Raw genomic sequence first — 173,288 nt, 5'->3', positions numbered from 1 at the left:
CGGACCTGACCGCCGCCATCCTCGCGGCACTGCCCCCTGCCCCACCGGCCCGCCGACGCCCCCGCGCACGCGCCGTGCTGACGCTGCGCGGCGCCCTCGGGCTCATCGGCGCGCTGCAACTGGTGCTCGGCCTGGTCCAGGTCGGCCGAGGGCCCGCCGGGCACCTCCACACCGGGGTAGCGGCCTCCGGGCACCTGTGGCACGAGTCCGCGGCCTGGAACATCGCGGTCGGCGCCGGATTCCTGTTCGTGGCGGCCCGCCGCACCCGTCCGACCGGCCTGGTGCCCATGTTGAGCGCCTTCGTCGGCACCCTGCTGCTGCTCTCGATCAACGACCTGCTCCTCGGCCGGGTGGATCCCACCCGCCTGGTCAGCCACGGCTTCCTTCTCACCGGCTACCTGGTGGTCGTCGCGCTGTCGCGGCCCCGGATGTGGCCCGACGACCCGCGAGCGGGTGACCGGGGCGACCGGCCCGGCTGGCGCCTGCGCACCGACGAGACGCCGCAACCGGCCCCGACCCCGCTCCGGCTCGCGCCGCCTCACCCGAGCTCGGCGCGCACCCGGGACCGCCGGGCCGCCTGAGCCTCCGTCGTCCCGCACCACCCTCAGGGCAGGTTGATCGTGTACTCCGCGGTGTGCACGGTTCCGTCGATCTGGAAGTCGAGGAACGCCCGGTACCGGCCCGGGCTCGGCGCGGTCAGCCAGAACTTGATCGCCCCGTCGACCAGCTCCGCCTCCGGGTGGACGTGCACGTAGCCCAGGTCGCCCTCGCGGACGACGACCAGGTGCCCGTACGCGCCCAGGTAGCGCTGCGGCTGCACCGGCGCATTGGTCCGGCTGACCCGGAAGGACATCGGCGCCGTCGCGCCGACCGTGGGCGTGCCCTCCATCGCGACCGCGAACGGTCCAGCCGTCGCCTGCGGCTGCGCGGGCGGCAGCGGGGTCGGGGTGTGCGCGCCCGGCACGAGGTGGTCGACGCCCAGGACCAGCGGCAGCGGGCTGCCGTTCGCGGCGGTCACGGCGAAATCGGCGTAGATGCGGTAGCCCCCGGGTCGGGCCAGCGTCAGGGGCACGCTCCAGGTGCCGTCGGGCGCCATCGTCGGATGCAGGTGCTGGTATCCGGCCAGGTCGCGACCCACCACGATCAGGTGCAGCGGCTTGTCGTGCACGACCGCGAACCGCGTCGCCGCCTGCCGGTCGGTCCCGACGACGCGGAACCGGTAGTCCACCCGTACGCCGGCCGGCTGGGACCGTTCCACCGGCTGCAGGGTGTACCCGCCCGCGCTGACGGCCGTTCCGGCCGCGAGCGCCGTGCCGACGTCGCCCGGGTCCGTGTGCGGGCCCGTGCCGGGCGCGTGCTGATGACCGTCCGCCGCCGACACCGCCTGCCCGGCGGCGGGCGCGCCGGCGGCGGGTGCCGTGGGCGCACCGCTCGCGGCGGTCCCGTTGCCCGCGCCGAGACGCCCGAGCCCGAACCCGGCCAGCAGGGTCACCACCAACCCGCCGACGAGCAGCGCGAGCCGGACGTTGCTCGGCCGGGGCTCGCGCGTCGGAGCGGCGTCATCCGGATCGGATGCCGCCGGCCGGCCGGTGGTCGCGTCCCGAGAGTCCCCGTCCTGGCTCGCCACGGTGCTGGCCGTGGCCGCCATCCGCCCGGGTTTCGCCGGCCCGGTCGCGGCGGCCGTCCGGGCGGTGACCACCGCGCCGCCCTTCCGCGCGGGGACGAGCGCCGGCGCGGCGGCCTTCCCGCCCGGCCCAGCGGCCTTCCCGCCCGGCCCAGCGACCTTCCCGCCGGAGCCTGGCTCGGCGGCTTTCCCGCCCGGCCCCGGCCGAGTGGTCTTCCCGCCGGAACCCGGCCCGGCGGCCTTGCGGGTGGCGCCGGCGCGACCGGCCCCGCCCGTGCCGCCCCCGGAACGGGAGCCGCCGCCGCGTTGGCGCGAGGTCGGGCCGGAGGCGCGGCGGCCACCGGAGGCGCGGCCCGCGGTGGCAGGGCGGCGGCGCCAGGCTACGAGGGCGGCGACCGCCGCGACGACCGTCAGCGCCACGCCGGCCCACGGTCCCCAGCCGATGCCGCCGTTGTCGGAAGCCGTCGACGGAGCGGCCATCGCGGTCGGACCCGACGACGCGGATGGTGCGGCTGCCCCCGCCGACGACCCCGAGGTGTGCCCCGATGTTCCGTGCTGCTCGACGGCCGCCAGCAGCGACGGGTCAGGCTGGCCGGTCGGCGGGCTCCAGCCCTGCGGCGCCGCGGTGACCCGCCCTGTGTAGCGGAAGCTGAGCGTGCCCCGCACCGGGTCGCCGTCCGAGGCCACCGACAGGTAGCTCACCGAGTACTGCCCGACGGCCGGCAGGTGCGCGACCGTCACGACCGCCGGGAAGCCCGTCGTGTACTCGCGCGGCTCGAACTTCCCCTGGACCAGGAAGTACTCCCGCACCGGCTTGTCCAGCGGCCTGGGCTCCGCGTACGTCCACCCGTTGTCGACCCGACCGCCACCCGGGGCGGTGATCGTGAAGTACGCGTTGGCGGCGACCTTCTCGGTGAAGTAGAGCTGCACCGTCGTCAACGGCTCGCGCACCGTCGCACCCTCCGCCGGCGTGGACATCGCCAGGGTGCCGTGAGCTGCCGCGGGTGGGGCGGACGCCACGACCGCGATCGCCGAGGCGAGGACGAGCGCGAGCAGGCCGGAGAGCGCTCGGCCGAGGGCTGGAGGGAGACGGCGCATCAGAACATGGTCACGATCGGAGAGCTTCAATCAAGGGCTTGCCAACTTTTTCTGCAGATGGGCAAAAGTTCTGCGTCGATCTCATCAATGTCCACTCGGGACGTACGAAACTTCTCCCTCGGCATTCGATCGAGCGGGCGGTGCCGCCGAGCGGACGACGGCCGCGGCCATCCGCGGCATGGAGGGACCCGAACGTGGACGACAGGACCTGGGCGGCCCGGCTGGCTCTCGCCGCCGGTCACGGTGACCAGGTCGCCGCGGCCGCTCTCATCCGCACCACCCAGGAGCAGGTGTGGCGGTTCGTCGCCCACCTCGTGGGGCCGGACGAGGCCGATGGCCTGACGCGGGAGACCTACCTCCGGGCGGTCCGCCGCCCGCCGGCGTTCACCGCCGACTCCTCGGTCCACACCTGGCTGCTGATGACCGCCCGTCGGGTGGTCGCCGACCAGCACCGCACCGCGACCGCCGGCCCGCCACCGGCGCGGCGGGACGAACGGCAGGCCGACACCGAGGACACGGTCGCGCTGCGGCGGCTGCTGGACCGCCTCGCACCCGAGCGCCGGGAGGCCTTCGTCGTCACGCAGGTCCTCGGTCTCTCGTACGCCGAGGCCGCGCAGATCCTCGACTGCGCTGTCGACACCGTCCGGTCCCGGGTCGCCCGCGCCCGCGACGACCTCGTCTCCGCGACTGCCGACGCTGACGCCTCCCGCTCGGGCCGCCGCTCCGGCTGACCCGGACGTCCCGAGGCCCGGACGAGCCCTGTCCCGTCGCGGCTCCAACAATTAGCCTGCGCAGATGCGACACACCCTCGCACCTGACGACAAGACCCTGCACGGCCACTTCTCCGCCGACTACCCGCCGGTGCTCACCATCGACCCGGGCGACACCGTGAGTTACCAGACCCTGGACTGCTGGTGGTCGGCCGGGCCGTACGCCGGCGGGCTCAACCGGGAACGGCCGCGCGCCCCGCAGTACCAGCCCGACCACGGACACGCGCTGATCGGCCCGATCGCGGTCCGCGGCGCCCGCGCCGGCCAGACCCTTGAGGTACGCGTCGACAAGGTCGTCCCGGGCACCTGGGGGACCACCGTGGCCGGCGGCTGGCCCAGCGGTTTCAACCAGCGGTACGGCGTCGAAGACGACGGGGTGGTGCACGCCTGGGACCTGGACCCGGTGGCGATGACCGGCCGTAACCAGCACGGCCACACGGTCGCCCTGCGTCCCTTCATGGGAGTGCTCGGCATGCCACCGGCCGAACCGGGTCGGCACTCGACGGTCCCGCCCCGGCCCTGGGGCGGCAACCTGGACTGCCGGGAGTTGACCGCCGGCAGCACGCTGCTGCTGCCGATCCCGGTCGACGGGGCGCTGTTCTCGGTGGGGGACGGCCACGCCGCGCAGGGCGACGGGGAGATCGGCGGCACCGCGATCGAGTGCCCGATGGACGAGGTGAGCCTGACCTTCGACGTCCGCGACGACTTCCCGGTCACCGGCCCGGTGGCCCGGACCGCGGACGCCTGGCTGACCCTCGGCGTCGGCGCGACCCTCGACGACGCCACGTTCCTGGCCCTGGACTCGATGCTGACCCTGATGCAGCGGCTGCACGACCTCAGCCGCCCGGACGCGGTGGCGCTGGCCAGTGTCGCCGTCGACGTACGGGTGACCCAGATCGTCAATCAGACCGTCGGGGCGCACGCGGTGCTCCGCGACGGCGTGCTGGGCTGAGCCGTCCCGACGGCCGGCTCAGCGGATGCCGGCCGTCGTGCCGACGGCGACGTGCTCAGCTCTCCTGGACCGCCGGTTCCGCGGGCAGGCTGTCCATGAACGAGCTGACCGAGAAGACCGCCCGGCCGGGGCCCGCGGGGCCGTACCCCGGCGGGCTGGACAGGCCGTTCGCGTCCATGGTCGCGCGGTAGATCTCCAGCAGCCGGATGTGGTATTCGAGCGGCGCGCCCTGCGGGTTGGTCCGGCCGAGGGGGGTGGTCGGCTCCGGACACCAGGTGGTGAACCGCGGGGTGATCCCGCGGGACATGAAGTACTGGAGGCCCTCGGCCGTCGAGTCGATCGCCTCGTCCACGCTGGTGAAGCCGTGCGGGGCCGCCATCTCCACGCCGGCGACGAAGTTCGGGATGACGTTGCGCGGCCCGAAGACCTCGGCGGAGTCGAGGATGCGGCGGTGCCACTCCTCCCGGCCCACGTACCGCTCCTTGCCCGGGCAGTAGAGCTCGAAGAGCCGCTTGTCCCACACCTCGTAGTTCGGGTGGTAGATCCGGATCCCGTAGTCGTGGAAGCGCTGCACGTCGGCCCGCGGCAGCGCCTGCGCGACCACCTTGCCGATCCACCGGCCCGGGAACCGCTCCTCGATCGCCTGGGCGTAGCGGCCGTAGAAGTCCGCCTCGGCCAGCCCGTCGACCTTCGACGTGATGCTGCCGCCGGTCAGCGTGTACGCCTGCGACGCGCGGGTCGTGTCGTACTTGTCGATGATCGCGAGCGCCTCGAGGACCTCGTCGACCGGCTTGACCCCGGTGTACGGGCGGCCGGCCTTCTTGTGCTGGCGCCAGTTGTGGTTGATGTCGCAGTACTGGCACTCCTCCTTGGCGCCGAAGTACTGGCAGACCCGGAACGCGGTCAGGTAGATGAGGTAGCCCCACTGGATCGTCGGTGCGACCTCCATCACCGACTTGCCGTTGGCGAGCGTGTGCCGGTAGTAGTCCGGCATCGGGGGCAGGCCCACCTCGGCGATCGCCCGTCCGTCGAGGAACAGCATCAGCCGCCCGTCGTCGTCGGGCTTGACCCGGTACGGCGAGTCAGGGTTGGTGCGGACCGAGACGACCGTGCGGCGCAGTCCGTACGGGCCCCCGGTGAGCACGATCTCCTCCGGCGGGCGGCGCAGCGCGGCGGCTCCCAACTCCGGCAGCGTCCGGTGGTCGAACGAGAAGATGAAGTACGACTTGGGCTTGACGTCGCCGCCCTCGTTGTCCGTCAGGGCCGAGTCGTCGAAGGCCAGGCCACCGCGGAGCAGGTCCTCCTTGATGACCGCCTCACGCGGGACGTGCGGAAAACGCCCCATGAGGTCTTCGATGAGATCGGTGCGCGCCTGCATGCGCCCTCCCTGTCGGTCGTTCACTGCCCGGCGGGTTTCGCAAGGCTCGAGGTGGGGCGGGAACGTCTCGCCGACAGCCTTCGAGAGGGGCAAACGTAACACTCCCCTTCTCGCCCGTTTGCCGGGTTGAGAGCCAGTTCACGGCAGTTGACCTGAAGTACGGTTGAGGTCTTAGCGTCGCCTGATGCGACTGTCACGCTTTTTCACCCCCCGCACCGTGGTGAGCGCCCACTGCGACCTGCCGTGCGGTGTCTACGACCCGGCTCAGGCGAGGATCGAGGCCGAGTCGATCAAGGCCATCTGCGAGAAGTACCAGGCCAACGAGGATCCGGAGTTCCGCACGCGCTCGTTGATCATCAAGGAGCAGCGGGCCGAGTTGGTCAAGCACCACCTCTGGGTGCTGTGGACCGACTACTTCAAGGCGCCGCACTTCGACAAGTACCCCCAGTTGCACGGTCTCTTCAACGAGGCGACCAAGCTGGCCGGCGCCGGCGGGGCGAAGGGATCGGCGGACCCGGACGTCGCTGACCGGCTACTCGCGAAGATCAACGAGATCTCCGAGATCTTCTGGGAGACCAAGCAGGCCTGACCCACGTGGCGACCGCCGGCGCGCGGCCGCCGACGAACGCCCATCGCACCAGGGCCGTGGGTGGGACACCGCCGCTTGCGGTGGTCCACCCACGGCAGCGGACCCCTGAGCAGGAGTGTTGTCGGCTGGGCCGGTCCGCCCCGGCTCGGGCGGAGACCCTCCTGAATGCGATCATGGCTCAGTGAGCGCGACCCGACTTCTCACCCTCGACGATGCGCCGGTCCTCGCGGAGCTGGTCCGCGCCAATCGCGACTTCCTCGCTCCCTGGGAGCCGATCCGGAGCGCGGGCTACTTCACGGTGAAAGGTCAGCGCGGCGTCATCCGAGCCGATCTGGAGCAGTACGAGCAGGGTGCGAAGCTGCCGCACCTCGTCGTCGACGACTCCGGCCGGGTCGTTGGCCGGATCACGCTCAACGGCATCGTGCGCGCCCCCTCCTTCCTGTCCTGCAGTCTGGGCTACTGGGTGGGCGCGGCGGACAACGGTCGCGGCCTCGCCACCACGGCGGTGCGCGAGATCGTCCGGGTGGCGTTCGACGAGTTGGGGCTGCACCGGGTGCAGGCCGAGACCCTGTTGCACAACGTCGGGTCGCAGCGGGTGTTGGAACGCAACGGGTTCGTGCAGTTCGGCGTGGCGCCGTCGTACCTCAACATCGCGGGGAAGTGGCAGGACATGGCCATGTACCAGGTGGTGAACACGTCCCTTTCCCCCACCTGACCGTCGCCGCGACCGGCGGCGCCCAGGCCCTGGATGATCTAGGAAGGTGCGGCGGGGTAGGCGCGGGTTTCGGTGGCTTTCACCGCTGCCCAGACGCGCTGCCCTGGCACCAGGTGGAGGTGGGCGGCGGCGACCGGCGTGATGTCGGCGGCCACCTCGATCGGGCCGGTCAGCTGGACCCGGAGGTTGTCGCCGTTCGGCTGGATGCCGCTGATGGCGGCCGGCCAGGCGTTGCGGGGGCTGCCGTCGGGGCGGTGGGGATGCAGGGCGACGGCTGATGGGGGGAAGGCGACGAAGACGTCGCCGTCGTGCTGGCCGGCCGTCGTCAGCCGGAATCCGTCCGCGAGCAGGACGCTGTGCCCGCTGGCGTTACCGCGGTAGAGGTTGAGGCCGACGAGGCGGGCGACGTAGTCGGTGCGAGGTTGCGCGGTGATGGCGGCGGCGTCGCCTTCCTGGACCACCTGCCCGTGTTCGATGATGACGAGCCGGTCGGCGAGGACGAGGGCGTCCAGTGGGTCATGGGTGACCAGCAGGGTGGCTCCGGGGTGCGCGGCGAGGTGCCGATGGAGCTGGGCGCGGGTGTCGAGCCGGGTACGGGCGTCGAGGGCGGCGAGTGGTTCGTCGAGCAGCAGCAGCGCCGGATCGACCGCGAGCGCCCGGGCCAGCGCGACCCGTTGGGCCTGCCCGCCGGAGAGCTGCCGGGGTTTGCGGCGCGCATGCTCGGCGAGCCCCATCCGCTCCAGCCAGTGGGCCGCCTGTCGACGTGCCTGGTGCCGGTTCAGGCCGTGCCGGCGGGGGCCGAACGCGACGTTGTCCAGTGTGCTGAGGTGGGGAAAGAGAAGGTAGTCCTGGAAGACCACGCCGATCGGGCGTCGCTCGGTGGGAATCCACGTTCGGCGGCTGGGCTGGTCGAGTTCCTGGCCGGCGAGGGTGAGGTGCCCGGCCGAGAGGGGCAGCAGCCCGGCGAGGGTCCGCAGTGCGGTCGTCTTTCCGGCGCCGTTGGGTCCGAGGAGCGCGACGACCTCACCGGGGTTGATCGTCAGGGGCAGATCGAGCCGGAAGGCCCCGCGCTCCACGATGAGACGGGCGTCGAGCAGCGGCCCGCTGACCTGCGTGTCCGCCTTCTGGACGGTGAGGTCGGCGGTCATGGTGCGCTCATCCAACGGTCACGAAGGCTGGCCAGGATCGCCACGGAGACGGTGAGCAGCACGAGGCTGAGCACGATGGCGGCTTCCAGGTCGGTCTCCAGGGCGAGGTAGACGGCAAGCGGCATCGTCTGGGTGCGCCCGGGGAAGTTGCCGGCGAAGGTGATCGTGGCGCCGAACTCGCCGAGCGCGCGCGCCCAGCACAGCACTGCTCCGGCGGCGATACCGGGCGCGACGAGTGGCAGCGTGACGTGCGTGAAGGTGGTCCAGCGGTTGGCGCCCAGGGTCGCCGCCGCTTCCTCGTAGCGGCTGTCGGCGCCGCGGAGCGCTCCCTCGACGGCGATGATCAGGAAGGGCATGGCGACGAATGCCTCGGCGAGCACCACGCCGGCGGTGGTGAACGGCAGGGTGATGCCGAACGTCGAGTCGAGCCAGGAGCCGACCAGCCCGCGGCGGCCGAAGACGAGCAGCAGGGCGACGCCGCCGACGACCGGTGGCAGGACGAGCGGCACGGTGACCAGGGCGCGTACGAGCCGCCGACCGGGAAACTCGATCCGGGCGAGCAGCCAGGCCAGGGGTACCCCGAGGGCCAGGCAGAGCAGCGTCGCGAAGGTGGCGGTCTGCAGGGACAGCCGGAGCGCGGTGAGGACGCCCGGCTCGGTGAGCCGTTGGGGCAGCGAGGTCCATGGGGTGCGGGCGAGCAGACCGGCCAGCGGCAGGACCAGGAAGAGCAGCCCGAGCGAGGCGGGCAGGAGCAGCGCCATCGGCACGCGGCTGGTGTGCCGGGACCGTCGCCGTGGCGCGGCCCGGTCGGGTCGCGCCACGGCGTTGGCGAGCCGGGACGTCACCTACGGCGCCTGGAACCCGGCAGCGGTGAGTACGGATCGGCCCGTGTCGGACAGCACATGGTCGACGAAGGCCTGCGCGGCCCGCTTGTTGGCCGCGTTCTTCAGCACGACGATCGGGTAGTCGTTGACCGCTCCGGCCGATTCGGGGAATTCGACGCCGTCGACGTCCGCGGCGGCGGCCTTCGCGTCGGTGCGGTAGACCAACGCGGCGTCGACCTCGCCCAGCTTGACCTTCGACAGCGCGGCTTTGACGTCCTGTTCGAGGGTGACCGGGGTGAGCTTCACACCCGCCGCGTCGAGCGCCTTCTTCGCCGCCGCGCCGCACGGGACCTGCTCGGCGCAGAGCGCGACCTTCACGTCCGGCTCGGTCAGGTCGGTCAGGCCGGTCACCCCGTTGGGGTTGCCCTTGGGCACGGCGATGACGAGCTGGTTCTTCACGAATGTGGTCGGGGCGCCGTCGGCGTTTCCCGCGTCCGTGACGGCCTTCATGTTGGTGGGGGCCGCGGAGGCGAACACATCCGCCGGGGCACCCTGGTTGATCTGCGTCGCGAGCGCGGAGCTACCGGCGAAGCTGAACGTGACCTTCGCCCCCGGGTTGGCCGCCTCGAAGTCCTTGCCGAGCCGCGTGAACGACTCGGTCAGTGATGCGGCGGCGAACACGGTGACGCTGCCGGTGACGCCGGAGGACGCGCTGCCCGGCTGCGGGCTCGCGGGATCCTCACCACCGCATCCGGCCAGACCCGTCACCGCCAGCGCGATCACGGTCGCCAGGGCGGCACGAACACGTCGTGTCGTCACAAGCCAGTCCTCCCGCTGCTGCCCGTTGTCGCCGTGGACTTCTCCACGACGACGGTGGTCGACTTGATCACCGCGACCGCTACCGTCCCGACCTCCAGGCCCAGCTCGTCGACAGCCTCGCGGCTCATCAGCGACACCACCCGGAACGGGCCGGCCTGAATGTCCACCTGCGCCATCACCGCGTCCTTGACGACGGCGGTGACGATGCCGCGCAACCGGTTACGGGCCGACGACTCCTCCGCGCGGCTCTCCGGATCACCGGCCTGCGACCGCACGAACGCGGCGAGATCAACCCCGTTGATCACTCGATGACCCTGCTCGTCCCGACCCGCGGTGAGCCGGCCGGCATCCACCCAGCGCCGCACCGTGTCCACGCTGACACCGAGCAACTCGGCCGCTTCACCCATGCGAAACACCGTCACGACGGCCACCCTAGCCGATGGAGTTTGCGGCCGATAAGTGGCCGAAGGTGCGGCGTTCGCCGCACCTGCTTGCCCGTCGAGGCTCGCATCTGCACGGCGGGGCGACTATCGCCGTATTTCGATTCATGGATGGTAGCCTTCAGGCGCATCCATCCAACGGGGAGGCACTGATGCGAGGTACGGCCACCAGCGTTCTCTGTGCGCTCGCCGTCGCCGGTGTGACCGCGGTCTCCGGGGCACCGGCGCAGGCCGCACCGGTCCGTGGGGTGCTACTGGCGACGCAATCGACGGCGACGGTGCGGATCGATCCCGCCACCGGGCAGGAGTTGGGCACCGTCGGCGCCGGCGCCGGCGCGGCGGTTTCCCGCTCCGGCCGGCTGGCCTACAGCCGTGACGTCGACCCGTGCCATCCTGACGTCGAGGGCTGCTTCGGCGCCCCGGACCTGCTGACCGCGCGGCGCGACGGCTCTCGCGAGCGCGTCATCGTGCACAACCCGGAAGCCGGGGGCGGTGTCGCGCTGCCCGACTGGTCGCCGGACGGCACCAAGCTGGTCTACCTGTGGCTCACCCCGGGCGAGCGAGGCCTCAACCTCGTCAACGCGAACGGCACCGGAAACGAGCAGCTGGTCTCGTTCGCGGGGCCGGGAACGTTCTCGCCCGACGGTCGCAGCGTCGCGTTCGTCAAGGACAGCGACGTGCACGTCATCGACCTGGAGACCCGGGAGATCCGCGCGGTGACCGCCGAGGGACTGGCGGCGATGTCCGCGCCGGACTGGTCACCGGACGGCCAGGTGATTGTCTATGCCGGGCAGACCGAGTTCCTGACCGTACCCGCGGCAGGCGGCGCATCGGTTCACGCGGGGCAGTGGCCGAACCTCCTCGACCAGGTGACCGCCCCCGTCTTCTCGCCGAACGGCCGTTGGGTCGCGTTCACGGCCACCGAGTCCTCGACGAACCCGGAGGAGCCGGCGGTGAGCCGTTTGTTCGTCGCGGCGGTGGACGGTTCGCGACTCACCGCGGTCACCGACACGTACGCCCAGCTGACCGACTGGATCCGTCGTTGAGCCGGACGGCACGGGGCCGGTGACGCGGGTGATCTGTCCGGCGCCGGTGGGCCGTTCGGTCCTACCGCCCGCCGGAAGCCGCGGGCTAGCCTCCTGTCAATGAACCACCGGATGGTTCAACGGGCAGGAGGTCGCCGTGTCGGTCGAGCAGCAGGCGAAAGAACCGGGACTTCCGCCGAGGTGGTTCATCCGTCTTGCCTGGTCGGTGCACCGGGGCGTGTACCGGGCATTCGCTGGCCGGGTCGGCCTGTGGCGGCCGCGCGCCAACCGCTGGGGCACGTTGCGGCTGACCACCACCGGGCGCCGCAGCGGCCGGCAGCGCGGCGTCATCATCGCGTACTTCGAGGACGGTCCGAATCTGGTGTCGCTGGCGATGAACGGGTGGGGCGAGGGTGAGCCCGCCTGGTGGCTCAACCTGCAGACGCACCCCGACGCGATTGTCGATCTGGTCGACGGGCGGCGGCTGGTGCGCGGCTACGCCGCGACAGGCGATGAACGGACGCGGCTGTGGGCCCGCTGGCGGGATGAGTTCGACGCCCAGTTGGACGCCTTCGCGAAACGGCGGCCGACCGAGACCGCGGTGATCGTCCTGACGCCCAGATCCGGCACGTCGGACACGTCGCCGGCCAGCTGACCAGCAGGGGCCTGCGGCTGGTCCCACCATGTCGACACCGTCCGTCGCGGTAGGTTGCACAGTCATGGCCATGACCGCCGACGTCCGTCGCGAGCTCGCCCGCCTCGCCGACCCACGTCGGGCGGCGGCGTCGAGCCGGTTCCTGCAGATGATCCCCGGCGGGTACGGCGAGGGCGAACGGGCCATCGGCGTCTCCGTGCCGGACCAGCGCAGGGTGGCCGCCCGGTACTGGCGCGACCTCTCCCTGGCCGACACGACCGAGCTGCTGACGACCGGGGTGCACGAGGAGAGGCTGACGTCGCTGTTCGTCCTGGTGCGGAAGTTCACCAGGGGAGACGAGGCGGAGCGGGAAGAGATCTTCCGCATCGTCCTGGCCAACACCGACCGCATCAACAACTGGGACCTGGTGGACTCGTCCGCGCCGTACATCGTCGGCCCCTGGCTGATCGACAAGGACCGGAGCGTCCTGGATCGGTTGGCCGAGTCGGACCTGGTGTGGGACCGGCGCATCGCCGTCATGGCTACCTTCGCCTTCATCAAGGCCGGTGACTTCCACTGGACATTCCGCCTCGGTGAACGGCTCCTGCGCGACCCGCACGACCTCGTCCAGAAGGCGGTGGGCTGGATGCTGCGCGAGGTGGGCAACCGTGACAGAGCGGCGGAGGAGGAGTTCCTGGCCCGACGTTACGGCGCCATGCCACGGGTCATGCTGCGGTACGCGATCGAGAAGTTCGAACCGGAGCGACGCAGGGAGTACCTGACCGGCGTGGTCTAGAGGGTCGACGCCGGGCCGGCGTCGCCGGACGGCGGGTCGGGCGTGCGATGCTCGGCCGGGGCGCTCGACGCAGACCGAACGAGCAGGTCACGGCCGTAGGGGCCCGTGCCGACGCATCGGTGATCGGTACCCTTCAGGTATGGATCGACCGGAGGTGCGGGACCTCGTCTACTTCGTCGCGGTGGCGGAGCACCGGCACTTCGGCCGCGCCGCCGAGCAGTTGGGTATGGCACAGCCGCCGCTGTCCCGCGCGATCAGCAGGCTGGAGCGCCGGATGGGCGTCCGGCTCTTCGAGCGCACCAACCGACGGGTCGACCTCGCCACCGCCGGCGAGGTGTTCGGGTCGCGATCGGCGAACTCGTGATCCTGTCCGGGGCGAGCGCGACCGGTCGACTCGGCTCGTCCGTCGTCGCCGTTCCGGTGCGCGGTGTGCCGGCCAGGCAGATCGTCCTGGCCTGGCCGCGGGCGACCCGGTCGGCCGCGCGGGACCGGCTCGTCGATACCGCGGTCGCGGTGGCGATGCGGAGCTGACGGGTACCCGAACCGGCGCTCCCGACGCCGGCCCGGTACCCCGCGGCCCCGCCTGCGGCGGACGGTCAGATCTGGTTGTAGCCGCCGTCCACGAGCAGTTCGAAGCCGGTGAGGTAGCTGCTCTGGTCGGAGGCGAGGAAGAGGGCCGCGGCGGCCTGCGGTCGGGTGGGCGATGGACGTTCCGCCGGCGTTGGCGAAGAGGACGTCGATGCGGCGCCCGTCGGCGCCGATGGTGGCGAAGAGCTGGTCGAGGTCCGCCAGATCCGTCACATCGCCCTGCACACCGCTGGCGCGGGTCGCGCCGATGCGCGCCACCGCCTCGTCGAGTTCCGGCTTGCGCCGCCCGGTGAGGTAGACGTACGCGCCCTCCTCGGCGAAGCGCAGCGCGCTGGCAAACCCGATGCCCTCGCTGGCACCCGTCACCACCGCGACCTTGCCGTCGGGCTGACCCATTTTCGATCTCCCAAGACTCGATGCTGTGAACGGCCGGTCCGTTGACCGCCGCCTCGCCAGTGCACCTCGCGGGAGCTGCGCCAACAATGATCAATCCGGCAACAACCGATACCTGCGGGGTAACGGTTGCGAGGTGACGGCGTCCGGCCGGGTCGCTCGGCCACCCCTTCACGCCGCGAGGAAGGTCGGACGCACTAGCATTGCCGCAGTCCGGGACGGCTCTGCTGAAACGAGGCGAAATGCGGTGGCTCCGGCGGTTGCTGGGCGGTGGGCGGGTCCAGCTCGATCTGGGGCGGCAGCAGGCCCTGCTACGGGACGTCCAGCAGCGGTACGGCGCCCACGCGCGGATCCGGTTTCCCGAGCAGGTCGAGGCGGTCGCCGAGCTGCTGGACGGTGACGACGGCCTGGTTGTGGCGGCCGGGATCGTGAGCCAGGTCGCGGACGAGGCCCACGCGGACCTACAGGCCCAGGCCCAGGAGATACACCGACGGACGGGCCGGCGGCTGCTGGTGCATCGCCGGAACTACCGGCCGCTGTGGAAGGAGGCTGGCCCGGCGCTGCGGTGGCCGCTGTTCGCGTTGCCATCCGGCTTCCACCCGTACGCGCAGGTGGCCGCCGCTGTCGCGGTGGTCGGCAGTCGGGCGTCCCGGCTCGACCGGGTGACGGACCCGAGTCCGCTCGTGACCCGCGTGTTCGAGGTGCTCGACCTCACCACCGCCGGCTGGGAGTACGGCCGGGTGCGGGTGGACACCGACGCCGCCGCGCTGGCCGACCGACTGATCTCGAGCGCCGCGCAGGTCCTGGCAGCCATGGACGACCCGCCCCGGCTGCCACCTCCGGTCCGTGAGCTGATGCGCCGGAACAACACCCTCGACGTGCACGACCCGACCAGCCCTCGCGCGGTCGGCAGGATCAATCTGGGCGCGAGGATGCGCGAGCAGCTGCTGGCCTGAGGACACCGACGGTGCCAGGGTCGATGAGCGACCCGCTCGTCCCGTCCGGTCGCCGCTTGACCGACCAGCGACACACCCGGCGTTGTGGTGCGGCAGGCGTCCGTCCGGTGTCGCACCCTGGTGCGGTGGGCGACGTGGCGGAACTCCTGGACCGGATCTGGCGTACGGACGCGGCCGGCATGCTCGGCGCGCTCAGTCGGCGGCTCGGCGACTTCGACCGGGCCGAGGAGGCGCTGTCGGACGCGCTGGCCGAGGCGCTCACGCGCTGGCCCGACGAGGGTTTGCCGGCGAGCCCCACCGGTTGGCTGGTCACCACGGGCTGGCGCAAGGCGCTGGACCGGCTGCGCCGCGACGCCGTCGGCCGCGAGAAGCTCGCACAGGTGGCCGCGGAGGCGCCGCCGGAACCGGGCGTGGACGACCGGCTGGCCACGGTCTTCGCGTGCTGCCACCCCGATCTCGCCGAGCCGGCCCGGGTCGCGCTGACGCTGTACGCCGCCAGCGGCCTGAGCACGGCCGAGATCGCCGCCGCGTTCCTGGTGCCGCAGCCGACGATGGCGCAGCGGCTCTCCCGGGCCAAGCGTCAACTGCGGGAGCGCGGCGTCCGGTTCGAGGCGCCACAGCCGGATGAGTACGCCGACCGGCTACCGGCCGTGCTCGCGGTGATCTACCTGGTGTTCAACGAGGGGTACTTGTCCAGCGGCCGGCCCACCCAGCGGCGCGAGCTGGCCCGCGAGGGGGTCGAGCTGGCGCGCCAACTCGCCGAGCTGCTACCCCGCGAGCCGGAGGCCGCCGGCCTGGCGGCGTTGCTGGAGCTGCACCACGCCCGCGCCGCGGCGCGGTTCGACTCGTGGGGCCGCATCGTGCTGCTCGACCAGCAGGACCGGCGGCTGTGGGACAGGGCCGCGATCGAACGGGCGGCGCTGCGGCTGCGGGCGGCGGTGCGCCAGGGCCGGACGGGGCCGTACCAGCTGCAGGCCGGCATCGCCGCGCTACACGCCCTGGCTCCCTCGTACGAGGCCACCAACTGGGCCGACGTGCGGGCGCTGTACGACCGGCTGTACGCGGTGGACCCGTCGCCGGTGGTGCTGCTGAACCGGGCGGTGGCCACGCGGTTCGCGGTGGGCCCGGCCCCGGCGCTGGCCGAGGTCGACTCACTCGGGGACCGGCTCGCCGGCTACCACCTGTGGCATGCCGCCCGGGCCGACCTGCTGGACACCCTCGACCGTCCGGCCGAGGCGCTGACGACGGCGCAGCGGGCTCTGGAGCTGGCGACGAACCCGGCCGAACGGGAGCTGATGTCGCGGCGGGTGGGTGAGCTGAGGCGCCGGCGGTGAGACCGGCGCCCCAACGGCACCGCTATTCCCGGCTCATCACCGGACGGACCTCCAGCGCGCTCATCCCGGCGGCGAGTGGCCAGGTGGCCGCGATCCGCGCGGCCTCGTCGACGTCGTCGCACTCCAGCATGACGATCCCGCCGATGACCTCCTTGAGTTCCAGGTACGGCCCGTCGGTGACCACCGGCTGGCCGTTCGCGTCGGCGCGCACCGTCCGTGCCGCGTCCCGGGGCTGCAGCTCGGCCCCGCCGTCGGCGATCTTTCCGGTCGGCTGCCACCGCTCGAACCACTCGTAGACCTGCTTCATCACGTCCTGCTCGTCGGCCGGGGACAGCGCGGTCCACTCGCGGTCGTCGCCGAAGATCAGCATCGCGTACTTCATCGTTGCTCCTCCTGGTGGGAGACGCTGTGTCGTCGAAGTGACGAACGGCCGGCACCGGTCCTCGACAGGTTCCGCCGAATGTCCCGCCGGAAGTTCCGGCGGCCACCGGCTCTTCCTACTCCCGAGTGTCGGGCAGGTACGTCGGAGCAACGCCGGTGCGCGCCCGCATGGCCGCGGTCACTCGCGCGCCCGTGCCCGGCGTCATCAGTGGCAACGCCTGCGCGAGCGAGAGGAACGCGCACTCGCGTACCTCGCCGTTGGCCAGCCGGATTGCGACGTCGTCGGGCACCTGGCCGCAGTCGAAGAGGAAGTAGACCATCGGTTCCGCCCGGTACCGGTGGGTCGGCAGCCAGTCGACGACGAGCAGCCGAGCGGGCACGACACGCACACCGATCTCTTCGGCCACCTCCCGGGCACAGGCTTGCTCGGGAGTCTCACCAGCTTCGACGTCGCCGCCCGGCGGCACCCAGTCCGGCCGGTAGGTTGGCTGGGTCAGCAGAATCCGGCCCTGCTGGTCGGCGATGAGCGCGTCGGCCACCACGGTCACCGGGGTTATGGAGCTGACGCCTGCGGGGCGCGTCAAACCGGACCCTCCGAAATCTCGGCCATGAACCAGGCGGGCACCGGCCGGGCGATCTCCCTCGACATCAGGGACAGCGTCATCCGTTCCGCGCGGCATTGCCCAGATAAAGCGACGATTGTTCACATAGCCTGACTATATGCACATGGCCGAACCGGATCCGGAGCGGGCCGACGACGAGCGGAAGCGTGTCGAGAACGCGGTCCGCCCGCGCCGCGAGCCGCCTGCGATGGTGCCGTTGCGGCATGCGATCACCAGCGCCATCGGTCCACTGCTCGTCGCGCTGATCATCGGGAGCGGGTTCATCGCCGCCTACGTCGGCGCCCTGCACGACCCCAAGCCGAAGGACGTTCCGGTCGGCGTGATCCGCGGCGACCAGCCCGCGGAGAACCTCCTGGCCGCTGTCCGGACGCAGGGCCGGCAGCTCAAGGCGACCGAGTACGACGACCGCACCGCCGCCGAGCGGGCGCTCGACCGGCGCGAGATCTACGCGGTGCTGGCCAGCGCGAGCGACCCACCCGGACTGACCCTGACCATCGCCAGCGCCGCCGGGCCCCCGGCCACCGAGTTGATCAAACGGATTCTGACGGTCGCGACCCAACGCGCGCAGGTGCCGCTCACAGTGACCGACGCCGCACCTGTCGACGACGACGACCCACGCGGGGTGGTGCCGTTCTACATGGCCATCGGCCTGGTCATCGGCGGCTACTTCGGCGGCATCGCCCTCAATCTGACGTTGGGCACGGTGCCCCGCAACGTGGCCCGGGCGGGTCTGCGGATCAGCGGCCTCGCCCTGCACGCCGCCCTGCTCGGGCTCGCCGGTGCGCTCCTCGCCGGCCCCGGTCTGGGAGTCTGGGACCGGCACCTGGTCAGCCTCTTCGGCGCCGGGGCGCTCCTGGCCTTCGCCGCCGCGCTCTTCGCGGCCGCCGTGCAGAGCTGGCTCGCGCGGCTCGGCACCGGGTTGATCATCTTGTTGCTGGTGGTGCTGGGTAATCCCGGCTCCGGCGGCATCTACCCGCCCGAGTTCCTGCCCGGGTTCTTCCGGAGCGTCCACCTGTGGGACATCCCAGGGCTGGGCTCCGATCTGATCAAGTCGGTGATCTACTTTCCGGAAGCGGCCTTCTGGCCGGCGGCCAAGCTCGCCATCTGGTGCGTCGCCAGCATGATCGTGCTCTTCGCCGCCACCGTGGTCCTCGGTCGGCCGCGCGCCCGCGCCGCGCACGCCCGCGCCGACCGGACCGAACCGGGGTGATCCGCCACGGGCGGATCCGGTGGACCGCGGCGCCTCCGGGAGCGGCTTCCGGCTTGGTCAGGTCAACGGGCCGGCCGTCGTACGCAGCGTCCACCTGGCGGGACCACCACGAAGGACGGTCGCGGTGAGCGGGGCTATGTCGATCCGCCAGAACGACGCGGGCGTGGCGTGGATCGCGGTCACGATGCAGGCGCGGATCACCATCGGATGGGTGACGGCGATGATTGTGCGCGCCGCGTCGGGCAGCGCCCGCAGCCAACCCGCGGTCCGGTCCAGCAGGTCGCGCAGGCACTCGCCGCCGTGTGGCGCGGCAGCCGGGTCGGTCAGCCATGCGGCGATCGCGTCCGGCTCGCCCGCCGCGACCTCGTCGAGGGTACGGCCGGCCCAGGTGCCGAGGTCGCCGTCGCGCAGGTCCTCGTCGACGGTTGGCGTGAGCCCGAGCGCGGTGGCGGTCTGCACGCACCGTCGTGCCGGCCCGCAGCGCACCTCGTCGGCGCGGGGCAGCGCGCCGACGAGGGCGGTCGCGGCGGCCAACCCGTGCGCGTCGAGTGGCTCGTCCCGTGGAAAGGCGGCGGCGCGGGTGGCCGTGGTCGGTGCGTGGCTGACGAGGATCAGGCGACTGCTCATGCTGCCAACCTCCGACTCGTCGGTGTCGTCCGACAGGTTGCGACCATCACCGCTGCGGACGACGGCTCACCCGTTGACACCGCTCGCCGGCGTCCGTACCGTCCGGGGCACCAGCGTGACGGTCGGAGGAAGCCGGTGAAATCCCGGCACGGTCGCGCCACTGTAACCGGGCCTTGCGGGCGGAGCCCCACAAGGCCGGGAGTCAGACCCTCCCCGTCACGGCACCCACTATGGGACGCGTGATCCCGAGGAGGTCCATGTCATGGCAGACGTGTCGCTGCCCACCCCCACCGCCGTGCCGCTACCGGCCGCCGTGCCGCTGCGCCAGATCCTGCCCTGGGCGCTCTTCGGCACTCTGCTCGCGGCCGTGCTGCTCTACTTCGTCGGCGTCGAGCAGGGCGTCCTCTCCGTGTTCGCCGGCGAGACGGTGCACGAGTTCGTGCACGACGGACGCCACCTGCTCGGCTTCCCCTGCCACTGAGCCCGGCCGGAGACCTCATGCTGTCCGCACGCTCGCTCCTCGTCCGCGGCATGCTCGTCGGGCTCGCCGCCGGCGCCGCCGCCTTCCTCTTCGCCACCGCCTTCGGTGAGGGCCCGGTCGGCCAGGCCATCGACTTCGAAGCCGCCCACGCCGCCTCGCACGCCGGACACGCCGAGGCCGGCGAACCCGAACTGGTGAGCCGCACCGTACAAAGCACGGTCGGCCTCGCCACCGCCACCGTGGTGTACGGGGTCGCGCTCGGCGGCCTGTTCGCGCTCGCCTTCGCCGTCGCGTACGGCCGGATCGGCCGCTTCACCGCACGCGCGACCGCCGCGCTGGTCGCCCTCGGCGGCTTCGTGACCGTCGCGTTCGTGCCCTTTCTCAAGTATCCGGCCAACCCGCCGGCCACCGGCAATCCGGACACCCTCGGACAACGGACCGGCCTGTACTTCCTCATGATCGTCATCGCGGTCGCCGCCGGCCTGCTGGCCGTCTCCTTCGGACGCTGGCTGCACCCTCGACTCGGCGGATGGAACGCCACCATCCTGGCCGCCGTCGCGTTCGCCGTCGTCATCGCGATCGTCCACATCGCCCTGCCCACGATCAGCGAGGTGCCTGACGGGTTCCCCGCCCTGGTGCTCTGGAACTTCCGGCTCGCCTCACTCGGCACCCAACTCGTCACCTGGGCCACGCTCGGCCTGCTCTTCGGCGCGCTCGTCGACCGGCACGTCCACGCACGCGCGGTGCCGACCTCAGCGCCGGCGCTCTCGGCATGAGCCGAGGTCTGGCGCTCTCGGCGTGAGCCGAGGTCTGGCGCCCTCCGGCGACGCGCCGATCACGGACATCAGGTAGTCGGGTTCCGCGTCGCCCCCGTCGGTGGAGCCACCGCCGAGGCCCTTGGTCGCGGCGGTGGTCACCGGACGCGCGCTCGCGCGAAGGCCGACGACCGCCGCGTTGCCCGGGACCCACCACGACGTGCCAATCCGCCCGGACACGCGGCGGAGTTGCCGCCCTCCCCACCAGAGTGCGGCGGCGGCTGGGCGGACGAGCGCCCGGATCGGACCCCAGCTCGAACGCCGGGCATCTCGGATGTGAACAGGGGCGCATCGGCTTCCTCGAGCCTTGATCTTGCTGCTAGCTTGTTGCCAATATTGTGCAGAAGCAATAGTGGTGCAGCTAGGAGTGCGGCGATGACCACCAGCCTGCTGACGGAGCAGGATGACCCGCTCGGTGTCGCGGCGCAGCGACGCCGCACCGGGACATGGCTGCTCGTGCTGACGGTCGGGCTGGTCCTGACCGGGGTGGTCGCGGTCGGGTCCGGTGCCATCGGGATCCCTCCGGTGACCGTGGCGCGGATCATCGGGCACCAGCTGTTCGGGTTTCCCGGTGACGTGACCTGGACGCTGCCGCAGGAAGCCATCGTCTGGCAGGTCCGGCTGCCCCGGGTGCTGCTCGGCATGCTCGTGGGCGCCGGACTGGCGGTGTGCGGGGTGGCCCTGCAGGCCATGGTGCGCAACGTGCTGGCCGACCCCTATCTGCTCGGCATCAACTCCGGGGCCTCCAGTGGCGCCGCCGCGGCGATCCTGTTCGGCGCCGGCGCGGGTTTCGGGCAGTACGCCCTGTCCACCAGCGCCTTCGTCGGCGCGCTCGCGGCATCGTTGCTGGTCTTCCTGATCGCGCGCAGCGGCGGCCGGGTGACCTCGATTCGACTGCTGCTGTCCGGGGTCGCGGTCGGCTACGCGCTGTACGCCACCACCAGCTTCCTGATCTTCGCGTCCGGGTCAGCCGAAGGCGCGCGCTCGGTGATGTTCTGGCTGCTCGGCTCCTTGGGCCTGGCCCGGTGGAACGCCCTGCTGGTGGTGGCCGCGGTCGTGCTGGGTGGCGCGATCCTGTACCTGACCGTCGCCGGTCGGCGGCTCGATGTCCTGGCCATCGGCGACGAGACCGCGCAGACCCTGGGTGTATCGCCCGCCCTGTTCCGGATGCGCCTGCTCGTGGTCGTCTCCCTCAGCGTCGGCGTGCTGGTCTCCGCGGCCGGCAGCATCGGCTTCATCGGGCTCGTCGTGCCTCACCTGGCCCGGCGCCTCGTCGGATCGCCGCACGTACGGGTGGTGCCGGTGGCCGCCCTGCTCGGGGCCATCCTGCTGGTCTGGGCCGACGTGCTCGCGCGGGTGTTGCTGGCCCCGCAGGAGATCCCGATCGGCATCATCACCTCCCTGCTCGGCGCCCCGTTCCTGGTGGTCCTGATCCGTCGTCTGCACGCCTCCGGCGCCTGAGCGCCACAGCCGTGAAGGAGAAACCATGAAGGCAACCCGTCTCGCCGTCACCGCCGCCGCGTCCGCCGTTGTGCTGCTCGCGACCGCGTGCGGAGGCGGTGACAAGCCGACCGATGCCGGGCAGGGATACCCGCTCACCGTCACCAACTGCGGGGCCGAGGTCACCTTCCCCGCCGCGCCGAAGCGGGTCGTCCTGCTCAAGAGCGCGGCCGTGCCGTACCTGCACTCCCTCGGCGTCATGGACCGCGTCACCGCCCGCGCCGGGCAGTACCCGAAGGAGTACTACGACGCCGCGACCCTCGCCGAGCTGGACCGGATCCCGCTGCTGACCAACAAGACCGACACGAGCGGCCACCTGCAGATCTCCAAGGAGGTGGTGATCAGCCAGCAGCCGGACCTGGTGCTCGGCGAGGTCGACAACCTGTCCCGCGACACCCTCTCCGCGGTGGACATCCCCCTGCTGGAAGAGCCCGCGATGTGCCCGGACAGCACCACCGTGCCGACCTTCGACGACATCTACTCCCAGCTGCGGAGCTACGGCACGGTGTTCGGCCGCGACGCGGAGGCCGCCACCGCGGTCACCGCGCTCAAGGAGCGCATGACCAGGATCCAGACCGAGGCGGGTCCGCCGTCCGGGCGCACGGCGGCGGTGCTCTACCCGACGGTCGGCGGCGGCACCACCTACGCCTACGGCACGGCGAGCATGGCCCACCCCCAACTGGAGGCGGCCGGCTTCCGCAACGTCTTCGGCGACGTCAAGGAGCGGGTCTTCGAAGTCACCGTGGAAGAGCTGCTCGGCCGCAACCCCGACGTGCTGATCCTGCTGTACAGCGACGGCGACCCCACGGCGGTCGAGCAGGGGCTGACCGCGCTTCCCGGCGCCGAGAAGCTCAACGCCGTCCGTACCGGCAACGTCATGACCCAGCTGTTCAACTTCACCGAGCCGCCCTCCCCGCTGTCGATCGACGGCCTTGAGCGGATCGTGCAGCGGTTCAAGGCGAAGCCGTGATCGAGGCGACCGAGGTTTCCTGGCACTACGGTGCGAACCCGGTCATCGACGGCGTCAGCGTGGCCGCCCGGCCGGGCCGGGTCCTCGGACTGATCGGCCCGAACGGCAGCGGCAAGACCACGCTGCTGCGCCTTCTCTACGGCGCGCTGCGCAGCCCCACCGGTCGGGTCCTGGTCGACGGTGACGACCTGACCGCCCTGGCCGCGCGGGAGGCCGCCCGCCGGTTGGCGGTCGTCGTGCAGGAAACGGGCGGTGAGACGGCGCTGACCGTTGCCGAGTTGGTCCTCCTGGGCCGCGGGCCGCACCTGTCGACCTTCCAACGCGCCGGCCGGGCCGACCACGACATCGCGGCCCGTTGCCTGACCCGGGTCGGTGCCGCTCACCTCGGCCGTCGGGCCTTCGCCCAGCTCTCCGGGGGTGAGCGCCAGCGGGTCCTGATCGCCCGTGCGCTCGCCCAGCAGGCCACCCACCTGCTCCTCGACGAGCCCACCAACCACCTCGACATCCGCTACCAGCACGAGATCCTCCAGCTGGTCCGCACTCTGGACACCTGTTCCGTCGTCGTGCTGCACGACCTCAATCTCGCCGCCCGCTACTGCGACGACCTGGTGCTGCTGGGCCAGGACGGCGTTGTCGCCGCCGGCCCTGCGGACGAGGTCCTGGACCCCGCCGTCCTCGAGCCCGTCTATGACATCGGCATCCGACGCCTGGACCTCGACGGCGCGATCCACCTGCTGTTCCAGCCGAACACCGCCGCCGAGAGGACTGCCGCATGACGGCGCAGGACCGCATCAACGCGTACTGGACCGGTCGGGCCCCGAGCTACGACGAGTACGTCCAACGCCCCGAACGCTTCGCCGCGGACCAGCAGGCCTGGTCGGCGATCTGGGAGCGCGCACTGCCGCCGGGTCCGCTCGACGTGCTGGACGTGGGCACCGGCACCGGCCAGGCCGCCATGGTCCTGGCCGGCCTCGGGCACCGCGTCACCGGCATCGACCTGTCCGAGGGGATGCTGGAGCAGGCCCGCCGGCATGCCGCCGCCCTCGACAACGGCCCCGTCATCCGCCACGGCGACGCGGTGAGCCCGGCCTTCCCCGCCGCCAGCTTCGACGCGGTGACGAGCCGGTACGTGATGTGGACGCTGCGGGAACCGGAGATCGCCGCGGCGAACTGGGTACGCCTGCTACGTCCGGGTGGCACGGTCGCGGTCGTCGACAGCACCTGGTTCCCGAACGGCCTGGACAACGCCTCGGAGCACTTCGCCGACTTCTACGACAGTCAGGTCCAGGCGGCGCTGCCCCTGGCCACCGCGGCCTCCATCGAACAGACCGCCGCGGTCCTCGAGCAGGCCGGCCTCAAGGACGTCACGGTCACGCCGCTGAGGTCGATCTACGAGCTGGACCGGCAGTTCGGTGTCGCGCCGAACCACGAGCACCAGCTGCAGTTCCTGATCACCGGTCGCAGCTGACCGGCGCGGGCTCGGCTCATCTCCTCGCGGGAGGCCAATGGCCCTCTGCCCGAAGGCGCCCGCCGCCACTGGCGCGGAACGGAGGTGGCCGGGGCGACGATCGTGCCGCGGCTGTGTGGGAGGAGTCCCTAGCCGCCGGTGAGCGCGGAGCTGCGGGCCTCCGCGCGGCCCTCGTCCCGCGCCTGGGCGAGGAGCCGCGCGAGCCGCCGTCGACGTCGCCGGGAGACGATCCGGTAGGCGAGGACGAGCGCGGCGACGACGGCGGCGAGGGCCAGCTGCGGCCAGGGCAGGACCCAGACCGTCACGGTGGCCGAGGCGCGCCGGAGGTCGGCGCCGGTCGGGTCACCGGTGAGCAGGGCCGGGGTCGTGTCGACGGTCGTCCTGACCGGCCCCCACCCCCAGACTCGGCCGATGCGGGCCTCGACCTGCCTGCTGCCCCCGGGCAGCAGCTCCTCGACGTCGGTCCGCGTGCCCGACCCGGTCAGGCCGAACAGTTCGGTGGCGGTCGCCCGGCCGCTGCCGGTCACGGCGACGTTGCCGCCGTTCGTCGCGGTGTACCGGACGTGGACGGTGCCGGGAGCGAACGGGTTCCACGACCGGTCGTGCCGGGCGGTGAGGTTGCTGATCGCGACGGCCGCCGTGACGGTGCCGGTGGCGCGCATCATCACCCGGAATCCGACGCGGCTCTCGACGGCGACGGTGCCGCCGCTGCTGGTGACCGTCGCCGCGATGCCCGCGGGATGGTCCCCGGGGGTGGCGTCCTTCGGGACGGTGATGGTGAAGGGCACCACGGTCGTCTTTCTGGGCCCGACGGTGACCCTGTCCCGCACGTCGATCCAGGTGCCGCCGTCGACCGACTCGCGGTCGGACGGGAGCATGTTGAACCGTCCCTTGTCGGTGAGGTAGCCGTCGGCCGCCTTCAACGCGAAGACCACGGTGCGGTCGCTGAAGTTGCGCACCGCCAGGTGTTCGGTCATCACCTGCCCCGGGTCGAGGGTGACCTCGACCCACCGGCGTCCGTCCGGGCCGGTGGCGTCGGCTGGTTGCACGGCCCAGGTCACGGTCGGGCTCGTCGGCTGTGCCGTCGCGGCGGCGGGTGCGGCGGGCACGGTGACGAACGCCGCGGCCGACGCGGCGAGCAGCCGCAGCAGCACCCGGGGCGGGGTACGGGTCATGGCGGGCTCCTCCGAGGGGCAGCGGAGTGGTGGTGGGGGCCGCTGCCGTACGGCCCCCACCATGCTTCACTCGAACAGGGACAGGGTCAACGTCGAGGTGTAGGAGCCCGCCGCGACGTCCGCCGGCGTCCGCAGGAACAGGTCGGCGTCGACCGAGTACGCGTCGCCGGCCACGGCTTCGGAGTCGAACGTCGACACCAGCAGCTCCTGGTCGACCAGGCCCACGTTGTTTCTCGGCTGGGTCGGCTCGTCGAGGACCGTCACCACCTCCTCGCCCTCGGTGACGAGGCCGGTGTCGCCGCCGTCGAGCAGCTGCGGCTTCCAACCGAGGTGGCCGGCGCTGATCGGTGCCTGGCCGGCGGCGCCGACGAAGTCGGTGGCGCTGCCCAGCACCGCCCACGCGGCGTTGTCGGGCACCTCCTCGGGGGTGCGCGTGTCCGTGACCGTGACGGTCGGCAACGTGCCGACGAACTGGCGGACCAGCAGCGTCGAGCCGTCCTCCGACAGCGCCACCGAGTCACCGGCGACCGACAGGGCCAGCACACCCGGCTCCCTGATCTCCTCGATGTCGACGGTGACCCGCACGTCGGCGCTGTCGTCGCCGGGCTCGGCCAGGGCCGGCGACTGCACCGCGACGCTTCCCGCCAGGAGGGCCCCGGCGGCGCCCGCCGCGAGCAGCCGCCTGCGATTCGATGTGTTCATCGATGCTCCCTTGTGAGTTGTCGTTATCGGGCTTGGCTGGGGTCAGCGGCGCAGGTGACGCCGGGGTGAGTCGTGGTGATGACCGTGGTGACGTCCGCGCCGTCGAGCGTCCCGGTGGCGCGGACCGTCACCGAGCCCGCCGCCACCGAGGTCGCCCGCGTGGCGAAGGACTGGTACGCGTTCGCGCCCGCGGCGACGCCGCGGAAGGTCCGCTCGCCGTACGCGGTCCGCAGGGCGATCTCCACGGGCGCGTCGTGGTCGTTGCGCGCCTGCACCGCGACGTACGCCTTGCCGGCGACGCAGCGGGCCTGCGCGGTGCCCGTCACGGGCAGTTCGGGTGGGACGCCGGGGTCGTCGGCGAAGACCCGCCACTCGGTGATCGCCACCGCCGAGTAGGTGGTGCCGTTGCCGTTGGCGCGGATCGTGGCACGGACTCGCGGCGTGGTGACGGGGTCGAAGGTGACGGTGTTGAACGTGGTGGTGCTCGTGCCGTAGCCGGATGCGCCGGTCACGTCCCGCCAGGCCGAGGCCGTCTCGTCCCAGTACTGCAGCACCCAGCCGTCGGGCTCGGCGACGCCGTCGCCGGTGCCGCGGTCGGCGTCGCGCCAGAACTTCAGCTCGGCGCCGGTGAGGCGCACGGGGCGCGCCCAGTCGTACTGGACCCACTGGGTCGCCGGGCGGGTGCCGGACCAGGTGCCCCAGATCTGCGCCTGGCTCGGGTTCGCCGGGTCGGCGCCGTCGTTGAGGGCGGTGACGCTGTTCCAGCCCGCCGTGTAGGAGGCGGTCGGGGTGCCGATGGGCCCGATGTTCCCGGTGAGCGGCCCGGAGAGGTCCGCCGGGATGGTGACGGTCTTGGCGGTCTCCAGGTTTCCGGCCGTGTCGAGCGCGCGGAACGACAGGGTGTTCCGGTTCCGGTCGGGTGCGGCGACCGGACCCGTGTAGGCCGTCCAGGCGCCGGCGCCGATGGCGTACTCGATCCGGGCGACCCCGGACGTCGCATCGCTCGCGGTCACCGTGACCGCCCGGGTGTCGGCGTTCACGGTGGCCGCGCTGACCGGTGCCGTGGCGTCGATGCGTACGGCGAGCTCCGCGGGCGCCGAGGTGTTGCCCGCGCGGTCGGTCGCGGTCGCCGTGACCCGGTGCTGGCCGTCCCCGGCGACGTCGGCGGCCACCGACCGCACGTCGCGCGCGACGACCGGCTGGCCGTCGTCCACCCGTGACTCGATGGTCATGCGGCCGCCGCGGTCGTCGACGCCGGCGACGCGCACCCGCACCGGGGACCGGAACCAGCCGGCGCCGCCGGCGCCGCCGCTGGGCGTGAGCGTCAGCGTCGGCGGGGTCTCGTCGCCGTCCGTGTCGCCCGGTGGGACGACGGTGACCTGCGCGGACACGCGGTCGGCGGCGTACCCGAGCACGGTGCCCCGCGTGGTGAACGTGCGCGGCGTCGCGACGTCCTCCGGCTTCACCGGGTCCCAGAGGACCGGTACCCGCAGGGTCTCGGCGCCGAAGGACACGGGGATGCTGTCGGGCAGTTGGGTCTCCCCCACCTCCACCGTGATGGCCGGCGCGGTGACGGGGGACTCCGGCTGCGTGGCGAGGATCTTCCATTCCTCGACCGCCACCGCGGAGTAGGTGCTGCCGTTGGTGGACGCGTCGAACACCGCCCGGACCTGCGTGGTGGTCACCGGGTCGAAGGTGGTGTCCTGGAAGCCCCGCGTGCCGGTCGGGAAACCGCTCGGGTTCGGCACGTCGGCCCACTGCCCGGCGTCGAGATCCCAGTACTGGATGCGCCAGCCGGCGGGTGCGGCCACACCCACGCCGCTGCCGGGCGGATTGTCGTTCCAGAACTCGATCTGGGAGCCGGAGATCCGCATCGGCTGGTCCCAGGTGTACTGCACCCACTGCTGCGGCGGGTTGTCGCCGGTCCAGGTCCCCCACATGTCCGGCGGCAGCGGGTTGAGCCGGACGATCTCGTCGTTGAGCGCCTTCACCCAGTACTGGGTGGGCACCGGTTCGTTGGAGACGCTGACCGTCGCCGCCTGGGCGATGTTCGGCCGTGGGGTGAGGTCGGGCCCACGGATCGGTGTCGTGGTGACGGGCTTCATCCGCGGCGGATTCTGCGTGTCGTCCCATTCCAGCGGGTCGATGGCCACGGACCGGCGGAAGTGGCCACCGCCCACGGCGTCCGCCGTGTGGTACGCGATGTACCACGAGCCGTCGAACTCGAGGATGCCCGGGTGGCTCGTCGTCGAGGAGACCGGCCGCAGGACGGTCCCGCGATAGGTCCACGGCCCCTGCGGCGACGACGCCGTGGCGTAGGCGATGCAGGCGTGGTAGTTCGCCGGCGTGCACGGCGACGTCGGGCCGGCGTTGTTCCCGGCGTACGCCAGGTAGTAGGTGTCGTTGCGCTTGAAGGCCCAGGCCGCCTCGAAGAAGCCGGTCAGCCCGGTGACGGCGCGCGGGGTGGTGACCGGCGTCTTCATGTCCTGCTGTAGCTCGATCATCCGCAGCTGGCTGAACGAGCCCCACCAGAGGTACACCCGCTGGTTCGGGGCCGTGCCGTCGACGAGGATCGTCGGGTCGATGTTGTGGATCGTGTTCGGTGTGGGCACGCGCTGGGAGATGATCGGCCCGCCCGCGTGGTCGGTCCAGGGGCCGGTCGGGCTGTCGGAGACGGCCACGCCGATCGCGAACTTGTCGGACGCCGGGCTGTCCCGTTCGTGGATCGGGACGTACCAGTAGTAGCGGCCGTCCACGCCGCGGACCACCTGACCCGCGTACGCCCGCCCGGGGGTGGCCCAGGCGAAGACCTGCTCGGGACGCATCAGCGACGGGTGGTGGGTCCACTCGCCGGCCTCGACGTCGGTGGTCCGGAACGCGCCCCACTCGTTCATGACGAAGTCGTTCGTGGACGGTCCGGCCTGGTCGTGGCCGGTGTAGATGTAGAGCTGGTCGGTGCCGCTGTCGTTGCCGGGGGCGCCGGCCGGCACGACGATCGGCGCCGGGTCGGCCGAGTAGTAGCTGCCGTCGCCGAGGATCGGGTTGGTCGTGTTGGTGAAGGTGTACGAGTCGGCGGCGTGGGCCGGCGCCGCGACGCCGACCAGCCCGCCCGCGACGAGCCCGGTGAGCGCCGCCACGGCGATCGCCCTGCGGAGGCGGCGTGCCGGCCGGCGGGTCGGTGGGGCGGCGCCGCGCACCACGGTGGTGTTCACGGTGTCGATCTCCTCACTGTCGGGGCCGGAGATGGCGGCGCCGCCGCTGCGGCGCCGCCACCTCGCGAGGGTCAGCCGCAGTTCAGCGCGCCGAACGGCGCCTCGACCTGGGCGGTGACCGGCGCGCCGTTGACGGTTCCGGTGGCCTTCACCGTCGCGGTCGCCGCCGGCACCGTCGTGGCGCGGGTGTTGAACGCCTGGTAGGCGGACTTGCCGACGGCGACGTCGGAGACCGTGCGCGACCCGTACGGCGTGACCATCTCGATGGTGAGCGGCACGTCGTCGGCGTTGCGCGCGGTGACCGCGACATAGACCTTGCCGCCGGTGCACTGCGTGCGGGCCTGGACCTCGACGTCCCACGCCGGCGGTGGGTCACCGACGGTGAGCGTGAGTGTGGTCCGGGTGGTGCCGGCCTCGCTGACGTAGTCGGGCAGGATCAGGTTGCCGATGACGGTGTAGCGGCCGGGTGTGTCGACGATGCTCTCGTCGAAGTCCCAGTCGACGCCGATGGCCTGGTTGTCCCGGGAGCCGTCGTTGTACGACACCTCCACCTTGTCGGGCAGGTAGGGCAACTCGCCCACCTCGACGGCCTGGGTGAACGTCTCGGCTCCCTGGATGGAGATGCCGTCCGGCGCGGTCTCGGGCCGCACGTAGACGCGCGCCTCGGCGATCAGGCCGTACGCGTCGTTCGTGCCGTAGACCACGAACGGGTCGACGTTGGTCTCCGCGACCATCTCGGGTGTGATCTGCTGCCAGTTGAACGCGACGGCGCCGCGAGCGCCGCTGGCGTAGACCGCGTCGAGCGTGCTCGGCAGCGTCGGCACCTGGCCCACGGTGGTGCGGATGAGCACCGGCGAGCGCACCGAGTCGACGGTCTCGCCGTTGGCGCGCCAGCGCAGCACGCCCGTGCCCGCGCCCTCACCCATGACGCCCCAGATGCGGATGCGCAGGTGGCTGGTCGCCACCGGGTCGAACTCGAGGTGGTTGTACCGGTTGGTGGCCAGTCCGTCGGCGTACGTCGATCCGTTGGTGAGCGTGACCGGCGTCCACGTGGTGCCGTCCGCGGAGCTCTCGACGGCGTACGTCGTGGCCGTGGGCCGGCGGGTGCCGCCGTTGTCGTCGTACCAGTAGATGTCGGTCGAGGAGAGTCGCACGGGCGCGTCCCAGCGGTACTGGATCCACGCCGCCCGTTCGGGGCTGGTGCCGTTCTGCGGTTGACCCCAGTTGCCCCAGCCGTTCCCGGCGCCCGGGTTCGAGCTGTTCGGCGTGCTGGCCTCGTTGACCCGCTGGTGGTTCTCCCACGACGCGGTACCGCTCGTGGTGATCGTCGCCGATCGGCCGAACTCCGCGACGACCTCCCGCTCGGCGAGGGTCACCGCGACGGTTGCCTCCGACCGCTTCTCGCCGTCGTTGGCGGAGAACCGGAACACGTAGTCGCCGGGTTTCGTGCCCGTCACCCGGGTGGCCAGCGCCTTCGCGTCGGCGAAGATGACGCCCGCGCCCGGCGGGGTCGAGACGGTCTCCCAGCCGAAGGTGAGCTCGCTGTCGTAGGGGACGCCGTCGTCGGTCGCCGTGGCGACCAGCCGGGTGGACAGGTTGCCGTCCGCCGAGCCGTCCCGCGCGGCGGTGACGACCGGCGCCTGGTTGGAGACGTCCGGTACGTCGCGGCCGGAGTCGAACACCTGGATCTCGGAGATGGCGGTGAAGAAGGTCGGGTTGTTCGTGAACGCGATGCGTAGCTTGTTCGACGTCACGGTGTGGAACAGCGCCTCGTTGAACTTCGCCGACGGGACGGTGGGGTTCTTGAACTGGTTCGGCACCTCCTTCCAGCCGCCGTTGCCGTCGGGCACCTGGATCCACCAGCGCGCGGGCTCGCGGTAGCCGCCCGCCTGCCGGTCGCTGACGAAGAACACCTTCACGTTGTCGAAGGACCGGGCCGAGCCCAGGTCGAGTTCGACGTAGCCGTTGCGGTCGCTCGTGCCGTAGTTGCCCCAGTACGGCTCGTTCGCGGTGACGCCGTCGGTCACCGCGCCCAGCGACACCGGCCGTTCGGTCTCCTTGATCGCGCCGGGTGTGTAGTTCATCGAGGTGGTGCTCCAGCCGGGCGTGTGGAACTGCCGCCACGGCGTCGGCCGTACGCCCTGCTGGGTGTGCGACGAGTTGAGGTCGGCGCCCGCCGCGAGGTTCGGCGCGTCCTCGGTGAGGTCGATGCCGGCCGTCTTGAGGTAGGTGACGACCCGGTCGTCGGAGATCGGAGTGTTCACCGCGCTCGGGAACTGGGTGCCGGCGTCCGCGGTGAAGGTGACGGTCAGGCCCGCCTCGGCCTGGACCTGGTTGGTGTTGGGGTCGTAGGTGAGCTTGCCGAGCTTGTCGGTGCTGACCTTCCGCTCGCCGTTGATGAAGAGGCTGTAGCCGGCGCCGAGGCCGTACTCGCTGCCGTCCGGGTCCCAGACGACGGTGACGTCCTGCCCGTGGTAACGCAGGTTGTTGACCATGAAGTGGTCGTAGCCGAACTGGATCGGCCAAAGTTCGATCTTGTCGTCGGAGCGTGGCTGGATGCCTCCCATGTCCTCGATGAAGATGTGGTTCATGTTGCCGAGCATCACGTGGTTCGGGTTGTTGCGGTTGTAGGTCTTCGCGGTCGCGTTCCAGTTGGAGTAGTACTCCGCCTGGTTCGGGGCGCGCAGGTCCGCGTTCGGGTAGATGCTCCACGCCATCCAGTCGAGCAGCCGCTTCGCGTAGGCCGGGGTGATGTACTTCTGCTCCGGGTCGTAGTGGCGCAGCGCCGACCGGACGCCGCGGTACTGCACGGTGAAGTTGATGTTGGAGAAGTTGTTGGAGCCGCCGATCCCGTAGGCCGTCCGGTCGTACTGGTTGGCGGTGTAGAACGGGAAGATCGGGAAGTTGTCGCCGTAGGTCAGGAAGCGGAACCCGTCGACGTAGGTCTGCCACTGGTCGAACGGGATGAGGTCCTCGGCGTAGACGTCGTAGAGGTTCGACTCCCGGGCCGGGATCAGGTCACGCGACGACGCGGGCAGCGGGTTGGGCCGGCCGTTGGCGCTGGCCGCGCTGGTGGCGCCGTGGGACGTGCCGGCGAGGAACATCCGCATGTCGGGGCTCCACAGCCGGTCGAGGATCGCCTCGCGGATCCCGTCGGCGCCGGCCGCCATCTGGTCGACCTTGGCCTGGTCGGCACCGGCGATCTGGTAGAGCTGCCGGGCGGCGTCGAACGCCCCCCAGACGTACGCCGACTCGGGGCGCTCGATGGTCCGTGCCCCGGGCGCGCCGGCGTTGGCCTTCGGGTAGCCGAAGGTGATCGCGTCGGCGTCGTTGCCGGGCATGTAGTTGGTGTCGTACGCGATCAGCTTGTCGTCGTTGCCGCCGTAGTGTTCGAGCTGGCCGACGCCGTCGCCCTCGAAGTAGCCGGCGAACTTCCGGGCGACCTCCTTGCCACCGCCGTGCACGTTGTACGCCTCGAGCCCGGCCGTGCCGAGGTACTGCGAGTAGTGGTTGTTCCAGCTCGTGTGCCCGGGGCTGTCCAGGAAGGCCGACGAGCCGGAGAGCTCACCGATGTTGAGCACCTGCCCGTACGGCAGGTAGGGCGTGCGCAGCCACTTGGTGTCCTGCAGGTGCATCGGCTGGGTCAGCGCGACGGCGTTCTGGTAGAGGTTCACTCCCTCGATCGTCGTCGGGTACTGGTAGACGTGGCCGGAGGCGTTGGCGTCGAGGGTGTTGTACCGCTCGCCCCACCAGCGGTAGACGATGGCCTTCTCCAGCGCGGGGTCCGGCACGTCGATGTACGGGACGTCCTGGGCCCAGCGGCGGTGGAACGCCGTGATGCCGGTGCGCACCGCCTCGGCCGGCGAGAGGCCGGCGAAGTCCCGGTAGCTCTCGACCGTCTCGGGCAGCGTGGCCGAGGAGACCGCGCCGACGACCGACAGCGACATCGAGCCGCCGGCGGGCACGGTGATCTCGCGGTCGAGGTTGGTTCCGGTCCGGGTGAACCCGGCGCCGGTGAGGTCGACCCTGATCGAGTTCCAGGCGGTGTCGACGAGCCCGTTGTTGGAACCGCTGGTGATGGTGCGCGTGCCGGTCAGCTCGGCCGCGCTCGCGCCGGCCTGGGTGGCCAGCGGCGCGGCGGCGCGGACGGTGAACGTGGCGGGGCCGTCGCCGGGGTTGCTGAAGGTGATGGCGGTGACGGCGACGTTGTCGTACGTGATGAACTTGGTCAGGTCGGCGGTGACGCCGGTCGCGCCGATGCTGTACCGGCCCTTCGCGTGGCTGGGCGCGTTGAACCGGTTCGCGTTCACCTCGGTGACGGTCTGCCCCGGCACCGTGACGGTGTAGAGGTTGCCGAGGTTGTTGGGGCCGCCGACGTACGCGCTGCCGGCGAAGCCCATGACGGCGAAGTTGTTGTTGCTCGCGCCGCGCAGGTACAGGGAGCGTCCCCGGGTCATCAGCACGGCCGCCCCGAGCGTGCCGGGCACGCCCAGGACGCGGTCGAGGTAGTAGTCCGTGCCGCCGGCGGCGAGGTCCTTCTCGAAGATCGACTGGTGCATGTTCCCCGCCGTGAAGGGCACGCCGGGCCGGAGCTGGTCGGCGACGTCGCCGACGGTGGTGTAGACCGGGTCGCCGATGTCCATGACGTGGCTCTGCCCGTCGGTGTAGACCCCGACGTCACCCTCGTTGCCGGGCAGGACCGGGCCGTCGGCGTGGGCGGGCGAGCCGACGGCGACCGTCCCTCCCATGACCAGCGCGGCCAGGGCGGCCCAGAGGGGCGCCCTTCTCACGCGTCTCCTCATGTTCCTTCCTCCTTGTCGTCGGTGCGGCCGGGCCGGTGACGCTCGCCGTGCCGCACCTCGGTGGTGACTGCGGGCGGTGTGGGCTTGTCGGTGTGGAAGGACCGGATCTTGAACTGTTAGCGCTAACATTCATGGCCGGCGAGCGCCGCTCGCGCCCGTGCGGCGGGGGCCTCCGTCAGCCCCGGTCGGCGGGGTCGGGGGCGGCCACGGGGAGCCAGACACGCATCGTCGAGGGGCCCCGGTTGGCCCACGCGTGGTACTCCACCAACGCCACGTCGTCGAGCACCTCGCCGGTCACCGGCACCGGCTCGGCGCGGTAGGGCCAGTCGTGGTCGTGGGAACGCACCCGACGGCAGCGCAGGGTGACCCTGCCGTCGGCGAGGCTCGGCGGCCGGTCGGTGTCGACGCGGAGGTCGCCGACCGTGTCCCCACCGGGCACGTCCACCGACTCCAGGGCGAGCACGAGAGGGCCGCGCTCCACCGCGACACAACCGCGCACCGCGTCGACGCGCGCGTCCGGGTAGGTGAAGCGGGGCGCCACCGGCAGGGACAGCACGACCTCGTCGCCGCGCCGCCACGTCCGGTGTTCGGTGATCACGCCGGAGCCGACCGGGCGGGTCTCGCCGTCGACGGTCACCGTCGCGCCCGTGGTCGCCCAGCCGGGCACGCGCAACGACAGCGACCAGGGACGGTCGTCGTCGCTGTCGATCCGCACCCGGATCTGCCCGTCGTGCGGGTAGCCGGTCTCGACGCTCACCGACACCGCACGCCCGTCGGGGAGGCGGTGCGCCACCTCGCCGGGCACGTACTGGTGCAGTTGGAGTCCGTCGTCGTCGGACGTGGCGACGTACGCCGCCAGGCCGGCCATGGTGCGGGCCACGTTCGTCGGGCAGCACGAGACCTCGAACCAGGGCGCGCGCAGCGAGGACGCGGCACGCAGGCTGGGCCGGTCGGTGTCGGGCCGGGTGCCGAGCTCGCGGCGGTGCAGCGTGTTGGTGTAGAAGAAGCTCCGCCCGTCCACCGCCGGCGAGGTCGCCACCACGTTGAACAGCGTCCGCTCGATCAGGTCGGCGTACCGGGGGTCACCGTCGACGAGCAGCAGCCGCCACGCGAGCAGCACCGAGCCGACACCCGCGCAGGTCTCCGAGTACGCGCGGTCCGGCGGCAGCACCCAGTCCTCGCCGAACGCCTCGTCCTGGTGGCGCGAGCCCTGCCCGCCGGTGACGTACGTGCGGCGGGCCACGGTGTTCTGCCACTGGTCGCGTACCGCCTCCAGCAGGCCGGCGTCCTTCAGCTCGACCGCCACGTCGACCGCGCCCGCGGCGAGGTAGTTCGCCCGCACCGCGTGCCCACGCAGCACCGTCGCCTGCCGGACCGGACGGTCGTCCTGGAAGTACTCTCGACCGAACTCCACGTCGCCGAGCCGGCCGTGGCCCCGCCGGTCGACGAAGAGGGCCGCCTGGGCCAGGTAGCGGTCGTCACCGGTGGCCCGGGCGAACTCCACCAGCGCCGCCTCGATTCCGGGGTGCCCGCAGAGGCCGTCGATCCCGTCCGGTCCGAACGTCGCACAGACGTTGTCGGCGGCGCGGCGCGCGACGTCGAGCAGTCCGTCGTCCGCGCCCGGACGGGTCCGCGCCCGGGCGACCGCGGCCTGCAGGAGGTGACCGACGCAGTACAGCTCGTGGCCCCAGGCCAGGTCGGACCAGCGCGGCGCCTGCCCCGGTCGGCCGAAGTTGGTGTTGAGGTAGCCGTCCGGCTCCTGCGCGGCGGCGACCCGCCGCACCACGGCGCGAAACCTGGCCTCGAGCCGGGCGTTTCCCGTCCGGCCGATCTCCCAGGCCATCGCTTCGAGGAACTTGTAGATCTCGGAGTCGGAGAACTCCCGGCCCCGGCGTGCCCCGTCGAGGACGCCCTGCGCGGCGAGGTCGAAGTTGCCGAGCCACCCCTCCCGCTCGAGCCAGTGCTCGATGTGCGCGAGGGTCGCCTCACCGTTGACCGACTGGCGTTCGGCCCAGAACCCGCCAGTGATCCGCACGTCGGTGATCCCGAGCGGCCGGAGCCGGCCGCGGACCGGCAGGGCGGGTGCGGCCGTGAGTGCGCTGCCGCTCATGGTCATCCCTTCAGCGCGCCGGACATGAAGCCGCGCACGTAGTGTCGTTGGAGCAGCAGGAACAGGACGATGCACGGCAGGGCGAGGACCACGACGCCCGCTTCGGTCGCCCCGTAGTCGACGACACCCTGGACCTGGCCGCGCAGGTTCGACACGGCGAGCGGAAGCGTCTGGCGCTCGGTGTCGTTGATGAGGATCAGCGGCGCCATGAAGTCGTTCCAGGCGGCGAGGAACGCGAACAATCCCACGGTGATCAGGCCCGGCTTCACCGCGGGCAGGAGCACCCGCCACAGCGCGGCGAACGACGAGCACCCGTCGACCAGCGCGGCCTCGTCGAGTTCGCGCGGCACCGCCTCGAAGGAGATGCGCATCAGGAAGGTGGCGAACGGCAGCTGGAACATCGTGAGCACGAGGGCCACCCCGACGAGCGAGTTCTGCAGCCCCACCTCGTTGAGCAACACGTAGAGCGGGATCAACAGCGTCGCGTAGGGGACCATGAGGATCGCGAGGGTGAGCAGGAAGAGGAGGTTCCGGCCGGGAAACCGGAACCGCGCGAACGCGTACCCACCCAGCAGGGAGATCAGCAGGGTCAGGACGACCGTCAGCAGGGAGACGAGGGTCGAGTTGGCGAGGTACCGCCAGATCCCGGCCTGATAGTTCGCCAGCGTCTCGTAGTTGCCGAACCCCCAGCCGTCCACCTGGTTGGTGCCGGCCTGCGGGCTGACCGAGGCCACCGCCGTCCACACGAGCGGAGCGAGGAAGATCAGCGCGACCGCCGCGGTGAACACCCAGTACGGCGTGCGCAGCGCGATCCCGGCGATGGTCACGCCCCGCGAGGTGCCCGGTCCGCGGGCACCGGACGGCGCCGCGACGGGCGGGGCCGCGCCGGCGGTGGGTGAGGGGGAACTGGACACGACGGCCATCGGCGTCAACTCTCCTCGGACCGGAAGGCGCGCAATTGCAGGGCGTTGATGAGAATCAGGGCCAGCAGGACGATGACGGAGATCGCGGCGGCCAGACCGAGGTCGTTCTGGCCCTGGAACGCCACCGTGTAGATGAGCTGGACGACGGTGATCGTGCTGTTGTCCGGGCCGCCCTTCGTGAGGATGTAGAACTGCTCGAAGGCGAGCAGTGAGCCGGTGACGCAGAGCACCGTGGTCAGTGCGAGCGTCGGGCGCAGCAACGGCAGGGTGATCTTCCGGAAGGTCTGCCACCGGCTGGCGCCGTCGGAGCGGGCGGCCTCGTAGACGTCCGCCGGTATGCCTTGCAGGCCGACGAGCATCAGCACCATGTAGAAACCGGCGTAGCGCCAGACGATGAGGAAGGTCGTGGAGAGCAGCGCGGCGGTCGGGGAACCGAGGAAGGTGAAGCCCAGGCGGTCCATCAGGGGTGCGAGCGGGCTCGCGTACGGCGAGTAGAGGACGTAGAACAGCAGGGAGGCCGAGGCCAGCCCGAGGGCGCTGGGAATCAGGAACGACGCGCGCAGCAGGCTGTTCCACCGGCTCGACTCCTGCACGAGCAGGGCCAGCCCCAGGCCGAGAGCCAGCAGCAGGACGGTCGCGAGCACGGTGTACTTGACGGTGAACACCACCGAGTCGGTGAAGAAGCGGTGGTCGATCGCCTTGGTGAAGTTGTCGGGCGCGTTGATGCCCTGGTCGCCGGTGAGCAGCGGCCAACGGGAGATCGACATCTTGACGACGAGCAGCAACGGCACGACGAAGAGCGCGGCGACGAAGACCGCCGTCGGTGTCGCGTAGAGCCAGCCGAGCAGTGCCCGACGGCCGCGGGGGCGGGCGCGGCCCCGCACCGCCGCACGGGGCGAGCGGGACGGCGTGGTGACACTCATCGGGAACCTCTCGTTTCTTCCGCGTCGGACCGTCGTCGATCAGGACCGCGTCGCGGGCGTACGCCGGCCGGGGACTGCCGCGGTCGACGCACGCCCGTGACGGCCGCTACTGCTTGAGAACGGCGGTGATCTCGCCGTTGTCCTTCTGCACGTCGCCGCTGCCGTTGAGCACCTGGTTGCGGACGAGGGTCAGCCAGGGGCTGTTCGGCGCGTTGAACGCCTGCTGGAAGTTCAGCGCGACGGGGGTGTCGCCCTTGCCGGCCACCTCGTTGATGGTGACCAGCCGCGGGTCCTCGGCGGCGTACTTGTTGCTCGCGAGGTCGGCGCGCGACACCACGTCCTTGTTCTTCGCCAGCACCTCGACCTGGGCGTCCTCGGACATCATCCAGCTCAGGAAGTTCCAGGCCTGCGCCGCCTTCTTGGAGTCCTTGGAGACCCCGATACCGTCCCCGCCGACGAAGGTGGAGGCGCCGCCCCCGGGGCCGGGGATCCCGGCGACGCCGACGTCGAACGGGGTCGAGGAGAGCAGCGTCGCCGGGTAGAACATCAGGCCGACCTTCCCCTCGGTGAACGGCGCGGTCCACGTCGGACCCGTCTCGCCGGCCGACGCGGGCAGTACGGCGCCGGACTTCCACAGGTCGTTCCAGGTGCTGTACACCTTCTGCGCCGTGGGGTCGGCGAGCTTGGACTCGGTGCCGTCCTCGCTGAACACCTGACCGCCGGCGGCCCAGATGGAGGGGAACCAGGTGAAGACGAGGCATCCGCCGCAGTTCAGGCCGGTCGCGGTGCCGTAGACGCCGTCCTTCTTCAGCGCCTGGACCGCCTTGGCCGCGGCGGCGTACTCCTCGAGCGTCGCCGGAGCCTTCTCCGGGTCCAGCCCGGCCTCCTTGAACAGCTGCTTGTTCCAGAACAGCATCGAGAGGTCCAGCACGAACGGCAGGACGTGCTCCTTGCCGTCGACGGTGCCGGCCGCGAGGTGCCCCTTGTTGATGGAGTCCTTGAAGTCGAGGCCCTTGATGTTCGTGCTGAGGTCCTGGAAGAGCCCCTGGCTCACCCAGTTCGGCACGTAGACGATGTCCGCGGCGAAGAGGTCCGGAAGGCCGCCGGACCCGGCGGCCGCCCCGACCTTGGCCACGTAGTCGTCGTTGGGCACGACGGTCAGCTTGACCTTGTTCTGGTGGCTGGAGTTGTAGGCGTCAACGAGGAGCTTCGCCTGCTTCTCCAGCGGGGCACGGGTCCACATGGTGAGTTCGCTGCCGTCGTCGACGCCGGTGGGTCCGGCCTCGGCGACGCTCGGGCCGCTCGGTTCGTCCCCGCTGCACGCCGCCACGCCGACGGTCAGGGCCGCCACCAGGACGCCCGCCAGCGAACGCAGGGCTGTACGTCTGCCCAGGGTGCTCCTCATGTTCATCTCCTCGGGTCACATCGTTCGCAGGGCGCTGTGCGGCCCCTGCGGGGTGAAGGCTCACGTTCGATCAGGGGTATCCGCCCGGGGGTGACGGTCGCCGGCCGCGCGAGCGTGCGGTGTGGACCGTCGGGGCGGCGGCGTCGGGTGTGGCCGCTCGGCCCGGTGAACTCGTCGCCGAGGACTTCGCCGTGCGGCACGGCCGCTGTGCGCGATGTTCCGTACCGCCCCATCGCGTCTACGCCTCCCGCCGGATCCGGCGCGGCTCGTGCGTCACATCGTCACCGCCGCGGCAAAGTGGTGGGTGTCACTGCTTGCCGCTAGGGTGTCGCACGAAAACGATTTCGGCAAGATGTCTAACGGGTAAAACACGAACCGCCTTCGACGACCGGGTCCACCGTTCCCGTAACCGCGTCTTGGCACTACGGTTGGTCCGGCGGGCGAGCGTCCCGCCCCGCTCGATCATCTGAAATATTTGCGAAAGCCTTTCGGAGAGGGGATTGCCGGGCGGCCGTTGTCGAGGGCGGTCGGCAGTGCCGCCCCCCGGCGGGCGCCGCGACGACCCCGTCGGGCGACCGGCACCCGGCGGACGGTCCCGGAGACACGTCGTGGATCTCACGACCCGACTCGGCGGCCGACCGCTCGCGCATCTCGAGCACACGGGAGGCGGCGGCGTTCCCCGGTGCGGACCGGTCCGACCCGCGGACGATCCCGATCCGGACGGCTCGCGCGGGCACGGCCGGCACCGCGTCCTACGCTGCCATCCGAAAACCTTTTCGGAAAAGCCCTTGTCGGGTAACAGCTTGGCGACGCCGATGGCGTACCGTGGGTGGCTAGGCTCAGCTCGGGTTCGAAATGACACGTCGAAAGGGTTTCGATGGGCAGGCAACGCACGCAGGCCGTGACCTTGAGCGACGTCGCGCGTCGGGCCGGCGTCTCCGTGGCCACCGCCTCGAAGGCGCTCAACGACCGGGGCGAGGTCGCGCCCGCGACCCGGGAACGCGTGCTCCGGGCGGCGAGCGAGCTGTCCTTCCACCCCAACGCGCTGGCCCGGGGGCTGATATCGGGTCGCACCCGGACCATCGGCCTGCTCACCGACGAACTCGGCGGTCGCTTCTCGATGCCGATCCTGTTGGGCGCCGAGAACGCCCTCGGCAACGAGCAGATGTCGGTGCTGCTCTGCGACGCCCGCGGGGATGCCATCCGCCGCCACCACTACATCCGGACGCTGCTCGCCCGCCGGGTCGACGGCTTCATCGTGGTCGGCGACAGCAACGACGTACGGCCGTCCCTCGCCCGGGACATTCCCGTCCCGGTCGTCTACGTCTACGGCGAGTCCGCCGAACCCGAGGACGTCTCCCTGCTGGCCGACGACGAGGGCGGCGCCCGCCTCGCCGCCGAGCACCTCGTCGCTCTCGGCCGGCGCCGGATCGCCCACGTCACCGGGCCGCACAGCTACCGGGCCGCCCGCGACCGGGTCACCGGGCTGCGGGCCGTCCTCGAGGAGCACGGGCTACCCCTGGCCGGCCGGGAGCCGCTCTACGGCGAGTGGTCGCAGCGCTGGGGCCGGCACGCCGCCCACATGCTCCTCAGCGCCGACCCCGACGTCGACGCCGTCTTCTGCGGCAACGACCAGATCGCGACCGGGGTCGCCCAGACATTGCTCGACCTCGGTCGCCGGATCCCCGACGACGTCGCCATCGTCGGCTACGACAACTGGGAGGACTTCGCGACCGACTGCCGGCCTCCCCTGACCACCGTCGACCTCAACCTCGAGCAGCTCGGCGCGAGCGCGGTCATGCACCTGTTCGCCGCGCTCGACGGGACACCGTCGCGTGGGGTCCTCCGGCAGCCCTGCCGCCTGGTCGTCCGTGAGTCCACCGGCCCGGCTGCCCCGCCGGCTCCCCGGCGTCCTCGCGAGCCGCAGCGGGACGAGGCGCTGCCGTGACCGGTGCGGACACCAGCGCCGTCGACGCCACCAGCGGCATCCGCGGCGTCGCGCGCGGAGCGGCTTCCCCACCGGCGCATCCGGCCGCCCGGGTTCCCAGCGCTAAAGTGATCGACGATGCCGAGCAGAAGGTAGGGCCAGTGCCTCGGGGAGGTTCAGCGGATCAGGCGGAGACCGGCAGCACGCCGCGGCCGCGGGCGACGATCATGCGGGACGTCGCACGGCTCGCCGGCGTGTCCCATCAGACCGTCTCGCGGGTGCTGAACAATCATCCGAACGTTCGGCAGGAGACTAGAGAGCGTGTCGTCCAGGCGATGGAGGCGCTCAACTACCGCCGCAACCTGGCCGCGCGCACGCTGGTCACCCGACGCTCCGGCACGCTCGGCATCGTCGGCTTCGAGAGCACCCTGTTCGGCCCCGCCTCGATGCTGTACGCCATCGAGGACGCCGCCCGCGCCGCCGGCTACTTCGTCAGCGTGGCCACCGTCCGCCGCCTCGACCGGCAATCGGTCCTCGACGCGGTCGACCGGCTCGCACAGCAGTCGGTCGAGGGCATCATCGCCATCTCGCCGAAGCCGGCCGTGACCAACGCGCTCGTCGAGGTGGCGTCCGTGCTCGCCTGCGTCGGCGTGGGCGGCGGCGCGGACGACGACAGCGTCCCCACGGTCCGGATCGACAACCGGGCCGGGGCGGCCCTCGCCACCCGCCACCTTCTGGACCTCGGCCACGCCACCGTGCACCACGTCGCCGGCCCGGCCGACTGGCCGGAGGCGGTGGAGCGGGTCGAGGGCTGGCGGGACACCCTGTACGCCGCCGGCGCGCTCGTGCCACCGGTCGGGCCACAGGAGTGGAGTGCCCGGTCGGGCTACGAGCAGGGCAGGAAGCTGGCGGCCGACCCGACCGTCACCGCGATCTTCTGCGCGAACGACCAGATCGCCCTGGGTGTGCTGCGCGCGCTGCACGAGGCGGGCCGGCGGGTGCCCGAGGACGTGAGCGTCGTCGGGTTCGACGGCATGCCCGACTCGGAGTACTTCCTTCCGCCCCTGACCACCGTCCGCCAGGACTTCGCCGAACTCGGCCGGCTGAGCATCGACATGCTGCTCCGCAAGATCGGCTCGTCGGGGCACCCCATCGAGCACATGCTGCTGGCTCCCGAACTGGTCGCCCGCGAGAGCTCCGCCGCGCCGAGGGCCTGACCCGCCGCCCGCCGGCCGCGGCTCACCTCGCGCGTCTCACACCCGCAGCGGCAGGTGGTCGCGGTGCAGCCGGAACGCGTCGAGGTCACCGGCGTCGACGGCGAGCCGCAGGTCCGGCAGGTGCCGCGCGATCCGTTCGAACATGATCCGGCTCTCGAGGCGGGCCAGATGGGCGCCGAGACAGAAGTGGATCCCGTGCCCGAACGCGATGTGCCGGCGCAGGTCCGCGCGGTGGATGTCGAACTCGTGGGGCCGGTCGAACACCGCCGGATCGCGGTTGGCCCCCCACAGCGACAGCCCCACCCGATCGAACGCCGGGATCCACCCACCACCGATCACCACGTCCTCGAAGGCGAACCGCGGCGGCACGATCTCGACCGGTCCGCGGAACCGGAGTGTCTCCTCGACCACGGCGGCCGCGAGCGCGGGCCGCTCTCGTAGCGCCTGCCACTGCGACGGGTGCGTGAGAAGGAGCCGGATGCCGTTGACGATGAGGTCGACGGTTGTCTCCTGGCCCGCGATCAGCAGCAGTTGCACGAGCGCCACGAGCTCGTCGCGGTCGAGCCGCTGCTCGCTGTCCTCCTGCGCGGTCAGTTCGGACACCAGGTCGTCGCGGGGGTCCGCCCGTCGCCGGGCCGCCAGTTCGTCCAGGTAGGCCGCGAACTCGCGGGTGGCGGTCGGTCCGTGCGGGCTGGCCGAGACGATCGCCGCGGACCAGGCCCGGAAGCGCGGGCGGTCGGCCTCCGGTACGCCCACCAGCTCGGCGATGACGTTCACCGGCACGGGGTCGGCGAGGTCGGCGACCGCGTCGATCCGACCCCGCCGCCGTGCCTGCGCGACGAGGCGATCGGCGAGGGCGCCGATCCACGGCTCCAACCGTGCCACCGCCCGTGCCGTGAAGCCGCCGCTGACCAACCCGCGCAGCCGCGTGTGGTCGGGCGGGTCCAGGTTGATCAGTTGGCGCGCCTCGATCCTGGCCACCTCGTCCGTCGGAGGCGGCCGCGACTGACGCGGCACTGGGCAGTGCCGGTGGATCGCGTGCCCGATCCCGGGATGACGGAGGCCCGCCACGACGTCCGCGTGTCCGGCGACCACCCAGAGCCGGTTGCCCGCCGCATCGACCTGGAGCACCGGCCGGCCGGCCCGCCGTACCCGGTCGTAGAAGTCGTGCGGGTCACGGCGGACCGCCGGCGTCCACAGCTCCGACACGTCGAAGGTGGTGGCGGCCACGGCGCCCTCCTCGATCGGTCGCGTCCACCCGGCACGGTCAGCGTCTCGCCCGCGTCGACCGGGCCGTGGCGGCGGCGCAGGACGGTTCGCGTGGTCGCAGGACCGACCGAGGCATGATGTTGAGCGTTAACATAGATACATTTCGTGGACGTGTCAAACCCCGAACTTTCTTGGATGCAGGGATTGACGCTCGCTTAAGTGAACGCTCACACTCCCAGCAGGCGGCGGTTCCCGTCCACGGTGGCGCGTCCACCCGTCCACACCCCAGCGGCCCGCCTCAGCGGTGCGAGCCGGGCCTACCTCGACCCCGCGGACCCGGACACCTGGCCAGGCGGCCTGCACCTATTCCCACGTTGGAAGGACGATCTCCAGTGGCCCCATCCGACAAGCTCTCCGTCAATCGACGTCAGCTGCTCCAGGCCTCCGCTGTCGGCGCCGCCGCGGCGGCCGGCGTCGGCGCGCTTCCGGCGGCCGCCCAGGCCGCGCCGACGGCCGAGGCGGCGGCCACCCCGACCGGGCTCCGGCCGGCCGCGCCCTCTCCCGGCCCCGGCGGCACCGCCCCGGTCCGGCCGTTCCAGCTACGGGAGGTGCGGCTGGGCAACGGCCTGCTGCAGGAGAAGCGTGACCGCACCAAGGACTACCTCCGGCAGTTCGACGAGCGGCGCTTCCTGGTGCTCTTCAACAACCAGGCCGGCCGGCCGAACCCGTCGGGGGTCTCCGTGCCGGGCGGCTGGGAGGACGGTGGGCTGCTCAGCGGCCACTGGGCCGGACACTTCATGACCGCCCTGGCGCAGGCGTACGCCGACCAGGGCGAGCCGATCTTCAAGACCAAGCTCGACTGGATGGTCGACGAGCTCGCCGCCTGCCAGAGCGCGATCACCGCACGGATGGGCACCGGCGGCCCGGGGGGCGAGGACCCGCAGGAGCCGCCGCAGATCGGCCGGGTGCCGGGCCGGTTCGGTAACGGGCTGCGCCTGAACGGACCCAGCCGGGCGCAGTACGTGACCCTTCCCCAGGAGGCGATCAGCCAGCTCACCGACTTCACCATCGCCACCTGGGTGAATCTCGGCTCCACCCAGAACTGGAGCCGGCTGTTCGACTTCGGTCAGAACACCACGGTCAACATGTTCCTCACGCCGCGCGCCGGCGCTGCCGGAAACGCGCCGCGGTTCGCGATCACCGTCGGCGGATCCGGCGGCGAGCAGCAGATCAACGGCAACACCCCGTTGCCCACCAACCAGTGGGTGCACCTGGCCGCCACCCTCTCGCAGAACACCGGAACGCTGTACGTCAACGGTCAGCCCGCCGGCACGAACACCAACATGACGCTCAACCCCTCGCACCTCGGGAACCCCGGCAACCGGTGGATCGGCCGATCCCAGTACGGCGACCCGTTCCTGGACGCGACCATCGACGAGTTCCACGTCTTCGACCGGGCCCTGACCCCGCAGCAGGTGCAGTCGCTGCTGGACTCGCCCGCCGGGACCACCGGCGGCGGGACGATCGCCTGGTACCGGTTCGACGAGGACGGCGGCACCACCGTCCCCGACTCCTCCCCGAACAGCCGCGACGGCGGTGTCGTGCCGAGCCAGGACGGTGGAACCGCGCTCTGGGTTCCGACCCATCCGGGTTACCTGGGCGCCATCCCGGAGGACGCCGTGCTCCGGCTCGGCCCGCCGCGCTGGGCCGTCTACGGCGGCAACGCGAGCACGAACACCTGGGCCCCCTGGTACACCCAACACAAGATCATGCGGGGCCTGCTGGACGCGCACTACCACACGGACAACCAGAAGGCCCTCGACGTCGTCACGACGATGGCCGACTGGGCGCACCTCGCCCTGACCGTCGGCGACAAGAACCACCCCGACTACACCGGGCCGATCACCCGCGACAACCTGAATTACATGTGGGACCTCTACATCGCCGGCGAGACCGGCGGGGCGAACGAGGTCTTCCCCGAGATCTACGCGCTCACCGGGCAGGCGAAGCACCTGGACACGGCGAAGTTCTTCGACAACCGGGAGTCGCTCTTCGACCCGTGCGTCGAGAACCGCGACATCCTCGTCGTCACACCGGAGACCAATCCCGGCCGTCGCCGCCCTGACCGGCTGCACGCCAACTCGCACGTGCCGCAGTTCGTCGGCTACCTGCGCGTCTACGAGCACAGCGGCGACCGCGAGTACTTCCAGGCCGCGAAGAACTTCTTCGGCATGGTGGTCCCGCACCGCATGTTCGCCAACGGCGGGACCAGCGGGAACTACCCCGGCTCCAACAACAACATCGAGATGTTCCAGAACCGGGACAACATCGCGAACGCCATCGCGCAGGGCGGCGCGGAGACCTGCACCACGTACAACCTCATCAAGCTTGCCCGCAACCTGTTCCTCCACGAGCACGACGCGGCCTACATGGACTACTACGAGCGGGGCCTGCTGAACCAGATCACGGGCTCCCGCGCCGACACCACCAGCGTCAGCAACCCGCAGGTCACCTACTTCCAGCCGCTGACCCCGGGCGCCAACCGCAGCTACGGCAACACCGGCACGTGCTGCGGCGGGACCGGGTTGGAGAACCACACCAAATACCAGGAGACGATCTACTTCAAGTCGGCCGACGGCCGGAGCCTGTGGGTCAACCTCTACGCCTCGTCCACCCTGAACTGGGCGGAGAAGGGCTTCGTCATCACCCAGGAGACGACGTACCCGCGGGAGGACCGCACCAGGCTGACCGTGAACGGCAGTGGCCGGCTCGACATCAAGCTGCGGGTGCCCGGCTGGGTCGAGAAGGGCTTCTTCGTCTCGATCAACGGCGTGGCGCAGAAGGGCAACCCCAAGCCCGGCAGCTACCTGACCCTGAGCCGCACCTGGCGGCGCGGCGACACCATCGACATCCGGATGCCCTTCAGCATCCGGATCGAGCGGGCGCTGGACCGTCCCGACACGCAATCGATCTTCTGGGGTCCGGTCCTCCTGCAGATCCTCGGCAACCCCGGCAACGGCACCTACCGCGAGCTGTCCCTCTACCGCCACCTGAAGCGCGACGGCGACTACGCCCGCTCGGCCATCACGCACGCGAGCACCACGGCGTCGGGTGACCCGCTCTTCACCACGCACGAGCTCACCCTGCGCCCGTACTACATCAGCGACACCCAGCCCGTCTCGTCGTACTTCCGCCGGGTCGAACCGACGATCGTCTTCGGGCCCATCGACACCGGCGTGCCGAACCACAAGCGCGACGACGGGCTGCCCCGGTACGACGTACCCGTCGCGGGCATCCCCTCGCCCGGCGACGACGGCCCGACCTTCCTCGACCTGGTGTGGGACCACGCGCCCTTCGCCAGCCACGGTCACTTCGTGTCGACGGTCGCCCTCATCGCCGCGCAGTTCCGCAGGGCGGGGCGGTTCAGCCCGGCGGACCTGGCTCGCGTGGTCTCCGGCGCCGCCCGGGCGAACCGGGAGCTCACACCGTAGGGGCGGCTCACCGCCGCTGCCGAAACTCGCCGTCCGCGCGGGCGGTGGCCTGGTCGCCGACCGGGCCGCCGCCCGCGCGGCCGCGCGGCTCCCGCCCCGGCCGACCTGCGGCCGGGATGACCGGCAGGAAGCCGCCCCGTGAGCGCACACATCGCTGCTTCGTCACGGGGTACGGCGGTTCAGCGCGGCGGCCGCGCCACCAGCGTACGAGCGATTGTGGCCGGTCACGGTGGGGAGCAGACGCCATTACGCGCACGTTTCGAAACAAGTCTTGACGGATGTTTATGTGAGCGCTAACACTATGGCCAGCAGGCGAGCGGAGGATGTCATGAGCCTTTCGACCGAGCCGGACGACCGGTTCGTCGTCGGCGTCGACTTCGGAACGTTGTCCGGGCGCGCACTGGTGGTGCGCGTACGCGACGGCGCCGAGCTGGGCACGGCGGTGCACCCCTACCGCAGCGGCGTCATGGACTCGGTGCTGGCCGCCGACGGGCAGCAGCTGCCGGCCGACTGGGCCGTGCAGGACCCCGACGACTACCGCGAGGTGCTGCGGCACGCCGTGCCGGAGGCCCTGGCGGCGAGCGGCGTGCCGGCCGCCCAGGTCGTCGGCATCGGCATCGACTTCACCGCCTGCACCGTGCTGCCCACCCTGGCCGACGGCACTCCCCTGTGCGAGCTGCCCGACCTGCGCACCCGCCCGCACGCCTACGTCAAGCTGTGGAAGCACCACGCCGCCCAGCAGCAAGCCGACCGCATCAACGCGCTGGCACACGAGCGCCGGGAGCCGTGGATCGGACGGTACGGCGGCAAGATCTCCGCCGAGTGGCAGTACGCCAAGGCCCTGCAGCTGCTGGAGGAGGATCCCGAGATCTACGACCGGGCCGAACGCTGGATCGAGGCCGCCGACTGGATCGTCTGGCAGCTGTGCGGCGTCGAGACCCGCAACGTGTGCACGGCGGGCTACAAGGGCATCCGGCAGGACGGGCGCTACCCGTCCCGCGACTACCTCGCCGCGCTCAACCCGGACTTCGCCGACTTCGTCGAGAAGATCGACGGTCCGCTGGCCGCGCTCGGTGACCGCGCCGGCGGCCTGACCGCGCAGGCGGCGGCGTGGACCGGGCTGCCCGAGGGCGTCGCCGTGGCGGTCGGCAACGTGGACGCCCACGTCACCGCGGCGGCCGCGCAGGCCCTCGACCCGGGCCGGATGGTCGCCATCATGGGCACCTCCACCTGCCACGTGCTCAACGGCACCCAACTGGCCGAGGTCGCCGGCATGTGCGGCGTGGTCGACGGCGGCATCAGCGCCGGCCGCTGGGGCTACGAGGCCGGGCAGAGCGGCGTGGGCGACATCTTCGGCTGGCACGTGGACCACGCCGCACCCGACGGGTACGCCTCGCACCAGGCACTGAGCGAGCAGGCCGCCGCGCAGCCGGTGGGCGCACACGGCCTGGTGGCGCTCGACTGGTGGAACGGCAACCGGTCGCTGCTGGTCAACCACGACCTGAGCGGTGTGATCGTGGGGCTGACCCTGGCAACCCGACCGCCGGACATCTACCGGGCGCTGCTGGAGTCCACCGCGTACGGCACCCGGATGATCATCGAGGCGTTCGCCGACGCGGGGGTGCCCGTGGACGAACTGGTCATCGCCGGCGGGCTGACCGGCAACCCGCTGCTGATGCAGATCTACGCGGACGTCACCAACCGGCCACTGAGCATCATCGGCTCGGCGCAGGGACCGGCACTCGGCTCGGCGATCCACGCGGCGGTCGCGGCGGGCGCCCACCGTGACGTGCCGACCGCGTCCGCGGCGATGGGCCGGGTCCACCGTGACGCGTACCTGCCGGACCCGGAGCGGGTCCGCGCCTACGACGCGCTGTACGCCGAGTACCGGCGCCTGCACGACCACTTCGGCCGCGGCGGCGACGACGTGTTGCTGCGCCTGCGGGCCATCCGTAACGCCGCCCGGTCGGCGGCCGTACCCGCGCCGGCCCGCGAGGCCGCTCCCACTCTGGAGGTGATGGCATGAGCGTGCTCCCCGACGACGACGGCGCGGTCGCGGGGCTCCGCGAGACCGTGGCCGCCCTGCACGCCGAGCTGGTCCGGTACCACCTGGTCGCCTGGACCGCCGGCAACGTCTCGGCGCGCGTCCCGGGCCGGGACCTCATGGTGATCAAGCCGAGCGGGGTCTCCTACGACGACCTGCGGCCCGACAACATGGTCGTCTGTGACCTCGACGGTGTCGTGGTGGAGGGTGATCTCTCCCCGTCGAGCGACACCGCGTCGCACGCCTACGTCTACCGGGCCATGCCGGACGTCGGCGGTGTCGTGCACACGCACAGCGGCTACGCGACCGCCTGGGCCGCACGCGGCGAGTCGATCCCCTGCCACCTCACCGCCCAGGCCGACGAGTTCGGCGGGGAGATCCCGGTCGGACCGTTCGCGCTGATCGGCGGCGACGACATCGGCAAGGGCATCGTGGCGACCCTCTCCGGGCACCGCTCGCCCGCGGTGCTGATGCGCAACCACGGCGTCTTCACCATCGGCCCGAACGCCAAGGCGGCGGTCAAGGCGGCGGTGATGTGCGAGGACGTCGCCCGTACCGCCCACCTGACCCGGGCGCTGGGCGAGCCCCTGCCGATCGCCGCCGAGGACATCGACTCCCTCTACGCGCGCTACCAGAACGTCTACGGGCAGAACACCGTCCCGTCACCGCGCCGGTAGCGCCCCCGGTACCTCCGGCCGACCCCACTCCCTGAGGGCCGGCTGGTCGAACGCACCTTCGTCACGGGTCGCCCGGCCGGCCACCCGCCGGTTCGGGCCGGCACCGCCAACCGTCCCACCCCCTCAACGCCACAAGGAGTCCGCACATGAGAATCACCGGAAGTCCCCTCACCCGCCGCCGGTTCGGCGCCGTCCTGGCCGCCGGCCTGCTCGCCGCCGGGTTGACCGCGTGCGCCAACAGCGACACCGGCGGAGCGGCCGGCGGCGACGACGGCAAGATCGTCCTCGGCTTCTCGCAGGTCGGTGCCGAGAGCGGCTGGCGCACCGCGAACACCACCTCCGTCAAGGACGCCGCCGCCGAGGCCGGCATCGAGCTGAAGTTCGACGACGCCCAGCAGAAGCAGGAGAACCAGATCAAGGCGATCCGCAACTTCATCCAGCAGAAGGTGGACGTGATCGCCTTCTCGCCGGTGGTGGAGTCGGGCTGGGACACCGTGCTCAAGGAGGCGAAGGACGCCGGCATCCCGGTGATCCTGACCGACCGCGCCGTCGACTCGGCCGACAAGTCGCTCTACAAGACCTTCCTCGGCTCCGACTTCGTGAAGGAGGGCCGGCTCTCGGGCGAGTGGTTGATCGAGGAGACCAAGGCCGCGACGGGCCCGGTGAACATCGTGGAGCTGCAGGGCACCACGGGCTCGGCGCCGGCCAACGACCGGAAGAAGGGCTTCGCCGAGGCGATCGCGGCGAACCCCAACCTGAAGATCATCGCATCGCAGAGCGGCGACTTCACGCGGGCCGGCGGCAAGGCGGTCATGGAGCAGTTCCTCAAGGCCAACCCGAAGATCGACGTGCTCTTCGCGCACAACGACGACATGGGCCTGGGGGCGCTGGAAGCCATCACGGCGGCCGGCAAGGTGCCCGGCAAGGACATCAAGATCATCACCGTCGACGCGGTCAAGGACGGCATGCAGGCCCTCGCCGACGGGAAGTTCAACTTCATCGCGGAGTGCAGCCCGCTGCTCGGCCCCCAGCTGATGGAGCTGGCGAAGAAGGTGCACGCCGGCGAGGAGGTGCCCGCGCGCATCGAGACCGAGGAGACCACCTTCACGCAGGACACGGCGAAGGCGGCGCTGCCCAACCGCAAGTACTGACGCCGGCCCCGGGGTAGGCCGCGCCTCGCCGTGACCGTTCGCCCCGGCGCGGGAACGGGCCGGCGGTGTCCACCACACCGCCGGCCCGACCGCTCGCTCTCCCGTGACCCGACGCTCCGGGCCCCCGCACGGTCGCGACGGCCACGCACCTGACGACAATCACGAAAGGTCTGGTGGGATGTCGGATAGGCATCCGGTCCTGACGATGACCGCGATCAGCAAGTTCTTCCCGGGGGTACGGGCCCTCGACGGGGTCGACTTCCGCATGTTCCCGGGCGAGGTGCACGCCCTCATGGGCGAGAACGGCGCCGGCAAGTCCACTCTGATCAAGGTGCTGACCGGGGTGTACGGCCACGATGCCGGCACCGTCACCCTCGACGGCAGCCCGGTCTCCTTCTCCGGCCCCATGCAGGCCACCGAGTCCGGCGTCAGCACCGTCTACCAGGAGGTCAACCTCTGCCCCAACCTCTCGGTGGCGGAGAACATCTTCATCGGGCGGCAGCCGCGGCGGCTCGGCGCGGTGCGGTGGCGGGAGATGCGCCGCCGCGCGTCGGACCTGCTGGCCCGACTGAACCTGGACATCGACGTCGGCGAGCTGCTCGGGAACCACTCGCTCGCCGTCCAGCAGATGGTGGCGATCGCCCGGGCCGTCGACGTACGGGCCCGGGTCCTCATCCTCGACGAGCCCACGTCCAGCCTGGACGCCGACGAGGTGCGGCAGCTCATGCGGACCATGCGCCGGCTGCGCGACGACGGCATCGCGATCCTCTTCGTCACCCACTTCCTCGACCAGGTCTACGAGATCGCCGACCGGATCACGGTGCTGCGCAACGGCCGCCTCGTCGGCGAGTACCCCACCGCGGAGCTGCCCCAGCTCGCCCTGGTGGAGAAGATGATCGGCAAGGAGCTCGACGCGCTGGAACGCCTCGACGAACAGGCGGGACGGGACCCGCGCGCCGTCGAGGCGGGCACGCCTGTCGTCGAGGCGACCGGGCTGGGCCGGAGCGGCTCGGTCGAGCCGTTCAGCCTGACCATCCACCAAGGGGAGGTGGTCGGTCTGGCCGGGTTGCTGGGCTCGGGACGTACCGAGGCCGCGCGGTTGTTCTTCGGCGCCGACCGCGCCGACCGTGGTCGGCTCGCCGTGGACGGCCGGCCGACCGCCATCCGCGGGCCGGTCGCCGCCATCGAGCGGAACATCGCGTTCTGCTCGGAGAACCGGCGCGCCGAGGGCCTGGTGGGCGAGCTGTCGGTCCGCGAGAACATCATCCTGGCCCTCCAGGCGGCCCGTGGCTGGCTGCGGCCGGTGCCGCGGCGACGGCAGGACGACCTGGTCCAGCGTTACATCGAGGCGCTGAGCATCCGCCCGACCGATCCGGACATGCCGGTGCGGAACCTGTCCGGCGGCAACCAGCAGAAGGTCGTGCTCGCCCGGTGGCTGATCACGGAGCCGCGCCTGCTGATCCTCGACGAGCCGACGCGCGGCATCGACGTCGGCGCGAAGGCGGAGATCCAGCGCCTGGTGGTGCAGCTCGCCGACGGCGGCATGGCGGTGCTGTTCATCTCCGCCGAGCTGGAGGAGGTGCTGCGACTCAGCCACAAGGTCGCCGTGATGCGTGACCGGCAGATGGTCACCGAACTGACCAACGACGACAACCTCGACGCCGACCGCATCATGCGCGTCATCGCCGGCGGGGCGGGACGGAAGGAGGCAGAGGCATGAGCGCCTGGCGGACACGTCTTCCGGCCGTCACCGGCCACCGGCTCTTCTGGCCGGTCGTGGTTCTCGTGCTGCTCCTGGCGGCGAACGCGGCCTACCGGCCCAGCTTCCTCGCCGTGGAGATCAAGAATGGGCACCTGTACGGCAGCCTCATCGACATCGTGCGGCTCAGCGCGCCGCTGATCCTCGTCGCCCTGGGCATGACGCTCGTCATCGCGACCGGCGGGATCGACCTCTCGGTCGGCTCCGTGGTCGCCGTCAGCGGCGCGGTGGCCTGCCTCTACATCAGCCGTCAGCCCGACCAGAACAGCCTCGGCGGCGTCCTGGTCGCCCTGGCCATCGCCATCGGGATCGCCCTGCTGCTCGGCCTGTGGAACGGGGCTCTGGTGGCGGTGATCGGCATCCAGCCGATCATCGCCACGCTGATCCTGATGGTCGCCGGCCGGGGCCTCGCGCAGCTCATCACCTCGGGCCAGATCATCACCGTCAACAGCGACCCGTACCGGATGATCGGGGTGGGGCACGTGCTGACCCTGCCGTTCGCCATCGTCCTCGCGCTGGCGGTGACGCTGCTGGTGGCCGTGCTGACCCGCCGCACCGCCCTCGGGATGATCATCGAGGCGGTCGGGGGCAACGCCGAGGCCAGCCGGCTGGCGGGCATCCGCGCACGACGGATCAAGCTGCTCGTCTACGTCGTGAGCGCGGCGTGCGCCGCCGTGGCGGGCTTCATGATGACCGCGAACGTCTCCAGCGCGGACGGCAACGCCGCCGGACTGTGGGTCGAACTCGACGCGATCCTCGCCGTGGTCATCGGTGGCACCTCGCTGGTCGGCGGCCGGTTCTACCTCGGCGGCACGGTCGTCGGCGCGCTCCTCATCCAGACCCTGACCACCTCGGTCTACGCCATGAACATCGACCCGCAGACGTCCCTGCTGTTCAAGGCGATGGTCGTGATCGCGGTCTGCCTCATCCAGGCCCCCGCCTTCCGCGCCAGGTTCCGCCGCAGGCGCCCGCCCGGCGGACGACCGGTGGCGCCGGTCGGCGAGCAGAAGGAGCAGGTGCCGGCATGAGCACGACCCCACTCGCCGACCGGCGGGACCGCGCGACGTCGTGGCAGCTGCCGCGGCGGCAGGTGCCGGTGCTGGTCAGCCTCGGCCTGCTCCTGGTCATGTACGGCATCGGGGTGTCCCAGTACCGGGCCTTCTCCGACGTCCAGGTCGTCTACAACGTCTTCATCGACAACGGGTTCCTGCTCGTGGTCGCGGTCGGCATGACCTTCGTGATCCTCACCGGCGGCATCGACCTGTCGGTGGGGTCGGTGGTGGCGATGACCGCCATGGTCTCGGCCGCGCTGCTGCGCGATGGGCTGCCGCCCGCGCTGGTGCTGCTGATCGCGCTGCTGATCGGTCCGACGCTCGGTTTCGCGATGGGCTGCGTCATCCACTTCTTCGAGATCCAGCCCTTCATCGTGACATTGGCCGGCATGTTCTTCGCCCGCGGCCTGTGCACCTGGATCAGCTCCTCGTCCATCCCGATCACCGACGGCTTCTGGACGGGCGTCGCGCAGGAACGGATCCGCATCGGCGACAACTTCCTGACCGTCAGCGTCCTGGTCACGCTCGTGGTGGTCGCGCTGGCCGCGTACACGCTGGCGTACACCCGACTGGGCCGCAACGTGTACGCGATCGGCGGGAACCCGCAGTCGGCGCTGCTGATGGGCCTGCCGGTGGGCCGTACCCGGATCGCCGTCTACACCATCAGCGGGCTCTGCTCGGCCATCGGCGGCATCCTGTTGTCCTTCTACACCCTCTCCGGGGCCCCGCTGATCGCCGTCGGCATGGAGTTGGACGCGATCGCCGCCGTGGTCATCGGCGGCACCCTGCTCACCGGCGGGGCCGGCTACGTCCTGGGCACGGTGCTCGGCGTGCTGGTGCTCGGTGTGATCCAGACGCTGATCACCTTCGACGGCACCCTCAACTCCTGGTGGACCAAGATCGTGATCGGCGGTCTGCTGTTCGCGTTCATCGTGCTCCAACGCCTCATCGGCTTCCGCAAGCAGTAGCCCCCCACCCGATGATCGGAAGGCAAAACGCATGACTCGCCCATCCCCGGCCCCCGAGGTCTGGTTCCTCACCGGCAGCCAGGGGCTCTACGGCCCGGAGACCCTGGCTCAGGTGGCCGCCCAGTCCCAGCAGATCGCCGCGCAGCTCGACGCCGATCCCGCCATCCCCGCCCGGGTGGTCTGGAAGCCCGTGCTCACGTCCAGCTCCGAGATCCTGGCCGTGTGCCGGGACGCCGCCGCCCAGGGAGCGGTCGGGGTGATCGCCTGGATGCACACCTTCTCACCGGCCAAGATGTGGATCTCCGGCCTGGACGCCCTGCGTACCCCCCTGCTGCACCTGCACACCCAGGCGAACGTCGCACTGCCGTGGTCCGAGATCGACATGGACTTCATGAACCTCAACCAGGCCGCCCACGGTGACCGGGAGTTCGGGTACGTGCAGAGCCGGCTCGGGGTCGCCCGCAAGACGGTCGCCGGGCACGTCAGCAACCCGCAGGTCGTCGCGCGGATCGCGGCGTGGACCCGGGCGGCGGTCGGCTACGCCGCGATGCGGTCGCTGCGCCTGGTCCGCTTCGGCGACAACATGCGCGACGTGGCCGTGACCGAGGGCGACAAGGTCGAGGCGGAGCTGCGGTTCGGCGTCTCGGTCAACACGTACGGGGTGAACGACCTGGTGGCCGCCGTCGACGCGGTCTCCGACGGGCGGATCGACGAGCTGGTCAAGGAGTACGAGGACAGTTACCGGCTCGACCCCGCGCTGCGGGCCGGCGGGAACCGGCACGACTCCCTCCGCTACGCCGCCCGCATCGAGGCCGGGCTGCGGCAGTTCCTCACCGCCGGCCGGTTCGGCGCCTTCACGACCAACTTCGAGGACCTCGGCGGGCTGCGCCAGCTACCCGGCATCGCCGTGCAGCGCCTGATGGCGGACGGCTACGGGTTCGGCGGCGAGGGCGACTGGAAGACCTCGGTGCTCGTGCACACGCTCAAGGCCATGTCCGTGGGCACCGACGGCGGCACGTCCTTCATGGAGGACTACACCTACGACCTCACGCCCGGGCAGGAAGTGGTCCTCGGCGCGCACATGCTGGAGGTCTGCCCGAGCATCGCCGCCGGGACGCCTAGCGTCGAGATCCACCCGCTGGGCATCGGCGGACGGGAGGACCCGGTCCGGTTGGTGTTCGACGCCCGACCGGGCCCGGGCGTGGTGCTCGGCCTCGCCGACATGGGCGACCGGTTCCGCCTGGTCGCCAACGAGATCGACGTGGTCGCTCCCCCGCAGCCGCTGCCGAAGCTGCCGGTGGCGCGTGCGGTGTGGCGACCCCGCCCCGACCTCGGCACGTCGGCGGAGGCCTGGCTCACCGCGGGAGCACCGCACCACACGGTCCTCTCGCAGGCCGTCGGGACCGAGGAGCTGCACGACCTCGCCGAGATGACCGGCACCGAGCTCCTCGTCATCGACGCGGAGACGACCCCTCGACGGCTCGCGAACGAGATCCGCTGGAATCAGGCCTACTTCCGACTGGCCAAGGGGTTCTGAGGACCGTCGCCAACGTCGGCCGGCCGGTCGGTGTGCTCTCCCGCCGGGAGCGCACCGACCGGCAACGCCCCTGGTAGGAGGTCGATTCGCGCCGACTTCGGCGGGGCTACGATGACCCGGAGGGGGACCTGACAATGCACCAGCAGCCAGCCGCGCGCGCCGCGGTCATGAGCGATGTCGCACGGCTCGCCGGGGTCTCGCACCAGACCGTGTCCCGGGTCCTGAACAACCACCCGAGCGTCCGTCAGGAGACTCGGGAGCGCGTGCTGCGAGCCGTGCACCAGCTCAACTACCGGCCGAACGCGCTGGCTCGCGGGCTGGCGGCACGGCGGTCGAAGGTCATCGGCGTGGTCAGCTTCGACACCATCCTCTACGGCCCGGCGGCCACCCTGCTAGGCATCGAGCGGGCCGCCCGCGCCGCCGGCTACGGGATCAACATCGTCACCCTGGAGCGACTCGACCGGTCCGGGGTCGCGTCCGCCATCGACACGCTGACCGCGCAGTCGGTGGCCGGGGTCGCGGTCATCGCACCCTTGGTCAGCGCGGCCGTCGCCGTGCACGGCCTGCCCTCCGGCGTACCCGCGGTGCTGGTCGAGCCCGGGGGTGACGGCGAGCTGCCCAGCGTCTCCGTCGACCAGGTCGCCGGTGCCCGCCTGGCCGTCGAGCACCTCCTCACGCTCGGGCACGAGACGGTCCTGCACATCGCCGGCCCCCGGGACTGGCTGGAGGCCGGTGACCGCATCGAGGGGTGGCGGTCGGCGCTCGAGGGCGCCGGCCGGCGCGTCCCACCGGTCATCACCGGCGACTGGAGTCCACGCGCGGGTTACGAGATCGGGCGGTCGCTCGCCGAGCGGCGGGACGTCACGGCGGTCTTCTGCGCCAACGACCACCAGGCGCTCGGCCTCCTCCGGGCCCTCCACCAGCGGGGCGTCCGGGTGCCGGAGGATGTCAGTGTGGTCGGATTCGACGACATTCCGGAGGCCGAGTACTTCACCCCGCCCCTGACCACCGTCCGCCAGGACTTCGACGAGGTCGGCCGCCGGTGCGTCGCGGCCCTGCTGGATCTGCTGGACGGCCCGGCGGAGGGACCGAGGCCGTCGCCGGTGGAGCCGACCCTCGTGGTCCGGGCCAGCAGTGGCGGCCGGCCGGCCTGACCGGACGTTTCCCACCCGGCCGCCACCGCGGCGATCCGGCGGAGTCAGCGGGTCGACTCGGCGCGGCGCTTGTTGTACACGTCGAAGGCGACGGCGACGAGCAGGACGAGTCCCTTCACGACCGACTGCGTCGACTGGTCGACGCCCATGAGCTGCATGCCGTTGCTCATCACGGCCATGATGAGCCCGCCGACCATGGCGCCCACGACGGTGCCCACGCCGCCGGTGACCGCCGCGCCGCCGATGAAGGCAGCGGCGATCGCGTCCAGTTCGAACATGTTCCCGGCGGCCGGCTGGGCCCCGTTGGACCGCGAGGAGTAGATGACGCCCGCCACCGCCGCGAGGAAGCCCATGTTCACGAACATCCAGAAGTTGACGGTGCGGACCTTCACCCCGGACAGCGTCGCCGCGGAGAGGTTGCCGCCGATCGCGTACACCCGGCGGCCGAAGACCGTGCGCCGGGTGACCAGCCCGTAGACCAGCACGAGCACGGCCAGGACGATCAGCACGATCGGCAGCCCCCGCGCGTGGGCCAACTGCCAGGCGAAGTACATGATGACCGCGCCGACCAGCAGCACGCGGGCCACGAAGAGCGGGAAGGACTCGACGGGCTGCTGGTAGCGGATGCGGGCGAGCCGGGTCCGGAAGACGCTGACCGCGTAGCCCGCCACCGCGACCGCCCCGATCAGCAGGGTGAAGGCGTCGTAGCCCTGCCCGCCGAGAAGTCCGTTGAGAAAGCCGGCCGCGACGCGCTGGTACTCGGCCGGGAACGGCGACAGCGAGATGTTGTCGAGCACGCGCAGCGTGAGCCCGCGGAACAGCAGCATGCCGGCGAGGGTCACGATGAACGCCGGGATCCCCGCGTACGCGACCCAGAAGCCGTGCCATGCGCCGACCGCGATGCCGACGGCCAGCGCGGCGAGCACGCCGATCCACCACGGGTGTCCCTGCCGGATGACCAGGACGGCCGAGACCGCGCCGGTGAGCGCGACCACCGATCCGACCGACAGGTCGATGTGGCCGCCGATGATCACGATGACCATGCCGATCGCGAGCACCAGGATGTACGAGTACTGCAGGACGATGTTCGTGATGTTGCCGGGGCTCAGCGAGACACCGTCGGTCAGGACCGCGAAGAGGGCGACTATCACGACCAGGGCGATGTAGATCCCGCTCTGACGCAGGTTGCCGAGGATCAGGGTCCGGGGATCGCTGGTGCCGGTGTGCAGGGCGGCGGTGGCGCCGTCGTCGGACGACGCGCGCTGCGGGGACGCCGACGGCTTCGTGGTGGTCATCGGACGAGCTCCCTGTCCTTCGTCATGAGCTCCATGAGGTTCTCCTGGGTGGCCTCGCCGACCGACATCTCACCGGTGATCCGGCCGGCCGCGAGGGTGTAGATCCGGTCGCACATTCCAAGCAGTTCGGGCAGCTCGGAGGAGATGAGGACGACGGCCTTGCCCTCGGCGACAAGCCGGTTGATGATCGTGTAGATCTCGAACTTCGCCCCGACGTCGATGCCGCGCGTCGGCTCGTCGAGGATGAGCACGTCCGGGTCGGTGAAGAGCCACTTGGACAGGACGACCTTCTGCTGGTTGCCGCCGGAGAGCTTGCCGACCCCGGACATGACGCTCGGTGCCTTGATGTTCATGTCGCGTCGGCCGTCCTCGGCGACCTTGATCTCCTCGTTGCCGTTGACCCAGCCGAGCCGGGCGAGCTTGCCGAGCGCGGCCGCCGAGATGTTGCGGCGTACGTCGTCGATCAGGTTGAGCCCGAAGCGCTTGCGGTCCTCGGTGGCGTACGCGATACCGTTCTCGATGGCCTCCGCCACGTTGCGTGCCCTGATCTCCCGGCCGCGGACGAAGAGCCGGCCGCCGACGCTCCGGCCGTACGAACGGCCGAACACGCTCATCGCCAGCTCGGTCCGGCCGGCCCCCATCAGCCCGGCGATGCCCACGACCTCGCCCGCGCGGACGGTGAGGTTGACGCCGTCGACCACCAGGCGCTGCTGCGTGGGGTGCCGGACGGTCCAGTCCTCGATCCGGAGGACCTCCTCCCCCGGTGACGAGGTCCGATCCGGGTAGAAGCTCGACAGGTCCCGACCCACCATGCCGCGGATGATCCGGTCCTGGGTGGCCTCGCCGGAGCGCATGTCGAGCGTCTCGACGGTGCGCCCGTCCCGGATCACGGTGGTGGAGTCGGCGATCGCGGTGATCTCGTTGAGCTTATGCGAGATCATGATGCAGGTGACTCCCTCGCTGCGCAGTCGCCGCAGCAGGTCGAGCAGGTGCGCCGAGTCGAGATCGTTGAGCGCGGCGGTCGGCTCGTCGAGGATGAGCAGTCGTACCTTCTTCGACAGTGCCCGGGCGATCTCCACCAGTTGCTGTTTGCCGACGCCGAGCTGGATGACCGGGGTGACCGGGTTCTCGTGCAGCCCGACGGAGGCGAGCAGCTGCGCCGCGTCGGCGTTGGTGCGGTTCCAGTCGATCAGGCCACCGGCCCCGCGCCGTTCGTTGCCGAGGAAGATGTTCTCGGCGACGGAGAGGTAGGGCACCAGGGCGAGTTCCTGGTGGATGATGACGATCCCCTGGGCCTCGCTGTCGCGGATGCCGCGGAAGTGCACCGGAGCACCGTCGAAGACGATCTCGCCGTCGTACGATCCGGTGGGGTGGACGCCGGAGAGCACCTTCATCAGGGTCGATTTGCCCGCGCCGTTCTCGCCGCAGATGGCGTGGATCTCTCCGCGCCGCACGGCGAGCGACACGTCCTGGAGCGCCTTCACTCCGGGGAAGGCCTTCGTGATGCGGCGCATCTCGAGGATGTTGTCGGCCATGGTCACCGTCCTGGTCGTACCCGTCGTGGTTGGTTCCGTCGGGTCCGGTGCCGCGTGGCCGGCACCGGACCCGACGGACGCGGTCAGCCCTTGGCCTGGCCGCTGGCGACCTCGTCGGCCGTCCAGTAGCCGGAGTCGACGAGGACGGACTTGATGTCGTCCTTGTAGACCGTCTGGACCGGCAGGAGGTAGGACGGGACGACCTTGACGCCGTTGTTGTACGTCTTGGTGTCGTTGGCCTGCGCCTCCTTCTCCTGCAGGAACGCCTCGGCCGCGATCACGGCCTGCTCGGCCAGCAGTCGGGTGTCCTTGAAGATGGTGGAGCTCTGGACACCGTCGTTGATGAGCTTGACCGAGGCGATCTCCGCGTCCTGACCGGTCACCACGGGCATCTTGTTGGCCGCGCCGCCGTATCCGGCGTTCTGCAGCGCGGTGATGATTCCGCGCGACAGGCCGTCGTACGGCGACAGGACGCCCTGCACCTTCGAACCGTCGTTGTAGCTCGAGGTCAGCAGATCCTCCATCCGCTTCTGCGCGGTCTCCTGCTGCCAGCGCAGGATCGCCACCTGCTCGATGGCGGTCTGGCCCGACTTCACCCGCAGCGACTTGTCGTCGATGAACGGCTTCAGCGTGTCCATGGCGCCGTCGAAGAAGAAGTGGGCGTTGTTGTCGTCCAGCGAGCCGGCGAAGAGTTCGATGTTGAACGGGCCGGTCGCGCTGCCCTTCGAGCCGTCCTTGTTCTGCAGGCCGAGGCCGACCAGCAGCGCGCTGGCCTGGGCCACGCCGACTTTGTAGTTGTCGAAGCTGACGTAGAAGTCGACGTTGGGGCTGTCGCGGATCAGCCGGTCGTAGGCGATGACCGGGATCTTCGCGTCGGCCGCCGCCTGCAACTGGCCGCTCAGTGCCGTTCCGTCGATCGCCGCGATGATCAGGACATCCGCGCCCTGCGTGATCATCTGGTCGACCTGCTGCGACTGGGTGGGGATGTCGTCGCCCGCGTACTGGAGGTCGACCTTGTAGCCCTTCGCCTCCAGCTTCTCCTTCACCGACTTCCCGTCGGCGATCCACCGCTCGGAGGTCTGGGTCGGCATGGAGACGCCGATGGTCAGGTCCGCGGGGCTGTCCCCACTGGTGTCGCCCCCGCCGCCGGCTCCCTCGCCGCCGCAGGCGACGAGGCCGAGCGCCAGGACCGTACCGCTGAGTGCGGCCAGAAATCGTTTGCCCACGAGCTGTCTCTCCTCTCCGGACGCGCGCAAAACTTTGTGACCGCCGTAGTGTTAGCGCTCACAATGAGGCCGTCAACACCTGCCGTCGAAATGCACCCGTCACGTTCTCGTAACGGCGGTGACGCGCCGCAGCAGCCCGCCAGGCATCGACCGGTCGGGGTGGCGGGGCCACGGTGGCGTGACCGGAGAGATCGAGATCAGCCGTGCCGGCGTGCGGCGTTCAGGCTCGCCGCAACGGCGCCGACAGTGCGTGGCACACGCAGCGGATCGGCCTCGCGCAGCCCCGGTGGAGGCGGCAGGCCGGAGACGTTCCGGTAGGCAGACCGGTCGCAGCCGCCGCACGACGGTGACCGCTCCCGACCGATGTGGAGCCTCTCATCGAGGAGGCGTACGTCCACCGACCTGGGTGGCCCTCAGCCGCCCGTGCCGTCCCTGGTGTACTCGACCTTGGCTGGTCCCTCGCCCTCCAGCCGATCCCCGCGAGCCCAGCCGCACGCCTCATAGAAGGAGTTGGCCCCGGCATTGTCCGCGAAGCTCTCCAGCCGGATGGTCGAGTACCGGGCAAGGAGCGTGTCTTCCACGTGCCGAAGCAGGAGGCGGCCCAGCCCTCGACGGCGATGATCCGGGTCGACCATCATCAGGTCGATCGTGGGACCATCGAGGATGGAGAAGCCGACGATTCGGCCGTCCTGGCTGAGACAGTGCACGCCACCCCGCTCCAGATGACTCCGCACGTGCGCGTCCGAAGCGCCACTGCCGATGAACCAGTCCACTCCCTCGTCGCCGAGGAACCCGCGGTAACAGGTGTCGATCGTGCGACGCGCGAGAGCCTGGAGATCATCAAGATCTAACCCGGCTGCAGGGCGGATGGTGGGGCGGTGCTGTTCAGTCGACACGGTGATTTCACTTTCTGCAGCGGGGCGGGTCGACTACTCGGCCGCGGGGGCGGCCAGCAGATTGCCCTCCAGCCGCTCCATGGCGCGGATAGCGTCGCGCTGTTCCTCGGCGGTCAGGCCGCCGACGGTGAAGCGTTCCAGCTCCGTCCAGATCCGCTCCACCTGTCCGCGCAGGGCGAGGCTGGCCGGCGTGGGTTCGACCCGGGTCGCCCGGCGGTCGTCAGGATCCGGCACACGGCGTACGTAGCCGGCACGTTCGAGGCGCTGCACGATGCGGGTCATGCCCGCCGAGTCGGTGCCGAACTCGGCGGCGAGGTCGACCTGCCGCTGCGGCCCGGACTCCCACAGGCGCATCATCAGCACCTCCTGCCCGAGGTGCAGGCCGACGGTGCGGAGTAGTTGAGCGGCACGTATCCGGTGGATCCGGCCGAGCCGGAGGATGGCGTAGCTGACCGGCCCACCCGCGGCGGCGCTCGGTGGCCGGTGCCCGGCCGGTATGTCATCCCTCTCCACGACGGCAGATTACCTGTTGGGATCAGCGGTGACTGCGGTCACTCGTCGCCAGGAAATTTCGGTGCCTCGCAGCACGGTTACCTGTCTCAGACAGCTAATTCGCCAGAGAGTCGTCCGGACCCTCCGGCAGAGCGAAGGAGCCGATCATGAAGGCGATCACATTCAACGCGTTCGGCGGGCCTGAGGTCCTGGGTCTCACCGAGGTGCCGCTGCCGGCGCCCGGGCCGGCCCAGATCCGGGTCCAGGTCCGCGCCGCCGGGGTCAACCCGATCGACGGCAAGATCCGCAGCGGTGCGATGGAGGCGATCTTCCCGACCCGGCTGCCCGCGGTGCTCGGCGTCGACGTGGCCGGCATCGTGGACGCCCTCGGCGACGGCGTCACCGACGTCGCAGTCGGCGACCGGGTGGTTGGCTGGGCCGACGCGCCGGCCGGCGCGTACGGTGAGTTCGCGCTCGCCAGCACCTACAGCACACTCCCGGACGGTCTGGAGTTCGCGGCGGCCGTGGCCCTGCCGGTCGCTGTGGAGACCGCGACCCGCGCCCTCGACCTGCTCCGGGTCGGCGCCGGGGACACCCTGCTCGTCCACGGTGCGAGCGGCGGAGTCGGCCAACTCGCCGTTCAGCTCGCAGCCGACCGCGGCGCCACCGTGATCGGCACGGCCAGCGGGGCGAATCAGGATCGAGTCCGCGGCCTCGGCGCCACCCCCACCACCTATGGCCCGGGGCTGGTCGACCGGGTACGCGCCCTCACCCCCGACGGCGTCGACGCCGTGCTGGACGTGGCGGGAAAGGGCGCGCTGCCGGCCTCCATCGAACTGTGCGGCGGCACCGACCGCATCGTCACCATCGCCGACGGCGCGGCTCAGGAGCTCGGCGTGGTGCTCACCGCCGGCCCGGAGCGACGGTCCGAGGCCGACCTCGCGGCGGCCGTCGACCGGCTCGTCCGCGGCGAGCTGACCGCCACCGTCGCCGCAGTCTTCCCGTTCGCGGAGGCCGCGGCGGCACATCGGCTCAGCGACGGCGGTCACGCCGGCGGCAAGGTGGTGCTGGTTCCCTGAGCCCGCAGCTCGTGCGCCCGTCAGTGTCGACGCCAGGCCAGCGCGCCGACCGCCGCTCCGGTCAGCCCGGCCGCGGCGATCAGGCGGTGCCGGGACAGCCAGGCCTGGACGCTGTGGCGGTGCGCACGGCCGGTGAAGCTCCCCCGAGCGCCGTAGTCGTGGCCGGCCGGGCCGTCGGCCGGTTGCCACAGGTTCGCCGGCCGGTGCGGATCATTCGGCTGGTCGGTCTGCTGGGAGGTGTATCCGGTGCGGGCCAGGTACCGGTCGAGCAGGCCCGGCGCGATCCGGTTTCCGAGGATGGTGAGAACGGTGGACAGGCCCACCCAGTACTCCCGACGCTCGGGCCGGTCGGCGGCGGCCACGATGGCGCGGGCCGCGACCACGGGTTCGTAGATGGGCGGAACCGGCTGCGCGCGCCGGGGCAGCCGGGACAGCAGCCAGTCGAACTGCGGGGTGTTGACCGCGGGCAGGTGCGCCATGGTCAGCTTGACGTTGCTCTTGTCGTGCAGCAGTTCGCAGCGCAACGCTTCGGTGAATCCGACGATGGCGTGCTTGGCCGCGCAGTAGGTGGCCTGCAGCGGGATGCCGCGATATGCCAGCGCCGACCCGACCTGCACGATCGTTCCGCCGTCGCGCGGTGCCATGTGGGCGAGCGCGACTCGGGTGCCATGGACGTAGCCGAGGTAGGTGACCTCCATCGCCCGACGGAACTCTTCCGGCTGCGTCAGCTGGAAGGGGGCGAAGACGGAGCTGAAGGCGCAGTTGATCCACAAGTCGATGGGGCCGAGTTCGGTCTCCACGCGCTGTCCCGCGGCGAGGACCTGGTCGTACTCGGCCACGTCCACCTCGATGGGCAGCGCCTGGCTGCCGGCCGCCCGCACCTCCTCGGCGGCGGCGTCCAGGCCGGTACGTCCCCGGGCGAGCAACGCGATGGCGATGCGCCGCTGGGCGAGCAGTCGGGCGGTCGCACGCCCCACCCCGGCACTGGCACCGGTGATCACCGCAACCCGTGCGTGTCGCCGTTTCCGACCCATGCCACCTCCGGTGTCGCTGGTTCCGCCTCCCGTACCCCTTCGGGTGGCGGGTAGTCCCGCGGCGGCCGAGGAAGGCGGACGCCGGTGTAGGACGGGTCGGGCGGGGTATCGCGCTGCGACGCTGGTGGGAGGTGTCCGCCCGTGCGGCAAGACGACGAGCCGGGACAGGCGACCGGCGGCCAAGGAACTCGGCCCACGGTACTGCGGGAGTACGCGTTGCTCGCCGACGGGCACCGGGGCGCGTTGGTGGGTCCGGACGGGAATGTGGTCTGGTTGTGCGCTCCCGGGTGGGCCGACCCCGCCCTCTTCAGCCGGCTCGTCGGCGGCCGCGGCGACTATCTGGTGACCCCGGCGAATCCGCGGTTCGTCTGGGGCGGGCACTACGAGCCCGAGTCCCTGATCTGGGTGAGCCGATGGGTGACCACGGACGGCATCATCGAGTGCCGGGAGAGCCTGCTCTTTCCCGGCGAGAAGCACCGCCTTGTGCTGCTGCGCCAGATCCGGGCACTGGATCGCGAGGCGGTCGTCCGGGTCCGGCTCGATCCACGGGCGGACTTCGGCCGTGAGCCGGTGCGTGAGACGCAGCTGGTGGACCGCCACTGGCTGGCCCTCTCGGGCAACCTCCATCTCCGGCACAGCGGCGGGGAGATGCTGGGACGAACGAGCGACGGCCCCCTCTGCGGCGAGATCAGGGTGCCGGCGGGCGGCCGGCACGACCTGGTGTTGGAGATCGCCACCCATCCGCTCGACGACGCGCCGCCTGACCCCGCGCAGCTGTGGCGGACCACCGAGCACACCTGGCGGGAGGTGATGCCACCGTCGGCCGAAGGCCCCGCGCGCCGGGATGCCGTGTTCGCGTACGTGGTGCTGCGCGGCCTGACCAGCCCGGGCGGCGGGATGGTGGCGGCGGTGACCACGGCGCTGCCCGAGCGGGCGCTGGCCGGTCGCAACTACGACTACCGCTACGCGTGGCTGCGGGACCAGGCCTTCGCCGGCCGCGCGTCCGCGCTGATCGGCCGGTACGACCTCCTGGACGAGGCCGTGGCCTTTCTCACCGAACGGGTACTGGCCGACGGGGACCAGCTCGCCCCGGCCTACACGGTCGGCGGCGACCCGGTGCCGGAACAGCAGGAGCTGAGCCACCTCGAGGGGTATCCGGGCGCGCCGCCGCGGATCGGCAACTGGGTGCGCACGCAGTTTCAGCTCGACGTCTTCGGCGAGGTCCTGCACCTGCTCGGCACGGCCGCGAGGTACGACCGGGTGGACGCCGACTCCTGGCGGGCGATGGAGCTCGTCGCGCGGACGATCGCCGACCGGTGGCGGCAGCCGGACGCGGGGATCTGGGAGCTGCGCCCCCGACAGTGGACCCACTCGAAGTTGATGTGCGTGGCCGGGCTGCGCTCGGCAGCCGAGGTGGCCACCCGCGGGCGAGCGGCGCGGTGGGCGGCCCTGGCCGATGCCATCCTCGCCGACGTGGCGGCACACGGCCACCACCCGTCCGGGCGTTGGCAGCGGGCGTATGACGACGAGCGGGTGGACTCGGCACTGCTGTTTCCGGCGATCCGGGGTGCGCTGCGCCCCGGCGACCCGCGTACGGAGGCGACCCGGCGGGTGGTCCTGGCGGAGCTGGAAAGCGACGGCTACCTGTACCGGTTCCGCCCCGACCCTCGCCCGCTGGGCGACGCGGAGGGCGCCTTCTCGCTCTGCGGCTACGCGGCATCGCTCGCCGCCTGGCAGGCCGGCGACGTGGTGGAGGCGAACCGCTGGTTCGAGCGCAACCGGGCGGCCTGCGGCCCGCCCGGGTTGTTCACCGAGGAGTACGACGTCCGGCAACGGCAGTTGCGGGGCAATCTGCCGCAGGCCTTCGTCCACGCGCTGATGTTGGAGACCGCCGTGACCCTCGGCCAGGCGGTCCCGTGCCCGTCGCCCGGAGGAGCGACGACCGGCCTGCCGAAGCCCTGATTGGAGGCGACGGGCTTCAGCCCACCCGGTAGGCCTCCGCGTCGCCAGCGCGCAGCTGCAACCCGTGGCCCGGTCGATCCAGGCTCACCTCCGCCGCACCCCCGCTCGCGGACACCGCGCCGTCGAAGAGCACCGACTCGATGCGTACGTGGTCGTGGAACCATTCGATGTGCCGCAGATTCGGCGTGGCCGCGGCCACCGCCAGGTGCTGGTGGGGTGCGCAGTGCGCGGAGACCTCCAGGCCGGCCGCGGCGGCGACCGCCGCCACCCGCAGGAATTCGCTGATGCCGCCGCAGCGGGTGACGTCGATCTGCAGGCAGTCGACGTACGGGGCCATCCGGTGGAAGTAGACCAGGTCGAAGCCGTACTCACCGGCCGTCACGTCGGGCAGCACCTGGTCACGGACCAGGCCCAACCCTTCGAGATCGTCGGAGCTGACGGGTTCCTCGTACCAGCGCACGTCGAGGTCGGTGGCGGCCCGGGCCACCCGGACCGCCTGCTTGCGCTGGTACCCGCCGTTCGCGTCGACGTACAGCTCGGCCTCGTCCCCGATGGTGCGCCGGGCGGCCGCCATCCGGGCCAGGTCCCGCGCCACCTCGGTGCCACCCGACTCGCCGATCTTGATCTTGATGCGGGGGATGCCGTCCTCGTGCACCCAGCGGGAGAGCTGCCGGTGCTGCTGCTCGGCGTCATAGGTGGTGAAGCCGCCGCTGCCGTAGACCGGGACCCGCCGGCGGGCGGTGCCGAGCAGCCGGGCGATCGACAGGCCGTGCCGGCGGGCCTTGAGGTCCCAGACCGCGCAATCGGCGGCGGACAGCGCCAGGCCCGCCACCCCGGGCCGTCCGGCGTTGCGCAAACGCCGCCGCATGGCCGACCACACGGCCGGCACGTCGTCCGGGTCGAGGCCCGTGACGACCGGTGCCAGCAGCTCCGTCAGCACCGTCACCACGGCCGTCGGCCCATAGGTCCACCCGAGACCGGTGTACCCGTCGACCTCCGCACGGACGAGCACCATCGTGGTGCTGGACCAGGCCAACGTGCCGTCACCCTCGGGGCTGTCGGCCGGCACCCGGTACGCCGCCGCGGTCAGCCGCACCGCGTCACCGGGCACGGATGGCGCGAGCGGCGAACGCGACCGCCGGGGCGAGGGCGGCCAGCCCGACCGCGCCGACCGCCGCCCAGCGGGTGAGCCGGGACGGTGGCACGGGCCGGATCGCCCAGGTGCTCTCGGGCCGGGGTGGGACGGACCCGCCGTGCAGCCCGGCCCGGAGCAGTTCGGCGAGGTGAACGGCCGTCCGTCCGTCGGACGCGCTCTGTTCGACCTGGGTACGGCAGCTGAAGCCGTCGGCCAGGATGACGTCGGTGTCCGCGGCGTCCCGGACGGCGGGCAGCAGCACCCGCTCGGCGCACGCCTCGGACACCTCGTAGTGCCCGGCCTCGAAGCCGAAGTTGCCGGCCAGCCCGCAGCACCCGGAGTCGAGGAACTCCGCCCGGACCCCGGCCTCGGCGAGCAGCGCCTGGTCGGCGGCGGTGCCGAGGACGGCGTGCTGGTGGCAGTGCGTCTGGATCAGCGCGTGCGCGGGCACCGTGGGCGGGCGCCAACCCGGGCTGTGGTCGTGCAGCAACTCGGCCAGGGTGACCGTCTGCTGCCGCAGCTTGCGGACGTCCTCGTCGTCGGGAAAGAGCTCGAAGGCGTCGCTGCGGAACACCGCGGTGCAGGACGGCTCCAGGCCCAGCACCGGCGTGCCGGCACGCAGGTGCGGGCGCAGGACGTCCAGGGTTCGCCGGAGCACCCGCTTGGCGGTGCCGAGCTGGCCGGTGGAGATCCAGGTCAGGCCGCAGCAGACGGGCTGCTCGGGGACGCGGACCCGCCAGCCGGCCGCCTCCAGCACCTCCACCGCACTCCGGGCGACGCCGGGGTGGAAGTGGTTGGTGAAGGTGTCGGGCCACAGCAGCACCTCGCCCCGCGACCCGTCCCCGCCGGGGGTGCGGCCGGCGAACCAGCGCTGGAACGACTCCGGGGCGAACAGCGGGACCTCGCGACGCTGGTCGATGCCGCCGACGGTCTTGGCGAGCCGGCTCAGTCCCGGTGCCCGCGTCAGCGCGTTCACCACCGCGGGCGCGCGGGCGGCGACCGTGGCGACGAGCGGCAGCCAGCCCATCGAATAGTGCTGGCGGGGGCGCAGCCGACCGGCGTAGTGGTGGGACAGGAACTCGGCCTTGTACGTGGCCATGTCGACGTTGACCGGACAGTCGCCCTTGCAGCCCTTGCAGGCCAGGCAGAGGTCGAGCGCGTCCCGCACGGCCTCGGAGCGCCAGCCGTCGCCGATGGTGCCACCGCGGGCGGTGCCGTCGAGCATTTCGAACAGCAGCCGGGAGCGGCCGCGGGTGGAGTGTTCCTCCTCGCGGGTGACCATGTAGGACGGGCACATCACGCCGCCGTCGTGGCGGCGGCACTTCCCGACGCCGACGCAGCGCAGCACCGCGTTGCCGAAGCTGCCGGAGTCGTCCGGGTAGCGGAAGTGCGTTTCCCATCCGCCGTGGTTGTAGTCGACGCCCAGGCGCAGGTGACTGTCGAGCGGGTAGGGCGGCATCACCTTGCCGGGGTTCATCCGATCGTCGGGATCGAAGATCGCCTTGAACTGCCCGAACGCGCGGATCATCCGGTCGCCGAACATCTTCCCCAGCAGCTCGGCGCGGGCCTGGCCGTCGCCGTGCTCGCCCGAGAACGAGCCCCCGTAGGAGGCGACCAGGTCTGCGGCGCGTTCCATGAAGGCCCGAAACTGACGGACCCCTTCGGCCGTGCGCAGCTGGAACGGGATTCGGCTGTGCACGCAGCCCTGGCCGAAGTGCCCGTACACGGACGCCCTGTCGAGGCCGAACTCCCGGTAGAGCTGGTCGAGGTCACGCAGATAGGCACCGAGCTTGTCCGGGGGGACGGCGGCGTCCTCCCAGCCCGGCCCGCTGCTCTCGTAGTCCGGCACGTGCGCGGTGGCGCCCAACCCCGAGTCGCGTACCTCCCACATCCGCTGTTCGTCGACCGGGTCGGCGAACTCGTGCACGCTCGGCCCGCCGTCGCGGCGCACGGCGGCGATGAGGCGCTCCGCGGCCTGCCGGGCCTCCTCCGGCGTGTCGCCACCCACCTGCACCATCAGCCAGGCGCCGCCCGGTGGCAGCTCCTGCAGCGCCTTGGGGTGCAGGTTCTTGCGCTTCTCGAAGTTGATGAGCTTGTCGTCGATGCCCTCCAGCACGATCGGGCGCTGCGCGAGGACCCGCGGCACGTCGTCGCCGGCCGCGGCGATGTCGGGGTAGCCGAAGAAGACCAGGCACTGGGCCTTCACCACCGGTACCAGCCTCAGCCGGGCCCGCAGGATGGTCACCAGCGTTCCCTCGGAGCCGAGCAGCGCCTGGGCGACGTGGAACTTCATCTCCGGGAGGAGGCTGTCCAGGTTGTAGCCGGAGACCCGCCGGGGGATCTTCGGATACCGGGTGCGGATGTCGGTGAGGTACTCGTCGCGCAGCGCGCGCAGCCGCCGGAAGATCTCCGCCTGCCGTCCGCCCCGGCGTTGGATCTCGGCGTACCGTTCGTCGCTGGTCTCGCCGACCCACATCCGGGTGCCGTCGTAGAGCAGGACCTCCAGTTCCACGACGTTGTCGACCACCTTGCCCGTACGCTGCGCGGTGGCGCCACAGGAGTTGTTGCCCAGCATCCCACCGAGCGTGCAGTGGTCGTGGGTGGCCGGGCGGGGTCCGTACTCGAGGCCGGTCGCCCTGAGCTGCGCGTTCAGCGAGTCCAGCACGATGCCGGGCTCGACCAGGCAGGTCTCCGCCCGCTGGTCGACCTCCAGCAGCCGGTTGCAGTACTTCGACCAGTCGATGACCACGGCGGTGTTGGTGCACTCGCCGGCCAGGCTGGTGCCGCCGCCGCGGGACACCAGTGGCGCGCGGTGGCGACGGCACACCGCGATCGCGGCCACCGCCGCCTCCACCGTCCGGGGTATCACCACCCCGAGCGGCACCTGGCGATAGTTGGAGGCGTCGGTGGAGTACAGGCCGCGGGTTCCGGCGTCGAAGCGCACCTCCCCGTCCACCACGGCGCGCAGGTCGGCGGCGAGGGCGGCCAGGTCGACGCCGTGCGCCGGCCCGGGCGGCCGTTCCAGGGGTTCGGGCAGGCGCACGGGCCCGGCCGTCGGCGCGGCGGTCCGCGCCGTGCCGGTGAGGCGCCGACTCATGACCGCATTTCTCTGATCTTGTCGCGGGCGATGGCGGCGAACGTGGCGACACGGTTCGGCTCACCGCGCAGGTATGCCTCGACGAAGTTCTTCGCCTGGTCGTAGCGCACCCTGCCGGGCACGACCGGCTCGTTCTGGTTGACGTCGCAGTCCACCAGCGCCGGGCCCGGGTGGGCCAGCGCCTCACCGATCGCCGTGGGGAGCGACTTCGCTTCGGTGACCTTGGCGCCGTACCCGCCGCAGGCCTTCGCCCAGGCGGCGAAGTCCGGCTCCGGCTGGCGGTGCCGCACCGCGTACTCGGGGTAGCCGAGGGCGATCTGCTCCCAGAGGATCTGGCCGTAGGAGTTGTTGTTGTTGATGAACACCTTGATCGGCAGCTGATTCCGTACCGCGGTGAGGAACTCGGCCATCAGCATGGCGAACCCGCCGTCGCCGACGAACGCGATGACCTGCCGGCCCGGGTGCGCGTGCTGCATGGCGATCGCGTACGGCAGGCCGGGCGCCATCGTGGCGAGGTTGCCGGAGAGGTAGTACTCGCGCCCGCCCCGGATGGTCCAGTGCCGGGCCGACCAGGTGGCGATGGTGCCGGAGTCGCAGGTCAGGATCGCGTCGTCGGCCGCCGCCTGGTCGATGCAGCCCATCAGGTACTGCGGAGCGATCGGGTGCCGCTTCGGGTCCTGCAGGCTCGCCATGTCGGAGCGCCAGCCGTCCATCTTCCGCTGGTACTTCTCCAGGAACGACCGATCGTCGCGGCGCCGAAGCAGCGGCAGGAGACCGCGCAGTGCCAGCCGGGCGTCCGCGCACACCCCGGCCGTCACGGGCAGCCGCATGCCGATCAGGCTCGGGTCGACGTCGATCTGGACCACCCGGGCCTGGCCGGGGGCAGGCAGGAACTTCGCGTACGGGTAGGAGGTGCCCACCATCAGCAGGGTGTCGCACTCCTCCATCAGATCCTCGCTCGGCGCGGTCCCGAGCAGCCCGAGGCCGCCGGTGGTGAGCGGATGGTCGTCCGGCACCACCATCTTTCCCGACAACGTCTTGACGATCGGGCTGGCCAGCGCCTCGGCGACGGCGAGCACCTCCTTCCGCGCGTGGCGGGCGCCGACCCCGACCAGCATCGCGGTCTTGCCACCCTGCTGCAGCACCTCCGCCGCCCGAGAGAGCTGATCCTGCTCTGGTGGCATCGCCGGATAGGAGATGAGGGCCGCGCTCATCGGCGGCTTCCCCGGGCTCACGTGCCGGTACGGGTCATCGGAGGCGGGGGCCACCTGCAGGTCGTTGGGGAAGCTCAGGTGCGCCACGGTCCGCTTGCTCAGCGCGTTGCGGATCGCCAGATCGACCACCGCCGGCATCTGCTGCGGATTGGTCACCATGAGGTTGTACGCGGTCGCCACGTTCTGGTAGAGGAGGTCGGTGTGCACCTCCTGCTGGTAGTGCGCGCCGAGCACCGAGGTCTCCTGCATGCCGGTGATCGCGAGCACCGGCACATGGTCGAGTTTCGCGTCGTAGAGCCCGTTGAGCAGGTGGATGGCTCCCGGCCCGGAGGTGGCGACGCAGACGCCGAGCCGCCCGGTGGCCTTCGCGTAGCCGGTGGCCATGAAGGCCGCCGCCTCCTCGTGGTGCACCAGCACGAACGTCAGGTGCTCCCGCTGCCGCCGGAACCCCTCCATCAGCCCGTTGATGCCGTCACCGGGCAGACCGAAGACGGTGTCGACACCCCACGCCACCAGTCGTCGGGCCAGGCTCTCGCCCACTATCTCCTGCACGTTCGGCCTCCCGATGATCGGCTTTCGCGTCCTCGCGAACGTCGGCCGTCCCGGTCGGCAACGACGCGTCCCTGTTCCGTTGTCGCATGGACGCGGATGGCGGTAGGGCAGGCGACACCGGCTCCGGACGGCCAGCGGCACGCCCTGATTCTCCGGCCAACGAGTGCACCCTATGCCCGGATTGCCGAAATATCGTCAGTTTCGGCGAGCGGAGCGAGCCACCACGTAGCCGATGACCAGCCCGACGGCCACCGACGCCAGGAGGCGCCCGGTCAGGGCCGAGCGCAGCTGGGTGAGCCCGCCACGCGGATCGACGACCGCACCGGCCGCGTTGCCCGCCGCGCCGACCACGATGTCACCCATCCGGCCGATGTTCATCGCCCGCCACCTCTCCCCCGTGTCTCCACACCGTCGGCTGCCTCGTCGGCGAACCGGGAGGACCTGTTCGGCCGCCGCCCCACCGCGGCATCGGCCGAGGCCAGGCGCACTGGCGTACCGTCGCGTCGCCTGCCCTCGGCCGGTGCTCGCGTCAGCCGCCGCCGACCCGCGAAGCTCCGCGGTCATGACCCGGGTGCGCTGCCCACGGCACGCCGGTCCGTCTCTACCCGCACCGACAGCGGGTACTCCTCCTCTCAGAACCGCCACGACGGATCGCACCCGATCAACACCATGAAAGCCTGGCGGTATGCCTGTTCCCGACAGTGACCTCGATGCAGTGACCGCCGCCGCCTCCTCGCCGGACTGGCCCGTCCGCGCACAGGCAGGCCGCGATCTGGCCCGATGGGCACACCGCGACGACGCCAGCGCGGTCTTGCTACGCCTGATCCTCGATCCGCACGACACCGCCGTCACCGACGCCACCAGCCACGCGCTGCTGCAACGCGACGACGCACACGGCCTGCGCGTCATCGCCCGCGCCCTCGCCACCGCGATCAACAGCGAATACGCCGATCACCTGTACGCCGCAGTCGCACAGCACCTTCTGCCCGACGGTCCGATCGCCGAATTCCTTCGGCTCTGCGACGAACTCATCGACGACTCGGACCCCACCACGCGACTCGGAGCCGGCCACCTACGAGACATGGCCACGCCCTGGACCCTGGCGACATAGCCACGGGCTACCCGACCAACCCCGCAGCGCCGGCCACCTCGCCCCAACCCGCACCACGTCGACCAAACGAGGGGTCAGCGGGGGCGGCTCGAACCGGATCCCGGGCGCTGGCGGTCTCAGCCCTGCAGGCCACGCTTGCCCTGCTCGGGACGGCGCCCGCCCCGCTCCCGCAGTCGTCGCAGCCTCGCCTCCAGCTGGCCGTCTGCGCCGCCGTCCCGCTGCCGCCGGCGCTCCAGAGTCGCCTCGACGTGGACGCCCAACGGTGTGTCCGGCCACTTGCGCCACCGTCGGCGGCGCTTGACGTACAGCGCCTGCTCGACCAGATCCGCGACACGCTCGTCCACCGGACCAGCCGCGTCGTCGAGCACCTGCCGCTCGTGGTGGCGGTTGGCGCGGTACGGGTAGCGCTTGTTCCGGCGGATGCTCGTGCGAGAACCCTTGTCGTTCTCGCCGTAGGTGTTCCGCCGATCGTGCGCGTAGCTGAGCTGCTTCTTCTCCTGCGGCGTCCGACGGGCCCCGCGTCGCTCACCCACGCTCGCTCCCCGCCGCCGATTCCCCGACCGCTCCGGGAAAGCGTTCCACGAACGTGCGGTACACGGGTGTGCCCGGCAGGCCGTCGCGGATGGCGAAGACGACGTGGTCGAATCGGTCGACCACCTGCAGCGCATCGGCGAACGCTTCGGCGACCGTGGCGGGATCGTTGCGGAACACCCCACATCCCCACGCGCCCAACACGATCGTCCGATGCCCATGGGCAGCCGCGACCTCCAGCACCCGCCGGGCGCGCCGGGCCAGCACCGCCGGCACATCCGAGGCGTCCGCGGGCTGATTGCGCACGATCGCTCCGAGGTTCGGCGCCGCGGCGGTCAGAAACGACGTCGTGTACGGCTGGTCGAGCAGATTGCCCTTGTCGTCCCGAAACACCGGCACACCCGGGGAGTGGATGACCCGGTCGCTGTACCGCAGATCCCGCTGCCCGCGGTGGAACGCGTAGAAGTCCGGTGCGGCGAGGAGACACGGATACAGCGCCGACGAGCGCGCGATGCTCTCCTCCTGCGCCTTCGCCCCACCGAGGAACCCGCCGCCCGGGTTCTTCGCCGAGGCGAACACCAGACACGCGGCTCCAGGCCCGAGCCGGTGAGCCGCTTGCAACGTCGACTCGTGCGTCACCTCGACCGTGCCGGCGCCGGGCTCCGCGTTCCCCACCGCGAGCACCTCGTGCGGCAGGTGGTGACGGGTGCCGGCGACCGCGGCACGTACCGCCTCGCCGATGCCGACCTCATCGCCGGCGCCGTTGCGGTAGCGGCCCGACTCGGCGATCGCGACCGTCTGCCGGGCGATCTCACGAAGACGACCACTCACCCGGCGCGCCCGGATGCACCACGACCAATTCGCACGGTGAGCAAGCTAGGCAGTCCCGGCCCGCCCGGCAACCGATTAGCGATTCCCGTTGGCGTCATCCTGCCGCTGGAAGCGAAGCCGGGTTGACGGGTCACCGAGCTCCGCCGGTCAGCCACACGGACCTGTGGGGCGGCGAGGAGACACTCATCCACCGGCGGGAGTACCTGCCAACCAGGTGGTGAGCATCCGGCTGGTGTCCTCGCCGAGTGCCGCCGCCGCCCGTGCCGCCAACGCGACGAGTTCGCCGTGCTGCGCGGCGGTGACCGGCAGCTCGGATGGCGGAGTGCGGCGCCAGCTGGTTCGCGTGGCGTTGCGGGCCAGGCGGGTCACGTCGGCCTTGCCCCGCTCGGCCAGGCGCGAGTCCCGGTCGAGGCTGAGCATCAGGCCAGCGCGCAACTCGACGTCGAGGCCGTGGCCACGCAGGAGGCGATAGCCAGCCCGACGCAACTCCACCCGGGCGTCCCCGAGCAGCTCCCACGGAAGACCCGGCGGCAGGGCGCCGGCCAGGGGCCGCAGCGCGGCGGTCACCTCCCGGACCACCGCCGCCGACGGATCCCACAGCAGCGGGAGCAGTTCCTCCGCGACCACCGCATCGAGCAGCCGCAGACCCCGTACCGCCTGGGCACGAACCCTGGCCCGCGGATGGCTCAGCAGGGGTCGCAGCAGCGGAACGTCCGCCGCCGAACCCGTCTCGGCCAGTCCGACGATCGCACCCAGCGCCGGCTCCCCAGCCCTCACCGCAGCTCGGTAATGCTCCCGGGCGTCGATGCCGGCCCGGCGGGCCGCGTCCCGGGCCACCGCCCGGACCAGCGGCGCGTCATCGTCCAGGTACGAGGCGACCTCGGTGTCCAGACCGACGCGGACCAGCCCGGTCAACGCCACCACCCGCACCTCGGCACGAATCGACCGGGCCAGGCGACGCAGGACGTCATGCCGGCGGGTCCAGACCGCCTCACGGCAGGCCGCCTCCGCCGCCCGGCCCCGAATCCACACGTCCGGGTCAGTCTCGGCGCAGGTCACGTGGTCGGGCAGCCGCAGCCAGCCCTGAGCCAGGACAAGGTCGAACACGAACCTCCGCTGCTGGCGGCCACCCGACCCCAGCAGCCCGCGCCACAGCTCCGCCGACGCCGACAGCATCGCCGCCCGTACCTGGGTGACGGCGAAGCCACCTCGCCGCCGCACGTCGACGCGCAACGCCATCGGCAGCGCCGCCGGCAGGTAGCCACCCGGATCGTCGGCGAGCAGCAACGCCAGCCCCGCCCGCGCCCGGTCCCGTACCGGCTTGACCCAATCTCCGGTACGCAGCACGAGGAACGGCATCACCTCCGGGCACGGCCGACCGACCATCGCCTCGATCGCGCGTTCCCGGACCCGCCCGTCGCCATGCATGCTCGCCAGCGCCATCGCTACCGGCCCCGAGGTCGTAACCGAGAAACGCGCCCCGACCAGCCGCAAGGCGGGTTCCTGGTACGGGCCGTACCACGGCGCCTGCCGCACCTGCCCGTCCAGGCGGGCCACCAACTCCGAAACGCCGGCCACCAGCGTCAACGCCGATCGCGCCACCACCTCGTCACCGGCGTCATCGACCTCGACCAGCACCTCGACCAGACGGTTCAACGCCTCCCACCCGCCCGCGGCGGCACCGTCGACCGCGACCCGCACCGTCTCGAGCGGCCCGCCCTCCCCCATCGCCGGCGGGTGACCACTGCCCCGTCTCGCCCAGATCACCCCGCCATCCTGCCCGAGCCACCGAACCCGCCCGAACTCGATTTCGGGCTGTGCCCGACCCCGCGACCAGATCGTGCAGCTCCCGCGGGTTTGGGTCAGCCTGGGGCGAGGAGGCAGAACTCGTTGCCTTCCGGGTCGGCGAGGACGGTCCACGGGACATCCAGGTCGATGGCGGTGGCGCCGAGAGTCCGCAGCCTGGCCGCCTCGGCCTGCGGATCGTCACCCGCGTACGGGCGGACGTCGAGATGGACGCGGTTCCACACGGTCTTCACGTCGGGCGTGCGGAGGAACTCCAGATACGGGCCGACGCCCTTGGCGGAACGCAGCACCGCGCTGTGGTCGGTCACCTCGTGCACGGTCCAGTCCATGGCGCTGCCCCAGAAGCGGGCCATGGCTCGCGGATCCACGCAGTCGACCACTACCGCGGCGATCGGCCCGGTGTCGCGGTAGAGCGGTCGAGGGTCCAGCACACAGAACTCGTTGCCCTCCGGGTCGGCCATGACCGTCCACGGGACGTCGCCCTGGCCCACGTCGGCGGTCGTCGCGCCGAGATCCTTCAGGCGCGCCACCACCTCCGCCTGATGGGCCGCCGACGTGGTGGCGAGGTCGACGTGCACGCGGTTCTTCACCGTCTTGGGTTCCGGCGAGGCGATAAGGTCGAGGCACACGGCGACGGGGTCGGGGTAGACGAAGTCCTCGGGTTCGAGGTTGGTCACGCCGGGTCCCTCGCTGGAGACTCCCCAGCCGAGCGCCTCCGCCCAGAAACCGCCCAGCGCGGAGTCGTCCCGAGCCTTCATGTTGATTTGAACAAGCCGCGTTGCCATGGCGACGATGCTAGGGCCTGTGTCGAGTCGGCGGTGGTGCTGGGACTGAGGCGACCGCTCGACTGGTTCACGCCTGATCGTGGACGTCCGGCAGCCGGCTGGCTCGACTTGACCGCCCAGCAATCGTCAGTTGGGGGTGCGACGGATGCCGTCGAAGACGATACGGACCTCTTTGGGCCGATCCTCAGCAGCGCGAACCTGGGTTCGGTGCGCGTCATCCAGCGGCTGCTTGGGGGACGAATGCCCGGAGTGCCGCGGATCGGACTGGAAGTCGTCGACGTCCGTGACGTCGCCGACCTCCATGTTCGGGCGATGACTGCCCCCGAGGCGGCCGGAGAGCGGTTTCTCGGCACCGGTGAGTTTCTCTGGATGCGGGAGGTCGCCGCGACGCTGCGGGCCGGGCTCGGGGAAGCCGCGACGCGGGTACCGACCAGGCAGCGTCCCGATTTCGTCGTGCGGCTCGCGTCGCTGGCGGACCGATCGCTGCGCCCGATCATGCCCGGACTCGGCCGACGCAACCGACACCACACCGAGAAGGCCCGTCGGGTTCTCGGTTGGCGGCCGCGTCCGGCCACGGAGGCGGTGGTTGGCTGCGCACGCAGCCTCATCGAACGCGACCTGGCCTGATCGGCGTGACGCATCGCGAACGGATCCGGGGATTCCTAGTCGGATCCGGCCACGCCGTAGGCGATCGCGTCGCGCGCGCCGGCTACCCGAGCGCCTGCCGGGCGGCCTCGCCCACGGGGTCGTCCCGGGTGGGCAACCCCTGAATGGTCGGCAGCACTTCCTCGTGGAAGACGCCGTGCAGGCGGCGCAGTTCCCGCGCCGGATGCTCGGCGTCGTCGACCCGCACGTCCCAGAGCGGGTACGGCTGATCGCCGATCACCGTCACGGTCGCCGCCCGTGCGCCGTGCCGGTCACCGCCGGTCTCCTCACCGGCCTCGATGGCCAGCACGAGCCGCTCCGCCAGATCGAGTTCCCGGCTGTCCTCGAACACCCGGACGATCTCCGCGAGGGTCTCCGGGCCCACCAGGCGGTTGCCCTGCACGGCGTAACCCGGCCCGGTGCGGTGCCCCGCCCAGTCCCTCGTGCGCGAGCCGGTGAAAGCGTGCGAGCGACCCTGGCGGTCGACCATGCCGACCTGCCGCACCTCACGACCCGGGTCCCGGGCCAGCAGCTCGGTCAGGACGTCCTGCGGCGAGCGACCCTCGGCGAGCAGCGGCAGGCCGTCGTAGGCCAGGAACGGGTTGGGGGTGGCCTGGGTCGCCACCGCCCCGCCGCCGCAGTGGGCGTGCGCGACGAGCTTGCCGACCGCGGGTCTGGCCGTCAGGGCTCCCACTCCGAGCTGGCCGGTACGCGGACACCGCGCGGCGATCGAAAAGGTCACGGTCGGCATCTACCCGGACGAACGCCCGGCATGCCGGCGCCTGCCCCAGTTGCCGGGCTCACCGCCTCGGCTCACGCTCCGGGCAGTCGGCGTGAAGCCAGGTCGCGGCCAGATCCTGGCTGGTCACCATCAGCCTTCCGGCGAGACAGACGACTTCGTGTCGGCAGCCGTACGGGTCCGGCAGCACCTCATCCAGCATCACGTCCTGGAGCCGGGCCACATCCTGCCCATGCTCGACAGGCTCAATGGTGACGCTGTGCACGCCGCTGTAGCGGATCGTCAGGTCTTCCTCGTGCTTCCAACAGCTGTGCCGGAGGTACAACTCAACCCAGCGGCTTCCGTCCGCGTCACCGGACGTCAGCCGCGCGGGCTTCAGGTCCTTGACGCACCGCTGCCCGAAGAAGTCGTAGTGACCGGGGTCCGTCGCGAACCTGCGTGCCCCCTCGGGCAACGAGTCAGCAAACGACGGCAACTGCCGGAGATATGCCTCGGGATCAAGTGCCACGCCGTCGCTGGTCCGCTCAACACTGACGTACTTCACCGCCGCACCCCTCCGATCCCGCCATCCAGCCCGTATTGGGGACAGCATCATCGCACCTGCGACGGTGCGAAAGGGAGCTTCCCTTACTTCACCGATGACGGCATCTCGTACCGGTGTCAGCCCGAACGTTCCCTGCGTCTGGGCGGTAGGCGCCTCGGTGCCCGTCAGTCGCTGACATGGGCGGTGTTGTCGAGCCAGTGCTGGGCGAGGTCGGTGTCGCCGTCGACGCTGATGTTGGCGCGCGGTCGCTGAGAGGGAGTCGTCGGGTCGTGGTCAGCAGCAGCGCCCATGCCGGGCCGGTCACCGTCACATCGGCCTGCTGAATTCCGGGCTGCCACGTTGCCCCGCCAGGCCGCCGTTCGACGAACCAGGCGCCCGCGTCGTCCGCGGTGTCGGTGGCCAGCCACTGCAGGGTCTGCCCGGTGCCCCGGATGGCGTAGGCGGACTCGGACCGCTGCATCTCCCATGTCGGGGAGGTGAGCATCGCGAGGTGGTTGCTGATGAGCGCGGCTGCGATCTCGGCGTCAACGTCGGCCGGTCGGCCCGCCGCGTTGGCTGCGTCAAAGCCGTGGACGACCGTCTCGTTGAGGACGCTGGACATCCAGAACCGCGTCCCGGGCCGCTCGTCCCCCGCGGCGTTGAACACCGGCGCGTCGAGCGCGTCATCGGAGCACGCGATCGTGACCCGCCGCGCGGACTCCGACAGCCACGCCTGCCACTCGCGGGGGTCGGTCGGGAGTACGGCCATCTCCGTAGGCAGCTGAGTGGGGTCGGTGATGCGCCGCCCGATGATCTCCGCCACCCAGTGCTGGGTCTGGCCCACGTGCTCGACCAGGTCAGTGATCGTCCACTCCGGGGCTGTCGGCACCGCGGCGTCAGGTCCGGCCGCGGCGGCTGACTCCGCCAGACGTCGGGTGTGTTCGACGATCGCTCGCCGGGCGAGTTCCGGGTTCAGCTCGGTCACTGGATTGTCCTTACCGTAGGTTCCTGTGCGGTGTATGACTCGGCGTGCCGGTGGAACTCATCGGTGACCTCTGGATCGGCGTGTCAGGCAACTTGCTGATCACCTCCTGATCCCTCGGGGCGCTCGACGAGTTGGCCTCGCTCAACCTTCGCGTCGGGGCGGACGAGGGCGACCAGATGCGGCCTGTGACCGCTCGCCAGCGGGCCTGGGCGGGCTCCCGCTGTTACCCGATTTGCTACGCCGGCGGCCGGGCTCAACGGTCCGTCTGAGGCACGCGGGCATATGCATGTATCGAGAGACTAGGAGTCAATCCATGTTTGTTGCGCCCCGCGCTCGGATTGCCGTACGGCAATGACGTCAGCACTACTCGCCCGGTCGCCGGGCGCCGAAACTCCGTTGCCGGCTACCGACCGGGAGCCTACAGTCTTCACCGACCGAACCAATGAGGAGCAGCCGTCATGATGCGCCACACGAGCCCCGAACCGCAGCGGTCGCTGCGCGGGTGCTGGCGCGCGCCCATCACCGCAGCCTCCGTCGACAATTTCACGCTCGCTAGGTGGCGCGGCTGACCACAGTCCCAGGACACGGAAGCCGCCCACCCGCAAGGGACAGGGCGGCTTTTTTGTACCTAGCACAAGTCCATAGGGGTGTGGCGCAACTGGTAGCGCACCGGTCTCCAAAACCGAAGGTTGCAGGTTCGAGTCCTGTCACCCCTGCTCGACGTCCCGGCCCTTCGCGGTCGGCTCGGCGATGATCATTGAGAACTCCACAGCGGATGGCATACAGACGACACCCGGCCGGCGGCAGCACCGCCGCCGCCGGCCGGGAAGTCGGATTGGGCTTGTGGCGCAGTTGGTAGCGCGCCTGCATGGCATGCAGGAGGCCGCGGGTTCGAATCCCGCCAGGTCCACGTACAGGGTGTGCCGCGAATACGCGGGGCTGACCACCCGGCGGGCGGCTGGTCACCGCCCCGTAAGCACTGCGGGCAAGCGGCACACTCACTCAGCGGGCCCACCAAGCTCAGGTGGTAGAGCGCCCGGCCTTGCGATCGGGAGATGAGGCGGTTTTCGTACCGGGCCAATCCTACGCGGTTCCGTACCAACAACACCGCCGCCCGGCAGCGAGCCAGGGAGGCAGTTCGGGAACACCTGTCGGCCAACTCCTGCGTCGACTGTGGTGAGTCGGACCCGATCGTCTCGGAGTTCGACCACCTTGGCGAAGAGGCCAAGACCGCGCGCATCGCGTCCATGGTGGCGAGCGGTTACAGCGTCAAGCGGATCATGGCCGAGGTTGCAAAGTGCGTTGTCCAGTGCGCGAATTGCCACCGGCGTAAGACGCACAACCAGTTCGGGTGGTGGTCTCCGATCACCACCGATCACCGGCCGTTGGAGCTGTCTGGAAAGCTCGTCACGCTCTCAACGTGAAGATCACGGGTTCAAATCCCGTACGGCCGACGCAACACCTCGCGGTACTAGCTCATCTGGCAGAGCCGCAGCCTTCCAAGCTGCTGGGCGGGGTTCGAGTCCCCGGTACCGCTCGACGGGGCACGGAAGGGGGCGGCGGACGCCGCGAAACCCGCGGCCCGGATGCGCAGCCCGGTCAACGGCCGCGCGGGGTCGCTCCCCGTGGCAGCGCGGAAGGTCACCGCCCCTGCTCCCTGCCCCGGACAACAATGGGGGTTCGGCTAACGGCGGGCCACCGAGCTTTGGCCTCGGTCGTGCGGGTTCGAGTCCTGCACCCCCAGCTCCATGCCCTGCTACCCCAACTGGCACGAGGGCGCCGGCTCAAACCTGGCGCGTTGGCGGTTCGAGTCCGTCGCAGGGCACATCTGCCTCGTTTAGACCACGGGAACCGTGCGACCGGCCGACCCGGCACCAGCGGGACCAAATCGCCGCCCGGGCGCGAGGCACGTTCCCGCCCAGTGGGAGAGGCACCCTTGCCGTCGTAGCTCAATTGGCAGAGCGCGGTCTTGGTACGACCGAGGATCGCAGGTTCAAGTCCTGCCGACGGCTCCACTAGAGTGTTCACATGGCAGTTCAACATGGAACTCGTACCTGCTACGAGCGCGGTTGCCGCGACCAACGGTGCAAAGACGCGAATACCGCCGCTGCCCGCGAGCGACGCTGGGCGCGCTGGGAGCCAAAGCCGCGCCCACAGATTCGGGACATGAGCATGGTCGAGTTGGCATGGCTGGCCGGACTGCTCGAAGGCGAGGGAACTTTCTGCACCCACTACACCAAGACGCGCGGACGGCAAGAACCACAAACGCGAGTCAGAATTGCCGTGCAGATGACGGACGAGGACGTGGTACGCAAGGTCCAGTCTATCGTCGGCCTCGGCAACGTCTTGAAGCGGAAAGCCCAGAAAGATCACCACAAAGACTCCTTCACCTGGTCTGTCCAGGCGATGGACGTAGTAGTTGCACTCGGAACTTTGCTCATGCCTCATATGGGTGAGCGGCGACGGCAACAGATCGAGACGTTGCTTGAGGCAGTCCGCCTGGTTGACGGCAGCGTCGGCCGAGTGCGTAACCACGGTCGTTCAAAGTACGAACGCGACGGGTGCCGGTGCGAGATCTGTTACGCCGCAAAGGCTGCGGCGAACGCCCGGAGGAAGCGCACGCCTGTCCCGATCAGTTAGGGCCGAGGCGGTTCAACTCCCCGCGTCGGCTCCATGCGGTTGTAGCGCAGTTGGTAGCGCGCCACTTTGCCAAGGTGGAGGTCGCCGGTTCGAACCCGGTCAGCCGCTCGTAAGTCGCCAAGTCCACGTCACCCCGCGGACCGATTCAGAGAGGAGGGACCTGGTGGACGCCGTACTCGTCATCAACGCCGACCTCGGGGCCCCTCCACCGGGTCACCGTCGCCCACGCGATCCGGATGCTGTGCCGGCGGGTGGCCGAGATCCACGAAGCCGAACCCGACCAGCTCATCGGCGTGTTCCCCATGCCGAAGGTGGTCCGGCTCGTCCGCTACGTGGTCACCCGGTGGCGGTACACGAAGGGCCCGGCCTGGTCGAAGTCGGGCGTGCTCGCTCGTGACGGCCGCCGGTGCGGCTACTGCTCCGGCCCGGCCGCGACCGTCGACCACATCCTGCCCCGCTCCCGGGGTGGGCAGAACACCTGGCGGAACACCGTCAGCGCGTGCGCGCCCTGCAACCAGGCGAAGGGCGACCGGACCCCGGCCGAGGCTGGCATGGTGCTGCGCATCAAGCCGCTCGTGCCGTCGTGGGGGTCGCTTGGGCAGCGCTGACCCGGCCGGCGGGCCATCACCCCGCCGGCCGCGATGGGAGCTGGTGCAATCTGGCAGCACATCCGGTTCTGACCCGGACGGTTGGAGGTTCGAGTCCTCCGCTCCCAGCTCGATGCCCTCGTAGCCCAGTGGTAGAGGCGACGGTCTGAGGGGCCGTACAGGGCAGGTTCGAGTCCTGCCGACGGCACCAAGCCGGCGAGCCCCGGCGGGCGCACCGGCCTTGCAAGCCGGCTGCCGCGGGGTCGACACCCGCCGCCGGCTCCACAGTCCCCCGGTGGGCCCCTCGCGGGTCGGGACGCCGTGCCCCAAAGGCAGGGATAGCGCCCCTGACGGCGATCCGTCGGTGAAACGGCGGCGCCGTCCCGGCATGCGAGAGGCCCACCGGCTCCATGCCAGCGCAGCACGACGGGTCGTGCACCGGCTTCGTATCCCGGAGGTAGGGCGTTCGAGTCGCCCCGCTGGCTCTCTTCTCGCCGACGTAGCTCAGGTGGTCAGAGCGCTCCGCTCATAACGGAGAGGTTCGGGGTTCGAGGCCCCGCGTCGGCACGCAGCACCACCTGCCCGGGTGGGCAAAATGGCAAAGCCGCCGCACTCAGACTGCGGAGATTCTGCGGGTTCGACTCCCGCCCCGGGTACGCAATTCATGGGGTCGTAGCTCAGTTGGTAGAGCGCTGCTTTCGCAATGCAGAGGTCGGCGGTTCGATTCCGCCCGTCTCCACCATGCCCTGTCGGTCCAGCCAGGAGTGGACGCCGGATTGTCAATCCGGAGATTCGCGGGTTCAAATCCCGTACGGGGCGCGCATGAAGGGTTGGCCGAGCCTGGTCGATGGCACGCGTTGCTAGCGCGGAGCGGGTGACACCGCCGGCGATTCGAATCCCTCACCCTTCGCCAAGCCGTCGTGGCCAAGTCTGGTGAAGGCACCCGGCTGATAACCGAGAGATGCGCTGGTTCAATTCCAGCCGACGGCACGCAGCAATTCTTGCCCCCGTAGCTCAGTGGATAGAGCACCTGGCTACGAACCAGAAGGTCGCCCGTTCGAATCGGGCCGGGGGCTCTGGGAGAATGTGATGAGCGGTAGCCACGCCGACCACTTACCGGGCATGCCCCTGGCCCGGCACGTTTCCCCGCCATCGGGATATGGCGCAGTCAGGTAGCGCTCCGGTCTGGGGGACCGGAAGTCGTCGGTTCGAATCCGGCTATCCCGACTCGACGGGTAGTGGCGCAGTTTGGTAGCGCGCCCGGTTCGGGACCGGGAGGTTCGCAGATTCGAATCCTGTCTACCCGACTCATGGAGGGGCCAGCCGACGGCAGGCGCCGGCCACCGTCTCGAAAACGGTTGGGGTGTGAAAGCCCGTAGGAGTTCGATCCTCCTTCCCTCCGCCAAGCCTCCGTAGCTCAGAGGAAGAGCAACCGACTCTTAATCGGTGGGCCTGGATTTCGAAATTCCCCGGAGGCACACAGTAAGCCCCGCTAGCTCAGGGGATAGAGCAGCAGTTTCCTAACTGCGTGTCGCTGGTTCGATTCCAGCGCGGGGCACAGCACGGGCCGCTAGCTCAGTGGTAGAGCTGCCGACTTTTAATCGGAGTGTCCAGAGTTCGATCCTCTGGCGGCCCACTTGCGGGATGGCGCAGTTTGGAAGCGCGCTGGGCTCATAACCCAGAGGCCGCCGGTTCGACTCCGGCTCCCGCTCCCGCCCCGGTAGCTCAGCGGCAGAGCGTCCGTTCGACATGCGGAAGGTCGCTGGTTCGACACCAGCTCGGGGCACGCAACGCGCGTTCGGTTATGGGTAGGCCCTCGCCCTTTCAAGGCGGTGAAGCGGGTTCGAGCCCCGCACGCGCGACCATTCCGGCGTCGCCCAATCGGTAGGGCAGCGCACTGTTAATGCGTAGAGGTGAAGGTTCGAGTCCTTCCGCCGGAGCGATGACGGGGCCGGGTCTGGGCGAGAGCCTTCCCAGCGGAGAGTGGCCGAGCAGCACAGCCTCCCGTCGTCTCCACGCCCGTGTAGCTCAGTGGAACGAGCGCCCGGCCCACACCCGGGAGGCCCCTGGTTCGATCCCAGGTGCGGGCACGGTGGCAGAGGCCCAGAGGTAGGGCGCCGGATTGTGGCTCCGGAGGTCGGCGGGTTCGATTCCCCCCTGCTACCCCAAGCGCGTCGTGGGCGGCGGCACGCCCAGCGGCCCGTAAAGCCGTGGCGAGAGCAGACCTGGGTCGGCACCAGGGACGCGCACCATGCCCCCGTAGCTCAGCGGATAGAGCAGCGGTTTCCGGGACCGCAGGCCGGCCGTTCGAATCGGTCCGGGGGCGCGCAAGGTCGTATGCCCGAGTGGTGAGGGAGCCGCCTGCAAAGCGGCGTACCGGGGTTCGATTCCCCGTGCGGCCTCCAACGTTCTGCCATCCGCTGTGGGGGTGCACGACCCAGCCCCGAGGAATTGTCAAGACCCGTGGATTGAGGGTGGGTGGAAAGCAGCATCTGCCCGCCCGCGGCCAATTGAAACTGCCCGGACATGGCAGTGGCCAACCTGCCAGGACTGATCACGTCAAGCCGTTAGTCGCGTGGGCCGGTATCGCAGGGCGACCGCCCCCGACCGGAACCCATGGCGATCCACGAGCTCGAGCCGGATGCGCTCGCGCAGACCGGCGAGCAACGTCGGCCCGTGTCCGGCAAGGACCGGCTGCACCAGGAACACGTACTCGTCGATCAGCCCCAGGTCTGCCAACGCCAGGGGGAGCGTCACGCCACCCACGAACAGGCCCTCGCCTGGCTCCTGCTTGAGCCGCTGAACCAGTTCCCCCAAGTCGCCTCGCACCAGCTCGGCATTCCAATCGACCCCGCTCAGCGTGCTCGACACGACGTACTTCTTCGCCCGGTCGATGGTCTCGGCGAACGGGATCTCCCACTTGTCCATCCAGTCAGGCCACGTGCCCGTGGCCGGCTGCCGCCACGCCGACTCCATCATCTCGTAGGTCACCCGGCCGAATAGCAGGGCATCGGCTCGTTCCATCTCAGCGGTCCAGTAGCGCATCGACTCCTCGTCGGGGGCAAGCCCTGCCTCGTGATGGCAGCAGCCGTCGAGTGTGACGTTGATCGAGTATCGAAGTGGTCTCATCTCGTTGCACTCCCTCGATGCGCGCAGCGCGTTTTCACCGGACCGTACTCAGACTACTGTCGGCGCCCTTTCTCGTCGGCGCCCGATCTCACCTACTCAACACCGTCGTGGTGCGGACCAGACCGCAGACCGAACGCGCGACCGATTCGGCGATCCGCACCTTTCCGAACCGGCGCGCCAACGCCGGCCATGATCAGAGTGGCTTCGCTGTGCATTGGCGGGAGCCGCAACCTGCCCGCCCGAGAAGATCGCCTACCTGTCCTGGTCAGCGTTACGCCGGCTGGCTCTCGCGGAAGACGCGCTCGGCTGGCCGCCCGGCACCATCGCGCGGTTGCTGCGGGCGTGGGGTCGGGTCACCCGGGGCCCGGTTATCCCCTGTGCGTGCCGCTGGCGGTGTGCGGTTGTGACTTCTGCGATCCACTCGGTGCAAGGTGGACGCTCGCCCTGCTCATCGCAGGATTGCCGCGCCGGGACCGCGCACTACTGCGGGTTCCGCTGTCCCGCATCGACCGGTGGTACGCCGCGCGCACGCTACCCGATCCGAACAGGACTTCGTCCTACTGGTTCGAACGTCGGCTCACGGAACAGGAGGGTGGGGGCCGGATCAACGGGCATCTGTAGATGTCCGCACCTCTCGCGATGACAGGCCGCAGTCGTCACCTCGGTGTTCGACGTCCGTCAACGAATCGGGAGCGGGCGGGGTTGCGCGGCCTCCTGCTACGGTCAGCCGCAGGATCGCTGGCCCGCCGGCGATGACGTTCGCCTCCCCCACCCGGAGTCCGATGTCCGTACGCCGACATCCCCCGTCCACGATGGTCCCGCCGTCCGCGCGGCCGCGCCGGCGGCGCGGTCCGGTCCTGGTCGGATCCCTTCGTCGGCGCCGGGCTGATCGTTCGTACCCGGGTCTCCGCCGGGCCCTGGCCGTCATGTGCCTGATCGCCGCCGCCGGGTTGCCGGCCGGATCGTCGGTGGCCGGTGCCAGCGGGTCCACGGTTCTGCGGGTTCTCCAGATGAACCTCTGCAACAGCGGCCGCGCCGGCTGTTACACGGGCCGATCGGTCAGCGAGGCCGCCGCGGTGATCCGTGCCGAGGTGCCCGACCTGGTCACCCTCAACGAGATCTGCCAGGACGACGTGACCGCGCTGGAGCGCGCGTTGACGGACGTCCAGAGCGGCGGCACCGTCGTGTCCGCGTTCAAGGCGGCCGGTGACCGCCCTACCCGCGATGTCACCGTCTGCAACAACGGCCAGCCGTACGGCATCGGGCTACTGGCCCACCTTCGAGCACCGCACCCGGGGCAGACCGTGCAGAGCGGGATCCACCCGACGCAGGACGTCGAGGACCCCGAGGAACGCGCCTGGCTCTGCGTCCACGTCCCCGGCACGCTGCACGCCTGCACTACTCACCTGGCGGCCACCAGCGCCGCCGTCGCGCTCGCCCAGTGCGGCCACCTGCTCGACACGGTCGTACCGGCGATCCGCCGGAGCACCGGATATGCGCCCACCGTGCTGAGCGGCGACTTCAACCTCCGGCGCGGCGGCTCCCCCGACGTCCGGTCCTGCGTACCGCCGGGCTACCTGCGGTTCGACGACGGCGCGCTACAACAGATCGTGGCGACCAGCGACATCACGATCTGTTGCAGCAGGTCGATAGGCATGCACGGAGCGACCGACCACCCGGGGCTTCTGGCCACCCTCACGGTCCGACCGCAGACGTCCCGGCTCGACGTCACGGCACCGCGCGCGACACCGGCCCACGGTGCTCCTCCCCTGTCCCGGTAGCCACCGCCGACGCGACGCCGCCCTCGGACCGGCGTTCGCGCCGGTCGAGGAGGGCGAGGCCCGCCGCTCCCGGCCGCCGGGTGGCGGTCCCGTCCTACCTCCCGGCTACGCTCGGCGCATGGGAGATCCGTTCCGGGCGCGCATCACGGTGCGCGGCTACGAGCTCGACACCCAGGGCCACCTGAACCAGGCGGTCTACCTCCAGTACGCCGAGCACGCTCGGTGGGAGTGCCTGCGCGCCGCCGGCATCTCGCAGGACCGGCTGCTCGCCACCGGGGTGGGGCCGGTGGCCCTCGAGGTGACGCTGAAGTATCTGCGCGAGCTGCGCGGCGGGGACGAGCTGGACGTGTCCTGCGGGTTCCGCTGGGGCGAGGGCAAGACCTTTCAGATCGAGCAGGACTACACCCTGCTCGACGGCACCCCGGTCGCGGCGCTGACCGGGGTGGGCGGGCTGCTCGACCTGGCGGCCCGGCGGCTGGTGCCCGACCCGCGGTCACGGTTCCGCGAGCTGGCCACCGATCCTGCGCCGCTCAACCTCTGACGCCGATCCCGCACCTGCTACACGTCGAATTGGCGCGGACCGTGGCATCATCGCGTGATGAACACGCAATCCCGGCACTTGAGCGTGTACATCGACCGGCCGGTGGCGCAGGTCTACGCGTTCGCCTCCGACCCCGCCAACTTGCCTCGGTGGGCGCCCGGTCTGGGCAGCTCGGTGGTGCGGGAGGACGGGAGCTGGTTCGTCGAGACGCCGGAAGGCGGGGTCCGGGTCACGTTCGCCCCGGAGAACGAATACGGCGTGCTCGACCACGACGTGCTGACACCCTCCGGTGAGACGGTGTACGTGCCGCTGCGGGCGATCGCGGACGGCGACGGTTGCGAAGTGGTCTTCACGCTGCGCCGCTCTCGTGGAATGAGCGATGAAGAGTTCGAACGGGACAGTGCGTTGGTCACTGGTGACCTCGCCCTCCTCAAGAAGGTTCTTGAGGAGGGTGCTGACACCTGAGATCGCCATCCGCGTCACGACCGTCGACGAGTCCCGTGGCGTCGTCGCCGCCTCATGCGCCGGCCGCCACGACGGTGTTCTGATTGGCGGTCAGTCGCCACTGACCGTGTTCCCGGGACATCACGTACATCGGAGTGCCCTCGCCCAGTTCGGTCACCGGCTCGCCCTCCGGGGAGAAGTACCGCTGGCGAACCTTGACCGCCGCCACGTCGGCCCGGACGAAGAGCACGTGCACGACCTCGTACGAGGGGACGAGGTTCGTCATCGCGCCGGGCAGCACCTGCCTGGTGAATGCGGCGATGGCGTCCCGGCCGATGAGGAGCTTGCCGGCCCCGGTCGTCCAGATGGCGTCCTCGCGGAACAGCGAGACGAACTCGTCGACCAGTTCGTCGCGCTGCGCGTGTTCGATGGCGGCGACGACCTTCTCGATGGCGGTGATCTCAGATTGACGGTCATTCGTCGGGTCCATGACAAGATCCTGGAACCTGTACCAGGCTTCAAGTCAACAACGGCGTGACCTCGGATACCTTCTCTTCTGGTCGGTCAAGGCAGGATCTCGATGTACCCGTCGGTCCCGTGGACGCGGATCCGCTGCCCGTCCCGAATGAGTCGGGTGGCGTCCACCACGCCGACGACGGCCGGCAGGCCGTACTCCCGGGCAATCACCGCGCCGTGGGTCATCAGGCCGCCCACCTCCGTGACCAGGCCGGCGATTCCGACGAACAGCGGCGACCAGCTGGGGTCCGTGAAGGTCGTGACCAGGATGTCGCCCGCGTCGAGATCGGCCTGCGCCAGGTCGAGGATGACGCGGGCCCTTCCCTCGATGGTTCCGGCGGAAACCGGTAGGCCGATCAGGGCGCCGGCGGGCACGTCGTCGCGCCGGTACGCCCCGGTGACGGCCTCGCCGTCGGAGGTGAGCACCCGGGGCGGCGTGAGCGCCTGGTACGACCGGAACGCGTCCTTGCGCTGCTGGATGAGCTGGTCGTCCACCTGGTTGGTGCGCGCGACGTCGTGCAGCTCCTGGAACGTGAGGTAGAAGATGTCTTCCTTCTCCGGGAGCACGTCGGCCCGCACGAGGCGCTCGGCCTCTTCCAGCAGGGCCTGCTTGTAGACGAAGTAGCGGCTGATGATGCCGTACTTCGGGTACTCCCGGTACCCGATGAAGGTCCGGACCCGGTCGATCATCCGCTTGGTCTCGTCGGCTTTCCGCTCCCCGTCCGGCAGCGTCCGCAGGCGGGCCAGCACGTCCTGTTCCTTCTTCTGCGCCTCCTGCCGCCCTTGCTCGAAGCGCCGTGCGGCGGCCCCGGGCTCGAAGTGCCTGACGTTGTCGAGGATCAGGGGTACGAGCGCGGTGGGGCGCTCGCGCCACCGTGGCCTCGTGATGTCGATCTCGCCGACGCAGCGCATGCCGTACCGGTCGAGGTAGGCCTCGATGGCGTCGCGCGCCTCGGTTCCGCCCGCGAGCTTCGGCAGCTCGTCCAGGAAGCCCGCGTCCTCGACGCCCTCCAGGAACGCCACCACCTCCGGGTGGGGGCGGACCGCGTCGGCGACGTCGAGCAGCGCCAGTCCCATCTCCGAAGTGACGTTGTCGGGGGCGGACAGCGTGAGCGTGTCGGCCGCGTTCTTCTCACCCAGCCACTCCTGCAGCTGGTCGTTGAGCCACCAGGTGGCCTCCATCCCCGCCATGATCGCCTGCATGCTCAGCGGATCGCCGAGGACCCGCTTGTGCTCGTCGAAGGCCTCCAGCAGGAAGTCGAACAGCGCCGGTCCGGTCAACGTCGCGATGTCGCGGCGCAGGGCGGCGATGGACGCCTGGCTACGCGCCATCAGCTCGGTGACGATGGCCGGATCGGTCTCGATCGGGTCGGGCGCGCCGCCGACCGGCGGCCCGGCGGGACCCGCGTCCGGGAGTGACGGGATGAAATCGTCGTGGTCGAGGACGGTCTCGAGCGCGTCCCTGGTCAGTGGATCGGACCTGCCTGCCATCTCCAGGAGGCCGGCGCGGCCTGCCGGCGTGGCCAGGCCCCGGGTGACGTCGACGAACAGCCTCCCGCCGGCCTCGTGCATCGGCGCCATGGCCGTCAACTGCCACATGGAGACCCCCAGGGGCTTCATGGGATCGGTCATCATCTGCTGGTGACCGACGGAGAGATAGACGTGGTTCTCCCCGTCGCCGGCCGCGGGGATGGGGAACAGCGTGGTGATCGGCCGACTCTGCACGACCTGGAAATCGTCGTCGACCAGGCACCATTCGATGTCCTGCGGGCGGCCGAAGTGCGCCTCGATCCGCCGCCCGAGCCGCACGAGCCGTACGACCTGCGCATCCGTCAGCGCCGGCTGCTCCTGACGCCGCGGGTCGATCGGCACTTCCCGCGTACCGCCAGCGGGCAGGGCGTGAACGGCACGCTGCTTGACGGAGATCGCCTTGGCGACGATCCCGCCGTCGCGGACCGTGAACACGTCCGGGTTCACCAGGCCGGAGACCAGGGCCTCGCCGAGTCCGAAGCTGGCGTCCACGGTGGCGACCTTCCGGTTGCCCGTGACGGGGTCGGCCGTGAACAGGATGCCGGCCGCGTGCGGGAAGACCATCCGCTGCACGACCACGGCCATGTGGACCGTGCGGTGGTCGATGCCGTTGCGCAGGCGGTAGGTCACGGCCCGCTCGGTGAACAGCGACGCCCAGCACCGGCTGACGTGCTCAAGGATCGCCGTCGCCCCCACGACGTTCAGGTACGTGTCCTGCTGGCCGGCGAAGGAGGCCGTCGGCAGGTCCTCCGCCGTCGCACTCGATCGGACGGCGTAGGCGGCTTGCGCGCCGAGGTGGTCGAGCGCGCCGGTGATCGCCGCCGCCACCTCGTCGGGGATGGCGATTCCTTCGATGATCCGGCGGATCTCCGCGCTGAGCGTGCCGATCGCCTCCCGGTCGTCCGGGTTCAGCCGCGACAGCCGGTCGAGCCGGTCGTCGATCGAGGGCGCCTCCGCCGTGATCCGCCGGAAGGCGCCCGTCGTCACGCAGAAGCCAGCCGGCACGCGGACGCCGTCGATCCGCGACAGCCCGCCCAGGTGCGCGCCCTTGCCGCCAGTGACCGCCACCTGCGTCTCGTCGATATCTTGAAGATCCGACACGTACGGCTCGATCACTGCGATACCTCCGAGGCAACCGTGTTCCGTCGCACCGCACCGGCCGATCGAATCATCGGCGCATCCGGCTCTGTCGAACCCACCACCGGCTCGACGTCACCGGGTCCCCCATGCGTCACACGCACGTCGTGCCCCTCATTTCCGCAGGTTGTGGCCTTGGGCCGACGATTCTGCGCCACCACCCGGGTCTTGCCGCAAGCCCCCCGGTGCGCTATACATTAGAAGTGGCAGGGAGAGAGTTCTCCTTGCTTTGCTTTCTTGCGGTCCGTTCGCCTGCGTGGCGCCGCCGCCACCGCCGAGCTGGACGACGGTGCCCTACTTCGTGACATCCAAGATCTTCTCGGCCAGGCCGATCCCGCTCTTCCGGCTGCTACGCGGCGCTTCTACCGGGACGCTTGAAGTCTGATCTGTGCCAGCGCGTCGTTGAATCCCTCGGGTGTGCCGCTGGATCCGGCTACGCGGTCGAGCTCGACCTCGTCGATAGGCCTTCCGACGACCAGTGCGGGTACGGCGTCGGCGAAGCGCTCCTGGTAGTCGCGAGAGGTCGGGTCCTCGGCGTGCGGTGTGACGTCGGCCTCGGTGATCACGTTGTCGGTCAGCGTCACCGAAACGGTGATGCGCGACGGCAGGCTGCCGTACCAGCCTGTGGCGGTGTACTCACCATCGGTGTACTCACTGCGGCTGGTGGGCGTGGTGACAGTGGGCGGACTCTCCGATACGGAGGAACAGCCCGCCAGTGCGGTGAGGGCGACCATTGCGACTGTCGTCTTCCTCATCACGACTCCTTGACCGAATCGGGGGTGAACAGTTCGCCGTCGAGGTCGCCGCAGCGCTCGGCGCGGCCGTCGGCGAAGACGCGGACGAAACAGAATCGAAAGGTTGGTGTGAGCCGGCTCGGTGGTGTGAAAAACAGCGCTGTGGCCAACGCGTCGGCCGTCATCGTGTCGTCCGCGATCGCCCAGGTTGCGACCACATCGCGGACTGGTTCGCCGGTGCGGGCGTCGAGGATGTGGTGCAGCCCCGCGCCCCAGGCCCGCCGGTTGATCGCCGACGCGCACAGTGCCTGTCCGTGCAGGCGGATGGTGCCGATGACCAGCCGTGGATCGTCGGGATGCTCAAGGCCCACTCGGATGCCCTCGGGGCCGTGGTGACGCAGGTCGCCGCTGGCGTCGACGACGCAGGAGCTGATACCCGCGCCGGACAGCAGTCCGGTCACCAGGTCGACGAGCAGTCCCTTGCCGGCCGCGCCCACGTCGATCGTCAGCGGCCCACCGGTGACGATCGTGGTGCCGTCGCGGACGACGTCACGAGTCCAGGACGGGCGGCGCAGCGCCGTTTCGCTCTGTGGCACGGGCCGCAGTGAGTACACGGGGTCGTACCCGAGGCTTTCCAGCCGCCGGCCGATCAACGGGTCCATCGCCCCGCCGGTAGCCACCGCCAACCGGTCGTAGAGGTCGAACAGCGCGACCGCGTCGTCAGGGAAAGTGAATCGTCCCCCTCGGGGCGCCTCGGCGATCCGGGACACCAGAGAATCTGGTCGGAAGCGGGAGTAGGTGTGATCGAAGTGCGCGATCCTGCTCTGGATCTCGTCGCGCAGCGCGGCGCCCAGGGGGCGTTCGGTCACGATCTCCCAGGTGGCGCCGATCGCGGCGAATCGGTAGGTCGCCTTTGCGGTCATGGTGGTCACCCCCGGAATCCCGCCGTCCATGGTGGAGTGTCTATGGATGCGGCTCCCCGCCGGGAGCCGCATCCGTCGCATCGGTCAGGGACGGACGAGGACCTTCAGAGCCTCGCGCTGGTCCATGGCGCGGTAGCCGTCCGGGGTCTCGTCGAGGCCGATGGTGCGGTCGAAGACGAGGCCGGGCCGGATGGCGCCGTCGAGGATGTCGGGCATCAGGTCCTCGATGTAGTTGCGCACCGGTGCGGGGCCGCCGGTGAGGGTGAGGTTTCGGCCGAACAGGTTCCAGCCGATGTCTCCCTCGTCGTACTGCGGCACGCCGACGCGGCTGATCACCCCGCCGGCGCGGACCACACCGAGGGCCTGCTCGTAGGCGGGCTTGAGGCCCACGCATTCGAGGACGGCGTGGCTGCCGTCGCCGCCGGTCAGTTCCCGCACCTTCTCGATCCCCTCCGGCCCGCGTTCGGCGACGACGTCGGTGGCGCCGAACTCGCGGCCCAGGTCGGTGCGATCCTTGTGCCGGCCCATCAAGATGATCCGTTCGGCGCCGAGGCGCTTGGCGGACAACACGGCGAGCAGGCCGACCGCGCCGTCCCCGACGACGGTGACGGTGGTGCGCGGGTTGACGCCGGCGCGGACGGCGGCGTGGTGGCCGGTGCCGAACACGTCCGACAGCGTCAGCAGGGACGGTAGCAGCGCCGAGTCCACCCCGACCGGCAGCTTCACCAGCGTGCCGTCGGCCAGCGGGACGCGTACGGCTTCGGCCTGGCCGCCGCCGATGCCGTCGGCGGCCCAGAACCCGCCGTGCCGGCAGGAGGTCTGGAAGCCTTCGCGGCAGAAGTCGCAGGTGTTGTCCTGCCACGCGAACGGGGCGACCACCAGGTCACCGGCCTTGACCGTCGACACATCGGCACCGACGTCCTCGACCACGCCGAGGAATTCGTGTCCCATCGGCTTACCCGCCGGCGTCGCCGGCATGCCGTGGTACGGGTGCAGGTCGCTACCGCAGATGCAGGCCTGCACCAACCGCACGAGCGCGTCGGTGGGCTGCTCGAGGGCCGGGTCGGGCACGTCGATGACCCGCACGTCCCCTGCTCCGTACATATAGGTCGCACGCATTGTTCGGCCTTCTCTCATCGTTCGCGCGACAGTCGGCGCCGCGGTGGATGGTCGTGTGGCTCACTGTCAGCAACACGGTGTGCCGGCCAACGGCCGGTCACCGCGCCCGGTCAGCGGCGGCGGGCTGCCGGCCGCAGGGACGGGCTGACCCAGCCGTTGCCGGCGGGGTTGAGGGTGACGCCGGGTGGGACGATCTCGTCGATGCGGTCCAGCACGTCATCGCTGAGCACCACGTCGGCCGCGGCGAGCTGGGACTCGAGGTGGTCCATGGTGCGCGGGCCGATGATCGGGGCGGTGACGGCCGGGTGGCGCAGGACGAACGCGATGGCCATCTCGATCAGGCTGATCCCGGCTGCGTCGGCCAGCTGCGCGAGCTGGTCGACGGCGTCGAGCTTGCGCTGGTTCTCGGGCAGCGACATGTCGAACCGGTTGGCGAGGCGCTTGCGCGCCTCCGACATCGGTCCGGTGCTGTCGCCGTCCGTGCGGTAGCGGCCGGAGAGCCAGCCACCGGCCAGCGGGCTGTACGGGATGACGCCCATGCCGTAACGCAGGGTCAGCGGCAGGATCTCGTTCTCGATACTGCGGGTGAGCATCGAGTAGGTGGGCTGCTCGGTGACGAACCGTTCGCGGCCACGGTCCCGGGCGATGTACTGCGCGTCGACGATCGCCGAGGCAGGGAACGTCGAGTGGCCGAGGTAGCGGATCTTGCCCGCGCGGACGAGGTCGGTGAGCGCTCCCAGCGTCTCGTCGAGGTCGACGGCGGGGTCGTACCGGTGCATCTGATACAGGTCGATGTAGTCGGTGTTCAGCCGACGCAGCGAGTTCTCGACCGCGGTCATGATCCAGCGCCGGGAACCGCCCTGGTGATTCGGGTCGTCGTCGTACGGCATGAAGAACTTCGTCGCGAGCACGACGTCCTGTCGGCGCCCGGCGAGCGCCTTGCCGACGATGACCTCGGACTCGCCCTGCGAGTACACGTCCGCGGTGTCGACGAAGTTGATGCCGGCGTCCAACGCCCGATGAATGATCTTGATGCTGTCGTCGTGGTCCTTGGTGCCCCAGTCACCGAACATCATCGTGCCGAGGCACAGCTTGCTGACCGAGACGCCGGTGCGTCCGAGCGGCCGGTGCTCCATGGCAGAACTCCTCAGAAGTAGGTGGGCTCGCGCGGGGTGTATGACTGCTCCAACGCCGTCACCTCGTCGGCGGTGAGCCTGATGTCGAGCGCGGCGACGGCGTCGGCGAGGTGGTGCGCCTTGGTGGCCCCGACGATCGGGGCGTCGACGACCGGGTTCTTGAGCACCCACGCCATGGCCACCGACGCCATTGCGACGCCGCGATGCTCGGCGATGCGCTGCACGGCGTCGACGGTTGCCTTGTCGCTGTCGAGGAACAGCGGCCGGCCCTGCCGGTCGGTGCGAGGGTTGCTGCGGGCGCGGCTGGTGCTCTGCTCGCCCCACGGCCGGGTCACCAGGCCGGCGGCGAGCGGGCTCCACGGGATGCTGCCCACGCCTTGGTCGGCGAGCAGGCGGAACATCTCCCGTTCCTCCTCGCGCTGGACCAGGTTGTACTGGTCCTGCATCGACACGAACCGGGTCCCGCCGTGGGCCTGCGCGGTGTGCTGCAGCTTCGCGAACTGCCACGCCCACATCGACGAAGCGCCGAGGTAGCGGGCCTTGCCGGCCTTGACGACGTCGTGCAGGGCGTCCATCGTCTCCTCGACCGGGGTGTCCGGATCGAAGCGATGGATCTGGTACAGGTCGACGTAGTCGGTGCCCAGCCGCGACAACGAGGCGTCGATGTTCTCCATGATCGCCTTGCGGGACAGCCCGGATCCGCCCGGGCCGTCGTGCATCTTGTTGAAGACCTTGGTGGCCAGCACGATGTCGTCACGACGGGTGTACTTGCGCAGCGCCCGGCCGACGATCTCCTCCGAGGTGCCACGCCCGTACACGTTGGCCGTGTCCCAGAACGTGATTCCCAGGTCGAGGGCCTGCCGGAAGACCGGCTCGGCGGCCTCGTCGTCCAGCGTCCAGGGCGCGAAGTCCGAGGGGGTGCCGAAACTCATGCAGCCGAGCGCGATCCGGCTGATCTTCAGACCAGATGCGCCCAGACGGGTGTACTCCATGATGATCTTCCTTCTCGGGAATCGTTGAGGCAGGACCGCCTGCCGGCACCGGTGCGGAGGCCAGATGACGGTCAACGTGGTGCCCGTGGCACCTGCTGGGCGACGACCGGTCGGTGGTTGGCCGTCAGGCCCGCGGCAGCAAACCGGATCGTCACCGGACGGCCCCGTCCCCGACGGCGGATCCGACGATGGCCGGCCCGTACCGGTCGTATGTGCCGTGGTACACCGCGTCGATGGCCGGATGCACGCCGGCGTCGGCGAAGGTGACATCGCGGTGCCATGGGTGGCTTTCGAGGGCCGGGTCAGCGGCTGCCGTACTCCTCGTCGGTGACCAGGTCACCCCACTCGGTCTCTGGGCTGTCGTCCTGCGGGGCCTCCCACATCGCCAGGTGCGTCATGAAGTGATCGGCCGCGGCGCCATGCCAGTGCCACTCCCCCGGCGGCGTCCAGATCGTGTCGCCCGGACCGATCTCGACGACCGCGCGGCCGCGGGACTGCACAAGCCCGCGGCCCTCGGTCACGTGCAGGGTCTGGCCGACCGCGTGCCGGTGCCACGCGTTGCGGGCGCCGGGGGCGAAGCGGACCACGTTGACCCGCATCCGCGACGGCGCCTCACCCTTGACGATCACGTCGTACCACGCGTCGCCGGTGAACGTCTCCGCCGGCGCCTTGACCGTCGGCTGCTTGTTCAGGATGTCCACTCTGTCGTTCCCATCGAGTTCTGGTTGGTGGCTTTCCGGTGGTGCCGATTCATTCGCCCGGGCGCCCGACCGGGCGCTCCCGCGCGGGAATCGTCCAACTGGCCAGGAGGTTGAGGGCTTCCTGAGCCGGGCTGCCGGCCTCCGCGCTGTAGGCGTTGAGCCGCAGCCCCGGGTCCGCGGTCAGCTCCATCGACTCGTACGTCAGGGTCAAGTCACCGACCAGCGGATGATGCAGGCGCTTGACGCCAGCGCGGTGCAGCCGCACGTCGTGCGCCGCCCACCAGGTGCGGAACACCTCACTGAGGGTGGACAGCTCCCCAACCAGGTCGCTCAGCGCCCGGTCGTACGGATCGCGGCCAGCCTCGGCCCGCAGCAGCGCGACGGTGTCCCGGGCGACGCCGTCCCACTCGACGTAGAAGCTCTGGGCGGCCGGGTCGAGGAAGACGAACCGGGCAATGTTCGGCACCCGCGCCACCGTGTCGAACAGAGGTGCGAAGACAGCCCGGCCGAGCTGGTTCGCGCCGAGGACGTCCAGCCGGCCGTTGCGTACGTATGCGGGCGCCATGGTCATGACGTCCAGCAGCCTCTGGACCTCCGGCCGCAGATGCGGTGCCGGCCGCCGTCGGCCGCGAGCGGCGGCGGCGCTGGTGTTCGCCGCCCGCGCCAGATCGAACAGGTGTGCACGCTCGGCGTCGTCCAGCTGCAATGCCCGGACGAGGGCCTCCAGGACGCTGTCCGACACACCGGTCAGGTTGCCGCGCTCGAGCCGGGTGTAGTAGTCCACGCTGACGCCGGCCAGCAGCGCCACCTCCTCGCGACGCAGGCCCGCCACCCGGCGGTGGCCGCCGTAGTCGGGCAGGCCCGCCCGCTCCGGCGTGATCTTGGCACGCCGGGAGGTGAGGAAGTCGCGGATCTCGGCTCGGCTGTTCACCTACCCGACGCTACGACCGGCCGAAGCCGCCTGGGAGGTTCTGCCATTACCTGGCACAACAGGAAATCCTGCCCGGAGCTGGGCGTGGTTGGCCGACGGACAGCACCGGCGCCGGTGAGCACCGCCGGACCGTCCCAAGATCCGCGGCACGTCGGCCTGGTGTGATCACTGCTCAACGGCGAGTTGTTCGAAGAGGAGGCGCGGAGCTTGAGGGCCAGACGATCCCTGGGCCGGCAGTTCGGATGGCTGTGGGCGTCCTACGCGGTCAGCGCCTACGGCTCCGGGCTGGGGTTCGGCGCGTTGCCGCTGATCGCCGTGCTGGTGTTGCATGCCAGCCCCGCTCAGGTGTCCGCGTTGTCCGCGGTTGGGCCGGCAGTGGGCGCGCTGATCGCCTTGCGGCTCGGACCGTGGGTGGAGTTTCGCCGCAAGCGGCCGGTGATGATCGTGATGGACCTGGCCCGGTTCGCGGTCATGATGACAATTCCGATCGCCTACGCCTTCGGCCGGCTCAGTTTCGTCCAGTTGCTGGTGGTCTCGGCCGTGGTCGCCGCAGCCAAGATCGCTCGCACCGCGGCCAGCGCCGCCTACCTCAAGGCCCTCGTCCGGCCGGACGACCTGCTCGTGGCCAACGCACGGTTCGAATCGACGACGTGGAGTTCCATCGCCGTCGGGCCACCACTGGGCGGGGCGGCAATCGGCCTGATCGGGCCGGTCACCACCGTAGTGGCCGACGCGCTGAGCTACCTGTTCTCCGCGCTGGGCGTCACGGCGATTCGCGGCCGCGAAGAAGACCCGCAGCGAACCGACAAGCGCCGGGTCCGGGCCGGCGAGTTGCTCGACGGCTGGCGGCACCTCCTGACCCATCCCGGCCTGCGGGCGCTCTACCTCAACAACCTGCTCGTCGGCGGACTGATCATGGCCACCGAGCCGCTGTTGGCCGTGCTCCTGCTCCGCCAGCTCGGATTCCCGCCCTGGCAGTACGGTCTCGCCTTCGCCGTCCCCTGCGTCGGCGGACTCATCGGCTCGCGCCTCGCCCGCCGTGTCGTGGCCAGGTATGGCCAATATCGGATCCTCCGTACAGTCGGCACGCTGCGCGCGGTCTGGCTGATCGGCCTCGCCTTCGTCCAGCCCGGAGTCGCCGGCCTCGCGACGGTGATCGCTGTCGAGCTCGCGATCATCATCTGCATGAGCCTGTACAACCCGGTACTCGCCACCTATCGACTTGAACAGACACCCAGAGACCGCGTCGCCCGCACCCTGTCGGCCTGGTCGATCAGCAGCAGCGCCTGCATCGCCGTCCTCAGCGCACTCGGCGGACTGCTCGCCCACGCCACGAGCCCACGTACGGCTATCACGGTTGCGGGACTGCTGATCCTCGCCAGCCCGCTGCTGCTACCCCGCCGTCAGGATTCTGCGCCCGTGCCCGACCTTGAGCTGGCTAGAGCCCGTGACCAACCGGAGGCAGGCGTTTCGCATGAAGCCAAGTAGGTGGCCCGCCAACAGGTGACTCGTCGGAGATGATCGAACGCGCTGGGCGTCGCACCCGCGCGCTACGATCGCCGCGATTCGCCGACGGGAGGGGTGCGCATGGCCCAGGACCAGGTCCTAGCATTCGTCGACCGAGACCTGCGAGGTGCGCGGTTCACCAGGTCGACGCTGGCGGGGGCGGTGATGCGCGGCGTTGATGTGCGCGGGCTCGACATCGACGCGCCGTGGCTGGCCGACGGTGAGCTGTTGGTCAACGGTGTCGACGTGGCGCCTCTCGTCGAGGTCGAACTCAACCGGCGGTTTCCGGGGCGCGAATTGAAGCAGGCCACGGATCCGGATGGCCTGCGATCGGCGTGGGCGGCGCTCGAACGAGCCTGGGCGGCCGCGGTCGACCGGGTGGAAGCCATGCCCGCGGGCACCGTCGACGTCTCGATCGAAGGCGAGTGGTCGTTCGCGCAGACCCTGCGCCACCTCGCGTTCGCCACCGACGCATGGCTCGGCAAGGCGATCCTGCGCCTGCCGCAGCCCTTCCATCGGCACGGGCAGCCGCACGCCGAGTACGAGACGGATGGATTCGACATGTCGGTGTTCGTCACGGTGCAGCCAAGTCTGGCCGAGGTGCTCGAGTTGCGTGCCGAGCGGCAGGCCATGGTGCGGGACTTCCTCGCGATCGTCACGCCGGAGCGGCTCGCCGAGCCTCGACAAACTCCGTGGTCACCCGAACACGAGGAGCCGGTCCGGCACTGCCTCCACGTGATCCTCGACGAAGAGTGGGAGCACCTTCGCTTCGCACTTCGCGACCTCGACGCCCTTGAACAGGGGCCCGGCATCAGCGGCTGATCCGCTCGCCGATCCAGTCCAGCAGCGTGCTCGTGTAGTCGGGGCTGACCGATTCGAGTGTGTCGGCGCCCTCGCGGGTAGGCAGGTGGGTGCAGCCGGCGAGCTGGTGGATGGTCAGGTCGGTGGTGCCGGCGACCTGCCGCCACACGGCGATGCTCTCCTCGGCGGGGGTCCATTCGTCGGACTCGCCGTAGAACAGCAGCGTCGGGCAGTTCACCCGCGCGATGACCGGCTCCGGGTCGTAGTCCATGTCCTCCCACGTGCCGCGGTGCCCCTGCAGGTCGCGCGGGACGTACGCGAGCGGGAACCACGGCCGCTCGGCGTACCGGTCAACGATCGTCTGGGCGGTAGCGCGGTCGATGTCCCCACGCACGGCGCCTTCGAGCGCTTCGCGCAGACAGGCCAACTCGGCGAGATCGGCGTCGCGGTAGCCGTGTCGAAGCAACTGCTGCGCCGTTCCGTATCGCATCTGGGCCGCTGGGCTCACGCCGCTGGTGGCGACCAGCACCAGAAAGGCCACCAGCTCGGGCCGGCGGGCCGCGACCGCCGACGCGGGCCAGGTGCCCTGGCTCCATGCCCACAGGCCCACCGGCACGTCGCCGATCCGGCGGCGCAACTCCGCCGCGGCCGCCCAGGCGTCGTCGGCCTGGACCGCGAACGGCACGTCGCCGCGCTCGGTGGGGCGGCGGTCGAAACGCAGCACCGCCACACCGGCCCGCGGCAGCTCCCGGGCCACGTGCTCGTACAGGAAGTACGAGCGCTGCGGCATGGCGGAGCCGTGCAGGACAACCACCCCGCCGCGCGCCGGCGCATCAGGCGGCGCATCCAGGGTGGCGGGCAGGGACAGGTCGCCGACGTCGATGCGCAGCTCCACGCGGCCAGTCAAGCACTTCCCCGCGAGGGGCGTCAGCCCCGCTTCGCTGACAGAGACCCGGTGCTTCCCCGGGCCGGTAGCGGGCCTGCTCCCGATCCGAGGGTTTATATAGTCGTGCGGTGAACAGCGAACAGGTCCGGCAGGCGTACGCATCCGTCGCGGAGCTCTACATCGAGCTGTTCGGCACGAGCCAGCAGGTACACGCCGACGACCTCGCCTTCATCGGACGCCATCTGGCGGGCCGACCTGGCACGGTGCTCGACCTGGGCTGCGGGCCCGGCCACATCACCGGTTACCTTCGCTCGCTGGGCGTCGACGCATCGGGAATCGACATGGTCCCCGAGTTCATCGCCCATGCGCGGGCGACCCACCCGGATGGTGTTTACCAACTCGGGTCGTTGGAGAACCTCGACGTTGCCAACCACTCCATCGCCGGCATCCTGGCCTGGTACTCGCTGATCCATCTACCGCCGCACGATCTCGACGGCGTGCTCGCTACGTTCCGGCGAGCGATGGCCCCGGGCGGAACGGTGGTGCTCGGTCTCTTCGACGGTGACGAGGTCGCCGCCTTCGACCACAAAGTCGTGACCGCCTATCGCTGGCCCGTCGACGAGATCTCCGAGCGACTGACGCGAGCCGGCTTCACCGAGGTCGAGCGCCTGCGGCGGCCCAGCGACGGCACTCATCGACCACTCGCCGCCATCGCGGCAGTCGCCACCGAGGGGTGAGCTGAGTCGCTACGCCCTGTCGGTCAGTCAGGGAGGTCGGCGATCCGGGTCGACAGCTTGCGGAGCACCGCGAGTTCGTCGGCGCTCACATGATCGAGGAAGCGCGAGCGCACGGAGACGACATGGTGCGGGGCGGCCTCCTCCAGAACCTTGAAGCCGTCGTCGGTCAGGTGCAGGATGCAGCCCCGCGCGTCCTGCGGATCGGACTCCTTGTCGATGAGTCCCCGGGCCTGCATGCGGGCCGCGTGGTGCGACAGCCGGCTGCGCGACCACTCCATCTTGGCGGCGAGGTCCTTGAGCGCCCACCGACGGTTCGGCTTCTCCGACAGCGTGCTCAGCACCTCGTAGTCCGCCGGCGACAGCCCCGAGGTGCGGGCCAGGTCCCGGCCGAGCCGCGCCGGTAGCGCGATCAGCAGGCGCCGGAACGCACGCCACACGTGTTCTTCGTCCTCGCTCAGCCAGGCAACGTCCACCCGTTCACCGTACACCTCGTTGACACGTCATAGAAACTCCGGATACGGTCGTTGACATGTCATTGAATACGTCGAGCGCTCCCCTGCGCGTTCTTGTCATCGTCGCCAGCACCCGTCCCGGCCGGCTGGGACCCGCGATCGCCGACTGGTTCGTCCGGGCGACCCTGCCGGAAGCCAAACGTGGCGGGATCACCGTCGACGTCGCGGACCTGGCCGACATCGGGCTGCCGCTGCTCGACGAGCCCGAGCACCCCTCCAGCGGCATCTATCTGCACGAGCACACCCGCGAGTGGAGCCGGCGGGTGGCCGCGGCTGACGCATTCGTGGTGACCACGCCCGAGTACAACTACGGCATGCCCGCGGCGTTGAAGAACGCGTTCGACTTTCTCTACCACGAGTGGGCCTGGAAGCCGGTGGGGTTCGTCAGCTACGGCAACACCTCGGCAGGCACTCGGTCGGTGCAGATGACCAAGCAGGTCGTCACCACCCTGAAGATGATGCCCATCGGGGCCACCGTCGCCCTCCGCATCGCGGACAGCACCCGCGACGGGCAGGTGCTCGAGTCCGCCGGCCTCGATGAGGCCGCTCGTGGAGTGTTGCGCGAGTTGAGCCGGGTGGCCCGGGCGATGCAGCCGCTGGGCACCAGCACCGACGGCGGGGACACCGGCGTTCCCGGGCCGGTCGAGGGGCTGCGGCTCACCACTGCCCGGCCCGACGACCTGGCCGAACTGCTCGTGCTCCAGCGGTGCTGCTGGGTGCAGGAAGCCTTCGCGAACGACACCCTCGACCTGGCGCCGCTACGGGAGACCCTCGATGATCTGCGCGCATCGCTGTCGACCTGGCAGCTGTGGTGCGTACGCCGGCACGGGCGCCTCGTCGCCGCGGTCCGCGCCCGGGCACGCGGCGGGGCGTGGCTGATCGGGCGCCTCATGGTGGCTCCCGACCAGGCCGGCGAGGGCATCGGTTCCTGGCTGCTCTCGTACGTCGAAGGGCAGGCCCCCGACGAAACCACGCACTGCGAACTGTTCACCGGCCACCGCAGCACCCGCAACATCGCCCTGTACGAGCGTGCCGGCTACGCCCTCACCGCCACCGACGGCACCCCGGACGGCAGCGTCCACCTCACCAAACAGCGACAGCTGACCTGATGCAGGGCCCCCCGCGAGCCGGGCCCCGCCGCTACGCGACGGGTCCCGGCTCAAATGGATGGCGGGCCGGTCAGCTGTTCAGCGTGCCGAGGAGGGCGGTGGCCATGCCCTGCTCGCCCCGGGCGTTCGGGTGGAACGGGGCCGCTGAGTTCTGTGGCACCAGCCCCTCGACCCATCGGGTGCCGCTGCCCTTGCACGCGTCGCGGCCGATCGACGGGGTGTAGACGTCGCTGTAGGTCGCGCCGTTCACGGCCGCGGTGCTGGCCAGCATCGCGTTGAGCGACTTCGCGATGCCGCGCAGGTACGGCACGTCCTGGTAGGCGATCGGCACGACGGGCCAGCAACCGTAGCCGGTGTCCGGCAGGATCGCCGGGTACCCGAGCACCACGACCCGCGCGCCCGGCGCGGCCTGCCGGACCGCCTGCAGCACGGTGGTCACCTTCGGGGCGGTAGCGGCGATGCGGGCCTGCAACTGGTCGGTGCCTCCGGTGGTGTACCGGTTCTTGCACGGCGATCCGAGCGGGCTGCTGAGGCTTGCCTCCGCGCAGTCGCTGATGATGCTGGAGAAGCCGATGTCGTTGCCGCCGATCTGCACCGTCACCAGCGCCGTGTTCGACGTGACCGCGTTCAGCTGCGGTGGCACCGTGATGCCCAACTGGCCGCTGCCACCGTAGAGGATGTCGTCCGTCGTGGCCCCGGAGCAGCTCACGTCGGCGAACGACGACGAGCCGCCGGACGCGGCTACCAGCGATGGGAAGTTGCGGTTCGACCGGAGGCAGTTCAGGTCGACCTGGGTGGGGATCAGCGGACCGGCGGTGTACGAGTCGCCCAGCGCGACGTAGCGGCCGGCGGGCACGGCGGCGCTGGCGGGTGTGGCGACGGCGAGCAGCACGCCGGCGGTGGCCAGGGCGAGTGCTGCCAAGCGGGTGGCTGCCCGTAGGAGCGGCAGGCGGGGACGGGTCATGGCGCCTCCCAGGGGATCACGGTGGTGGTGGTGCCGAGATCCTGTCGTTGCCGTCACCTCACGTCAATATGGATGGACCTCACTAGATGCTGGTCCGCGGTGTGGACTACAGGGGTTTCGTCGAGGACCCGCGGAAGCTGATCGCCGCTGGCCGCCGATCCCGATCGATGCGGTTCGCAAGGCCCCTATGGCGGCAGCCGATGAGAAGATCTTGGGGTGAACAGTCCGCTGCGTATCGACCGGCTGCTCGGTGACCGGCCCTGCGCCGAGGTCGGAGAGCCCGCTCTCGCGGTCACCGACGATGACGGTGCCCTGCTGGCAGTGGCGGGTAGCGGGGAGTTCGGCGCTGCGCCGGTGGGTGTCTACGACGTCGGTGATCTGGGCTGCCGCGCTCTCGTCCGGTCGGGCTACCCCGTCCACGCCATGGCCTTCCACCCCACGCTTCCGCTGTTGGCGATAGGAACCGGCCGTTACGACGGCGGTTACTTCTTCGAAGGCGAGCTTCTCCTGTTGGACCTCGAGACGGGTGCGGCCGTGTCACTCATCGAGCACGAACTCGGCCGTCAGGTGCTGGCGCTGGAGTGGCTCACCGGTCTGGACCTACGCGTGCTGATGGCGCCGCCCGACGACTGGCAGGACAAGGATGCGTGGTCGGAGGGACACGTCGCGGTGGTGCGCCGACCCGACTGGCGAGCCGTGCCGGCCAGTTCGATCACCGGGCGCGAGTTGGCCGGACCACGGGTCGCGGCGCCTCGCCCCGACAACCGACAGGACGCCCGGCGAACCGTCACCGGCCTGAGCGCGGACTGGGATCCGCGACGTGATGTCCGCGCGGTCGAGGAGCTGTCCGACGGCAGGATCCTGGCGACGCTCGACGGCACCCAGGCGGAGTCCTGGCTGCCCTCGGGGGAGCGGCAGTGGACCGTCCCTGACGACACGGGTGGCCGCGACATTGTCGTCGCAGCCGATGAACTGTCGATCTGGGTCGGCCTGGTGCGGCCCGACGGTCCACAGACCGTGGTCCGGATCTCGTCGGAGGACTGGGCGCGGCTCGAGCGCCTCACCCTTGCCGGCCCGGCATCGCTGGTGCGCTGCGCCGACGGTTCACCTGCCATCGCGCCCGCCGGACGGATCGGTGAGGGCGGCAGGCTTCGCGTCCGGCGCGGCAGCCAGGTCTATACCCGGGAGATCGAACCAGAGCGCGAGCGGACTCCGGAAACAGCCAAGGCCTGGCTCGCGGCAGCCGACGTACAGAAGCCACCGATGACCGGACATCCGCGTCATCCCACAAATCGGGAGTTCCGTCGCCTGTTCCCGTACTCGTGGGTGCCCGGCGAGACACATCTCGCCGGTCCCGGCGTGGAGACGACGGACGGCAGCCTCGTCTACGCCGGTACCGTTCAACACGGCGCCGGGTTGCAGCCCGGCGGCTCGTTCGTCGTACGACGCGACGTACACATCGGGCAGCCGCGCTGGGTCTTTCGGGGCGATCGAAGAGCCACCGACCTCGACGCCGACGCGGAGACTGCCTACATCGCCTACGACGATGGCGAGATCGTCGCACTCGACCTTCAGGACGGCACCGTTCGCTGGCGTCGCCACCTCACCGTCGCGGCGATCCCTGCCATCCCCACCGCGCTGACCGCCACCGGCGCCGGGCGGCTACTCGTCGGCACGAGCGACGGGCGGATCTTGGAATGCTCGACAGGATGACGGCTCCGGGGTCTCTCACTGGCCGGTCAGTGGGCGACGGATCGTTGGGAAAGGTCGGCGCCCGCCTCGTCGATCGCGTGGATCAGGCCCGTGTCACCGCTCAGGTCCGGCGCGAGCAGCGCGAGCACGTCGCGCGCCGATCCCGCTCGTTCCAGGTACGGGCCGGCGCCGGCGTCGTTCACCGGCGCGCCGATCCCGCGGAGGTGCTGGATCCAGGCAGCCAGGACCCGCGTGGCTCCGGGGGCCGTCCGGCCAGCGGCTCGCTCGCCGCGCAGCACCGGCAGCACCCGGATCGGTAGCTTCTGCGAGCCGTCCGCGGCGATCTGCGCCAGCGTGTGCCGGATCCGCGGGTTCGTGAACCGCTCGATCAGGGCCGCCCGGTAGGCGGCGAGGTCGACGGCGGGCAGCGGCACATGCCGCGCCGCCTCGTCCCACCACTGGTCCAGCCACCTCCGGCAGACCGGGTCGGCGACCGCGGCCGTGATGGTGTCGTGGCCCCGCGCCCCGCCCGCGTACGCCAGCAGGCTGTGCCCACCGTTGAGCAGCAGCAGCTTGCGCGTCTCGTGTGGGGTGACGTCGTCGGTGAACCGGGCGCCTGCCGCGTCCCACGCCGGGCGGCCGGCCGGGAAGTCGCCGCTGAGCACCCATTCGGTGAACGGTTCGGTGACCACGGGCACGGCGTCCTCGTGCCCGGTCAGCTCGGCCACCGCGCGCACGTCGTCCGGCGTGGTCCGGGGCGTGATCCGGTCCACCATCGTGGTCACGAACGAGACGCTCCCGGCGATCCATTCGCCCAACGCCGGTTCGGCCGACGCGGCCAGGTCGTGCACGACGCGCGCGGTGGCCTCGCCGTTGCCCGGCAGATTGTCGCAGGAGACCACGGCGAGTGGCCCGGCCCCGGCGAGACGCCGCGCGGCCAGACCCGCGACGAGCCGACCGGGCACGGTGGACACCCGGCCGCCGCGCCGTACCGCGTCGAGGTCGGCGCGGACGTCCGGATCGTCGAGGTCCAGGCCGCCGTCGCGTTGCCGCCGGTACGCCGCCTCGGTGACCGTCAGGGTGACGACGGCGACCTCCGGCTTGGCCAGGTAGGCACACCACGAGTCGAGGTCCGTGCCCGGGTGGGCGGCCGACACCGCGGTCTGCACGGTCACCTCGTCGCGGTCCGGCCCGCGCACCAGGAGCGTGTACAGCCCGTCCTGGTCGGCCAGCCGGTCGGCGAGCGCCCGGGACCGGCCGGTGAACGCGGCGATCCCCCACTGCGCCGAGTCCGGCGCGGCCCCGGTGTACCAGGCCTGGTGCGCCCGGAAGAAGTTACCCAGTCCCAGGTGCACGATGCGGACCGGCGGACCGGCGGCGCGGTGCGGCCTCACAGCTTGAAGACCTTCCGCGGCTGGTCGGCGATCAGGGCGGTGAGCGTGGCGAGGGCCTCGTCCTCGTCCAGTCGGTGCGTCGCGACCAGGCCGGCGAGGAATCCCGCGTCGAGCCGGCGGGACATGTCGTGCCGGGCCGGGATGGAGCAGAACGCGCGGGTGTCGTCGATGAACCCGGACAGTCGGGAGAACCCGGCTATCTCGGTGACCGCCGCCTGGTAGTGGCGGATCTCGGACGGGCTGTCCAGGAACCACCACGGGGCGCCCGCGAACACCGCCGGGTAGAAGCCGGCGAGCGGTCCGATCTCCCGGTTGTGCACATCGGCGTCCACGGTGAACAGCACCAGGTGGAATCCGGGGTAGGTGCCGAATCGCTCGAGCAGGGGCTGCAGGGCGCGGGTGAACTCGACGGTCGTCGGGATGTCGTGCCCGCTGTCCGGGCCGAACCGGTCCGCGGTGGCCGGGTGGTGGTTGCGATAGATGCCCGGGTGCAGCGTCATGACCAGACCGTCGTCGCAGGACATGCGGGCCATCTCGAAGATCATGTGCCGGCGGAACGCGGTCGCCTCGGCCGGTGAGACGGTGCCGGCGCGGGCCGCGCGGTAGATGCGTTCGGCCTCGTGCCGCTCGAGCGGTTCGGTGCCCGCGTCGGGGTGGCCGTGGTCGGCGGACACCGCGCCGTGCGCGACGAAGTACCTGCGGCGGCCCTCCAACGCGGTGAGGTAGCCGGCGTAGTCGCCGACGTCGCCGCCCAGTTCCTTGACCTCCTCCGACCAGCCCGGCCGGCCGACCTCCAGGTACTTGTCCGGCCGAAAGGTGGGCGCCACGGTGGTGCCGACGTCCGGGTCGTCGCGCAGCGCCCGGTGCGCGGCGAGGTCGTCGGCCGGGTCGTCGGTGGTGGCCAGGAAGTCGATGCCGAAGCGCCGCAGGAGGGCCCGGGGGCGGTGGCTGGGCTGCCGCAACTGCCCGGCGATCAGATCGTACAGCGCGTCCGCGTTCTCCGCGCAGGGCCGCTCGGTCACGCCGAAGATCTCGACCAGCTCGCTGTCGAACCAGTACCGCACCGGCGTGCCGCGGAAGAGGTCCCAGTGTGCGCACAACAACCGCCAGGCCTCCCGCGCCCGGTCCTCGGGCAGCGGTCCCTCGCCCACTCCGAGCGCCGCCAATTGGACGCCGCCGGCGTGCAGCAGCCGGGTCACGTAGTGGTCCGGCTGGATGAACAGGCTGGTGGGGTCGGCGAACGGGGTGTCGTCGCGCAGGATCCGGGGATCGACGTGCCCGTGCGGAGAGACGATCGGGAGGTCGCGGACCGCCTCGTAGAGGCGGCGGGCGACTGAGCGCACTCCCGGGTCGGTGGGCAACAACCGGTCGGGATGCAACGTCAAGGCGGCCATGAGCGAGAGCGTCTGCGGGGTGGCGATCGGTTGGCAAGCGGTTGCCACCTGTTGCCTCGGGCGGCGTGGCAACAACTGGCAACTCGTTGCATCGATCGACGGCATGCGGAAACCATCCCGTAACAGTGATGCGGCTCACTCCGCACCGGCACACCCCCTAGGAGAGCAGCAGATGCGATACCCGACGATGCGATCGACGGTGGCGCTGGCCGGTGCGACCGCGCTGGTCGCCGCGCTCGCGGCCTGTGGTGGCGGCGACGAGTCCAGCAGTGGCGCCGGCAAGACGATCAACGTGCTGATCGCGGCGAACACCCAGTACCCCGAGGAACAGCAGGCGTGGCAGAAGTCGATCGCCGAAAAGTTCAAGTCGCAGACCGGCGCCGACGTCAAGTGGGAGACGTTCGCCAGCGCCAACGACGAACTCACCAAGATTCAGACGTCGGTGGTCGCCGGCAGCGGCCCGGACGTGTACGCGGTCGGCACCACGTTCACCCCGACCGCGTACTCCACCAAGGCGTTCGTCTCCCTCGGCGACGAGGAGTGGACGAAGATCGGCGGGAAGGAGAAGTTCATCCCCTCGTCGTTGGGCATCTCGGGGCCGGACGAGAAGGAACAGGTCGGTATCCCGTGGGTGGGCCGGCCGTTCGTCATGGTCTACAACACCGAACTGCTCAAGGCGGCCGGCATCGACAAGCCGGCGACTACCTGGGACGAGCTGACCCAGCACGCCAAGCAGCTGACGAAGGGCGACCAGTACGGGCTGGCCGTGGCGTACAAGGACAACTTCGACCCGTGGAAGTTCATCTGGGGCATGTCGATCCAGGCCGGCAACCCGATCGTGGACGGCAAGACGGCGCGGATCCAGGACCCGGCGGTGCAGAAGGCCTACCAGACCTACTTCGGCTGGCTCGCCACGGACAAGGTGGTCAACCCGGCCGCGGTCGGCTGGTCCAACTCGCAGGCGCTCGCCGAGTTCGCCAAGGGCAAGACCGGCTACATGGCCCTGACCTCCGCGCTCGCCACGAAGGCGCTGGACGCCGGCGCGGTCAAGGGCAACTGGGAGTTCGCCCTGCTGCCCACCGTGCCGCCGGGCGCCACCACCCGGCCGGCGAACGGCGTGGAGGCGGCGAGCATCCTCTCCGGCGACAACCTGCTGGTGGCGGACTACTCCAGGAACAAGGACCTGGCGTTCGCGTTCGTCAAGCTGATCACCGACCAGGAGGCGCAGCTCGACATCTACAAGCAGCTGGGCCAGTTGCCGTCGAACGCCGCCGCGGCGCAGACGCTCCAGTCGGACCCGAGGTTGAAGGTGGTCGTGGAGGCGCAGCAGAAGTCGGTGGCCACCCCGTTCACCGGCGCCTGGGCGGACATCCAGCTGGCGCTCACCAACTCGGTGGTGCAGTCGATCCCGGACCTGTCCAAGGGCTCGATCAGCGCCGCGCAGATCGACGGCCGGCTGGACACGGCGCAAAAGTCCGCGCAGACGGCACTGGACCGGGCCAAGTAGATGAGCACCGACACCACTCTTTCGCCAGAGGTCCGGACGGCGAAACCGCCGCCCCGACGCCGCCGCCGCGGCGTGACCGAGCGACAGCGTCCGCTGTGGCTCCTCACGCCCGGCGGGGTGCTGATGGTCCTGGTCATCCTGATCCCGCTGATGCTGGCGCTGTGGATCTCGCTGATCGACCTGGACCAGTACACCCTGCGCCGATGGATCGAGGCGCCGTTCATCGGCCTGGACAACTACGTCGAGTCGTTCAAGTCCGGCCTGCTGCACTCGACCTGGATCAGCGTCTCGTTCGCCGTCCTGTCCACCGTCGCCACGGTGCCGATCGGGATCGCCGCCGCGCTGGTCACCCAGAACGCGTACCGCGGGCGGGCGTTCGTGCGGGCGGTGTTCCTGATCCCGTACGTCCTGCCGTCGTTCGTCGTCGCCACCGTCTGGCGCACGATGCTGCAGCCGGACGGCATCGTCAACGCGACGCTCGCGAAGGCCGGGGTGGACGGCGGGCTGTGGCTCAGCGGCCCGAAGTCGTACTGGACGCTGGTGCTGGTGGAGATCTGGGCGGCGTGGCCCTTCATCTACCTGATGGCGCTGGCCGCCCTGCAGTCGGTGGACGCGGAGGTGCACGAGGCGTCCGCGGTCGACGGGGCGACCTGGTGGCCGAAGCTGCGGCGGGTCATCCTGCCGTACCTGCGCGGGCCGGTGCTGCTCGCCTGCCTGCTGGCCACGCTGAACCACATCAACAACTTCACGCTGCCGTTCGTGCTGTTCGGCGCGCCCGCGCCGGACGACGTCAACGTGATGCCGATGCTGGTCTACGTCACCAGCTTCCAGAGTCTGCGTTTCGGGCTCAGCGCGGCCATGGCCGTGGTCTCGCTGATCCTGATCGCCATCCCGTTGTTCGCCTACCTGCGCGCGGTGCGGCTGGACGTGCACGAGGAAGGAGGCAAGCGATGACCGCCTCGGCCGAGGCCCACCGGCTGCTCCCCCGGCCGTTGCTGGTCACCCTGACGGTGCTGCTCTGCGCCATGGTGCTGGCGCCGATCCTCTACATCGTGCTGGCGTCACTCAACACCGACGTCGGCGTCGCCGGCGGCGAGTTTTGGCCGAGCACCTTCTCCGGCGAGAGCTACACCCAGATCTGGACCACCGCCGACCTGTCCACCGGCATCGTCAACAGCATCGTCGTGTGCGCGCTCACCGCGGTGGCCTCCGCCGTGCTCGGCACCACCACCGCGTACGTGTTGGTCCGGTACTCGTTCCTCGGGCGCCTGACCATCCTGCGCAGCCTGGTGGGCCTGCAGAGCATCCCGGGCACGCTGATGCTGCTTCCGGTGTTCGTGCTGTTCTCCTCGGCCGGCAACTACCTCGGTCTCACGGTGATCGGCACGCGGTGGGGCCTGTTCGTCGCGTACCTCACGTTCGCCTTGCCGTTCTCCACCTGGGTGATGGTCACCTACCTGCGCGGCCTGCCGCGCGAACTCGAGGAGGCCGCCCGCACCGAGGGCGCGTCGACCCTGGTCATCCTGTGGCGCATCGTCTTTCCGCTGAGCCTGCCGGCGATCGTCGTCTCGGGCATCTTCGCCTTCCTGCTTGGCTGGAACGACGTGCTGTTCGCCTCGGTGCTGACCCGGCCCGAGACGCAGACCGCGGCGGTGGCGCTGCAGATCTTCGGGTCGTCGCAGGAGGGTGGCGCGCTGCCGGTGTACTCGCAGATGATGGCGGCCTCGCTGATCTGCGCGGCGCCGGTCGTGCTGCTGTACCTGGCCTTTCAGCGCTACCTGGTCGGTGGCCTGACGGCCGGCGGGGTCAAGTAGTGACGACCGCGGCGGTGATTGGTTGCGGCGACGTGTCGGTGGTGCACCTCGCCGCGATCGAGCGGCTCGGCATCAAGCTGGTGGGCGTCTGCGACGTCGAGCCGGCCCGGGCCGGAAACGGGTACCTGAACCACCGTGACCTGCTCGACGACCTGCGTCCCGACGTGGTGCACATCTGCACACCGCACGACCAGCACGTGCCGGTCGCGATCGACGCCCTGGAGCGCGGCATCCACGTGCTGCTCGAGAAACCCGTGGCCCACACCGTCGCGGACGCCGACCGGCTGATCGCCGCGGCCAAGGACCACCCCGAGGTCAAGGTGGGCGTCTGCCTGCAGAACCGGTACAACCCGACCACCCAGGCCGCCCGCACACTGCTGGCGTCCGGTGGGCTCGGCACGGTCCGCGGCGGCTCGGCGACGGTGCTGTGGCAGCGGGACCCGAGCTACTACCGGGCCCGGCCCTGGCGCGGCCGGATCGCGCGCAGCGGCGGCGGGGTGCTGATCAACCAGGCCATCCATACCCTGGACCTGCTGGAGTGGCTGCTCGGCGACGTGGTCGGGCTGCGCGGCCACGCCGGCCGGTACGGGTTCGGCGCCGAGATCGATGTCGAGGACACCGCCCACCTGCTGCTCGACCACGCCGGCGGGGCGCGCAGCGTGCTCTTCGCGACCGTGACCAACGTCGTCGACGCACCGGTGACGATCGAGATCGTCACCGAGCGGGCAACCCTCCTGATCCGCGGCGACCTGACGGTCAGCTACCAGGACGGGCGCGTCGAGGTGATCGCCGAGCGGCGTGCCGGCCCGGGCGGCCGCGCCTACTGGGGCGCGTCGCACGAGCTGCTCATCGCCGACTTCTACCGACAGCTGACCGAGCCGGAACCGTTCTGGCTCGGGCTCGACGAGGGGGTCAAGTCCCTCCGCCTGATCGACCAGGTCTATCGCCAGCACACCTGAGCAAGGAAAGGTCACCGCCGATGTGGACGCTGTCCGGATTTTCCGACGAGATCTCCCCCGACTTCACCGAGCAGTGCGCGGTGGCGGCGGGGCTGGGGCTGACGTACGTCGAGATACGCAGCGCCTGGGGCGTCAACATCCTGGACCTCAAGCCCGAGCAGCTCACCCGGATGAAGGAGACCCTCGCGGCGCACGGCCTGAAGGTGTCCAGCATCGGCTCACCGATCGGCAAGATCTTCATCGACGAAGACTTCCCGCCGCACCTGGAGCGGATGCGTCACGCCGCCGAGGTGGCTCGCTTCTTCGACGCGCCGTACGTCCGGGTCTTCTCGTTCTTCCTGCGCCCCGGCGCCGATCCGGCCGACCACCGGGCCGAGGTGATCGACCGGATGCGGGCGCTCGCCCGGGTCGCCGAGGGCGCCGACCTGATCCTGCTGCACGAGAACGAGAAGGAGATCTACGGCGACATCCCGGCCCGGTGCCTGGACGTGGTGCGGTCGGTCGGCTCGCCGCACCTGCGGCTCGCCTGGGACCCGGCGAACTTCGTCCAGGTCGGCGTCCGGCCACATACCGACGGGTACGCCATGCTCCGCGAGCATCTGGAGTACGTGCAGATCAAGGACGCCGTGGCCGCGGACGGCACGGTGGTGCCCGCGGGCCACGGTGACGGGGAGGTGGCCCGCACCATCCGCGCGCTGCGGCACGACGGCTTCGACGGGTTCTTCTCCCTCGAGCCGCACCTGGCCGCCGCGCACGCCGCCGGCGGGTTCTCCGGCCCGGAGCAGTTCCGCCGGGCGTGGCAGGCGTTCACGGACCTTCTGAAGACCGAGGGGATTGAGTACGCGTGAGCACACGGACGAAGTTCGCCCTGGTCGGCGCTGGTGTGATCGGCAAACACCACGGCCTGGTGATGAGTCAGCTCGCCGATCGGGTGGAGTTGGTCGCGGTGGCCGACGTCAGGCGGGACCGCGCGGAGCAGCTCGCCGCGGTGCGCGGCGGCCGACCGTACGGCTCGCTGAGCCAGGCGCTGGCCGCCGAGGCGATCGACGTCGTGGTGGTGTGCACGCCGACCGGCCGGCACGGCGACGCGGCCATCGAGGCGCTCGACGCCGGCAAGCACGTCATCGTGGAGAAGCCGGCCGAGATCACGGTCGCGAAGACCGACGAGATCATCGCCGCGCAGCGGAAGGCCGGCACGCTGGTGACGGTGATCTCGCAGCACCGGTTCGACCCGGCCACCGAGACCACGCTCGCGGCGATCGGTCGGGGTGAGCTCGGCCGGCTCACCTCCGGCATCGCCTCGATCGACTGGTGGCGCGGGCAGAGCTACTACGACTCCGGTGACTGGCGGGGCACCTGGGAGCTGGACGGCGGCGGCGCGCTGATGAACCAGGGGGTGCACACGGTCGACCTGCTCGTCGCCGCGCTGGGCCGGCCGGTCGAGGTGTTCGCGTACACCGGCAGGCTGGCACACGAGCGGATCGAGGTGGAGGACGTCGCGGTCGGCGTGGTGCGCTTCGAGAGCGGGGCGCTCGGTGTGCTGCACGCGACGACGGCGGCGTACCCGGGACTGAGCGCGCGGCTGCAGGTGCACGGTGACCGCGGCTCGGCGGTCATCGACAACGACCAGCTCGCCTTCTTCCAGGTCACCGCCGAGGGCGCGGACCGCGAGGAGAAGCTGATGGGTACGACGGAGAGCCGGGCCGTGCCGACCGCCGGCAGCGAGCCGGGCCAGTTGTCGGACGCGCACCGGTTGCAGTACCTGAATTTCCTCGGCGCGCTGGGCGGCACCGAGAAGCTGCGCGTCGACCTGGAGACCAACCGCCAGTCGATCGGCGTCATCACCGGGGCCTACGAGTCGGCCCGGACCGGACGGCCGGTGAGCCTCGCATGAGCCGCATCGCCGCCAACCCCATCCCGTACTGGAGCCGGGCGGGCAAGAGCCGGGAGGTCTTCGACGCGGCCTTCCGCGACTTCCAGGAGATCGGCTTCACGGCGGTCAAGGCGGACGTGCCCGACGACATGGATCCGGCGGGCTATCGGGACTGGATCGGCGGGTACGGCCTGTCGCCGTCGCTCAGCCTGTTCAACTCCGCGTTCGACGAGACCGTCGACATGGCCGAGGAGGTGGAGCGGGCCAAGCGGTTCGCCGCCACCCAGACGGCACTGGGCCTCGACCGTACGATGATCTCCTCGATGTCGATCCCGGCCCGGATCGCGCAACCGGCCGTCGGCGCCGGCTTCGACGAGAGCCGGCTGGTTCGGGCAATCGACAACTGCGGCACGATCTGCCGGGTGCTGCGGGCCGAGGGGCTGCGCCCGCTGCACCACTCGCACGTCGGTGGCGTCTTCGAGACCGCGGACGAGATCGCCCGGCTGCTCGACGACCTCGGCCCGGACGTGATCGGGTTCGGCCCGGACACCGGCCACCTGATGTGGGCAGGCGTAGAGCCGGCAGCGTTCATCGCGCGGTACGCGGACCGCATCGGCGGCATCCACATCAAGGACTGCTTCCCCGACCTGCTGTCACCGTCCGCGCGTAGCGGCATGGCCTACCACGAGGTGCAGGCGACGAAGCGGCTCTGGGCCGAGCCCGGCCTGGGTGTGGTCGACTTCGACGCCGTGCTGGCGGTGATCCCGGACGGCTACGACGGCGACTTCATGATCGAGGTGGACGAACCGAGCGTGGCGTCGAAGCTGGAGTCGCACCGCATGTCGTACCACTGGGCACGGGAAGTTCTGGCTGCGCGGATCGGATGACGCGCACGCCGACCCGGGCGGCGCGCCGCCCGGGTCGGCGGGGCGGACCGGATCCTCGGCGAGCGTGACGTCACCGCGTCGCGCGCGCCGTCGCGGGGCTCTTCCGCCTGCGCTGGGCGGTCGACTGGCGCACGACCAGGCGAACCGGCAGCACCAGCGGCTGGCCGCTGGGCCGGGCGCCCTGCGCCACCGCGATGCAGTTCTGTACGCCGGTGAGGCCCATCCGGTACAGCGGCGACGCGATCGTGGTCAGCTGCGGCTCGACCAGCTCGTCGAAGATGATGTTGTCGAAGCCCACCACGCTGACGTCCTCGGGCACGCCGATGTCCAGCTTGCGCAGGCCCTTCATGATGCCGATCGCGAGCTGGTCGTTGTACGCGAGCACCGCGGTCACGTCGAGTTCGGCGAGTCGCTGCGCCGCGCTGAAACCCGCGAGGACGGTGGGCTCGTGCGGGCCGATCCGCTTCGTCTCGAGCGCGAACTCGGCCGCCGCGTCACGCAGGGCCCGCCAGCGGACCCCGTCGGACCAGCTGACCTCCGGGCCGGCGACGTAGGTGATCCGGTCGTGGCCGAGCGCCGCGAGGTGCTCCACGGCCCGGTGGATGCCACGCTCGGCGTCGTTCAGCACGCAGCTCGCCTCGGGGATGACGCGGTTCAGCAGGACGACCGCCTTCTGCTTGGCCACCATCCGCAGCGCCGAATCGGTCATCCGGGGGCTGGCGATGACGATGCCGTCCACCTGGGCCAGCTCGTGCTCGATGGTCTGCCGCTCCACCTCGGGCGACTCGTTCGTGTGGCTGAGGATCAGCTGGTAGCCGGCCTCGCGCGCGGCTTCGTACGCGCCCTTGATGATGTCGCCGTAGAACGGGTTGGTGACGTCCGCGACCACCAACCCGATCGCCTTCTGCACCGGCCGGCCAGCCGGATGCTGGCCGTCGAGGTGGCCGGAACGGTAACCGAGCCGCTCCGCGGCCAGGAACACCTTCCGCGCCGTGTCCGCGTTGACCCGCCCCGGCCGCGAGTAGGCCCTGGACACGGTGGACGCGGCCACGCCCGCCGCGCACGCGACGTCGTAGATCGTCGGACGGCGCTCCATGACACACATCGTAAGTCCACGACGGGTGGGGCAGAGACAGTTGTTGATCTCAGGTTAGCGAGGTGGCTCCTGTCGGCCGGAACCCCACCGGTCGAGTTCGTCCCGAACGGCGGCGGCACCGGCCGGCACCGCACGGCTCGCGGTGGCGGAGACGGCGTCCTGCATCTCGTCCGCCAGCCAGGCCGAACCGCCGCCGGCCGCCCGCAGCTGCGTCAAGCCCGCCCGGCCCAGCACGACGGCGGCGACGAGATAACCCCCGGTGAGTCCCGCGGTAGCCAGCCGACGGGGCAGGAAGGTCTCCAGCAGGCGCAGCGCGGTCGCCGAAGCAGCCCCGGCGCCCAGGACGAGACACCCCCCGGCGGTGGCGAGCAGCGCCAGACCGACCCCGGTCGGACGAGCCACCCGCAACAGCTGGGCGCGTACCTCCCGGACCTCGTCACGCACCACCTCGGCCACCTCCGCGGCCAGGCGCTCGGTGGGACCGAGCACTCTCGCGGATCCTCCGGACCGTCCCGCCGCCGCGTCACCCATGGGTTCCCCTCCTCGCCCACTGCGGGCGCCCGCTTACCCGAAAGCGGCACCGCCACACGTGTCCGGTGGCGTGACTACCGTGCGACGAGGGCGGCGGTGAGCGCCCGGGCCAGCCACTGCTCGTACTCGTCGGGTGACCAGCCCCGGCCGCCCACGAGCAGCTCGTAGACCTCGGGTGAGATCAGCGTCCAGACGATGTCGCGTGCCCGGTCGGGGTTGAGGTCCGCGCGCAGGCCGCCGGTTGTCGCGAGGTGGCGCACGAGAGCGTTCGCCCCGACCAGGCGCTCGCCGTTGATGGTCTCGCGGAACTGCGCCAGGTCGGGGTCGCCGCCGCTGGCGGCGCCGAGCAGCTTGGCGAGCAGCGGGCCCACGCGTTCGCCGACCCGGCGGGCGGCGAACGCGTAGCGGGCCAGCTTGTCCTGCGGGCTGGTCGCGGCCAACACGGCCTGGATCTCGGGACGGTCGATCATGGGCATGGGTTCGTCGTCGCCGGCGAGCGTGACGTCGTACACGTCCTTGATCAGCGCGGCCTTGGTGCGGAACGTCTTGTAGACGGTCTCGGCCGAGACGTTGGCGTGCGTGGCGACGTCCCGCATGGTGATGGCCGCGGGGCCGCGTTCGATGAGCAGTTCGCGGGCCGCGTCCAGGACGCGGCGGCGGGTGAGCTGCGCCTGTTCGGCGCGGCGGGTGTTGTCGTATGGGCGACGAGGCATTGCGTACCGTCCAACAGTATTGAATACTCCTCTACTGTACCTGATATTTCGAGGGAGCCATCATGCGCACCATCGACACCGACATCTGTGTTCGCTCCATGACGCTCATGGCCTCCGGCGATCTTGACGAGTTGGCCCAGGTCGTTCATCCCCAGGCGGTCAACCGCGAGGCGAAGGCCGAGCCGCCGGCCTGCCGGGAGCCGGGTCCGGCCGCGTTCGCGGCCACCGCCCGCTGGCTACGAGCCGCGTTCGCGGATCTGCGCTTCGACATCCACGACGTGGTGGCCGACGGCGACCTGGTCGCCGTGCACTGCACCATGTCGGGGCGCCAGGTCGGGCCGTTCGTGGCGTACGACGACCACGGCGAGGTCGATCAGGCGTTCCCGCCGACCGGGCGCCGGTTCGCGATCACGCAGACCCACTGGTTCCGCGTCAGGGACGACCAGGTCCTCGAGCACTGGGCCAACCGGGACGACCTCGGCCTGGCCACCCAACTCGGCTGGGTCCCGCCCACCCCGGCATTCCTGTGGCGAATGGCCCGGGCCAAGCGGCGCGCCCGCCGCCAATGAATTCCCTTCGCTCCCCCGGCACCAAGTTGTCTGCGCAGACCGCGGCGCCGGGGAGCGGGGGCGTGGGTCAGGGCAGTTGTTGAACCGTCCCGCTCCCCGAACGACTCCTGATGCTGCTCGATCAGGGCGACGGCGGCCTCGCCGCGCTTGTCGCGACGAGGCCGCCACCTGGTGGCCACGTGAGGTGGTCGTTTCGTTCGCGAATGGGCCCGTGGTTACGTCATGAGCCGTAGCGGTAGGCGCGGATGGTGGTTTGCTCGACGGTGTTTCCGGCGTCGTCGGTCGCGCTCGCTCGTAGCGAGATGAAGCCAACGCCGTTGGGGTGCATCACGTCCGCGTGGCCGGACTTGACCGGCGTGCGTTTCCAACTGGCGCCGTCGTCGTAGGAGACCTCGACGGCGAGGTTGGTGAGTCGACCGGCGGGTGAGCCTGGCTGCGGGGTGGCGAATACCGGCACCGCGACGGTGCGGTTTGCCGGTGCGGTGTTGTGGCGGTCGAGTTTCGGAGCGAAGCGGACTGTCCAGAGCGGGAGCGGCGCGCGGGTAGTGCCGTCGACGTGGCCGGAGCGGAACTCCCAGGCGATCTGTGTAGTCGTGGACAGTTCGAGCCGCGGGTCGCGGTTGGCGCGTAGCGCGAGCCGGTAGCGTGCGTCGGCGGCCGGCACGTCGAACGACTGGAAACGCGGCTGGTCTGTTTCGCCGATCTTGGCGCCGTCTCTGAACAGGGCGGCGGCGAAGGTCTCGGTCATGCTGTCCCCGGCCCGGCCGGCGCCGTCGCTGAACAGGGGTACGTCGACGAGCATCGTGTCGCCGGTACGGGTGGCACCCTCGAAGAGGAACGGCGGCGGAACGGCCGGGCCGAAGACCCCCTTGTTCCACACCTCCTGGTAGGTGCGGCCGGGTTCGTAGGTGGCGTACGAGTTGGCCGTGACACTGGTCAGGCCACCGTCGTCGGAAGCCTCCGAGAAGGCCCCCAACCAACCGTCCGGGTTGCGGCTGTAGTACTCGGTGCGCGTGAACGGTAGGTGGAACTGCATGGACGCGGGGAAAGCAGGCCCGCCGTGGACCTGCCTGATGCCGATCGAGGCGCTCGGGTTGGCGTGGGCGAAGTGGACCCGCACCCGCGCGAGGTCACGGTCGGCGACCTGTCGGTCGTAGCCGGTCACCATCCGGCCACGTTCGGAGAAGTTCAGCAGGTACGCGTAGGGACTGTCGTCGAAGGTGCCGTCCGATTTCGGCTCGGCCCACTGCCCGCCGAAGCTCACGGTGAAGTCCTGGTTGGGGACGTCGGGTCCGACGCGGGCCGTGTACAGGCCCTCGAACGTGGCCCCGAACAGAGTCGTGGCGGCGGTGTATTTCCCACGCCTGCCGACCGCTCGCATCCCCACACTTGCCGCCTGCGCGCTCGGGTGAGGCACGGTGATCGATATCGGTCGAGACAGCCGGCCGTCGAGAACGACGGTCTGCGCTCGGTCCACCTTGAGCACCGGCTGGGCGAGTAGGAGATGCTCGTCGGCAGCGCCACCGCTCCCCTTGGGGTTGGTGCTGAACGTGCTCGACGAGCTGACGAGCGTGTAAACGCCCTTGGGCACCCGCACGGTAACACTGTCGCCTTCCGCGCCGACCAGGTGCCCGGTGCCGTACGGCAGCCGGTCGCTGTCGTTCTGCCACAGCCGGGTCTCGGACACGTCCGGCGATGAGCCGGCCCGGTTCAGGTGCTGCAACGTGACGTCGTAGCTTTCGACCTCCTTGTGCACCGCAATCGGTGTCCGCACTACGAGGTCGCCGGCCGTGGCGGTGAGCCAGCCACCGGCGTACCCGTCGAGGCCCGCAGTGCGCGTGTCGGCGGTCACCGACACGGTCGCCTCACCGCCCGCCGGCACGGTGATCGATTCGGCGCTGACGGTGAACATCCCATCCGGCGAGGGGGTGTCGTCTGCGTTGAAGGTGTTCAGGCGGAGGCTGAGCGTCACATCCGCCGACCCGGCGTTGTGATAGGTCACCTCATGAGTCAGAACCGGGTCGTCGGTGTGGGGCCACAGCTGCAGACCGAAGCTGATACTCGCCGGGCTGGTGGTGACGGCCTGCCCGACCGCTCTGGCTGCGTCGACCCGCCCGGCGCCCTGACCGTACACACCGGTCCCGGGGGTGGGTCGGGCCGTGGCCATCAATGCCGCCTTGAGTTGCTGCCCCGACCATTCGGGGTGGTGCTGCGCCAGGAGCGCCGCGGCGCCCGCCACGTGCGGGGTAGCCATCGACGTTCCGGACAGCGTGGTGTGCTGCTCGCCCGGCTTGCCGGGAACCCTGGTCGCGTCCTTGCCCCGTGCTGCCGTGATGCCCACGCCGGGTGCGGTGATGTCCGGCTTCAACGCGTCCTGTGGACCGGGGCCCCGACGAGAGAAGCCCGCAAGCGCGTCAGCGTCATCGACCGCGCCGACGGTGAGGGCGGCGGGTACGGTCCCGGGCGAGGAGATCTCCCCCTCGACGATGCCACCGTCGGTGTTCCCCGCGGCGATGACGAACAGGGTGCCGTGCTGGTCGGACAGAGTCTGCACCGCCTCCTCGACCGGATCCACCACGTCCGGGTCGTCCGGACCGCTGAGGCTGAGGTTGACCACGTCGGCGTGTTGTTCCGCGGCCGCCCACGTCATCCCGGCGATGATCCACGAATCGGCGCACCCGTCGACGATGCACACCTTGCCATCCAGCAGCTTCGCTCCGGGCGCCACGCCCTTGAACGTCCCGGCCGAGGCGGCGCCCGTGCCGGCGATGGTCGCGGCGACGTGCGTGCCATGTCCCGACAGGTCGCTGCCGGGTTCAAGGTCCTCGGTGAAGTTCTGCCGGCCGACCACCTGCCCGACCAGGTCCGGGTGGGTGTCGTCGACACCCGAGTCCAGCACCGCCACGGTGCTGCCCGTCCCCGTGTATCCGGCCTGCCAGGCCGCCGGGGCGCCGATCTGCGGCACGCTCACGTCGAGGGTGGGTTTACGCAGTCCGTCCAACCACACCTTCTCCACGCCCGGACGGAGCGATCGCGCCCCCGGACTCCCCCCGGTCAGGGCGCGCCACGACGCGACCGATGTGCCCCGTGCCTGGCGTACCGCCACGCCACGGACCACCGGCAAGTCGCGCACCTCGCTCAGCCCGCTCATTGCGGCGATGCCGCGGCGCGTCGTGGTGGCCGTAGCGCCCTGGCCGCCGGTCACGATCAGGGGCAGGTGATCGGTGCGGTCGTACCCGGACTCCAGCAGTCCCGTGACATCGAACAGCCGCGGATCCAGCCGCCCGGCCGCCAACAGTGACACCGCGTCGCTCGGGACCACCCGTACCCGACTGTCGCCCTGGGTCATCGCGAAGGTGACATGCTCCCGGCCGGGCCCAGGCCTCGCCGACACGGAAGCACCGTCATCGGAGACCGTCACCTGGTCGCCGGTCACCAGCGTGACCGTCCGCACGAGGCCATGCGCCGTCGATGGTCGTGCGGAAGCCGATGGCGGAGAGGCACCCCCGGCGGCCGAAGCGGTGAGGGCGGCGCCCGCCACCAGCATGGCGGCGACCATTCCGCCGCCGACACCTCGTCTGAATCGCATACCACTCCTCATCTGCCGAAAGCCGCACCGGCCAGCACCGAGCCGGCGACCGGCGAAGGCCACCCGATAGGGACTTGATCCGCACCCGGCTCACCCGACCATTCGAGCGGGCACATTTCGGCGAACGCGGGGGCGAGCCATCTCCGTGACGCTCCTTCCACGTGCGCGTGCCGTGAAAGGTTGTCTCAAGCCCACACATTCGTGGCCGGGTCGCAGGCCCGGTCATCGCCGGCAGCCAGAACAGCGGTGCACTCCGGGCACAGCAGAAACACCCGGCCGTCCTCACGGACCCGGTACCAGGTCTGCCGGTCCTGCCGGCGCGGCGGCCGTTCTCGTCGCGGTCGCGCATCGTCGAGGTGGCGCTCGGTCCCGCGCGGAGTGGCCGGTGACGAGGTCTACGGCGCCGACCCGCGGCCGTGCCTGGGCTCAGACATGCAGGGTGGGCCGGTAGATGAGCTCTTGGATGTTGCCGTCGAGGGTCCGGCTCTCGATCAGCTCGAGGTCGAAGTCGGCCGCACCCTGGAAGATGGGGTCCAACCCGGTCTGACCGGTGATCACAGGGAAGAGCGTCACCTGGACGCGGTCGACCAGACCGGCGGCCAGCAGTGACCGGTTCAACGACAGGCTGCCGTGCGAGCGCAACGGCGCGTCGGACTCCTCCTTGAGCCGAGCGACGACGTCGACGGCGTCACCGCGCGCGACGGTGCCGTCCGGCCAGTCGAGGGGTCCTTCCAGCGTGGTCGACACCACCGTCGCCGGCAGGTTCCTCATCCGGGTGACCCATGGGTCACGCACCTCGGACTCCGCGGTGCTCGACGCCAGCATCCGCGCGAACACCCGATACGTGTTGGCCCCGAACACCATCCGCTGCTCCTCGCCGTATACGGCGAGGCGGTGGTCGAGCAGCTCGGGGCCCTGCTTGCCCCAGTAGCCGGTCCAGTTGCCGCCGGCTGCGCCGAAGCCGTCGAGGCTGGAAAAGACGTCGAAGGTGTAGGTGGCGGTCATGATGCTCTCCTCGAGTGCGGTGGATCGCCGGTCGGGGATACAGACTGGCGACCACGACGAAACTCATCGCCGTTGGACAATCCGCGTCACCTCCGCGGGCACCGGCGTTCGTGCCCTCGGGCTCAGCTTCTCAGGCGGCGGCGCAGTACGTGCCGCAGTTCGCCGGGTAGGCCCTCGAGCTCGATCAACGCGGGCAGCGACTCAGGCTCGGTCAGGTATGCGCGAAAGGCATCGCCGAAGATACCGCTGCCCATGACCTGCAACCTATCGGTCGCCGGGCGCCGCCCCGCTCGCCGTTTTCTGCCCGCGGCTCGCTGCAGGAGCGGCGTAGAGGTCTCGTCAGCCGGCGCGCGTAACCGTGCTGGAGACGCTGTGGATCAGGTCGAGCGGTTCTTCGGTCCAGTGGGAGGCGAGGACGAGCTCACGCGCCGGATCGACCCACAGCAGGTGCCGTCCGCCGTTGCCGCGGGCGCTGCGGCCGGTCGCCGGCGCCCCGGGCCACGGGATCTGCTCGTCGTTGAGCCACCATAGATAGCCGTATTCGGGTTTGACCGGGCACGGGGCCCAGGACTGGTCAATCCATTCGGTGCTCAGCAGTCGTGTGCCGCGACAGGTCCCTCGGTCAAGGAAAAGCTGCCCGATCAGGGCCAGGTCCCGGGCGGGGACGAACAGGCCCCCGCCCCAGTGCGCGCCGCCAGAGACCACCTCGACGGAGTGGCCGTCGATCTCTACGGTGCTCGTTCGGTAACCGTGCCACGACCACCGGTCGGAGGCGCCCATCGGGTCCATGACCCGCTCTCGCAGCACGTCCGGCAACGACCTGCGGAACAGAAGCGTCAGCGCGTAGGCGAGGAGGTTCATCCGTACGTCGTTGTAGGCCCACCCCTTGCCGGGGGCCGTGCCGTGCACCTCTGTTCCCTCGCGGAAGCTCTGCGCGTCAACGCTCGTCGGCTTGCCCCAGAGCTCGCCCTCCCATTGGCTCGACTGCTGCAGCAGATGACGCCACGTGATCCGCTCGTTGTGCGGCCCGTGGAACTCAGGAACGTCGACGACCTGGTGGACCGGTTGGTCCGGCACCAACAGCCCGTCGTCGAAGGCGAGGCCGGCCACGACGGACACGACCGATTTGGTAACGCTGAACGCCATCTCAGGGACGTCCGGGTCGCCCCACGCCGCGACCTCCCGATCCCCGACCCGAACAACGCCACTGGCCCCAAGTGCGGCGAGCAACGGGCCGACAACCTCTCGGTGGCTCGTGTCGGAGACCTGTGCTGCCAGGTAGGTCCCGATGTCGGCGGCATCACTCGTCCACCGGGCAGCGAACTCCCTGACGATCCGCGCCAGACCGTGCTGATCCACCGACACAAGAGTCATGTCGAGCAGTCTCCAACACGCGCTGTCATCGGCTATGACTGCCCACCTAGCGGCGCGAACGGACGTGGTCCGCGGCACGCGGAGATGGTGGTCGGCGGCGGCTTCCGGGCCACGAGGCGGGGATTGGTGTGCGACCTTGCTGGTGTTCCGCCATAGAGTCGAGATCATGGAGATCCTGCGTTACGCCGCGTTCACCGCCGATCCGGCGGGCGGCAATCCGGCCGGTGTCGTACTCGACGCCACCGGGGTCAGCGACACCGAGATGCTGCGTGTGGCGGCTAACATCGGATACTCCGAAACGGCGTTCCTCGTGCCCCGTGGCAGTGGGCGCTTCGAGGTGCGCTATTTCAGCCCGAAGGCGGAAGTGCCCTTTTGCGGTCACGCGACCATCGCGTCGGCAGCCGCCTACGCCGAGCGGCACGGACCGGGCGTCCTGCACCTCGACACCCGCGCCGGCCTGGTCGAGGTTTCCACCACCGTGCAGTCGGACGGCACGACCACCGCCACGCTGATCAGCGTCGCACCGCGGACCCGACCCATCGCGGCCAGCGACCTTACGGCACTGCTCGAGGCCCTGGGCTGGGCGCCGGGCGACCTCGACGCGACGATGCCGCCGCGAGTCGCCTTCGCCGGCGCTTGGCATCCCATCGTGGCCACCGCCAGCCGGCAGCGGCTCGCGAACCTGGACTACGACATGAACGCGCTGTCCAGGTTGATGGCCCGGCACGACTGGACCACCGTCGACCTGGTCTGCCGCGAGTCTCCGCACGTGTTCTACGCGCGTAACCCCTTCCCGCCGGGCGGCGTCGTCGAGGACCCCGCGACTGGCGCCGCGGCTGCGGCTTTCGGCGGCTACCTACGCGAACTAGGGCTGGTGACGCCGCCCGTGACCGTCACCGTGCACCAGGGCGAGGACATGGGCCGCCCGAGCGTCCTGAAGATCGGGATCCCCGCACAACCGCGAACCGGCATCGCGGTGACCGGAACCGCCGTCGCCCTCGCCCGATGACGCCGCGGAGTCTCTACCAGTCGGTTCCCCGAACTCACCGCCGCCGTGGCACCCAGAACTCGACCTCGGTGCCCTCCTGCGGACCGCTGTGGATACTCGTGCTCCCACCGATGTCGGCGACCCGACCCTGCATCGACTGAGCCACGCCCAGCCGGCCGGCACGAGCCGCGTCGGTCAGCCGTTGTGGGTCGAATCCGACACCGTCGTCGCGGACGGTCACCCGCACCGCGTCTCCTTCGTCCTCCAGCAGTACCCATGCCCGTGCGGTCGGACCTGCGTGCCGACGGACGTTGTCGAGGGCGGCCTGCACCGCGGCCGTAAGTTCGGCGGCAGCTCCTGACGGCATCACCACCGGCCCTGCGGGCGCAGAGACCTCGATCACGGGGGAGGCCAAGGCGGTGAGCGCCGCCCGTAGGTCCGCATCCCCGCCGACACGAGCCACCGCACCGCCGCCGCTAAGGAGGTTGCGCAGCGCAACCTCCTGCTCGCCGGCGAGCCTTGCCAGCTGGGAGCCAGTGTCTCCCAGTTGTGAGCCCTGCCGCTGAACCAGCGCCAACACCTGCAGAACACCGTCATGGATCGGCCGGGCCAACCGGTCCCGTTCCGCGGCCGCGGCCTCTCGGCGGATCAGCTCGGCTCGTTTACGTTCTGCCCAGCGTCCGGCGAGATGGTGTGCGACGCCCAGTCCGCCAACCGCCGCGCCCGCGACAAGAAGCAACACAGCCGACGTGGTGATGTGGAACACCGGGTTGAGGTACGACGAAACCGGTAGACCATTGTGGACGTATGTCACCCCGACCGTTTGTAGCCCACTGGCGGCGAGTACGCCGACGAGGGGACCAAGCGCGGCCGGAACCGCACCACGAGGCGCGAGCACCGGCGCGGTCGCACCGGTCACCGCGGTCCCCGCCGCGGTGGTCAGAACGAGCAACAGCAGCGCCGGAATGACGCGCTGCTGATCGGCCAATTTCTCTGGATGGCCAGTTGTGGCGGCGTGCGCGATGAACACAGCTATCGCGGCGCCCACCGCCAGCGTGCTGGCGGCTGCGGCCCGCCACCGGCTGCTGGCGGCCGCCGCGCCGATCACCGCGCCGGCGAGCGCACCCAGCCAGCGCAGCGGACCTACCGAGCCGAGCGCGGTGAACGCCAGGAGCAGCGGTGCGGCCATCGCCACGTGGGCGGTAGCGACGGTGAGCGCTCCGGCCAGCGACCACAGTCCCGCGACGGCCGCAAGGCCGGTCGCCAGCACCAGCGTGACCGTGCCGATCACCGCGACCGCCACTGACCCGTGCCGGTACAGGGCAGACCAGCTGACGCCGAGCAGCGCCGCGAGCCGCTCGGTGGTCAACAGGGACAGCGGAAACACCAGGCATACCGCCAGCCCGGCCGCGACAACCAGGCGCAACCGCTGCCACGCCCCCGGGATGGTTTCCGGTAGCCCTCCCGCGCGGCGGTCGCTGAATCGGACGACCGCGGGGATGAGCGTGGCGAGGGCCGCCACGATCATCCCCGCATGCCAGGCTGGCCGAGACGGATCCGAGTACAGCCAGCCGGGCCCGACCAGCGCAGAGCCCAGCAGACGAAACCCGGTAGCCAGTCCCGCCAGGGCCGCGCCCACCCCCGGGAAACCGTTGCTCAACAGGGTTTGGGCGCAAGCGAGTACACCTACCAAGGCCAGTGGGTACGCGGCGGACTGTGCGAGGACCAGCACCAGCGGGTACGACATGCTCGTCAGCTGCCCCCACACGTACGGCACAGCGAGCAGGCCGGCTACCGACAGCAGGTACGGCCACCAGCGCAGCAGGCACAAGCCCACCACGGTCGCCACGACGGGGATCAGGGCAACCACCCAACCCACTCCGTGGAACTCCGGCCGACCGGGCGTGGCGATGAACGGCGGTGGCCCGGCAGCGTACCCGGGCGATGTCGCCACTGTGAGTAACAGGCAGCCGCCCAGCCCGGCCAGAGCCTCCCGCCACCACAGCGGCCTCTCAATCATGGTGACGATCATGAACGATCCCCCGGGTCGGCGCGGTCCCGGCTCCGGCAACAGCGACGGTCGCCGCGGCCCCCGGATGCGGCAGCCGCTCAGGCTGCCCCTCGGGGCAGTACTCGAAGTGCCACCACTCGTTGTCGTACCTGCGGTACAAGCCGTACCGCGCGCCGTACCTCTCCAGCCAGCGAGCGCCTTCCGTGGGTCGCACGTCGAAGGCGGTGCCTGCCACGTGACGCGACTCGTGTGGCGGCAGTGTCCACCGTCGAGCGGCTGCGGCCGACCCGCTGCGCCGGACCTCCTTGACGTACAGCGCCGCTTGTGTGGCGGCGTCGCGGTAGCCGGAGGTCAGTCCGATGAGTTCCCCATGCCGCCATAACGCATGGCTGCGTGCCGCCTCGAAGGCCGCCCGGGCCGCAGGCAACAGCCCGGCCAGGTCCTCGGCCGGAAAGCGCATGGACAGAGCCCACTGGCAGGCCGCATGGCGGGCACGCCCAGGAGCCACCAGGTAGGCGACGGGCACCAGCAGAACGGCGAGCAGTCTGGTGACGGCACGATATACCTGGTCCCTGGTGCGAACGGTCGTGACAGTGTCCGTCCGATGGGTGTCGATCAAAGGCATGCCAACAAGATGTCGTCACCGACAGCCAGGGGCATGAGTCTCAGTACTCATCGCCGATGCGTACGGCACTGAGTACCCGTACTGTTCGAGCTTCCGGAGCGCTGGTGTCGCGACAGCCCCGGTTTCAAGGCGCGAAGACGATTCCTGATCTCTACGCCGTTGACGCGGATGTGGAGGAGTCCGGACGTCTGGGCGACCATGTGGATGGTTTCGATGGTCCTCCAGATCACGGTATGACGAACGGCGCGGACCCCAGATCTTCGACCGCGATCAGTCGCCCGGCGGTCTGCCGGAAGTGGGCCGCGGTCACCTGGCGAGCCGGACCGCCGCAGAAGAACTCCCGCTCGCCGAGCCGATCGCACAGGTCGCGCAGGCCGTCCTCGATCGCGGCGTAGAACTGCCCGATGGTCTGGTAGTCGTCGCCTTCCGCCGGGGCGCCGGGCGGCGCCGGTTGTTCGATCCGCAGGGACAGGTCAAGAGCGTCCGGACCGAACGGGAGCAGCGACAGTTCCAACGAGCGGTCGCCGTGTGGCAGCCGCCAGGGGTGCGGCGGCAGCACCCCCGGCGTGTCCAGCCGCGGCCGCCCCCCGACGGCGTTGAGCAGATTCGCGGCCAGCGTCAGGTGGAGCATCTCCTCCGCGAAGACGCTGCCCACCACCTCGACAGCCGCCTGGTTCTGCTCCGGATCAAGCGATTACCGCGCACACAGGTACGGCAGCAACGTCGAGTGTTCCAACTCGATCGCCCACTGCAGGTGCTCACGGAGATCGTCGAGCGAAACGATCCGCGCCGACGCACCGGGAGCAGCACAAAACCCCCGCTGGTCCAGGTCGTTCATCTGGTGTCTCACTTCGGCTGTCGATGAGGTGGATTCCGCCGGCGCCGGTCGGCGTGGTGCGGGTGTCTCAGGCACGTCCGCCCGTGGCAGGGCCGAGCGGGGCGTCACCTTCCAGCGCCTCGACCGCGCCGAGCAGGCTGCGGAGCCCCACCTCGTCGCGCTGGGCGTCGGCCGGATCGAACAGCCACTCGGTGACCGGCACGTCGGCGGCCTCCGCTGGGTGGCTCGACTCGGCCATGGCCAGTTCCGCCTCGACAAAAGACACAAGCGCGTGCATTGACTCGTTGTCTCCGATGGGCGTGCTCATCTGTCCTCCGTACGTCGGTGGGTGGATGCCGGCCGGCGCGCTACTTGCCGGAGTCGGTCCGGCCTGCCCAGTCGGCGTACCTGATCTCGCCGAGAGTCGCGCCGTCGCCCGGCACCAGCGACCGCTCGCTCAACTCGGCTCCGAAGTACCGGGCGTGCGGGTCGGTGGCCACCTCACGCGTATCGCCACAAGCAGCCAGGGCGTTCCGGAAGAACTCGTCCATCCGCAACTGCTCGGGTCCGGCGACCTCGGCCCTCCCGTTCAACGGCGACGCCACCGAGATCCGTGCGACCGCCTGGGCGACGTCGTCGCCCGCAATCGGCTGGAAGAGTACGGGGGCGAGCCTGACGGTGCCGTCGTCCGTCGACGCGGCGGCGATGCTCTGGGTGAACTCGAAGAACTGCGTCGCGTGCACGATCGAGAACGGGATCAAGGAGTTCTCGATCAGCTTTTCCTGAGCGATCTTCGCCCGGAAGTAGCCGCTGTCGGGCAACCGCTCGGTCCCCACCACCGACAGCGCGACATGGTGGCCCACGCCGGCCGCCGCCTCCGCCGCGAGCAGGTTCCGGGTGGAGGTCTCGAAGAACTCCAGCACAGCGGCGTCCTCGAAGGACGGGGAGTTTGACACGTCGATCACTACAGCTGCGCCTGCCAACGCCTCCGCAAGCCCTTCGCCGGTGAGGGTGTTGACACCGGTGTTCGGTGACGCCGCCACCACCTCATGGCCGTGCTCGCCAAGCTTCGTCACGAGCTTCGACCCGATGAGTCCGGTACCGCCGATTACCACGATCTTCATGACAGGCCTTCCTGTTGGCCGGGGCGCCGGATGACATCCGGTCGACAGCCAAGACAGGGCAGCCCTCGGCCCTGTGACAGCTCGCCGGGTACGGCTTTCACTGCGGGTTGGCCGACGCGGCTGGCGGGTCAGTGTTGTGCCGGACCCCGCTGCCGGATGGTGACGTGTTCGCTGCCGGTGCCCCGGGCCAGCCGGCGCTGCATCGACCAGGCGATCCGTTCCGCCTGGATCTTGGCCCGCTCGGCGTGCGGGCCCTCGTGCCGGTCGTCGATCGTGGCCCGCCAGAGCTGGAGCCAGCGGGCGAAGTGTTCGGGCTCGAGCGGGGCGACACGGTGCAGGTCGACGTGGAGCGCCAGGGCGTTGCGCCGGTAGCCGCCGGTGCGGAACAGCACGGTCTCCCAGAAGTCGCACATGATCGGCAGGTGCGCCGCCAGGTCCATCTTCGCGACCTCCACGAAGATGTGGCCGAGGAGGCCGTCGGCGAACGCCCGCGCGTAGAAGTCACTGATCACCAGAACCAGGTCGGCGCGGTCGGCGATGTCACGGCGCATGGGCAGCCTCCTTTTCTCCGATGGTCATCGTATATATTGGGGGCATGACCGACCAGGTGAGCTACGGCGCACTCGCCGTGCCCAGCCGACGCCGCATCCTCGAGGTGCTCCGCTCGGCTCGGACACCGCTGGACGTGGTGTCGCTGGCCGGCGAGACCGGCCTGCACCCCAACACCGTCCGTTTCCACCTGGACGTGCTCGCCGACGCCGGGTATGTGCGACGCACTCAGCGCCCCCGCGGCGGACCCGGTCGGCCCCAGGCCGTCTACGTCAGCAGCACGCCGGCGCCAGCTAGCGACCGCTACCAGTTGCTCGCGGAGATCCTCGCCGCCCACCTCGACCGACCGTCGGTCGCACCGCCGGCCGCGCTGGCGGCACAGCAGGCCGGTCGAGCCTGGCTCGCCTCAGCGCCCAGCATCCGGAGCCTCGACGCGGCGGCGCCGGACCGTTCGACGGCGGACCCGTCAACGGCGGGCGCCTCGACGCGGGACGCGGAGGCGTCGGCCGCCGGCCGGGTGGAGCGGATCGCCCGGCGGGCCACCGCCCTCTTCACCGAGCTCGGCTTTGACCCGGTCCGCGCGGGTACGCCGCAGGGGCAGCGGATCGAGCTGCGCTCCTGCCCGTTCCTCGACCTCGCGCGGCGATATCCCGGCGTCGTGTGCGAGGTCCACCGCGGTCTGCTCGGCGGCATCGCCGACCAGGTGGCACCGGACGGCGCCGTCCCGGTCGGCCTCGTGCCCTTCGCCTCCCCCGGGGTGTGCGTGGCTACCGTCTCAGCGTCGTAGGGAGGCAGTGGTGGACAGGCTACGGATCGTGGGCCAAGTCGCGATCCCCTTCATCTGGTTCGGGATGGTGGCGGCCATCTCGCTGATCGAGGCGCCGCTGAAGTTCCGCGCGCCCGGCATCACCCGGGCGCTCGGGCTCGGCATCGGACGGCTGGTGTTCAGGGCGCTCAACCTGGCGGAGCTGACGCTGCTGCTCCTGCTGACCCTGGCCCTGGTCGGGGCCTCGGCCGGGGCCGCCCGCTGGACGCTCCTCGCGGTCACCGCGGCGATGCTGCTGACGCAGGCCTTCGTCCTGCGACCCCTGCTCGACGGGCGGGCGCAGGAGATCATCGCCGGCGGGCAGCCGGCCGCCTCCCACCTGCACCTGGTCTACATCGCCCTGGAGGCGGTCAAGCTGGTCATGGTGGCGTGGCTGGGTGTCTCCCTGGTGCTGCGCCTGCGCGGATAGGTTCCGCCGACCCGCGCCTGCCGACGACCCAGGACGGGTATCGTCGCCCTGTCTGGGCCGGCTGCCGGGTGGGACTCCTGGGCTCTCGCCGTTGCGCCCGGCGTCGTTCGGTGGGACGGGCAGGTGGGCGACAGGTGCAGAAGTACAGTCTGGACGCGCTGGCCCGCGAGCACGGCGAGCGGGCCGCGGCGTCGGGCTCCGGTCGCAGCGCGGAGACCATCTTCGGCGGGCACGAGCGGACGCTCCGGCAGACGATCATCGCACTCCGCGCCGACGTCGAGCTGAGCGAGCACGAGAACCCGGGGCAGGCCTCGATGCTGGTGCTGCGCGGACGGGTCGAGCTGTTCGGCTCCGCGGCGAGTTGGACCGGACGCCAGGGTGACCTGCTCATCGTGCCGCAGGAGCGGCACCGCCTGGTCGCCCACGAGGACGCCGTGGTGCTGCTCACGGTGGCCAAGCTCGGGTAGCGCTTCCGGCTGGGCCGGCAGCTGCCGGACGCGCGCCGCCCACGCTGCCGTCCGTCGCGCTGCCGCCGTGCGGTCGTCTCGTCAGCCCTCGCCGCCGGTCGTTGAGAGCTGAGATGCCTGTTGGACCGCTTTGACCGACGCTGGGAGATCAGTCTGAGGATTGTTCACCCGGGCGACCATCGTTCGTCGCCAGGTGCAGCCTGTGCGTGTACATGATCCCGACAGACTCGGCGCCGTTTGCAACATCTGCGCTGCCTGGAGTGTGTTCGTTGGCTGTTCACAGCATTCGCGCGCTGGTGGCGTTCGCCGTCGCCGGTGGCGTGGCCGGGTCGATGGTGTGCCCGCCCATTCGGGCTTCGGCGCACCCGTTCGGCGATCCGCAGACGGTGGTCATCGCGATCGACGAGCAGCGGCCCGATGTCGTCGTCGTGAAGTGGCGGGTCGGCGGGCCGGATGACCTGACCGCGCTCGGCGTCGCCCTCGGCGTGCTGCCCCCGGACCGGGCCCGAGCCGACGGCACCGTCGACTACCGGTACACCGATCCCGGTGTCGTCGGAGCGTCCGAGCGATTCACCCGGTATCTCCTGGAACGGATCACCGTCACCGACGGCGCGCGGGCGTGCACCGGCACGGTTGAGCCAGTTCGGGCGCTGGATCTCAAAGGCGCCGTCGTCGACTACGCGTGCCCTGGCCCGGTCGCCAAGGCGACCGTCGCGGTGCGGATGCTCACCGATCTCAATCCTGCCTATCGGACGATGGCCACCGGCCCGACCGGGCAGCGCGCCGTGTACGAGGGCGCCGACGACACTCATGCCTGGACCCTGGTCGGCGGGCCGCCAGTGGCCGGCGCCAGTCTGGGCCGCAGCGCGATCACGCAACTCGCTGCGGTGATCGGTGGGGTTCTGCTCGTGCTGGTGGGGTGTGTCATCGCAGCGCGCCGCCTGCACCGGGCCCGTCGAACCGCCCCGAGCAGCAGAGAGCGGCGGGTGGCGGCATGAACGGGTTGGCCTTGTCGACCACCTCGGTCTCGGACCGGCTGCAGGACCTCATCAACACGCCAGGCGTGCCGGCGGTGGCGTTTCTGCTCGCGTTCCTGGCCGGCGCCGGCCACGCCCTCGCTCCGGGCCATGGTAAGACTCTCGCCGCGGCGTACCTCGCGGGCTCGCGGGGGCGCATCCGCGACGCGGCCTGGCTCGGCGGGTCCGTCGCGGCGATGCACACCGTCTCGGTGCTGGTGATCGGTGTCGCGTGGACGTTTCTGTCGCTGTCCGACATCGTCCGGATGGAACAGCTCACCACGTGGCTACAGATCGCCGCTGGCGCACTCGTCCTTGGCACCGGTGTGTGGATGCTGCGCCGTCACCTGCGCGGCCACCACAATCACAGCCACAGCCACAGCCACAGCCACGACCACGCGCACGGACACGATCACGGTCATGAGCACGGTGAGCACGGGAGGCGGCCTGGTCTGCTCCTGCTGGGTATCTCCGGTGGCCTGACGCCATCTCCTGCCGCGTTTCTCGTGCTGGCCACCGGGCTGTTCCTCGGCCGTGCCGGCTTCGCGTTGCTGCTGGTGCTGACCTTCGGTCTCGGTATGGCCGTCGTACTCTTTGCCGTCGGTGTCCTCGCTGTCGCCGGCAGTTCCCTCGTCATCCGCAACGCCCGGTCGCATGCCACGCTGCGGCTGGCCAGCCGGGTGACCCCGGTCCTGGCCGCCGGTGGCATCACCCTGTTCGGCGCCGTGCTGGTCGGCATCGCATCGGTACATCTCGCCGCTGTCAGTTAGCTACCGGAGTTCGCCTTCGAGGCGGCTACCGCCCCGGATCGCGAGGGTGGCGGCTTCCACAACCTGCTTCATCTGCCGCAGGAACGGCGGGTCTCACGACGTGTCGCGTCGGCCCGTCCGCGCGCGGTCAAGAAATGAGCGCCCCGGCTGCGTGGATCATCGCGGTGCCGGGGCGCTCATCGCGGTCGGGTTGTCGACGCCCGCCGCCTGAAAGCGTGAGCCACGGCCAAGCAACACCCGCTTCCCTCCAGCCATAATCAGGTAGTTGCAATGTGTTGGCAACAAGGGCCGCGGGGGTGAGGAGTTGCGCTTCGGCGTCAGTTCGGTGAACGGCGAGGAGCTGCGCGGACTGGAGGGCCGGCTGCATCCGGTCTACCGGCAGTGTTTCGCTGGATCGCCGTGGAACGAGTCGACGGAGGAGCTGGACGGATATCCGTCCAAGCTTGCCCGGCAGTCGGGGTATCCCGGCGCCTACGGACTGGTGGCCACCGGCGGCGTCGAGGTGGCCGGCGTGATCTACGGCTGGCCCGCGCCGGCCGTGCTGCCCGCGGCGACCGAGTTCGACCTCGCCGTGCGCGAGGCGGCGTCGGCGGAGGTGGCTGCCCTGCTGATCGCCCCGGCCGTCGTCGTCGCCGAGTTGATGGTCGCGCCCGCGTTCCGGCGGCGCGGGGTGGCCCGCACACGGCTCAGGCGGTTCGTGGCTCGTGCGCCGCGCGCATGGTTGGCCACGCATCCCGAGTCTGACGCGGTCGCGCTGTACGAGGCCGAGGGCTGGCTGCGCCGGTTTGGCTTCGTGATCGGCGACCATCCGCTGATCGTGTATACCAAGGAGACGGGACCCGCGGTGGGCTGACGACTAGAGTCCCTGGCCTCACGTCCCTCGGCTGCGCTCCTCCTTGAGCGGGTACGGGATGAAGGTGCTCCGGTTCTCGTCCAGGTCGAGCTGACGGCTGATCGACGGGGCCGCCCGCTGTGGGCAGGTCATCCGTTCGCAGGTCTTGCAGCCGGGGCCGATCGGTGTTGCGGCCTCTGCCGCGTGCAGGTCCATGCCGGCGGAGTAGATCAGCCGGCCGGCGTGCCGGGTCTCGCAACCGAGGCCTATGGCGTAGACCTTTCCGGGCTGGTTGTAGCCGCCGTGGTGGCGGGTGGCGGTGCGGGCGATCCACAGGTAGCGCTGCCCGTCAGGCATCGCGGCGACCTGCACGACCACCCGGCTGGGCGCGCTGAATGCCTCATAGACGTTCCACAGCGGACATGTGCCGCCGGTGTGGGAGAACGGGAAGCCGGTGGCGGACTGACGTTTGGACACGTTGCCGGCTCGGTCGACCCGGACGAAGGAGAACGGCACACCACGGGCGCGAGGACGTTGCAGGGTGCTGAGTCGGTGGCACACCGTCTCCCAGCCCATCGCGAAATGTTGGGTGAGCAGATCGATGTCGTACCGGCGTTGCTCGGCGGCGGTCAGGAACTGCTCGTAGGGCAGAATCAGCGCGGCGGCAAAGTAGTTGGCCAGCCCGACCCGGGTGAGGATCTGGGTCTGGACATCGTCGAACCGCTCGTCCTCCACGATCTCGTCGATCACGTCGGCGAACTCCAGCAGCGCAATCTGCGCCGCCATCCGCATGGCCTCCTGCCCGGCGCGCAGCGACGTCGACAGGTGCAGCGTGCGGGTCTGCAGGCGATAGCGGTGCAGTTCGTCGCCCAGCGCTCCGGCGTCGTCGCGTCGGACGACCACGCCGTGCCGCTGGAGGAGCCGGTCTTCCAGTGCGGCGCGGACCTCGCCGCGGCGGAGTCCGATGACCGCGGCCAGCCGTTCCGCGGCCTCGTCCAGGTCCGGTACGTAGTTCTGCCGCCGATAGAAAAACTCGGTCACCTGGTCGTGCGGGCTGCGGCCCATCGTCTCGCGGTCGCCCAGAAGCTCAGCGAGCTGCTCGTCCGCCTGCCGGTACCGGCGGTGCAGGTCGATCACGGCCTCGGCAACCTCGGGCAGCCGGGTGGCGAGTTCGGTGAGATCGGCGACGCCCGCCCGCCCGGGCAGCGCCTCCCGTAACCCGGCGACCAACCGCGGCGTATCGCGCGGAGCGAAGACGGTCGGATCGACGCCGAACACCTCGGTGATGCGCATGAGCACCGGAACGGTCAGCGGCCGCGAGTCGTGTTCGATCTGGTTGAGGTAGCTGGGCGAGATGTTCAGCAGCCGGGCCAGGTGCGACTGGCTGAGAGCACGGTCCTCGCGCATCCGGCGCAGCCGGGCACCGGCGAACGTCTTGACGATCGCCCTCACCTCCCACTGGTCGTTCCGCCCGTCGGGAAGACCATTTGCAGGCTGCAAATATAGCCCTTCGCAACTTCGCAAAACGGTGCCGGAAATTCCCAGATATTGGCTCTTTCCGTGCCTCGACCCGCTGCCGGCGCCGTGTGACCGTTGGCGACACACCGGACCGGCATCACGTTGGCGCCGCCACAGGCATGTGCGGTTGCCGGCGTCATCGACTTCGAGGGGACGACATCGTGCGGAACACCGTTGAGCAGTTGCGTACCGAGTGGGAAACCAGTCCGCGGTGGCGGGGAGTGCGGCGCAGCTACCGGGCGGAGGACGTGGTGCGCCTGCGCGGGGCGATCCAGGAGGAACACACCCTGGCCCGGCACGGGGCGGAGCGGCTGTGGCGGCTGCTGCACAGTGAGGACTACATCCACGCGCTGGGCGCGCTCACGGGTAACCAGGCCGTGCAGATGGTCCGGGCCGGCCTCAAGGCGATCTACCTCTCCGGCTGGCAGGTGGCCGCCGACGCCAACCTCGCCGGGCACACCTACCCCGACCAGAGCCTCTACCCGGCGAACTCGGTGCCGGCGGTGGTGCGCCGGATCAACAACGCGCTGCTACGCGCCGCCCAGATCACCGCGGCCGAGGGCGACAGCAGCGGTACCGACTGGCTGGCGCCGATCGTCGCCGACGCCGAGGCCGGCTTCGGCGGGCCGCTCAACGCGTACGAGCTGATGACCGCGATGATCGCGGCCGGCGCGGCGGGGGTGCACTGGGAGGACCAACTGGCCGCGGAGAAGAAATGCGGCCACCTCGGTGGGAAGGTGCTCGTCCCCACCGGCCAGCACATCCGTACCCTCGAGGCGGCGCGGCTCGCCGCCGACGTCGCCGGAGTCCCGTCGGTCGTCATCGCCCGCACCGACGCGCAGGCCGCCACACTGCTCACCACTGACGTGGACGAGCGGGACCGGCCGTTCGTCACCGGCGAGCGGACCGCCGAGGGGTTCTACCGGGTCCGCAACGGCGTCGACCCGTGCATCGCGCGGGGCCTGGCCTACGCCCCGCACGCCGACCTGCTCTGGATGGAGACCAGCACCCCGGACCTGGAGGTCGCGCGCCGGTTCGCCGAGGCGATCAAGGAGCAGTACCCGGACCAGTTGCTCGCCTACAACTGCTCGCCGTCGTTCAACTGGCGCAAGCACCTCGACGATGCGTCCATCGCCAAGTTCCAGCGGGAACTCGGCCACATGGGGTACCGGTTCCAGTTCATCACCCTGGCCGGCTTCCACGCTCTCAACTACTCGATGTTCGACCTGGCCCGCGGGTATGCCAGCGACGGAATGTCCGCCTACGTGGCGCTGCAGGAGCGCGAGTTCGCCGCCGAGTCCGCCGGCTACACCGCCGTCAAGCACCAGCGCGAGGTCGGCACCGGATACTTCGACTTGATCAGCACCGTGCTCAACCCGGCCGCCGAGACCACCGCCCTGCGCGGCTCCACGGAGGAGGAGCAGTTCGCATGAGATACGAGGTGATCGGCCCGATGGCCGAACGGTTCGACGAGGTGCTCACCGCCGAGGCGCTGCAGTTCCTGGTCGCACTGGACAGCGAGTTCGCCGCCCGCCGGGTCGCCCTCCTGGATACCCGACGGGCCCGCCGGGATCGGTACGCTGCCGGCGAGTTGCCCGACTTCCTGCCGGAGACCGCCGCGATCCGCGCCGACCCCAGCTGGCGGGTGGCGCCACCTGCCCCTGGCCTGCTCGACCGGCGGGTCGAGATCACCGGACCCACCGATCGCAAGATGACCGTCAACGCGCTCAACTCCGGGGCGAAGGTGTGGCTCGCCGACTTCGAGGATGCCACCGCCCCCACCTGGCACAACGTCATCGCCGGGCAGCTCAACCTGATCAACGCGCTGGACCGGCGGATCGACTTCACCGACGCGCGCGGCAAACGGTACGCCCTCGGCGACCAGCTGGCGACGATCGTGGTCCGCCCACGCGGCTGGCACCTGGTGGAGAAGGGCATCGCCGTGGACGGACGGCCGATCTCCGCCAGCCTGGTCGACTTCGGGCTCTACCTGTTCCACTGCGCCCGCCGGCAGCTCGACATCGGCGCCGGCCCGTACTTCTACCTGGCCAAGCTGGAGAGCCAACGCGAGGCGCGGCTGTGGAACGACATCTTCGTGTTCGCCCAGCGCTACCTGGGACTACCGCAGGGCACCATCCGGGCGACCACGCTGGTCGAGACCATCACCGCCGCGTTCGAGATGGAAGAGATCCTGTACGAGCTGCGCGAGCACTCGGCGGGGCTGAACGCCGGGCGATGGGACTACATCTTCAGCGTGATCAAGAACTTCGGGCATTGGCCGGACTTCGTCCTGCCGGACCGGTCTGAGATCACCATGACGGTGCCGTTCATGCGCGCCTACACCGAGCTGCTCGTACGCACCTGTCATCGACGCGGAGCGCACGCCATCGGGGGGATGGCCGCGTACATCCCCAGCCGGGACCCGAAGGCCAACGAGGTGGCCCTCGGCCGAGTGCGGGCGGACAAGCAGCGAGAGGCAGGCGACGGGTTCGACGGCTCCTGGGTGGCCCACCCGGGCCTGGTGGACGCCTGTCGGGAGGAGTTCGACGCGGTGCTGGGCGAGCGCCCGAATCAGCTCGACCGGCTCCGGGACGACGTCAGCGTCACCGCCGTCGACCTGCTCGCCGTCGACAAGACGCCGGGTCAGGCGACCGCAGCGGGGTTACGGGCCAACATCGCGGTCGCGCTGCGCTACATCGACGCCTGGCTCGGCGGTGTCGGCGCGGTGGCGCTGTGGAACCTGATGGAGGACGCGGCGACCGCCGAGATCGCGCGCTGCCAGGTCTGGCAGTGGCTGCATCACGGCACTCCGCTGGCCGACGGCGGGCGTGTCACCGACGACCTGGTTCGGTCGATCCTCGCGGAGGAGCTTGCCGCCCTGGCCGCGGAGCGCGACGGCAGCGACCGGGACCGCGCCGAGCAGGCCGCGCGGATCGTCGAGGACACCGCGCTCGGCGAGAACCTACCGGCGTTCTTCACCACCGCCGCGTACGCCCGGCATCTCGGTCCGGACCGGATACCCGCCATGCCGGTCGGCTGACAGAGGACGTCACCGTGCCGGAGCCGGGGACCTCGGGTCCTCCCGGCTCCGGCCGGGGCGTGCCCGTCGGAGTCCCGAGGCCAAGAGGGCACCGCGCGGACGGTGAACGGGTGGCAGGAGGATCGGCGCCGCGCCAGCCGGCGGCCTGGTGCGTCGACCCGCCGTGGATCGTGGCTCCAGGATGGGAGCCGGTGTTGGTTCGCGCGGGCCCGATCGGCCCGGGCGTCGTAAGAGGGAACCCGGTGTGAATCCGGGACTGCCCCGCAGCGGTGAGTGGGAACGACCGCCGTCACACGCACTGGACGCCACGCCGGGTCCGGGAAGCGACGGCCACTAGGAGACCGGATTCGTCCGGTGGCGCCCGCGAGTCCGAAGACCTGCCCACGCCGCGTGTGCAGTCGCATGCGCGCCGACGGCCTCGCGGGAGGGCCCAGGGCGAGGCGGGTGCATCTCCGGCCCTGCCTCCACCTTCCCGAGCCGGGATCGCCGAACCGGGAAGGAATTGCACGGCACATGACGTCCTCGACCACTCCGGGCTATGGATTCGCCGACGCGTGGCACTCCGCGGCAAGTGTGGACCCGGACGACGCCCGGCCGGCGGATGACGAGGACGTGATGCGGGAACTCGCCTCGTACATCGGCCCATCTCCTACGTCGCGGGTGCCCCGGTGCTGGAAAACCTGCATCGGTTCGCCATCTTCACGCTCTTGACCTCAACCGCGGGATGGGACACCGGCCGCGCCATCACCAACACCGTGGCGATCCTCGTGGTCGGTCCGGCCGTCCTGGCCACGCTGCGACGGGCCTCGCGGAAGGCCTCGTACGGGATCGCGGCGACGTTCTCCAGTCCCAGGCCGCGCGGTCACGAGCGATCGCCTGCCGCCAGCCGGCCAATGCCGGTCGAGCGCGAGCCGTCCCAGGTCGAGGCGGAACGCCTACGGGGCGCCGGCTCCTTCGAGGAAGGGACCGCCCCGACAAGTCCCGCGACATCAGATGCGTGAGGCGGCTCACGGGCCGTCTGGCGCCGAGAGCAAGCATCAAACGGCGGCGGTGACGAACGGTCGAGCGGTGGTTGCGCGCTCACCTGAGGCGAGATCTGCGTGACCCTCCGCTGCGACACGCCGACACAGCATCTGGTGTTGCGGAGTCTTCGCCGCGCCCATATATGGTGTCACTTGCAGCTGGTTCGGCTACCGGTCGGTGGTAGTCGAGGCAAGAGGGAACCCGGTGTGAATCCGGGACTGCCCCGCAGCGGTGAGTGGGAACGACCGCCGTCACACAGCACTGGACCGCGAGGTCTGGGAAGCGACGGCCAGTAGGCGACAGGTGTCCTGTCACGCCCACGAGTCCGAAGACCTGCCAGCGCGCCGCACGCGTCGCGTGCGGCGGTCGAAGGCCGCGTGGGACGGCCGACGCCATCAGCCAGCCAGTCATGGCGGGCGCGCCGTCAGGCGACCAGTGGCGTTCCTCCTGCGCGATCGTCGACCTCGTGGACAGGCGTGAGGAGGGGGACATGACGGCGACGCAGGAAAAGGCCGCAGCCGACCAGGCAGTGCCGGAGCAGCGTCGGCATGTGATGCGGGTCCGTAAGCGCAACGGCCACACCGAGCCGGTGGACGTCAACAAGATCGTCAAGGCGGTGGAACGGTGGGTCGCCGACCTTGACGAGGTGGACCCGCTACGGGTTGCCACGAAGACGATCAGCGGGCTGTACGACGGGGCGACCACGGCCGAACTGGACAAGCTGTCGATCCAGACGGCGGCGGAGCTGATCGGCGAGGAGCCGCAGTATTCGAAGTTGGCGGCGCGGCTGCTGGCCGCGTTCGTGGACAAGGAGGTCCGTGGGCAGGGTGTGGCGAGCTTCAGCCAGTCCATCGCGTACGCCCATGGCCTGGGATTGATCGGGGACGAGACCGCGACGTTCGTGGCGCGTAACGCGCGAAAGCTCGACGACGCCGTGGACCCGGACGGGGATCTGCGGTTCGAGTACTTCGGCCTGCGGACGGTCGCGGATCGGTACCTGTTGCGGCATCCGGAGTCGCGGTTGGTGGTCGAGACGCCGCAGTACTGGCTGTTGCGGGTCGCCTGTGGGCTGTCGCAGACGCCGGGCGAGGCGATCGGGTTCTACCGTCTGATGTCCAGCCTGGCGTATCTGCCGAGTTCGCCCACGTTGTTCAACTCCGGGACCCGGCACACCCAGATGTCGTCGTGCTTCCTGGTGGACTCTCCGCGCGACGAACTCGACTCGATCTACGAGCGGTACCACCAGGTCGCCAAGCTGTCGAAGTTCTCGGGAGGGATCGGCATCTCGTGGTCGCGCGTGCGGTCCCGGGGTGCGCTGATCCGCGGCACGAATGGCAAGTCGAACGGCATCGTGCCGTTTCTCAAGACGCTCGACGCCGGGGTGGCCGCGGTCAACCAGGGTGGCCGGCGCAAGGGCGCGGCCTGCGTCTACCTCGAGCCTTGGCACCCGGACATCGAGGAGTTCCTGGAGCTGCGGGACAACACCGGTGAGGAGTCCCGTCGTACGCACAATCTCAATCTGGCGAACTGGATCCCGGACGAGTTCATGCGGCGGGTCGAGGCGGACGGGGACTGGTCGTTGATCGACCCGTCCGACGCGCCCGAGCTGCCCGACCTGTTCGGCGAGGCGTTCGACGAGGCGTACCGGGCGGCAGAGAAGAAGTCCGTCCGGACCGTCAAGGCCCGGGATCTGTACGGGCGGATGATGCGGACTCTCGCGCAGACCGGCAACGGGTGGATGACGTTCAAGGACGCCTCGAACCGGCTGTCCAACCAGACCGGCCTGCCCGGCAACACCATCCACCTGTCCAACCTCTGCACCGAGATCCTCGAGGTGAACAGCGACGCGGAGACCGCCGTGTGCAATCTCGGCTCGGTCAACCTCGGCGCCCATGTCACCGCCGAGGGCGTCGACTGGGAGAAGCTGCGGGCGACGGTCCGTACCGCGGTGGTCTTCCTCGACCGGGTGATCGACATCAACTACTACCCGTCGGATCAGGCGGCGGTGTCGAACCCCCGCTGGCGTCCGGTCGGGCTCGGGTTGATGGGCCTGCAGGACGCGTTCTTCACGCTGCGGCTGCCGTTCGACTCTGCCGGAGCCAGGGAGCTGTCCACCCGGGTGCAGGAGGAGATCTTCCTGACGGCGCTGGAGACGTCGGCCGCGCTCGCCGAGCAGTTCGGCGTGCACCCCGCGTACACCGAGACCCGCGCCGCGAAGGGCGAGCTCCACCCGGACCTGTGGGGTGTCGAGCCCACCCAGCTCGACCGGTGGGCGGCGCTACGGTCGACGATCGCCGCGCACGGCCTGCGGAACTCCCTGCTGGTCGCGATCGCTCCGACCGCCACGATCGCCTCGATCGCCGGCTGCTACGAGTGCATCGAGCCGCAGGTATCCAATCTGTTCAAGCGCGAGACCATGTCCGGTGAGTTCCTCCAGATCAACACGTATCTGGTCCGTGAGCTGAAGGCGCGGGAGCTCTGGACGGCGCCGATCCGCGAACAGATCAAGCGCGCCGAGGGCTCGGTCCAGGGAATCGTCGACCTGCCAGCCGACGTGCGGGACCTGTTCCGTACCGCGTGGGAACTACCGCAGCGGGCCCTGATCGACCTGGCCGCCGCCCGCGCCCCGTTCATCGACCAGTCGCAGTCGCTGAACCTGTTCATGAGCGCGCCGACCATCGGCAAGCTCTCCTCGATGTACCTGTACGCCTGGAAGTCCGGGCTCAAGACCACCTACTACCTGCGGTCGCGTCCCGCGACCCGCATCCAGCAGGCGACCGTCGCCGTCACCCCGGCGCTCAAGCCGATCGTCGCCATGAGTGACGACGAGGCGCTGGCCTGCTCCCTGGAGAACCCGGAAAGCTGCGAGGCCTGCCAGTGACCACCATTCCCGAAACCCGCATCAGCACCAGTACCAGCGCCGGCGAGCGGCACATGCTGCTCGACCCCGGCATGGACCTGACCCTGCGGCCCATGCGCTACCCCCACTTCTTCGACCGGTTCAAGGACGCCATCAAGAACACCTGGACCGTCGAGGAGGTCGACCTCCACTCCGACCTCGCCGACCTGGCCAAGCTCTCCCCGGCGGAACAGCACCTGGTGTCCCGGCTCGTGGCGTTCTTCGCGACCGGCGACACCATCGTCGCCAACAACCTCGTGCTCAATCTCTACCAACACGTCAACTCCCCGGAGGGTCGGCTCTATCTCTCGCGGCAGCTCTTCGAGGAGGCCGTGCACGTCCAGTTCTATCTGAACCTGCTCGACACCTATGTCCCCGACGAGAGGGAACGGTTCGAGGCGTTCGCGGCGGTGGAGAACATCCCCTCGATCGCCCGCAAGGCCGAGTTCTGCTTCAAATGGATCGACTCCATCTTCGAGCTGCGCGAGCTGAAGACCCGTGCGGACCGGCGGGCGTTCCTGCTCAACCTGATCTGCTTCGCCGCCTGCATCGAAGGCCTGTTCTTCTACGGCGCCTTCGCGTACGTGTACTTCCTGCGGTCCAGGGGCCTGCTGCACGGGCTGGCGTCCGGCACCAACTGGGTGTTCCGCGACGAGTCCATGCACATGGCCTTCGCCTTCGACGTGGTGGACACCGTGCGTGCCGAAGAGCCGGACCTGTTCGACGCCGAGATGGAGCGGCAGGTCAAGGACATGCTGGCTGAGGCCGTGGAATGCGAGGTCCAGTTCGCCGCCGACCTGCTCGAGCAGGGAGTCTCCGGTATGTCGTTGACCGACATACGGGAATACCTTCAGCACGTGGCCGACCGGCGCTTGGCCGTGCTCGGCATCGAGCCGATGTACGGCAGCCGCAACCCGTTCGCGTTCATGGAGCTGCAGGACGTGCAGGAGCTGTCGAACTTCTTCGAGCGGCGGGTGTCGGCCTATCAGGTCGGGGTGACCGGCTCGGTCAGCTTCGACGACGACTTCTGATCGGCTGAGTCGGGCTGCTGTCCTGGGCGCTGCCCTCGCCCAGGACAGCAGCGACCCGATCGCAGACACACTCAGCAGGGCGCGCGTCGCGACCTGGAGGGTGCGGGGATCAGGGGCATTCAGGTCGACGAGCCCGCCCAGCGCGAAACCTTGCCGCTACGGGCCGCCGACCAAGCCCGTACCGCTGATGCCAGGTTCGCAACGTCGTCGGCGCGACGCCGAGCCGGCGGGCGAGCGTTCCGGGGCGCAGTCCCGGACCGGATGGATCGTCGGACGCCTGCCGGTCCCGCGTCCCGACAGTGTCCTGCGCACGCTGATGAAGCCTGTTGTCGTTCACCGCCGACCCCTCGAGGTCACCGATCTGGCCGCGCTCCGGGCGCGGGCAGTGGCAGGTCTTCGGACTCGCGGACATGACCGGAGCCTTCCGGTCACCTACTGGCCGTCGCTTCCCGAACGTGTGCACAGCGTTGACGGCGGTCGTTCCCGCTCACCGCTGCGGGGCAGTCCCGGACTCTCACCGGGTTAGCTCTTGCGGCACCCGGCCTGGACGGACGGGCGAACCAGCTGCCTCGACAGGTTAGGGGAGCGCCAGGCGACGACGGTGTGTGCGGCATTCGTCGGGGACCCGCTCACGGCCTGCCGGCCCGCAGGGTGCGCCGAATGACCTGATCTTGGCACTCGCACTCAGGTTGGGCGACAGCAACGAGGGAGATGACTCACGGTCGGACGCGCGGTCGACCCGGCGGTGGCGGGCGCGGGGATATGCTTCCGGGCGGCGCTGGTTCGCCCGGTCGTAGCCGGCCGGGCGTCGTAAGAGGGAACCCGGTGGGAGTCCGGGACTGCCCCGCAGCGGTGAGTGGGAACGACCGCCGTCATCAGCACTGGGCGACCTGCCCGGGAAGCGACGGCCAGTAGGAGACCGGTGAGAGCCGGTCGCGCCCGCGAGTCCGAAGACCTGCCCGCGCTGCGCACACGAGGTGTGTGCGCTGCCGTCGACCTCGCGGGCGGGTCGGGCGGGTGAGGCGCCGTGCGCGAGCCGTCGGCGCGTCCTCGACGTGCGCTCCCCGGGGTCGGTGGTGCGCTTCCCGAGGACGGACGACGACAGTGCACGACACCACGACCACCACCGCGACCCTTGCCGGCCGGCCGCCGTCGGCGTCCCACCTGACGCTGTCGCAGATCATGGATCAGCATCACACCAACCTCATGGGCACGGTCCACGGCGGCCGGATCCTCAACCTCATCGACTCGGTCGCCGGAGTGGTCGCCGCCCGGCACTCCGACGGGCCGGCGGTCACCGCGGCCATCGACGAGACGGCGTTCCTGCGCGCGGTCCGGGTCGGCGACGTCGTGCACGTGGACGCCCGGATCACCTGGGCCGGACGCAGCTCGATGGAGGTGGCCGTCAGGGTCACCGCCGACCGGTGGGACCGAGCCGTGCCGCCCGTCGACGTGGCGACCGCGCACCTGGTCATGGTCGCCGTGGACGACGACGGCCAGCCCCGCCCGGTCCCGCCGCTGCTGCCGCACACCGACGGCGACCGACGCCGCTACCGGGAGGCGGAGATCCGCCGTGAGCACCGGCTGGCACTGCGACGGGCTCTGCTCAGCGGCGGGGAGGGCTGAGGCGTGGTCGGTCTCTCCGCCACGGCCCTCACCGGCTACCTTGCCGCGATCGTGGTCCTCATGGTCACTCCGGGCCCGGACATGATGTTCGTGCTCGCCAATGCCACCCGCTACGGCGCCCGCGCCGGGGTGGTGGCCGCGCTGGGCGTCGCCGCCGGCGAAGCCGTACACGTCACGGCGGTCGTGTGCGGCCTCGCGGCGGCGATCTCCGCCTCTCCGGTGCTGTTCGCCGTGATCCGGTGGGCCGGTGCGGCATATTTGATCATTCTCGGAGTGCGGGCACTGCGCAGCACGGCGGAGCCCACCGCTGCCGCCGCCGGGCACGACTCCCGCGCCAGCAGGGCGTTCCTGCGTGGGCTGGTGACCAACCTGCTCAACCCGAAAATGATCCTGTTCAGCGTGGCATTCCTGCCCCAGTTCGTCTCGCCGGCCTCCGGCAACGTCACCGCTCAACTGGTGCTGCTCGGCGCGCTCTTCGTCGCGGTGCAGCTCACCGTCGACATCGCTCTCGGCGCGGGCGCCGGTCGGCTCGCCGGCCGGCTGGCCGACGGCCGCTGGTCGCGGCGAATCAACCGGATCTGCGCGATCGCCTTCGTCGGCCTCGGGCTCCGCCTGGCGGCGAGTTCGTAGCCGGTCCGCCCGGGCACGTGAGAATTTGCCGCGAGCAGGGTCCTCGGGGCCGGTTAGCCCGGCCACGAGGACCCGGCCGACTCAGACCCCGTCCGGCGGAGCCAGCGCAACGGACAGCGCCCGTAACGAGGCAGGCCGCGTTCGAAGCCGTCAGCCGGACAGTAGGGCTTGCCGGAGCAGCCTCGGGCCTCCGGCGTCGACTAAGTCCGCGGCACTGCGGACCCTCCGGCTGCCGATTCCTCCGCCGTCGGTTCCTCGGTCGGGTCCGCCGTCGGTTCCTCCGTCGGGTCCGCCGTCGTTCCGCCCGTCGGCGTTGCCGTCGGTCCCTGCGACGCGCCTTCCGACGTGGTAGGGCGTGGTGAGATCGAACTGCTGCCGTCTGACGGCGTGGGTCGGCCCGCCGCGCTCTCGGCCGCGGGACGAGTGGCCGTCGGGGTTGGGGATCCCGGCGCTCGAACCGGTACACCGGCCGAACCGCGAGTCTCCGGCTCGCCGCCACCGCCGCCGGGACCAGGTCCCCCTTGCGGTGGCGACACCGATGACGGCGCCGCGGGGGGCGACGACGGTCGCCCGGTCTGGCCCGGCGTCATCCCGGTGGGATCCGCGATCACCAGAACGGCGGCAACGGCGGCCACCGACCCGAGGAGCAGAGCGAGCGCGGCGTTTCCGCGACTGACGGCCCGGTCTCCCCGACTGCCGGCCCGGCTCCACGCACCCGTGCGGACCCGCTGCCGGGCGGCCAGGCGCACGGTTGGTGACCCGGTCGAGGCCGCCCTGGTGATGGCCCCGATCCGACGGTCGTACGAGTCCGCGAGGGCCTGCGCCGCGGCCGCCATGGCTCCCGCCGTCCGGAACCGGTGCGTGGGCTCCTTTGCCATCGCGGTGGCCACCAACTCCCGAACCTCCGCCGGGATGTCCTCGGGCAACGGCGGCGGTTCGTCTTCGAGGTGTCGCAGCGCCACCGCTACGGCGTTGTCACCCTGATACGGGGGCCGACCGGCGAGGCAGTGGTAGACGACGGCGCCCAGCGCGTAGACGTCGATCGCCGGCGTGGTCGCGTTCTTGGCCACCTGCTCGGGCGCCATGTACAGGGCAGTGCCGACGACCTGGTTCGCCGCGGTCAGGCTCGTCGCGCCCTGCGTGACCGCGACGCCGAAATCAACGAGTACGACGTGCCCGTCGGGCTCGATGATCAGATTGTGGGGCTTGACGTCCCGGTGGACGACGCCGGCGTCATGCGCGGCCTGCAGGGCGCGGGCGATCTGCGCCGCAACCGACAGAGCCTCGGCCGTGTCCAGCCGACCGACCTCGGCGATCCGCTCCGACAAGGGCTGTCCCTGCACACATTCCATCACGATGTAGGCGAGGTCCGGCCCTCCGGGCAGGGACATCTCGCCGTAGTCGTAGACCTGGGCAACCCCGGGATGACGCAGGGCCGCCATCGCCCGCGCCTCGCGGCGGAACCGTTCGCCGAAGCCGGCGTCGCTGACCAGGCGCGGGTGCAGCAGCTTGACGGCCACGCACCGGTCCAGCGTCTCGTCAACGGCCCGCCACACGTCGCCCATACCGCCGCCGGCGATCATCTCGACCAGGCGGTAACGGTCTCCGACGAGTTGCCCCACATTCGGCATGAGCTTTCGGTACCCCGGACTCACCGATCGCAAGCATGGCAGCACCGGCCGCAGCGTTCTTGGGTCATCCTTCCCGGCAGTCGCGAGTCTGCTCCCGTCCTGCGGACCAAGAGGCCGCGGGCGTCGACCTGACCCGGGTGAACGGACCGGGGTCGGGGTGGGCGCCGTTCGCCCACCCCGACCCCGGCACTGGCGTTACGGCCTGCGGTGGCCGGCGTGTGGCGCTAGTCGGACCAGGGCAGGCCGGTCAGGCTCGGGTACCAGGCCGGACCGTCGCTACCCCAGCTCCACTGGGGCTTGGTGCTCGTTCCGGTCAGCGTGACCGAGGCGCGGCGCTCGGCGGTGTTCGTCCGGAAGGCCAGCGACGCCGTCGACGTCACGTCCGGCTGCTTCGGGGTGAAGCGCACCGACACGACACACGTGCCGCCCGGCGCGATCGAGCGGCCAGAGCACTGGTCCCGGTCGATCCTGAAGATGTCCCGGTCACGGTCGAACGTGTCGCGCAGGTCCGGGCTTGCGGCCTCGATGTCCGTCGAGAAGATCCGCAACGGCTGGTCACCGGCGTTCGTGACCGTGATCTTCCGCACCTGACCGAACGTGCCCACCGGCTGCGCGGTGAAGACCGGAGTCTCGGCGGAGAACTTCGGCCCGGCCGGGGCCGGCGGTCCGACCTGGATGGTCTTCGAGGTGGTGATCGGTGCGAGCGAGGCGCTGTCGGTGTACTGGCGCATCGAGTCGTTCGTCACGGTGACCGTGACCGAACCGCGGCGCAGCGCCGTCAGCGTCCGCGTCTGCGGGTCGAGGATCGCGACCTTCCCGGCACGGCGGGCACCGGCGACGGCTTCGGCACCGGTGCCGATCGCGAGGCTCGACGAGCCGCTCCAGTGCACGGACATCGGGTATCGCAGCGGCACGACACGCGAGCCCGTGGACACCCCCTGGGGCTGGACGATGCTGCCGCTGAGCTGCGCCGTCTTGTCGACCTCGAGCGCCTCGGGCGCGTTGAGGGTGATCGACTGGGCGAAGGCGCGCACGTCCGCCTCCAGCCACTGCTGCTCCGCGTTGCGGAGGCTGTTCACCGACCAGTTCACCCAGCCGGTGAAGCCGCCCCGATCCGGCGTGCCGTACGGGTCCTTGCCCGACGAGGGCAGCACGACGTACGGGACGCCGTCGACGCGGTGAACGTTGGCGATCTGGGCGTGGGAGCCGAACATCACGGCACCCTTGCGGGAACTGTCGCGGAAGTCGGTGAGCAGCTTCTCGACGAGCGCCGCCTCGTCGCGGTCCCCGAGCTGGCTGGCCTTCGTCTCGGCCGGGTCGTCCACCGGGTGGTGGGCGGCCACGACGACGTTGCGTACCGACGGGTCGCGCTTGGCGTCGTCGAGCGCCTTCTGCATCATCGGCAGCTGGTCCCAGGCCGTGCCGCGCAGCGTGCCCAGGGAGCTGGCCAGCAGGATGAACCGGGTGCCCTTGTGGTCGAACGTCCGGTACGGCTGTCCGAACTCGGCCTTGAACGCCGAGAGATCCGACTGGGTGTTGTTGAGCCCGTACGACTCATGGTTGCCCGGGACGTAGTAGCAGGGCACCTTGCCGGTACGCGGACCCGGCGTGCTGTACTCGGCCGGCTCCTGGCCGACCGGGATCAGGTCGCACCCCGCGTCGGTCAGCACCTGCCGAGCCAACGCGAGATCCTGCGGCAGGCCGCGGTCGGTGATGTCACCGTTGAGGATCACCAGGTCCGGGTTGGTCTGGCGAATCCGCTGAAGGGCGGCCGTCGCGACCTGGGTCAGATTCGGGTTGTCCGCGGTGAACTGCACGTCCGACAGCGACGCGAAGGTCCAGGTACCGAAGCCGCGCTCCAACGAGCCGTCGGGCGACACGAGCCGGTCCGGCTGCAGTTCCGGCTGCTCCGGAAGGTCGATCGAGGACGGGACGTCGGCCTCGATGCGGTTGAGGAGGAACGTGCCCGCACGCTGCTGGGGCACGCTCGTGTTGATCCCCTGGAAGCCCGAGATCGCGATCGGGAACGCCGTGTTGGCGGGCAGCGTGAACGTGGCGTACTGCCAGTCGTCGCTGGCCACCAGCGCCGTTCCGTAGACACCCGAGCCCTTGCCGTTGGCGTCGGAGTAGCCCAGGTAGGTCAGCCCGTTCGGCACGGCGATGCTCGACTTGATCCGTACCCGCACGCGCAGCGGCTGGCCCGGCACCGCCACCCGGTTGGCGACGGAGGTCGCGGCGATCCCGACGTTGCGCATCGCGGCGAAGTCGATCCGCAGGCCGTCCGGGTCCTTGGCGAAGGTGGTCGCCGCGGTGCTGTTGTTGCGCCAGCGGGCGAGCACGTCGTCGTTGAAGTCGTACGCCGACACGGTCTGCACGCCCACCGTGATCGGCAGCTGCGCCGACTTGCCGGCGACGGAGATGGTCAGGATCGTGCCGGCGGCCTTCAGCGGGGTGATCTTCAGTTTGCCGGCGGACGGCTGCACGTCGACGACGCTGTGGTCGTAGTCCAGCGTGAGGTCGGTCGGGTCGATCGGGGCGGTGTAGCCCTGGTCGTCGCGGCCGGTGACGCCCACCGTGGCCGCCGCGTCGGGCGTCACGTCGGCGATGGAGAGGCGACCGGCCGACAGCTCCACGCTGTCGAGCTTGCCGAGCACCTCGATCTTCGCGGAGGCGTCCGTGCGGCCGACCGCGGCGGTGACCGAGATCGAGCCGGACGCGCGCGACGGTGCCTGCAGGACGCCGGACTTCACCGACGCCCCACCGGCGTGCCAGCGGACCGACTCCGGCTTGACCGCGACGGGCGTCTCGTGGTCGTCGAGCCCCTGGGCGACCAGGGTGCGACGCAGCCCGGGGAAGACCTTCGCGCCGCCGTCGCTGGACGTCGCGCCGGCGGCCGGCTTGACCAGGAGCTGGTGGAGCTTGCCGTCACCCGGTGTGACGAACACCCCCACGCCGTTCGGGTCGTTGCGCTCGTGACCGTCGGACGGAACGTTGCGTACGGTTGCCTCGGTCGTGCCGAGCGCGCGGGCGACCATCGTGGTGGAGCCACCGCCGTCGAGGTTGACCGCGGTCTCCACGCCCAGGGCGGCGAGGTCGCGCGCCTCCTTGTCGATGCCGACGCCGCCCTTGCCGGTACCGCCCGGGCCGTCCCAGGTGGCGAGCACGAGGGTGCGGCCGCCGTCCTTGAAGCCGAGCGCCGTACGCGGCGCGATCGCGGTGTCCAGGCCAGGGGCGACCTTGCCGCCGGACACGATCGTTCCGCCGTTACCGAGCGCGAACTTCATGGTCTTGGTCACGTCGTTCGACGGCGCGTAGGTCAGCGTGACCGGGTCGCCCGGCTGCAGCGCGCGCAGCGCCGTCGCCGCGGCGTCGCGGCCGACGAGAGCGAAGCCGTCCTGCGGGATCGCGCCCGCGCCGGCGGGCCCGGTCGGTGCGACGGCGACGACCTTGCCACCGGAGACGACGACCTCGGCGATCCGGCTGACGTCGACCCCGGTGAAACCGCGGTTGCGGCTGTAGGTGCCCCACCCCGCGGTGAAGGCGACCAGACCGTCGACGGGTACGCCGCCGCCGTTCGCGGCATTGATGGACAGGACCTTGTGATCCGCGCCGGCGAAGTTCGCGTTCGAGTCGACGGCGAGGTCGACGAGCTGGGCGATTCCGTCCTGACTGACCCCGACGTGCTGCCGGCCGCCGATGTCCGCCGTCTTCAGCAGCTGGCCGTTCTGGATCTCGCCGCCGAGCGCGGCGTTGCTGTTGCCGATGTCGAAGAACTCGCCGTTGACGCCGGCCACGGCGCTGGCCTTGTTGGCCGCGACGCTGAGCGGACCGCCCGACGCGACCGGGCCGGCGGTCAGCAGGTCGGTGCTGACGGCGCTGTTCGAAAGGTCCACGGTCAGGAACTGCGCGTCGTACCAGCCACTCTGGTCCAAGGCCTTCACGTGTTGAAGGCCGATTCCGGGGCCGATCTTCTCACTCGTGTTGACCAACGGAAGGCCGCCGGTGACGACCGGTGCGTCCGGCTGACGCGGGTGGGCCTCCGCGGCCGCCGGAAACGCCATCAGCGTGGCCGCTGCGGCGAGTGCGCCCACCAGCGGCATCACCCGCCTGGGGTTCAGGACTTGCGATCTCACATGGATCCTTAACTCGAATGAGAGCGGGCGACGAGGCCGCGCTCGGCCCCGGGCACTCGGGGGACCGCGTCGACGCTAATGATCTTGACCGAATCCGGGGTGAATCGGCCTCGACCAGGCAATGAATGCCCAACGAGAAACCCCTGGAGTCGGCCCACGCCATGACGGCGGGCCCCCGGTCGTCATCGGCGAGGTCGACTCTTCTCGCATCCACCACTATTGTCAGTTCCATTATGAGACTTACCGTCTTCTGGCGCTGGTGGGTCGCCGGCACCACCAGTCACCTCGGCTCGGCGATCGGCGGGGTGGCCCTGCCGCTGACCGCGCTGACCGTGCTGGACGCGTCGGCCTTCGAGATGGGTCTGATCACGGCGGCCGGCTATCTCGCCTACCTGTTGATCAGCCTCCCGGCGGGGGTGATCGTGCAGCGCGTACCGCTGCGCGGCATGCAGGTCGCCCTGGATCTGGTCCGCGCCCTCGCCATCGCGTCCGTCCCCCTGGCGTGGTGGTTCGACGCGCTGACGGTCGCCCAGCTGGTCGCGGTCGCCTTGGTCGTGAGCTTCGCCAACGTGCTGTTCGACGTGGCGAACCAGACCTTCCTGCCGGAGATCGTGCCGGCCGCGCAGTTGCAGTCGCGCAACAGCCTCAACTCCGGCACGCACGCCGCCACCCAGCTGGGCGGGCCGTCCCTGGGCGGGCTCGCGGTGCAGCTGCTGGGTGCGGTGCCGACGCTGTTCGTGGACGCCGTCAGCTATCTGATCTCCGCCGTGCTGCTGCGCACGCTCCCGGCGCGCCGGGTGCAGCGACCGGCCGAACGGCCACCGATGGTCACGATGATCCGCGAGGGCTGGCACTTCGTGCACCGACACCCGATCATCGGGCCGGCCATGTGGGACGCCACCGCGACGAACTTCGTCTGCGGAGCGATGCTGGCCCTCTTCCCGTACTACCTGGTACGCGACCTGCACGCGTCGCCACTCATGGTCGGGCTGCTGCTCGCCGCCGACGGCCTCGGCACGCTGATCGGCGCCGCGCTGACAACCTGGTTCACCGATCGGGTCGGCACCGCACGCGGCCTGCTCATCGCGGCCTTCGTCGGCGTGGCCGGCGCGCTCATCATCCCGCTGGGCACCGGCACCGTCGCCTACCTCGCCTTCGCCGCCGGGAACCTCATCTTCGCCGGCTCCACGGTGGTGCTCAGCGTGACCACCCGCACCTACCGGATGCTCGCCAGCCCGCCAGACCTCCTCTCGCGGGTGATCGCCACGGTCAAGTTCGTCTCCTGGGGCGCCATCCCGATCGGCGGCCTGCTCGGCGGCGTCCTGGCCGGGTCGATCGGCGCCCGTACCACTCTGCTGATCTTCGGGGCGCTCACCGTGCTGTCCCCGATCATCTATCTGTCGACTCCGGTCCGCCGGCTGCGCGACCTGCCGCTCGACACCGCCCCGGAACCCGCCGAAGCACGGGTGTGAACCCGCGAGACCTTCACGGCGGGCGACAGGTGTGACCCCTTCGGTGCCCGACGCACGGAGGCGGCGTGGAACGGTGCCGGATCGCCCGACCCGCCCCACGCCACCTCCGCCGTCAGGCCCGCATGAACAGGCTCACCGGCAGCGGACGGTTCACCACCCGCAGGTCACCGAGCCAGCCGTAGAAGGCCTGCTCCACGATCCGGTCGTAGTGGTACGCCCCGACCAGCCAAGGCTCGTTCGACGTGGCCAGACCGACCGCCGGGGTGGACGGGTTGCGCAGCAGTTCGGCGCCGTCGACGTACAGGGTGGTGGTCTTCCCGTCGTTGACCACCGCCACGTGGAACCATTCGTCGGCGGGCATCTCGTGACCCCAGTTGGTGGAGATGCCGTTCTGGTTGAGCGGGAAGACGGCCCACTGCAACGCCATGCCGTCCGACAGGCTCAGCGTGGCGATCGGCTCCGACGGGTCGCCGCCGGTCTTGCCCGCGTCCCGACCGGCGCCGAAGCGGCTCAGGATGCTCATCCACGCGTGGTTGCTCGCCCGGACGTCGGCGGGCAGCTTGACGAACGCTTCGATGGTGTAGCCGTTGCGGAAGGTCTCGGCGTTGAGCGGCGCGCCGTCGAGCGTCCGCAGGTACGCGCCGCGCGCCGGCTGCTTGGCACCGTCGAAGCGGAGGCTGGCGTGGGCTGGCTGGTCGGGGTGGTGCTCGCCGGACCAGCGCAGCGCCTCCGGCCCACTGCCGGCGAGGGTGACCCGGGTGAGATGGTTCCCGCGGCCGGAGTGATCCTCGATCCGGCCGCCGTCCGGCACCGCGTCGCGGTCGCCGCGCCCCGTGTCGAACCGCCAGTAGGCGAGCGTGCCGGGGACCAGCATGGTGGCCGGGTTGCGGGGCGCGCGAGGCGGCACCGGGTCGAAGCCGGCGAACCGCGCCGCGAAGTCGACCCCGATGCTGAACCGGTTGGTGGCGTCGGTCAGCTCCATCTCGCGCTGCTCCAGGGCGTTGCGCTGCTCGGGCCGCTGCCCGAGGATCCACGGCGAGAAGGTCTCCACGTCGATCGTGTTGCGCGCCAGGTCGAACTGGTAGAGCCGGATCATCGCGCTGCCGCCGTAGTGGCGGTCCTGGTAGTTGGCGATGTGCAGGTGCACGTCGTGCCCGGCGGCGTTGCGCAGTACGGTCCGGCCGGGCGGCCAGTAGTGCCCGTTGAGGGTGAGGAAGATCTGGTCGCTCTCCGCGACGAGGTAGTCCCAGAGCCGCTGACCGTGGCCGGAGAGCGTCGCCGCGCCGCTGTCGTCCGCGTACACCATGTCATGGGTGGTGAGGACGACCGGGGTGCGCGGATGCGCGGCCAGGACCGACTTCGCCCAGGCGAGACCGGCGTCCGACGGGCGCCAGTCGAGCGCCAGCAGCAGCCACTGCCGCCCGGCGGCGGTGAAGACGTGGTACGTGTTGTAGCCGTCCTTGGTCGCCCCGCCGTACGTCGGCAGCTTCCGGAACCGCTGCGGCCCGAACACGTCGAGGTAGGGGCTCGGCCCCCGCTGGTCGGTCGTGGACGAGTTGATGTCGTGATTGCCGGCGAGCACGCTGTACGGCATCCGTTGACGGTCGAAGGTGTCGAACACCTTGCCGGCGGCGGCGAGTTCGTCGGCCCGCGCGTTCTCGACGATGTCGCCGAGGTGGGCGGTGAAGACGATGTTCCGCTCCGCCTGGTTGTCGATGATCCACCGCAGACTCGCCGCCAACGGCGCCGGGTCACCGCGGTCGGTGTCGAAGAGGTACTGCGTGTCCGGGATGACGGCGAGCGTGAAACGGGGCAGGTTGGGGTCGGGTCGACCGCCGCCGCCGTGCGCGCCCGCCGACGCGGGGGCCAGGGCCCCGACGGTGCCGGCGCCGACCAGACCGGCACCGACCAGGCCGGCGCTCTGCAGGAATCGGCGCCGGCTCGGGCCTTCTTGCATGGGGCTGCTCCTCAGGTCGGGTGATGCTCCGGGCTCAGTACGCCCCCCGACCACGAACGTTGATCATGGCGCCCGGCAACGCCGCCCGAACTCCCCGTGAATCTCGCCACCAGCCGCCACCGACGCACCCACGGCTAGCCCGCAGCTCGCGACGCTGGCGAATGCACGTACTCCCGGTGCAACCCGCCGGCACGCCCCGGTTGCCCTCCGTCTCCGGTCCAGACCCGGCACGGCCGCACGACAGGTGCACGGCCGCCACCTCCGCCCTTGGTCCGCTTCGGCAGGGATCCTAAGGTCCGTGCATGACCCTGACGCAGTACTTCGTTGCCATGAGCATCGATGGGTACATCGCTGAACCTGCCGAGCAGCTTGACTGGCTCTCCCAGTTCCGCAACGTGGCGGGCAAAACGACGGCGCTACGAGCGGTTCTTCGACGAGGTGGGTGCGATCGCGATGGGCGCGCGGTCGTACGAATTCATTCGTCGCCAGGACGGCCCGTGGATCTACGGCGACCGACCCACCTGGGTCTTCACACATCGCGACCTGCCCCACCACGGTGGCGCCGACCTGCGGTTCACCGATGCGGACGTGACCGACGTGCATCCGCACCTGGTCGAGGCTGCCACGGGTAAGAACGTCTGGATCCTCGGCGGCGCGAACCTCGCCACCCAGTTCGTGCGGGCCGGTCTCGTCGACGAGCTTCACCTGGGCGTCGCGCCGGTGCTGGTTGGCTCCGGCACCCGACTGCTTCATGCAGAGGCCTACACCCCGTGGGCCTTGGCCGAGACCAACCAGTACGGCTCGTTCCTCGCCCTGCGCTACGTCGCGCCCGGCCGGGCCTGTTGACCGCCCGCACCGCCCAGCGGTCACCAACGTGCCGTGGGCTCATCGCTCCTGACCACCGGCTCGTGTCGCGGGCCCTGGCCGGAGGCTCATGGTCGCTAGCAAGATCCACGCTCGTAGACGGCTGGCTGTCCACGTGGCCTGAGCCGTCCGACGGTGATTCGACGTGTGGCTGGGATCTCGTCCCGTCATCGGTACCGGCCGTCATAGCGGACTCCGCTCCGGGTATCCGTGAAGCTGACGCCCACCCGCACTCCGTCCTCGACGATCCACCGAACCGTGTACGTCGCCCGGTACGTCGGCGGCCAGAACGAGGCGAAGGTCCCGTCACCCGCAACAGACCATTCGCCAACTGACGGGGTGCCCCTGTCGACGTAGGTCGTGCGGCCCTCCGCCGTGAATGACTGAGTTGCACCGTCTGGGAACACAAACTGCGCGGCGGTCAGGGCAGCGATCATGTCCGCCGCGTCGACCGGCTGGCCATCGACAACATCCCCACGGGAGGGAACAGGTTCCATCGAACTCTCCTGACAACGGGCAGGACACTGGCCGCCGCTGGTGGCGACGCCATGTCGAACGACCAACTCGGAACAACCTGCTGGTCGCGCTTTATGGACTCTGTCGTCCATAATAGCCCCCGCCGCAGAGGCAGCCGGCCGGACCCGGGCGCGCCGCCGCGACCGTCAGGCGCGCTGTTGCCCCCAGCACCGATGGCCAGCGGCGGGACTTGCCGGCCGATGCCACGCCCGTCTAGTCTGGACGTGATGGTCCAGTCAATTTATGCCGGTTTGAGGGCGACCACGTCCTCCCCGCGGAGAATCTCATCACCGGGGCGCTCGCCGACGATGGCGTCATGGGCGGATACCACATCGACATTCACCGACCGACTGGAAGCACGGGCGGCAGCGGGATCCCGGCCGCCCGGCCAGATATTGAGGGGCGCATGACCGTGATCACACGCGGCTTCGGCGGCCGCAGACGCGACGACACCGACCTCCCGCCCGGCCAGCACCGCACGGACGACTTCCCGGTGCTGTCGGCGGGACCGACACCGCGCATCGGCCTCGACGAGTGGGAGCTCGCCGTCGTCACCGAGGCCGGCGAGCGAAGCACGTGGTCGTGGGCGGAGTTCACCGCCCTTCCTGCCGACGAGCCGACCGTGGACATCCACTGCGTCACGCACTGGTCGAAGTTCGGCACGAAGTGGCGAGGTGTCCCGGTGGACACGTTGCTGGCCGACGTCGACACCGCGGCCGAGTACGTCCTCGCCCACTCCTACGGCGGCTACACCACGAACATCCCGCTCGAGGACCTTCTCGACGGCCAGGCCTGGGTGGCGTACGAGTTCGACGGCGAGCCGCTGGAGCCGGTGCACGGCGGGCCAGCTCGTCTCCTCGTTCCGCACCTGTACTTCTGGAAGAGCGCGAAATGGCTGCACGCACTGGAACTGCGTCTCGACGACGAGCCCGGGTTCTGGGAGACGGCCGGCTACCACAACTACGGGGACCCATGGCGCGAGCAGCGGTACCGGGCAGACTGACCTGGCAGCCGGCGACCGTCGCCGCCACCCGGCCGGAGACCGCGACGGCGCGGACCCTGGTCCTCGACGTCGGCGGGTGGACAGGTCACGTGGGCCAGCACGTCGACGTCCGGTTGACGGCTCCCGACGGCTACACGGCGTACCGCAGCTACTCGATCTCGTCCGCCCCGGGGCCCGGCCGGCTCGAGGTGACCGTCCAGGCGGTGACCGGCGGTGAGGTCTCGCCGTATTTCGTCGACATCGCAGAGCCCGGTGACCAACTCGAGATCCGTGGACCGCTCGGCGGCTGGTTCGTACGCCGACCCGCCGATCCACGCCCGGCGTTGCTGATCGGCGGCGGCTCCGGCGTGGCGCCGCTGATGTCGATGGTGCGTGCGGCGACGAACCCCACCAGGCTGCTGTACTCGACCCGATCTCCGTCCGATGCGCTCTTCACGGCGGATCTCGCAACCGCACGAGCCGCAGTCGACGGGTGCGTCGCCGTCACACACGTCTACACCAGGGTCGCGCCCCCCGGCTGGCCGGCACCACCCCGACGACTGGACGCGGACGCCCTCGCCCGCGTCGCCTGGCCTCGCGATGCCGACGCTGTGGCGTTCGTCTGCGGGCCCACCGGATTCGTCGAGACCGTTGCCGACCTGCTCGTCGACATCGGGCACGATCCCGCGAACATCCGCACTGAACGCTTCGGACCCACCGGAGGATGACCATGTCGACCAGCAACGTCAGAGCCGACGACGCACCCTGGGTGGACGGTAACGCCCTCGCCGGACCGCTCGGCGAGATCATGGGGACCGACCTCACCGTTGCCGAGCTCACCTGTGCTGGGTGCCGGACGCCCCGCCCGCTCGCCGCGATGCGCGTGTTCGACCGAGCACCCGGCCTCGTCGCCCGATGTCCCGGCTGCGAGGACGTCGTCATGCGCGTGGTGCGCACGGCCGACCGTGTCCTGGTCGACCTGCGTGGGTCGCTCGTCCTCAGCCTTCCGGTGCCGGCCGCCTGAGCCCATCGATCGTGGCGCACGGAGACCATGCGAACGTCTCCGTCGTCGGTCACGCAACAGTCCGAGGCGGATACTCCTGCCTCTTCGACCGACCTGACTGGGCACTCCCCCCAGGTCGCTCAACAGACGCGAGACTCAGGAGACAACATGGCGAGCAACGCCGAGCCCATGATCACGTTGACCAGTGCCGAGGAGGATTCGGGTGGCGCGAACCTGCCGGGAGCCACCGCGTCCGACGCGGATGACCTCGTCATCACCGACAACAGTGAACTCGGCATCTACGAGGCCACGATAGGGGGCCGGACAGCCGCTGGGCTCATCTACAGCAAGGTCGGGAGCCGCGTCATACTGCTGGCGACATCCGTGCTCCCCGAGTTTCGGGGGAAGGGAGTAGCCGCCAGGCTCATCGGCGGCGTCCTCGACGAGCTGCGGACGCAAGGCAGAACCGCCACCGTCACGTGTCCGTTCGCGACGACATTCGTCAATGCTCATCCGGAATATGCCGACGTTCTCGATCCGGCATCACAGACAGCCGGGCACGGGCACTGAACCATCGTGGACGGCGGCGCCGCGCCGAGTCTGCTGGTGGTTTCCCCGCGGGCGCGGGCCGCGGACGCGTACGAACGCGTCCGCAGCCCCGCCGGCGTCGATGATGTCCTCCGGGCTGGCGGGAGTTGGTTACGCCGGGTGCCCACCCGAGTAGCGGACCAGGCCGATGGCATCTTCCGGTACGAGCCGCCCGACCTGGCCACGCGGTGGAGACTGATCCACCAGGAGGCCAGGACCGCTCGCTGTCCCCGAGTCTTTACGGACGAGCGCGGATGATCGTCTTCCCGGTGATCCGCTCGGTCGGATTGAGGGCGGTGACGGCGTCGTCGAGGTTCGCGACATTGCCGATGTTCGTCCGCAGCCGTCCGTCCCGCACCCGCCGGACGATCTCACCCAGTTGGGCGCGATCGGGCTCGACGACGAAATCGACCGCCAAGCCGTCCGTGGGCCGCGCCTCGGGCGGCCCGACGACGGTCACCAGCGTTCCTCCGGCTCGAATCAGGCCGGCGGAACGCTTCCCGATGTCGCCGCCGATGACGTCGAAGACCAGATCGACTCCGCCGACGTCCTCGAGGACGTCGTTCTCGAGGTCGACGAACTCCTGCGCGCCGAAGTCGAGCGCCTTCCGACGGTCGGCGGCGCGCCCGGTGCCGATGACGTAGGCGCCGAACTCGCGTGCGAGCTGCGTCACCATCGAACCGACTGCGCCGGCCGCGCCGTGCACGAGGACGCTCTGCCCCGCCTGAAGGCGGCCGTGCTCGAACAGTCCCTGCCACGCGGTCAAGCCCGAGATCGGCAGGCTCGCGCCCACCGTGAAGTCGACGTCGCCCGGCAGCGGCGCGAGGTTGCGTGCCTCGACGGCCACATATTCCGCCAGGGTGCCGTCGCGGGTCCAGTCCGTGAGGCCGAACACCCGCTGACCCACGGACAGTCCCGCCGTGCCATAGCCGAGGGCGGTGACCACTCCGGCCAGCTCGTGCCCGGGGATCGACGGCGTCCGGTCACGGCCGAGGCGATCGGTCCAGGTCGATGGCCACGCCATCTCAGTCGGGACGAATCCCGACGCGTGAACCCGAACGACGACGTCGTTCAGCGCCGGTTCCGGCTCGGGCCGCTCCACCAGCGTCATCCCGGCCGTTCCCGCAGCCTGGTCCGTCACCACGATCGCTTTCATGGGAGTTGTCTCCTCGGTCATTTGTGTGTTTGGCGGAGATGTTGCCGGGATGGAGAGCGCGCTCGGCCTCTCATGCCAGGGGCATAGGACGCAGTCGGCCGATCTGGACGGTGCCGGCCCGCCGCGTCCATCGATGGGCGCGTATCGCTCACGGACGAACACGGAGGATCGTCATCCCGGTGACCCACTTGGTCGGGTCACACGCGGGACGGCGTCGTCGCTAGCGGAGGCACCCTGTCGGACGCCCCGAACCTAGTAGCGGTGAAACTGGTCCGTCAAGTCCACTCTACGGCCAGACGGATGCTACAGTGGCAGCAACTTCCCCCGTAAATCTACCGCAACAGCGACACCCGGCGGTCCACCCCCCGGAAACCTCTTTCGGACTTTATAGTCCACGAAAGGTGAGGCCAGCGGGAATAAAACCGGCCCTTAGGGCGTCTGTACAGGTGCGCGTTCAGGCGTGTTTCACCTCGTTCCCCAGCTTCACGCCGAAAGGCCGGGAAGGGAGAGCTGTGCCCCAGCAGACCCAGTACCACAAGAACCCGGACGCCGTTTCGCGGCTCGACCCGGAGCAGTACCGCGTGACCCAGCAGGACGGCACCGAGCGCCCGTTCGCCAACGCCTACTGGGACAACCACGAGCCCGGCATCTACGTCGACATCGTCTCCGGCGAGCCGCTGTTCGCATCGGTCGACAAGTACGACAGCCACTCCGGCTGGCCGAGTTTCACCAAGCCGATCGCCAAGACGAACGTCGTCGAGCGCGCAGACTCCAGCCACGGGATGATCCGGGTTGAGGCCCGCTCGCTGCACGGGGACAGCCACCTCGGCCACGTCTTCAACGACGGTCCCCTCGACAAGGGTGGACTGCGCTACTGCATCAACTCCGCGTCGTTGCGTTTCATCCACCTCGACGACCTGGAGAACGCAGGGTACGGCGAATACCGCACCCTGTTCGCGAGTGACACCAACAGTGACACCGACGACAAGTAAGGAGGCGACGTGACCACCGAGAAGGCGATCCTCGCCGGCGGCTGCTTCTGGGGCATGGAGGAGCTGTTCCGCCACCAGCCCGGCGTCGTGTCCACGCGCGTCGGCTACAGCGGCGGCGACGTCCCGAACGCCACCTACCGCAACCACGGCACCCACGCGGAGTCCATCGAGGTCGTCTACGACCCCGAGAAGACCGACTTCCGCGCGCTGCTCGAGTTCTTCTTCCAGGTGCACGACCCCTCGACGAAGAATCGCCAGGGCAACGACGTCGGCACCAGCTACCGATCGGCGATCTTCTACACCAGCGACGAGCAGAAGCGGGTCGCCGAGGACACGATCGCCGACGTCGACGCCTCGGGCCTGTGGCCCGGCAAGGTCGTCACCGAGGTGACCCCGGCGGGCGACTTCTGGGAGGCCGAGCCCGAGCACCAGAACTACCTGCAGACCTACCCCAACGGTTACACCTGCCACTTCCCCCGCCCCGGGTGGAAGCTCCCGAGGCGGGCGACGGCCTGACACCTCCGGCGCGCGGACCCCGGGTCCGCGCGCCGGCCCGGGGCCGAGGTGGTCGGCCTGGACGGGGACTCGGCCGGATGGGTGCGGGCTCTCAGCTCGCCACCTCGCGGACAAAATAGTCCAGGAAAAACCGCCCTATCGATGATCTCGCGGACATAGCACTCGTTCGGTCGAGCTGGCAACGCATGCGTTCGTCCTTCGCCGTCGTGTGAATGCGATACAACGGCGGATGGGACTTCAAGGTCCCATCCGCCATGGCCTATCTGGCCGCGCCGATACACTTGACCGATGGGCGACGAGCAGGTGGCTGCGCCGACGAAGCAGCGGAGGATCAGTCAACGTGGCATCGCGACGCGAGAGCGGATCCTCGACGCGGCGAACCGGCTGATGCTCGTGCGCGGAGTGAACGCGACGACCCTCGACGACGTCCGCGAGGCGAGCCAGACCAGCAAGTCTCAGCTTTACCACCACTTCGCCGACAAGCAGGAGCTCGTGCGCGCGTTGGTCAAATATCGAGGCGCGCTCGTGCTTCAGCGCGAACGCGGAGGGCTCGAACGACTGAGATCGTTCTCAGGGCTGGTCCGGTGGCGTAACGCGCTGGTCCAGGCCAACTCGCTGAACAACGGTAAGTACGGGTGTGGCCTCGGGTCGATGGCTGTCGAGCTGTCCGATCAAGATGAGCAGGCTCGATCGATGCTGTCGGAGACGTTTGCGGCATGGGAAAAGCTGATCAGTGATGGTCTGCACCGGATGCGGGATAGCGGTGCGCTGCGCCAGGACGCCGACCCGGAGAAGTTGGCCACGGGGTTGATGGCGGCTTTGCAAGGCGGCTACTTGCTGGCGAACGCCGCCCACGACGTCGCACCCATGGAAGTTGCCCTGGACATGGCGCTGGAGCACATCAAGTCGTTCCTCGTGGAGCCGTCCGGCGAGCCGACCCGTTAGTTGAGCCCGGGCCGGGGCGCTGCGTCGGGGAAGCAACGCCTGCGGGCTCGGTATCCAGCGAGCTGGGCGCTGGCCGCCGTCGGGTGACAGTCGACGTTTCCGTGCGAAGGGTCTTGGCGCGACACGCTGGCCGGCAGTAGACGCCGGTCGTCCTCGCCGCGGTAAGAAAGCTGCCGTCGAGTCGTTCCTCGCGTCATTGGATCGCCTCGCACTGCGACTGCGGATCACTGCGCATCGATGTTCCTCATGTTGTCCGGATTTGAGTCCGCCCGAGTCGCGGGAGGCGACGACGATCGCCGCGTGAACGACGGCCATCGTAGCCCAAATGGACCAACGAGTCCATCCCTGGATTTGGCGTTGAGCAAGTTCGGCTGGCGCGCGGTAACCCTGACCGCCTCTCAGCACAGCCTAGAACACCTCCTGGCGATGCCGCACGAGAGGCCGAGCGGTCCTGGCAGCGAGCGGCTGATTGGACTATCCAGTCCGGGAAGGCTAGCCTGCGGAGGCATTCGATCACGGGGTGATACGCCCGGCCAGCGCCCCCGCTCAGACTGCGGCTGGGCTGCTGCTGGACCGCGTATCTGGACCGTCACTACCCAGGATCTACAGGAAGGCGCGGCTGATGGAAACCGATCGGGATCGTGTCGTCGCATCCGCCCGAGCTGTCCTTCCGGCCACTGAGCGCCGGCGCACGGACATGACCACCCGCGGCTTCACGTTCGTCTCCGATGAACCGCACAACGGCGCGATCGGCGAAGGCCCGACGCCGACGGAGTACCTGTTGATGGCGCTCGCGTCGTGTACCGCTCAGACGCTGCGGCAGTACGTCGACTACAAGTACGACACCGCCGGTGACATCACCGTCGAGATCGACTATCACGAACCCGAGCAGGAAGGCGCAGAGCGTTACCTGCAGCGCACGATCACGCTGAGCGAAGAACCGGACCCCGACGACTTGACGGTGATGCATGAGATCGCCGAGAGGTCCCCGGTGACCCTGCTGATTCAGTTCGCGTGGAGCGTGAAGACCGAGTTCGTCGGGCCGCGCTGACGTCAGGCCGCTTGCTGCTCGGCGTTCACGGCCGAGCAGCAAGCGGTGGTCATTCCGCCCCAGCGGCGACAGCGTCTCCGTCGACCGCGAGAACCTGAATGCGAATGCGGCGCCGTGCCCGCGGCGCAGGTGCTGGTCCGGACGGATGGCCGGTGACTCGTACGGCAGCAGGGCTCGCAGTGTGATCAGCCGGGCCGCGGCGGACGGTGCGCCGGGTTCGAGCCAGCCGTGCGCGCATTGCGGCACGCGAGCTGGCTATCCATGCTGGCCCGGCCAGGGCCACGGAAGGTGACGTGTGACCGACACCAAGCTGAGCGGCCGAACGATCCGGATGCGGAATCTCGCGCCACCGCTGCAGGCCTTTCTCCGCACCGAGTCCGGCAGCGCCGGCCTGCTCGTGGCCGCCATCGTCGCCGCACTGCTCTGGGCCAACACCGACCTCGGCTCCTACGAAGCCGTCTGGCGCACCCAACTGTCCCTGCGCCTCGGGCACCTCGAACTCTCCCGTGACCTGCACACCTGGATCAACAGCGGCTTGATGACGCTGTTCTTCCTGGTCGTCGGCCTTGAGGCGCGGCGCGAGTTCGATCTCGGCGACCTACGCGACCGGCGGCGTTTCCTGCTGCCCAGCGTGGCCGGCGTGATCGGCATGCTGGTCCCGGTGCTGATCTTCCTGCTGATCAATCGCGGCGGGCCGGGCGCGCACGGCTGGGGCGTAGCCATGTCGACCGACACCGCCCTCGCGTTGGGCCTGCTGGCACTGCTCGGCCGGGGCGTGCCCGACCGGGTCCGGATCTTCCTGCTCACCGTGTTCGTGGTCGACGACGTGATCGCACTCATCGTCATCGCCCTGGTCTACAGCGACGACATCAAGATGATGCCCATCGTGGTGGCCGTTGGGGCGTTCGCGGCCATGCTGGCCATCCGCGCAGCCGGCGTCCGACGTGGTTCGGCGTACGTGCCGGTCGCCATCGTGATGTGGGGCGCGCTGCTGGTCAGCGGAGTCGACCCGGTGGTGGCCGGACTGGCCATCGGGTTGACCGCGTTCGCCTACTCCCCTGGCCGAGCTGAGCTCGAGCAGGTCAGCGGGCTGTTCCGGTCGTTCCGTGAGCAGCCGACGCCCAAGCTCGCGCGTACGGCATCGATCGGCCTCGCGACCACGCTGTCGCCCAACGACCGCCTACAGCGCATCTACCACCCCTGGTCCAGCTACGTAATCGTGCCGCTGTTCGGCCTGGCCAACGCTGGCATCAGCATCGACGGTCCGTTCCTGGCCCAGGCGTTCGCGTCGCCCGTCACCTGGGGCGTGCTGCTCGGGTATGTCGTCGGCAAGCCGCTCGCCGTGATCGGCACCTCGGCCGGGCTCACCTGGATCTCGCACGGCCGCATCCGTCCGGCCGTGGGCTGGGCGGGCGTGCTCGGCAGCGGCACGATCGCCGGTGTCAGCTTCACGGTGTCGCTGCTGATCGCCAGCCTGGCCTTCAGCGGCGACCAACTGGCCGAGGCCAAAGTCGGGGTGCTCAGCGCCGCGATCGTATCCTCAGCGCTGACCTGGACCGCGTTCCACGTCACCAACATGCTGCCCAAGGACAAGCGGACCCGGGCGCTCTTCGGCGACATGACGGAGCTGATCGACCTCATCCCCGAGGTCGACGAGAAGCAGGACCACGTCCGCGGCCCGGCCGGTGCGTCGGTAACGCTGGTGCAGTACGGCGACTTCCAGTGCCCGTACTGCGGGAAGGCCGAGCCGGTCGTCCGGCAGTTGGTGGGCCACACCGACCTGCGTTTCGTGTGGCGTCACCTGCCGCTGTCAGACGTGCACCCGCAGGCCCGGCTAGCAGCTGAGGCCGCCGAAGCAGCGGCCGCCCAGGGCAAGTTCTGGCAGATGCACGACCTGCTGCTCGACCACCAGGACAAGCTGAACATCACTGATCTTCTCAAGTACGCCGGCGACCTCGGTCTGGATCAGGAACGCTTCCACGACGATCTGATGAGCCAGGCCCACGCCGGGCGCATCGAACGCGACATCGACTCGGCCGACAACAGCGGAGTGTCCGGCACCCCGACGTTCTTCATCAACGGCCGCCGCCACTACGGCGCCTACGACATCACGACCTTGACCGCCGCCATTCGCCTGGCCCGAGCCCGGGCCCGCCTCGGCCGCGAGGCAGCAGCGACCCGTACCTAAGCGCGCTCCGTTGACCCGAGCGGGCGCCGGCCGGCCGTCAGATCCTGCCGCGCGAACTCCTGCCTCGACGCGATGCGCGTGCGACAGCGTCCGACACCCTGTTCCCGACGACGCCGAGCGGTACGAACCCGTGCCGGCCGCCTACCTCGACGGTGCTCACTCACGCTCCCCGTCGCCGGTGTCCGCGAGAATGCGCCGGGCCGCGGCCTCGTCGGCCGAGGCGACCAGCACACGCACGCCGCCCTGCTGCAACTGCGGCTCCTGCCCGCCGACGTCGTCCGCGATGTACGCCGCCCACAGGCCCTGACTTCGCAGCAGGCCCGCGGCCAGTTCCGCCTCGATACGGCTGCTGACAATCGCCACCGTGACCGGAGCACTCTCCATGACAACTGACATTAGGCCGGTCCAACCGGACCCGAGCACGAATCACGGTCCGCTCCGTCGGCCCTTCCGGTTCGACACGCCGACAGAAGCGATCGCCGACCCGTAGCGGCGGACCGCGGCCACGCGCTGGCCCAGCGCGCGCCGTCAGCAGCCGCATCGCTGCCGGTCGTGCCGCCGACCGCCCGCGCTTCTCGCTGCCGGTCACCACTTGCGGCCCGGCGAGCCGGGCGACAGGACCTCGATCTCCGCCGCATCGGCGCGCTCGTCCGACATGTCGGTCTGGTGGCTGCTTCGGCCGCCGCCTGCCTCGTTGGTGGTGATCCCGGTCACCTCCGCCGTCCGGCCATTGGCAGGCGCACAGAGCGGGCGGCAGGGTCGGGGGTTGTCGTCGCGCCAGCTAAGTCGTCCGAGCAGGTCAGGAGCGTTCGTTGCCCGCCCACCGGCGTCCCCGCCCACCCCGTCCGGCCGCGCTGCCCATTGCGACCGGAGCCCTCGCCGCCCTGCTGCTCGCCGGAGCGGGCCTCGGCTTCGCGCTGATCGGAGACGCCGAGATCGACTCCGACGGCGCCCCGCCAGCGCGGGTCGCCGGCACGCCGAACCCCCGGCCGGCACCGGCCACCCGCACGCCGGATCTCCCGGCGACACCCAGTGCGGACGTCGTCTCCGGTCCGTCTCCCGCCGACATCCCTCCGCCGACCGTTTCGGTGGCCCAGACCGAGTCGCTGCGCCAGCCGACCGCCGACCCGGCGCCTCCACGTCCGACGACCGGCGCACCGAAGCCGACGGCCACGAGCCCGGCCACCAGGCCACCGACCACGACGCCGACGGTACGTCCGACGCCCGGATCGACCGGCTCCCCCTCGTTGCCGCCACCCACCGCCACTCCCAGCCCGTCCGGCAGCCCCACCCCGGCCCCGTCCACACCCGGTCCGACCCCGTCGGGCGGCACGCCGGCGCCGAGCAGCCCGGCGCCCAGCGGCTCCCCTTCCACCGACCCGGCATCGCCGCCGGCAAGCCCCACAGACACGACGACGCCGGCCACCTCCTGACAGTCCGCGCCGGCGACGCCTACAGATCCGAACTCGCCGGCGGCGTCCCCCAGCCGACCGGACGAGGCCAGCCATGGGTCCACGCCGGACCTGTGCCCGACCGCAGGTCCGTCGCCTGCCACGGGTGAGCGGGAGCCGCTGCATCGGCGCGACCATCCGTATCTGGTGCTGGCGTCGACCGCGACCTGGGCTCCGTCCACATGCTCACCAAGGTGGGCGGCACCACGTGCATCGCGCGTCCGGTGGCACTGACGTAGCCGCCGGCACCGCGGTCCGACCTGGAATCCGGCATTCCGGTGAAACCGGTGCACTTGGTGCGTAACGTGCCGGACATGGTCTTTCGCACTTGGCGTAACCTGTTGCTCACAGCGGTCGGGATGGGCGTGCTCGCCGGCGCCGGCCAGCTCGGCCTCGCGTTCGGCTTCGGCATCGTCCAGCTCAGCGGCGCCTCCGCCGGTGCCACCGTCAACCAGTGGCCTGCCCAGCTCGTCTGGGTGGGCTGGTTCGCGGCACACGCCGCCGTAGCCGGCACCGTCGTCACCGCACGCCTGGCCCGCCGGTACGGGGTGCTGGAGAGCACGGGCAGGCTGGTGGCCCTCGCCGCCGCCGCCGCGCTGGGTGCCACCGTCGTGGCGCCGCTCTGCGTCCGGCCGGCCCAGGCCGTCGAGCGCTTCGCGGTGGACCCGATCTGGGCCGTCGGCATCTGCGCGACCCTCGGCGCGCTGGTCGGCGCGGGTGCCGCGATCGCCGTCCTGATGAAGCCGCCGCTGGGCTGGAACGTGGCGGCGGTGGGCTGCGTGGTCTGGCTACTGGCGCTCGTCTCGGTCGTCCCGTCGCTCGCAACCGCCGGGCCGTTGCCCGCAGTGCGGCTCGGTGTGCTGGAGCAGGCCGGGCTCGACGCCGACGCGGCACACCGGCAGACGCTCCTGATTCTACCGGCGGTGGCCCTGCTCATCGGTGCGGCGACCGGCGGGCTCGCCCGCTGGCGCGGGCATTCGCCGCTGGTCACCGGCGCGACCGGCATGGCCGGCGCGGTCCTGGTCGCGTTCGCCTACCTGACCGCCGGTCAAGGCGACACCGTCGACCGGCACCAGATCACGCCGTACTACGGCGCGCTGCTCGCGATCGCCGCCGGTGTCCTCGGTTCCGCCGCCGCGTCGTTCCGCTGGCCGCACCGGCCGCGCACCGCCGAAACGCGGGTCGTCGAGCCGAGCGACATCCTCCGTCCGCTGTCCACCGACCCGGCCGTGCCGCAGGCCATGACGCCGGCCGAAGGTGGTACGACCGGCGAGCCGGAGCCTGTCGACCTGGCTGGCACGGGGCCGCTCGCCGGCGCGACCGCGGCGAAGCTCCCGGCCGCAGCCGAACCGCTGGGCGTCGGTGCGCCGGCTGGCGACCGGGACGCCAGCGCCGTACCGGCAGACCCCGCGACGCGGATCGCCGCACCGGCCGTCACCGCCGCATCGGCCGCCCCCGCCGACCTCGCCACGCCGGCCGACCTCGACGACCTCGCCGCACCGGCCGACCTCGCCGCACCGGCCGCCCCCGCCGGCCTCGCCGCACCGGCCGACCTCGACGACGTCGCCACACCGGCCGACCTCGCCGCGCCGGCCGACCTCGACGACAGCCGGGAGCCATCGGAACCGGCCCCCGCGTCGGCGGCCCACCTGCCCACCGGACCCGGCGGGGACGCCTCCGGAATGGCGGAGGCGGAGGCCGACAACACCGAACCCGACGGGATGCCCGGCGGCGCACTCGTCGCCCCGGGGACCCGCCGGATGTACCAGCCGCCGAAGACCGACCTGACGCGGGTTCAGGCGACCTGGCCGGTCGTTCCGGCGCGGCGGGTGCCGCCCTCGACCGAGCCCGCTGCGGGCGCCGAGGCGACCCATCCGGCCGACACGCGGGAGACGCCCGAACCGACGCTCCCACCTCGACACCGGCCGCCCCTGCCCGACCTGAACCGGGCCGCGAACTGGGAGGCCCTCGCGACCGCCCAGCGCGCCGCGCCCGCGCCCACGACCGGCGCCGCGCCAGCCCGCCCCGCCGGGCCCGATCCGGTCGCCGCGGTCCCCGCCCCGGCCGCCCCGGCAGCCGTCGTCGAGGCGGGACGGACCAACGGGCGGGCCAGCGGTCGGCTGGGCCTGTTCCGGCGCAACAAGTCCCGGATCGACGGCGCGGGCACCCCGGCGGACGGCGAGCCGCTGCCGAGGCAGGACGCGGAGTTCGTCGACTGGGTGACCCGGCTGGGCAAGCCAGTGGCGAACAACGAGCCGGATCAGGAGAGCGGTCACCGGTCACTCCACTCCACCAGCCGCCACCACAGCGACTGACCTCCACCGTCGGGTCCGCCGCCACGCCAACGCCGGTGTGGGGCACCGGCACCGGCCCGTCTTCTTCCAGGCGGAACTGGTCGTCCGCCGCTCCGGTGAGCAGCCGCGGCGCTGACCAGCCCTGGCGTTGATCAGCTGGCGATACGGCGCAGCCGACCGGCATGTGCAGGCGATTCGCTGTGGTGGTGGACACGAATCCGCTACTTTGTCGTCACTTTCCCGATGGTGCGACGTAGCGTTGACGGCTGCCCAGGGCGGGTCCGCATGCCGCACGCCTGGTTGACGCTGACCCGCGAGGTGAAGATGGTGCACGCCCGGTGACCATGACGACTGATCCCCGGCCGGTCGCGATTCCGCCGATGGTCACCGCACCGGCGGTCCCCGCGGTGTTCCGATCCTCCTCGGCCCCGGTCCGCCGCACGCTGGTCGACATCATCGACGAGACCGTGCGCGCGCACCCCGGGGCCGACGCTCTCGACGACGGTGCCACGCCGCTGACGTACCG

General features: G+C 70.6%; 149 protein-coding genes, 31 tRNA genes, 5 pseudogenes and 5 riboswitches (1 of these 190 cut by a window edge). Of the genes and pseudogenes, 111 read left to right on the top strand and 74 right to left on the bottom strand.

Going from position 1 to position 173,288, the window contains the following annotated elements:
• A partial coding sequence (locus tag O7603_RS33000) for a hypothetical protein (RefSeq protein ID WP_281573587.1) occupies positions 1-581 on the top strand: 581 nt, incomplete at its 5' end.
• Positions 582-604: 23 nt separating this feature from the next.
• Here O7603_RS33000 and O7603_RS32995 read toward each other — a convergent pair.
• Entirely contained in the window at positions 605-2,722 is a 2,118-nt protein-coding gene (locus tag O7603_RS32995; protein WP_281573586.1) for a copper resistance protein CopC, read from the bottom strand.
• Between the two features lie 194 nt (positions 2,723-2,916).
• On the opposite strand from O7603_RS32995, the gene O7603_RS32990 reads away from it, so the two are divergent.
• Together O7603_RS32990 and O7603_RS32985 are read left to right on the top strand one after the other, a co-directional pair.
• Positions 2,917-3,453, top strand: coding sequence for a sigma-70 family RNA polymerase sigma factor (locus O7603_RS32990; RefSeq protein ID WP_281573585.1), 537 nt, complete (start codon positions 2,917-2,919; stop codon positions 3,451-3,453).
• Between the two features lie 64 nt (positions 3,454-3,517).
• Positions 3,518-4,444 carry an acetamidase/formamidase family protein gene (locus O7603_RS32985; RefSeq protein WP_281573584.1) on the top strand — a complete coding sequence of 309 codons (927 nt, stop codon included), beginning with the start codon at positions 3,518-3,520 and terminating at the stop codon, positions 4,442-4,444.
• Positions 4,445-4,499: 55 nt separating this feature from the next.
• Here the strand turns inward: O7603_RS32985 and O7603_RS32980 are convergent, their stop codons facing one another.
• Positions 4,500-5,822, bottom strand: coding sequence for a radical SAM protein (locus O7603_RS32980; RefSeq protein WP_281573583.1), 1,323 nt, complete (start codon positions 5,820-5,822; stop codon positions 4,500-4,502).
• A gap of 184 nt (positions 5,823-6,006) precedes the next feature.
• On the opposite strand from O7603_RS32980, the gene sodN reads away from it, so the two are divergent.
• Positions 6,007-6,411 carry a superoxide dismutase, Ni gene (sodN, locus tag O7603_RS32975; protein ID WP_281573582.1) on the top strand — a complete coding sequence of 135 codons (405 nt, stop codon included), beginning with the start codon at positions 6,007-6,009 and terminating at the stop codon, positions 6,409-6,411.
• Between the two features lie 181 nt (positions 6,412-6,592).
• Positions 6,593-7,126 (top strand): GNAT family protein, encoded by a 534-nt coding sequence (locus tag O7603_RS32970; protein ID WP_281573581.1) that lies wholly within the window; start codon positions 6,593-6,595, stop codon positions 7,124-7,126.
• Positions 7,127-7,164: 38 nt separating this feature from the next.
• On the opposite strand, the gene O7603_RS32965 is transcribed toward O7603_RS32970, so the two are convergent.
• The 4 genes from O7603_RS32965 to O7603_RS32950 form a co-directional block, all read right to left on the bottom strand.
• Positions 7,165-8,274 (bottom strand): ABC transporter ATP-binding protein, encoded by a 1,110-nt coding sequence (locus O7603_RS32965; RefSeq protein ID WP_281573580.1) that lies wholly within the window; start codon positions 8,272-8,274, stop codon positions 7,165-7,167.
• Positions 8,271-9,035 carry an ABC transporter permease gene (locus O7603_RS32960; RefSeq protein WP_281576908.1) on the bottom strand — a complete coding sequence of 255 codons (765 nt, stop codon included), beginning with the start codon at positions 9,033-9,035 and terminating at the stop codon, positions 8,271-8,273. Before O7603_RS32960 ends, O7603_RS32965 begins: the two co-directional genes overlap by 4 nt.
• An 84-nt stretch (positions 9,036-9,119) precedes the next feature.
• Positions 9,120-9,857: a molybdate ABC transporter substrate-binding protein gene (gene modA / locus O7603_RS32955; RefSeq protein WP_281576907.1), complete on the bottom strand. Its 738-nt coding sequence runs from the start codon at positions 9,855-9,857 to the stop codon at positions 9,120-9,122.
• Between the two features lie 56 nt (positions 9,858-9,913).
• Positions 9,914-10,339 (bottom strand): helix-turn-helix domain-containing protein, encoded by a 426-nt coding sequence (locus O7603_RS32950; protein WP_281573579.1) that lies wholly within the window; start codon positions 10,337-10,339, stop codon positions 9,914-9,916.
• A 170-nt stretch (positions 10,340-10,509) separates the two neighbouring features.
• On the opposite strand from O7603_RS32950, the gene O7603_RS32945 reads away from it, so the two are divergent.
• The 4 genes and pseudogenes from O7603_RS32945 to O7603_RS32930 form a co-directional block, all read left to right on the top strand.
• Positions 10,510-11,403 carry a DPP IV N-terminal domain-containing protein gene (locus O7603_RS32945; RefSeq protein ID WP_281573578.1) on the top strand — a complete coding sequence of 298 codons (894 nt, stop codon included), beginning with the start codon at positions 10,510-10,512 and terminating at the stop codon, positions 11,401-11,403.
• Positions 11,404-11,539: 136 nt separating this feature from the next.
• The gene (locus O7603_RS32940; RefSeq protein ID WP_281573577.1) at positions 11,540-12,037 is read left to right on the top strand and encodes a nitroreductase/quinone reductase family protein; all 498 of its coding nucleotides are present in this window, start codon (positions 11,540-11,542) and stop codon (positions 12,035-12,037) included.
• A 70-nt stretch (positions 12,038-12,107) separates the two neighbouring features.
• On the top strand, positions 12,108-12,812 hold the full coding sequence (locus O7603_RS32935; protein ID WP_281573576.1) for a DNA alkylation repair protein: 705 nt from the start codon (positions 12,108-12,110) through the stop codon (positions 12,810-12,812).
• Positions 12,813-12,951: 139 nt separating this feature from the next.
• Positions 12,952-13,149, top strand: a pseudogene (locus tag O7603_RS32930) (LysR family transcriptional regulator); the annotation flags it as partial.
• 431 nt (positions 13,150-13,580) lie between these two features.
• On the opposite strand, the pseudogene O7603_RS32925 reads toward O7603_RS32930, so the two are convergent.
• Positions 13,581-13,796, bottom strand: a pseudogene (locus tag O7603_RS32925) (SDR family NAD(P)-dependent oxidoreductase); the annotation flags it as partial.
• A gap of 239 nt (positions 13,797-14,035) precedes the next feature.
• Between O7603_RS32925 and O7603_RS32920 the strand changes: the two are divergent.
• Positions 14,036-14,749, top strand: a complete 714-nt coding sequence (locus tag O7603_RS32920) for a hypothetical protein (RefSeq protein WP_281573575.1) — start codon at positions 14,036-14,038, stop codon at positions 14,747-14,749.
• A gap of 125 nt (positions 14,750-14,874) precedes the next feature.
• On the top strand, positions 14,875-16,083 hold the full coding sequence (locus O7603_RS32915; RefSeq protein ID WP_281573574.1) for a DUF6596 domain-containing protein: 1,209 nt from the start codon (positions 14,875-14,877) through the stop codon (positions 16,081-16,083).
• A 22-nt stretch (positions 16,084-16,105) separates the two neighbouring features.
• Here O7603_RS32915 and O7603_RS32910 read toward each other — a convergent pair whose 3' ends face one another.
• On the bottom strand, positions 16,106-16,465 hold the full coding sequence (locus O7603_RS32910; protein ID WP_281573573.1) for a YciI family protein: 360 nt from the start codon (positions 16,463-16,465) through the stop codon (positions 16,106-16,108).
• 115 nt (positions 16,466-16,580) lie between these two features.
• Positions 16,581-17,048 carry an NUDIX hydrolase gene (locus O7603_RS32905; protein ID WP_281573572.1) on the bottom strand — a complete coding sequence of 156 codons (468 nt, stop codon included), beginning with the start codon at positions 17,046-17,048 and terminating at the stop codon, positions 16,581-16,583.
• A gap of 136 nt (positions 17,049-17,184) precedes the next feature.
• Here O7603_RS32905 and O7603_RS32900 point away from each other — a divergent pair, with 136 nt between their 5' ends.
• Positions 17,185-18,297, top strand: a complete 1,113-nt coding sequence (locus O7603_RS32900) for a hypothetical protein (RefSeq protein WP_281573571.1) — start codon at positions 17,185-17,187, stop codon at positions 18,295-18,297.
• A gap of 57 nt (positions 18,298-18,354) precedes the next feature.
• Here the strand turns inward: O7603_RS32900 and O7603_RS32895 are convergent, their stop codons facing one another.
• Positions 18,355-18,924: a histidine phosphatase family protein gene (locus O7603_RS32895; protein WP_281573570.1), complete on the bottom strand. Its 570-nt coding sequence runs from the start codon at positions 18,922-18,924 to the stop codon at positions 18,355-18,357.
• Positions 18,925-19,012: 88 nt separating this feature from the next.
• Positions 19,013-19,155: riboswitch (cobalamin riboswitch) on the top strand.
• A 31-nt stretch (positions 19,156-19,186) separates the two neighbouring features.
• On the opposite strand from O7603_RS32895, the gene O7603_RS32890 reads away from it, so the two are divergent.
• From O7603_RS32890 to O7603_RS32865, 6 genes are all read left to right on the top strand, one after another.
• Positions 19,187-19,405, top strand: coding sequence for a CbtB domain-containing protein (locus tag O7603_RS32890; protein WP_281573569.1), 219 nt, complete (start codon positions 19,187-19,189; stop codon positions 19,403-19,405).
• A 17-nt stretch (positions 19,406-19,422) separates the two neighbouring features.
• Positions 19,423-20,181 carry a CbtA family protein gene (locus tag O7603_RS32885; RefSeq protein WP_281573568.1) on the top strand — a complete coding sequence of 253 codons (759 nt, stop codon included), beginning with the start codon at positions 19,423-19,425 and terminating at the stop codon, positions 20,179-20,181.
• Between the two features lie 414 nt (positions 20,182-20,595).
• On the top strand, positions 20,596-21,681 hold the full coding sequence (locus tag O7603_RS32880) for an iron ABC transporter permease (RefSeq protein ID WP_281573567.1): 1,086 nt from the start codon (positions 20,596-20,598) through the stop codon (positions 21,679-21,681).
• 25 nt (positions 21,682-21,706) lie between these two features.
• A complete protein-coding gene (locus O7603_RS32875; protein ID WP_281573566.1) occupies positions 21,707-22,690 on the top strand; it encodes an ABC transporter substrate-binding protein in 984 nt (327 codons plus the stop codon).
• Complete coding sequence (locus O7603_RS32870; protein ID WP_281573565.1) at positions 22,687-23,466, top strand: ABC transporter ATP-binding protein; 780 nt, start codon at positions 22,687-22,689, stop codon at positions 23,464-23,466. The genes O7603_RS32875 and O7603_RS32870 overlap by 4 nt, the downstream gene beginning before the upstream one ends.
• Positions 23,463-24,158 (top strand): class I SAM-dependent methyltransferase, encoded by a 696-nt coding sequence (locus O7603_RS32865; RefSeq protein ID WP_281573564.1) that lies wholly within the window; start codon positions 23,463-23,465, stop codon positions 24,156-24,158. Before O7603_RS32870 ends, O7603_RS32865 begins: the two co-directional genes overlap by 4 nt.
• A gap of 128 nt (positions 24,159-24,286) precedes the next feature.
• Here O7603_RS32865 and O7603_RS32860 read toward each other — a convergent pair whose 3' ends face one another.
• From O7603_RS32860 to O7603_RS32825, 8 genes are all read right to left on the bottom strand, one after another.
• The gene (locus O7603_RS32860; protein ID WP_281573563.1) at positions 24,287-25,333 is read right to left on the bottom strand and encodes a hypothetical protein; all 1,047 of its coding nucleotides are present in this window, start codon (positions 25,331-25,333) and stop codon (positions 24,287-24,289) included.
• Positions 25,334-25,399: 66 nt separating this feature from the next.
• Positions 25,400-26,035, bottom strand: a complete 636-nt coding sequence (locus O7603_RS32855) for a hypothetical protein (protein ID WP_281573562.1) — start codon at positions 26,033-26,035, stop codon at positions 25,400-25,402.
• A 23-nt stretch (positions 26,036-26,058) separates the two neighbouring features.
• The gene (locus tag O7603_RS32850) at positions 26,059-29,256 is read right to left on the bottom strand and encodes a family 43 glycosylhydrolase (protein WP_281576906.1); all 3,198 of its coding nucleotides are present in this window, start codon (positions 29,254-29,256) and stop codon (positions 26,059-26,061) included.
• A 62-nt stretch (positions 29,257-29,318) separates the two neighbouring features.
• The gene (locus O7603_RS32845) at positions 29,319-34,037 is read right to left on the bottom strand and encodes a discoidin domain-containing protein (protein ID WP_281573561.1); all 4,719 of its coding nucleotides are present in this window, start codon (positions 34,035-34,037) and stop codon (positions 29,319-29,321) included.
• A gap of 187 nt (positions 34,038-34,224) precedes the next feature.
• Positions 34,225-36,159, bottom strand: coding sequence for a beta-L-arabinofuranosidase domain-containing protein (locus tag O7603_RS32840; protein ID WP_281573560.1), 1,935 nt, complete (start codon positions 36,157-36,159; stop codon positions 34,225-34,227).
• Between the two features lie 2 nt (positions 36,160-36,161).
• Entirely contained in the window at positions 36,162-37,082 is a 921-nt protein-coding gene (locus tag O7603_RS32835) for a carbohydrate ABC transporter permease (RefSeq protein ID WP_281573559.1), read from the bottom strand.
• 5 nt (positions 37,083-37,087) lie between these two features.
• The gene (locus tag O7603_RS32830; RefSeq protein ID WP_281573558.1) at positions 37,088-38,005 is read right to left on the bottom strand and encodes a sugar ABC transporter permease; all 918 of its coding nucleotides are present in this window, start codon (positions 38,003-38,005) and stop codon (positions 37,088-37,090) included.
• A 106-nt stretch (positions 38,006-38,111) separates the two neighbouring features.
• On the bottom strand, positions 38,112-39,410 hold the full coding sequence (locus O7603_RS32825) for a sugar ABC transporter substrate-binding protein (RefSeq protein WP_281573557.1): 1,299 nt from the start codon (positions 39,408-39,410) through the stop codon (positions 38,112-38,114).
• A gap of 877 nt (positions 39,411-40,287) precedes the next feature.
• Here O7603_RS32825 and O7603_RS32820 point away from each other — a divergent pair.
• Positions 40,288-41,358 (top strand): LacI family DNA-binding transcriptional regulator, encoded by a 1,071-nt coding sequence (locus O7603_RS32820; RefSeq protein ID WP_281573556.1) that lies wholly within the window; start codon positions 40,288-40,290, stop codon positions 41,356-41,358.
• A 206-nt stretch (positions 41,359-41,564) separates the two neighbouring features.
• Positions 41,565-42,554, top strand: coding sequence for a LacI family DNA-binding transcriptional regulator (locus O7603_RS32815; protein WP_281573555.1), 990 nt, complete (start codon positions 41,565-41,567; stop codon positions 42,552-42,554).
• 36 nt (positions 42,555-42,590) lie between these two features.
• Here the strand turns inward: O7603_RS32815 and O7603_RS32810 are convergent, their stop codons facing one another.
• Entirely contained in the window at positions 42,591-43,784 is a 1,194-nt protein-coding gene (locus tag O7603_RS32810) for a cytochrome P450 (RefSeq protein WP_281573554.1), read from the bottom strand.
• Positions 43,785-44,155: 371 nt separating this feature from the next.
• On the opposite strand from O7603_RS32810, the gene O7603_RS32805 reads away from it, so the two are divergent.
• The 9 genes from O7603_RS32805 (at position 44,156) to O7603_RS32765 (ending at position 57,596) form a co-directional block, all read left to right on the top strand.
• The gene (locus O7603_RS32805) at positions 44,156-47,254 is read left to right on the top strand and encodes a beta-L-arabinofuranosidase domain-containing protein (protein WP_281573553.1); all 3,099 of its coding nucleotides are present in this window, start codon (positions 44,156-44,158) and stop codon (positions 47,252-47,254) included.
• Positions 47,255-47,582: 328 nt separating this feature from the next.
• Positions 47,583-49,280 carry a ribulokinase gene (araB, locus tag O7603_RS32800; RefSeq protein ID WP_281573552.1) on the top strand — a complete coding sequence of 566 codons (1,698 nt, stop codon included), beginning with the start codon at positions 47,583-47,585 and terminating at the stop codon, positions 49,278-49,280.
• Positions 49,277-49,975: an L-ribulose-5-phosphate 4-epimerase gene (locus O7603_RS32795; RefSeq protein ID WP_281573551.1), complete on the top strand. Its 699-nt coding sequence runs from the start codon at positions 49,277-49,279 to the stop codon at positions 49,973-49,975. The genes araB and O7603_RS32795 overlap by 4 nt, the downstream gene beginning before the upstream one ends.
• Before the next feature lie 146 nt (positions 49,976-50,121).
• Positions 50,122-51,126: an ABC transporter substrate-binding protein gene (locus O7603_RS32790; RefSeq protein ID WP_281573550.1), complete on the top strand. Its 1,005-nt coding sequence runs from the start codon at positions 50,122-50,124 to the stop codon at positions 51,124-51,126.
• A gap of 178 nt (positions 51,127-51,304) precedes the next feature.
• On the top strand, positions 51,305-52,846 hold the full coding sequence (locus tag O7603_RS32785; protein ID WP_281573549.1) for a sugar ABC transporter ATP-binding protein: 1,542 nt from the start codon (positions 51,305-51,307) through the stop codon (positions 52,844-52,846).
• Positions 52,843-53,913 (top strand): ABC transporter permease, encoded by a 1,071-nt coding sequence (locus O7603_RS32780; protein WP_281573548.1) that lies wholly within the window; start codon positions 52,843-52,845, stop codon positions 53,911-53,913. Before O7603_RS32785 ends, O7603_RS32780 begins: the two co-directional genes overlap by 4 nt.
• Positions 53,910-54,905, top strand: coding sequence for a galactofuranose ABC transporter, permease protein YjfF (yjfF, locus tag O7603_RS32775; RefSeq protein WP_281573547.1), 996 nt, complete (start codon positions 53,910-53,912; stop codon positions 54,903-54,905). The genes O7603_RS32780 and yjfF overlap by 4 nt, the downstream gene beginning before the upstream one ends.
• A gap of 31 nt (positions 54,906-54,936) precedes the next feature.
• Entirely contained in the window at positions 54,937-56,442 is a 1,506-nt protein-coding gene (gene araA / locus O7603_RS32770; protein ID WP_281573546.1) for an L-arabinose isomerase, read from the top strand.
• Positions 56,443-56,576: 134 nt separating this feature from the next.
• Positions 56,577-57,596: a LacI family DNA-binding transcriptional regulator gene (locus O7603_RS32765; RefSeq protein WP_281573545.1), complete on the top strand. Its 1,020-nt coding sequence runs from the start codon at positions 56,577-56,579 to the stop codon at positions 57,594-57,596.
• A 44-nt stretch (positions 57,597-57,640) separates the two neighbouring features.
• Here the strand turns inward: O7603_RS32765 and mmsB are convergent, their stop codons facing one another.
• The 5 genes from mmsB to O7603_RS32740 form a co-directional block, all read right to left on the bottom strand.
• The gene (mmsB, locus tag O7603_RS32760; RefSeq protein WP_281573544.1) at positions 57,641-58,891 is read right to left on the bottom strand and encodes a multiple monosaccharide ABC transporter permease; all 1,251 of its coding nucleotides are present in this window, start codon (positions 58,889-58,891) and stop codon (positions 57,641-57,643) included.
• Positions 58,888-60,426 carry a multiple monosaccharide ABC transporter ATP-binding protein gene (gene mmsA / locus O7603_RS32755; protein WP_281573543.1) on the bottom strand — a complete coding sequence of 513 codons (1,539 nt, stop codon included), beginning with the start codon at positions 60,424-60,426 and terminating at the stop codon, positions 58,888-58,890. The genes mmsB and mmsA overlap by 4 nt, the downstream gene beginning before the upstream one ends.
• A gap of 83 nt (positions 60,427-60,509) precedes the next feature.
• A complete protein-coding gene (gene chvE / locus O7603_RS32750; protein ID WP_281573542.1) occupies positions 60,510-61,652 on the bottom strand; it encodes a multiple monosaccharide ABC transporter substrate-binding protein in 1,143 nt (380 codons plus the stop codon).
• Positions 61,653-62,065: 413 nt separating this feature from the next.
• Positions 62,066-62,548 (bottom strand): GNAT family N-acetyltransferase, encoded by a 483-nt coding sequence (locus tag O7603_RS32745; RefSeq protein ID WP_281573541.1) that lies wholly within the window; start codon positions 62,546-62,548, stop codon positions 62,066-62,068.
• A gap of 33 nt (positions 62,549-62,581) precedes the next feature.
• Positions 62,582-63,061 carry a MarR family winged helix-turn-helix transcriptional regulator gene (locus O7603_RS32740; protein WP_281573540.1) on the bottom strand — a complete coding sequence of 160 codons (480 nt, stop codon included), beginning with the start codon at positions 63,059-63,061 and terminating at the stop codon, positions 62,582-62,584.
• A gap of 146 nt (positions 63,062-63,207) precedes the next feature.
• On the opposite strand from O7603_RS32740, the gene O7603_RS32735 reads away from it, so the two are divergent.
• Positions 63,208-64,119: an NADP-dependent oxidoreductase gene (locus O7603_RS32735; RefSeq protein WP_281573539.1), complete on the top strand. Its 912-nt coding sequence runs from the start codon at positions 63,208-63,210 to the stop codon at positions 64,117-64,119.
• A 20-nt stretch (positions 64,120-64,139) separates the two neighbouring features.
• On the opposite strand, the gene O7603_RS32730 is transcribed toward O7603_RS32735, so the two are convergent.
• On the bottom strand, positions 64,140-65,153 hold the full coding sequence (locus tag O7603_RS32730) for an SDR family oxidoreductase (protein WP_281573538.1): 1,014 nt from the start codon (positions 65,151-65,153) through the stop codon (positions 64,140-64,142).
• A 141-nt stretch (positions 65,154-65,294) separates the two neighbouring features.
• Here O7603_RS32730 and O7603_RS32725 point away from each other — a divergent pair, with 141 nt between their 5' ends.
• Positions 65,295-67,115 (top strand): glycoside hydrolase family 15 protein, encoded by a 1,821-nt coding sequence (locus O7603_RS32725; protein ID WP_281573537.1) that lies wholly within the window; start codon positions 65,295-65,297, stop codon positions 67,113-67,115.
• Positions 67,116-67,131: 16 nt separating this feature from the next.
• Here O7603_RS32725 and O7603_RS32720 read toward each other — a convergent pair whose 3' ends face one another.
• The 4 genes from O7603_RS32720 to O7603_RS32705 form a co-directional block, all read right to left on the bottom strand.
• Positions 67,132-68,211, bottom strand: coding sequence for an enolase C-terminal domain-like protein (locus O7603_RS32720; RefSeq protein WP_281573536.1), 1,080 nt, complete (start codon positions 68,209-68,211; stop codon positions 67,132-67,134).
• 4 nt (positions 68,212-68,215) lie between these two features.
• The gene (locus O7603_RS32715; protein WP_281573535.1) at positions 68,216-71,347 is read right to left on the bottom strand and encodes an FAD-binding and (Fe-S)-binding domain-containing protein; all 3,132 of its coding nucleotides are present in this window, start codon (positions 71,345-71,347) and stop codon (positions 68,216-68,218) included.
• The gene (locus tag O7603_RS32710; RefSeq protein ID WP_281573534.1) at positions 71,344-73,113 is read right to left on the bottom strand and encodes a thiamine pyrophosphate-dependent enzyme; all 1,770 of its coding nucleotides are present in this window, start codon (positions 73,111-73,113) and stop codon (positions 71,344-71,346) included. Before O7603_RS32710 ends, O7603_RS32715 begins: the two co-directional genes overlap by 4 nt.
• Positions 73,114-73,308: 195 nt before the next feature.
• Positions 73,309-73,491: a hypothetical protein gene (locus O7603_RS32705; protein WP_281573533.1), complete on the bottom strand. Its 183-nt coding sequence runs from the start codon at positions 73,489-73,491 to the stop codon at positions 73,309-73,311.
• Positions 73,492-73,798: 307 nt separating this feature from the next.
• On the opposite strand from O7603_RS32705, the gene O7603_RS32700 reads away from it, so the two are divergent.
• The gene (locus O7603_RS32700) at positions 73,799-74,224 is read left to right on the top strand and encodes a hypothetical protein (RefSeq protein WP_281573532.1); all 426 of its coding nucleotides are present in this window, start codon (positions 73,799-73,801) and stop codon (positions 74,222-74,224) included.
• Between the two features lie 116 nt (positions 74,225-74,340).
• On the opposite strand, the gene O7603_RS32695 is transcribed toward O7603_RS32700, so the two are convergent.
• Together O7603_RS32695 and O7603_RS32690 are read right to left on the bottom strand one after the other, a co-directional pair.
• Positions 74,341-74,757 (bottom strand): hypothetical protein, encoded by a 417-nt coding sequence (locus tag O7603_RS32695; protein WP_281573531.1) that lies wholly within the window; start codon positions 74,755-74,757, stop codon positions 74,341-74,343.
• The gene (locus tag O7603_RS32690; RefSeq protein ID WP_281576905.1) at positions 74,750-75,544 is read right to left on the bottom strand and encodes a TIGR02452 family protein; all 795 of its coding nucleotides are present in this window, start codon (positions 75,542-75,544) and stop codon (positions 74,750-74,752) included. The genes O7603_RS32695 and O7603_RS32690 overlap by 8 nt, the downstream gene beginning before the upstream one ends.
• On the opposite strand from O7603_RS32690, the gene O7603_RS32685 reads away from it, so the two are divergent.
• A complete protein-coding gene (locus O7603_RS32685) occupies positions 75,443-75,712 on the top strand; it encodes a hypothetical protein (protein ID WP_281576921.1) in 270 nt (89 codons plus the stop codon). The genes O7603_RS32690 and O7603_RS32685 overlap by 102 nt on opposite strands.
• A 57-nt stretch (positions 75,713-75,769) precedes the next feature.
• Here the strand turns inward: O7603_RS32685 and O7603_RS32680 are convergent, their stop codons facing one another.
• Both O7603_RS32680 and O7603_RS32675 read right to left on the bottom strand, forming a co-directional pair.
• Positions 75,770-77,353 (bottom strand): HEAT repeat domain-containing protein, encoded by a 1,584-nt coding sequence (locus tag O7603_RS32680; RefSeq protein ID WP_281573530.1) that lies wholly within the window; start codon positions 77,351-77,353, stop codon positions 75,770-75,772.
• Between the two features lie 95 nt (positions 77,354-77,448).
• A complete protein-coding gene (locus O7603_RS32675; protein WP_281573529.1) occupies positions 77,449-78,177 on the bottom strand; it encodes a VOC family protein in 729 nt (242 codons plus the stop codon).
• Between the two features lie 33 nt (positions 78,178-78,210).
• On the opposite strand from O7603_RS32675, the gene O7603_RS32670 reads away from it, so the two are divergent.
• Positions 78,211-78,804: a hypothetical protein gene (locus O7603_RS32670; protein ID WP_281573528.1), complete on the top strand. Its 594-nt coding sequence runs from the start codon at positions 78,211-78,213 to the stop codon at positions 78,802-78,804.
• An 82-nt stretch (positions 78,805-78,886) separates the two neighbouring features.
• Here O7603_RS32670 and O7603_RS32665 read toward each other — a convergent pair whose 3' ends face one another.
• From O7603_RS32665 to O7603_RS32655, 3 genes are all read right to left on the bottom strand, one after another.
• A complete protein-coding gene (locus O7603_RS32665) occupies positions 78,887-79,564 on the bottom strand; it encodes a DUF1028 domain-containing protein (protein ID WP_281573527.1) in 678 nt (225 codons plus the stop codon).
• A 58-nt stretch (positions 79,565-79,622) separates the two neighbouring features.
• Positions 79,623-80,105, bottom strand: coding sequence for a hypothetical protein (locus O7603_RS32660; RefSeq protein ID WP_281573526.1), 483 nt, complete (start codon positions 80,103-80,105; stop codon positions 79,623-79,625).
• A gap of 88 nt (positions 80,106-80,193) precedes the next feature.
• A complete protein-coding gene (locus tag O7603_RS32655) occupies positions 80,194-81,069 on the bottom strand; it encodes a maleylpyruvate isomerase family mycothiol-dependent enzyme (protein ID WP_281573525.1) in 876 nt (291 codons plus the stop codon).
• A 643-nt stretch (positions 81,070-81,712) separates the two neighbouring features.
• Here O7603_RS32655 and O7603_RS32650 point away from each other — a divergent pair.
• The 33 genes and pseudogenes from O7603_RS32650 to O7603_RS32490 all read left to right on the top strand — a co-directional run bounded on the left by O7603_RS32650 (position 81,713) and on the right by O7603_RS32490 (position 86,701).
• Positions 81,713-81,785 (top strand) — tRNA-Trp (locus O7603_RS32650).
• 121 nt (positions 81,786-81,906) lie between these two features.
• Positions 81,907-81,979, top strand: a tRNA-Ala gene (locus tag O7603_RS32645).
• A 469-nt stretch (positions 81,980-82,448) separates the two neighbouring features.
• A tRNA-Glu gene (locus tag O7603_RS32640) sits at positions 82,449-82,523 on the top strand.
• An 11-nt stretch (positions 82,524-82,534) separates the two neighbouring features.
• Positions 82,535-82,606: transfer RNA gene (locus O7603_RS32635), tRNA-Gly, on the top strand.
• Between the two features lie 136 nt (positions 82,607-82,742).
• Positions 82,743-82,813: transfer RNA gene (locus O7603_RS32630), tRNA-Gln, on the top strand.
• A 6-nt stretch (positions 82,814-82,819) separates the two neighbouring features.
• Positions 82,820-82,894 (top strand) — tRNA-Leu (locus tag O7603_RS32625).
• Between the two features lie 113 nt (positions 82,895-83,007).
• Positions 83,008-83,084: transfer RNA gene (locus O7603_RS32620), tRNA-Thr, on the top strand.
• Positions 83,085-83,235: 151 nt separating this feature from the next.
• Positions 83,236-83,709 carry an LAGLIDADG family homing endonuclease gene (locus tag O7603_RS32615; protein ID WP_281573524.1) on the top strand — a complete coding sequence of 158 codons (474 nt, stop codon included), beginning with the start codon at positions 83,236-83,238 and terminating at the stop codon, positions 83,707-83,709.
• Between the two features lie 35 nt (positions 83,710-83,744).
• Positions 83,745-83,817 (top strand) — tRNA-Gly (locus O7603_RS32610).
• Positions 83,818-83,872: 55 nt separating this feature from the next.
• A pseudogene (locus O7603_RS32605) lies at positions 83,873-84,317 on the top strand (HNH endonuclease).
• Positions 84,318-84,351: 34 nt separating this feature from the next.
• Positions 84,352-84,425: transfer RNA gene (locus O7603_RS32600), tRNA-Gln, on the top strand.
• Positions 84,426-84,508: 83 nt separating this feature from the next.
• Positions 84,509-84,581: transfer RNA gene (locus O7603_RS32595), tRNA-Ala, on the top strand.
• 127 nt (positions 84,582-84,708) lie between these two features.
• Positions 84,709-84,781 (top strand) — tRNA-Thr (locus O7603_RS32590).
• 8 nt (positions 84,782-84,789) lie between these two features.
• Positions 84,790-84,863: transfer RNA gene (locus O7603_RS32585), tRNA-Met, on the top strand.
• A gap of 13 nt (positions 84,864-84,876) precedes the next feature.
• Positions 84,877-84,952: transfer RNA gene (locus tag O7603_RS32580), tRNA-Leu, on the top strand.
• A gap of 10 nt (positions 84,953-84,962) precedes the next feature.
• Positions 84,963-85,038, top strand: a tRNA-Ala gene (locus O7603_RS32575).
• 1 nt (position 85,039) lies between these two features.
• Positions 85,040-85,115 (top strand) — tRNA-Asp (locus O7603_RS32570).
• A gap of 95 nt (positions 85,116-85,210) precedes the next feature.
• Positions 85,211-85,286: transfer RNA gene (locus tag O7603_RS32565), tRNA-Ile, on the top strand.
• Positions 85,287-85,299: 13 nt separating this feature from the next.
• Positions 85,300-85,372 (top strand) — tRNA-Arg (locus tag O7603_RS32560).
• 77 nt (positions 85,373-85,449) lie between these two features.
• Positions 85,450-85,523, top strand: a tRNA-Pro gene (locus tag O7603_RS32555).
• Positions 85,524-85,528: 5 nt separating this feature from the next.
• Positions 85,529-85,603, top strand: a tRNA-Pro gene (locus tag O7603_RS32550).
• Positions 85,604-85,608: 5 nt separating this feature from the next.
• Positions 85,609-85,701 (top strand) — tRNA-Ser (locus O7603_RS32545).
• 1 nt (position 85,702) lies between these two features.
• A tRNA-Lys gene (locus O7603_RS32540) sits at positions 85,703-85,774 on the top strand.
• A gap of 8 nt (positions 85,775-85,782) precedes the next feature.
• Positions 85,783-85,854, top strand: a tRNA-OTHER gene (locus O7603_RS32535).
• Positions 85,855-85,860: 6 nt separating this feature from the next.
• A tRNA-Lys gene (locus O7603_RS32530) sits at positions 85,861-85,932 on the top strand.
• A gap of 2 nt (positions 85,933-85,934) precedes the next feature.
• Positions 85,935-86,008 (top strand) — tRNA-Met (locus O7603_RS32525).
• Positions 86,009-86,010: 2 nt separating this feature from the next.
• A tRNA-Val gene (locus O7603_RS32520) sits at positions 86,011-86,082 on the top strand.
• Between the two features lie 5 nt (positions 86,083-86,087).
• A tRNA-Glu gene (locus O7603_RS32515) sits at positions 86,088-86,161 on the top strand.
• Between the two features lies 1 nt (position 86,162).
• A tRNA-Asn gene (locus O7603_RS32510) sits at positions 86,163-86,236 on the top strand.
• Positions 86,237-86,313: 77 nt separating this feature from the next.
• Positions 86,314-86,386: transfer RNA gene (locus O7603_RS32505), tRNA-Val, on the top strand.
• Between the two features lie 2 nt (positions 86,387-86,388).
• Positions 86,389-86,464: transfer RNA gene (locus O7603_RS32500), tRNA-His, on the top strand.
• An 85-nt stretch (positions 86,465-86,549) separates the two neighbouring features.
• Positions 86,550-86,622, top strand: a tRNA-Arg gene (locus O7603_RS32495).
• 5 nt (positions 86,623-86,627) lie between these two features.
• Positions 86,628-86,701 (top strand) — tRNA-Cys (locus O7603_RS32490).
• 154 nt (positions 86,702-86,855) lie between these two features.
• Here O7603_RS32490 and O7603_RS32485 read toward each other — a convergent pair.
• A complete protein-coding gene (locus tag O7603_RS32485) occupies positions 86,856-87,425 on the bottom strand; it encodes a dihydrofolate reductase family protein (protein ID WP_281573523.1) in 570 nt (189 codons plus the stop codon).
• 1,010 nt (positions 87,426-88,435) lie between these two features.
• On the opposite strand from O7603_RS32485, the gene O7603_RS32480 reads away from it, so the two are divergent.
• The 3 genes from O7603_RS32480 (at position 88,436) to O7603_RS32470 (ending at position 90,212) form a co-directional block, all read left to right on the top strand.
• The gene (locus O7603_RS32480; protein ID WP_281573522.1) at positions 88,436-89,206 is read left to right on the top strand and encodes an endonuclease/exonuclease/phosphatase family protein; all 771 of its coding nucleotides are present in this window, start codon (positions 88,436-88,438) and stop codon (positions 89,204-89,206) included.
• Between the two features lie 118 nt (positions 89,207-89,324).
• Positions 89,325-89,747, top strand: a complete 423-nt coding sequence (locus O7603_RS32475; RefSeq protein ID WP_281573521.1) for an acyl-CoA thioesterase — start codon at positions 89,325-89,327, stop codon at positions 89,745-89,747.
• 57 nt (positions 89,748-89,804) lie between these two features.
• Complete coding sequence (locus O7603_RS32470; protein WP_281573520.1) at positions 89,805-90,212, top strand: SRPBCC family protein; 408 nt, start codon at positions 89,805-89,807, stop codon at positions 90,210-90,212.
• A 52-nt stretch (positions 90,213-90,264) separates the two neighbouring features.
• Here the strand turns inward: O7603_RS32470 and O7603_RS32465 are convergent, their stop codons facing one another.
• The 9 genes from O7603_RS32465 to O7603_RS32425 form a co-directional block, all read right to left on the bottom strand.
• Positions 90,265-90,681, bottom strand: coding sequence for an SgcJ/EcaC family oxidoreductase (locus tag O7603_RS32465; protein WP_281573519.1), 417 nt, complete (start codon positions 90,679-90,681; stop codon positions 90,265-90,267).
• A gap of 74 nt (positions 90,682-90,755) precedes the next feature.
• Positions 90,756-93,353, bottom strand: a complete 2,598-nt coding sequence (rph, locus tag O7603_RS32460) for a rifamycin-inactivating phosphotransferase (RefSeq protein WP_281573518.1) — start codon at positions 93,351-93,353, stop codon at positions 90,756-90,758.
• Positions 93,354-93,736: 383 nt separating this feature from the next.
• Complete coding sequence (locus O7603_RS32455; RefSeq protein ID WP_281573517.1) at positions 93,737-94,129, bottom strand: FMN-binding protein; 393 nt, start codon at positions 94,127-94,129, stop codon at positions 93,737-93,739.
• Positions 94,129-95,103 carry an FAD:protein FMN transferase gene (locus O7603_RS32450; RefSeq protein WP_281573516.1) on the bottom strand — a complete coding sequence of 325 codons (975 nt, stop codon included), beginning with the start codon at positions 95,101-95,103 and terminating at the stop codon, positions 94,129-94,131. The genes O7603_RS32455 and O7603_RS32450 overlap by 1 nt, the downstream gene beginning before the upstream one ends.
• 12 nt (positions 95,104-95,115) lie before the next feature.
• A complete protein-coding gene (locus tag O7603_RS32445) occupies positions 95,116-96,150 on the bottom strand; it encodes a zinc-dependent alcohol dehydrogenase family protein (protein ID WP_281573515.1) in 1,035 nt (344 codons plus the stop codon).
• Positions 96,151-96,260: 110 nt separating this feature from the next.
• Positions 96,261-97,286: an aldo/keto reductase gene (locus O7603_RS32440; protein ID WP_281573514.1), complete on the bottom strand. Its 1,026-nt coding sequence runs from the start codon at positions 97,284-97,286 to the stop codon at positions 96,261-96,263.
• An 11-nt stretch (positions 97,287-97,297) separates the two neighbouring features.
• Positions 97,298-98,278, bottom strand: coding sequence for an aldo/keto reductase (locus O7603_RS32435; protein WP_281573513.1), 981 nt, complete (start codon positions 98,276-98,278; stop codon positions 97,298-97,300).
• A 302-nt stretch (positions 98,279-98,580) separates the two neighbouring features.
• Positions 98,581-98,979: a cupin domain-containing protein gene (locus tag O7603_RS32430; RefSeq protein WP_281573512.1), complete on the bottom strand. Its 399-nt coding sequence runs from the start codon at positions 98,977-98,979 to the stop codon at positions 98,581-98,583.
• A gap of 49 nt (positions 98,980-99,028) precedes the next feature.
• Positions 99,029-99,910, bottom strand: coding sequence for a helix-turn-helix transcriptional regulator (locus O7603_RS32425; RefSeq protein WP_281573511.1), 882 nt, complete (start codon positions 99,908-99,910; stop codon positions 99,029-99,031).
• 207 nt (positions 99,911-100,117) lie between these two features.
• Here O7603_RS32425 and O7603_RS32420 point away from each other — a divergent pair, with 207 nt between their 5' ends.
• Both O7603_RS32420 and O7603_RS32415 read left to right on the top strand, forming a co-directional pair.
• Complete coding sequence (locus tag O7603_RS32420) at positions 100,118-101,398, top strand: MFS transporter (RefSeq protein ID WP_281573510.1); 1,281 nt, start codon at positions 100,118-100,120, stop codon at positions 101,396-101,398.
• Positions 101,399-101,497: 99 nt separating this feature from the next.
• Positions 101,498-102,238, top strand: coding sequence for a DinB family protein (locus O7603_RS32415; protein ID WP_281573509.1), 741 nt, complete (start codon positions 101,498-101,500; stop codon positions 102,236-102,238).
• On the opposite strand, the gene O7603_RS32410 is transcribed toward O7603_RS32415, so the two are convergent.
• A complete protein-coding gene (locus tag O7603_RS32410; RefSeq protein WP_281573508.1) occupies positions 102,228-103,112 on the bottom strand; it encodes an alpha/beta hydrolase in 885 nt (294 codons plus the stop codon). The genes O7603_RS32415 and O7603_RS32410 overlap by 11 nt on opposite strands.
• Before the next feature lie 119 nt (positions 103,113-103,231).
• On the opposite strand from O7603_RS32410, the gene O7603_RS32405 reads away from it, so the two are divergent.
• Positions 103,232-103,840, top strand: a complete 609-nt coding sequence (locus O7603_RS32405) for a class I SAM-dependent methyltransferase (protein WP_281573507.1) — start codon at positions 103,232-103,234, stop codon at positions 103,838-103,840.
• Between the two features lie 23 nt (positions 103,841-103,863).
• Here O7603_RS32405 and O7603_RS32400 read toward each other — a convergent pair whose 3' ends face one another.
• On the bottom strand, positions 103,864-104,313 hold the full coding sequence (locus O7603_RS32400; protein WP_281573506.1) for a MarR family transcriptional regulator: 450 nt from the start codon (positions 104,311-104,313) through the stop codon (positions 103,864-103,866).
• 56 nt (positions 104,314-104,369) lie between these two features.
• On the opposite strand from O7603_RS32400, the gene O7603_RS32395 reads away from it, so the two are divergent.
• Entirely contained in the window at positions 104,370-105,461 is a 1,092-nt protein-coding gene (locus O7603_RS32395; RefSeq protein ID WP_281573505.1) for a bifunctional NAD(P)H-dependent oxidoreductase/GNAT family N-acetyltransferase, read from the top strand.
• A gap of 70 nt (positions 105,462-105,531) precedes the next feature.
• Here O7603_RS32395 and O7603_RS32390 read toward each other — a convergent pair whose 3' ends face one another.
• Positions 105,532-106,425, bottom strand: coding sequence for an SGNH/GDSL hydrolase family protein (locus tag O7603_RS32390; protein ID WP_281573504.1), 894 nt, complete (start codon positions 106,423-106,425; stop codon positions 105,532-105,534).
• 216 nt (positions 106,426-106,641) lie between these two features.
• Here O7603_RS32390 and O7603_RS32385 point away from each other — a divergent pair, with 216 nt between their 5' ends.
• Positions 106,642-108,138, top strand: coding sequence for a hypothetical protein (locus O7603_RS32385; RefSeq protein ID WP_281573503.1), 1,497 nt, complete (start codon positions 106,642-106,644; stop codon positions 108,136-108,138).
• 26 nt (positions 108,139-108,164) lie between these two features.
• On the opposite strand, the gene O7603_RS32380 is transcribed toward O7603_RS32385, so the two are convergent.
• Both O7603_RS32380 and uxaC read right to left on the bottom strand, forming a co-directional pair.
• Positions 108,165-109,511: a mannitol dehydrogenase family protein gene (locus O7603_RS32380; protein ID WP_281573502.1), complete on the bottom strand. Its 1,347-nt coding sequence runs from the start codon at positions 109,509-109,511 to the stop codon at positions 108,165-108,167.
• Positions 109,508-110,905 carry a glucuronate isomerase gene (gene uxaC, locus O7603_RS32375; RefSeq protein WP_281573501.1) on the bottom strand — a complete coding sequence of 466 codons (1,398 nt, stop codon included), beginning with the start codon at positions 110,903-110,905 and terminating at the stop codon, positions 109,508-109,510. Before uxaC ends, O7603_RS32380 begins: the two co-directional genes overlap by 4 nt.
• 172 nt (positions 110,906-111,077) lie before the next feature.
• Between uxaC and O7603_RS32370 the strand changes: the two genes are divergently transcribed.
• The 7 genes from O7603_RS32370 to O7603_RS32340 all read left to right on the top strand — a co-directional run bounded on the left by O7603_RS32370 (position 111,078) and on the right by O7603_RS32340 (position 117,945).
• Positions 111,078-112,412: an extracellular solute-binding protein gene (locus tag O7603_RS32370; protein WP_281573500.1), complete on the top strand. Its 1,335-nt coding sequence runs from the start codon at positions 111,078-111,080 to the stop codon at positions 112,410-112,412.
• 72 nt (positions 112,413-112,484) lie between these two features.
• Positions 112,485-113,366, top strand: coding sequence for a sugar ABC transporter permease (locus tag O7603_RS32365; protein ID WP_281573499.1), 882 nt, complete (start codon positions 112,485-112,487; stop codon positions 113,364-113,366).
• On the top strand, positions 113,363-114,226 hold the full coding sequence (locus O7603_RS32360) for a carbohydrate ABC transporter permease (protein WP_281573498.1): 864 nt from the start codon (positions 113,363-113,365) through the stop codon (positions 114,224-114,226). Before O7603_RS32365 ends, O7603_RS32360 begins: the two co-directional genes overlap by 4 nt.
• Complete coding sequence (locus O7603_RS32355) at positions 114,226-115,185, top strand: Gfo/Idh/MocA family oxidoreductase (protein ID WP_281573497.1); 960 nt, start codon at positions 114,226-114,228, stop codon at positions 115,183-115,185. Before O7603_RS32360 ends, O7603_RS32355 begins: the two co-directional genes overlap by 1 nt.
• 20 nt (positions 115,186-115,205) lie before the next feature.
• Complete coding sequence (locus O7603_RS32350) at positions 115,206-116,033, top strand: sugar phosphate isomerase/epimerase family protein (RefSeq protein WP_281573496.1); 828 nt, start codon at positions 115,206-115,208, stop codon at positions 116,031-116,033.
• Complete coding sequence (locus O7603_RS32345) at positions 116,030-117,079, top strand: Gfo/Idh/MocA family oxidoreductase (protein ID WP_281573495.1); 1,050 nt, start codon at positions 116,030-116,032, stop codon at positions 117,077-117,079. The genes O7603_RS32350 and O7603_RS32345 overlap by 4 nt, the downstream gene beginning before the upstream one ends.
• Positions 117,076-117,945: a sugar phosphate isomerase/epimerase gene (locus O7603_RS32340; RefSeq protein ID WP_281573494.1), complete on the top strand. Its 870-nt coding sequence runs from the start codon at positions 117,076-117,078 to the stop codon at positions 117,943-117,945. The genes O7603_RS32345 and O7603_RS32340 overlap by 4 nt, the downstream gene beginning before the upstream one ends.
• Before the next feature lie 70 nt (positions 117,946-118,015).
• On the opposite strand, the gene O7603_RS32335 is transcribed toward O7603_RS32340, so the two are convergent.
• The 3 genes from O7603_RS32335 to O7603_RS32325 form a co-directional block, all read right to left on the bottom strand.
• The gene (locus O7603_RS32335; protein WP_281573493.1) at positions 118,016-119,041 is read right to left on the bottom strand and encodes a LacI family DNA-binding transcriptional regulator; all 1,026 of its coding nucleotides are present in this window, start codon (positions 119,039-119,041) and stop codon (positions 118,016-118,018) included.
• A 54-nt stretch (positions 119,042-119,095) separates the two neighbouring features.
• Positions 119,096-119,530, bottom strand: a complete 435-nt coding sequence (locus tag O7603_RS32330; RefSeq protein WP_281573492.1) for a phage holin family protein — start codon at positions 119,528-119,530, stop codon at positions 119,096-119,098.
• A 116-nt stretch (positions 119,531-119,646) separates the two neighbouring features.
• Positions 119,647-120,285: a TetR/AcrR family transcriptional regulator gene (locus O7603_RS32325; protein WP_281573491.1), complete on the bottom strand. Its 639-nt coding sequence runs from the start codon at positions 120,283-120,285 to the stop codon at positions 119,647-119,649.
• 62 nt (positions 120,286-120,347) lie between these two features.
• On the opposite strand from O7603_RS32325, the gene O7603_RS32320 reads away from it, so the two are divergent.
• A complete protein-coding gene (locus tag O7603_RS32320; RefSeq protein ID WP_281573490.1) occupies positions 120,348-120,854 on the top strand; it encodes an ester cyclase in 507 nt (168 codons plus the stop codon).
• 220 nt (positions 120,855-121,074) lie between these two features.
• Here O7603_RS32320 and O7603_RS32315 read toward each other — a convergent pair whose 3' ends face one another.
• From O7603_RS32315 to O7603_RS32300, 4 genes are all read right to left on the bottom strand, one after another.
• Complete coding sequence (locus O7603_RS32315; RefSeq protein ID WP_281573489.1) at positions 121,075-124,248, bottom strand: S8 family serine peptidase; 3,174 nt, start codon at positions 124,246-124,248, stop codon at positions 121,075-121,077.
• 621 nt (positions 124,249-124,869) lie between these two features.
• Positions 124,870-125,448: a dihydrofolate reductase family protein gene (locus O7603_RS32310; RefSeq protein WP_281573488.1), complete on the bottom strand. Its 579-nt coding sequence runs from the start codon at positions 125,446-125,448 to the stop codon at positions 124,870-124,872.
• 122 nt (positions 125,449-125,570) lie between these two features.
• The gene (locus O7603_RS32305) at positions 125,571-125,702 is read right to left on the bottom strand and encodes a hypothetical protein (RefSeq protein ID WP_281573487.1); all 132 of its coding nucleotides are present in this window, start codon (positions 125,700-125,702) and stop codon (positions 125,571-125,573) included.
• Positions 125,703-125,787: 85 nt separating this feature from the next.
• Complete coding sequence (locus O7603_RS32300) at positions 125,788-126,822, bottom strand: serine hydrolase (RefSeq protein WP_281573486.1); 1,035 nt, start codon at positions 126,820-126,822, stop codon at positions 125,788-125,790.
• A gap of 166 nt (positions 126,823-126,988) precedes the next feature.
• Here O7603_RS32300 and O7603_RS32295 point away from each other — a divergent pair, with 166 nt between their 5' ends.
• Positions 126,989-127,831, top strand: coding sequence for a PhzF family phenazine biosynthesis isomerase (locus O7603_RS32295; protein ID WP_281576904.1), 843 nt, complete (start codon positions 126,989-126,991; stop codon positions 127,829-127,831).
• Between the two features lie 34 nt (positions 127,832-127,865).
• Here the strand turns inward: O7603_RS32295 and O7603_RS32290 are convergent, their stop codons facing one another.
• From O7603_RS32290 to O7603_RS32260, 7 genes and pseudogenes are all read right to left on the bottom strand, one after another.
• Positions 127,866-129,842, bottom strand: a complete 1,977-nt coding sequence (locus O7603_RS32290; RefSeq protein ID WP_281573485.1) for an ATP-binding protein — start codon at positions 129,840-129,842, stop codon at positions 127,866-127,868.
• Positions 129,823-130,446, bottom strand: a complete 624-nt coding sequence (gene vanY-N / locus O7603_RS32285; protein WP_281573484.1) for a D,D-peptidase/D,D-carboxypeptidase VanY-N — start codon at positions 130,444-130,446, stop codon at positions 129,823-129,825. The genes O7603_RS32290 and vanY-N overlap by 20 nt, the downstream gene beginning before the upstream one ends.
• Before the next feature lie 226 nt (positions 130,447-130,672).
• Positions 130,673-131,128 (bottom strand): annotated as a pseudogene (locus O7603_RS32280) (ferritin-like protein); the annotation flags it as partial.
• A 12-nt stretch (positions 131,129-131,140) separates the two neighbouring features.
• On the bottom strand, positions 131,141-131,284 hold the full coding sequence (locus O7603_RS32275; RefSeq protein ID WP_281573483.1) for a hypothetical protein: 144 nt from the start codon (positions 131,282-131,284) through the stop codon (positions 131,141-131,143).
• A 67-nt stretch (positions 131,285-131,351) separates the two neighbouring features.
• A complete protein-coding gene (locus O7603_RS32270) occupies positions 131,352-131,591 on the bottom strand; it encodes a hypothetical protein (protein WP_281573482.1) in 240 nt (79 codons plus the stop codon).
• A gap of 40 nt (positions 131,592-131,631) precedes the next feature.
• Positions 131,632-132,387 carry an SDR family oxidoreductase gene (locus tag O7603_RS32265; RefSeq protein WP_281573481.1) on the bottom strand — a complete coding sequence of 252 codons (756 nt, stop codon included), beginning with the start codon at positions 132,385-132,387 and terminating at the stop codon, positions 131,632-131,634.
• Positions 132,388-132,515: 128 nt separating this feature from the next.
• The gene (locus O7603_RS32260) at positions 132,516-132,938 is read right to left on the bottom strand and encodes a group III truncated hemoglobin (protein ID WP_281573480.1); all 423 of its coding nucleotides are present in this window, start codon (positions 132,936-132,938) and stop codon (positions 132,516-132,518) included.
• Between the two features lie 44 nt (positions 132,939-132,982).
• Here O7603_RS32260 and O7603_RS32255 point away from each other — a divergent pair, with 44 nt between their 5' ends.
• The 6 genes from O7603_RS32255 (at position 132,983) to O7603_RS32230 (ending at position 137,277) form a co-directional block, all read left to right on the top strand.
• Positions 132,983-133,723 (top strand): helix-turn-helix domain-containing protein, encoded by a 741-nt coding sequence (locus tag O7603_RS32255; RefSeq protein ID WP_281573479.1) that lies wholly within the window; start codon positions 132,983-132,985, stop codon positions 133,721-133,723.
• Between the two features lie 10 nt (positions 133,724-133,733).
• On the top strand, positions 133,734-134,171 hold the full coding sequence (locus O7603_RS32250) for a hypothetical protein (RefSeq protein ID WP_281573478.1): 438 nt from the start codon (positions 133,734-133,736) through the stop codon (positions 134,169-134,171).
• A gap of 134 nt (positions 134,172-134,305) precedes the next feature.
• Positions 134,306-134,638 (top strand): cupin domain-containing protein, encoded by a 333-nt coding sequence (locus tag O7603_RS32245; RefSeq protein WP_281573477.1) that lies wholly within the window; start codon positions 134,306-134,308, stop codon positions 134,636-134,638.
• A 212-nt stretch (positions 134,639-134,850) separates the two neighbouring features.
• The gene (locus O7603_RS32240; protein WP_281573476.1) at positions 134,851-135,636 is read left to right on the top strand and encodes a hypothetical protein; all 786 of its coding nucleotides are present in this window, start codon (positions 134,851-134,853) and stop codon (positions 135,634-135,636) included.
• Positions 135,633-136,424 (top strand): cobalt transporter, encoded by a 792-nt coding sequence (locus tag O7603_RS32235; RefSeq protein ID WP_281573475.1) that lies wholly within the window; start codon positions 135,633-135,635, stop codon positions 136,422-136,424. The genes O7603_RS32240 and O7603_RS32235 overlap by 4 nt, the downstream gene beginning before the upstream one ends.
• A gap of 304 nt (positions 136,425-136,728) precedes the next feature.
• Entirely contained in the window at positions 136,729-137,277 is a 549-nt protein-coding gene (locus tag O7603_RS32230; RefSeq protein ID WP_281573474.1) for a hypothetical protein, read from the top strand.
• 18 nt (positions 137,278-137,295) lie between these two features.
• Here the strand turns inward: O7603_RS32230 and O7603_RS32225 are convergent, their stop codons facing one another.
• Positions 137,296-138,708, bottom strand: coding sequence for a short-chain fatty acyl-CoA regulator family protein (locus O7603_RS32225; RefSeq protein WP_281573473.1), 1,413 nt, complete (start codon positions 138,706-138,708; stop codon positions 137,296-137,298).
• 227 nt (positions 138,709-138,935) lie between these two features.
• On the opposite strand from O7603_RS32225, the gene aceA reads away from it, so the two are divergent.
• From aceA to O7603_RS32185, 8 genes and pseudogenes are all read left to right on the top strand, one after another.
• Positions 138,936-140,207, top strand: coding sequence for an isocitrate lyase (gene aceA, locus O7603_RS32220; protein ID WP_281573472.1), 1,272 nt, complete (start codon positions 138,936-138,938; stop codon positions 140,205-140,207).
• Positions 140,204-141,814, top strand: a complete 1,611-nt coding sequence (gene aceB / locus O7603_RS32215) for a malate synthase A (protein WP_281573471.1) — start codon at positions 140,204-140,206, stop codon at positions 141,812-141,814. Before aceA ends, aceB begins: the two co-directional genes overlap by 4 nt.
• Before the next feature lie 178 nt (positions 141,815-141,992).
• A riboswitch (cobalamin riboswitch) is annotated at positions 141,993-142,214 on the top strand.
• A gap of 247 nt (positions 142,215-142,461) precedes the next feature.
• A pseudogene (locus O7603_RS32210) lies at positions 142,462-142,815 on the top strand (hypothetical protein); the annotation flags it as partial.
• Between the two features lie 164 nt (positions 142,816-142,979).
• Positions 142,980-143,193, top strand: a riboswitch (cobalamin riboswitch).
• Positions 143,194-143,327: 134 nt separating this feature from the next.
• Complete coding sequence (locus O7603_RS32205) at positions 143,328-145,718, top strand: ribonucleoside-diphosphate reductase subunit alpha (protein WP_281573469.1); 2,391 nt, start codon at positions 143,328-143,330, stop codon at positions 145,716-145,718.
• Positions 145,719-145,771: 53 nt separating this feature from the next.
• Positions 145,772-146,767 carry a ribonucleotide-diphosphate reductase subunit beta gene (locus O7603_RS32200; protein WP_281576903.1) on the top strand — a complete coding sequence of 332 codons (996 nt, stop codon included), beginning with the start codon at positions 145,772-145,774 and terminating at the stop codon, positions 146,765-146,767.
• Positions 146,768-146,860: 93 nt separating this feature from the next.
• Positions 146,861-147,181, top strand: a complete 321-nt coding sequence (locus O7603_RS32195) for a hypothetical protein (protein ID WP_348651099.1) — start codon at positions 146,861-146,863, stop codon at positions 147,179-147,181.
• Positions 147,137-147,347: riboswitch (cobalamin riboswitch) on the bottom strand. It overlaps the preceding gene by 45 nt.
• Positions 147,348-147,578: 231 nt before the next feature.
• Positions 147,579-147,724, top strand: a riboswitch (cobalamin riboswitch).
• A 147-nt stretch (positions 147,725-147,871) separates the two neighbouring features.
• Positions 147,872-148,393, top strand: coding sequence for an acyl-CoA thioesterase (locus tag O7603_RS32190; protein WP_281573468.1), 522 nt, complete (start codon positions 147,872-147,874; stop codon positions 148,391-148,393).
• A gap of 3 nt (positions 148,394-148,396) precedes the next feature.
• Positions 148,397-149,023: a LysE family translocator gene (locus O7603_RS32185; RefSeq protein ID WP_281573467.1), complete on the top strand. Its 627-nt coding sequence runs from the start codon at positions 148,397-148,399 to the stop codon at positions 149,021-149,023.
• A gap of 200 nt (positions 149,024-149,223) precedes the next feature.
• Here O7603_RS32185 and O7603_RS32180 read toward each other — a convergent pair whose 3' ends face one another.
• The gene (locus O7603_RS32180; protein ID WP_281576901.1) at positions 149,224-150,606 is read right to left on the bottom strand and encodes a serine/threonine-protein kinase; all 1,383 of its coding nucleotides are present in this window, start codon (positions 150,604-150,606) and stop codon (positions 149,224-149,226) included.
• A 272-nt stretch (positions 150,607-150,878) separates the two neighbouring features.
• The gene (locus tag O7603_RS32175) at positions 150,879-154,787 is read right to left on the bottom strand and encodes a phosphodiester glycosidase family protein (RefSeq protein WP_281573466.1); all 3,909 of its coding nucleotides are present in this window, start codon (positions 154,785-154,787) and stop codon (positions 150,879-150,881) included.
• 233 nt (positions 154,788-155,020) lie between these two features.
• Between O7603_RS32175 and O7603_RS32170 the strand changes: the two genes are divergently transcribed.
• Entirely contained in the window at positions 155,021-156,259 is a 1,239-nt protein-coding gene (locus O7603_RS32170) for an MFS transporter (protein WP_281573465.1), read from the top strand.
• A 112-nt stretch (positions 156,260-156,371) separates the two neighbouring features.
• Here the strand turns inward: O7603_RS32170 and O7603_RS32165 are convergent, their stop codons facing one another.
• On the bottom strand, positions 156,372-158,216 hold the full coding sequence (locus tag O7603_RS32165; protein WP_281573464.1) for a LamG-like jellyroll fold domain-containing protein: 1,845 nt from the start codon (positions 158,214-158,216) through the stop codon (positions 156,372-156,374).
• A 339-nt stretch (positions 158,217-158,555) separates the two neighbouring features.
• Here O7603_RS32165 and O7603_RS32160 point away from each other — a divergent pair, with 339 nt between their 5' ends.
• Positions 158,556-159,062 (top strand): dihydrofolate reductase family protein, encoded by a 507-nt coding sequence (locus O7603_RS32160; protein WP_281573463.1) that lies wholly within the window; start codon positions 158,556-158,558, stop codon positions 159,060-159,062.
• Between the two features lie 185 nt (positions 159,063-159,247).
• Here the strand turns inward: O7603_RS32160 and O7603_RS32155 are convergent, their stop codons facing one another.
• Positions 159,248-159,577: a hypothetical protein gene (locus tag O7603_RS32155; protein WP_281573462.1), complete on the bottom strand. Its 330-nt coding sequence runs from the start codon at positions 159,575-159,577 to the stop codon at positions 159,248-159,250.
• A 425-nt stretch (positions 159,578-160,002) separates the two neighbouring features.
• Between O7603_RS32155 and O7603_RS32150 the strand changes: the two genes are divergently transcribed.
• The 4 genes from O7603_RS32150 to O7603_RS32135 all read left to right on the top strand — a co-directional run bounded on the left by O7603_RS32150 (position 160,003) and on the right by O7603_RS32135 (position 162,151).
• Complete coding sequence (locus O7603_RS32150) at positions 160,003-160,599, top strand: molybdopterin-dependent oxidoreductase (protein ID WP_281573461.1); 597 nt, start codon at positions 160,003-160,005, stop codon at positions 160,597-160,599.
• A complete protein-coding gene (locus O7603_RS32145) occupies positions 160,569-161,306 on the top strand; it encodes a ferredoxin reductase (protein ID WP_281573460.1) in 738 nt (245 codons plus the stop codon). The genes O7603_RS32150 and O7603_RS32145 overlap by 31 nt, the downstream gene beginning before the upstream one ends.
• Before the next feature lie 2 nt (positions 161,307-161,308).
• Positions 161,309-161,602 (top strand): DUF6510 family protein, encoded by a 294-nt coding sequence (locus O7603_RS32140; RefSeq protein ID WP_281573459.1) that lies wholly within the window; start codon positions 161,309-161,311, stop codon positions 161,600-161,602.
• Positions 161,603-161,749: 147 nt separating this feature from the next.
• Complete coding sequence (locus O7603_RS32135; protein ID WP_281573458.1) at positions 161,750-162,151, top strand: GNAT family N-acetyltransferase; 402 nt, start codon at positions 161,750-161,752, stop codon at positions 162,149-162,151.
• A 256-nt stretch (positions 162,152-162,407) separates the two neighbouring features.
• Here the strand turns inward: O7603_RS32135 and O7603_RS32130 are convergent, their stop codons facing one another.
• Complete coding sequence (locus O7603_RS32130) at positions 162,408-163,325, bottom strand: NADP-dependent oxidoreductase (RefSeq protein ID WP_281573457.1); 918 nt, start codon at positions 163,323-163,325, stop codon at positions 162,408-162,410.
• Positions 163,326-163,837: 512 nt separating this feature from the next.
• On the opposite strand from O7603_RS32130, the gene msrB reads away from it, so the two are divergent.
• The 5 genes from msrB to nhaA all read left to right on the top strand — a co-directional run bounded on the left by msrB (position 163,838) and on the right by nhaA (position 169,017).
• Positions 163,838-164,317, top strand: coding sequence for a peptide-methionine (R)-S-oxide reductase MsrB (gene msrB, locus O7603_RS32125; protein WP_281573456.1), 480 nt, complete (start codon positions 163,838-163,840; stop codon positions 164,315-164,317).
• Between the two features lie 9 nt (positions 164,318-164,326).
• Positions 164,327-164,833 (top strand): peptide-methionine (S)-S-oxide reductase MsrA, encoded by a 507-nt coding sequence (msrA, locus tag O7603_RS32120; protein ID WP_281573455.1) that lies wholly within the window; start codon positions 164,327-164,329, stop codon positions 164,831-164,833.
• 288 nt (positions 164,834-165,121) lie between these two features.
• Entirely contained in the window at positions 165,122-165,778 is a 657-nt protein-coding gene (locus tag O7603_RS32115) for a TetR/AcrR family transcriptional regulator (protein WP_281573454.1), read from the top strand.
• Between the two features lie 622 nt (positions 165,779-166,400).
• Complete coding sequence (locus tag O7603_RS32110) at positions 166,401-166,829, top strand: OsmC family protein (protein ID WP_281573453.1); 429 nt, start codon at positions 166,401-166,403, stop codon at positions 166,827-166,829.
• Between the two features lie 295 nt (positions 166,830-167,124).
• On the top strand, positions 167,125-169,017 hold the full coding sequence (nhaA, locus tag O7603_RS32105) for a Na+/H+ antiporter NhaA (RefSeq protein ID WP_281573452.1): 1,893 nt from the start codon (positions 167,125-167,127) through the stop codon (positions 169,015-169,017).
• Positions 169,018-169,173: 156 nt separating this feature from the next.
• Here the strand turns inward: nhaA and O7603_RS32100 are convergent, their stop codons facing one another.
• The 3 genes from O7603_RS32100 to O7603_RS32090 all read right to left on the bottom strand — a co-directional run bounded on the left by O7603_RS32100 (position 169,174) and on the right by O7603_RS32090 (position 170,533).
• A complete protein-coding gene (locus O7603_RS32100) occupies positions 169,174-169,401 on the bottom strand; it encodes a DUF2007 domain-containing protein (RefSeq protein WP_281573451.1) in 228 nt (75 codons plus the stop codon).
• A gap of 201 nt (positions 169,402-169,602) precedes the next feature.
• Positions 169,603-169,731, bottom strand: coding sequence for a hypothetical protein (locus tag O7603_RS32095; protein ID WP_281573450.1), 129 nt, complete (start codon positions 169,729-169,731; stop codon positions 169,603-169,605).
• 85 nt (positions 169,732-169,816) lie between these two features.
• A complete protein-coding gene (locus tag O7603_RS32090) occupies positions 169,817-170,533 on the bottom strand; it encodes a hypothetical protein (RefSeq protein WP_281573449.1) in 717 nt (238 codons plus the stop codon).
• Positions 170,534-170,782: 249 nt separating this feature from the next.
• On the opposite strand from O7603_RS32090, the gene O7603_RS32085 reads away from it, so the two are divergent.
• Entirely contained in the window at positions 170,783-172,783 is a 2,001-nt protein-coding gene (locus O7603_RS32085) for a hypothetical protein (RefSeq protein WP_281573448.1), read from the top strand.
• Between the two features lie 323 nt (positions 172,784-173,106).
• Positions 173,107-173,288 carry the start of a Pls/PosA family non-ribosomal peptide synthetase gene (locus O7603_RS32080; protein ID WP_281576900.1) on the top strand. 3,727 nt of this gene lie beyond the right edge of the window, so the window shows 182 of its 3,909 coding nt (coding positions 1-182); the start codon lies at positions 173,107-173,109; its stop codon lies beyond the right edge, outside the window.

The sequence above is a fragment of the Micromonospora sp. WMMD812 genome (genome assembly GCF_027497215.1).
In the GTDB taxonomy this organism is placed as follows: domain Bacteria; phylum Actinomycetota; class Actinomycetes; order Mycobacteriales; family Micromonosporaceae; genus Micromonospora.
The sequence above is the reverse complement of the archived record's forward strand: the minus strand, read 5'-3'. Positions and strand labels throughout refer to the sequence as shown.

Coding starts and splice junctions, on each gene's coding strand:
- O7603_RS32995 (WP_281573586.1), bottom strand. CDS start 2,722: ATGCGCCGTCTCCCTCCAGCCCTCGGCCGAGCGCTCTCCGGCCTGCTC.
- O7603_RS32985 (WP_281573584.1), top strand. CDS start 3,518: ATGCGACACACCCTCGCACCTGACGACAAGACCCTGCACGGCCACTTC.
- O7603_RS32980 (WP_281573583.1), bottom strand. CDS start 5,822: ATGCAGGCGCGCACCGATCTCATCGAAGACCTCATGGGGCGTTTTCCG.
- sodN (WP_281573582.1), top strand. CDS start 6,007: ATGCGACTGTCACGCTTTTTCACCCCCCGCACCGTGGTGAGCGCCCAC.
- O7603_RS32965 (WP_281573580.1), bottom strand. CDS start 8,274: ATGACCGCCGACCTCACCGTCCAGAAGGCGGACACGCAGGTCAGCGGG.
- O7603_RS32960 (WP_281576908.1), bottom strand. CDS start 9,035: ATGGCGCTGCTCCTGCCCGCCTCGCTCGGGCTGCTCTTCCTGGTCCTG.
- O7603_RS32945 (WP_281573578.1), top strand. CDS start 10,510: ATGCGAGGTACGGCCACCAGCGTTCTCTGTGCGCTCGCCGTCGCCGGT.
- O7603_RS32935 (WP_281573576.1), top strand. CDS start 12,108: ATGACCGCCGACGTCCGTCGCGAGCTCGCCCGCCTCGCCGACCCACGT.
- O7603_RS32920 (WP_281573575.1), top strand. CDS start 14,036: ATGCGGTGGCTCCGGCGGTTGCTGGGCGGTGGGCGGGTCCAGCTCGAT.
- O7603_RS32910 (WP_281573573.1), bottom strand. CDS start 16,465: ATGAAGTACGCGATGCTGATCTTCGGCGACGACCGCGAGTGGACCGCG.
- O7603_RS32900 (WP_281573571.1), top strand. CDS start 17,185: ATGCACATGGCCGAACCGGATCCGGAGCGGGCCGACGACGAGCGGAAG.
- O7603_RS32895 (WP_281573570.1), bottom strand. CDS start 18,924: ATGAGCAGTCGCCTGATCCTCGTCAGCCACGCACCGACCACGGCCACC.
- O7603_RS32890 (WP_281573569.1), top strand. CDS start 19,187: ATGGCAGACGTGTCGCTGCCCACCCCCACCGCCGTGCCGCTACCGGCC.
- O7603_RS32885 (WP_281573568.1), top strand. CDS start 19,423: ATGCTGTCCGCACGCTCGCTCCTCGTCCGCGGCATGCTCGTCGGGCTC.
- O7603_RS32880 (WP_281573567.1), top strand. CDS start 20,596: ATGACCACCAGCCTGCTGACGGAGCAGGATGACCCGCTCGGTGTCGCG.
- O7603_RS32875 (WP_281573566.1), top strand. CDS start 21,707: ATGAAGGCAACCCGTCTCGCCGTCACCGCCGCCGCGTCCGCCGTTGTG.
- O7603_RS32865 (WP_281573564.1), top strand. CDS start 23,463: ATGACGGCGCAGGACCGCATCAACGCGTACTGGACCGGTCGGGCCCCG.
- O7603_RS32860 (WP_281573563.1), bottom strand. CDS start 25,333: ATGACCCGTACCCCGCCCCGGGTGCTGCTGCGGCTGCTCGCCGCGTCG.
- O7603_RS32855 (WP_281573562.1), bottom strand. CDS start 26,035: ATGAACACATCGAATCGCAGGCGGCTGCTCGCGGCGGGCGCCGCCGGG.
- O7603_RS32840 (WP_281573560.1), bottom strand. CDS start 36,159: ATGAGCGGCAGCGCACTCACGGCCGCACCCGCCCTGCCGGTCCGCGGC.
- O7603_RS32835 (WP_281573559.1), bottom strand. CDS start 37,082: ATGGCCGTCGTGTCCAGTTCCCCCTCACCCACCGCCGGCGCGGCCCCG.
- O7603_RS32830 (WP_281573558.1), bottom strand. CDS start 38,005: ATGAGTGTCACCACGCCGTCCCGCTCGCCCCGTGCGGCGGTGCGGGGC.
- O7603_RS32825 (WP_281573557.1), bottom strand. CDS start 39,410: ATGAGGAGCACCCTGGGCAGACGTACAGCCCTGCGTTCGCTGGCGGGC.
- O7603_RS32820 (WP_281573556.1), top strand. CDS start 40,288: ATGGGCAGGCAACGCACGCAGGCCGTGACCTTGAGCGACGTCGCGCGT.
- O7603_RS32815 (WP_281573555.1), top strand. CDS start 41,565: ATGCGGGACGTCGCACGGCTCGCCGGCGTGTCCCATCAGACCGTCTCG.
- araB (WP_281573552.1), top strand. CDS start 47,583: ATGAGCCTTTCGACCGAGCCGGACGACCGGTTCGTCGTCGGCGTCGAC.
- O7603_RS32795 (WP_281573551.1), top strand. CDS start 49,277: ATGAGCGTGCTCCCCGACGACGACGGCGCGGTCGCGGGGCTCCGCGAG.
- O7603_RS32790 (WP_281573550.1), top strand. CDS start 50,122: ATGAGAATCACCGGAAGTCCCCTCACCCGCCGCCGGTTCGGCGCCGTC.
- O7603_RS32785 (WP_281573549.1), top strand. CDS start 51,305: ATGTCGGATAGGCATCCGGTCCTGACGATGACCGCGATCAGCAAGTTC.
- O7603_RS32780 (WP_281573548.1), top strand. CDS start 52,843: ATGAGCGCCTGGCGGACACGTCTTCCGGCCGTCACCGGCCACCGGCTC.
- yjfF (WP_281573547.1), top strand. CDS start 53,910: ATGAGCACGACCCCACTCGCCGACCGGCGGGACCGCGCGACGTCGTGG.
- araA (WP_281573546.1), top strand. CDS start 54,937: ATGACTCGCCCATCCCCGGCCCCCGAGGTCTGGTTCCTCACCGGCAGC.
- O7603_RS32765 (WP_281573545.1), top strand. CDS start 56,577: ATGCACCAGCAGCCAGCCGCGCGCGCCGCGGTCATGAGCGATGTCGCA.
- mmsB (WP_281573544.1), bottom strand. CDS start 58,891: ATGACCACCACGAAGCCGTCGGCGTCCCCGCAGCGCGCGTCGTCCGAC.
- mmsA (WP_281573543.1), bottom strand. CDS start 60,426: ATGGCCGACAACATCCTCGAGATGCGCCGCATCACGAAGGCCTTCCCC.
- O7603_RS32735 (WP_281573539.1), top strand. CDS start 63,208: ATGAAGGCGATCACATTCAACGCGTTCGGCGGGCCTGAGGTCCTGGGT.
- O7603_RS32730 (WP_281573538.1), bottom strand. CDS start 65,153: ATGGGTCGGAAACGGCGACACGCACGGGTTGCGGTGATCACCGGTGCC.
- O7603_RS32715 (WP_281573535.1), bottom strand. CDS start 71,347: ATGAGTCGGCGCCTCACCGGCACGGCGCGGACCGCCGCGCCGACGGCC.
- O7603_RS32705 (WP_281573533.1), bottom strand. CDS start 73,491: ATGAACATCGGCCGGATGGGTGACATCGTGGTCGGCGCGGCGGGCAAC.
- O7603_RS32700 (WP_281573532.1), top strand. CDS start 73,799: ATGCCTGTTCCCGACAGTGACCTCGATGCAGTGACCGCCGCCGCCTCC.
- O7603_RS32675 (WP_281573529.1), bottom strand. CDS start 78,177: ATGGCAACGCGGCTTGTTCAAATCAACATGAAGGCTCGGGACGACTCC.
- O7603_RS32615 (WP_281573524.1), top strand. CDS start 83,236: ATGAGCATGGTCGAGTTGGCATGGCTGGCCGGACTGCTCGAAGGCGAG.
- O7603_RS32485 (WP_281573523.1), bottom strand. CDS start 87,425: ATGAGACCACTTCGATACTCGATCAACGTCACACTCGACGGCTGCTGC.
- O7603_RS32480 (WP_281573522.1), top strand. CDS start 88,436: ATGAACCTCTGCAACAGCGGCCGCGCCGGCTGTTACACGGGCCGATCG.
- O7603_RS32475 (WP_281573521.1), top strand. CDS start 89,325: ATGGGAGATCCGTTCCGGGCGCGCATCACGGTGCGCGGCTACGAGCTC.
- O7603_RS32470 (WP_281573520.1), top strand. CDS start 89,805: ATGAACACGCAATCCCGGCACTTGAGCGTGTACATCGACCGGCCGGTG.
- O7603_RS32465 (WP_281573519.1), bottom strand. CDS start 90,681: ATGGACCCGACGAATGACCGTCAATCTGAGATCACCGCCATCGAGAAG.
- O7603_RS32455 (WP_281573517.1), bottom strand. CDS start 94,129: ATGAGGAAGACGACAGTCGCAATGGTCGCCCTCACCGCACTGGCGGGC.
- O7603_RS32450 (WP_281573516.1), bottom strand. CDS start 95,103: ATGCGGCTCCCGGCGGGGAGCCGCATCCATAGACACTCCACCATGGAC.
- O7603_RS32445 (WP_281573515.1), bottom strand. CDS start 96,150: ATGCGTGCGACCTATATGTACGGAGCAGGGGACGTGCGGGTCATCGAC.
- O7603_RS32440 (WP_281573514.1), bottom strand. CDS start 97,286: ATGGAGCACCGGCCGCTCGGACGCACCGGCGTCTCGGTCAGCAAGCTG.
- O7603_RS32435 (WP_281573513.1), bottom strand. CDS start 98,278: ATGGAGTACACCCGTCTGGGCGCATCTGGTCTGAAGATCAGCCGGATC.
- O7603_RS32415 (WP_281573509.1), top strand. CDS start 101,498: ATGGCCCAGGACCAGGTCCTAGCATTCGTCGACCGAGACCTGCGAGGT.
- O7603_RS32395 (WP_281573505.1), top strand. CDS start 104,370: ATGTCATTGAATACGTCGAGCGCTCCCCTGCGCGTTCTTGTCATCGTC.
- O7603_RS32390 (WP_281573504.1), bottom strand. CDS start 106,425: ATGACCCGTCCCCGCCTGCCGCTCCTACGGGCAGCCACCCGCTTGGCA.
- uxaC (WP_281573501.1), bottom strand. CDS start 110,905: ATGGCCGCCTTGACGTTGCATCCCGACCGGTTGTTGCCCACCGACCCG.
- O7603_RS32370 (WP_281573500.1), top strand. CDS start 111,078: ATGCGATACCCGACGATGCGATCGACGGTGGCGCTGGCCGGTGCGACC.
- O7603_RS32360 (WP_281573498.1), top strand. CDS start 113,363: ATGACCGCCTCGGCCGAGGCCCACCGGCTGCTCCCCCGGCCGTTGCTG.
- O7603_RS32350 (WP_281573496.1), top strand. CDS start 115,206: ATGTGGACGCTGTCCGGATTTTCCGACGAGATCTCCCCCGACTTCACC.
- O7603_RS32340 (WP_281573494.1), top strand. CDS start 117,076: ATGAGCCGCATCGCCGCCAACCCCATCCCGTACTGGAGCCGGGCGGGC.
- O7603_RS32335 (WP_281573493.1), bottom strand. CDS start 119,041: ATGGAGCGCCGTCCGACGATCTACGACGTCGCGTGCGCGGCGGGCGTG.
- O7603_RS32325 (WP_281573491.1), bottom strand. CDS start 120,285: ATGCCTCGTCGCCCATACGACAACACCCGCCGCGCCGAACAGGCGCAG.
- O7603_RS32320 (WP_281573490.1), top strand. CDS start 120,348: ATGCGCACCATCGACACCGACATCTGTGTTCGCTCCATGACGCTCATG.
- O7603_RS32310 (WP_281573488.1), bottom strand. CDS start 125,448: ATGACCGCCACCTACACCTTCGACGTCTTTTCCAGCCTCGACGGCTTC.
- O7603_RS32305 (WP_281573487.1), bottom strand. CDS start 125,702: ATGGGCAGCGGTATCTTCGGCGATGCCTTTCGCGCATACCTGACCGAG.
- O7603_RS32300 (WP_281573486.1), bottom strand. CDS start 126,822: ATGACTCTTGTGTCGGTGGATCAGCACGGTCTGGCGCGGATCGTCAGG.
- O7603_RS32295 (WP_281576904.1), top strand. CDS start 126,989: ATGGAGATCCTGCGTTACGCCGCGTTCACCGCCGATCCGGCGGGCGGC.
- O7603_RS32290 (WP_281573485.1), bottom strand. CDS start 129,842: ATGATCGTCACCATGATTGAGAGGCCGCTGTGGTGGCGGGAGGCTCTG.
- vanY-N (WP_281573484.1), bottom strand. CDS start 130,446: ATGCCTTTGATCGACACCCATCGGACGGACACTGTCACGACCGTTCGC.
- O7603_RS32275 (WP_281573483.1), bottom strand. CDS start 131,284: ATGAACGACCTGGACCAGCGGGGGTTTTGTGCTGCTCCCGGTGCGTCG.
- O7603_RS32270 (WP_281573482.1), bottom strand. CDS start 131,591: ATGAGCACGCCCATCGGAGACAACGAGTCAATGCACGCGCTTGTGTCT.
- O7603_RS32265 (WP_281573481.1), bottom strand. CDS start 132,387: ATGAAGATCGTGGTAATCGGCGGTACCGGACTCATCGGGTCGAAGCTC.
- O7603_RS32260 (WP_281573480.1), bottom strand. CDS start 132,938: ATGCGCCGTGACATCGCCGACCGCGCCGACCTGGTTCTGGTGATCAGT.
- O7603_RS32255 (WP_281573479.1), top strand. CDS start 132,983: ATGACCGACCAGGTGAGCTACGGCGCACTCGCCGTGCCCAGCCGACGC.
- O7603_RS32240 (WP_281573476.1), top strand. CDS start 134,851: ATGATCCCGACAGACTCGGCGCCGTTTGCAACATCTGCGCTGCCTGGA.
- O7603_RS32235 (WP_281573475.1), top strand. CDS start 135,633: ATGAACGGGTTGGCCTTGTCGACCACCTCGGTCTCGGACCGGCTGCAG.
- aceB (WP_281573471.1), top strand. CDS start 140,204: ATGAGATACGAGGTGATCGGCCCGATGGCCGAACGGTTCGACGAGGTG.
- O7603_RS32205 (WP_281573469.1), top strand. CDS start 143,328: ATGACGGCGACGCAGGAAAAGGCCGCAGCCGACCAGGCAGTGCCGGAG.
- O7603_RS32200 (WP_281576903.1), top strand. CDS start 145,772: ATGCTGCTCGACCCCGGCATGGACCTGACCCTGCGGCCCATGCGCTAC.
- O7603_RS32180 (WP_281576901.1), bottom strand. CDS start 150,606: ATGATCGCCGGCGGCGGTATGGGCGACGTGTGGCGGGCCGTTGACGAG.
- O7603_RS32170 (WP_281573465.1), top strand. CDS start 155,021: ATGAGACTTACCGTCTTCTGGCGCTGGTGGGTCGCCGGCACCACCAGT.
- O7603_RS32165 (WP_281573464.1), bottom strand. CDS start 158,216: ATGCAAGAAGGCCCGAGCCGGCGCCGATTCCTGCAGAGCGCCGGCCTG.
- O7603_RS32160 (WP_281573463.1), top strand. CDS start 158,556: ATGGGTACATCGCTGAACCTGCCGAGCAGCTTGACTGGCTCTCCCAGT.
- O7603_RS32155 (WP_281573462.1), bottom strand. CDS start 159,577: ATGGAACCTGTTCCCTCCCGTGGGGATGTTGTCGATGGCCAGCCGGTC.
- O7603_RS32150 (WP_281573461.1), top strand. CDS start 160,003: ATGACCGTGATCACACGCGGCTTCGGCGGCCGCAGACGCGACGACACC.
- O7603_RS32145 (WP_281573460.1), top strand. CDS start 160,569: ATGGCGCGAGCAGCGGTACCGGGCAGACTGACCTGGCAGCCGGCGACC.
- O7603_RS32140 (WP_281573459.1), top strand. CDS start 161,309: ATGTCGACCAGCAACGTCAGAGCCGACGACGCACCCTGGGTGGACGGT.
- O7603_RS32135 (WP_281573458.1), top strand. CDS start 161,750: ATGGCGAGCAACGCCGAGCCCATGATCACGTTGACCAGTGCCGAGGAG.
- O7603_RS32130 (WP_281573457.1), bottom strand. CDS start 163,325: ATGAAAGCGATCGTGGTGACGGACCAGGCTGCGGGAACGGCCGGGATG.
- O7603_RS32115 (WP_281573454.1), top strand. CDS start 165,122: ATGGGCGACGAGCAGGTGGCTGCGCCGACGAAGCAGCGGAGGATCAGT.
- O7603_RS32110 (WP_281573453.1), top strand. CDS start 166,401: ATGGAAACCGATCGGGATCGTGTCGTCGCATCCGCCCGAGCTGTCCTT.
- O7603_RS32100 (WP_281573451.1), bottom strand. CDS start 169,401: ATGGAGAGTGCTCCGGTCACGGTGGCGATTGTCAGCAGCCGTATCGAG.
- O7603_RS32085 (WP_281573448.1), top strand. CDS start 170,783: ATGGTCTTTCGCACTTGGCGTAACCTGTTGCTCACAGCGGTCGGGATG.